The following is a 185276-nucleotide window of genomic DNA, read 5'->3' as shown; positions in this document are numbered from 1 at the left end:
TCCTTGCGGGTTTGCTTGCGCTTGCCAGCGTACTCGGCGTCGGCGAAGGTCATCTGCTTCATCGGGAAACTCGGTGGGTGGGGTCGCGGTATTTTGCCAAATCAGAAAGTCTTTTTCAGAGTTTCCTTAAGCGAGTCCGTATTCAATCCCGTAACTTGAGCCAGCTTGATGGCGTAAGGGGTAATTACCCACGAGTCAACACGATAATGTACTCCCCAGCTCTCAATTAGTTCCCGGAGGCCAACTCCTGAGCGATTAATAATACTGAGAAAAGCCGAAACATAGGGATCACCATTATCTTTTTCATTGCCTCCTATCACGGTGCAGCCTAGTTTTTTCTCGAAAATCCAACGCACATTGTCGAGGGTACCAAAGCCGGACTTTACCTTACCGTCCCTGTCAAGAGGATCCTCACCGATTCCGGTGATCTTATATGGTTGAGCAAGTGTGTTGTAACGCAGGATGTCCTCATCAACACTCGAGGAGATACGACGACGTTCTGAGCTCGAGTAAGGCTTATAGAGATCAGTGACTCGATCAGGGTCAAAGCCTTGACAGTTAATAAAGTCCGGCCCGTCATAGCCTTTTAGATTTTTGATAACCATCAACGTTTTACGAAATGCGCTAAGCTGAGTATTAGCTGTGCTCGGAGAACAATCACCTGCAATAATCAATTGTTCCAGATGGAAGCGGTATCGAGGAAGGATAAAAGCGTCAAGAGTATCACTCACCCGCTCAACGCCAGCGAATCCTCGTTTGGTAAGAAATCGCGAGACCCATTTGAAAGCTTCAAGGTAATTGCTCTCACCAGAATCGCTGGCCGTTTTCAATGAAGCAATGGCGAACGCATGCTTCATATCGTTGAACGGTTTATCCTCGGTAGGGCCCTCAAGATCATTTGCCGTAACGAAGTCCTGCATCCTCAGGCGCTTAAACTCTGTAAGCGCCCTCTCTTTGGGTACAAAATCTTCTTTAGCCTCTAATCGCTCCTGAACGGTCTTGTAGTCGCTTGAAAGTACGCCCAGGTCATGAAGGTCTTGATTAATTTCGTCGTAAGCAAGACGGACGCTCTGATAGCTACTCATACCTTGATTGATCGACTCAAGACCAGGTATTAAATTAATCCCGCGCCGGAAGCTAAGTTTGTTGCCAAAGACTGGAAGACGCAGTTTTTCTTCATCCGAAAGCGACTTGTACCAACCCAAGAGCTTTAGGCGCCAATTGCAACCAGCAGCCGTTTCCCCCTGATGGATAACACCATCGATCAGCATATCCAGGATAAGCTTCTGCTCAGCCAATTCGAAAATCTCGAGAGAGGGGTCGAGATCCTTGCTGGCAACGTAGGAAGCACTGAGCATGAGCGGAGAGTACCGTCCACTGTCATTATCGCTGAGTTCTACTTCGTAATAGCCAAGGGGGTTCTCTTTAAGACCCTTGAGCCATTCAATGATGCGCACGCTATCGATGGCGCGTTCATGAATACTCATTTCTTATCCCCTAGCCGGATTTTGAGTGAAGTTTCGGCAACGAGATCCGCCATATTTTTCGCCTTAGTCGGGATTTCACCTGTGGCTGGGTTAAGCATGCGAAAAATATCCTGCGGAATACGGGTGTACACTTCGGTTGTTGTGTTGCGTTCGTGCCCGAGCGACATTTGGGCCCTGATCAAGTTATCCAAATAACTATTGCCAAGATCAGGACTACTCAAAATTTCATAGGCATGGCCATGGCGTAACTTATGAGGCGCGATGGTTCGCTCTATGCGCCTATTTTTTATGGCGCGATTAGATAAGCGCTCCAACAACTTACTGATCGCATCCGCGTTAAATGGCCCGCCCTCGGAGTTGAAGAAGCATGGCGTTGCATCCGCCGATTCATATCTACGAGCATACTTTCTATACAGTGGCGTAGCGTGGTATCGCTTTATACGCTCAAGGGTTGCCTTGCTTACGATTGAGTACCTAGGCTTGGACTCATTCCCACGGCCTTTACTGCCATCAACGTAAAGTGGACAGTAGTCTGGGTGTACCCAATCGGCTTCATCCTCTGCCACGAAATTAGCACGCGAAAAGCCTAAGGCCTTATTGACTGCGCCAAGAGTTACCCTTCCAACCTCACTCCGCCGCAGGCCTGCATCAAAGATTGTTTGAACAAGACAGCGTTCTCTCTCACTAACAGTGCTTTGAATCAGAAACTTGAGATCCTGAAGAGAGCATGGCGTTACTAAGTTTTTCTTGGGGGCAGGTGATATGAATCCCCCGGCATAGGGGTTATCTAGTCTAGGAGCCGGTAAGTGCTTCTGCCCGACACACAGGAAATCATTGAAAAGCGCCATGTAACAACCATCCCTATTACGGATAGTTGTCGACGTCAAACCCTCAACCTCACGCAGGTGTACAAAATACTTAGCAATTCCCTGCTGGGTTATAGAAAGCAGAATCTCGTCATAGGAAGAGGTTTTGAAAAGAGGTGTAGCCTTAAGATACTCGAGCAAGTACCCAATATTTCGACCATAAGTCTCTGCAGATTCGAGTGCAAGTCTAGCGCTTTGAACGGCGCGAGATAGGTATTCACTTGGAAGCGGAACAAGCCTTTCGTTTAAATCGAACAGCCCCACCGCTGTAACGGACGGTTGGCCGGTGACCCGCTGTCCATCTTCGTTGAGCATCGACCCTTCTAGATCGATCAATTGATTTTTTTTGACTACAACCTTCACCGACTACCCCTTTTCTAAGGCCGCCCATCCTATGCAGAATGTGCAACTTGTCAAGATCAAGATAAAACGAGAAGAAAGGCAAATTTTTTTACGCTGCTAGCGCGTACTGTGCGCTTTTTGCAGCGTCAGATAAAAGGCCCAAATCGTTGGAGCGGATGTACAGCGTCAAGGAGATTTCTTTGGTCGCGACATTCGGGTGGAACTGATACAGCAAGTGGCACGGCGGCAAGGCCATTTCATCGAGCTGGGCGCAGTTCCAGCCGTGGAACAGGATACGGCGGCTGCCCGGATCCTTGATGATCGTGTCGATGCACTGGCGCACCTGATCGATGGCTTTGTACAACACCACGTAAGCCTGGCCGTCTTCTTCGCCCTGAGCGATCTGCTTGTAGCCCTGGCTCAGCGTCTGCTCGATGGCCGCCGGGTTGCTCAGCGCGATCTGCTTGTACGCCGGCCATTTGCGCCATTGCACGCCGTATATTTCGCCGAGGTCGTCGTCACCCTGACGAAACGGATTGGCCAGCCACTGGGCGTTTTCGTTGGCGTTCTGATCCCAGACCTTGCAGCCCAGTTCGCGGAACTCGGCAGCGTTATTCACGCCCCGCAGAAAACCGCACATCTCGCCGATGGCCGATTTGAAGGCCATTTTGCGGGTGGTGATCGCCGGGAAACCTTCTTGCAGATCGAAACGCAACATCGCGCCGGGGAAACTGATGGTGTTCACGCCGGTACGGTTGGCCTGTTTGGTGCCGTTCTTGATGACGTGCGACACCAGATCGAGATATTGCTTCATGAATTACCTGTGTCCTTGAGCCCCGGCGAGCAGCGCCGGGGTTCGAATATTAAGCCGTTGGCGTGACCGGTGCAGCCGGCGCGCGACGATAGGCCAGCCAGATCAGGAACAGCCCGCCGACGATCATCGGTACGCAGAGCACCTGGCCCATGGTCAGCCAGTTCCAGGCCAGGTAACCCAACTGGGCGTCCGGCACGCGAACGAATTCGACGATGAAACGGAAGATGCCGTAGAACAGCGCGAACATGCCGGAGACGGCCATGGTCGGGCGCGGTTTACGCGAGAAAATCCACAGAATCAGGAACAGCGCGACCCCTTCCAGCGCGAACTGATACAGCTGCGAGGGGTGACGCGGCAACTGCGCCGGGTCGCTGAACGGCGGGAAGACCATGGCCCACGGCACGTCAGTCGCCTTGCCCCACAATTCGGCGTTGATGAAATTGCCGATGCGCCCGGCGCCCAGGCCGATTGGCACCATCGGCGCGACGAAGTCCATCAACTGGAAGAAGGTCTTGCCGTTTTTCTTGCCGAACCACAGCGCCGCCAGCATCACGCCGATGAAGCCGCCGTGAAACGACATGCCGCCCTTCCACACTTCGAAAATCAGCGTCGGGTTGGCGAGGTAGGCGCTCAGGTCGTAGAACAGCACGTAGCCCAGTCGCCCGCCGACAATCACGCCCATCGACAGCCAAAAGATCAGGTCGGAGAGTTTTTCTTTCGTCCAGGTCGGGTCGAAACGGTTGAGCCGGCGTGACGCCAGCAGCCACGCTCCGCCAATGCCGACCAGGTACATGAGACCGTACCAGTGGATTTTCAGCGGACCGATGGCCAGTGCCACCGGGTCGATCTGCGGGTAAGGCAGCATTGCGACTCCTTGTTAGGGTTGGAACGTTGAAAATTCCCGGGCGACGCTGCCACCTCAGGATTAAGCCAGGATTGCCGGGTGCCTCAGATCAGAAAAGTCAGACCCACGCAGAACAGCAAAGCGGCGAACAATCTTTTCAGCAAACGCGGCGACAGCTTGTGGGCCAGACGCGCGCCAAGGCGGGCGAAGACCATGCTGGTCAGGGCAATCCCCAGCAGCGCCGGCAAATACACAAAACCGAGACTATGGGCCGGCAGCAATGGATCATGCCAGCCAATAATCATGAAACTTAATGCACTGACCAGGGCAATCGGTAATCCGCAGGCCGATGACGTGGCCACGGCTTGCTGCATCGGCACGCTGCGCCAGGTCAGAAACGGCACGGTCAACGAACCACCGCCGACCCCGAAAATCGCCGAGGCCCAGCCAATGACGCTGCCGGCGGTCGCCAGGCCGAATTTTCCCGGCACGCCACGACTGGCCCTGGGTTTGATGTCCAGCGCCAGTTGCACCGCGATCACCAGGGCAAACACACCGATGATCTTTTGCAGGTTCGGGCCAGAGATAGCCTCGGCCGTCAGCGCCCCGAACCCGGCGCCGACTAATATGCCCACCGCCATCCAGGCAAAGATCGGCCAGCGTACCGCACCGCGCCGATGGTGTTCGCGCACGGCATTCACCGAAGTGAAAATGATCGTCGCCAGCGATGTGCCGACCGCGAGGTGGGTCAGGATCGACTGATCGAAGCCCTGCAGGGTAAAGCTGTAGACCAGCACCGGCACAATAATGATCCCGCCGCCAACCCCGAACAGCCCGGCCAACACGCCCGCACAGGCGCCCAGCGCCAGATAGAGCACAAATTCCATGGCCGTCTCTCCTCGCCTCCCCGAATCAGGTGCGGCATGTTAACGGATGCAAGGCCTGCGGCTCCACTCATGGCGATGGATGCAGGGGCAATGTCTGCGTAGAGTGGGCAAAAAACACACAAGGACAACCTTATGTGCCTGATTGTTTTCGCCTGGCGACCGGGCCATGCCCAGCCGCTGATCGTCGCCGCCAACCGCGACGAATTCTATGCCCGACCGAGCCTTCCACTGGCGCAATGGCCGGAGATTCCTCACCTTCATGCCGGACGCGATCTTGAAGCGGGGGGCACCTGGCTCGGTATCGGCGCCAATGGGCGCTTCGCGGCGCTGACCAATATTCGCGACCCGGGCCAACCGCCGGCCGCCAAGTCTCGAGGGGAACTGGTGGCGGGATTTTTGGGGGGTGATCAGTCGATTGATGATTATTTGATCGATGTGGTCGGGCGCTCGCCAGAGTATGCCGGGTTCAACCTGTTGCTCGGCAATGCCAATGAGCTGTGGCATTTCAATGCGCGCTCATCGGAGCCTGTGATGTTGCAGCCAGGGGTTTATGGATTGTCCAATGCGGGGCTGGATACGCCGTGGCCGAAATTGCTCAAGGCCAGGGCTGCGTTGAATGCGGTGCTGGATGATCCGCAACCTGAGCGATTGCTGGGGTTGCTGGCGGATGCTGAACCCGCGCCAGACGCGGATCTACCGGACACCGGCGTAGGCCCTGCGACTGAGTCGTTACTGTCGAGCGTGTTTATCGCCAGCCAGAATTACGGGACGCGGGCGAGTACGGCGCTGATTGTGAGTGCGGACGGAACGCGGCGGATGGTTGAGCGCAGTTTCGGGCCGTATGGCGGGCATTTGGGCGAGGTAACCATTTCGATCTAGCGGTGCCTCGACAGACGCCATCGCTGGCAAGCCAGCTCCCACAAGGATCATCGGTGAACACAACATTCGTGAGCACCGGAGAAACCTGTGGGAGCTGGCTTGCCAGCGATGAGGCCATCAGCCTTTTTAGACGGCTTTGGTCACCGCCGGATTGACCCGCGCCAACCCAAGGTTCTTCAACGCCAGTTGCAGCGAGCTGTGGATAACTTGCGGGTTGTCGATGGTCATCAACTCCGCCAACAAGTCCTGTGCCTTGCTCAGGTTGATCTGGCGTAGCATCCATTTCACTTTCGGCAGGTTGGTGGCGTTCATCGACAGGCTGTCGAAACCCATCGCCATCAACAGCACCGCCGCCGCCGGGTCGCCGGCCATCTCGCCGCAGATACTCACCGGCTTGCCTTCGGCATGGGCATCGCGCACGACGGTTTGCAGGGCTTGCAGCACCGCCGGGTGCAGGTAGTCGTAGAGATCGGCCACGCGCGGGTTGTTGCGATCCACCGCCAGCAGGTATTGAGTCAAGTCGTTGGAGCCGACCGACAGGAAGTCGACCATCCGCGCCAGTTCCTTGGTCTGGTAGACCGCCGCCGGAATTTCGATCATCACGCCAATCGGCGGCATCGGCACGTCGGTGCCTTCGTCGCGCACTTCACCCCAAGCCCGGTGGATCAGGTGCAGGGCTTCTTCGAGTTCGTGAATGCCGGAGATCATCGGCAGCAGAATCCGCAGGTTGTTGAGGCCTTCGCTGGCCTTGAGCATCGCGCGGGTCTGCACCAGGAAGATTTCAGGGTGGTCGAGGGTGACGCGGATGCCGCGCCAGCCGAGGAACGGGTTGTCTTCCTTGATCGGGAAGTACGACAGCGATTTGTCGCCGCCGATGTCCAGGCTGCGCATGGTCACCGGTTGCGGGTGGAACGCGGCAAGTTGCTCGCGGTAGATCGCCAGTTGTTCCTTTTCGCTCGGGAAGCGCTGGTTGATCATGAACGGCACTTCGGTGCGGTACAAACCAACGCCTTCGGCGCCACGCTTCTGCGCCCGCGCCACGTCCGCCAGCAAACCGGTGTTGACCCACAGCGGCATGCGGTGGCCGTCGAGGGTCACGCACGGCAGGTCGCGCAGTGCATCGAGGCCCAGCGCCAGTTGTTTCTCTTCTTCCACCACTTCGGCGAACTGCTTGCGCAGCACGTCGCTGGGGTTGGTGTAGACCTCGCCGCGATGACCGTCGACGATCATGTCGATGCCGTCGACTTTCGAGTACGGCAAATCGACCAGGCCCATCACCGTCGGAATGCCCATGGCCCGGGCCAGGATCGCAACGTGGGAGTTACCCGAACCGAGTACCGAGACCAGACCGACCAGCGTGCCTTCCGGCACTTCGCCGAGCATCGCCGGGGTCAGCTCTTCACTGACCAGAATGGTTTTTTCCGGGTAGACCAGGTTCTGCTGACGCTCTTCCTGCAAGTAGGCGAGCAGGCGCCGACCAAGGTCTTTGACGTCCGACGCACGCTCACGCAGGTAGGCGTCGTCCATCAGTTCGAAACGGTTGACGTGATCGGTGACTACCTGACGCAACGCGCCCTGGGCCCACTGGCCGGTTTTGATCACGGTGGTGACTTCGCTGCCCAGCGAGGCATCATCGAGCATCATGAGATAGACGTCGAACAGCGCGCGCTCTTCCGGGCGCAGCTGAGTCGCGAGTTTGGCGGACAAGGTGCGCATGTCGGCGCGCACGCCCTCGATGGCGGTCTTGAACAGCGCCAGCTCGGCGTTGATGTCGGTGATGGTCTTGTCCGGCACCACGTCCAGATCCGCCGGCGGCAGCATGACCACCGCCGTACCCACCGCCGCGCCCGGCGAACCCGGCACACCGACAAACTTGGCTTCCTGGATGCCTTTGCCCTGACGGCCCAGGCCCCGAATCGAACCGGTGGCCTCCGCGTGGGCGATAACGCCGGCGAGCTGCGCGCTCATGGTCACGAGGAAGGCTTCTTCACCCTCGTCGAACTGGCGGCGTTCTTTTTGCTGGATGACCAATACGCCGACGACGCGGCGATGGTGAATGATCGGTGCGCCAAGGAACGAGGCATAACGCTCTTCACCGGTTTCGGCGAAGTAGCGATAGCGCGGGTGATCCGCAGCGTTTTCGAGGTTCAGGGGTTCTTCACGCGTGCCGACCAGGCCGACCAGACCTTCGTTGGGCGCCATGCTGACCTTGCCGATCGAGCGCTTGTTCAAGCCCTCGGTGGCCATCAGCACGAAGCGGTTGGTCTCGGGATCAAGCAGGTAGACCGAGCAGACCTGGCTGCCCATGGCCTCTTTGACGCGCAACACAATAATCCCCAACGCCGCCTTGAGATCCTTGGCGGAGTTCACTTCCTGGACGATCTTGCGCAGCGTATTGAGCATGGCTCGGGGTCGAACTCCGTCGTCAGTCGCGCGATAAAAGGCGCGGGGCAAGCTCTTTGAGAGCGCGTCGATACACCTCGCGCTTGAATGTCACCACCTGGCCCAACGGATACCAATAGCTGACCCAACGCCAGCCATCGAATTCCGGTTTACCGGTCAAATCCATCCGCACCCGCTGCTCGTTGGAGATCAGGCGCAGGAGAAACCATTTCTGTTTCTGGCCGATGCACAGCGGTTGGCTGTGGGTACGCACCAGACGTTGCGGCAAACGATAGCGCAACCAGCCTCGGGTACAGGCGAGTATTTCAACATCTTCGCGCTCAAGGCCTACTTCTTCGTTCAGCTCACGGTACAAGGCGTCTTCCGGCGTCTCTTCAGGGTTGATTCCCCCTTGCGGAAACTGCCAGGCATCTTGATTGATACGGCGAGCCCAGAGCACCTGTCCGGCGTCATTCGTCAGAATGATCCCGACATTGGGGCGGAAACCATCGGGGTCGATCACGGCAACAACCTCGCAAACGCATGTCGCCGCATTGTTCCACAAAGGTTGATAAGGCGGCAACGAAGCTTCCTACCTTATGTGCACTCTTGTGAAAAGGCCGTATTCTTGTCGCCTTTTTACTGACTTTTCAGCGGGTAACTGCAATGCGCCTGGCTTTATTCGATTTGGACAACACTCTTCTGGGCGGCGACAGCGATCACGCTTGGGGCGATTACCTGTGCGAGCGCGGCTTCCTCGACCCCGTTGCCTACAAGACGCGCAACGACGAGTTCTATCAGGATTACCTGGCCGGCAAGCTGGATAACGCCGCATACCTGAACTTCTGCCTGGAAATCCTCGGCCGCACTGAAATGGCCGTGCTGGATGACTGGCACAGCGACTACATGCGCGATTGCATCGAGCCGATCGTGCTGCCCAAAGCCATTGAACTGCTGAAAAAGCACCGCGATGCCGGCGACAGACTGGTGATCATCACCGCAACCAACCGCTTCATCACCGCACCGATCGCCGTGCGTTTGGGTGTTGAAACCCTCATCGCCACCGAGTGCGAGATGATCGACGGCCGCTACAGCGGCCGCAGTACCGACATTCCGTGCTTTCGCGAAGGCAAGGTAACGCGGCTCAATCGTTGGCTGGAAGAGACCGGGTATTCGTTGGACGACAGCTATTTCTATAGCGACTCGATGAATGATCTACCGTTGCTGGAGCAGGTGACGAATCCGGTGGCGGTAGACCCGGATCCGAATCTGCGGGCTGAGGCCGAGAAGCGTGGCTGGCCGGTGATTTCGTTGCGCGACTGATTACGCCTTCGCGAGCAAGCCCTAAACAGGCTTGGCCCCCATCAACGCCGCAATGGCGAGAAATCCGACGCCGCTCACAATGGCCAGCGCCAGGTTGAATTTGCGGTTGCCCACCCCGGTCGTCCACAGCCGATTAAGCCGCACGAGCAGCCAGACCGCACTGATCGTGGCCACGGCATAGATCACGCTGGACCCCAGAATCCATAACTGCCCCAATGGCCAACCAATCAGATGCACCAACCACCAGCCGGTGAAGGGCATGCTGAGCATACCGATCAGCATCAGACACCAGATAAACAGCCAGGGCCGCTGCATCGTGCTGGCCGGCCCCTCGCTGCGATTACGCCAGGAAAGTGCGGCGAGCCCCAGCCCGCTCGCGAGGATTACCACGGTAGCCGCGACGTGAAGGACTTTCAGGGTGGTCAGGGTTTCCATGCGTTTCTCTTCCTTGGGCCGTGCCCATCAGCGTAGCCGCTCAGCCAAGAAACAGCTTGTAGGCAGGGTTGTCGCTTTCGTCCCAGTACGGGTAGCCGATCTCTTCCAGCGCCGCCGGCACCAGATGACGCTCCTCGTGCGGCACTTGCAGGCCCGCAACCACCCGGCCATCCGCCGCGCCGTGGTTGCGGTAATGAAACATCGAAATGTTCCAGCGCCCACCGAGCTTGTTGAGGAAGTTGAACAGCGCGCCCGGACGCTCCGGGAACTCGAAGCGCAGCACCACTTCATCGACCACCTGCGCGGCGCGACCGCCGACCATGTGGCGAATGTGCAGCTTGGCCAGTTCGTTGTCCGTCAGGTCGAGCACGGGGAAACCCTGCTCGGTCAGGCTTGCGAGCAAGGCGCTGCGCGGGTCGTTGTCCGGGTGGGTCTGCACGCCGACGAAAATGTGCGCTTCGCTGCCGGTGTTGTAGCGGTAGTTGAATTCGGTGATCTGGCGTTTGCCGATGGCTTCGCAGAACGCCTTGAAGCTGCCGGCCTTCTCGGGAATGGTCACGGCGATGATCGCTTCGCGGCCTTCACCCAGCTCGGCGCGTTCGGCGACGTGGCGCAAGCGGTCGAAGTTGACGTTGGCCCCGGAGTCGATGGCGACAAGAGTCTGGCCGCTGATGCCGCGCTGCTCGACGTACTTCTTGATGCCGGCCACGCCCAATGCACCGGCAGGTTCGGTGATCGAGCGGGTATCGTCGTAGATGTCCTTGATCGCCGCGCAGATTTCGTCGGTGCTGACGGTAATGACCTCGTCAACGTAATCCTTGCAAATGTCGAAGGTGTGCTGGCCGATCTGCGCGACCGCCACGCCGTCGGCAAAGATGCCCACGGTCGGCAGCACCACGCGCTCGCCGGCCGCCATTGCCGCTTGCAGGCAATTGGAGTCATCCGGCTCGACGCCGATGACCTTGATGTCCGGGCGCAGGTATTTGACGTAGGCCGCAATACCGGCGATCAGACCGCCACCGCCAACCGGGACGAAAATCGCGTCCAGCGGCTGCGGGTGCTGACGCAGAATCTCCATCGCCACGGTGCCCTGCCCGGCAATGGTGTGCGGATCGTCGTAAGGGTGGATGTAGACATAGCCTTTTTCGTCGACCAGTTTCAGCGAATATGCGAGGGCTTCCGGGAACGAATCGCCGTGCAGCACCACTTTGCCGCCACGCGAGCGCACGCCTTCGACCTTGATCTCGGGAGTGGTTTTGGGCATGACGATGGTCGCTTTCACCCCCAGCACTTTCGCCGCCAGCGCCAGGCCTTGCGCATGGTTGCCCGCCGATGCGGTGACCACGCCGCGCGCACGTTCCTCGTCGCTCAACTGCGTGAGTTTGTTGTAGGCCCCGCGGATCTTGAACGAGAACACCGGCTGCAAGTCTTCGCGCTTGAGCCAGATGTCATTGCCCAGCCGCTCGGAGAGCTGGCGGGCGTTCTGCAGCGGGGTTTCTACGGCAACGTCATAAACGCGCGAGGTGAGGATCTTTTTGACGTACTGTTCGAGCATCGGAAAGCATCACTGAGCGGGTTGGGCAGGGCCAAGGAGTCTAACCCGGCTTTTGCCTTTGCGACCACACTGGACAGGGGGTTTTAAGGGGAAGCGACAAGATCGCAACCTTCGGCAGCTCCTGCAGCGGTAATGGTTAACCCGGTAATTGGGCGATGACCTTCATTGGCCCCGAGCCTATAATGCCGGCCTTTCGTTCCCTCTCTTCGGCACCTCGGAGCCCGCATGACCCAGGATCAACTCAAACAGGCAGTGGCTCAGGCCGCCGTCGACTTCATCCTCCCGAAGCTCGATGACAAAAGCATCGTCGGGGTCGGCACCGGCTCCACCGCCAATTGCTTCATTGATGCGCTGGCGCAACACAAAGGCGCGTTCGATGGCGCGGTCGCCAGCTCCGAAGCCACCGCCGCACGTCTGAAGGGCCACGGGATTCCGGTCTACGAACTGAACACGGTCAGCGATCTGGAGTTCTACGTCGACGGCGCCGATGAAAGCGACGAACACCTGAACCTGATCAAGGGCGGCGGCGCAGCCCTGACCCGCGAAAAAATCGTCGCGGCCGTGGCCAAGACCTTCATCTGCATTGCCGACGCCAGCAAACTGGTGCCGGTGCTGGGCGCGTTCCCGTTGCCAGTCGAAGTGATCCCGATGGCCCGCAGCCACGTGGCCCGCCAACTGGTGAAACTGGGCGGCGACCCGGTCTACCGCGAAGGCGTGCTGACCGACAACGGCAACATCATCCTCGACGTGTTCAACATGCAGATCACTGACCCGGTTGAATTGGAAAAGCAGATCAATGCCATCGTCGGCGTGGTCACCAACGGATTGTTCGCGGCACGTCCGGCGGATTTGTTGCTGTTGGGCACAAGTGAAGGCGTAAAAACCCTCAAGGCTGAGTAAGCCCAGACTGTCCGAAATTTATGGGCAGACGAAAAAACCTGTGGGAGCTGGCTTGCCAGCGATAGCGGCCAATCCATCGACAGTGATGTCGAATCTTATGGCCCCATCGCTGGCAAGCCAGCTCCCACAGTGTTTTGAGGGGTTGATCAGTTTTGGGTGGGTTTCTTGAAGACGTAAAAAAGGTTCGGCTCACTCACCAGGTACAACGTCCCGTCATCGTCCATGGCGATGCCCTCCGCTTGCGGCACGGTTTTCTGCAAACCTTGTCGGCCTTTGCTCAGGGACATGGTGCTCAAAGGGCGCCCATCCACGTCCAGCTCCAGAATCAGCCGCGACTCGTCTGACAGCGCCAGCAAATGCCCGCTGCGCTCGTCGTATTGCAGGCTCGACAGATCCCGCACGAACATCCCGGCATCGCGCTTGGGGTTGTTAATGACGTGTACCGCGTAGGACTTTTCCGGATTGAAGTGCGGGAAACCGTGCACTTCATAGATCAGCATCGGATCGCGCTCCTTGGCGACGAACAGGCGCTTGCCCACCGAATCGTAGGCCAGACCTTCAAACCCTTTATTGCCGGCCATGTGTACGCCGAGGGTCATCTGCTCGGCATCCGCCGCGTCGAGGAACGTGGTGTCTTTTTCCAGATGGATCTTGATCAGCCGTTGCTGACTCTCGTCGGTGATCACGTAGGTGTCGGCGCTGATGAACTCCACCGCTTCCGGGTCGCCAAAACCGACCAACGCAATGCGCCGCAGAATCGTGCCTTCCAGCGACATCTCGACCAGTTCGGCGTTTTTATTGGTGACGGTGAACAGGCTTTTGCGCACCGGATCGAAGGTCAACGCCGAGACATCGTCGTCCAGCCCGTCGATGACCCGCGCCTCGACGTCCACCCGGTATTGATCGAGTGCGATGGATTGGCTGTTCAACGGCTGCCAGTAATTGTGCAGATTGAACCAGGCCCGTTCGAACAGGCGCATGTATTGACCAACCGCGATCAGGGCGATCAGCGCAATCACTGACAGGAAGATTAAAAGAGGCTTGGGACGGGCAAGACGACGCATTCGGGCGGGCTCGATATCAAAACAGGCGGATGAAATACCACGCCTGCCTGAATTGAAGCTTAATGGCCAGTTGCCCGTCGCGACAACCACGACCCTTGATAACGATCGTTTCCACGCTCCGCGTGGGAATGCAGCCTAGGACGCTCCGCGTTCCAGCCACGGTCAAAAGATCGCGGCCCGAGCCTGCGGCCGCTCTTACACAGGAACCGGGGTTATTGCTTTTTTTCAAAGCGGTAAAAGAGGTTCGGCTCGCTGACCATGTACAGCGTGCCCGTCTCGTCGATGGTCACGCCTTCAGCGCGGGGGATGGTTTTTTTCAAACCGTTGAAGCCGCCCAGCAGGGTCATGAAGCTGACCTGCTCGCCCTTCTCGTCCAGCTCCAGCAGCATGTGCGAATCGGCAGACAGCACCAGTGTGTGACCGGTACGCGGGTCGACCGCCAAGGCTGACAGGTTACGAAGATCCAATTCGTCGCTGTCCTGCTTGTGCTTGTCGCCGCTGAGCGTCTGGCTGCCGTCGCTTTTCCAGGTGAACAGCGCCGGCGGGCGTTCCTCGCCAAGAAGCAGTTGCTGATTGCGCGGATCCCAGGCGATGGCTTCGAAGGCTTTGTTCTGATCTTTGGACGGGCCCAAGTCGTATTTCGGGAAGTTGGCGATGTTCAGTTCGCGCGTATCGGCGTCGACCTTGACGATGGAAAGCATGTGCATGCGTTCATCGGTGATGGCGATCAAGCCGTTTTCCATGACCGTCAAGCCTTCTGGATTACTCCAGCCCACCAGCGGCATCTTGCGCAACACCTCGCCTTGCAGCGTCAGCTCGACCAGAAACGGGTTTTTGCCCATCACCGAAAACAGGGTTTTGCTTTGCGGGCTGTAGGCCAGGTCGGACGCTTCGTCCTTTTCCATGCCCGGCAACTGCTTGGCATCGATCACCGCGTGATAATCCGGCAGCCAGATGCTTTCTTTCTGCTCGACCGGGGATTCGAATCGCTCCAATACCCAGAGCACACCGCGATCATCCCAATGCAGGACATGCGCCACGCCAAAGGCCACGACAGCGGCAAGTAAAAGCCAGGAGTACCAACGCATGGCAAAACGCGAGCGACGGGTAGTTTTGAGCTTCGGCAGCGGTTGAGTCGACATCAAGGGACGCGTTCCAGAAATTCAGGCTATGGGTAATAGCACAAACGGGGCAGGCTCTGACGCCAGGATCGCGGGAATTATCCAGACAGGATGTGAAAAAAACGGCAAATGGCGGGAATGTCGTGCTTGTTTGGGGGCAGGATCACAAAACCAAATGTGGGAGCGAGCCTGCTCGCTCCCACAGGTTTTTGCGGTGTGGCGATCAGCGCACGCTGCTGGTGAAGCGGCTCACGCCCGGCAATTCGAGGACGATGTCATCGCCAACGTTCAGCGGACCAACGCCCACGGGCGTGCCGGTGAGAATCACGTCGCCGGCCTGCAGCGAGAAGCAGCCGGCCATGTGCTGGATCATTGGCACGATCGGGTTGAGCATCGCGCTGCTGTTGCCGTCCTGGCGCACTTCGCCATTGATGGTCAGGCGAATGCCGATGTCGGTCAGGTCGGCAAACGAGCTGCCGACCACGAACGGTGCGATCACCGCCGCGCCGTCAAACGATTTGGCAATTTCCCATGGCAGGCCTTTGGATTTGAGCTCGGCCTGCTTGTCGCGCAGGGTCAGATCCAGCGCCGGGGCAAAACCGGAAATAGCGTCGAGCACTTCTTCACGGCTTGGCTTGGTCGACAGCGGCTTGCCAATCAACACGGCGATTTCCGCCTCGTAGTGCACGGAGCCACGTTCGGTCGGAATGCTGAAACCGCCTTCCAGCGGCACGACGCAACTGCCCGGCTTGATGAACAACAACGGCTCGGTAGGCACCGGGTTGTCCAGCTCCTTCGCGTGTTCGGCGTAATTACGCCCGATGCAAACGACTTTCCCCAACGGGAAATGAATACGCGTGCCGTCGACATACTGGTGCTGATAGCTCATTAACCGACTCCTGGGTTCGTAGCGTTTAAGTTCGAAAGTCAAACAGCGAAGATCTTGCCCGGGTTCATGATGCCATTCGGGTCGAACACGGCTTTTACCGCTTTCATGTACTCGATCTCAACCGGCGAGCGGCTGTAGGTCAAGTAATCGCGTTTGGTCATGCCCACGCCGTGCTCGGCGGAGATCGAGCCGTTGTACTTCTCGACGGTCTCAAACACCCATTTATTGACAGTGGCGCACTTGGCGAAAAACTCGTCCTTGCTCAGGTTGTCCGGCTTGAGGATGTTCAGGTGCAGGTTGCCATCGCCAATGTGGCCGAACCAGACGATTTCAAAATCCGGGTAGTGCTCGCCGACAATCGCGTCGATTTCCTGCAGGAACGCCGGCACTTTCGACACGGTGACCGAGATGTCGTTCTTGTACGGCGTCCAGTGCGAGATGGTCTCGGAGATGTACTCGCGCAGTTTCCACAGGTTGTGCAGCTGGGTTTCGCTCTGGCTCATCACGCCGTCCAGCACCCAGCCCTGCTCGACGCAATGCTCGAACGTTTCCAGCGCGCTGTTGGCCACTTCTTCAGTGGTCGCTTCGAACTCCAGCAGTGCGTAGAACGGGCAATCGGTTTCGAACGGTGCCGGGACATCGCCACGGCCCATGACTTTGGCCAATGCCTTGTCAGAGAAAAATTCGAATGCAGTCAGGTCGAGCTTGCCTTGGTAGGCGTGCAGCACCGGCATGATCGAGTCGAAGTCAGCGGTGCCGAGCACCATCGCCGTGAGGTTTTTCGGTGCGCGATCCAGACGCATGGTCGCTTCAACCACAAACCCGAGGGTGCCTTCAGCGCCGATGAATAGTTGGCGCAGGTCGTAACCGGTGGCGTTCTTGATCAAGTCTTTGTTCAGTTCCAGCACGTCGCCCTTGCCGGTGACGACTTTCATGCCCGCCACCCAATTGCGGGTCATGCCGTAGCGAATGACCTTGATCCCGCCGGCATTGGTGCCGATGTTCCCGCCAATCTGGCTGGAACCGGCAGATGCAAAGTCGACCGGGTAGTAAAGGCCTTTGTCTTCAGCGGCATTCTGCAATTGTTGCGTGACCACGCCCGGCTGACACACAGCCGTGCGGTCAGTGAGGTTGATGTCGAGAATTTGATTCATATAGTCGAAGGACACGACCACTTCGCCATTGGCCGCTACCGCTGCCGCCGACAGGCCGGTGCGCCCGCCCGAGGGAACCAGTGCGACCTTGTGCTGATTGGCCCAACGGACGATGGCTTGAACCTGTTCGATGGACTTGGGAAACACAATGGCCGTCGGCGCTGGCGCGAAGTGTTTGGTCCAATCCTTGCCGTAGGTATTCAGGGAATCGGCGTCGGTAAGGACTTTGCCAGGCTCAACCAGGGTCTTCAGTTCATCAATCAGGGCAGGACTGGTCATCGACAGAACTCTCGAACAATTCATGGTCATCCTGAAGACGCTTCACGTCGCAGGAATGAGTGATTAGCGGGTGCGTATGCTAGCATACCGACCCCGCGGACCAGTGCCCAACGGCCGATTCGCGGTGATGGCTTTTTTGCCGTCCGGGTCAGCTCCCGCTGCCCTCTTCCTGCCATTTTTCTCCGGGATACAGGTTTACGCAGATGAGCAAGACTTCTCTCGATAAGAGCAAGATCAAGTTCCTTCTTCTCGAAGGCGTCCACCAATCGGCTGTCGACGTCCTCAAGGCGGCGGGCTATACCAGCATCGAATACCTGACAGGTTCCTTGCCGGAAGCCCAGCTCAAGGAAAAGATTGCTGACGCTCACTTCATCGGCATTCGTTCGCGCACCCAACTGACCGAAGAGATCTTCGATCACGCGAAGAAGCTGGTCGCGGTCGGCTGTTTCTGCATCGGCACCAACCAGGTTGACCTGGATGCGGCCCGCGAGCGCGGCATCGCCGTGTTCAACGCGCCATACTCCAACACCCGCTCCGTGGCGGAACTGGTGCTGGCCGAAGCGATCCTGCTGCTGCGCGGCATCCCCGAGAAAAATGCGTCCTGCCACCGTGGCGGCTGGATCAAGAGCGCGGCGAACTCCTTCGAGATTCGTGGCAAGAAGCTGGGCATCGTCGGCTACGGCTCGATCGGTACGCAACTGTCGGTGCTGGCCGAGGGCCTGGGCATGCAGGTGTTCTTTTACGACACCGTGACCAAGCTGCCGCTGGGTAACGCCACTCAGGTCGGCAACCTGCACGAACTGCTGGCGATGTCCGACATCGTCACCCTGCACGTTCCGGAAACCGCCGCCACCCAGTGGATGATGGGCGAGAAGGAAATTCGCGCCATCAAGAAGGGCGGCATCCTGATCAACGCTGCTCGCGGCACCGTGGTCGAACTGGATCACCTGGCCGCCGCGATCAAGGACAAGCACCTGATCGGCGCCGCCATCGACGTCTTCCCGGTCGAGCCACGCTCGAACGACGAAGAATTCGAAAGCCCGCTGCGTGGCCTCGACAACGTCATCCTGACCCCGCACATCGGCGGTTCCACCGCTGAAGCGCAAGCCAACATCGGTCTGGAAGTGGCGGAAAAACTGGTCAAGTACAGCGACAACGGCACGTCCGTTTCGTCGGTGAACTTCCCGGAAGTGGCCCTGCCGGCTCACCCTGGCAAGCACCGCCTGCTGCACATCCACGAGAACATCCCGGGCGTGATGAGCGAGATCAACAAGGTCTTCGCCGAAAACGGCATCAACATCTCCGGTCAGTTCCTGCAGACCAACGAGAAAGTCGGCTACGTGGTGATCGACGTAGACGCCGAATACTCGGATCTGGCGCAAGAGAAACTGCAGCACATCAACGGCACCATCCGCAGTCGGGTTCTCTTCTGAGAACAGCCGCAAGCTACAAGCGGTGAGCGGCAAGTGGCGCTCGCTTCAGTTTGAGGCTTGCAGCTCAAAGCTTGGAGCTGCAAATGAAAAGGGAGCCCCGAAGGGCTCCCTTTTTTATTTGACGTTTACCGTGATTTTTTCGGAAACGATCGATGGGTCGAATGGCATGTGGCCGCTGTCGCCGAGGATCAATTGCAAGGTGTGTTTGCCCGGGGCCAGTTTGATGGTGGCTTCGGTCTGCGCCTTGCCGAAATGCATGTGATGCGCGTCAGTCGGAATGGGCGCGCCTTCGGCCGGCAGGTCGTCGACATCGATCAGCAAGTGGTGGTGGCCGGTGTTTTTGGTGACGTCACCCGCCGGGGCCAGCGCGATGTTCTTCGTGCCGAACTTGACCTTGAACTCTTGAGAAACCGTCGCCCCGTCTTCGGGAGAAACGATGAACACTTCAGCATCTTTCGGCGCCGGCGTCGCCGCGCTGGCCAGCACCGAAACACCCATCAGCACACCCGCCAACGCTGCACGTGACATAAAGCTTTTCATTTTCTTCTCCAGTTTTTCCGTAAAATCCGCTCGGTCATGACAACTTCATGACCATTCGTTGTCGAAGGCACTCGACAACCATAGCAAAGCGAGCCTGAATCAGAGCGTCGCGATAAATGTTTTCAAAGGAGTGACCATGCGTTTTCTGCCTGGACTGATCTGCCTGCTACCCCTTTTGAGTCCTCTGGCTCATGCCGAATTGATCGACGACATTAACGACCGTGGCGAACTGCGCATCGCCCTTGAGGCTAATACACCGCCCTTCAATTACAAGGAAGGCGACAAACTCACCGGGTTTGAAGTGGAGCTGGGTCAGATGCTCGCCGCCGAGCTGGATGTGCGCGCCGACTTCATCGTCACCGATGCGGGCGACTTGCTCCAGGGCGTCGAAAGCGGCAAGTACGACGTCGCGCTCAATCACATAGCACTGACCCCGGAACTCAAGGAACGTTTCGCCTTCAGCGAGGCGTACACCAAGGCTGATGCGCAAATGTTTGTCCATGAAGAACCGCAGCAGCGGCCGATGGTATTGGTGCAGACATTGAACGAGGGAAAATCGAAACCCTCCGAGCCGGTGAATCTGGCGATTCCGTTTCAGAAGGGCAATCCGGCGTTTCAGGCGAGCCTGGACAGCGCGTTGGCGCGGATCAAGGCGGATGGCCGACTGGAGGCCTTGACGCAGAAGTGGCTCACCGAGCCGAAGTAACCACAATACCTGTGGGAGCTGGCTTGCCAGCTCCCACAGGGGGTAGTGGTGAATCTCTAGTCGAGTTGGGCCAGAGCCTGGGCGGCTTCGGGCAGTTCCAATTCACTGAACACCTGCACACCATGGCGTTTGAGCAACGCAGCCGTCACCCCCTCGCCGCCGACCTTCACGCCGCTGAACGTCCCGTCATACGTCTGTCGGTTGCCGCAGGACGGGCTATTGGCTTTGAGCACCGCGATCCGGATGCCGTGCCGTTGCACCCACTCGAGCGCCTGTTGTGCGCCAGACAAAAACTGCGCACTGACATCCTCGCCGTCCGTGGTGATCACCGACGCCAATCCGTCGAGCACCTCACCGCCCTGCCCGCCGGGAATCTCCGCCGCCGCGCGAGGCGTCGGCAAACCGCCGGCGACTTCCGGGCACAACGGCACGACCCGGCCTTCGCGGATCCATTGCTCCAGCAGATCAAATGGCCCGCTCGCCCCGCCGTCATAACGCACACGGTGACCGAGCAGGCAGCGGCTGACCAGAATCTTTTCCATCTCAGAACGGCTCATTGCCACGGCGCCGAAACCAGCCCGTCAGCGACAAACGTTCGCGCGTGGCGGGCATGACTTCGTGAGGCACCTGACCGGAAAGAAACACCACCAGACAGCCGCCGGTCGGCTGCACGTCGTAGACGCGGTCGTTTTCCAGGTACATGCGCAACTGACCGCCGTGCTCCGGCAGCCAGGCATCGTTCAGATAGATCACCGCCGAGACCATGCGCCGGTCGTCATCGCGGAAGCGGTCGACGTGCTTTTTGTAGAACGCCCCCGGTGGATAGAGGGCGAAATGGCATTCGAAATCTTCCAGGCCGAGGAACAGGCCGCGATTGAGCGCTTCGCGCAGGCTGTCCATCAGTCCCAGATAACGGTCGCTGGCCTCAGCCTCGCCGGGGTCGATCCACTGGATCTGATCGCCGCGAATGCCTTCGCGGATCTCTGAAAACGGCCCGCGCCCCACCGCCGCCGGTGCCAGTTCGCCCTCGGCATCACGTTTACGGCACTCGGCCGCCAACGCCCGGGTCAAATCCTGGGGCAGGAAGATGTTCTGCTGCGACCAGCCATGTTCGGCCAGGTCGTCGACAATGCGTAACAGCAGCGGGTGTTCAGAGGATATTGGCATGGCGCGCATAGTATGTCGGCGCCAGGAAATCCGACAGAGCCGCATGGCGGCTTGATACGAATTCTCGACAAGTACCGGCACCGCACGGAGAATAGTCGGCTGCTGACAGGAGTCCCTATGCGCCGTTTGCTTTTTTCACTGTTGATGTTCTGCGTTTTGCCCGCCTGGGCGGACGGCCACGATCAGTTGTACACGGTCGCCGGCTGGCCAGAACAACGTGCGCATTTCAACGATGCCTTGAGTGCTGCGCAACAGCGCTATCAGAACAGCTTGCCGCCAGCGGTGTTCCAGGCCCTGGTGAGCAACAGCAATCAGCGCTTCGGGCCGCAAGCCATGGATCAGCGCGCCAAAGCGCAACTGCGCCAGAACCTCGCCGACCCAAAACCCGCCCTCGCCTTTTTCCAGTCACCACTGGGCAAGAAAATCGTCGCCGCCGAGTTGCTGGCGACCCGTCGCGATCAATTGGCGAAAAACGCCAAGGGCTTGCCGAAGATGCCGGCCAGTGACAGCCGTCTGCTGATCATCGGCCATCTCGCTCAGGCCCTGCCCGCCCGTGAGGCCGGTGCCGAAGTCAGCCTGGCGATTGCCGGTGTCGCGGCGGACAGTTTGAGTTCGATGATTCCCGGCCTGCTCGGTGGTGGTCAGGCCCAAGGCATGCTGAATGGGCAGCGCCAGCGATTGATGGATCAGATTGGCGCCGACATGAACAACACCTTGTTGTATGTGTACCGCGATCTGTCGGACGAAGAGCTGGAAGAGTTTGCGACCTTTGCCGAATCCACCGAGGGCAAGGCTTACTACCAGGCGGCGCTGGCGGCGATTCGGGCGGGGCTGGCGGTGGGGCAAAGCACCTCGAACCTGAATCCGTAATTTTGTTGCTGACAGACCCCCATCGCTGGCAAGCCAGCCCCCACAGGTTCGGTGGTGTTCACAAATTCTGCATTCACCGCAGCCCCCTGTGGGAGCTGGCTTGCCAGCGATGAGGCCCGGAAAAACGCTAGAGATTCCGGCCCTTGATCCGCTTGCTCAGAAACTCGAAATACTGCGTACGCAACTCCACCGTCTCATTGGCCAGATGATGCCGCGCCGTCGGCAATAGCAGCACTTGCGGCCGATCAAACTTGCCGCGCAATACTTCCAGGTTGTGCCGCCAATCCACCGTCATGTCTTCCTGGCCCTGAATGATCAGAGGCCGGCGCGGGCTCTTCGGCGCGCTTTCCACTCGACCGATCCAGCGCTTCAACGCCCCCACCCACGCCGTTGGCAGGCGCAGCGGCTGCAACGGATCGGCCTGCAGGAACGGCAAAAAGTCCGGGTCATTGGAGTTCTCGCTGAAACGCCGGGCAATGCCTCGCACGAACGGCCGCAGCAGGTAATAACTCAATTGCGACCAACCCCACGCTCTTGGGCGCACCAGTGGCGCCAGCAGAATCAATTGACCCTGAGCCGGACTGTCGACGCCATGGTTGAGCACATGATCGACCACAATCGCCCCGCCGGTGCTTTGCCCGCACAGGTGCCACGGCTGCGGCAACGCAATGGAGTTCGCTTCAGCAAACAGGCCCAGCAAGGTGTCCTGATACTCGGCAAAATCACGAATGCTCGCCCGCGCGCCGCTGGACAATCCGTGACCCGGCAAATCGCAGGCGACCACGGCAAAGCCCTGATCCAGCGCCCACTCGATCACATGCCGATAGAGGCCGGTGTGGTCGTAAAAGCCATGGATCAGGAACAACGTGCCCTTGACCTTTTCCGGCCACCAACACTGGCTGACCAATTGATAACCGTCGACTTCGAAACGGCCCATGCCGCGCCACATGTCACGCCCTGGAAAATCTATCCGATAGAAGCACTGATACGCCTGCGCCTCGACCGACAGCGGCTGCCATTCGGCCAAGGGCTTGAGGCTGGCGCGCAAATGATCGGGGTCGAAACTGGCAGACATGAGGACATTCCAAAGCGGTAAACGGACTTTATCGGCCTGCGATATTCATCTGTCGCGGCAAGCATGGCAAGCTAGCCGGCCTTCGAGGATTGAAAAACCATGCGTTCGTCCTACCGCACCGCGCTGTTTGCCGGCCTGCTCGCGTTTGTATGCGCCGGCGTGTTGTGGGCGGCCTATGACTGGTTTCAGGGTCGCTACCTGCGCGCTTTCAGCGAACACACGGCGGTGTTTTCCGGTGATCCGCTGCGCCTGCCTGACGACCTCGCCGGCCCGGGCAATATCCGCCTCGTGCATTTCTGGGATCCTGCCTGCCCGTGCAACGTCGGCAATCAACAGCACCTCACAGAAATGGTTGAACAGTTCGGTGCCAAGGGTGTGGAGTTTTTCGCCGTGCAGAAGCCCGGCAGCCACGGCCAGTTGCCCGCCACCCTTAGCCATCTGAAACCCGTCGCCGTCTTGCCTGGCTCCGAGCAAATTCCCGCCAGCCCGGCCGTAGCGATCTGGGATCGCAGCGGCAAACTGGCGTATTTCGGGCCTTACAGCGAAGGCCTGACATGCAATGCCAGTAACAGTTTTATCGAGCCGATCCTGCAAGCATTAAACGAGGGTCGTGAAGTGAGTGCCACCCACACACTGGCGGTAGGGTGTTACTGCCCGTGGCCTGTCGACCCGATGAAATAGGCAAAACGCCGCAATATGAATCCCTCTTAGGGATGATGGGCCAACCCGGTCTGACGTGTTAAACAGTGATGCCTCAGGACAGCCGTCATTCATAAACAACAAGGAATCATCATGAAACGTAGCCTGACCGTTCTCGGTTTGCTGATAGTCGCCATTGCCGCCGGGGGTGGCTGGTACGTTTACAGCAAGCAACCGACGCGTCAGGGCTCGATGCAACTGCAACATCTGCAAAGCTCCGTCACCGTGCGTTATGACGAGCGTGGCGTTCCACATATCCGCGCCAATAACGAACCTGATCTCTACCGCGCCCTCGGCTATGTCCACGCCCAGGATCGGCTGTTCCAGATGGAAGTCCTGCGCCGCCTCGCCCGTGGCGAGCTGGCAGAAGTGCTCGGCCCGAAGTTGCTCGACACCGACAAGCTGATGCGCAGCCTGCGCATTCGCGAACGCGCTGAAACCTACCTGGCGAAGCTCGACCAACAATCGCCGGCGTTCATCGCCATGCAGGCGTATCTGGACGGCATCAACCAATATCAGGACAGCCACGCCAAACCCGTGGAGTTCGACGTGCTGGGCATTCCAAAGCGCCCGTTCACCGCACAGGACACCATCAGCATCGCCGGGTACATGGCCTACAGTTTTGCCGCCGCGTTTCGCACCGAACCCTTGCTGACCTATGTGCGCGATCAGTTGGGCGCCGATTACCTGAAGGTGTTCGATCTCGACTGGCAGGCCAGAGGCGTGCTGGACAACGCTGCCGCGCCGGCCCTCGCCAGCGGCGACTGGAAAGACCTCAACGCCCTCGCCCGTCTCAGCGAACAGGCCCTGGCCGACAATGGCCTGCCGCAGTTCGAGGGCAGCAACGCCTGGGTCGTCGCCGGCAGCCGCACCAAAAGCGCCAAACCGTTGCTCGCGGGCGATCCGCACATTCGCTTCTCCGCACCGTCGGTGTGGTATGAAGCGCAGCTGTCGGCACCAGGCTTTGAACTCTACGGCCATTATCAGGCGCTGATGCCGTTCGCCTCGCTGGGCATGAACCGCGACTTCGGCTGGAGCATCACCATGTTCCAGAATGACGACCTCGACCTGATCGCCGAGAAGGTCAACCCGGACAACCCCAATCAGGTCTGGTATCGCGGTCAGTGGGTGGACATGGTCAGCAGCGAGCAGCAAATCGCCGTGAAAGGACAGGCGCCGGTCACCCTGACGCTGCGCCAGTCACCCCACGGCCCGATCGTCAACGATGCCCTTGGCACCGCCGCCGGTAAAACCCCGATTGCGATGTGGTGGGCATTCCTCGAAAGCGAGAATCCGATCCTCGACGGCTTCTACCAGCTCAATCGCGCCGACACCCTGGTCAAGGCGCGCAGCGCTGCCGCAAAAGTCCAGGCGCCGGGCTTGAACATTGTCTGGGCCAACGCCAAGGGTGATATCGGCTGGTGGGCCGCCGCGCAGTTGCCCAAGCGCCCGGCCGGTGTCCGTCCGTGGTTCATCCTCGACGGCAGCACCACCGATGCCGACAAGGACGGTTTCTATCCGTTCAGCGCCAACCCGCAGGAGGAAAACCCGGCGCGCGGCTACATCGTCTCGGCCAATTTCCAGCCGCTGTCGCTGACGGGCATGGAGATTCCCGGTTACTACAACCTCGCCGATCGCGGCCAACAGCTCAATCGTCAGCTCGGCGACAAGGCCATCAAGTGGGATCTGGAAAACAGCCAGAAGCTGCAACTGGGCACCACCACCGCGTACGGCCCTCGCACACTTGCGCCATTGCTGCCGGTGCTGCGTGAGGTCGCAAGTGATCCCGCCGAGCTGAAACTGGTCGAGCAACTGGCGAAATGGCAAGGCGACTATCCGCTGGATTCGATCAGCGGGACGGTGTTCAACCAGTTCCTCTACGACTTGGCCGACGCGGCGATGCGCGATGAACTGGGCAATGATTTCTTCGAAACCCTGCTGTCGACCCGGGTGATCGATTCAGCCCTGCCGCGTTTGGCTGCGAGCGCCGACTCAGCGTGGTGGGACAATCGCAGCACACCGGCCAAAGAAACCCGCGCCGACACAGTGAAAACCGCGTGGCAGGCGAGCATGAGGCATCTGAAACAGGTGCTGGGCGACGATGCCGCGCAATGGCAATGGGGCAAGGCCCATACGCTGACCCACGCCCATCCGCTGGGGCAGCAGAAACCGTTGGAGCGGATTTTCAACGTCGGCCCGTTTGCCGTACCCGGCTCCCATGAAGTGCCGAACAACCTCTCGGCGAAGATCGGCCCGGCGCCGTGGCCGGTGACCTATGGGCCATCGACGCGGCGCCTGATTGATTTCGCCGACCCGACCCACAGCCTGACCATCAACCCGGTCGGCCAGAGCGGCGTGCCGTTCGACCGTCACTATGACGATCAGGCCGAGGCGTATGTCGACGGGATGTACATGCAGGCGCATTTCAGCGATGAAGAAGTGACGGCGAATACACGCAGTACGTTGAAGCTGCTGCCGGCGCGGGTGACCCAATAGATTTGTGATGTATGAACTGGCCCCATCGCTGGCAAGCCAGCTCCCACAAGGTTTTGCGTCGGGCACATTTGCGTGAACAACAGAAAACCTGTGGGAGCTGGCTTGCCAGCGATGAGGCCGTCACATACACCACAAAGTCTCAAACCATCGACGAAAAATTCTGCCGAAACTGCTGCGGCGTCACCCTGACCTCCCGCGCAAACACCCGGGAAAATTCCGCACGCTCATGTTCGCCGCATTCGCCAGATCCGCATTGGTCAGGTCACCCGTGAGATCGGCCAGCACGTAAAGCTGCACCATTGCCACCGTCGAAGTCGGTTCGGCATGCGGCGTGAGGAACGGGCTGAACTGCGATTGCCCGCCCGAGCGTTGCGTGAACAGCCCCAGCCGCTTGGCCTCCTGCAACGCCACGTTCACGCCGTGATCGCTCCCACATGGGTTGGCTTACGCCGCATCCGGCGCTTGCGCCCGGCGCACGTCCGGTTGCTTCCACGAATCGGCGGCGCTTTCCTCGATGGCTTGCTGGATGGCTTTCTTGCGCGATTCTTCGGCGCGACGGCTGAAGTACCAGACCAGAAATGTCACGATCGACACCGCCAGCAGAATCAGGCTCGCCACGGCGTTGATCTCAGGCTTTACGCCCAGACGCACCGCCGAGAACACTTCCATCGGCAGGGTTGTCGAACCCGGGCCGGACACGAAGCTCGCCAGTACCAGGTCATCCAGCGACAGGGCGAACGACATCATGCCGCCCGCCGCCAGCGACGGCGCGATCATCGGGATGGTGATCAGGAAGAACACCTTCCACGGCCGCGCCCCCAAGTCCATTGCCGCTTCTTCAATCGACAGGTCCAGCTCACGCAGTCGCGCCGACACCACCACCGCCACATACGCCGCACAGAACGTCGTGTGGGCGATCCAGATGGTGACGATGCCGCGCTCCTGCGGCCAGCCGATCATCTGCGCCATGGCCACGAACAGCAGCAACAACGACAGACCAGTGATCACTTCGGGCATCACCAGCGGCGCGGTGACCAGGCCACCGAACAGCGTGCGGCCCTTGAAGTGGGTGATGCGGGTCAGCACGAACGCCGCCAATGTACCCAGCGCCACCGCCGCCACCGCCGTGTAGCAGGCGATTTCCAGCGAGCGCACCACCGAGCCCATCAGTTGCGAATTATCGAGCAGGCCGACGTACCACTTGATCGACCAGCCGCCCCACACCGTCACCAGTTTCGAGGCGTTGAACGAGTAGATCACCAGGATCAGCATCGGCAAGTAGATGAACAACAGGCCGATGACCAGCATCAGGCTGGAGAAACGGATGCGCTTCATTCTTTACCCTCCATTTCCTTGGCCTGACTGCGGTTGAACAAAATGATCGGCACGATCAGGATCGCCAGCATCACCACCGCCAGGGCGGACGCCACCGGCCAGTCACGGTTGTTGAAGAACTCTTGCCAGAGCACTTTACCGATCATCAGGGTTTCCGGACCGCCGAGCAGTTCCGGGATGACGAACTCGCCCACCACCGGAATGAACACCAGCATGCAGCCGGCAATGATCCCGTTTTTGGACAGCGGAATGGTGATTTTCCAAAAGCTGTTGAAGGTGCTCGAACCGAGATCCGACGCCGCTTCCAGCAGGCTGTGATCGTGCTTCACCAAGTTGGCGTAGAGCGGCAGGATCATGAACGGCAGGTACGAATAAACGATGCCGATGTACACGGCAAGGTTGGTGTTGAGAATCTGCAGCGGCTCGTCGATCAGGCCCATGCTCATCAGGAAACCGTTGAGCAGGCCGTTGTTGCTGAGGATGCCCATCCACGCATACACGCGAATCAGAATCGCGGTCCAGGTCGGCATCATGATCAGCAGCACCAGCACCGTTTGCATCTCTTTACGGGCGGTGGCGATGGCGTAGGCCATCGGGTAGCCGATCAGCAGGCACAACACCGTGCTGATAAACGCCATTTTCAGCGAGCCGAGGTACGCGGCGATGTACAACTCGTCACCCGCCAGCAACGCATAGTTGCCCAGATTCAGCAGCAATTGCAGCTTCTGCTCGGCGAAGGTGTAGATCTCGGTGTACGGCGGGATGGCCACGTCGGCTTCGGCGAAGCTGATCTTCAAGACGATGAAGAACGGCAGCATGAAGAACAGGAACAGCCAGATGAACGGCACCCCGATGACCAGTTGGCGGCCACCGGGAATTATTCGATTGAGGCGGCGTTTGAATTTGCGCATGTTCATGAGCGAAGTACCACGCCGCTGTCGTCTTCCCACCACACGTAAACCTGATCACCCCAGGTCGGCCGCGCGCCGCGACGTTCGGCGTTGGCCACGAACGACTGCACGAGTTTGCCGCTCGGCAACTGGACGTAGAACACCGAGTGGCCGCCGAGGTACGCGATGTCATGCACCTTGCCGCTGGACCAGTTGTACTCGCAGGTCGGTTGATCAGCGGTGACCAGCAGTTTTTCCGGACGGATCGCGTAAGTGACCGACTTGTCCTGAACCGAGGTGCTGATGCCGTGGCCGACGTAGATCTGACGATCAAGGTCTTTGCAGGTGATGGTGGCGTGACCTTCGGCGTCGTCGATCACTTCGCCTTCAAAGATGTTGACGTTGCCGATGAATTCGCAGACCAGACGGCTGGTCGGGGTTTCGTAGATGTCGATCGGGCTGCCGATCTGGGCGATCCAGCCCAGGTGCATGATCGCGATGCGCTCGGCCATGGTCATAGCCTCTTCCTGGTCGTGGGTCACCATGACGCAGGTCACGCCGACGCGCTCGATGATTTCCACCAGTTCGAGCTGCATCTGCGAGCGCAGTTTTTTGTCCAGTGCGCCCATCGGTTCGTCGAGCAACAACAGCTTCGGACGCTTGGCCAGGGAACGCGCCAGTGCCACACGCTGACGCTGGCCGCCGGACAACTGATGCGGCTTGCGCTTGGCGTACTGACTCATCTGCACAAGTTTGAGCATCTCGGCCACGCGGGCGTCGACTTCAGCCTTGGGAATCTTGTCCTGTTGCAGGCCGAAGGCGATGTTCTGCGCCACGGTCATGTGCGGAAACAAGGCGTAGGACTGGAACATCATGTTGATCGGACGTTCGTACGGCGGCATGTCGGTGATGTCGACGCCGTCGAGAAAAATGCGCCCCTCCGTGGGCCGTTCAAACCCTGCGAGCATGCGCAGCAGGGTGGATTTGCCCGATCCCGAGCCGCCGAGCAAGGCAAAAATCTCGCCTTTCTTGATCTCCAGGGACACGTCGTCCACGGCAATCGTCTCGTCGAACTTCTTCGTGACCCGGTCGATTTTGACCAACACCTGTTTAGGTGTCTGGTCGCCCTCGAGGGCTTTCTTGTAGGCGCCGGAGGCAACTGCCATTTACGAAACTCCCAGAAAAAAGAGTGCAGTTCGCCCAAATGCTGACGAACCCAGGATAGTTTGTGCTTTATTTGCCCGTCTTGACCTTGGTCCAGCTACGGGTCATCAAACGCTGAATGTTCGGCGGCAATTCGATCGACACGTAGGTCTTGTCGAGCACGGCCTGCGGCGGGTAAACCGATTCGTCGGTGCGAATGGATTGCTCCATCAATTTGTCCGAAGCCGGGTTCGGGTTGGCGTAACCGACGTAATCACTGACCTGGGCGATTACCTCAGGTTTCAGCAAATAGTTGATGAACGCGTGAGCCTGTTTGACGTTGCTCGAATCCTTGGGGATCGCCAGCATGTCGAACCACAGCGCGCCGCCTTCTTTCGGAATCGAGTAGGCGATGTTCACGCCCTTCTTCGCTTCATCCGCACGGTTCTTCGCCTGGAAGATGTCGCCGGAGAAACCGATGGCCACGCAGATGTCGCCGTTGGCCAGATCCGCGATGTATTTCGAGGAATGGAAATAGGTCACATAAGGCCGTACGGCGAGCAGCTTGGCTTCAGCCTTTTTGTAATCGGCGGGATGGGTGCTGTTGGCATCCAGGCCCATGTAATTGAGCACGGTGGGCATCATTTCATCGGCGGAATCGAGGAACGCCACGCCGCAGCTTTGTAGTTTCTTGATGTTTTCCGGCTCGAACACCGCGCTCCAGGAATCGATCTTGTCGACGCCGAGCACGGCTTTGACTTTGTCGACGTTGTAACCGATGCCGTTGGTGCCCCACAGGTATGGCACGGCATACAGGTTGCCCGGATCGTTTTGCTCAAGACGCTTGAGCAGCACCGGGTCGAGGTTGGAATAATTCGGCAGCTGCGACTTGTCGAGCTTCTGGAACGCGCCAGCCTTGATCTGTTTGCCAAGGAAATGGTTCGACGGGACGACCACGTCGTAACCGGTGCGCCCGGCGAGCAGCTTGCCTTCCAGGGTCTCGTTGGAATCAAACACGTCGTAGACCGGTTTGATCCCGGTCTCTTTCTGGAAGTCGGCCAGGGTGGTCTCGCCGATGTAGTCCGACCAGTTATAAATATGCACGGTGCCGGCAGCCTGGGCACCGACAGCGATGGTCAGGCCGGCAGTGGCCAGCAGGGCATTGCGCAACGAAGAAAAAATAGGCAAGTGGAGGTCCTCTAAATTAGTTGGGCCCAAGTTGCCCGCGCTGCATGACAGCCGTGGCTGCCCGGCAACAAAACCGGCGCGCAACTTACCCTCGAAAAACCGATCCAGCAAAACTTTCTGTCATTTAATTGTTCCGCTGGCCGCCGTCGCAATGGCGACGGCCAACGGTTGCAGCCTCAAACCGGCTTATTTACCGGATTTGATCTTGGTCCAGCTGCGGGTGATCAGGCGCAGGGTTGCTGCATCCAGGTCACTGATCGCGTAGAGCTGTTTCTTCACTTCATCCGAAGGGTAGATGCTCGGATCGCTGGTGATGTCTTTGTCCACCAGCGCCGTGGCGGCCTTGTTGCCGTTCGGGAACCGCACGGCGTTGGTGATCTCGGCCATCACTTCCGGTTGCAGCAGGTAATTCATGAATTTGTAGGCCGCTTCGACGTTGGAGGCATCCTTTGGAATGGCAACCATGTCGTAGAAAGTCCCCGCGCCTTCTTTAGGAATGGTGTAGGCCAGTTTGACCTTGTCCCCGGCTTCCTGGGCACGCGTCTTGGACTGCTCCAGATCACCCGAGTAACCCACGGCGACGCACAGGTTGCCGTTGGCCAGGTCGGAGATGTATTTGGAGGAGTGGAAGTAGGCCACCGATGGACGCACCTTGAGGAACAGGTCTTCGGCGGCTTTCAGGTCAGCCTTGTCTTTGCTGTTGGTCGGCTTGCCCAGGTAGTGCAAGGCCGCAGGAATCATTTCGGTCGGTGCGTCGAGGAAACTCACGCCGCAGCTTTTCAGCTTCTCGATGTTTTCAGGCTTGAACACGATGTCCCAGGAGTCGATCTTGTCGATGCCCAAGGCAGCCTTGACCTTTTCCGGGTTGTAACCGATGCCGATCGAACCCCACATATACGGGAAGGCGTGCTTGTTGCCCGGGTCGCTGGCATCGCCAACCGCCTTGAGCAGATCTTCGTCGAGGTTTTTCCAGTTAGGCAGCTTGGACTTGTCCAGTTCCTGATAAACGCCCGCCTTGATCTGCTTGGCCAGGAAGTTGTTGGACGGCACCACGATGTCGTAACCGGATTTGCCGGCCAGCAGTTTGGCCTCCAGCGTTTCGTTGCTGTCGAAAACGTCGTAAACGACTTTGATGCCTGTCTCTTTCTCGAACTTGGCAACGGTGTCCGGCGCGATGTAGTCGGACCAGTTATAGACGTGCAACACCTTGTCATCCGCCTGAACCGCTCCCGCCATCACGCCCATCAGGGACATGGCGAGGAGAGTCTTGCCAGCAAGCTTTTTGCCTAATGCCTTCATGCGTTAATGCTCCAAATTTTTCTTTTTTGAACCACTGTGTTCTGCGACCGAAACCGGACAACGGGAACCGCGACTAGTCTGGCAAGATCCGGGGCGGACTTTCAAGGAAAGGCCGACGTTTCTGGCGGCTCCGAGCGACAGTTGCCTGCGCTCAGAGCCTAGCACTTAGCCCTGCAATGCACTCAGGGTCAGATCCAGGCACTTGCGCGCCTTGGTCAGCAACTCATCGATTTCCGCCTCGGTGATCACCAGCGGCGGCGCGATGATCATCGTGTCGCCCACGGCGCGCATGATCAGGCCGTTATCGAAACAGAACTGGCGGCAGATCATGCCGACGCCCTTGCCTTCGTAACGCTTGCGAGTGGCCTTGTCCTGCACCAGCTCGATGGCCCCCAGCAGACCGACCCCGCGCACTTCCCCCACCAACGGGTGATCGTTCAGCTCCCGCAGACGTTTCTGCAAATACGGTGCCGTTTTGTCGCGGACGTTCTCGATAATTTTTTCGTCGCGCAGGATGCGGATGTTTTCCAGGCCTACAGCCGCCGCCACCGGGTGACCGGAGTAAGTGAAGCCGTGGTTGAAATCGCCGCCCTCGTTGAGCACTGCAACCACCGAGTCACGGACGATCAGGCCACCCATGGGGATGTAGCCGGAGGTCAGGCCTTTGGCGATGGTCATCATGTCCGGTTTGAGGTCGTAGAAATCGCTACCGAACCACTCACCGGTACGGCCGAAACCGCAGATCACTTCGTCCGCCACGAACAGGATGTCGTACTTGGCGAGGATTTCCTTCACGCGCGGCCAATAGGTGTCAGGCGCAATGATCACGCCGCCGGCGCCCTGAATCGGCTCGGCAATAAAAGCACCGACGTTATCGACGCCGACTTCGAGAATTTTTTCTTCCAACTGATTGGCCGCCCAGACGCCGAATTCGTCCGGGGTCATGTCGCCGCCTTCGGCGAACCAGTACGGCTGGGCAATGTGAACGATGCCCGGAATCGGCAAGTCGCCCTGTTCGTGCATATACGTCATGCCGCCGAGGCTCGCGCCGGCCACGGTGGAGCCGTGATAACCGTTCTTGCGGCTGATGATGACTTTCTTGTTCGGCTGGCCCTTGATCGCCCAATAGTGGCGAACCATGCGCAACATGGTGTCGTTGCCTTCGGAGCCGGAACCGGTGAAGAACACGTGGTTCATGCCTTCTGGCGCGATGTCGGCAATCGACTTGGCCAGTTCCAGCGCAGGCGGATGCGCGGTCTGGAAGAACAGGTTGTAGTAAGGCAGTTCGCGCATCTGTTTGGCAGCGGCGTCAGCCAGTTCATCGCGACCATAACCGATCGCTACGCACCACAGGCCGGCCATGCCGTCGAGGATCTTGTTGCCTTCGCTGTCCCAGAGGTACACGCCCTTGGCGTTGGTGATGATCCGCGGGCCTTTCTCTTTCAGTTGTTTGAAGTCACTGAACGGGGCCAGGTGGTGATCGTTGCTGAGCGCTTGCCACTCACGGGTTTGCGGGTTGTTGCTGGTCATGCCAATGCTCCTTGTTATCGGTGAAGGCGCGGCGTGCGACGGCCGCGCCCGGCGTATCAGACGGCGAAGAGCAGGTACTCGCGCTCCCACGAACTGATCACGCGCTTGAAGTTTTCATGCTCGGCCCGCTTGACCGCGACGTAGCCTGTGATGAAGGTCTTGCCGAGGTATTTCTCGACCGTTGTGCTGTTTTCCATGCGCTCCAGCGCGTCCTCGATGGTCAGCGGCAGGCGCAGGTTGCGACGTTCATAACCGCGGCCCACCACCGGCGCGCTCGGATTGATGCCTTCGACCATGCCGATGTAGCCGCAGAGCAGGCTCGCGGCAATCGCCAGGTACGGGTTTGCGTCGGCGCCCGGCAGACGGTTTTCCACTCGGCGGTTTTGCGGGCCGGCATCCGGCACGCGCAGGCCCACGGTGCGGTTTTCTTCGCCCCACTCCACGTTCACCGGCGCCGAGGTGTCCGGCAGGAAGCGGCGGAACGAGTTGACGTTCGGCGCGAACAGCGGCAACAGCTCGGGGATCAGTTTCTGCAGGCCACCGATGTGGTGCAGGAACAGTTGGCTCATGGTGCCGTCTTCATTGGAGAAGACGTTTTTGCCGGTCTCGATGTCGATGATGCTCTGGTGCAAGTGCATCGCACTGCCCGGCTCGCCGGTCATCGGCTTGGCCATGAACGTCGCGGCCACGTCGTGCTTGAGCGCGGCTTCGCGCATGGTGCGTTTGAACACCAGAATCTGGTCGGCCAATGACAGTGCGTCGCCGTGACGGAAGTTGATTTCCATCTGCGCCGTGCCGTCTTCGTGGATCAAGGTGTCGAGATCCAGCTCCTGCAATTCGCACCAGTCGTAGACGTCTTCGAACAGCGGATCGAATTCGTTCGCCGCTTCGATGGAGAATGACTGGCGCCCGATTTCCGGACGGCCCGAGCGGCCGATGGGCGGCTGCAATGGATAGTCGGGGTCGTCGCTGCGTTTGGTCAGGTAGAACTCCATTTCCGGCGCAACGATCGGCTTCCAGCCTTTGTCGGCATAGAGCTTGAGGACTTTCTTGAGGACGTTGCGCGGCGACAGCTCGATCGGATTGCCTTGCTTGTCGTAGGTGTCGTGGATCACTTGGGCGGTCGGCTCGATGGCCCAGGGCACCAGGTACACGGCATTCTCGTCAGGCCGGCAGATCATGTCGATGTCGGCCGGGTCGAGCAGTTCGTAATAGATGTCGTCTTCGACGTAGTCGCCTGTCACGGTTTGCAACAGAACGCTTTCCGGCAGACGCATGCCTTTTTCGGCAATGAATTTGTTGGTCGGCGAGATCTTGCCCCGGGTGATGCCGGTCAAATCGCCAATCATGCATTCGACTTCTGTGATCTTGTGGTCTTTCAACCAATCGGTGAGCTGGTCGAGATTGTTGCTCATAAAAGCCTCTAGGCTGAGTGTCCTGACGCGTGTCAGGCAATGTTTGACGCATGGGCGTCGCGTTGAAGGGCGTGCTTGCGCGCAGTGCCGGCATTCGCCTGGCACCGCGCATAGACACTGAAGGAGGAGCTTACCTGCCCTTTACGCTGGCGTTGCATTTCCTGTGCACAGTGGCGCCGTGCGAAATCATGAGCACCGGCCTGCACACGGCGCGCGCCATTGAAGTGAAAGCGATCTATATTGAATGGGGTAACGGTCAAGAGGGTGTCGATTCGCACGTCCAGAATATTGGACGATGCCGCTTGCCTGATTTGGGAAAGGAAAGTCATCGGCAGTCCGCGAGCCTTGATGGCCATGACGCGGACGGACGTGTCGCCACTGATGTGATGAGCATGCAGACCGGACTGCAACGAACAGTCGGTGACGCCGATTATCGGCAGGCGAGACATGAAACACCCCGGTATTATTGCTGTTATGGGTTTGATCGGAGCTTAGCCTTGTTCATTTTTTTACACAACACCCCCGTAAAAAATACAACACGGCCTGCTCAAGCATGCGGGTGCCAAGCGTCCCGCAGCGAAAAAAACGCTCGAAAATGCCCCATTAATGCCCTCGCGGCGCTTTTTTAGGGCAAAAAAGGCCTCGCTTGACTTCGGCAGGCCGTTCGGGTTGACTGAAACCAGAAAAGATCAATGATTGATATTTTTAACAACAAAGGTGTTGCATCATGTCGGTACCCCCGCGTGCCGTTCAGCTTAACGAAGCGAACGCGTTCCTTAAGGAACATCCTGAGGTTCTGTACGTTGACCTTCTGATTGCGGATATGAATGGTGTGGTGCGCGGCAAGCGCATCGAACGCACCAGCCTCCACAAGGTTTACGAGAAAGGCATCAACCTGCCGGCCTCTCTATTTGCTCTGGATATCAATGGTTCGACGGTGGAAAGCACCGGCCTGGGCCTGGACATCGGCGACGCCGACCGTATCTGCTATCCAATCCCCGATACCCTGTGCAACGAGCCATGGCAGAAGCGCCCGACCGCGCAGCTGTTGATGACCATGCACGAACTCGAAGGCGAACCCTTCTTCGCCGACCCGCGTGAAGTGCTGGCCAATGTGGTGCGCAAGTTCGACGAAATGGGCCTGACCATCTGCGCCGCGTTCGAACTGGAGTTCTACCTGATCGACCAGGAGAACGTGAACGGCCGCCCACAACCGCCTCGCTCACCGGTCTCCGGCAAACGCCCGCATTCGACTCAGGTCTACCTGATCGACGACCTCGACGAATACGTCGACTGCCTCCAGGACATTCTGGAAGGTGCGAAGGAGCAAGGCATTCCGGCTGACGCCATCGTCAAGGAAAGTGCCCCGGCGCAGTTCGAAGTGAACCTGCACCACGTCGCCGACCCGATCAAGGCCTGCGACTACGCGGTACTGCTCAAGCGCCTGATCAAGAACATCGCCTACGACCATGAAATGGACACCACCTTCATGGCCAAGCCTTATCCGGGCCAGGCGGGCAACGGTCTTCATGTCCACATTTCGATTCTTGATAAAGATGGCAAAAACATTTTTGCCAGCGAGGATCCCGAGCAGAACGCCGCATTGCGTCACGCGATCGGCGGTGTGCTCGAGACCCTGCCGGCGCAGATGGCTTTCCTCTGCCCGAACGTCAACTCCTACCGTCGTTTCGGCGCACAGTTCTATGTGCCGAACTCGCCGTGCTGGGGCCTGGACAACCGTACCGTGGCGATCCGCGTACCGACCGGCTCCGCCGATGCCGTGCGCATCGAGCACCGTGTCGCCGGTGCCGACGCCAACCCGTATCTGCTGATGGCTTCGGTGCTGGCGGGCGTGCATCACGGCCTGACCAACAAGATCGAGCCAGGCGCACCGGTCGAAGGCAACAGCTACGAGCAGAACGAACAGAGCCTGCCGAACAACTTGCGTGATGCCCTGCGTGAGCTGGACGACAGCGAGGTCATGGCCAAGTACATCGATCCGAAATACATCGATATCTTTGTCGCCTGCAAAGAGAGCGAGCTGGAGGAGTTCGAACACTCCATCTCCGACCTCGAATACAACTGGTACCTGCACACCGTCTAATCGGAGTGCAGCGATAAAAAACGCCGTCGGCTATTTCAGCCACGGCGTTTTTTTATGGCCGCCTGCAGCGGTTCGCGAGCAAGCCCGCTCCCACAGGGGTCTCCTGTGTACACAAAATCCCGATTCACTGGAGATCTCCTGTGGGAGCGGGCTTGCTCGCGAAGGCGGCTGACAAGACAACACAGATGCCTGCTCGTACAATGCCCGCTGCCCCGCAGGAGACTTTCATGACGCGTCCCGCCCCGCTTCGCAAACCCCGCGCCGCCAGTCAGGCGCGCATCGATTCGATTCTCGACGCTGCGCGCACCTTGCTGGCGACCGAGGGTGTGGCCAGCCTGTCGGTCTACAGCGTCGCCGAGCGCGCACAGATTCCGCCCTCCTCCGTTTACCACTTCTTCGCCAGCGTTCCGGCGCTGCTCGAAGGGCTGACGGCGGACGTCCACGCAGCGTTTCGCGCCTGCCTGCAAGCCCCCATCGACCATGACTCCTTGCACGACTGGCGCGATCTGTCGCGTCTGGTCGAGCAACGCATGCTGGATATCTACGATGAAGACGCCGCTGCCCGCCAGTTAATCCTCGCCCAGCACGGCCTCACCGAAATCACCCAGGCCGACCGCCAGCACGATCTTGAGCTGGGCGATTTGATGCACACGCTGTTTGACCGTCACTTCCAGCTGCCCACGTTGCCAAACGATGTCGATGTGTTCGCCCTCGCGATGGAATTGGGCGATCGCGTCTATGCCCGCTCGGTGCAGCAGCACGGCGAAATCACGCCGCGCATGGCCGAGGAAGGCATGCGGGTGTTTGATGCTTATCTGGGGTTGTACCTGCCGCCCTATCTGCCGAAAAGAAATCTGCCGTGATCTGACTGACCTCATCGCTGGCAAGCCAGCTCCCACAGGTCATCAGTCGTTCACAGAATCGGAGTCCACCGAAGAACCTTGTGGGCGCTGGCTTGCCAGCGATGGCGGCGCCGCTATTTCAACGCAATGCAGATAAAGAAAAACCCCGAAGGCTTCATACTCTTCGGGGTTGTTTTTTAACCACCTTACAACTTGGCGATCGAGACCTCGGTGGATTTCACAAAGGCAATCACTTCGCTGCCGACCACCAGTTCCAGCTCTTTGACGGAGCGCGTGGTGATCACCGACGTGACGATGCCCGAAGCGGTTTGCACGTCGATTTCCGACAGCACGTCGCCGAGGACGATTTCCTTGATCGAGCCTTTGAACTGATTGCGTACGTTGATCGCTTTGATAGTCATGATAGTTCTCCTGGGGTCGAAATAAGCTCCAAGCTTTGAGCTTCAAGCCGCAAGCAGAAGCAAAGCGCTCCACTTGCAGCTTTCAGCTTGACGCTCGCAGCTGCGTTATTGCGCCCACCGCAATTGCGTAGGCAGGGGTGAAACGGGTTCCGGCTCTGGAGGCTCGCCAGGCAGCGACAAAACTCGGTTGAGCACTTCGGCTTCCAGCGCCGCCAGCCGATGCGAACCCCGTACCCGAGGGCGCGGCAGTTCGACGTGCAGATCGAGACCGACTTCGCCGTCCTCGATCAGGATCACCCGGTCGGCAATCGCCACCGCTTCGCTGACGTCGTGAGTCACCAGCAACACCGTGAACCCGTGTTGTTGCCAGAGACGCTCAATCAGTTGCTGCATCTCGATGCGGGTCAGCGCATCCAGCGCGCCGAGCGGTTCGTCGAGCAACAGCAGGCGTGGCTGATGAATCAACGCCCGGGCCAATGCCACCCGCTGCTTCTGTCCACCAGACAAAGCCGCTGGCCATTCATTGGCGCGATCCGCCAGGCCAACCGCATCCAACGCTTGCAGCGCTTGCGCACGCCAGTTGCCCTTGAGGCCCAGACCGACGTTGTCGATGATCTTTTTCCACGGCAGCAATCGGGCTTCCTGGAACATCAGACGGGTGTCTCCCCGCGCCTCGCTCAGCGGCGCGGAACCGGCCAGCAAGTCGCCGCCAGTCGGCAGGTCGAGCCCGGCGAGCAAGCGCAGCAATGTGCTTTTGCCACAACCGCTGCGCCCGACCACGGCGACGAATTGCCCCGCCGGAATGTGCAGATCAATGCCGCGTAGCACTTGCCGCGTACCGAAGGTTTTTTGCAGATTGCGAATCGCCAGCGCAATCCCGCGCAGCAGGCGTGGCGGTTGTTGAGCCGTCATGCCGCACCTCCTTTCGCCACTTGATACGCCGGATGCCAGCGTAGCCAGACGCGCTCAAGTCCACGCGCGGCAAGGTCGGCCAGTTTGCCGAGCACCGCATACAGCAGAATCGCCAGCACCACCACGTCGGTCTGCAAGAACTCGCGGGCATTCATCGCCAGATAACCGATGCCGGAGCTGGCCGAAATGGTTTCCGCGACGATCAGCGTCAACCACATGAAGCCCAGCGCAAAGCGAACGCCGACCAGAATCGAAGGCAGCGCACCCGGCAGAATCACCTGCCGGAACAGGCTGAAACCGCAGAGGCCATAACTGCGTGCCATCTCCACCAGCGCCGGGTCGACGTTGCGAATGCCGTGATAGGTGTTTAGATAAATCGGGAACAATGTCCCCAGTGCCACCAGAAAAATCTTCGCCGACTCGTCGATGCCGAACCACAGGATCACCAGCGGAATCAGCGCCAGGTGCGGCACGTTACGGATCATCTGCACCGAACTGTCGAGCAGGCGTTCGCCCCACTTCGACAGGCCAGTGATGAAGCCCAGCACCAGACCGATGCTGCCACCGATGACGAAGCCCAGCGCTGCGCGCCAGCCGCTGATTGCCAGGTGCGTCCAGATTTCGCCGCTGCGCACCAGGTTGACACCGGCTTCGATCACCGCCACCGGCGCCGGCAGAATTCGCGTCGACAACCAACCGGCCGACACCGACAACTGCCACACCGCCAGCAACAACACCGGCAACGCCCAGGGCGCGAGTCTGTGGATAAACTTCTTCATGACGGCGCCTCAGCTCTGCGACGCGGCTTTCGGAAGAATGTCGTTGGCGATCATTTCACCGAACGGGCTGACGTAACCGGCGCTTTTCGGCAATTCCGGGCGCTCGACGTCAAGGTGCGGGAACAACAGCTCGGCCACGCGATACGATTCTTCGAGGTGTGGATAACCGGAAAAAATAAACGTGTCGATGCCCAGATCGGCGTATTCCTTCACGCGTGCCGCCACGGTCGGGCCGTCGCCGACCAGCGCCGTACCGGCACCGCCGCGTACCAGGCCGACGCCGGCCCACAGGTTCGGGCTGACTTCGAGGTTGTCGCGGCTGCCACCGTGCAGCGCCGCCATGCGTTGCTGACCGACGGAATCAAAACGCGCCAGCGAAGCCTGAGCGCGAGCGATGGTTTCATCGTCCAGATGCGAGATCAGGCGATCGGCCGCTTGCCAGGCTTCGGCGTTGGTTTCGCGCACGATCACATGCAGACGAATGCCGAAGCGCACGGTACGTCCGAGCTTGGCTGCTTTAGCGCGAACCTGAGCGATTTTTTCCGCCACCGCTGCCGGCGGTTCGCCCCAGGTCAGCACCATCTCGACTTGTTCGGCGGCCAGATCCTGCGCCGCTTCGGACGAGCCACCGAAGTACAGCGGCGGACGCGGTTGCTGGATCGGCGGATAGAGCAGTTTCGCGCCTTTCACGCTGATGTGCTCGCCGTCGTAATCAACGGTTTCGCCTTCGAGCACACGGCGCCAGATGCGGGTGAATTCCACGGAGGCCTGATAGCGCTCTTCGTGGCTGAGAAACAGACCGTCACCGGCCAGTTCTTCCGGATCGCCACCGGTCACCAAGTTGAACAGCGCGCGACCGCCGGACAGGCGATCCAGCGTGGCCGCCTGACGCGCCGCCACTGTCGGGGAAATGATCCCGGGGCGCAGGGCGACCAGAAACTTCAGGCGCTGGGTCACCGGGATCAACGACGCGGCCACCAGCCACGAGTCTTCGCACGAACGGCCGGTAGGAATCAGCACGCCGCCGAAACCCAGACGATCCGCCGCTTGCGCGACCTGTTGCAGGTAGCCGTGATCGACGGCGCGGGCGCCTTCGGCAGTGCCCAGGTAATGGCCATCGCCGTGGGTCGGCAGGAACCAGAAAATATTGAGGCTCATGGAGTGGTCTCCTTGGGGGTCGAATTACCGGGCTTGGGTGACTGCGCTTTGGGCCACAGCGGCCGGTGGTGTCCAGATCACATCCTTGATGCTCAATGGCTTGGGAATCAGTTTGAGCTGGAAGAAGGTGTCGGCGATTTTCTGCTGGGCAGCGACCACTTCCGGGGTCAGGAACAGCGCACCGTAGCCTTGGCGTTTCATCGAAGTCAGAGTGATGTCTGCTGACAGGCCGAGCAGCGGCGCCACTTGTTGGGTCACGTCGTCAGGATTGGCTTTCGACCATTCGCCGACCGCGCGCACTTCTTCGACGAGGGCTTTAATCACCTCGGGATTTTTCTGCGCGTAGGGTTGGGTGGCGAGGTAAAACTGATGGTTGTCGACGATGCCTTTGCCGTCGCGCAGGGTGTGCGCTTGCAACTGTTGTTCGGCGGCGGCCTGGTACGGGTCCCAGATCACCCAGGCATCGACACTGCCACGTTCGAACGCGGCGCGGGCATCGGCCGGCGGCAGGAACACAGTCTGAATATCGGTGTATTTAAGGCCGGCGTCTTCGAGGGCGCGCACCAGCAGGTAGTGGACGTTGGAACCTTTGTTGAGGACGACTTTCTTGCCCTTGAGATCCGCGACCGATTTGATCGGCGAGTCCTTGGGTACAAGGATCGCTTCGCTGTGGGGCGCGGGTGGTTCGTAGGCGACGTAAAGCAGATCGGCACCGGCGGCCTGGGCGAAAACCGGCGGCGTTTCGCCGGTGACGCCGAAGTCGATAGAACCGACGTTCAAGCCTTCGAGCAGTTGCGGGCCACCGGGAAACTCAGTCCATTGCACGTTCACGCCTTGAGTGGCCAGACGCTTTTCCAGCGTGCCTTTGGCTTTGAGCAGCACCAGCGTGCCGTACTTCTGATAACCGATTCGCAACGTCTCGGCTTGGGTTTGAGTGATGGCGCCGAAGGACACAGCCGCTGCAACCAGAGCGACCAGACCGCGACGCAAAAATACAGGGCGCATGGCGCTCTCCTTTTTGCAGTGGGGTTTGGCTGCACCTGCTTGGCCGTTGGCGGCTGAGTAAGGTGAAGTGACATCAAAATCGGGTGAAGCGTGACGGGTTTTTAAATGCTCCAGCGAGCACTCAACAAACGTTCATTCAACAGGCCCGGATCCAGCGGTTTCGGCCGACGGGCCATGGCGCCGATGAACTGATCCAGCGCTTCATGCAGACGCTGCTCCAGTGCCGGTGCCAGTTGCGCCTGAGCACTGCCTTCGCCATAAGCGATCTGGCTGTCCTCGGCGAAAATCCCTTGAAGCATTTCCTGCGCTTTCAATGCCGACAGCACTGGCTTGAGTGCGTAATCGACCACCAGCATGTGGGCGATGCTGCCGCCCGTGGCCATCGGCAAAACAATCTTGTGGTTCAGGGCACGTTCGGGCAGCAGATCCAGCACGGTTTTCAGGGCACCGGAAAACGACGCCTTGTACACCGGCGTGGCAATCAGCAAGCCGTCGGCGTTTTCAATCTGTTGCAGCAGGTCGAGCACCTTCGGGCTGTCGAAGCGTGCGTGGAGCAAATCTTCGGCCGGGAAGTCCCGTACCTGATAACTCACCACCTCCACCCCTTGCTGTTGCAACCAGCGCTGCGAACGTTCCAGTAGCACCCCGGATCGGGAGCGCAGGCTTGGACTGCCACCGAGTGAGACGACCAGCATTCAAATGATTCCTTGCACGTTGCAGGCGATTCGCGGTTTGCGATCTCGCTTCGATGGGAGTGACCTTACCAGTTGATTTATATATCTATAAATCATATTTATTCATTTGGTTATTCGATATGGAGATATATACGGTTTTCGGCAAGGCAAAAAAAAAGGCCGTGAAAACGGCCTGAAATACCCTGCTCGTAGGATTCGACACTGATCGTTCCATGCTCCGTGTGGGAACGATCAGCCTGGGTTACCTGTTGGGCTGAGGCGTCAGACGCAGGTACGGTTTCACCGCGCGATAACCCTTGGGGAAGCGTTGCTTGAGTTCTTCTTCATCTTTGAGCGACGGCACGATCACCACGTCTTCGCCGTCCTGCCAGTTGGCTGGCGTGGCCACCTTGTAATTGTCGGTGAGCTGCAGCGAATCGATCACCCGCAAAATCTCGTTGAAATTACGCCCGGTGCTCGCCGGGTAAGTGATGGTCAGCCGTACTTTTTTGTTCGGATCGATGACGAACAGCGAACGCACGGTCAGCGTGTCGTTGGCATTCGGATGGATCAGGTCATAGAGGTCGGACACTTTGCGATCGGCATCGGCCAGGATCGGGAAGTTGACGACGGTGTTCTGGGTTTCGTTGATGTCTTCGATCCACTTGTGATGCGAATCCACCGGGTCGACCGACAGCGCAATGGCCTTCACGCCGCGTTCGGCGAACTGATCCTTGAGCTTGGCGGTGAAGCCCAGCTCGGTGGTGCACACCGGGGTGAAGTCCGCCGGATGGGAAAACAGCACGCCCCAGCTATCGCCCAGCCATTCGTGAAAACGAATCTTGCCGGCGCTGGAGTCTTGTTCGAAATCGGGGGCGATGTCGCCGAGTCGGATGCTCATGGTGCTGCTCCTGAGAAGTTGTTTGAGACAACAACTGTAGCTCGGGTTTTGTTTGTCTGAAAAAGAATAAATAACTAGTTATTTATACCTTATGGAAATATTAAACATCTGTTCACTGGACGCTCAGGGCCATCGAGACGAACATCAGCCCCAAGGTTCGAGAAGGCCTTGAGTTGCAGTAAAGAGGGAAATTTCGGGGACGGCTTACGGGGGTGGGCCTGACTCGAAAACGCAAAAGCCCCGTCCGGCGCGATGCCGGACGGGGCTTTTTTACTTCAGCAGCTTGAGCGCGCTATTACAGCAGCGGGATCGAGTAGCTGACGATCAGGCGGTTTTCGTCCTGGTCGCGTTGACCTGGGATGTCGTTGCGCCACATAGCGTTTTTCCACATGAAGCCAACATTTTTCAGCGGGCCTTCCGGTACGACGTAACCGATGGTCAAGTCGCGTTCCCACTCGGAGCGGCCGCTGCCAGAAACAGGATGGGCTGCGGTGTTGGCGATAGTGTCGATGTTATCGCCACGCAGGTAAACCACGCCGGCAGTCAGGCCAGGCACACCAACTTTGGCGAAGTCATACGAGTAGCGAGCCTGCCAGGTGCGCTCGCCGGCACGGCCGAACTTCTGGATTTGCATGTCGGTGATGGTGTAGTTCGACGAACCGTCGCCTTGGTTCAGCCAAGGGAAGTCGCTGCTGCCGTTGGAAACCTGGTAACCGCCACCAAAAGTGTGGCCAGCAACGGTGTACAGGAACAGGCCGCTGTACAGGTTGTTGTCGACCTTGCCTTTACCGGCTTGGAAACCCTGATAGTTGCCGCTGCTGAAGTAAGCCGGATCGCGACCGTTCAGACCATCGTCGGAGCTGTTGAAGTAACGGAAATCAGACTTCAGCACGCCTGGGCCGATCGCCCAGTTATGAACCAGACCAAGGAAGTGCTGCTTGTAGAAATCTTCCAGGTTGCCGTAGTAGTACTGGGCAGTCAGGTCTTTGGTGATTTTGTAGTCACCACCGGCGTAGATGAACTTGTTGCTGTTGGCAGTACGAGGAGCCGCGCCACCAATGGACAAGTTTTCGTTGTTGCTGGAGTTACGACCTTTCACGGCTTCGATCTGGCCGCCGACCAAGGTCAAATCCTTGATTTCGCCGGAAGTGATCTGGCCACCCTGCCAGGTTTGCGGCAGCAGACGACCATCGTTGGTCACGATCACAGGCAGTTTTGGCTGCAACGTACCCAGCTTCAACTCAGTCTGGGAGATCTTGGCTTTGGCAGTCAGACCCAGGCTGGAGTAGTTATCAACAGCTTCGCCGTTGGATTTGCTCGGAAAGATAGTGCCGCCGTACGACGTGGCGCTGGTTGCGCCGTTTGTACCGCCGCCCGAATCCAGACGCACGCCCAGCAAGCCGATGGCGTCGATACCGAAACCTACGGTGCCTTGGGTGTAACCGGAGATAAAGCGCAGATCGAAGCCTTGGCCCCATTCTTCAGCTTTGCTCTGGGTGGAATGAGCACCAGAGTCACGGTTGTCGTTGTTGATGTAGAAGTTACGCAGCCCCAATGTAGCCTTGCTGTCTTCGATGAAACCGGCGGCGCTTGCCTGCTGCGCCAAAACCCCTACGGCCACGGCCAGGGCCAAGGTGGACTTGTTCATGTATCGCTCCTATCGTTTCTAATTTTTGCTTTTTTACTGTCGGTTCCGGATCTATTGCCCGGAATCTGAACACTTGATCGCGACGGACCGTTTACCCCAGTCAAAGCCGCGAAAGGATACCCCGGCATAGTCCAAAAAAGAATTGGTTCAATCTTTTTCAGAGCTTCGAGGCATATACAAAAGCATCGCAGACTGGAGGTATCGGCTTCAACACCGATTCCTGAACCCCGCAAATTGTCGAGAGACAAAGATGCCAAAACACCGCAACGCCTTTTGAGCGCCGAACGGGCCTACCTTAAGCGTTCGCTGCAAAACATAAAAAGAATAAAAAACAACCAAGATCAAACATTTTTGAATATAGAAAAATAGGCAAAAAAAACCTTGCCGAGCGGCAAGGCTTTCTCAGGAATTGTTACAGGAAGCTGTAGGTGTAGTTGAAGATCAGGCGAGTCTGATCCTGGCTGTCAATGCCGGTGCCACTGCCACGGTAAGTACCATGACGCAACGTCGTGCCAAATCCTTTGAGAGCACCCGCCTGAATCGTGTAATCCACACGCAGGTCGCGCTCCCACTCGGACTGGTCGGGGCCACCGTTCCTGGCTTTGATGTCATCACCGTACAAGTAGGCTGCCGAGGCTTTCAAGCCAGGCACGCCCAACGCCGCGAAGTCATAGCTGTATTGACCAAACGTGGTGTTTTCACCGGCACGGACAAAGCCGTTGACCATCGCGTCAGTGAACAGATAGAAGCTCGCGCCCCCGGCGCCTTCGTTGCGACCGTTACCATCAACTACGTTGCCCTGATTCAGGTAAACGAAGCCACCATCATCGTTGACACGTTGATGCCCGACCAGGATGGAACTGCCACCCAACGTGTAGGTGAACATTGCACTCCAGGTCTTGTTATCAACTTCACCGAGGTTTTTGGCATAACCACCATTGTTGTTGAATTGATAACCGGCTTCACCGTTCTTACCATCCGAGCTGCTGTCGAAATATCGGATATCGGTCTTGAATGACTGATTGGCGCTGATCGGGAGGACGTGCACCAGACCAAAGAAGTCCTGCTTGTAATAGTCTTTCAGGTTCGAGTGGTAGTACTGCAAGGTCAGGTCTTTGGTGACCTTCCAGTCAGCGCCGCCATAACGAAACTGATTGCTTTCTTGTGTACCACCCGCCACCGCCAGGCCAGTGCTGTTCGTTGAAGCACGGCCCACTGCATGTTCAAGCTGACCGGCATTGAAAGTGACGTTGTCGATTTCCTTGGAGGTAACGGTGCCACCTTCGAAGGTTTGCGGCAGGAGGCGGCTGTCGTTGGCGACCAGAATCGGCAAGCTAGGCTGCAGTGCGCCACCCAGGTGAGCTTCGGTCTTGGACAGTCGTGCCTTGACGTTACCCGCTATGCGGCTCCAGGAATCCGTGGCTGAACCATCGGAGTCGCTTGGACTGAACGAGTTATTGTCTGGGTGATGGCCCCGACCACCGTCCAGGTGAATACCGGTAATTGCTTGTACATCAAGACCAAAGCCGACCGTGCCTTGAGTGAAGCCAGACAGATAATCAAACTTGAAACCCTGCGCGGCTTCTTTCTGATCCGCACCGCCGTCACGGTTATCGGCGTTGTAGTACATGGTTCGAGAGCTGATGGAAGCCTTACTGTCGTCGATAAAACCCGCGGCGCCTGCCTGCTGCGCCAAAACCCCTACAGCCACGGCCACGGCCAAGGTGGACTTATTCATTGTTAAGCTCCTCTAGTTTCTAATTCTTGTATTCCCGGTTCCCGAATCGATGTCCGGGATCCCAAGGTTCGCGATTAGCGCCAGAGCGTGACCCACAAGTCAATCGTAACTTTGTGTGTCTACGACCATGGTCTAACGCCTGCTTTTTTGGCGAAGGTCGGGTAATGACGTCGTCATGAACCGAAAAAGACGGATGGATCCTTTTTTAATACCCCTTAGCATCTAAACCCCATTGCCTGCTTGCTCAAACGCTTGCGACGGCAACACAGAGATCGATTCCTGAAACGTACTGAGCCGGTATCGTCAGAGCGATTCGCACTGAAGCAATCCGGAAACAATTCCGTCACCGCAGCTGCTGATTCAGCGCGCACTATCCGGATCAATTGTTACAGTTTGTGTATCGGCAAATACTCATGAGCAACGGGCAGACAACTCCGCGCCGGAGTGGCCGAACCGACGCAGCGCGCCCACGCGCGAGGCGGAACGGAGAGTAACCAAGAGGAGAATTTTCAGAAGATGGACAAACCAACGAATTCTGCCGATTGCCGGCATCCATTCATTGCAGCATTGAGGTGAAGTGATAGGGGAGTTTGCAATCTGTGCCAACTCCCCAGCCCCGAGGAGTTACAGGGTTTTTTCGAAGATCTTTGAGTTGCGCTGATAGTTGTACAGCGACGCCCGAGCCGCCGGCAGACGCTCGACGCTGCTCGGTTCGAAACCACGTTCACGAAACCAGTGAGCCGTGCGGGTGGTGAGAACGAACAGGGTTTTCAAACCCTGTGCCCGGGCACGCGCTTCGATGCGCTCCAGCAGTTCATCACCACGACCACCGTGGCGGTAATCGGGATTCACCGCCAGACACGCCAGCTCGCCCGCCTCGGAATCGGCAATCTGATACAGCGCCGCGCAGGCGATGATCATGCCTTCGCGTTCGACCACGCTGAACTGCTCGATCTCACGTTCCAGCACTTCGCGGGAACGGCGCACCAGAATCCCCTGCTCTTCAAGCGGACTGATCAGATCCAGCAAACCCCCGACATCTTCGATGGCCGCCTCGCGCACCAATTCGAACTGCTCTTGAGCTACCAGCGTACCGCCACCATTGCGGGTGAACAGTTCGGTCAGCAGCGCGCCGTCTTCGGCGTAACTGACGATGTGGCTACGCGCGACGCCGCCACGGCAGGCTTCGGCCGCCGCGTCGAGCAATTCCGCCTGATAGTTGCTGCCCAGACGCTGCAAATGGGCCGGCACTTGCTGCGGACGCAATTCGCGTACGAGCCGGCCGTTTTCATCGATCAGGCCCATGTCCGCACCGAACAACAGCAATTTGTCCGCGCCCAGATCGATGGCCGCGCGAGTGGCGACGTCCTCACAGGCGAGGTTGAACGTTTCCCCGGTCGGCGAATAACCCAGCGGCGACAGCAGCACGATGGAACGCTCGTCGAGCAAACGGTTGATGCCCTTGCGGTCGACCCGGCGCACTTCGCCGGTGTGGTGATAATCGACACCTTCGAGCACGCCGATCGGCCGCGCGGTAACGAGGTTGCCGCTGGCCACTCGCAGACGCGAGCCCTGCATCGGCGACGAGGCCATGTCCATCGACAGCCGCGCTTCGATGGCGATGCGCAATTGGCCGACGGCGTCGATCACACATTCCAGGGTCGCGGCATCGGTGATGCGCATGCCGTGGTGATAGTGCGGAGTCAGGCCGCGCGCGGCGAGGCGGGTTTCGATTTGCGGGCGCGAACCGTGCACCAGCACCAGCCGCACGCCAAGGCTGTGCAACAGCACCAGGTCGTGAACGATGTTGCCGAAATTCGGATGCTCAACGCCGTCGCCGGGAAGCATGACGACGAAGGTGCAGTCGCGGTGGGCATTGATGTAAGGAGATGCATGGCGAAGCCAATTAACGTAATCGGGCATAAACCTGGGCCTGTAATAAAGAGCAGCCGGAAAAAAGGGCGAAACGAAAAAACGCACAGCGGGCTGATGGTTATCGTCGGAACAGGCTTGGCGACACGCGCGCTCTCCTCATGAATACGGGTTCGAACCTTCGCGATTTAACGCAGCTCCCACACGGGATGCGTTCAATTCTTCAGGCAGTAATGTTCAATCAGTTGCCGTAGTAGATGCACCGTAGGCTGCAAACGTGACATTTCAAGGTACTCGCCCGGTTGATGCGCGCAGGCAATGTCGCCGGGGCCGAGCACGATGGTTTCGCAGCCAAGGCGCTGAAGATAAGGTGCTTCGGTGCCGAATGCCACTGCTTCGGCGCGGTGGCCGGTGAGTTTTTCGGCGATGCGCACCAGTTCGGCATCTTCAGCCTGCTCGAACGGTGGCACTTCGGGAAACAGCGGTTTGTAATCAATCTTGACCTGGTGTCGCTCGGCGACCGGATTGAGCTTCTGCAAAATGGCTGCGCGCAGCTCTGCGGGATCCATGCCCGGCAGCGGCCGCAAATCGAATTCCAGCGAACACTGACCACAAATGCGATTGGGATTGTCGCCGCCATGGATGCAACCGAAATTCATGGTCGGCTGCGGCACGCCGAATTGTGGGTTGCGATATTCGCGCTGCCACAACAGACGCAAGCCGCGCAGTTCGCCGATGGCATCGTGCATGGCTTCGAGGGCGCTGTGGCCCAGGCGCGGATCGGAGGAATGACCGCTTTGCCCGAGGATGTCGATGCGCTCCATCATGATGCCTTTGTGCATGCGGATCGGCTTGAGCCCGGTCGGCTCGCCGATCACCGCCGCCCGGCCGAGCGGTTGACCTGCCTCGGCCAGCGCGCGGGCGCCGGACATCGAGCTTTCTTCATCGCAAGTGGCGAGAATCAGCAGAGGTTGCTTGAACGGCTGGTCGAGCAATGGCTGTACGGCTTCGATGATAAGGGCAAAAAAACCCTTCATGTCGCAACTGCCCAATCCGACCCAACGGCCATCGACCTCAGTGAGTTTGAGTGGATCGGTCTGCCACAGCGCGCCGTCGAACGGCACGGTGTCGCTGTGCCCCGCCAGCACCAGGCCGCCGGGGCCGGAACCGAAACTGGCGAGCAGATTGAATTTGCCGGGGCTGACCTGCTGGATGTCGCAGGCGAAACCGAGATCACCGAGCCACGTTGCAAGCAGATCGATAACCGGGCGATTGGATTGATCGAGGTTCGGTTGAGTGCAGCTGACCGACGGCGCGGCAATCAACGCAGCGAACTGGTCTTTCATGGATGGCAAAGGCATCGCTGACTCCAACTCCCGGATTGGCGTCCATCATAGAACCATCCCGCGCCAAGAATAAACCGCCGCAGGGCGTAGGAAGTTTGAGTCCTGTACACTGCACGGCCTTGGCAGCCACACATTCCCCCGGCTGCGCTCCCGATCCTGGATTTTCCGGCCATGCAGAAAGAAACCGAAATCAAACTCCGCGTCAGCCGCGAAACCCTCGCCGCCCTGCGCGAGCACCCGTTACTGAAAAAGCGCAACAAAAATGGCTGGGAACGCCGTGAGTTGATGAACCAGTATTTCGACACCCCAGAGCGTGATCTGGCCCAGGCCAAAGTCGCGCTACGCCTGCGCAAGGACGGCGAAGACGTCATCCAGACGCTCAAGACCCGTGGCCAGAGCGTTGCCGGTCTGTCGGTCCGCAATGAATACGACTGGAACCTGCCGAAAGCCAAGCTCGATGTGAAGAAACTCGACGGCGAGTGCTGGCCTGAAGCACTGGCCGAACTGGACAAAAAAACCCTGAAGCCGATCTTCACCACCGATTTCGTCCGCGAGCGCGCGGAAATCGCCTGGGGACGCGGCAAAGCCAAAGTCGTCATCGAAGCCGCGCTGGATCTGGGCCACGTCGTGGTTGGCAAGCAAAAAGAAGAAATCTGCGAGCTGGAACTGGAACTGCGTGAAGGCGAACCCGCCGCGCTGCTGGAACTGGCTGCCGAACTGGCACAAACCCTGGCCCTGATGCCGTGCGACATCAGCAAGGCCGAGCGCGGTTATCGCCTCTACGACGCCAACAGCTATTCGCTGAGCCTGCCGGCGCCGGAACTGACCGCCGAAACCCCGCTGGACGACGCCTTCGCCGCGCTGAGCTGGCACTTGCTCGGCAGCAGCCAGCGTCTGGCTGAACAGTATCGGTTCAACGGTCACTGGCGTCTGCTGCTGGACTGGGTTGAAAACCTCGCCGAGCTGCGCGCCCTGCTCAGCAGCCTCGGCCAGGCCGCGCCGCGTCAATCGACGCACGACCTGCGTGTTGCCCTCGATGCCTTGCTCGAAGACTGGCGCCCGCTGGTACAGGCCGGCATTGAAGATGAGGACGTGCGCAAAGCCGCGCCGGAGCAATTCCTCGAAGAACTTGAAGATCCGCGCTGGGGTCAGTTTTCCTTGAACACCTCGCGCTGGTTGCTGGCGCGCACCTGGGCTGCCGAACGCAACACCCGCGGCAATCGCCAGGGCGCCGCGCAGTTGAGCAGTTGGTTGCCACGCCTGCTGGGTGAAGAAGCGACGTCCCTGCAATTGCAGCGTTACCAGCAGCAACCGGAAGACCTGGCCGAGCAACTGCCGCGCATCGAGCGCATTCAGGTCTGGGTGCACCACGCGCGCCACGTGCTGGATATCCCGGAAATGGATCGCCTGTACGGCGAGCTGAACAAGTTGGCGCAACTGGCCAACGAGCCGACGATCACTGACGAACTGCTCGATGCACGCAAGCATCAGGCGATCGCGGTCTACCAGAACCGTGCCTGGAAAATGTTGCTGCGCATGTAAGGACCGCTTTCGCTGCAAGCCAGCCCCCACAGGTTTTTTGTTGAAACACAATTAGCGTTCCAACATTGATCCCTGTGGGAGCTGGCTTGCCAGCGATGAGGCCAGCACATTCACCGTTACTCTCAGACCGGCAAACTAGTCGTCGACTTGATCTCCGACAGCGCTACGATCGAATTCACTTCCTGTATCCCCGGCACCAGCGACAGCTTCTCGAAGAAGAACCGCTCATACGCCTCGATGTCCGCCGCGACGATCCGTAGCAAAAAATCCACGGCCCCCATCAGCACATAACACTCCAGCACTTCCGGAAACCCGCGAATCGCCTCGGTGAATTCGGTGAAGTTCGAACGGCCGTGGGCGTTGAGTTTGATCTCGGCGAAGATCTGCGTGTTCAGGCCGATCTTCTTGCGATCAAGCAACGTCACTTGTCCGCGAATAATCCCCTCCTCTTTCATCCGCTGAATCCGTCGCCAGCACGGTGATTGCGAAAGGCCCACCTGCTCAGCGATCTGCGCGCTGGACAGCGAAGCGTCCTCTTGCAACAGAGCGAGAATGCGGCGGTCGTAAACATCCAGCTCGCTATGCATAAACAAGTCTCCAGTATGGGCGTTTCTGAATCATGTAATTCACCAGATCGTGAATACCGTCCATCTTAGATAAGAAATGCCCCGAGCCACGTGTAAAAATTTTTCCACTGTTTTGGAGACCGACCATGCCCCATCTTGAAGCTGTTAACTCGGCACCAATCCGCGCCGATGTCTGGAACGTCAACAACACCCACTGCCGCGTGCGCTATCAATTGCTGGCCGAAGCCGAACCGGATCTGCTGTGCCGGGCACTGAACCTGTTCGCCCTGCAGCTCCTGACGCCGCAACAGGTGAACGTCCAGCGCGAGGAGGACCTGCTGAGCATCGACATCGTCATCGATGGCCTGAGCTGGCACCGCGCCGAAGTGATCGGGGAGAAGTTGCGCAACCTGATCAGCGTCTGCTCGGTCGAGTTGAACAGCGCCAACTCGATGTGGGAAACGTCCGCTCAGGCTGTGGGCTGACAAAACTGGAAACGGCTTCGTCGGGTAGTGGCCCAACGGCTCACGACTGCACGACTATTCTTTGCCTGCGCGGTGCCGACACCGCGGTTTGCAGGATTGGTCATTCAGGAGCCCGCATGTCCGTTCAACTTGCCATTCAGGATCGCTGGCTCGATCTCAACGATGTGTTGCGAGAGCTGGTCACCCAAGGATTCATCAGCCAGGACTCGGCCGAGCAGGCGCTGAATGCGCGCCGCCGTAATGCCGCCCATGGTCAGCTGCACCCATTGGAGTTCATCGCCAGCCAGCAACTGGATGACCTCAGCCGTCCGGGTAAACACCTCGACCTCGAAACCCTGACTCTGTGGCTGGCACAACAGGCCGGCCAGCCTTACCTGCGCATCGACCCGTTGAAGATCAACGTCGCCGCCATCACGCCGCTCATGTCCTATGCCTTTGCCCAACGCCACAAGATTCTTGCCGTGGCCGTTGACCGTGATGCGGTGACGGTCGCCAGTGCCCAGCCCCATGTAAAAGGCTGGGAAGCCGACCTGACTCATGTCTTGAAGCTGCCAATCAAACGGGTCGTGGCCAATCCAGCGGACATCCAGCGTTTCAGCGTCGAGTTTTTCCGCCTCGCCAAATCGGTCAGCGGCGCCAGTAACAGCGATCAGCAAACCGGTAACCTCGGCAACTTCGAACAACTGCTCAACCTCGGCGCCAGCGATCAGGAGCCGGACGCCAATGACGCGCACATCGTCAACATCGTCGACTGGCTGTTCCAGTACGCCTTCCAGCAGCGAGCCAGCGATATTCATATCGAGCCACGTCGCGAACAGGGAACCGTGCGTTTTCGCATCGACGGCGTGTTGCACAACGCCTATCAATTCCCGCCGCAAGTGACGATGGCCATCGTCAGTCGCCTGAAAAGCCTGGGAAGGATGAATGTCGCGGAAAAGCGCAAACCCCAGGATGGTCGGGTCAAGACCAAGACCCCGGACGGCGGCGAAGTGGAATTGCGGCTATCGACGCTACCTACCGCGTTCGGCGAAAAAATGGTCATGCGGATCTTCGACCCCGACGTATTGCTCAAGGATTTCGATCAGCTCGGCTTTTCCGCTGACGACCTGCGCCGCTGGCAGGACATGACGCGTCAGCCGAACGGCATCATCCTCGTCACCGGCCCCACCGGTTCGGGCAAGACCACCACGCTGTATACCACCCTGAAAAAACTGGCGACGCCTGAGGTCAATCTCTGCACTATCGAAGACCCGATCGAAATGGTCGAGCCGGCCTTCAACCAGATGCAGGTGCAACACAACATCGACCTGACCTTTGCCGCCGGCGTACGGGCGCTGATGCGACAGGATCCGGACATCATCATGATCGGCGAGATCCGCGATCTCGAAACCGCTGAAATGGCGATACAGGCGGCGCTCACCGGTCACCTGGTGCTGTCGACGTTGCACACCAACGATGCGCCGAGCGCGATCAGTCGACTGCTCGAACTGGGTGTGCCGCATTACCTGATCAAAGCCACCGTACTCGGCGTCATGGCCCAGCGTTTGGTGCGCACGCTGTGTCCACACTGCAAGGCGCCGCTGACCCTGGACGAGGACGACTGGCAAACCCTGACCCGGCCTTGGCAAGCGCCGTTACCGAGCAACGCACAACGGGCCATCGGTTGCCTGGAGTGCCGCGATACCGGCTATCACGGGCGCGCCGGGGTTTACGAGATCATGCAATTGAGCGATGGCCTGAAAGCCTTGATCCACCATGACACCGATCTCACGGCGATTCGCCGCCAGGCCTTTAAAGAAGGCATGCGCAGCTTGCGACTGTCCGGTGCGCAGAAAGTAGCGGCCGGGCTGACCACCGTTGAAGAAGTGTTGCGGGTAACGCCACAGAGCGAGCAGAAATAAGCGATCACGGAACTCGATCCGCTCAATGGCTATCCAACGCCGTAGTCAATCCTCCACGGAGTCACCCCATGCGTTTCAAATTCGCTGTCGCCACCGTCGCGCTGCTGTCCCTGCCTGTTGGTTCGGCCATGGCCGACAGCTTTTGGCGTAACGTCATCTCCTCCGGCGCCACGACCGGTTCGACTTACCTGACCTTCAAGGATCATAAACTGGTCGTCGCCGCCCAAGACGACGCCGGCAGCTTCGTCGCCAGCGACGGCGGCATCCGCGGCCCGTATCTTGAAGCCGCCATGCAAAAAGTCCGCGCCGACAACCCGGGCTTACAGGCCACGGACATGGAACTGGCGAACGCGATCCTGGCGAAAAACGCCGTGGCGTCGGAATAATCAAAAGCAAAAGATCGCAGCCTGCGGCAGTGCCTACAGTAATCGTGTGTAGGCGTTGCCGGAGGCTGCGATCTTTTGATCTTCAGCGGTAATCCTCCACCGGCACGCACGCGCAATACAGATTGCGGTCGCCGTACACATTGTCGACGCGGTTCACCGCCGGCCAATACTTGTGCAACCGGGTATGCGCATCCGGCGTCACGCCTTGCTCGATGCTATATGGCCGCTCCCACACACCGGTGACATCGGCCAGGGTATGCGGTGCACGTTTGAGCGGGTTGTCTTCCGCCGGCCAGGTGCCGTTCTGCACTTCGGTGATTTCGGCGCGGATACGCAACATGGCGCCAATGAAGCGATCCAGCTCAGCCTTTGACTCGCTTTCGGTCGGTTCGACCATCAAAGTCCCAGGCACTGGAAATGACATGGTCGGTGCATGGAAACCGTAATCCATCAGCCGTTTTGCCACGTCCTCCTCGCTGATACCGGTTTGTGCCTTGAGCGGCCGCAAATCGAGAATGCATTCGTGGGCCACTCGCCCGTTACGGCCGGTGTACAGCACCGGAAAAGCCCCCGACAAATGCTGTGCCACGTAATTCGCCGCCAGGATCGCCACTTCGCTGGCGTCCGCCAGTTGCGGCCCCATCATGGCGATGTACATCCAGCTGATCGGCAAAATGCTCGCACTGCCCCACGGCGCCGCACTGACCGCGCCGTTCTGCGGCTGCGGGCCATCGATCGGTACCACCGGGTGGTTGGCCACAAATGGCGCCAGATGCGCGCGCACACCAATCGGCCCCATGCCCGGCCCACCGCCACCGTGGGGAATGCAGAACGTCTTGTGCAGATTCATGTGCGAGACGTCGGCGCCGATGTCGGCGGGCCGGGTCAATCCTACTTGCGCGTTAAGGTTGGCACCGTCCATGTACACCTGGCCGCCGTGCTTGTGGATAACGTCGCAGATTTCACTGATGCCTTCTTCGTACACGCCGTGGGTCGACGGGTACGTGGCCATCAGGCACGACAGTCTGTCGTTGGACTCGGCAGCCTTGGCTTTCAGATCCTCAAGATCGACGTTGCCCGCCTCGTCGCACTCGACGATGACCACGCGCATCCCGGCCATTTGCGCCGATGCCGGATTGGTACCGTGAGCCGACGATGGAATCAGGCAAATATCCCGCCCGCCCTGCTGGCGGCTTTCGTGGTATTTGCGAATCGCCAACAGCCCTGCGTACTCGCCCTGAGCGCCGGAGTTGGGCTGCATGCAGATGGCATCGAACCCGGTGATCGCGCAGAGCCAACGCTCCAATTCTTCGATCATCAGCGTATAACCCGCCGCCTGCTCCCGGGGCACAAATGGATGCAGATTGGCGAATTGCGGCCAGGTGATCGGAATCATTTCGCTGGTGGCGTTGAGTTTCATCGTGCAGGAACCCAACGGGATCATCGACTGGTTGAGCGCCAGATCCTTGTTTTCCAGTTGCTTGAGGTAGCGCAGCATTTCGGTTTCGCTGTGGTGAGCGTTGAACACCGGATGGCGCAGGTACGGCGTGCGCCTTTGCAGATCGACCGGGATCCCGGACGACAAAGGTTCGCCATCAAGATCCTCGACGCTCAAGCCGTGATCGGCGCCGAGCAGCACGTCGAACAATTGGGCGACGGTGGTTTCATCGCAGGTTTCGTCGAGACTCAGGCCCAATCGCCCGCGCCCGAGAATGCGCAGGTTGATTTGGGCGGCCCGGGCGCTTTCGATGATCGCCGTTTGCGCGCCGCCGACGTCCAGGGTCAGGGTGTCGAAAAATTGCGCGTTTAGCCGCTGAATACCGTGGCGTTCCAGCCCCGCCGCCAGAATGCAGGTCAGACGATGCACGCGCTGGGCGATTCGTTTGAGCCCTTCCGGGCCGTGGTAAACCGCGTAACAACTGGCGATGTTGGCGAGCAGCACCTGGGCGGTGCAGATGTTCGAATTGGCCTTCTCCCGGCGGATGTGTTGCTCACGGGTTTGCAGGGCCATGCGCAGCGCGACGTCGCCGCGAGCGTCTTTCGACACGCCGATGATGCGTCCGGGAATTGCTCGTTTGTATTCCTCACGACTGGCGAAAAACGCCGCATGAGGCCCGCCGTAGCCCATCGGCACACCAAAACGCTGGGATGACCCGAACACCACGTCGGCGCCGAGTTCGCCCGGCGGGGTCAGCAGTAAAAGGCTCAACAGATCGGTCGCGACGCAGGCCAGCGCCTGTTGTGCGTGCAGCTGATCGATCAACGGGCGCAGATCGCGGATCTCGCCGTGAGTATCGGGATATTGCAGCAGCGCGCCGAACACGTCGTGCTGCTTCAAGTTATCCACAGCGTCGACGATCAGCTCGAAGCCGAAGCCTTCGGCGCGGGTCTGCACCACGGAAATGGTTTGCGGATGACAGTTTTCGTCGACGAAAAACAGGTTGCTCTTCGATTTGGCGACACGCTTCGCCAAGGCCATGGCTTCCGCGGCGGCAGTGGCTTCGTCCAGCAGCGAGGCATTCGCCAGTTCGAGGCCGGTGAGGTCGATGGTCAGTTGCTGGAAGTTGAGCAGCGCCTCGAGCCGACCCTGGGCGATTTCCGGTTGATAGGGCGTGTACGCGGTGTACCAGCCTGGATTTTCCAGCACGTTGCGCAAGATGACGGTCGGCGTGAGGGTGCCGTGGTAGCCCATGCCGATCAGGCTGGTCCAGACCTGGTTCTGCTCGGCATAGCCGCGCAGTCTGGCCAGCGCTGCTTGCTCGTCGAGTGCCGGCGGCAACTCCAGTGCGCGGTTGAAGCGGATGCCCGGTGGCACGGTCTGCTCGATCAATTCGACCCGGCTGCCGAGGCCGAGGCTGTCGAGCATCGCCTGCTGCTCGGCAGCGTCGGGGCCGAGGTGGCGGCGCAGGAAAGCATGGGGGTCGCGTAACTGGCTCAGGGACGGCAACTGGGACATGACGGGCTCTCTCTGGTCTGGCGCTCGGCGTCAATGCATCACGGTCAAACCAGCATAGCAGTCACCCTGAAAGTCAAAAGATCGCGGCCTTCGGCAGCGATCTTTTGATCTTCGAAAAAAAACCCCGAAAAAATCGGGGCTTTTGAGTTCACACGAAAAACTTACTCGCCAATGGCAGCCTTGTAACCCGCCGCATCGAGCAGCTTGTCCAGCTCGGACGCGTCGCTTGGCTTGATCTTGAAGATCCAGGCCTCATACGGCGCGTTGTTAAGCTCTTCCGGCGAATTGGCCAGTTCTTCATTGATCGCGATGACTTCACCGCTGATCGGCGAATAAATATCGGAGGCCGCTTTCACCGACTCAACCACACCGGACTGATCACCGGCAGAGAAAACCTTGCCGACTTCAGTCAACTCAACAAACACCACATCACCCAGCGCTTCCTGCGCGTGATCGCTGATGCCCACTGTGACGGTGCCGTCGGCTTCCAGACGCGCCCATTCGTGACTTTCGGCAAAACGCAGTTCGGCGGGGATATTGCTCATGTTCGGTGTCCTCAACAATTAGGTCAGCGGTCGTGCCCGCCGGAAAAGGTTAGATCAAGGTTTTGCCATGGCGTACGAAAGTCGGTCTGACCACACGTACCGGATACCACTTGCCACGGATTTCCACTTCGGCGCGGTCGGCAGTTGCCATCGGTACACGCGCCAGGGCAATCGACTTGCTAAGCGTAGGAGAGAAACTACCACTGGTGATCTCCCCTTCGCCAACATCGGCGATCCGGACAACTTGATGAGCGCGCAGAACCCCGCGCTCCTCCAGCACCAGACCGACCAGTTTGTGCTGTACGCCAGCGGCTTTTTCCGCCTCCAGAGCGCTGCGACCGATGAACTGTCGCGACACCGGTTGCCAGGCGATGCTCCAGGCCATGTTCGAGGCCAGCGGCGAAATGTCCTGATGAATGTCCTGACCGTAGAGGTTCATGCCGGCCTCGACGCGCAAGGTATCGCGCGCACCAAGACCAATCGGAGATATTCCCGCGCCAACGAGGTCGTTGAAAAAACCCGGCGCCTGATCGGCCGGCAGGACGATTTCGAGGCCGTCTTCACCGGTATAGCCGGTGCGCGCGATAAACCAGTCGCCGTCGGCGCGGCCTTCGAATGGCTTGAGCTGCTGGATCAGGCTGGCGCGGGACTGGGTCACCAGTTCGGCGATCCTGTTTCGGGCTTGCGGGCCTTGAATCGCGAGCATTGCCAGTTCGGCGCGCTCGTGCAATTGAACGTCGTAGCCCTCGAGATGCGCCTGCATCCAGGCCAGATCCTGATCGCGGGTGGACGCATTGACCACCAGACGATAAGCGTCATCGAGGCGATAGACGATCATGTCGTCGACGATGCCGCCGCGCTCGTTGAGCATGGTGCTATAGAGCGCGCGGCCGGGCTCGGCCAAGCGTTCGACGTCATTGGCCAGCAATTGCTGAAGCCAGGCCTTGGCCTGGGCGCCGGTGACATCGATCACGGTCATGTGGGAAACATCGAACACCCCGCAATCGCGGCGCACCTGATGGTGTTCCTCGACCTGCGAGCCGTAGTGCAAAGGCATGTCCCAACCGCCAAAATCGACCATCTTCGCGCCGAGAGCGAGATGAAGGTCATACAGAGGCGTACGCTGTCCCATGGGTTTCTCCTTCCGGGCGTGGCGAAGGTGCGGACAGCCGCTGCAACGACGAAAACCCGGCAAAACAAGGCTTGCAGTCGATCTCAGCGAAAAAGTCTGTCAGACGAACCGCACCGAATGCCGCGCATTGTAGCCGCATGATTCAGGACTGACGACTAAGTGTTTCGATGCGCCGAGCGACGGATCAGGCCGACGACCGGCAACAATCCGACCAGCACCAGGGTCAGGGCCGGCAGCGACGCCCGCGCCCATTCGCCTTCGCTGGTCATTTCAAAGATGCGCACGGCCAGCGTGTCCCAGCCGAACGGGCGCATCAGCAGGGTGGCGGGCATTTCCTTGAGCACATCGACGAACACCAGCAAGGCCGCGCTCAAGGTGCCCGGCAGCAACAGCGGCAGATACACTTTGAAAAACAGTCGCGGCCCACTGACACCCAGACTGCGTGCCGCTTCGGGCAAAGATGGCCGTATACGCGCCAGGCTACTTTCGAGCGGCCCATACGCCACCGCAATAAACCGCACCAGATACGCCAGTAACAAGGCCGACAGGCTGCCCAACAGCAACGGCTTGCCGGTTCCACCCAGCCAGCCCGACAACGGGATCACCAGTTCTCGATCCAGATAACTGAACGCCAGCATGATCGACACCGCCAGCACCGATCCGGGCAAGGCATAGCCGAGATTGGCCAGACTGACCCCGGAGCGGATGGCCCGGGTCGGCGCCAGTCGACCAGCAAACGCGAGCAGCAGCGCGACACTCACAGTGATCAATGCGGCCATCGCGCCCAGATAAAGCGTGTGAACAATCAGTCCGGTGTAGCGTTCATCCAGATCGAAGCGCCCGCGCTGCCAGAACCACACCACCAATTGCAGCACGGGAATGACGAACGCACAGGCGAACACCAAGGCGCACCAGCCCGTCGCCGCAAATGCCTTGATTCCACGCAGGTGATACAGCGCTTTCACGCGCGGGCGTTCGTTACTCGCCCGATTTGCGCCACGGGCACGGCGCTCGCCGTAGAGAACGAGCATCACCACCAGCAGCAACAGGCTGGCCAGTTGCGCGGCGCTGGACAGGCTGAAGAAGCCGTACCAGGTTTTGTAGATGGCGGTGGTGAACGTGTCGAAGTTGAACACCGACACAGCACCGAAATCCGCCAGGGTTTCCATCAGTGCCAACGCCACGCCTGCACCGATGGCCGGTCGCGCCATCGGCAACGCCACACGCCAGAATGCCTGCCACGGCGATTGCCCCAACACCCGCGCCGCTTCCATCAAACCTTTGCCTTGGGCGAGAAACGCGGTGCGCGCCAACAGATAGACGTAGGGATAAAAAACCAGCACCAGCACCACAATCACCCCGCCAGTCGAGCGCACCCGGGGCAGGCGCAAGCCGCTGCCGAACACTTCGCGCAGCAGGGTTTGCACCGGGCCGGCGAAATCCAGCAAGCCAACGAAGACGAAGGCCAGCACGTAAGCCGGGATCGCAAACGGCAGCATCAGCGCCCAATCGAGCCAGCGCCGGCCGGGAAATTCGCAGAGGCTGGTGAGCCAGGCCAGACTCACGCCCAGTAACGTCACGCCGGCACCGACGCCGATCACCAGTGTCAGGGTGTTGCCCAGCAGGCGCGGCATCTGGGTTTCCCACAGGTGCGACCAGATTTGCGCATCAATGGTTTGCCACGACAGCAGCAGGACGCTGAGGGGCAGCAGCACCAGAGCGGCGATGGCGAAGACGATGGGATACCAGCGGCGTTGGGCGGGGTGGGCCAAAGACAAGCTCTCGTGCGAGAAAGGGTGGAGAGTGAGGAGAACGCAAAAGATCGCAGCCTTCGGCAGCCCTACAGATCAAGTGTAGGAGCTCCCGAAAGCTGCGATCTTTCGCGTTGTTAAAACAATAAACTCAGTTCCAACCGGCCCGATCCATCATCCGAATCGCTTCAGCCTGGCGCTTACCCGCCACTTCCACTGGCAACGTATCGGCCACGAACTGCCCCCACGCCGCCACTTCATCGGAAGGTTTCACGGCCGGGTTGGCCGGGAATTCCTGGTTCACATCAGCAAAAATCTTCTGTGCTTCCGGGGTGGTCATCCACTCCACCAACGCCTTGGCCGCCTCCGGATGCGGTGCATGTTTGGTCAAACCGATGCCCGACAAATTGACGTGCACACCGCGATCCGCCTGGTTCGGCCAGAACAGTTTCACTGGCAGATCCGGCTTTTGCTTGTGCAGGCGACCGTAGTAATAGGTATTGACGATGCCGACGTCGCACTGGCCGGCGGCAATCGCTTCGAGCACGGCGACGTCGTCGGAGAAGACGTCGGTAGACAGGTTGTTGACCCAGCCCTTGAGGATTTTCTCGGTCTGCGGCGCGCCGTGGACTTCGATCATGGTGGCGGTCAGTGACTGGTTGTAGACCTTCTTCGCCGTACGCAGGCACAGCCGCCCTTCCCAGTTCTTGTCGGCAAGCGCTTCGTAAGTGGTCAGCTCGCCCGCTTTCACCCGGTCGGTCGAATAGGCGATGGTGCGCGCACGCAGGCTCAGACCCGTCCAGGCGTGAGTGGATGAGCGATATTGCGACGGAATGTTGCTGTCGATGGTGCTGGAGGTGAACGGCTGAAGGATGCCCATCTGCTCGGCTTGCCACAGGTTGCCGGCATCGACGGTCAGCAGCAGGTCGGCGGTGGCGTTTTCGCCTTCGGCCTTGATCCGCTGCATCAGTGGCGCCTCCTTGTCGGTGATGAATTTGATCTTCACCCCGGTTTTCGCGGTGTAGGCGTCGAATACCGGTTTGATCAATTCGTCGATGCGCGAGGAGTAAACCACCACCTCGTCGGCGGCCTGGGCAGCGGTGCTGCCGATCAGGGTCAGGGCCAGTGCGGTCAGAAGACGCTTGGGTGCCAACATGGGAGCGGTCTCTCGATGGGGAAATGTGGGCCAAATGATAAGGACTCACATTTACCACCACAATCGAACACTGTTCGAAGGCGTTACGAGATGTTGCGCGACCACCCTGTAGGAACTGCCGCAGCCTGCGCCTACAGGGGTGGATGGCTTTCAGGGTTTGGCGAGGATTGGGAGATCGCCGGTCAGCCCCAGCGCCTCACGTACAAACAATGCCTTGGCCTCTGGCATCTGCTCGACAATTTTCAACCCGGTATTGCGTAACCAGCGCAGCGGCAGCGGATCGGCCTGGAACAAGCGCTCGAAGCCTTCCATCGCCGCCATCAGCGCCAAGTTGTGCGGCATGCGCCGACGCTCGTAACGGCTCAACACTTTCACATCCGCCAACCGCTCGCCGCGCTCAACCGCTTGCAACAAGACTTCGGCGAGCACCGCCGCATCGAGGAATCCCAGGTTCACGCCCTGCCCCGCCAGCGGATGGATGGTGTGCGCGGCATCGCCGATCAGCGCCAGGCCTTCGGCCACGTAACGCTTGGCATGACGCTGACGCAGCGGCACGCACAGGCGCGGGTCAGCGCTGATCACGTCACCGAGGCAGCCTTCGAACGCGCGCTCCAGCTCACGGCAAAACGCCTCGTCATCCAGCGCCATCAGCCGTTCGGCTTCGCTCGGCGTGGTCGACCAGACAATCGAACACCAGTCCTGCCGACCCTCACGTTCCAGCGGCAGAAACGCCAGCGGCCCGTGATCGGTGAAGCGTTGCCACGCCGTCATTTGATGCGGCTTGCTGCTGCGCACGCTGGTGACGATGGCGTGGTGCAGATAATCCCACTCGCGGGTGGCGACGCCGGTCAGACGGCGCACGGCGGAATTGGCGCCGTCTGCCGCAATCACCAGCGGTGCACGCAGCGTGCGGCCGTCGGCCAGGGTCAACAGCCACTCGTCACCGGAACGACGCATTTGCTCAAGTCGCGCATTGGCGAGCATGCCCAGATCGCAATCGTGCAAACGATCCAGCAAAGCATCTTGCACCACGCGGTTTTCGACGATATGACCGAGCACTTCAGCGTGGACGCTGCTCGCCGAAAAATGAATCTGCCCGGTGCCGCTGCCGTCCCAGACATGCATGTCGGTGTAAGGGCTGCTGCGCCGTCTGGCAATTCCATCCCACACGCCGAGACGTTCGAGAATTCGCTGGCTCGCCGCTGACAAGGCACTCACTCGCGGCTCGAACGGCGCATCAGTATCAAACGGTTTGACGCTCAGCGGACTGCCGTCGAGCAGCAGGACATTCAGCCCGCTGCCCTGCAACGCCAGCGCCAAGGCACTGCCGACCATTCCGGCACCGACAATCAGCAGATCTGCGCGCATTTCCATGCTTTAAGCCTGTCTCGCTTGCGGCTTGAGCCGCATGTAAAGGGTTTTTCCGACCGGCGTCAGAGACGCTGTCATGAGAATGAATGTGCTTATGGATCCGTCATGCATCCGGCCGCGTCCCCAGCCCCATGGCCTGGCGGGCAAACCAGCGCTTGGCCGGCGGGAGCAGATCGAGGCCGAGCAAACCAATGTTGCGACCGATCGACACCAGCGGCTGTGTGCTGCCGAACAGGCGGGTGACCTGATCGGAGAAACCGACGGTGAGGTTCTGATCCAGACGCTGGCGCTCGCGATAAGCCTGCAACGTGGCAAAGTCGCCGAGCGGCTTGTCGCTTGCCAGCAGCGCATCGGCCAAGGCTTGCGCATCGCGCAGGGACAGGTTGAAACCCTGCCCGGCAATCGGGTGCAGGCTGTGGGCGGCGTTGCCGAGCACGGCCAGATGCGGGCGCACCTGCTCTTCGGCTTCCACCAGGGTCAGCGGATACAGGTGCCGGGCGCCGACTTGTTTCAAGGTGCCGAGGCGGTAGCCAAACACGCCTTGCAGTTCGCCAAGGAAATCACGTTCGCTCAATGCTGCGAGGCGTTGCGCGTCCATACCCAGTCGTGTCCAGACCAGTGCGCAGCGGTTGTCCGGCAACGGCAGCAAGGCCATCGGGCCTTCGTCGGTGAAACGCTCGAAGGCCATGCCGTTGTGCGCTTCGCTCGGGGTGATGTTGGCGATCAGCGCACTCTGGTTGTACGGACGCTTGCGCACGTTGATGCCCAATTGCTCGCGCAGGCCGGAACGGCCGCCATCAGCCAGCACCGCGAGGTCGCATTCAAAAGTGGTTTCATCGTTGAGGGTCAGGCGATAGCCGTCGCTCAACGGTTCCATGCGCGTGACTTCGGCCGGACAACGCCAAGTGATGACGTCTTTGTCGAGGTGCTGCCACAGGCACTGGCCGAGCCAGGCATTTTCTACCACGTAACCGAGCGCCGGCACGCCCTCTTCCATCGCTGACAAACGCGCGGTGGAAAAGCGGCCACGGTCGGACACATGGATTTGTTTGATCGGCTCGGCGCGGCGGGAAATTTCCTGCCACACGCCGAGGCGCTGATAAATCTGCCGGGCGCCAAACGACAGCGCGGAAGAACGGGCGTCGTAGCTCGGCTGCCAGCCATCGCCGGGGGCGAACGGTTCGATCAGCACGATGTTCCAGCCACGGGCCTTGGCCCCGGCCTGTAACGCGAGCGCCAGACTGGCGCCAACCAGACCGCCACCGATGATTGCCAGATTGACTCGACTCATGCCGCGTGCGCCCGTGCCTGCGCCATCAGGGCTTCGATCTCGGCGACGGTTTTCGGCACGCCATGGGTCAGGATTTCACAGCCGGTCTTGGTCACTACCACGTCGTCCTCGATGCGCACGCCAATGCCGCGCCATTTTTTCGCTACGTTCCGATTGTCCGGGGCGATGTAAATGCCCGGTTCGACGGTCAACGCCATGCCGACTTCCAGCACGCGCCATTCGCCACCGACTCTGTATTCGCCAACGTCATGCACATCCATGCCCAGCCAATGGCCGGCGCGGTGCATGTAAAACGCCTTGTAGGCTTCGCTTGCGATCAACGCATCGACGTCACCTTGCAACAATCCCAACTTCACCAGACCGGATGTAATCACCCGGACCGTCGCTTCGTGCGCCTGATTCCAGTGCTTGTTCGGGGCGATTTCGGCGAAAGCGGCTTCTTGCGAGGCCAGCACCAGTTCGTAAATCGCCTTCTGTTCGGGTGAAAACTTACCGTTGACCGGCCAGGTGCGAGTGATGTCGCTGGCGTAGCAATCGATTTCGCAACCGGCATCGATCAACACCAGATCGCCATCCTTGAGCACGGCGTCATTCTGCTGGTAATGCAGGATGCAGCTGTTGCGTCCGGCAGCGACGATCGAGCCATACGCCGGCATCTTCGCGCCACCCTTGCGGAATTCATAATCGAGTTCGGCTTCGAGGCTGAACTCGTGCAGCCCGGCACGACTGGCCTGCATCGCACGGATGTGAGCCTGGGCAGAAATCCGCGCGGCTTCGCGCATCACCTTCACTTCTGCGGCCGATTTATACAGGCGCATGTCGTGCAGCAGATGATCCAGGGCAACAAATTCGTTCGGCGGCTGGGCGCCCAGATGCGCCTTGGAGCGGATCACGTTGATCCAGTCCATCAGGTGCCGGTCGAACTCGGGATTGCTGCCCATCGCCGAATACACCCGGTCGCGGCCTTCGATCAGGCCCGGCAGGATGTCGTCAATGTCAGTGATCGGGAACGCGTCGTCGGCACCGTACTCGCTGATCGCGCCTTCCTGACCAGCACGAATGCCGTCCCACAATTCACGTTCGGCATTGCGTTCGCGGCAGAAGAGCACGTACTCGCCGTGTTCGCGCCCGGGCATCAGGACGATGACAGCCTGAGGCTCGGGAAAACCGCTGAGGTACTGGAAATCGCTGTCCTGACGGTAGACGTGCTCGACGTCACGGTTGCGGATGGCGACTGCGGCGGCGGGCAGGATGGCGATGCTGTTGGGTTCCATCTGCGCCATCAAGGCCTTGCGGCGACGGCTGTATTCCGCTTTCGGGATATGAATCATGGGCAGATGGCGATCCCTTCTTTAATCAATGCAGCGACGGTTTGGCCGGCGCTTCGTCGGTTTTCTTGGTCTCGGTGAACAGCAGCAGCGGCGCGACACGCAGGTATTCCATGACTTCCATGTAGTCGCTTTCGCCGTCTTCGGACTCTTCCAGGGCATCTTGCACCTGGGAGATCGCTGCCAGATCCTGCAACACTTCGGTGGCTTCGGTGCTCAGCATGCTGCTGTCACGGCAGTTCAGGCCAAAACCGCTGAGGAAGCCCTGGCACCACTCGCCCAGCGCGGCGGCGCGATCCGCCAGCGGCGCGTCATCGGTCGGCAGCAACAGAACAACGGTAACGTCGTCGCCGGTCAGCTCGCCTTTAACCATTTCCTGCAAGCCGATCAGGGCGTTGCGGACGTTGTCCTTGATCTCGCCTTCGAGCAGCTCGGCGGCATCGATCAGCCAGCCCTCGGCTTCAAAACCGGCACCGGCGCAGCTGCGTCCGAGCAGTTGGCCATGCAATTCGGCAGGCGAGACGTTGTGGCCGCTGGAGGTCAGCAAAGTGGCGAAGGCTTGGTACGGGGAATTCTGAATGGTCATGGGCAGCTAGGCGCCAGACGGCGCTATGTCTAGAATGAAGGCCTTGTATCCTACATCGACAGACCGGCCAAGACTATTAAAGGCTGTCCGCCGGCTATCACCTCCGTCAGACACAGTGGACACAATGGAAGACACCGACCTGCAAGCGCTGATGGCCAGACTCGAATTGCTGATTGATCGAGTCGAGCAACTAAAGAGTCAAAACGGACTCTTACTAGCTCAGGAAAAGACCTGGCGCGAGGAACGCGCTCACCTCATTGAAAAAAATGAAATCGCCCGGCGTAAGGTCGAATCGATGATTTCGCGCCTCAAGGCCCTGGAGCAAGACTCATGAGTTCAAGCAATAGCGTTACCGTGCAGATCCTCGACAAAGAATATTCGATCATTTGCCCGCAGGAAGAACGCAGCAATCTGGTCAGCGCCGCACGCTACCTCGATGGCAAGATGCGCGAGATCCGCAGCAGCGGCAAAGTCATTGGTGCCGATCGCATTGCCGTGATGGCCGCGCTGAACATCACCCACGACCTCTTGCACAATCAAGAGCGCCCGGACATGCAGGCCAGCGGTTCGACACGTGAGCAGGTGCGTGACTTGCTCGATCGTGTCGATCTGGTGCTCGCCACCGATCCGGACGTCAGCAAGGGCTGATTCACTCGACCGCTTGAGGTATACTCGCCCCACTCCCTGGGGTGCTTGCCAGTTGACGATGTCCCGGAGCCGATTCGCACTACCCTGGAAGTTGCACGTTGGGCTGGTGTGCATGTCCGCTAGACGGAAAGCCTTAAAGTCTACTGCTTCTTCCACCTTGAACTTTCGGGTTCAAGGGCTGAGTTGACAGCGGTTCATCCGGGGAGCCTGATTCAAAAAAGCCGATGCCGGTTCATGCCGGCATCGGCTTTTTTATGCGTACGTTTTCGTCCCCATCCTGCCGAAGCCGAACCATGACCGAACTCGCGCTACTGCCCCGTCCGCAACTCCGTCGCCTGCTGCGCAAGGCGCGCCGCGCGTTGACACCCAGTCAGCAACGCCATGCCGCCGAAGGGCTGTACAAGCAAATGGCGCAGAGTCCGCAATTCCGCCGCGCCAGACACATTTCCCTCTACCTGCCCACCGACGGTGAAATCGATCCGCGCCTGTTGCTGCGTGCGGCTCAGCGTCGAGGCAAGGCGACATACCTGCCCGTGCTCAGCGCCTGGCCGCGAACCAAAATGGTCTTTCAACGCATCCGCCCCGGCGAAAAGCTCAAGCCCAACCGCTTCCGTATTCTTGAACCGCGCGTGAACCCGGCCCGCCAACGCAGAATCTGGGCGCTGGATCTGGTGCTGCTACCGTTGGTGGGTTTCGATGATGTCGGCGGACGCCTGGGGATGGGCGGCGGCTTTTATGACCGCAGCCTCGCCTACCTGGCGCGCCGGCAGAATTGGCGCAAGCCGACGCTGCTGGGTCTGGCTCATGAATGTCAGAAAGTCGAACGCCTGGCGCAGGCCAGCTGGGATGTACCGTTGCAAGGCACGGTCACTGACAAGAAATGGTATTTCGCGGGATAGACGCCGCAGGCTTCAGCGGCGTCGGGAAGGCAGTGTCAGCGCTTGAAAGCTGTCGACTGTTGTACCTGTTGCGCCACTTCAATCGGCGCATCGGCCTTGTTGGCCCACAGACTTTGCGCGTAACCGGTGGTCACAACGCCCAGGCCGAACAAAATAACCAAAGTCCATAGCAAATCCGGTTTGCGTTTCATCGATTGCCCCCCTCAAGGCACATCATCACGATGACAGCAGCGGTTTCCGTTTGTTGGCCGTGCAGCAGCGTCAAGCTTTAAAGGCCGGCATTTTGCGACAACGTGACCCTGTGCGCAAATGCTGACGTCAACCGACTGTCGGTTTGTCATAAAATTGCCGGACAACTTGCCCAATTACCCCGCGAGGAGCAAAACCCATGGCCTATTGGCTGATGAAATCCGAGCCTGACGAGCTCTCGATCAAAGGCCTGGAGAAACTGGGCAAGGCGCGCTGGGACGGGGTTCGCAACTATCAGGCGCGCAATTTCCTTCGGGCGATGGCGGTTGGCGATGAGTTCTTTTTTTACCATTCCAGCTGCCCGGAGCCGGGAATTGCCGGGATTGGCAAGATTATTGAGGCGGCTTATGCGGATCCGACGGCGCTGGAACCCGAAAGCCAGTACTTCGATCCGAAAGCCACGCCGGAGAAAAATGCCTGGAGTGCGATTGATGTCGAGCATGTCGAGACGTTTGGCCGGGTGCTCAAGCTTGATTATCTGAAACAGCAGACGGCACTCGCCGAAATGCCGCTGGTGCAGAAGGGCTCGCGGTTGTCGGTGATGCCGGTGACGGCTGAGCAATGGGCGGCGGTGATTGCGCTCAAGCCGTAGGTCGCTTTTCGGCGGTCAAAATGCAATCGCTGGCAAGCCAGCTCCCACAGGATTTGCGGTGAAACATATTATCGTGATCGCCGCTGATCCGTGTGGGAGCTGGCTTGCCAGCGATGAGGCCAGCCCGGACAGCAGAGGCCTTATTGAATGATCAGATTGTTGAACAGCAAATCCTCAACCACCGGCTTGCCGGTTTCGTCATTCATCACTTGCTGGGTCTGCTTCAACGCTTCCTGACGCAGCTTTTCCTTGGCCTCGACGTTGTTCATCGTCTCAGTGGTCTGCTGGGCAAACAGCGCCACCAGCTGATTACGGATCAGCGGTTCGTTGGCCTTGACCAGTTTGCTCGATTCTTCCCCGGTCACACGCAGCGCAATGTCGGCCTTGTAGACCTTGAGCTTCGGCGTGCCGTCCAGTCCGTAGTTACCGACGAACGGCGGGCTCAGGGTGATGTAGTTGACCTTCGGCGCCTCGCCTTCTTTGGCCTCTTCGGCCAGCGCTGCCACAGGCAGAGACAGGGCCAGCAACAACATGATCCACGCTTTCACAATTCGCTCCTTATCCGGTTTGCGGCCTAGCATAACGACCCGCCGCGCAAGCACAAGCTTATGGCTGGCTATCAGGGTCGGGCATGCTCGTTGACCCGTTGATTCACACACCTACACTTATCGGCCATCACTCCCAAAGGAATAGCCCTGATGAAAGCCGTGCTGTGCAAAGCCTTCGGCCCTGCCGAATCGCTGGTGCTGGAAGACGTCGCCAGTCCTGTCGCCAAGAAGAATGAAATCCTGCTGGACGTGCACGCTTCCGGGGTCAACTTCCCGGACACGCTAATCATCGAGGGCAAATACCAGTTCAAGCCGCCCTTTCCGTTTTCCCCGGGTGGCGAAGCGGCAGGCGTGGTCAGCGCCGTGGGTGAAAAGGTCAGCCACCTCAAGGTCGGCGACCGGGTCATGGCGCTGACTGGCTGGGGCAGCTTTGCCGAGCAGGTCGCGGTGCCGGGTTACAACGTCCTGCCGATCCCGGCGTCGATGGACTTCAACACCGCCGCCGCGTTCAGCATGACGTACGGCACCTCGATGCACGCGCTCAAACAGCGCGGCAATCTCCAGCCGGGTGAAACCCTGCTGGTGCTCGGCGCCTCCGGCGGCGTTGGCCTGGCGGCGGTGGAAATCGGCAAAGCCATGGGCGCCCGGGTCATCGCGGCCGCCAGCAGCGCAGAGAAGCTCGCCGTGGCCAAGGCTGCCGGCGCCGATGAACTGATCAATTACACAGAAGCCAGCCTCAAGGACGAAATCAAACGCCTCACCGACGGCCAAGGCGCCGATGTGATTTACGACCCGGTCGGCGGTGACCTCTTCGACCAGGCCATCCGCTCCATCGCCTGGAACGGTCGCCTGCTGGTGGTCGGCTTCGCCAGCGGACGCATTCCCGAACTGCCGGTCAACCTCGCCTTGCTCAAGGGCGCAGCCGTGGTCGGCGTTTTTTGGGGCTCCTTCGCCCAGCGCCAGCCGCAGGACAACGCGGCAAACTTTCAGCAACTGTTCGGTTGGTTTGCCGAAGGCAAGTTGAAGCCGCTGGTGTCGCAGGTGTATCCACTGGGCAATGCGGCGCAGGCGATCAATGACCTCGGGCAGCGCAAGGCTGTGGGCAAGGTCGTGGTGCAGGTGCGCTAAGTCGGCAAGCGGTCTGATTACTAGAGTGACGGTCAGATCGCTGTTTCTCAAAGCACTGCCCTACAACCGCCAAAAAATTGCCCGTCACAGCGTGGAAGTAACAATCCCTACCGCGTGCGTTATTACATCTGAGCGACATGTTCATAAAAGAACGTGCGACTTCCAACATTTCCGCTTTTTTGTCGATGCGAATCGATGCTATTTTCGGTAACGAAACTGTAACATTCACTTCCGCAGTCAAAACAAGAAAATCTGGAGCTCTTGAATGTTTGCCTTCTTTCGTCCCGCCGCACATCAGGCGCCCCTGCCTGAAGAAAAAATAGACAGCACTTACCGACGCCTGCGCTGGCAGATTTTCGCCGGTATCTTTATTGGCTACGCGGGTTATTACCTGCTGCGCAAGAACTTTTCCCTGGCCATGCCCTACCTGATCGACGAGGGTTACACCCGTGGCGAACTGGGGCTGGCGATGTCGGCCATCGCCATTGCTTATGGCTTGTCGAAGTTCCTCATGGGCCTGGTGTCCGACCGTTCCAACCCGCGCTATTTCCTGCCGTTCGGCCTGTTGGTCTCGGCGGGGGTGATGTTCATTTTCGGTTTCGCGCCGTGGGCAACGTCCAGCGTGACCATGATGTTCATTCTGCTGTTCATCAACGGCTGGGCCCAAGGCATGGGCTGGCCGCCAAGTGGCCGGACGATGGTGCACTGGTGGTCGCAGAAAGAACGCGGCGGCGTCGTGTCGGTGTGGAACGTGGCGCATAACGTCGGCGGCGGCCTGATCGGTCCGTTGTTCCTGATCGGCATGGGCCTGTTCAACGACTGGCACTCGGCATTCTACGTGCCGGCAGCGGTGGCGCTGGCGGTGGCGGCGTTTGCCTTCATCACCATGCGCGACACCCCGCAGTCGGTTGGCCTGCCGCCGATCGAGAAGTACAAGAACGATTACCCGGAAGGCTATGACGCCAGCCACGAAGACGAATTCAGCGCCAAGGAAATCTTCGTCAAATACGTGCTGCGCAACAAAATGCTTTGGTACATCGCCATGGCCAACGTCTTCGTCTATCTGCTGCGCTATGGCGTGCTGGACTGGGCGCCGACCTACCTCAAGGAAGCCAAGGGTTTCACCGTGGATAAAACCTCGTGGGCCTATTTCTTCTATGAGTGGGCGGGGATTCCGGGCACGCTGCTGTGCGGCTGGATGTCGGACAAGATCTTCCGTGGCAACCGTGGCCTGACCGGCATGGTGTTCATGGCATTGGTGACAGTCGCGACACTGGTTTACTGGCTGAACCCGGCCGGTCACCCGACCGTCGACATGATCGCGCTGTTCTCCATCGGCTTCCTGATCTATGGCCCGGTCATGCTGATCGGCCTGCAAGCCCTGGAACTGGCGCCGAAGAAAGCTGCGGGAACCGCTGCGGGGTTCACCGGCCTGTTCGGTTACTTGGGTGGTTCAGTCGCGGCAAGCGCGGCGATGGGCTACACCGTCGACCATTTCGGTTGGGATGGCGGTTTCATCCTGCTGGTGAGCGCTTGCCTGCTGGCAATGGCGTTCCTCGCTCCCACCTTGTGGCACAAGCAAGTCGCCAGTCAGAGCCGCGAAGCTGTCGCTTGATCGGCCTGTGATTTACAGCGCTTGAGCCGCGCCTCCAGATTTCGATCCGGCATGGCGTGGCTGCGCAGGGCGTGGGCGGTCTGCTCGACATAATCGCGAGTGGTGCCGTAACGCCCGCAAGCGCTTTCGAACACTTGGCTCAGCACGTGATCCGGCAAGTTGCCGGCATAGCTGGGCAGGTGTCGCTCCAATACGAATCCCAAGGCTTGAACCTGACTGCCGTCCGCGAGCCGACAATTGAGCCAGTGCGGGCGATAGGACGGGAATGGCATCTCGCGTTTCCACAGTGCGTAAAGCGAACTGTCGATATTGTCTTCGGGCAGTCGATAGGCAAATCCGCTGCACGAGCCGCCGCGATCCAGACCGAATACCAGCCCGGGCATTTCCGGCGTGCCACGGTGTTCGTGCGACCACAGATACAAACCGCGATGGTAGCCATGTACGCGAGCGCGAACCCGTTCCACCGCCGTGCATTCGGGCCGCCAGATCAGCGACCCGTAAGCGAACAGCCACACCGGCCCGCCCTTGTGGCGCGCCATCGTCGATTGCATGGAAGCAAGCAGTTGTTCGTGCGTCAGCTGCGGCCCAAGATCGAGCCGCGGGGGATAAGCCAGGTTCAGAATTGCAGATTCAATGGCGCTCATGGCGAATAGCGTTCAGCTCCCCGCGGGTGATGAATTACTTAATAGAACGCACCGCTGTAACAATAAGGCACATATGTTTTAAGGCAATTTAAGTGCCATGGCACAGATATTAAATAATTGCCTGATAGGTATATAACCTAGCGGTATTTAGCCACTTTTATAAATACCGATCCGCTATATATGCAGTTATAAGTGCAGGAGCTGCCGCAGCCTGCGGCAGCTCTTTCAGGGAAGCGTCAGGAGCGGGGGGCGTAGGCGAATACGTCGGCGCGCATTTGATGGGCATCCATTCCGGCCTCCACCAAGGCGTCCAGCGTCCCGTATACCATCGCCGGCGAGCCGCTGGCGTAGACATGCAGGGGCTTCAGATCGGGGAAATCTTCGCACACCGCTTCATGCAGCATCCCGCAGCGCCCAGCCCAACTGCATTGATCACTGACGACTTTGTGCAGGAACAGATTGGGCAATTTCCGCCATTGGTCCCAGTGCTCGATGTCGTAGAAATCTTCCGGTCGACGCACGCCCCAGTACAGATGCACCGGATGCTTGAAGCCTTCGGCCCGGCAATGCTCGATCAGGCTGTGGATCTGGCCCATGCCGGTACCGGCGGCGACCAGCACCAGCGGGCCATCCGGTAATTCGGCCAGATGCGTGTCGCCGAACGGTAACTCGACGCGCACCATCGAATTGCGCTGTAGCTGCTCGACCAGGCTCAATGCACTGGATTCGCGCGCCAGCACATGAATTTCCAGGTCGCGGCCACCGTGGGGCGCGGAAGCCATGGAAAATGCCGACTTCTCGCCGTTCTCCCGTTCAATCATCAAGTACTGCCCGGCGTGATAGCGCGGCGGCTTGCCCGCCGGTGCGCGCAGGCGCACGCGCCAAGTGTCGCCGCCGACGTCCCGGCATTCGATGACCTGACACGACAGGCTGCGCACCGGCAATTCTCCCAACGCGAGCACGCCATCCCACAGCACGACGCAATCTTCCAGCGGCTGCGCGATACAGGTGTAGAACTCGCCGTGGTCATGCACCTTGCCGTCCTGTTCGACACGGCCTTCCACCAGCAACGCCGCACACACGTGGCAATTGCCGTTGCGGCAGCTTTGCGGGCATTCATAGCCCAGGCGTCGCGCGCCGTCGAGAATACGCTCGCCGGGCTGTATCTCGAGGATGGCGCCGGAGGGCTGCAGGGTTACACGCATCAATCTATTCCTAACTGATTCCAGATGGCATCGATCCGTTGGGTGACGGCATCGTCCTTGACGATCACACGGCCCCACTCGCGAGTGGTTTCACCCGGCCATTTGTGGGTGGCATCCAGACCCATTTTCGAGCCCAGGCCGGATACCGGCGAGGCGAAGTCGAGGTAGTCGATCGGCGTGTTGTCGATCATCACCGTGTCGCGCTTGGGATCCATGCGCGTGGTGATCGCCCAGATCACGTCATTCCAGTCCCGCGCATTGATGTCGTCGTCGGTGACGATAACGAACTTGGTGTACATGAACTGTCGCAAAAACGACCAGACACCGAGCATCACGCGCTTGGCATGCCCCGGGTACGACTTTTTCATCGTCACGATGGCCATGCGGTACGAGCAGCCTTCCGGCGGCAGGTAAAAGTCAGTGATCTCCGGAAACTGCTTCTGCAGGATTGGCACAAACACTTCGTTCAACGCCACGCCGAGGATCGCCGGCTCATCCGGTGGACGGCCGGTGTAGGTGCTGTGGTAGATCGGCTTGATCCGATGGGTGATGCGCTCGACGGTGAACACCGGGAAGCTGTCGACTTCGTTGTAATAACCAGTGTGGTCGCCGTAGGGGCCTTCATCGGCCATTTCGCCTGGATGAATCACACCTTCAAGGATGATTTCGGCGGTGGCAGGGACTTGCAGGTCGTTGCCACGGCACTTCACCAATTCCGTGCGGTTACCACGCAGCAGACCGGCGAAAGCGTATTCGGACAGGCTGTCCGGCACCGGGGTGACTGCGCCAAGAATGGTCGCCGGATCCGCGCCGAGGGCCACGGACACCGGAAACGGCTGGCCGGGATGCTTCTCGCACCACTCACGGAAATCGAGGGCGCCGCCACGGTGGCTGAGCCAGCGCATGATGACCTTGTTGCGGCCAATCACTTGCTGACGGTAGATGCCGAGGTTCTGGCGATCCTTGTTCGGGCCCTTGGTGACGGTCAAACCCCAAGTGATCAGCGGGCCGACATCGCCGGGCCAGCAGGTCTGCACCGGCAGCATGGCCAGATCGACGTCATCGCCTTCGATGACGACTTCCTGGCACACCGCGTCTTTCACAACTTTCGGCGCCATGGCAATGATCTTGCGGAAGATCGGCAGCTTCGACCACGCATCCTTCAAGCCCTTCGGTGGCTCCGGCTCCTTGAGGAACGCCAGCAGCTTGCCGATTTCGCGCAGCTCACTGACCGACTCGGCGCCCATGCCCATGGCCACCCGCTCCGGGGTGCCGAACAGGTTCCCGAGCACCGGGATGTCGTAGCCGGTGGGTTTCTCGAACAGCAGCGCCGGGCCTTTGGCACGCAGCGTGCGGTCGCACACCTCGGTCATTTCCAGCACCGGCGAGACGGGAATCTGGATGCGTTTCAACTCTCCGCGCTGCTCAAGCTGCTGCACGAAATCCCGAAGATCCTTGAATTTCATTGACGATGGCACCCTCAAAATAGGCGTACATCCTACCTGCTCTGACGGGCAAACAGCAGCCCGTCAGCGTCGGTCACCGATCAATCGTGGTTGGTACCCAGCAGCAACGGCGTGAACAACGGGCTCAATCTGGCACTGCCGGAGTCGGAAAGATGATCTTCGTCCTTGTACTGCGAATGGCCGTTGACCTCGATATTGCAGACGCCGTCCGTACACATCATGGCGGTCGGATCGATGACATGGACACCCGGATCGGCGGCAGCCATCGAATCGAACAATGTGCCGAGGAAGTGTTGGCGCGCAAGATGATCCTCAAGCGGTCGGCCCAGACCCTCCGCCACTCTTCCGACCCGCGCCAGGCTGGTCAGGCGATTGATCGCACCTTTTTGCTGCAGCGGCACTTCCTTGAACAGCCAGACTTGTGCGCCGGCATCCCGAATCGCCGCAACCCGGGCCTTGATCGCAGCTGCCATGCGTTGCTCGGCCTGGGCAGTACTGTCGTGCTCGTTGAGCAACACCTTTTTGTCGCCATCCTCACGACCGTAAACATACAGGCTCCAGTTGGACGCCAGCACCACATCCTTGATGCCGAGGCTGCGTACCCGCGCCATGGTTTGCTCGTTGAAATCCTTGCATCGCTGGCGCGGATCATCGCTGAGAATCGGTGGGCAGGCGCTCATGCTGTACAGCCACACCGGGCGACCGTCGCGGTTGGCGTTATTTTCAATAGCCGGCAGCAAGGCTGCGGCGTGGCTGTCGCCCCAAAACAGTCGGGTGGCCGGGACATCCCGATTGCCACCCACCAGGCACGCCTTGTCCAGTTTCTTATCGGAGGTTACCAACATGCATTTCATCTGCCCGGCGTTCCATTCCCGCGACTGCGCGTATTCCAGCGCCTTGCCGGTCAGGCGTTGAGGAATGCCATCGGCAGAACGGATCGCCGAGCCGCTGACAACCAACGCTGCTATGGCCGCGAAACCACCGGCCAGCACCGCTTTGCGGCTGGCGAGCAAACGCTTCTCGCGGAACGGCAGCTCGACATAACGCAGGCTCAACCAGGCAAGACTGAGTGCCAGGGCGATCCAGCCTGCCGCCTCCAGCGGCTGAATGCCGTCAATGGAGATGGCGTTGGCGTAGACATAGACTGGCCAGTGCCACAGATACAGCGAGTAAGAGAGCAAGCCGACCCACACCAGCGCAGGCAAGCTCAGCATTTGTCCGGCCCAAGTCTTGCCCTGTGCGCCCGACCAGATCAATGCGGTCGTGCCCAGCACCGGCAGCAACGCGGCCCAGCCCGGGAATACCGTGGTCTTGTCGAACGTAAACACCGCCAGCAGCACCGCCGCCAGACCGGCCACGCCGACCAGTTGATAAACCCAGGGGCGGATCGCCTGTCGCGGTGCCGGCGTAACCGCGAGCATCGCACCACAAAGCAACTCCCACGCCCGGGTTGGTAACGAGAAAAAAGCGAACTCCGGCCGGCGCTCGATGTAGCCGATGTTCAGTCCGAACGAGACCAGCAGCACGGCGAACAGCACCCAGCGCCAATGCCGTACATAGCGCATCAACAACGCCATCAGCAACGGGAAGAAAATGTAGTACTGCTCTTCCACCGCCAGCGACCAGGTATGCAACAACGGCTTCAAGTCGGAGGCCGGCTGGAAGTAACCGTCCTCACGCATGAACAAAATGTTGGAGATGAACAACGACTGGTAACGAACCGTTCGCCCCAGCTCGGAGAAATCCTTGGCCGTCAGCAGCAGCCAACCCAGCGCCAGCGTGGCCACCATCACCACGGTCAGGGCAGGAATGATGCGGCGGGCACGGCGTGCCCAGAAATCAATGAAGCTGAAACGCTGCGCACTGATTTCGCGAAACAGAATGGACGTGATCAGGAACCCGGAGATGACGAAGAAGACGTCTACGCCGACAAAGCCGCCGCTGAATGCGCTGAAACCAAAGTGAAACAGCACGACCGGAATAACAGCCAGAGCCCGTAAGCCGTCAATGTCGCGACGATTGCCAAATGTATGCATGGCGCCTCTTATCGTTTTAGATACATATCGATTGAGGGCGGTAGACAGCGGGCCGTTGCGGGGGTTGCAAGTAATTCGGGGCGCGTTATGTATTTCAAAAAAACGCCAGACGGCGCCGACTGCATTCAATCCAGACACATAAAAAATCAACGCAAAAAAAGGGGCATCCTCACGGATGCCCCTTTTTATGAAACGCCTGGTGTTACTTGCGCTTCATCGACAAGAAGAACTCGTCGTTGGTCTTGGTCGTTTTCAGCTTGTCGACCAGGAACTCGATGGCGGCGACTTCGTCCATCGGATGCAGCAGCTTGCGCAGGATCCACATGCGCTGCAACTCGTCGTCAGCCGTCAGCAACTCCTCGCGGCGGGTGCCGGAACGGTTGATGTTGATGGCCGGGAAGACGCGTTTTTCAGCGATTTTGCGATCCAGAGGCAGTTCCATGTTGCCGGTGCCTTTGAATTCCTCGTAAATCACTTCGTCCATCTTCGAGCCGGTTTCAACCAGCGCGGTGGCGATAATGGTCAGCGAGCCGCCTTCTTCGATGTTCCGCGCGGCGCCGAAGAAACGCTTTGGTTTCTCCAGGGCGTGGGCATCGACACCACCGGTCAGCACCTTGCCGGAGCTCGGGATCACGGTGTTGTAGGCACGGGCCAGACGGGTGATGGAGTCGAGCAGGATCACCACGTCTTTCTTGTGTTCGACCAGACGCTTGGCCTTCTCGATCACCATTTCGGCAACCTGCACGTGACGGGTCGGCGGCTCGTCGAAGGTCGAGGCCACCACTTCGCCGCGCACGGTGCGCTGCATTTCGGTCACTTCTTCCGGACGTTCGTCGATCAACAGCACGATCAGGTGAACTTCGGGGTTGTTACGCGCGATGTTCGCCGCGATGTTCTGCAGCATGATCGTCTTGCCCGCTTTCGGCGGAGCAACGATCAGGCCGCGCTGGCCTTTGCCGATCGGGGCGCACAGGTCGATGACACGACCGGTCAGGTCTTCGGTGGAACCGTTGCCGGCTTCCATCTTCATGCGCACGGTCGGGAACAGCGGGGTCAGGTTCTCGAAGAGAATCTTGTTCTTCGCGTTCTCGGGACGATCGAAGTTGATCGTGTCGACCTTGAGCAGGGCGAAATACCGCTCGCCTTCCTTCGGAGGGCGGATCTTGCCAACGATGGTGTCACCGGTGCGCAAGTTGAAGCGGCGGATCTGGCTCGGCGAGACGTAGATATCGTCCGGGCCGGCCAAGTAGGAAGCGTCTGCGGAGCGCAGGAAGCCGAAGCCGTCCTGGAGAATCTCCAGCACGCCATCACCGGAGATTTCCTCACCGCTTTTCGCGTGCTTCTTGAGCAGGGAGAAAATCACGTCCTGCTTGCGCGAACGGGCCATATTTTCTATGCCCATCTGTTCGGCCAATTCGAGCAGTTCGGTAATCGGCTTTTGCTTGAGTTCAGTCAGATTCATATAGGAATGACGTAATCATTTATGGAGGGGGGGAAATTAAGCTTTTGGCTTAATGAGGCCGCGCCGCAGAGAAGGCGACAGGATCGCGTACTAATTCGAAAAGGAGTGCGTCGGCGACGGCTAGCAGGGGGCAGTGGAGAAACCACTGCGGGGCCGAATGTACCACCTGAGTTTCGGAGCGTCTAGCCCTGAATACGCAAAAGGCCCCGCGATTTGCGGGGCCTTTTGGTTGACGCTTTCGACGACGCTTAGATGTTGGCGTCGAGGAAAGCTGCCAGTTGCGACTTCGACAGGGCGCCGACCTTGGTCGCCTCGACGTTGCCGTTCTTGAACAGCATCAGTGTCGGGATACCACGAACGCCGTGCTTGGCAGGGGTTTCCTGGTTTTCGTCGATGTTCAGCTTGGCAACGGTCAGCTTGCCTTTGTACGTCTCGGCGATTTCGTCCAGAACCGGAGCGATCATTTTGCAAGGGCCGCACCATTCAGCCCAGTAGTCGACCAGTACAGCGCCTTCGGCCTTGAGTACATCGGCTTCGAAGCTAGCGTCGCTAACGTGTTTGATAAGATCGCTGCTCATGGAATTCTCCGGGTTGTAAGCAAAAAAACGTGGCCCATCATAGCCGCCCTTCCCTTGTTCAGGAAGCCGCAGATGATTGAGTCTTGCTATGGTGTTCGATGACTTTGGGTATAGCTCAAGTCAGGCGGAGGCGGGCGCGATGAAGGCGATCCCGGTTCGCAGCGCCGCGTTACGAACGTGTTCCTGCATGGCTTTTTGCGCAGCGCCGGAGGCACGACGGGCCAGCGCACGGAGGATTTTCCGGTGTTCCTGCCAGGTTTCCATGGCCCGTTCGGCGCGGATGAACGGTAGTTTCTGGCTCTCCAGAAAAATATCGGCACTGGCGGTAAGAATGCTCAACATCGCCTGATTACCGCTGGCCGACAGGATCCGCCGGTGGAACTCGAAATCCAGTTTCGCCGCCGCTTCGAAGTGGTTGCCGCGCAGCTGCTCACGCATCGCGGCGACGTTGTCTTCCAGGGCATCCAGCTCAAACGTGCTCAACGTCACTGCCGCCAGGCCCGCCGCGAAGCCTTCCAGCGCGTAGCGCAACTGAAAGATCTCCAGCGGCGACGCCTGCGCCGCGAACGGCCAGCCCGCCGCGCCCTCACCCCGTGGCAACTCAACCGCCGACTGCACAAATACGCCTTTGCCCGGCTGAATACTGACGACGCCCAACGCACTCAATGACGACAGTGCCTCGCGCAACGATGCCCGGCTGACGCCCAGTTGCACCGCGAGATCACGCTGCGACGGCAAGGCATCACCGGCTTCGAAGCCCTGCTCGGTGATCAGCTTGCGGATGGCTTGCAGCGCCACTTCGGGTACGGCGCGGGAGATCGAGTTCATGGTTTTCCAGACGAGCCAGGCCAATGTGCGGCTAGTTGTAAAGCTATTCGCGGCGCCCGGCAAGTCGTGCCCCAGCGGGGTTCAGCGTCGAACGCCGATGCGCCATGGCAGTGCGAAAAACCACCTGACTGTTCAGACCAGTAAGACCGAAGAAACCCGGCAAAACCGTGGCTTGCCGCGACGATTACGGTGGTTGGCATGCCCCGTGCTCTGTCCGATCGCAGAAATCATTTCCCGCCGATCCGGAGTTTTGCCATGACCCAGCGTTACAGCGCCCTCCTCGCCACCCTGTTTGCCGGCCTGATGCTGTGCCAGGCCCCCGCCCATGCCGACGGTCTGGACGATGTGGTCAAACGCGGCACGCTGAAAGTTGCCGTGCCGCAGGACTTCCCGCCATTCGGCTCGGTCGGCCCAGACATGAAGCCACGCGGCCTCGATATCGACACCGCGAAACTGCTGGCTGACCAACTCAAGGTCAAACTTGAACTGACCCCGGTCAACAGCACTAACCGCATTCCATTCCTGACCACCGGTAAAGTCGATCTGGTGATTTCCAGCCTCGGCAAAAACGCGGAGCGCGAGAAAGTCATCGACTTCTCCCGCGCTTACGCACCGTTCTACCTCGCCGTGTTCGGCCCGCCAGACGCGGCAATCAACAGCCTCGACGACCTCAAAGGCAAAACCATCAGCGTCACCCGTGGCGCCATCGAAGACATCGAGCTGACCAAGGTCGCCCCTGAAGGCCTGACCATCAAGCGCTTCGAAGACAACAACTCGACCATCGCCGCCTACCTCGCCGGCCAGGTCGACCTGATCGCCAGCGGCAACGTGGTGATGGTCGCGATCAGCGAGAAAAACCCGAAACGCGTGCCGGCGCTGAAAGTGAAGCTCAAGGATTCGCCGGTCTACGTGGGCGTGAACAAGAACGAGCCGGCCTTGCTCGGCAAGGTTAACGAGATCCTCGCCACCGCCAAGACCGACGGGGCACTGGAAAAGAATTCGCAAACCTGGCTGAAAGAGCCGCTGCCGGCCGATCTCTGATCGGCCTCGCGGGAGTTACTTAATGGCCTATCAGTTCGATTTTTTGCCGGTGGTGGAAAACACCGACCTGCTTCTGCGCGGGGCGTTGTTCACCCTTGAGCTGACGGCCATCGGCGCGTTCTTCGGCGTCAGCCTGGGGATCGTCGGGGCGTTGGTGCGGGCGTGGAATATCCGCCCGTTCTCGGCGATTTTCGGCGTCTACGTCGAGTTGATCCGCAACACGCCGTTCCTCGTTCAGTTGTTTTTCATCTTCTTTGGCCTGCCGTCCCTCGGCGTGCAGATTTCCGAATGGCAGGCCGCCGTACTGGCGATGGTGATCAACCTCGGCGCGTACTCGACCGAAATCATCCGTGCCGGCATCCAAGCGATCCCTCGCGGTCAACTGGAAGCGGCGGCGGCATTGGCGATGAGCCGTTTTGAAGCGTTCCGTCATGTGGTGTTGTTGCCGGCGCTGGGCAAGGTCTGGCCGGCCCTGAGCAGCCAGATCATCATCGTCATGCTCGGTTCGGCGGTGTGTTCGCAGATCGCGACGGAAGAGTTGAGTTTTGCCGCCAACTTCATTCAGTCGCGCAACTTCCGCGCGTTCGAAACGTATGCGCTGACCACGCTGATCTACCTGTGCATGGCGTTGCTGATCCGTCAGTTGCTGAACTGGTTCGGCCGGCGTTATTTGTCGAGGAGCAGCCAATGAGCGATTTCACCTTCTGGGACATCTTGCGCAACCTGCTGACCGGGCTGCAGTGGACGCTGGCGCTGTCGCTGGTGGCGTTCATTGGCGGCGGGCTGGTCGGTTTGCTGATCATGGTCATGCGCATTTCCGATAAAACCTTGCCGCGCAGCATCGCGCGCACATGGATTGAGCTGTTTCAGGGCACGCCGCTGTTGATGCAGCTGTTTCTGGTGTTTTTCGGCGTGGCCCTGGCCGGGATCGAGATCTCGCCGTGGATGGCCGCCGCGATAGCCCTGACCCTGTTCACCAGCGCTTACCTGGCGGAGATCTGGCGCGGTTGCGTAGAAGCGATCCCCCATGGCCAGTGGGAAGCCTCGTCGAGCCTGGCGCTCAATCCGCTGGAGCAATTGCGTTACGTAATCCTGCCGCAAGCCTTGCGTATTGCCGTGGCGCCGACCGTGGGTTTCTCGGTGCAAGTGGTCAAGGGCACGGCGGTGACGTCGATCATCGGCTTCACCGAACTGACCAAGACCGGCAGCATGCTCGCCAACGCCACGTTCGAACCGTTCATGGTCTACGGCTTCGTCGCCCTCGGCTATTTCCTCCTCTGCTACCCCTTGTCCCTCAGTGCGCGCTACCTGGAAAGGAGACTGCATGCCTCTGCTTAGAATTTCCGCCCTGCATAAATACTACGGCGATCACCACGTCCTCAAAGGCATCGACCTCAGCGTCGAGGAAGGCCAGGTCGTGGCAATCATTGGCCGCAGCGGCTCGGGCAAATCCACCCTTTTGCGCACGCTCAACGGACTGGAATCGATCAACGACGGCGTGATCGAAGTCGACGGCGAATACCTCGACGCCGCCCGCGCCGACCTGCGCAGCCTGCGGCAGAAAGTCGGCATGGTGTTCCAGCAATTCAACCTGTTCCCGCACCTGACGGTCGGCGAAAACGTGATGCTCGCCCCGCAAGTGGTGCAAAAAGTGCCCAAGGCCAAGGCTGCCGAACTGGCGCGGGAAATGCTGGCGCGCGTCGGCCTGGGGGAAAAGTTTGATGCCTTCCCGGATCGCCTCTCCGGCGGGCAGCAGCAGCGCGTGGCAATTGCCCGGGCCTTGGCGATGTCGCCGAAGGTGCTGCTCTGCGACGAAATTACCTCGGCGCTGGATCCGGAACTGGTCAACGAAGTGCTCGGCGTCGTGCGGCAACTGGCCAACGAAGGCATGACGCTGATCATGGTCACCCACGAAATGCGTTTTGCCCGCGAGGTCGGGGACAAACTGGTGTTCATGCATCAGGGCAAAGTGCATGAAGTGGGGGATCCGAAGGTGTTGTTTGCGAATCCACAGACGGCGGAACTGGCGAATTTTATTGGTACGGTTGAGGCGACCGTCTGAAATAACACTGGCGACAGGACGGGCGCCTTCGCGAGCAGGCTCGCTCCCACAGGGAAACGCGGGCTTGTGCAGGAGCGAGCCTGCTCGCGAATGGGCGCGCTGCGATCTGAACTTTTCTGCGCGAGATCAACGGTTTGAACCATGCGCGTTGGCGGCAGCGTTTGATCGTGGCACGATGTCGGGGTTATCGACCGAGACCCCCTGCCCATGCCCCAGAACCAAGCCAAGAATCTGTCCCTGATCGCCGCAATCGACCTAGGCTCGAACAGCTTCCATATGGTCGTGGCCAAGGCCCAGAACGGCGAAATCCGCATCCTCGAACGTCTTGGGGAGAAGGTGCAACTGGCGGCCGGCATCGACGACGAGCGCAAGCTCAGCGAAGAATCCATGCAGCGCGGCCTCGATTGCCTCAAGCGTTTTGCCCAACTGATCAACGGCATGCCCCTGGGCGCCGTGCGGATCGTCGGCACCAACGCCCTGCGTGAAGCGCGCAACCGTGGCGAATTCATCCGCCGCGCCGAAGAAATCCTCGGCCACCCGGTCGAGGTCATCTCCGGTCGTGAAGAAGCGCGCCTGATCTACCTCGGCGTCTCCCACACCCTCGCGGACACCCCGGGCAAACGCCTGGTCGCCGACATTGGCGGCGGCAGCACCGAATTCATCATCGGCCAGCGCTTCGAACCTTTGCTGCGCGAAAGCCTGCAAATGGGCTGCGTCAGTTTCACCCAGCGCTACTTCAAGGACGGCAAGATCACCCCAGCCCGCTACGCCCAGGCGTACACGGCGGCGCGGCTGGAGATCATGAGCATCGAACACGCCCTGCATCGCTTGACCTGGGATGAAGCCATCGGCTCCTCGGGCACCATCCGCGCCATCGGCCTGGCACTCAAGGCGGGGGGCCACGGCACCGGCGAAGTCAACGCCGAAGGCCTGGCCTGGCTCAAGCGCAAACTGTTCAAACTCGGCGACTCGGACAAAATCGATTTCGACGGCATCAAACCGGATCGCCGGGCGATTTTCCCGGCCGGCCTCGCCATTCTCGAAGCCATCTTCGACGCCCTCGAACTGCAACGCATGGATCACTGCGACGGCGCCCTGCGCGAAGGTGTGCTCTATGACCTGCTCGGTCGCCACCATCACGAAGACGTGCGCGAACGCACCCTGACCTCGTTGATGGAGCGTTATCACGTCGATCAGAAACAAGCGGAGCGGGTCGAGCGCAAAGCGCTGCATGCGTTCGATCAGGTCGCGGTGGACTGGGAGCTGGATGACGGTATCTGGCGCGAACTGCTGGGCTGGGCGGCGAAGGTGCACGAAGTCGGCCTGGACATCGCCCACTATCACTACCATAAGCATGGCGCTTATCTGATTGAGCATTCGGATCTGGCCGGGTTCTCCCGTGAAGACCAGCAGATGCTTGCGCTGCTGGTACGCGGCCATCGCCGCAACATTCCCAAGGACAAGTTTGCCGAATTCGGCAAGGACGGCATCAAGCTGATTCGTCTTTGTGTGTTGTTGCGCTTCGCGATTCTGTTTCACCACATCCGTGGGACGCAGGCGATGCCACAAGTCGAATTGCGCGCTGATGGCGACAACCTCGACGTGCATTTCCCGGAAAACTGGCTGGATGAAAATCAGCTGACTCAAGCGGATTTCGGCCTTGAGGCGGATTGGCTGACGCGCGTGGGCATCGTCCTCACCGTCCACTGACACCCTCTCCTACAGGGGCGACACAAAAAAGGCGATCCGTTGGGATCGCCTTTTTATTTGCTAAACCGAAGGTCAGCTACTGACCGGCAAGATCGGGCTGCCCAGCCGCTCCAGCAACGTCGCCTGCGCGCTGCGCGGGTTTTGATTACCCGTCGGCGTATTGCGAATGTAGCGCCCATCCGACTGCAAGCTCCAACTATGTGTGTTGTCAGTCAGATACAACTCCAGCTCTTTCTTCACCCGGGTCAGCAGCTTCTTGCCTTCCACCGGGAAACAGGTCTCGACGCGTTTATCGAGGTTGCGCTCCATCCAGTCGGCGCTGGACAGGAACATCTGCTCCTCGCCACCATTGAGGAAGTAGAAAACCCGGGTGTGTTCGAGGAAGCGGCCGATGATCGAACGCACATGGATGTTGTGCGAAACCCCGGCAATGCCCGGACGCAGACAGCACATGCCGCGCACCACCAGGTCAATGCGCACACCGGACTGGCTGGCCTTGTACAGCGCGCGAATGATCTTCGGATCGGTCAGCGAGTTGAACTTGGCGATGATGTGTGCCGGTTTGCCATCGAGGGCGAACTGGGTTTCCCGGGCAATCATGTCAAGCATGCCCTTTTTCAGGGTGAACGGCGCATGCAGCAGCTTTTTCATGCGCAACGTCTTGCCCATGCCGATCAACTGGCTGAACAATTTGCCGACGTCTTCGCACAAGGCATCGTCGGAGGTCAGCAAGCTGTAGTCGGTGTACAACCGCGCGTTGCCGGCGTGATAGTTGCCGGTGCCGAGGTGCGCGTAACGGACGATCTCGCCCTGCTCTCGGCGCAGGATCAGCATCATTTTGGCGTGGGTCTTGAAGCCCACAACACCGTAGATCACCACCGCACCCGCCGCTTGCAGGCGGCTGGCCAGTTGCAGGTTGGACTCTTCGTCGAAACGCGCGCGAAGCTCGATGACCGCCGTCACTTCTTTGCCGTTACGTGCTGCGTCCACCAGCGCATCGACGATTTCCGAGTTGGCGCCAGAGCGATATAGCGTCTGACGCACCGCCAGAACGTGCGGGTCTTTCGCCGCCTGACGCAACAGGTCGACCACCGGGGTGAACGACTCGAACGGGTGCAGCAGCAGGATGTCCTGCTTGCTCACCACGCTGAATATGTTTTCGCTGTTTTGCAGCAGCTTCGGGATCTGCGGCGTGAACGGCAGGTATTGCAGTTCGCGCTGGCTGTCGAGCCCGGTGATGCTGAACAGCCGCGTCAGGTTCACCGGGCCGTTGACCTGATACAACTCGGTCTCGGCCAGGTTGAACTGCTTGAGCAAGTAGTCCGACAGATGTTTCGGGCAGGTGTCGGCGACTTCCAGGCGCACGGCATCGCCGTAACGGCGCGAGAACAACTCGCCACGCAAGGCACGGGCCAGGTCTTCGACATCTTCGGAGTCGAGCGCCAGATCGGCGTTTCGGGTCAGGCGGAACTGGTAGCAGCCTTTCACCTTCATGCCTTGGAACAAATCATCGGCGTGGGCGTGGATCATCGACGACAGGAACACGTAGTTGTCCCCCGCGCCGCCGACTTCTTCCGGCACCTTGATGATGCGCGGCAACAGGCGTGGCGCCGGAATGATCGCCAGACCGGAATCTCGGCCGAAGGCGTCGATGCCTTCGAGTTCGACGATGAAGTTCAGGCTCTTGTTCACCAGCAACGGGAATGGGTGCGTCGGGTCGAGGCCGATCGGGGTGATGATCGGCGCGATCTCATCGCGGAAATAGCGGCGTACCCAAGTCTTGATCTTGGTCGACCAGTGGCGGCGACGGATGAAGCGCACCTGATGCTTTTCCAGCTCCGGCAGCAGGATGTCGTTGAGGATTGCGTATTGACGATCAACGTGGCCGTGCACCAGCTCACTGATGCGAGCCAGCGCCTGATGCGGCTGCAAACCGTCGGCGCCGGCCTGTTCACGGGCGAAGGTGATTTGCTTTTTCAGGCCGGCGACGCGGATTTCAAAGAATTCGTCGAGGTTGCTGGAGAAGATCAGCAGAAACTTCAGCCGCTCCAGCAACGGGTAGGACTCATCCAGCGCCTGTTCCAGCACGCGGATATTGAACTGCAGTTGCGACAACTCACGGTGGATGTACAGGCTGCTGTCATCCAGACCGGGAATCGCGATCGCCGGGACCGGCGCGGCTTCGGCGACGATCGCGGGCGGCGCGGGCTCGATTTCCGGCGGGGTCTCGGTCACTTGCTCGACCACCGGTTGAGCGTCTTTTACGGCAACTTCAGTCAATCCTTCGGTATTCATTGAATGTTCCTGGGAGGGCTATTTCTGCTCTCGTAACAATTGAGCGGCACGGACAGCAAAGTACGTCAGGATGCCATCGGCGCCAGCACGTTTAAAGGCGGTGAGGGACTCAAGAATCACCCCTTCGCTCAACCAGCCATTCTGGATCGCAGCCATGTGCATCGCGTATTCGCCACTGACCTGATAGACGAACGTCGGCACCTTGAAGGCATCTTTTACCCGCAAAAGAATGTCCAGGTACGGCATGCCTGGCTTGACCATGACCATGTCCGCGCCTTCCGCCAAGTCCGCGCCCACCTCGTGCAGGGCTTCATCGCTATTGGCCGGATCCATTTGATAGGACGCCTTGTTCGCCTTGCCCAGATTCGCGGCGGAACCGACGGCATCACGGAACGGGCCGTAATAGGCGCTGGCGTACTTGGCCGAGTAAGCCATGATGCGCACGTTGACGTGACCGGCAATTTCCAGCGCCTCGCGGATCGCCTGGATGCGGCCGTCCATCATGTCCGACGGGGCAACCACCTGGGCGCCGGCTTCGGCGTGGGACAGGGCTTGCTTGACCAGCGCGTCGACGGTGATGTCGTTCTGCACGTAGCCGCCGTCATCGAGAATGCCGTCCTGGCCGTGGGTGGTGAACGGGTCGAGGGCGACGTCAGTGATCACGCCCAACGCCGGGAAGCGCTCACGCAGCGCGCGGGTGGCACGCTGGGCAATCCCCTGCGGGTTCCAGGCTTCGGCAGCATCAAGGGACTTGAGTTCCAGCGGTGTCACCGGGAACAGCGCCAGCGCCGGAATGCCCAGCTCGACCCATTTGGCGGCTTCTTCAAGCAGCAGGTCGATCGTCAAGCGCTCTACGCCGGGCATCGAGGCCACGGCTTCACGACGGTTTTCACCATCGAGCACAAATACAGGGAGGATCAGGTCATCGACTGTCAGCACATTTTCCCGCACCAGCCGTCGCGAAAAATCATCGCGGCGATTGCGACGCAGGCGAGTGGCGGGGAACAGACGATTGGCGGGGGTAAAGCTCACGGCGGACTCCTGAGCCCGCGCGGAACGGGCGAGCGTGACAGTTATAGACGGCCATTATGACGAACAGATGACAGTTATGTGTGACCCGTGACACGTAGCCGCATTCCATTGTCGTTGTAGGAAATGTTCACGTCGAGACACATCTCGACACTTTCCTGAATGTGTCCGAAGGGTTAGGCTGCGCGTTCATTTCGCCAGCACCCAGACAATGCTCCAACAATTTCTGCATGACTTCGGCTACTTTGCCCTGTTTCTCGGCACGTTTTTCGAAGGCGAAACCATCCTGGTGCTCGCGGGCTTTCTCGCGTTCCGCGGTTACATGGATATCAACATTGTCGTGGTCGTGGCGTTCTGCGGCAGTTATGCCGGCGATCAGCTGTGGTACTTCCTGGGGCGCAAGCACGGGCGCAAATTGCTCGCACGCAAACCTCGCTGGCAACTGATGGGCGACCGCGCGCTGGAACACATCCGCAAGCATCCGGACATCTGGGTGCTGAGCTTTCGCTTCGTCTACGGTTTGCGCACGGTGATGCCGGTGGCCATCGGGCTGTCAGGTTATCCACCGGGACGCTACTTGCTGCTCAATGGTATCGGTGCGGCAATCTGGGCGACGGCGCTGGCCGCTGCGGCCTATCACTTCGGCGCAGTGCTGGAAGGCATGCTTGGCAGCATCAAGAAGTACGAATTGTGGGTGCTTGGCGCATTGCTGGTGCTTGGCGTCGGCCTGTGGCTGCGCCGACGCTTCAAGAATGCCCGGCTGGCGAAGAAGATTTACGAAGACGAGCAGATCGCCAAGGCTGCCAAAGCCGAGCAACTGCTGAAGGCCGAAGCAGCCAACCCGGCCGATCCTAAGACGCCAGCCGAGTAAACCGTTGTCGGCGCCAATACAAGCCGATGCCGCTGAGCAGGCTGTAACTGAGCAGACCGATCCACGCCAGCGGGCTGGCCGGCCATAGCCCGACCAATGGCGCCAGCCACACCAGCGGCAGGTTAGACACTAGCCGCAACAGCTCAAGCCGCAACGCCCACGGGCGATTCTCCAGGGCCACGCCCAGCACGAACAGCCCCAACGCCACCGCACCCCAACCGAGCACCAGCGCGGCGGTTGGCAGATCCCGCTCCCAATTCATCAGATAACTGCCCAGGGCGATATAGACGCCGAATTGCAACATCACGTACCCCTGCTGGCGACGGTCGATCGGCACCTCGAACTTGCGGAACTGGCTCAGATCCGGCTTGCTCATGGGGTATTTCGCCGCCACGTCCGCCGGCCGCCAACCGGTGCGCATGAACCAGATCCGCAGCTTGTCCCACTTGCTGTCGGCACGCCGGGCGTCCTCCCACAATTGCGCGTAGAACTGCACGTTTGCCCATAGCGGATTCCAGCTCGCCAGCGGCGTGGTCACGCCAAAAATCACCGGTTCGTTATCGTCCTCTTCCTGAAATGATCCGAACAGTCGATCCCAAATAATGAACACCCCGCCGTAGTTGCGATCCATGTAGAGAGCGTTCTGTGCATGGTGAGCCCGATGATTGGACGGCGTGACGAAGAACCATTCGAACCAGCCGAGCTTGGGAATGTGCTTCGTATGTACCCAAAACTGATACAGCAGATTGAGCGCGGCCACGCTGACAAACACCAGCAGCGGCACGCCGAGCACGGCCATCGGCAGGTAAAAGATCCAGTTCAAAAGGAAACCGGTGCTGGTCTGGCGCAGCGCCGTGGAAAGGTTGTAGTCCTCGCTCTGGTGATGCACCGAATGCGCGGCCCAGAGAATGTTGCGCTCGTGGCCCATGCGGTGCAGCCAGTAGTAGCAAAAGTCGTAGAGGACGAAGGCGAACACCCAGACCCAGACGCTGTCCGCCGGCAAACTGACCAGCGCCAGATGTTCAAGCGCAAAGGCGTAAGTCAGCAGCCCGACGCCTTTGGTCAACAGGCCCGTAGTGGTCGACAACACGCCGGTGCTGATGCTGTTTATTGCATCGGCCAGCCGATAGTTGCTCACCCCGCGCCAACGGTCGGCGAGCAGTTCTATGGAGATCAGCACGAAGAAAAATGGCACCGCATACAGAATGAAGTCCATGACAAACCCTGACCGGAATCTTGAGGACAGATCCTAGGTGTAGCTGCGAATTATCCCTATGGCAACGAGTGACAAATTAGTGGACATTTAACGCCATGAATCCGGAGAAAAGCCCATGAGCAAAAAAATTGCAGTGATCCTTTCAGGCTGCGGCGTGTACGACGGCGCCGAGATCCACGAAAGCGTCATCACCTTGCTGCGCCTCGACCAGCGCGGCGCCCAGGTGCAGTGCTTCGCCCCGAACATCGCGCAGTTGCATGTGATCAACCACCTGACCGGTGAAGAAATGCCCGAGTCGCGCAATGTGCTGGTGGAATCGGCGCGCATCGCTCGCGGCGAGATCAAGGACATCCGCGAAGCCAGCGTCGAGGACTTCGATGCGTTGATCGTGCCGGGCGGCTTCGGCTCGGCGAAGAACCTGTCGAACTTCGCCGTCGAAGGCGCCGGTTGCACGGTTCAGCCAGACGTCCTCGCCCTGGCCGAAGCCTTTGCCGAAGCAGGCAAACCCGTGGGACTGATGTGCATCTCGCCAGCGCTGGCGGCAAAAATCTACGGCCCGGGCGTGACCTGCACCATCGGCAGCGACGCCGAAACGGCGGCGGCGATGAACAAGATGGGCGCGACCCATGAAGAGTGCGCTGTCACCGACATCATCGAAGACAAGGCGCGCAAACTGGTGAGCACCCCGGCCTACATGCTGGCGCAGAGCATCAGCGAGGCGGCGTCCGGCATCAACAAGATGGTTGACCGGGTGCTGGAACTGACCCACGAAAACGACGCCTGACGTTTCCCGCTGAGCGTTCCCATGCTCCGCGTGGGAACGATCAATGCGCGCGAGATAACCGCGTCAGGATCCGATCCAGCGCGTTGGCAAACGCCTGCTTCTCACGATCACCAAACGGCGCCGGCCCCCCGCTCATCTGGCCTTGCTCACGCAGGTCAGTGAACAGATTACGCACCGCCAACCGATCGCCCATGTTCTGCGCATCGAACTCTTTGCCACGCGGATCCAGCGCCGCCACGCCCTTCTTCACCAACCGGTCTGCCAGCGGCACGTCGCTGCAGATCACCAGTTCGCCGGGCACGGCGTGTTCGACCAGATAATCATCCGCCGCATCCGGGCCGCTCGGCACCACGATCAGCTTGACGATGGCCAGCCCCGGCTTGATCTGCGGCTGCCCGGCCACCAGCACCACTTCGAACTGACGCTTGAGGGCGAACTTCACCACCAGATCCTTCGCCGCCCGGGGGCAAGCGTCGGCATCGATCCATACACGCATTTTCAAACCTCCAAAAACTTCGCGAGCAGGCTCGCTCCCACAGGTTAACCGTAAACCCTGTAGGAGCGAGCCTGCTCGCGAATATGAGCGCAGCGGATGCTTTACGCGGTTACCCGCCGTTTCTCAACCATCCGACTGCGCCCATACAACACGACGATCGCCACAATCGCCACCGCCTGCGCCGTCAACGAATACGCATCGGCATGAATCCCCAACCAATCGAACTCGAAGAACGCCACCGGCCGCGTGCCGAAAATCCCCGCCTCCTGCAATGCCTTCACGCCGTGCCCGGCAAAGACCACCGACAGCGCACACAGCAGCCCGGCGTTGATGCTGAAAAACAGCGTCAACGGCAGTTTCGCCGAACCGCGCAGGATCACCCACGCCAGACCGACCAACAGCACCAGTGCCGTGGCGCCACCGGCCAATACCGCGTCGTGCCCGGCAGGGCCGGCCTGCAACCACAGGGTTTCGTAGAACAGGATCACTTCAAACAATTCGCGATACACCGAGAAGAACGCCAGGATCGCAAAGCCGAAGCGTCCGCCGCCGCCAACCAGGCTGCTCTTGATGTAATCCTGCCAGGCAGCCGCGTGACGACGGTCATGCATCCATACGCCGAGCCACAACACCATCACGCTGGCGAACAGCGCCGTGGCGCCTTCGAGCAATTCACGCTGGGAGCCGCTGACGTCGATCACATACGCCGCCAGCGCCCAAGTGCCGAGGCCGGCCAGCAGCGCCAGACCCCAACCGACGTTGACGCTGCGCACCGCCGACTGCTGGCCGGTGTTGCGCAGGAACGCAAGAATCGCCGCCAATACCAGAATCGCTTCTAGACCTTCGCGCAGCAGAATCAGCAACCCGGAGATGTAACTCAGCGACCAGCTCAAGCCATCGCTACCCAGCAGGCCGGCAGATTCAGTGAGTTTGGCTTTCGCCGCGTCCAGACGTTGCGCCGACTCTTCCACCGACAGGCCGTCCTGCAACGACTGCCGATACGCCATCAGGGATTTCTCTGTGTCTTTGCGCACGTTGGCGTCGACGTTATCCAGCGAACTTTCGACCAGTTCGAAGCCTTCCAGATACGCAGCAACGGAGAGGTCATAGGCCTGATCGCGGTCACCGGCGCGATAAGCGGCGAGGCTTTTGTCCAGCGTCGAGGCGGTGTAATCGAGCAACTGCGCCGGGCCACGCTTGACCTGTGGCGGCTGCGCCCGTTGCGCACGGAACGTCGCGGCAGCCTCGGGACCTTCAGCAGCCTGCACTTCGGCGGGCGTCTGACGCGCGAGGTCGGCGATGTCGTAGGTTTTCGCGGATTTGGCTGCTGCGACATCAGCGCTGAAACCGGCGATGTAGGTCGCCAGATCCCAACGCTGACGATCATCCAGCTGATCGGCGAACGCCGGCATATCGGTGCCTTCGACACCCTGGCCCAGCGTGTTGTAAATCGCGTAGAGGCTCAGATGGTCGAGTCGCGTCGCATCACGCAGGTTGGCCGGCGGTGGCGTCAGGCCGACACCCGCCGGGCCATCGCCGGCACCGCTGTCACCGTGGCACACCGAGCAGTTTTGCGCATAGAGCGGCGCGCCACGGGTTGCGTCCGGGGTGATGATCGGCGCCTGGCTGACTTCATAAGCTACCGCCAATTGCGCGCCGAGTTGCCGGGCCTGCCGAGCGACGTCGGCGCCGTCCTGCCTGGCCGCGATGCCCGCGTGCAAAGCAACGACGCCCTGTTCCAGCCCGGCCTTTTCCGCTTTGCCCGGCATCGCCGCGATCAAACCTTTCAACACCTGGACGAACTCCAGTTGCTCGCGGTATTCGGCCTCATCAACCACCTTGCCCGCCTGCACCGTGGCCGGGTAATCCGCGCTGATGTAATCGAGCAAGTGCAGCGCTTGCGGAGCGCCTTCCACGGTATCAGCCAGCAGATTGAAGCTGCTCAGGGCAAAAAACGGGAGCACCAGCCAGGCCAGGAAACGGGACGAGGCAATCATGAAGAGTTCTCAAGGGGGAAATACGAAGTTACATATTGTTCACTTCGCAGACGTTTCCCTCAAGCCTTGTCGACTTTTCGCACTGAATTGGCACGGTGCAATCGTCACACTTCGCAAAACGCCAGTGGATGTCCGGGCCTTGATAGCCGTCATGCACTCGACCATTTGAAAAGCCACAGCGTCGTGCCGTAATGGCACCTCCCTGACTTGTGAAATTAAAAAGCCATTACATAGCCATCACCTCTTGCTTATAATGCCGCGCCCGCGCCTTGGCGCCGGGGCATCAAAGCTCCTCGGGTTTCGAGGAATTGGCAGGAGGCCAACGCCACTGTCGATGGGTCACATCAGCCCGACCAGCATTCCCGGCTGCAATCATTACTCATGGAAGACGTACCCCCATGGCATTCCGCGCCCCTACCCTGATCGCGCTCAGCGCTGTCACCTTGTTGTCCGGCTGTTCGGCGTTTCGCAACTACGATTCCGAACTGGCGCAGACCAATCAGCAACTGGCCACCGGCAACGTTGACGCCGCTCTGACCTTGCTGGAAAAGAACAACACCGGTACCGACAAAGACCTGCTCTATTACTTCGAGAAAGGTGAGCTGCTGCGCGCCAAAGGTGATCTGTCCGGCAGCCAGAGTGCCTGGGGCAGCGCCGATCAGGTGGTGGGTCAGTGGGAAGATTCGGTCAAGCTCGACACGGGTAAATACCTGGCTCAGTTCGGCAGTTTCCTGGTCAACGACAAGGTGCGTCGCTACGAAGGCTACGACTACGAAAAAGTCATGCTGACCACGCAGATGGCCCTGAACCTGCTGGCGGTCAACGACTTCGACGGTGCCCGCACCGCGATCAAGAGAACTCACGAACGCGAAGCAGTGATCGCCGACCTGCGTGACAAGGAGTACCTCAAAAGCGAAGAAGAGGCCGAGAAAGAAGGCATCAAGACCGAGTACAAAGACCTGCAAGGCTACCCGGTCGCCAGCCTCGACGCGCCGGAAGTGGTCGGCCTGAAGAACAGCTATCAGAGTGCTTTCAGTCATTACCTGGCCGGCTTCGTTTATGAAGCCTTGGGTGAAAAAGACCTCGCCGCACCGGGTTACCGAAAGGCTGCCGAACTGCGTCCGAACACGCCGTTGCTGGAGCAGGCACTGGCCAACCTCGACAAGCCGGCCAAGTCCGATGACAGCGACATCCTGATCGTGGTGCAGAGCGGCCTCGCGCCAGCCCGCGATTCGATCCGCATTCCGCTGCCATTGCCGATCTCCAACAGTGTGGTCATCACCCCGTTGTCGTTTCCGGTCATCAAGCCCGACACCACCACCGCGCCGTTCGCGCAGATTGGCGTCGATGGCAAGCAACTCGACCTGACCGCCCTCAACAGCACCACCGCCATGTCCCGCCGCGCCCTGCGCGATGACATGCCGGGGATCATCCTGCGCACGACGGTGCGGGCGATCACCAAAGGCGTGGCGCAGAAGAAAATCAACGAAACCAACCCGCTGGCGGGTCTGGCAGTCGGTATTTCTTCAGCGGTGCTCGAAGGTGCCGATACCCGTACATGGCGCACCCTGCCGGACAACACCCAGGTCGTGCGTCTGCGCTTGAAGAAAGGTGAGCACCAAGTCACCCTGCCGAGCGCCGTGGGTGGCTCGGTGGTGAAAGTCACCGTTGACCAGCGTTATCAGGTGATCAGCCTGCGCGCCGTGGGCAACCAGGTGTTCGCCAGCGGCATCGCCGCCCACGTGATCCCGAGCGCCAGCCCGACCGCCGTGGCCAGCCTCAAACAACCTTAAGAACGGAGTCTTTGCATGCGTTTCAAACTCATCGCCGTCGTCGCCCTCGCCTTGCTGGCGAGCGGCTGCGCCACCCCGCCGCCACCGGAGCCCGGCACCGCCGCGAGCAAGGTCGTGGCCATGGGCAAACTGAAGAACATCGTGGTCGGCGCCATGCGCGTCGCCCGGGAAAACGGCTTCATGACCGTCAATGCGCAGCTGAGCAACACCAGCTACAACAACAAGACGTTCTACTACCGGTTCGCCTGGCTCGGCCCTGAAGGTTTCCCGGTTGCCGAAGAAGAAGTCTGGAAAAGCCAAATGATGTACGGCGAACAGACCAGCTTCATCCAGGCCATCGCCCCGACTGCCAAAGCCGTGGATTTCCGTCTGGAAATCAAGACGCCTTAAGCCCGACACCCCCTTTCAGTTTCAGAGAGCACTCCCATGTTTGCACGCTTTTCCTGCATCGCTGTCATCGCCCTGCTGGCCTCCGGTTGCGCTAACACTTCGCCAACCCTGGGCAGCAAGAACATCAGCTACGGCGACACCAAAGCGGTTGAAACCGTGACCAACGAATTCGGCTCGACCGACCTGCAAATGATCGCCGAGTCGATGACCCGCTCCCTGGCCCAGTCCGGCATCCTGCAGGGCCGTCCGGTGGTTCAGGTCTATGACGTGAAGAACAAGACCAGCGAGTACATCGACACCCGCGAAATCACCACCAGCATCAAGACTCAGTTGATGAAAACCGGTGCTGCCCGTTTCGCCAGCGACAACACTGCCATGCAGAGCCAAGTTGACCAGCTCAAGCTGCAAAACCAGAGCGGTCTGTACAAGAAAAGCACGGTGGCCAAGACCGGCAACATGATTGCCGCCAAGTACCGCATCGAAGGTTCGATCAGCTCGATCGTCAAGCGCAGCAGCGATTACAAGGACGTCTTCTACAAGTTCAGCCTGCAATTGATCGACGTCGAAAGCGGTCTGGCCGAGTGGATGGACGAAAAAGAGATCCGCAAAACCACGGAGCGTTAATCAATGCGCACATGGATCGGCATGATGGCCCTGGCTTGCGCCTTCAGCGCGCAAGCGGCCCCGAAGGTCGCGGTGACGGATCTGGCGTACCAGGAACGCGTGGAGCAATACATCCACATCGTTTCGGCGCAGAGCAGTCATCGCGAGGGTTACTACACCTCCAGCGGTTCTTCGAGCTACAACGAGATCGAAGCCACGACCAGCTACATCGAGCAGACCGAACTGCGCAAATTTACCGGCGACATCAAGGGTGAAATCCTGCGCACCGGCATGTTCCAGTTGATCCAGGGCACGCCGTACACCGCCTCGTCCAAGGGTGACGTCTTTGATGTGATCAAGCGGATCAAGGCGGGCAACTTCAAAGGTGCGGACTACGTGCTGTTCGGCACCGTGTCGGACATCGACTTCACCCGGGACACCAACGAACTGGCCAACACCGACAGCTACTCGGCGGTGCTGGGCCTGACGCTGGTGGCGGATTTCAGCCTGATCAACACCAAGACCTTCGAAATCACCTCGGCCTTCACGGCGATGGGCGAAGGCCAGGACACCAAACTGGTGAATGGTCGCGACATCCGTATCTCGCTAAACCGTCCTCGGGTCGTGCGTGACGTGTCCAAGGCCCTGGGCGAAGACGTCGCCGCGCAACTGAGCCAACAACTCGGTGGCGGCGGTTACGAGCAGCCTCGCGAGGCACCGCAGCGCAACAACCTGCCGCGTGATACGGCGCCGGTGATTTTGCGCTGATCGCTGGAAGCTGATCATTCCCACGCTCCGCGCGAGAATGCATCCCGGGACGCTCCGCGTTCCAAACGGCAGTCATGAAAAAGGCGACCTGAAGAAGGTCGCCTTTTTTCTGCCCGCTGAATTTACATCGGCGCCCTGCGCAGCGTCGCCATGAATGCCGCCGCGCCGATGAACAGCCCGGCAAACGTGCGGTTCATGCGTTTCTGCTGTTTGGGGGTGCGCAACAGCCGCAGCACTTTCGACGCCAGCCCGGTGTAACCGGCCATGACGATCAGGTCGACAAACACCATGGTGACGCCAATCACCAGGTACTGAATCAACAGCGGCGCGTGCGGGTTGATGAACTGCGGCAGCACGGCGAGCATGAACACCAGCGCCTTGGGGTTGCTGACATTCACCAGAAACCCACGAAACACCAGCGCAAGCGGTTTGCCAATCGGGCGCACTGCCGCGTCATCGCTCATGTCGCTGGGCAGCGCGCGCCATTGTTTGATTGCCAGGAAAACGAGATACGCCACACCGAACCATTTGATCGCATGGAAGGCTGTGGCCGAAGCCGCGAGGATCGCGCCGACACCGGCGCCGACAATGGCAATCTGCAGTGCCAGGCCCAGTTGCAGACCGAGGGCGTTCCAGTAACCGCGCCAGAACCCGTATTGGAGACCGCTGGACATCGACGCAATGGCGCCGGCACCCGGAGAAAGGCTGATCACCCAGCAAGCGGCGAAGAACGCCAGCCATGTTTGAAGCTCCATCGCACACCTCGGCTTGGATACTGACAGACAGGCGTACACGCTAATCCGGTGCGTAGCAAAAAGCAAAAGATCGCAGCCTTCGGCAGCTTCTACAGAAACACGCCCCCTACAGGAGCTGCCGCAGGCTGCGATCTTTTGATCTTGAAAAATCTACTTCTCAAACCCGCTCGACGGGAAAACATCCGTCCCACGCCAACGCCGCACCGAACGCTGAAAAAACAAACTGTTCGGCACCTGCACCATGGCGCTGCCCGTCCCCAGTTCTTCCGCCTCGATCAACGTGGTGTAAAGCAGATTGATCGCGATCACCCGCCCTTTCACGCCAGGCTTGTCGGTGGTGTCCACCAACTCGACCACATCGCCGAGACGAAACGGGCCGACGGTGAAAATCAGAATCGCGCAGAGCAGGTTCGACAGTACGCTCCATATGGCGAAGAACGCGACCGCCGCCACCGCGACGAATCCGGACAACGCCGTCCACAGCACCGTGGCCGAAACGCCGAGACGCCCGAGGACAAAAATCAACGCGCTGCCCATGATCAACCAGCGCAATCCACCGCGCAGCGGCATCAGCAACTGCGGCGGAAACGGATAACGCTCGCCCAGCCGGGTCAGCCCGTTGGCGACGAAACGCTGGGTCAGATAACCCGCCAGCAGGATCAACAGAATCTGCACGCCGAGCCAGATCGGCTCGACCCAGACTGCCGGCAGCGGTAGCGTAAACGCATCCATCAGGACAACGCCTCCAGCTCCGCCTGCATGCTTTCCAGCGTTTCCAGCGCCTCCATCCAGGCCTCTTCCAGCTCCGCTTCACGAACTTTCAGTTTCGCCTGTTCGGCCAGCAGGTCGCGCAGTTCGTTCTTGCGCGCCGGCTCATAAATGTCGCTGTCGCCGAGGCTGGCATCGACCTTCGCCAGTTTCTCATGCAGCTTGCCCAGTTCGGCTTCGAGCTTGTCGGCTTCGCGCTTGTGCGGGGCCAATTGCTGACGCAACGCAGCGGCAGCCTGACGCTGGGCTTTTTTGTCGGTCTTGTCCGGGTTCACCGGGGTGTTGCTGACCGGGGCATTGCGCTGACGGTATTCCACCAGCCAGCGCGCGTAGTCTTCGAGGTCGCCATCGAATTCTTCGACCTTGCCGTCGGCCACGAGGAAGAAGTTATCGGTGGTGCTTTTGAGCAAGTGCCGATCGTGAGAGACCACCAACACCGCGCCGCTGAATTCCTGCAACGCCATGGTCAGCGCCAGGCGCATTTCCAGATCGAGGTGGTTGGTTGGTTCGTCGAGCAGCAACAGGTTCGGGCGCTCCCAGGCGATCAACGCCAGGGCCAGACGCGCTTTTTCGCCACCGGAGAAATTCAGCACCGGCTCATCGATCCGCGCCCCCCGGAAATCGAAGCCGCCGAGGAAATCGCGCAGGGTTTGCTCACGCTCACCCGGCGCCAACCGCTGCAAGTGCAGCAACGGGCTGGCCTTGGAGTCGAGCGAGTCAAGCTGATGCTGCGCGAAGTAACCGACCACGGTGTTCTCGCCACGGGTCAGGCGCCCGGCCAGCGGACTGAGTTCGCCGGCGAGGTTTTTGATCAGCGTCGATTTACCCGCGCCGTTAGGGCCGAGCAGACCGATCCGCGCGCCGGGGGTCAATTGCAGCTTGACCTTCTCCAGCACGGTTTTGTCGCCATAACCCAGGCGCGCATCGGACAGGTCGATCAGCGGGCTGGAGATCTTGGTCGACTCGCGGAAGACGAAGTCGAACGGCGAATCGACGTGGGCCGCCGACAGCTCTTCCATGCGCTCCAGAGCCTTGATCCGGCTCTGCGCCTGACGGGCCTTGGTGGCCTGGGCCTTGAAGCGGGCGATGTAGCTTTCCATGTGCGCACGTTGCGCCTGCTGCTTCTCGTAGGCCTGTTGCTGCTGGGCCAGACGTTCGGCACGGGCACGTTCGAATGCGCTGTAGCCGCCGCGGTAGAGAGTCAGTTTGCGCTGATCGACATGGGCAACGTGATCGACCACTTCGTCGAGGAAATCCCGGTCGTGGGAAATCAGCAGCAAGGTGCCCGGATAGTTTTTCAGCCACTCCTCAAGCCAGATGATGGCGTCGAGATCCAAGTGGTTGGTCGGTTCGTCAAGCAGCAACAGGTCCGACGGACACATCAAGGCCTGCGCCAGATTCAGACGCATCCGCCAGCCACCGGAGAAATCTCCTACCTGACGATCCATCTGCTCATTGGTGAAACCGAGGCCGGCGAGCAATTTGCGCGCACGCGCATCAGCCGTGTATCCGTCGGCGCTGTCGAGCTCGGCATGCAGACGGGCCAATGCGGTGCCGTCGTGAGCCTCTTCGGCCGCTGCAAGGTCGCGCTGCACTTCGCGCAGGCGCAGGTCGCCGTCGAGCACGTAGTCGACCGCCAGGCGCTCAAGCGTGTCGACCTCCTGGCGCATGTGGGCGATCCGCCAATCGGCCGGCAGCAGGCAGTCACCCGAGTCTGGGTGCAGTTCACCCCGAAGCAAGGCGAACAGGCTCGATTTGCCGGCACCGTTGGCGCCAATGAGACCGGCTTTGTGGCCGGCGTGCAGGGTCAGCTCGGCGTCTTCTAGCAGACGTTGCGGGCCACGCTGTAAAGTGAGGTTCTGAAGTCGGATCATAATGGCGGCGGAGTCTACCAGCTTCGCCCGCAACTGGCGCGAGTAGCACGATGTCCTCAGACCTGTGGAGCTTTTCCCTTTCGACCTACGCCGAGCCGGGCGTGGAAGATGCCTGCCTGAGTTTGCAGACGGCGGGCGCCAATGTGTGTCTGTTGCTCTGTGGCGCGTGGCTTGAGAAACGCGGCGTTACCTGTGAAGCACAACGCGTGCGGCAGCTTCAAGCGTTGACCGAACCGTGGGATGTGGAAGTGGTGAAGCCACTGCGCGCGCTACGCCTGCAATGGAAAACGCGAGCCACCGATGACGCTGTGCTCAAGGGCATGCGCGATCAGATCAAGGCGCTGGAACTGGAAGCCGAACGAGCCTTGCTGTCACGCCTGGAGGGCGTTGCGCAGGAGTGGACGCGCAACGAGTCGGACTTGACGGTGTGGCTGGAAGCGTTGGCGGGCAATGCCGCCAACCTGAACCGCGACGCGCTGCAAGTGCTGCGCGTCGCGGCAGCCGGCGCTTAGGAAGCGCTGGTCGGGTTGCTGGCAGTGCTCGAACCGGCGGCCGGGGTCGGCGTGACGGTCGAGGTAACCGCGTTGGCGGCGGGTGCTACGGATGACGCTGGCGCAGTGGGTGCAGCGGGTTTGGCAGCCGGAGCGGTCGCTGGTTTGGCAGCGGCGGGTTTGGCAGCGGCGGGTTTGGCGGCAACTGGCTTGGCGGCCGGTTTTTTCGCGGCTGGTTTGGCAGCCGGTTTGGCGGCAGCTGGCTTGGCAGCGGTCCTCGCTGGCGTTGCTGCTGCAGGTTTAGCGGCTGGCTTGGCGGCTGCTTTTGTAGCCGGTTTGGCTGCTGCTTTCGCTGCAGGCTTGCTCGCCGGTTTGGCAGCAGCCACCGTTGCTGATTTCGCGGCAACCGGTTTCGCGGCGGCCTTGGGTGCTGATTTCGCAGCGGCGGTTTTAGCCGCCGGTTTGGCAGCGGCAGGTTTCACAGCGATTTTTGGTACAGGCTTGGCGGCAGCTTTAGCAGCCGGCTTGGCGGCTGGTTTTGCAGCAGCGGCTTTTGCAGGCGCTGCTTTTGCAGTTGCAGATTTGGCGGCTGGCTTGGCAGCAGGTTTAGCAGCAGACGCTTTCGCAGTGGCCGGCTTGGCGGCGCTTGCGGCAGCAGGTTTTTTCGCCGGTGCTTTCGCGGCCGGTTTAGCAGCTGGCTTCGCAGCGGCTTTGACTGCAGGCTTCGCGGCTGGTTTGGCGGCAGCTTTATTGGCAGCAGCAGGTTTCGCAGCCGCTTTCTTGGCAGGTGCCGGTGCCGGCTTGGCCGAACGCGAGGACAACGCCTTGTTGGCAGCCTCTTGAACTCGACCGATACCCTGGGCCAGTTTCAGGCTTTCCTGGGCATCGCGTTTGAGTTGAAGAATGTAGCCGCGCGTATCGGACTGACGATCCTTCAATGCGTCGAGCAGCTCTTCAAGTTCTTTCACTGCGCCTTTGGCTTTGGCTTGTGCCTTGGCTTTACCGACGGCGGCGGCGTCCTGCAATTTGGTGCGGGACTTATGCAGTTTTTCCTGCGCCTTGCCGCGTTGCTTTTCAAGTTTGGCGAGCAGTTTTTCAGCATCAGCCAAGGCTTGCGAGCAAGCGTTTTCCAAATGTTCGAGCAGACTGCCCGAAAGCTGTTGGAGTAAATGCAACGGAGTGTTTACAGGCTTCTTGGTGGCCGACATGGTTTACCTCCTGGCTGACGTGAGTGCGGCTCATACTAGACCTCTGCTGATACCGCCGCTAGGGCATGTTGACACTATCGAAAGCGTTGCGTTGCACCGCGCGGAAAATGTTCTGTGAATGAGCGAAAGCAGTTCACCGTTGCGGGGGGCTGCGCTGGCATAATCCACCGCATCTCAGGACGGAGAGTGCCGATGTCGCGCTACCTTTTTTTATCCCTCTGCATGATTTTTGCCGTGGCTCAGGCCGACGAAAAAAACGCTGCAAATGACGCTCATGATTTGGCCTATAGCCTGGGTGCGAGCCTTGGCGAACGTCTGCGCCAAGAGGTTCCGCAACTGCAAATTCAAGCGCTGATCGATGGTTTGCAGCATGCCTACCAAGGCAAGCCATTGGCACTCACCGAAGCGCGAATGGAACAGATCCTCGCCAATCACGAAGCGCAGACTGCCGAACACCCGGCGCTGCCATCGAGCGATGCAGCGCAGGAAAGCGAGCAGCGTTTTTTGACCGAAGAAAAAGCCAAACCGGGCGTTAGGGAACTGGCTGACGGCGTGCTCCTCACTGAACTGAAATCGGGCAATGGCGCAACTGCCGGCCCTAACGGAAAAGTCCAGGTGCTGTACATCGGTCGCTTGCCTGACGGCACGGTGTTCGACCAGAACAGTCAGCCGCAGTGGTTCAGCCTCGACAGTGTGATCGCCGGATGGCGTAGCGCGTTACAGAACATGCCGGTCGGTGCGAAGTGGAAACTGGTGATTCCTTCGGATCAGGCTTACGGCGCAGACGGTGCCGGGGATCTGATCGCGCCCTTCACTCCGCTGGTGTTCGAAGTCGAACTGCGCGGTGCCACCAGCTGAATTTCACGCATTAAAAAAGGCGCGCCATGGCGCACCTTTTTTTGTGTTTGGCGAAAGAGTGGTTCAGGCCTGAACCGGATCCTCTTGCTTGTGTGCCGTGTGCAGCACTTCAATCAGGCAGTCTTCCAGCTCGAAGCGTTCGTGAAGCAGGCCACCCAGCTCTTTGAATTTCTCGGCAACGCATTTGCCTTCATCACACAGGTCGTTGAATGCGAGCAGTTTTTCAGTGATGACGTCGATGCGCGGATAGATCGTGTCGGCGAGCTCAAGACCACGATCATCCTTGAACGCTTTGGCTTCGCCGTTCAGCTGTTCGTAGATTTCGAAATGCCCGGCAGACACATAGTCGACCAGCACACCGCAAAACTCCTGCAACGGTTTGCGACTCGCAGACAAGGACTCGGGTTCTGAACCCAGCTTGTCGTAGGCGCCGATCAGCTCTTCACGCTCCTGCAACCAGCGGTCGATCAGCAGATGAACTCCACCCCAGCGTTCCTGAGCATTCTGACAACTTTCGAGCATGGCGATCTCTCTTCCCTTGTGGGTCATGCTGCTCTACACCCGCGCCCCGTTTTTGCTGTTTATGCGTGAGGGACGATCGGGTAGAGCGTCATCGAGCAACATAAATCCAATGACACATGCGGGCCAGATTATGCCCGCACGCTTATGTCATCAAGGTACGCAGACGATAATGTTCATACAAGTGTTTAATCCCGCCTTAACGCCAAGTGCGACGGTTCGCCGCTGAGCGGTTGTTGCAGAGCGCCGCAGATCAGACGCAACAACTGGTAAACGGCGAGTATCGACACCGCGACAAAAAACAGCAGGCTCCATTCGGGGATGCTCAAGTCGAACAGGGTCCAGGACATTTCTGCACAATCGGCGCTGTCGTTGAACATTCGCACCAGCGCACACAGCCACGGCAAGCCGCCAAAAAAAGCTTCGGGATCCGGCGTGCAGTTCAACAACTGGCGTGTCGCATCACCCTGCAACAGCACTTGCCGCCAAGCCGCAGTGGTTCCCCCGAGACTGGCACCCAGTGCCACGAGCCAGTAAAAGGCAAGGCCGGTCCGGCGTGGACCATGCACGGCCGCCAAGCCGCAGACACTCGCAAGCACAGTCAGAAATAACCGCTGCACCAGACACAGGCTGCAAGGCGTCAGCCCGACCGCGTATTCAAGATAATAGGAAGCTCCCAGAGCCAGCGCTGCTGCGGTGAAAGCCATGAAAAACAAGGAGCGTGAGCAGGCCAACGACATGGCTAATCCGTAACGATAAAGACAGGCGGTTACGGTAGAGGAAAGCGCGTTGGGCTTTCAAGGCGGGCCAGCGATGACACTTCACCAGAAGTGTAGGGAAATCCCGACAATCACGGAGGGATTAGGAGTAGGACGCTGTAGGACTTTGCCCAAGACGCGAAAAACAGGTAATTATTCAGTCGGCCGGCGGAGTGAGGGAGCGAACTCCCTCGTCCTCGTCACGCCTGAGTCGTTACCGGCAGCGGCGCCGCCAGTAGACGTTTATCGAGCAGACCAAGCCCTTCCTGGAACAATTGATTGCTGCGCTCGGCATCGCCCAGACGAGCAAGCAGACGTGCCAGCTCCGCACAGGTTTCCGGATTACGCTGCACACGCAGGCTGCTTTCGAGATAGTCCCGCGCCTTGCCCCACAGGCTGTTTTGCAGACACAGACGGCCTAGTGTCAGCAGCAGGCTTGGATCCGTCGGATGATCTTTCAACCAGCTCTCGGCGAATTGCAATTGACGCGCCGGATCACTGCCGCTCACCAGACCGTACAAGCGAGCAAGATGGCTGTCGTACTTGCGCTTGAGCGCAATGCGCAACACGTCTTCGGCTTCGACTTGAGCATCCAGTTGACGCAACTGCTCGGCATAAGCCAGCACCAGCGCAGGCTCCTGACGCTGCGCAGTCGTCAATTGCTGCCAGGCGCGATTGAGCGAGGTCAGGCCCACTGAGCCGTCCTCTTCGCGGTAGGCCGCCAACGACAGATTTTCTCCCCAGGCACGGCGCTCAAGCTCCGTCAGCTCGGCTGCCGGCAGCACTTTATCCTTGCGCAGTTCCGGTAGCAGGCGAATCACCGCCGACCAATCGCCACGCTGCTGATGCAAACGCTGCAATTGACGCAGCGTCTGTGCATTGTGCGGATGGCGCTCGTGCATCGCCTGCAAGGTCGCCAGTGCGCCATCGGTGTCGCCGCGATCGGTTTGCAATTGCGCGTGATTCAAGGCAATCGCCAATTCGGCCTGGGGCTGACGCTCAAGGGCGCGCTCCAGCAGGCGATCGCATTCTTCGTAGTTGCCTTGCTCGTTCGCTGCACGGGCCGCGCCGAGGTAGTACAACAGCGGTTGACGTTCAGCTTCGGCGGCGCGATGCAAATGGCGTTGGGCACTGGCCCAGCGCCCTTCGGCGAGGTCCAGTTGCCCGTGCTCGATTGCCACTTGCACCCGACGACTACGGTTACGCCGCGACCATGGATTGACCACGCCAGTGGACGTGGTCACCAGTTCGACCAGCGCCTTGATCCCCCAGATCACCAGCCACAACACGGCGATGACCGCCAGCGCCGCCCACAGACTCGACTCATAACGAAAGCTCTTGTAGGCAATCAGCACGTAACCGGAATGCTCGGCAATCGCCAGGCCAAGGGCTGCCGCTGCGGCAATTACCAGAAACACGACCACATACAGGCGTTTCATGGCGTGGCCTCCTGCGCGGATTCTGCGGCAGGTCTGGCGAGCGGTTTCACTGAGTCTTCAGCGTTGACATTACGGCGTTCGAGATAACCCTGCACCGCGCTCAGCGTGCCCGTCAGGTCGGGCGTTTTAACCGTGACCGGTAGCTTGCTCAGCTCATCGACCTGTTCAAGCATCACTTTGCTTTGCGGGTTGTCCGGATTGAAATTGCCTCGAAGCACATCCCGCGCCTCGGCCAGTGCCTGGGTGTAAACCGGCGCCTGACCGTTGAGCGCCGCCCATTGCGCTTGCTCCAGCGCCAGGCTCAAGGCCAGGCGCACCTGGCTCAGGCTTAGCCCGGCAAGCAATGGCCGAACGTTTTTGTCAGCGTCGAAATCGATGCGGATGTAGCGGGAAATCTGATCCCACCACTGCGCCCAGCGACTGGCGCCATCGCCATCTGCGGTCAGGCCGAGCAGCGACTCGCCGCGATCCTTGTACTCCGGCGCCAATTCGGTGAGTTCGATGACCTGATCACGCAGTGCGCCAAGCCGCAAAAACAGCCCGGTGCGATCCGGCTGTTCAGTGCTGCGCAGCGCCACCAGGGTCTTGGCAACTTGCTCGCGGGCGGCGAAAGAACCGGGATCGTTTTGCTCGCGCAGGATTTCGTCGGCACCCTGCACCAGCGCCTGAGCGCTGCTGATGTCTTGCAGGGCTGACAAACGCAGGCTGGCCAGACGCAACAAGTGTTCGGCTTCAGCCAGACGCCAGTCCTTGCGGCTGGCACCGAGCACGGTTTCCAGACGCTGATTAAGGCGTTGTTGATCACCCTGCAACTGGGCCACCAGACGCTGGCGGTCGGCCAGTTCATCGGCGCCGGGCAATTGCGCCAGGCGCTCGGTGAGACGCTGCTCGTTGAGCTTCAAGGTTTGCGCTTGATCATTGAGCGCCTGCACCTGGCCCAATTGCTGCTGGGTCGTGGTTTGCAGGTGACGCACCTGCCAGACGCCCCAGCCTCCCACCGCGACGCCGACGGCGCCAAGCAACAGTGCGACGACGGCCAGTCCATTGCCACGACGTGGTTCAGTGGCGGGCGGTCGACTCTCAACCGAGGATTCAGTCGGTGTCTCGATCACCGGTGGCACATCATCTTTAGGCAAGACTGTATCGCTCACGTATCCATCCTTTGCATTAGAGAACGGGCACGGGGTGTTCCCGTAACGCCGTCAGCAATGCCGCAGCACTCGCGCCGCGACAATCCACAACTGTTCGAGCCCCGGCGGCACGCGCCTGTTCGGCGACCCTAGGGCTTGGAACAAACAACGGCAACTGCGCAATCCGTGGCCAGGCATCGCCCGCCAACTGGCGCAGGTGTTCGAAACCCTGCCCACTGCTGACCACCACTGCGTTCAGGCGTTCCGCTTCGACGCGTCGGGTCAATTCGTGCGGCGCGTAGGTCGGCAAATCCCGGCGGTACAACGCCAGGTACTCGACACTAGCACCAAGTTCGCGCAGACGCTCGGCCAGCAGTTCGCGGCCACCCTCGCCACGCAGGATCAGCACCCGCGCACCGGGACGGCTCACCGCGTCGCGCAGACGCGGTAATTGCAGCAAGGCTTCGCTGTCATCACCGTCATCGGGAAAACTCACATCCAGTCCATGGTCACGCAGAATCTGCGCCGTCGCCGCACCGACACTGAACCATGGCAGGGTCAGTGACGCCGGGCCATGCGCTTTGAGCAGATCCACGGCAATGCGCGCCGCCGGTTTGCTGACCACGATGACCGCGCTGCATGTTCCGATAGTCGCGATGACTCGGCGCATCGTGCCAGAGACGGGTAATGGCACGATGTCCAGAAGCGGCAGGCAATTACCGAAAACGCCATGCTCACCTAACGTTTCGGCCAGCGCCGCACAGTCGTCCGCGGGGCGCGTCAGCAACAGGCGCCAGCCTGTCACTCGTGCCCTGCCTCGCCGTAGACCGCTCTGAGAATGTCGGCAGCACCTTGGCTCAGCAAGTTTTCAGCGACCTGCACACCCAGGGCTTCAGCAGCATCGCGCGGCGCTCGGGCTTGCGCGCTGAGCAGCTTGCCGCCACTCGGTTCGCCGACCAGACCGCGCAACCACAACTGCTCGCCTTCCAGCACGGCATAGCAGGCGATGGGCACTTGGCAGCCGCCATTGAGATGTTTGTTGAGGGCTCTTTCAGCGGTAACGCGCGACGCGGTGTCGGCGTGATGCAGCGGGGCGAGCAAGGCATGGATGGCGCTGTCGGCGCTGCGGCATTCGATGCCGACCGCGCCTTGACCGCCGGCCGGCAGGCTCTCGTCAACGCTGATCGCTGAGGTGATGCGGTCCTCGAAGCCCAGGCGGATCAGGCCCGCCGCCGCGAGAATGATCGCGTCATACTCGCCGGCATCCAGCTTGGCCAGGCGGGTGTTGACGTTGCCGCGCAGAAAGCGGATTTGCAGATCCGGACGGCGAGCCAGCAACTGAGCCTGACGACGCAGGCTGGATGTGCCGACGATGCTGCCGGCAGGCAACGCTTCAAGGCTTGCGAATGTATTGGAGACGAACGCGTCACGGGGGTCTTCGCGCTCGCAGATGCAGAACAGACCGAGGCCTTCAGGAAAGTCCATCGGCACGTCTTTCATCGAGTGCACGGCGATGTCAGCTTCGTTTTCCAGCAACGCGGTTTCCAGTTCCTTGACGAACAGACCCTTGCCGCCGATTTTCGACAGTGGCGAGTCCAGCAGCTTGTCGCCGCGACTGACCATGGGCACCAGCGTCACCAGCAGACCCGGATGGGCAGCTTCCAGACGGGCTTTGACGTATTCGGCCTGCCAGAGGGCCAGGGCACTTTTACGGGTGGCGATGCGGATTTCGCGAGAGGACATGGATCAATCCGTACTGAATAGATGCAGCGGATAATAACAGCTCAGCCAAATCCGCTTTGACCTGAATCAGAAACAGCATGGCCTTCCTGGCCCGAATTGCCCGGCGATAAAGAGGTGAAGTCCGCGCAAGCGCGCGGACTATAGCTGCTGCATCATCTTGCGCACGCCCGCCACGTGACGTCGACTGACAATCAAGGCGTCGCCGTTCAAGCCTTTGAGAAACAGCTGGAAATGCCCAAGCGGTGTGCGCTGCAACCGTTCTATGCGGTCGCGGGCAACCAGCGCGTTACGGTGAATACGGACGAAGCGCTCGCCGAATTCGTCTTCAAGCGCTTTCAGCGGTTCGTCCAGCAGCACTTCGCCGCCCTCATGGCGCAAGGTCACGTACTTGTGATCGGCAATGAAATACACCACTTGATCCAACGGGATCAGCTCAATGCCTTTTCGGGTTCGCGCACTGATGTGGCTGCGGGGGCCGCTGCCGCTTTCGGCGGCAGGGCGAGTCAGGGCCGAAAGTTGGGCCCGGTTGGGACGCTGCGCCCCTTTCAGGGATTCCTGCAAATGTTCGGTTCGCACAGGTTTCACCAGATAGCCCACGGCGCTGGCCTGCAGGGCTTCCACGGCAAATTCATCGGGGCCGGTGCAAAACACCACGGCCGGTGGGGTCTCACGTTCGCACAAACGGGCAGCCACCTGGAGGCCGTCGATGCCGGGCATGCGAATATCGAGCAACACGATATCCGGCTTATGGCTTTCGATCAGTGCCAATGCCTCCTCGCCATTCGTGGCGCTGGGCTCCAGGACTGTATAGCCTTCGAGCTCGCTCACCATTCGGCTGAGGCGCTCACGGGCCAGGGGTTCGTCATCAACGATCAGGACATTCATATTGCGCTGGATTCCTGCGTGAGTCTCGCACAAGGATAGCGTAGACAGGTGGAGTGACATCCGTCACCGCGATCCACGCTAAGACTAGCGCGAGCGCCAAAAAGTGCCGTACGTCGGCCAGCAATATTTGCCGCAACCCGTTCCGTACCGCTCAAAGCCCGCTGTTGCCTGCGTACTGCGTAGGGTCGGCTGGTAGACAATGCAAACACCCCCTCTTCTTATGGTTGATGACCGAGGGCTTTGCGCGATCGGGATCGGCGCCACCCCATGTCCTACTGTAGACGCTCGTCGGAGCGATATTGCTCAAACGAAAAATATCGTTGCGCAAATTCTTCCGGGAGCGGCGCGGAGTCTGGCCCGCAATGGCAGGGAAAAAACGTATCGACCAGTGTCAACGACAGGATTGGCAACCCTGTTATCATCCCCGCCAGCGTTTCACGCCTTCTTTCTACAAGCCGATACGAGCGAATTCATGAGCACTGACAAGACCAATCAGTCCTGGGGCGGCCGCTTCAGTGAACCCGTCGACGCCTTCGTCGCCCGCTTCACCGCCTCCGTCACTTTCGACCAGCGCCTGTATCGCCACGACATCATGGGCTCGATCGCCCACGCCACCATGCTGGCCAAGGTCGGCGTGCTGACCGATGCCGAGCGCGACAGCATCATCGATGGCCTGAATACCATTCAGGGCGAAATCGAGGCCGGCCAGTTCGACTGGCGCATCGATCTCGAAGATGTGCACATGAACATCGAAGCCCGCCTGACCGACCGCATTGGTGTCACCGGGAAAAAACTCCACACCGGTCGCAGCCGTAACGACCAGGTCGCCACTGACATCCGTCTGTGGCTGCGTGACGAGATCGACCTGATCCTGGCCGAGATCACCCGCCTGCAAAAAGGCCTGCTTGAGCAGGCCGAGCGCGAAGCCGGCAGCATCATGCCCGGCTTCACTCACCTGCAAACCGCGCAACCAGTGACATTCGGTCACCACATGCTCGCCTGGTTCGAAATGCTCAGCCGCGATTACGAACGTCTGGTCGACTGCCGCAAACGCGCCAACCGCATGCCGTTGGGCAGCGCCGCCCTGGCCGGCACGACGTACCCGATCGACCGCGAATACACCGCCCAACTGCTGGGCTTCGAAGCCGTGGGCGGCAACTCGCTGGACAACGTCTCCGACCGTGACTTCGCCATCGAGTTCTGCTCGGCGGCAAGCATCGCGATGATGCACTTGTCGCGTTTCTCTGAAGAACTGGTGCTGTGGACCAGCGCGCAATTCCAGTTCATCGATTTGCCGGATCGCTTCTGCACCGGCAGTTCGATCATGCCGCAAAAGAAAAATCCCGACGTGCCGGAACTGGTGCGCGGTAAAACCGGCCGAGTATTCGGCGCCCTGATGGGACTGCTGACCCTGATGAAAGGCCAGCCGCTGGCCTACAACAAGGACAATCAGGAAGACAAGGAGCCGCTGTTCGACGCCGCCGACACCCTGCGCGATTCGCTGCGTGCCTTTGCCGACATGATTCCGGCGATCAAGCCAAAGCACGCGATGATGCGCGAAGCGGCCCTGCGCGGTTTCTCGACCGCTACCGACCTCGCGGACTATCTGGTGCGCCGTGGCCTGCCGTTCCGTGACTGCCACGAAATCGTCGGTCACGCAGTGAAGTATGGCGTCGACACCGGTAAGGACCTGGCCGAAATGAGCCTGGACGAGTTGCGTAAGTTCAGTGATCAGATCGAGCAGGATGTATTTGCCGTGCTGACCCTGGAAGGCTCGGTGAATGCTCGCGATCACATCGGCGGGACTGCGCCGGCGCAGGTCAAACAGGCTGTGGCACGCGGCCAGGCATTGCTCGCCAGCCGCTAAAGCTTCGCGAGCAGGCTCACTCCTACAATGGATTGCGTTCTCCTGTAAGAGTGAGCCTGCTCGTGATGACTGACGTCAAAGCAACGTAATACTCACTTCTTGGCCGCAATCATCGCCAAAAACCCCGGCATCGCCGCTTCCTTGTCCGCATTGACCTTCTGCACATGCGGATTCGCCTCAAGACGCTCCAACAGCGCCTTGGCCTCCGGCAGCTCTGCCAACAGATCAATCCCGAACAGCTTCTGCCCGACCGCGCAAGCCAGCGGCACGCTGTAGAGGAAGTACAAATCCGCCACGCTTAGACAGTCACCCGCCACATACGGAGCGAATTTCCCGTGCCGGCCCAGCGAGGCAAAGCCCAGCAACAATTCGGATTTGGTCTTTTCCTTGATCGCGTCCGGCAACGTCATGCCAAAGAACGCTTCGCCATAACAGGCTCGGCCCGGCAGTTCGATGTACAGCTCGATTTCCTTGGCCAGCGCCAGCACTTGCGCACGCTCGAACGGCTCGGTCGGCAGCAGCGGCACGCCGGTCTGACTGCTTTCGAGGTATTCGAGAATGATGGCGGTTTCGTTGACGTAACCCTGATCAGTGCTCAGCACCGGTACCTTGCCGCGCGGGCTGATCGCCAGGGATTCGGCGGTCTGCGTCGGGTAGAACAAAACCTCTTCGAACGGCAGATCCTTCTCGAGCAGGGCCAGTTTGACCATGTTGTAGTAGTTGCTGACGGAAAAACCGTAAAGCTTGAGCATCACAAAGCCTCCAGGCCGTGCGGGGTGGGCAGAGCCTGTTTATAGATTGCCCACGCGTTTCCCGCCAGCAGCATCACGCCGATGAATGCAGGTAGACTGGCGCCTTTCCTTAAGGAGCCTGCCATGAGCGAGCCAACCGACATCGACGCTGACGAAGAAGAATTCACCGCGTCGACCCTGATCGAAGCGATCGAGAACCAGATCGAAGGTGACAACCCGCCAGCCGCCAAAGCCACACTGAACAAGCTGACCCTGGTCGGCTACTCGCGCGAAGACAGCCTTGAGTTGATGGCTCACGTGCTGGCTTTCGAAATCGACGCGATGCTGGACGAGGATCGGCCGTTCGATACCGAGTGGTATGAGACGGCGCTGCGTGCATTGCCGGAACTGCCGCCGGAAAAGCCATAAGATCAAAAAATCGCAGCCTGCGGCAGTTCCTACACGGTGTACACCGGCCCCATGTAGGAGCTGCCGCAGGCTGCGATCTTTTTGTGGCAACCGTTTCTCAGCGCCTGACTACACTGGAATCCGTACCAAGACAAAAATCCCCCTCACCGACACTGGACACGCCGCACCGGCAGGTTCACCTTAGGGGCGCTGTCGTCTAATTCCTAGAAAGTCTGGAGTCCTTATGTCGCTTACCCCTGAGTTGGTTGCCGAACTGGAAGTCCTTGCACTCTTTCCCCTGGACAGTTCCCAGGAAGGTTTGAAAATTCATCAGACCGCTGCCCCGAAACTCATTGCCGCTGCCCAACGCCTGCACGAAAAAGAACTCATCGACCAGCCTGACGGCGGTTACCTGACCAGCCTGGGCCGTGATGCCGCGCAAAATGTGCAAACCGTTCTGACGATCCTGAACGTAGCCGAAACCGCCTGATTTCCTCTGTCTTCGCCCACGGAAAGCCCTTTTACGGGATTTCCGCGGGCCAACCCGCTTGTCCTTTAAGGGCAGGCCGGCGAAATCTGACGTCAAAAAAACAAATACAGCTTAATAGTCCCGCTGGCCGGCGCTAAACTGCCGGACATTCCGAGACCCTTTTCGTCCGTGCCTTGCAAGCCGGTTTGAGCTGACATGACCCGCACCCACGAAATTCGCCCCGATCTGGACGAAGGCATCGACCGCAAGGTGCTCAGCCAATTGCGCGCGCGGTTTCTCAAGCTCAATGACGGGCGCATGGCCCGGGCGCTGGAGGGACTGTCGACACGCCAGCAATCAGTGTTAACCCTGCTGCCGCTGTTCTTCCACGTCAATCATCCACTGCTGCCCGGCTATGTTTCCGGCAGCACGCCCGCCGGGCTGTCGAATTTTGAACCCGACGCCAATACCCTCGCCGAAGCCCAGCGCCTGACCCGATCGTTCTCCTACAGGCCGCGCCACGGCAGCAATCCACCGCGACCGATTCATGGACTGTTCTTGATGGGCAGCCTCGGCACTTTGGCCCAGGCGGATCAGAGCGACATGGACGTGTGGGTCTGCCACGCGCCGGATCTCTCGGAAAGCGAACTCGCGGAACTGCGCAAAAAATGCCAGTTGCTCGAAATCTGGGCCGCCAGCCTGGGCGCCGAGGCGCATTTTTTCCTGATCGACCCGACCCGCTTCGTGCGTGGCGAGCGCGATTCCCGGCTCAGCTCCGAAGACTGCGGCACCACCCAGCATTATTTACTGCTGGACGAGTTCTATCGCACCGCGATCTGGCTGGCCGGGCGCACGCCGATCTGGTGGCTGGTGCCTGTCTATGAGGAACGCGCTTACAACGCCTATACCCAGACGCTGATTTCCAAGCGCTTCATCCGCGCCAACGAAACCCTCGACCTCGGGCACATGGCGCATATACCGCCGGGAGAATTCATCGGCGCCGGGCTATGGCAATTGTTCAAGGGCATCGAGTCACCCTACAAATCAGTGCTCAAATTGCTGCTGACCGAGGTGTATGCCAGCGAGCATCCAAACGTGCAGTGCCTGAGTCTGCGCTTCAAGCAAGCGGTGTTCGCCAACCGCCTCGATCTCGATGAGCTGGATCCATACATGGTGGTGTACCGGCGCATCGAGGAATACCTCATCGCCCGCAACGAACCGGAACGCCTGGAACTGGTGCGGCGGGCGTTGTATCTGAAGGTCAATCGCAAGCTCACCGGCAACAGCCGCAGCCAGAGTTGGCAACGCGCGCTGCTCGAACGGCTGGCCGAGGAATGGCAGTGGGACCAGCGACAACTGGCGCTTCTCGACAGCCGCAGTCAATGGAAAGTGCGGCAGGTCGGTGCCGAGCGGCGGGCGCTGGTCAATGAACTCAATTACAGCTACCGCTTCCTGACCCAGTTCGCCCGCACCGAACAAACCGTGAGCCTGATCAACAAGCGCGACCTCAATGTGCTGGGCCGACGTCTGTACGCAGCATTTGAACGCAAGGCCGACAAGATTGAATTCATCAACCCCGGCATCGCGCCGGATCTGGCCGAAGACACCCTGACCCTGGTGCAGTCGCCGAACAAAAAGGAACCGGGGCAAACCCACTGGGGCCTCTACAACGGTAGCCTCACGGCACTGGAGTGGGAACATTTCGCGCCGATCAAGCGCAGCCGCCAGTTGCTCGAATTGCTGACCTGGTGCCATCGCAACGGCGTCATCGACAGCAGCACGCGTCTGGCGCTGCACCCCGGCACCAGCGACTTGAGCGAGTTCGAGCTGTTCAACTTGCTCGGCAGCCTGCAACAGAGCATCACCCTACCCTTGTCGACCGTGGCAGAAGAACCGCTGCTGCGTGCCAGCGTGCCGAGTGAAGTGCTGATTCTGGTCAACGTCGGCGTCGATCCGCTCAAGCATCACCGCGACCTGAATATCCTGATGACCACCGAGCGCACTGACTCTTTGAGCTACGCTGGCGTGCGCGAAAACCTCGTGCTGACGCTGGATCAGGTCACGCTCAATAGCTGGAACGAAGTGCTGGTCAACCGCTTCGACGGGCCGCACGCCCTACTCGACTGTCTGCGTGACTACCTCAACAACCTGCCGCGCGGCGCGCACCAACCGGCGTTGCGCGTACGCTGTTTTTGCCACAACCGTGCACAGTTCATCGCCCGGCGCGTCGAGGAAATCATCGATACCGCGCAAACGCTACTGCTCAGCCAGCTCAATCACCGCTACCTGATCCAGGTGCAGCAGCACTATCACGTGCTGGAACTGGTGCCGGGACAAGTCAATCACGTTGCCCTCGCCACCCTGCCAGCCTTGTTCGATTACCTGGGCGAAGAACAGGCGCGCTACAGCCCGCTGCACCTCGATCCAATGGCGCTGGAAGATCACGACCTCGCGCTGATCCTGCCGATGGGCCAACCCGAATGCATTCAGGTGTTTTACCGGATCACCGAACAGCAGGCCGAATTGTACGTGCTGGATGAGTTCAATGCTCTGTGGCAGCAGCACTTGCCGTATCACGACGAGCAAAGTCTGTTGGTGCCTTTGCAGCGGTTTCTGCAATCGATCCAGTATCGGCGCGAAGCACTGTTGCCGATGGAAGCGAATCAGCCCGCCAGCGTCGAGATTTTGTATTACCAGTTGTTGCCTTCAGGCCCGGGTCGCGCCCGGCGGGTGGAAACGCGGCCGGCGCCGCAGACGCCGGTCAACAAACCGTTTTACGACGTGCAGGCGATTGTCGGCAAAGCCGCACCGGGGGAAGTGCAGGTCACCTTGTATTGCAATCAACGGGAATTCAGCGAACTGGAGCATGGCGATCAGCTGTTCAGCGTGGTCGCCCGGGAAATCGTCGAGCAGCGACGGGAAACCGAGCGCTATCGCTGCTACATCACCGACCTGGATCTGTCGGGCCTGATCGGTGACGGGCAGGGTTCAAGCAACATGTATCTGCGCTACAAGGCCGACCTGGAGCGTGCCCTGAACGAGGCGCTCGAACAGGTCTGACGGGTTATTCCCGGAAATCACCGCCGTTGGCCGGTTGCGATTCGACTTCCAGCAAGGTCAGTTTCAAGGTCTTGCCGCCCGGGGCCGGCCAGTCGATGTGCTGACCGACTTTCAGGCCCAGCAGTGCGCTGCCGACCGGTGCCAGGATCGAAATCTTGCCTTCATCGGCGTTGGCATCCTTTGGATAGACCAGCGTCAGGTGATAGTCCTTGCCGCTGCCTTCTTCACGGCAATGCACACGGGAATTCATCGTCACGACATCGGCGGGCACTTCATCGTGGCCGACCACTGCATCGGCGCGATCCAGTTCGGTTTGCAACGCGACCACGCCTGGCGACGCCTGGTCTTTCAGACTGTCGATCAAGCGCTCCAGACGCTGAACGTCCAGACGGGTAAGGGTGATGGAAGGTGCGGTCATGATCCGGGCAGACTCCTTTCTTCTGCACAAAAAAAGCAAAACCCCGCCAAAAAAGACGGGGTTTTCACCGGGCCTCGATAGGTTGAGGCGTGTTCGGACACTATCACAGCTCAAAAAATAAACAAGTCGCCACAGGACGGACGCGATCCCTGCAGGAGCCGCCGAAGGCTGCGATCTTTTGATCTTGATCTTTTAAAAGCAAAAGATCGCAGCCTGCGGCCGCTCCTACACGGAGGATTGTTTGCGGTTTGAGGCTTCTGCGCAGATGACGCGACGTCTGTCGTCATCGGCCGAGCGCCATTCGCGGATGTCTTCCACGTGGCGGAAGCAGCCGAGGCAGATTTTCTGTTCGTCCAGTCGGCAAACGCCGCTGCACGGTGACGGCACCGCCGGGCTGACATTGCTGTAGAGCGGCTTGGGCGGACGAACGGGTGCAGGCTGGGTCACGGAATCACAAACCTTCGAAGTCGAATTCGGCACCGGCCTGCTGCTTGACGATACGCTCGAGCATCTCGCCCAGTTGCTCTTCACTCTTGTCGCACATCCAGCGTTCGCTTTCTTCGTCGTAGTCGAAGTGGAAGCCACCGGACACCGCCGCCAGCCACAACTGACGCAGCGGCTCCTGGCGACTGAAAATCAACTGGCTGCCGTTTTCGAACTTGACGGTCAGCACACCGGCCGAGCTTTCCAGATCGATATCCAGATCGCTGTCTTCAAATATGTCTTCCAGCGTTTGCTGGGTGGCATCGACCAGATCGTGAAAACGGGCTTCGGACAAACTCATTGCGGCAACCTCGAAAAATGTCTGTTCAGGCTCAAGCGCCGCAAGATACGGACGCTTCCCGCTGATTGCAAAGGATAACGACCAAGGGCCCTGCCGACTCCTTCAGCTCCTACAGGGATCGGCATGCTTGCAGACAAGCCCCGCCGGACGGGAGCCCCGTCGCATAGGCAAGCTGCCGGGTGGCCGGTATACTCCGGCGCAATTAACGCATTTTCAAGGATTTCGCCATGAAGCGCCTGATCTCTTCCCTTGCTGCGCTCGTCGCGGTTGCCTGTCTCGTCTCGGCCTGCGGTCAAAAAGGCCCGTTGTATCTACCCGATGACGACCAGGATCCGGCCGAGCAAGCCAAGTCGTCGCAACAACAGCCTGCCTCCAAGGCACACAAGCACGACGTTTACTAAGGGATCGCCATGGACGCTTTTAACTACCGTGGCGGGGAACTGTTCGCGGAAGGTGTGGCGCTGTCCGCCATCGCCGAACGCTTCGGCACACCGACCTACGTTTACTCGCGGGCGCACATCGAAGCGCAATACCTGGCCTATGCCGATGCGCTGCAAGGCACGCCGCACCTGGTGTGCTTCGCGGTCAAAGCCAACTCCAACCTGGGCGTATTGAATGTCCTGGCCCGTCTCGGTGCCGGTTTCGACATCGTTTCCCGTGGCGAGCTGGAGCGAGTACTGGCCGCTGGCGGCAGCGCCGACAAGATCGTGTTCTCCGGCGTCGGCAAGACCCGTGATGACATGCGTCGCGCCCTTGAAGTCGGTGTGCATTGCTTCAACGTCGAATCCACCGACGAGCTTGAGCGCCTGCAAGTGGTCGCCGCCGAGCTGGGCGTTCGCGCACCGGTCTCGCTGCGCGTAAACCCGGACGTCGATGCCGGCACCCACCCGTACATTTCCACCGGTCTCAAAGAAAACAAGTTCGGCATCGCCATTGCCGACGCCGAAGACGTGTACATTCGCGCCGCACAGTTGCCGAATCTGGAAGTGCTGGGCGTCGATTGCCATATCGGCTCGCAACTGACCAGCCTGCCGCCGTTCCTCGATGCGCTTGATCGCCTGCTGGGCTTGATCGACCGTCTTGGCGAATGCGGCATCTACCTCAAGCACATTGATCTCGGTGGCGGCGTCGGCGTACGTTATCGCGATGAAGAGCCGCCGTTGGTGGCCGACTACATCAAAGCCGTGCGCGAGCGCTGCGCAGGTCGCGACCTGACGCTGGTGTTCGAGCCGGGCCGCTTCATCGTCGCCAATGGCGGTGTGTTGCTGACGCAAGTCGAGTACCTCAAGCACACCGAACACAAGGATTTCGCCATCGTCGATGCGGCGATGAACGACCTGATCCGGCCGGCCCTGTACCAGGCGTGGATGGACGTCACGGCGGTCAAACCGCGCGACACCGCCGCCCGCACCTACGACGTGGTCGGCCCGATCTGCGAAACGGGCGACTTCCTTGCCAAGGAACGCGAGCTGGCGCTGGAAGAAGGCGACTTGCTGGCGGTCCATTCGGCCGGTGCCTATGGCTTCGTGATGAGTTCCAACTACAACACGCGCGGCCGCGCCGCCGAAGTGTTGGTGGACGGTGATCAGGTATTTGAAGTGCGCCGCCGTGAAACCGTGGCTGAGTTGTATACCGGCGAAAGCCTGCTGCCGGAGTAACCCCATGCTGCTGCGTTTTACCAAAATGCATGGCCTGGGCAATGATTTCATGGTCCTCGACCTGGTCAGCCAGCACGCGCATATTCAACCCAAGCACGCGAAGCTTTGGGGCGACCGACACACCGGCATCGGTTTCGACCAGTTGCTGATCGTCGAGGCGCCGAGCAATCCGGACGTGGATTTCCGTTACCGGATCTTCAACTCCGACGGCTCCGAAGTGGAGCAGTGTGGCAACGGTGCGCGCTGCTTCGCTCGCTTCGTGCTCGACAAGCGTCTGACCGCTAAACGGCAGATTCGCGTCGAGACCAAAAGCGGCGTCATCGAACTGGACGTGCGTAACGACGGCCAGATCGGCGTGAACATGGGCGCCCCGCGCCTGGTGCCGGCGGACATTCCGTTCGAAGCGCCGGCGCAGGCCGACAGTTATCAGGTTGATGTCGACGGCAGTACCGTCGAACTCGCCGCCGTGTCCATGGGCAACCCCCATGCAGTGCTGCGTGTGCAAGACATCAACAACGCACCGGTGCATGATCTGGGACCGAAAATCGAACACCACCCGCGCTTCCCGGCGCGGGTCAATGTCGGTTTTCTCCAGGTCATCGACCGTCACCGCGCGCAATTGCGTGTCTGGGAACGCGGCGCCGGGGAAACCCAGGCCTGCGGCACCGGCGCCTGTGCTGCGGCTGTCGCTGCGATCAGCCAGGGGTGGATGGATTCGCCGCTATTGATCGACTTGCCCGGCGGGCGTCTGTCCATTGAATGGGCAGGCCCTGGCCATCCGGTGTTGATGACCGGCCCGGCAACGCGTGTATACGAAGGACAAGTACGTCTTTGAGTGAGCAAAAACCATGACCGACAAGCCTCAGGTACCCGCCCGACAGCCCGACGAACCCGCGTCCGAAAGCCTGGAGGCGGCAGCGGTTGCCGCATACCTGGAGGCTCATCCGGATTTCTTCGTCGAGCACGAAGAACTGCTGCCGGCGATGCGCATCCCTCACCAGCGCGGTGACACCGTCTCGCTGGTCGAACGCCAGATGACCCTCCTGCGCGAGCGCAACGTCGAAATGCGTCACCGTCTCTCGCAGTTGATGGACGTGGCACGGGATAACGATCGCCTGTTCGACAAAACCCGTCGCCTGATCCTCGCCCTGATGGACGCCGCCAGCCTCGAAGACGTGGTAATAAGCGTCGAAGACAGCCTGCGCCAGGACTTTCAGGTGCCCTTCGTCAGCCTGATCCTGCTCGGCGACAATCCGGCACCGGTCGGCCGCTGGGTGACCCACGCCGACGCGCAGACCGCCATCGGCGGCCTGCTCACTGAAGGCAAGAGTGTCAGCGGCACGCTGCGCGAGCATGAACTGGACTTCCTGTTCGGCGAAGAGCAGCGCAAGCAGATCGGTTCCACCGCCGTCGTCGCCATCAGCCATCAGGGCATCCACGGCATTCTGGCGATCGCCAGCCGTGACCCCCAGCACTACAAGAGTTCGGTGGGCACGCTGTTTCTCAGCTACATCGCCGAAGTCATGGGCCGCGTGCTGCCACGAGTCAACAGCTCCCTGCGCTCGGTACGCTGAACATGGAACGGCAACTGGACGCTTACTGCGAACACTTGCGCAGTGAGCGACAGGTGTCGCCGCATACGCTGTCGGCTTACCGCCGCGACCTCGATAAAGTCCTCGGCTGGTGTGTCAAACAGAACATCGGCAGTTGGGCGTCGCTGGATATTCAGCGTCTGCGCAGCCTGATCGCGCGCCTGCATTCTCAGGGCCAGTCCTCACGAAGCCTTGCGCGGTTGCTGTCGGCGGTGCGCGGGTTCTATCACTATCTCAATCGCGAAGGTCTCTGCGACCACGATCCGGCTACCGGCCTGACGCCGCCAAAAGGCGAAAGACGCCTGCCGAAAACGCTTGATACCGACCGCGCATTGCAACTGCTGGAAGGCGCGGTGGAGGACGATTTTCTCGCTCGCCGCGACCAGGCAATCCTGGAGCTGTTTTATTCCTCGGGCCTGCGTTTATCGGAGCTGACCGGGCTCAACCTCGAGCAGCTCGACCTCACTGACGGCATGGTTCAAGTGCTGGGCAAGGGCAGCAAGACGCGCCTGCTGCCGGTGGGCAAAAAGGCTCGCGAAGCCCTCGAACTGTGGCTGCCGCTGCGGGCGATGACCAATCCGGCGGACGACGCCGTGTTTGTCAGCCAGCAAGGTCGGCGGCTCGGCCCACGAACGATCCAGGTGCGGGTGAAATTGGCCGGCGCGCGCGAACTGGGGCAGAACCTGCACCCGCACATGCTGCGGCATTCTTTCGCCAGCCACTTGCTGGAATCCTCGCAGGATCTGCGCGGGGTTCAGGAATTGCTCGGCCACTCGGACATCAAGACCACCCAGATCTATACCCACCTGGACTTTCAGCATCTGGCGGCGGTCTACGACAGTGCCCATCCACGGGCCAAACGCATGAAAGGCGATGATTCATGAGCATTCAGTTGATCACCTTCGACCTCGACGACACTCTGTGGGACACCGCCCCGGTGATCGTCAGTGCCGAAGCCGTTTTACGCGAATGGCTGGTAGAACATGCACCGAACCTGGGCGCGGTGCCGGTTGAACATTTGTGGGCGATCCGCGAGCGTGTTCTGGGGGCTGAGCCGCAGTTGAAGCATCGCATCAGCGCCTTGCGCCGCAAGGTGTTGTTCCATGCGCTGGAAGAATCCGGTTATGCCCATGGCGAAGCGTCGGATCTGGCGGACAAGGGTTTCGACGTGTTTTTGCATGCTCGACATCAGATCGAAGTGTTCCCCGAGGTCGAGCCGCTGCTGGAAATCCTCGCCAATCAATACGCCCTCGGCGTAGTCACCAATGGCAACGCCGACGTGCGCCGGTTGGGGCTCGCGGACTACTTCAAGTTCGCCCTGTGCGCCGAAGACATCGGCATCGCCAAGCCGGATGCACGGTTGTTCCATGAAGCCCTGCAACGCGGCGGCGTGAGCGCCGACGCGGCAGTGCACATTGGCGACCATCCTGGCGATGACATCGCCGGTGCGCAGCAGGCGGGGTTGCGCGCGGTATGGTTCAACCCGGCGGCCAAAGCCTGGGAGGCCGAACGCCAGCCAGATGCCGAGATCCGCAGCCTAAGCGAATTGCCGGCCGTGCTGGCCCGCTGGAATGCCCCGCACTGACTCTGAACTCCCACAGGGTTTGTATCGCTCTCATGTTTTTATTCCAGACATGAAAAAGCCCGCAGCGACGGCGGGCTTTTTCAATCAGCAGGCAGCAGTCCTCAGATAGGACGGCTTCCGTACTTGTTGTCCGGCTTCTTCGGCGGATCGGCGACCACATTGGCCTCCACTTCCTGCACCTTGCCACCACGTGCAAGGAAGTCTTCCATGGCCTTGGCCAGGGCGTCGCGTTCCTTGTTCTTGGCTTCTATGCTCGGCAGCTCGTCAACCGACACCGCCGCCTTGGCTTTACCTTTGGCAGCCGGGGCCGGTGCATCGCCGCTGTCATCGCTGTCTTCAGCGACGTCTTCGGCTGCTGCTTCCAGACCTTCTTCGGTTTCGTCGTCGTCGCCTACTTCGAGGTCGTCGTTTTCCAGATCATCGTCGCTCATGTTCTACCTCATGACTTGCGAAAAGCAGATTAGTTATAGCCCAGCTTTGGCAACTGTCTAAAAGTCGCCGGAAAAAATCGTCCACCGCTGCTGACCAGCGGCTTATGCCTGTTCACCGTAAACGGTGGCGAGGACTTTACGGGCACCGCCATGATCACGGTGCTCGCCCAGATAAACGCCTTGCCACGTACCCAGAGCCAGTCGACCTGCCGAAATCGGCAGACTGAGCTGACAGCCAAGCACGCTGGCCTTGAAGTGCGCCGGGAGGTCGTCCAGGCCTTCGTCGTTATGCTCATAGCCGTCTGTTCCTTGTGGGATCAGACGATTAAAAAATCGTTCGAAGTCTCTACGAACCGCCGGATCGGCGTTCTCGTTGATGGTCAACGACGCCGAGGTGTGCTGCAGCAGCAAATGCAACAGACCGACCCTATATGCCTTGAGTTCAGGCAAACCTGCGAGCAGTTCGTCCGTCACCAGATGAAAGCCCCGGGGCCGCGCCCGCAGGGTTATCAGAGTCTGTTGCCACATACAGTTCTCCGCACGTTCGGGGCGCATTCTAGCGCGCTCTGGGAAAAAACAAAGGTCCTAATATTCGTCCGATGATGTAAGCGATTGGCCGTAGAAAAACTGCCGTCGCAAACACGACAAAAGCGGTACGAAAAATCCTTTCAGCTGTGTCCTGAATGACAAATTCCAGACAAAAAAATGCCCGGCGAACCGGGCATTTTTTTCAAACGGTGACTTACAAGTTGTAGCCACGTTCGTTGTGCTGTGCCAGATCGAGGCCGACCGACTCTTCTTCCTCGGTCACACGCAGGCCCATGACGGCGTCCAGAACCTTGAGGATGATGAACGTGACGATCGCGGTGTAGATCACCGTGAAGCCCACGCCTTTTATTTGAATCCAGACCTGAGCACCGATGTCGGTGACAGTGCCGAAGCCGCCCAATGCTGGTGCAGCGAACACACCGGTCAGGATCGCGCCGAGGATACCGCCGATGCCGTGTACGCCGAAGGCGTCCAGGGAATCGTCGTAGCCCAGCTTGCGTTTCAGGGTGGTGGCGCAGAAGAAGCACACCACGCCAGCCGCCAGGCCGATAACCAGTGCGCCCATCGGGCCGACAGTGCCGGCAGCCGGTGTAATGGCGACCAGGCCGGCAACCACACCCGAGGCGATGCCCAGTGCGCTTGGCTTACCGTGGGTGATCCATTCGGCGAACATCCAGCCCAGTGCGGCGGCGGCGGTTGCGATCTGGGTAACCAGCATCGCCATGCCAGCGGTGCCGTTAGCGGCAGCGGCGGAACCGGCGTTGAAGCCGAACCAGCCGACCCACAGCATCGCTGCACCCATCAGGGTGTAACCGAGGTTATGCGGCGCCATCGGGGTGGTCGGGAAGCCTTTACGCTTGCCGAGTACCAGGCAGGCAATCAGACCGGCCACACCGGCGTTGATGTGCACCACGGTGCCGCCGGCGAAGTCGAGTACGCCCCAGTCCCACATCAGGCCGCCGTTGCCGGACCAGACCATGTGCGCGATCGGTGCATACACCAGGGTGAACCAGACGCCCATGAAGATCAGCATCGCGGAGAACTTCATCCGCTCGGCGAACGCACCGACAATCAGCGCCGGGGTGATGATCGCGAATGTCATCTGGAAGGTGATGAAGACCGCCTCGGGAAACAGCGCCGCCGGGCCGGTCAGACTCGCCGGGGTGACACCGGCCAGGAACGCCTTGCCCATGCCGCCGAAGAACGAGTTGAAGTTGACGACGCCCTGCTCCATGCCGGTGGTGTCGAACGCAATGCTGTAGCCATAAACGACCCACAGGATGCTGATCAGACCGGTAATCGCGAAGCACTGCATCATCACGGAAAGAATGTTTTTCGAGCGAACCATGCCGCCGTAGAACAGCGCCAGGCCCGGGATGGTCATGAACAGCACGAGAGCTGTCGAGGTGAGCATCCAGGCGGTGTCGCCGGAATTGAGGACTGGGGCCGCCACTTCGTCTGCCGCCATAGCAAGGCCGGGCATTACGATGGACAACAGGGCTCCTAGCCCTGCGATTTTACGCAGAGTCATATTGTTTTCTCCTGGGGCGTTGGGTTTGTGGCGGCTTAAATCGCGTCGGTATCGGTTTCGCCGGTACGGATGCGGATCGCCTGTTCCAGATTGACCACGAAGATCTTGCCGTCACCGATCTTGCCGGTGTTGGCCGCCTTGGTTATCGCCTCGATAACCCGATCCAGATCCTTGTCGTCAATCGCAACGTCGATCTTCACCTTTGGCAGGAAATCGACCACATACTCCGCGCCGCGATACAGCTCGGTGTGACCCTTCTGCCGGCCGAAGCCTTTGACTTCAGTGACGGTAATGCCCTGCACGCCGATCTCGGACAGCGACTCGCGCACGTCGTCCAACTTGAACGGCTTGATGATGGCAGTGACTAGCTTCATGAAACTTTCTCCCGAATTGGTGGACTTGCCCCAGGAAAACAAACCCGACTCAAGTCTAAGCGCAGTGCCTGGCTTTGTAACGCATCGTCGTGACGCCAGTTAACCGCTCCAGACGAAACTCCCCGTCCCGTCTGCTGCACTGCATCCATCACAGCGACTGCATCAGTGCATGGGTCACAAGGGTCTTAGCAGAAACCTTGCCATGTCGCCAAAACCCACTGATTTCAGTCCCTTGGCCGCTGTGGCAGGCACCTTCGCCTCAAAGACAATCCGGATACGCACAACAACGGTGCGCGCCCATCTGTCCACTTGCGCGAAAAGCGTGCATCCCTGCCTGCCGAAATGACTATAGACACTGCGTGATACACTGCCGGCCATTGTTTTCAGGACATTCACCATGCTCGCGCCCAAAGACTTCCTCGACGCCTTGACCGGCACCGCCTCCCGTCTGTTCAGCGGTGACACCCCGCTGCCGAAAGCCGAAATCGAAAGCCAGTTCAAAATGCTGCTGCAAAGCGCCTTCAGCAAACTGGATCTGGTGAGCCGCGAAGAATTCGATAGCCAAATGGTCGTGCTGGCCCGCACCCGCGCCCGACTCGAAAGCCTTGAAGCGAAGGTTGCCGAGATGGAAGCGAAGCTCACTCCCCCTGCCGAGTAATTCCCCGGTAGGAGCTGCCGAAGGCTGCGATCTTTTACGCGTGATTGACGCAACGTCAAACGATCGCAAGCTTCGCCAGCTCCTGCCCTGATTGAACACATCCGATGTCAGAGCTGCGCAATGCACGGACCAGAGCGTCAGCCAACTGGCCGCTAACGGGCATAACTAGTCCCTGCGTCTGCTTGCATTGCTAAACCCATTCCATACAACACCCCTCCTGCAACATTCTGCGAAATTTTTCCGCCACACTCGTCCCGCTCAGGGGCCTCCCTCCGACTACCCTTGAAAAACCCCGCAGGAAGCGGCTCCCGATTCACTCAAGGAACGACCATGTCCCTCGCCATTGTCCACAGTCGCGCCCAAATAGGCGTGGATGCGCCCGCCGTTACCGTCGAAGTCCATCTCGCCAACGGTCTGCCGTCACTGACCATGGTCGGCCTGCCCGAGGCGGCGGTGAAGGAGAGCAAGGATCGGGTGCGCAGCGCGATCATCAATTCCGGGCTGCAGTTTCCGGCACGGCGGATCACGTTGAATCTGGCGCCGGCGGATCTGCCCAAGGATGGCGGGCGGTTTGATCTGGCGATTGCCTTGGGGATTTTGTCGGCGAGTGTGCAGGTACCAACGTTGACGCTGGACGATGTCGAATGCCTCGGTGAACTGGCGTTGTCCGGTGCGGTTCGAGCGGTACGCGGGGTATTGCCGGCAGCGTTGGCGGCCCGCAAGGCCGGACGCTCGCTGGTGGTGCCGCGAGCGAATGCCGAAGAGGCTTGCCTGGCGTCGGGGTTGAAGGTGATTGCGGTGGACCATCTGCTGGAGGCCGTGGCGCATTTCAACGGGCACACGCCGGTTGAGCCCTACGTATCGGACGGTTTGATTCACGCCGCCAAACCCTACCCCGACCTCAATGAAGTGCAAGGCCAGCTCGCCGCCAAACGGGCGCTGCTGATTGCGGCGGCGGGCGCGCATAACCTTTTGTTCAGTGGGCCACCGGGGACGGGCAAAACCTTGCTGGCGAGTCGCTTGCCGGGGCTGCTTCCGCCGCTGGCCGAGAGTGAAGCGCTGGAAGTCGCGGCAATCCAGTCGGTCGCCAGCGGCGCACCGCTCACCCACTGGCCGCAACGCCCTTTCAGACAACCGCACCACTCGGCATCCGGGCCGGCGCTGGTCGGCGGCAGTTCAAAACCGCAACCCGGCGAAATCACCCTCGCCCACCATGGCGTGCTGTTTCTTGATGAGCTGCCGGAGTTTGATCGCAAGGTTCTAGAGGTGCTGCGTGAGCCCTTGGAGAGCGGCTGCATCGTGATTTCCCGAGCCAAGGAACGGGTGCGATTCCCTGCGCGTTTTCAGTTGGTGGCGGCGATGAACCCTTGCCCCTGTGGCTATCTCGGTGAGCCCAGTGGCAAATGCTCCTGCACGCCGGACATGGTGCAGCGTTACCGCAACAAACTGTCGGGGCCACTGCTGGATCGGATCGATCTGCACCTGACGGTTGCTCGGGAAGCCACCGCATTGAACCCTGCGATAAAACCCGGCGAGGACAGCGCAAGCGCAGCCGCCGTGGTCGCCGAAGCCCGGGAACGCCAGCAAAAACGTCAGGGCTGCGCCAATGCGTTTCTCGATCTGCCGGGATTGAAACGGCACTGCATGCTATCCACCGCCGATGAAGCCTGGCTGGAGTCGGCATGCGAGCGGTTGACCTTATCGCTGCGCTCGGCCCATCGCTTGCTCAAGGTCGCCCGGACACTGGCGGATCTTGAGCACGTCGATGCAATCAAACGTGAGCATCTGGCCGAGGCGCTGCAATATCGGCCGGCGACGCCTTAATGCTCGGTCAGATCAACCAGCGGCGTCTGCCGCACTTCTGTTTCGCGCCCGGCCTGAATGTCGGTCACGCGTTTCAAAGCGTTATCCACCGCGCCCTTGTCCGCGAGCAGGCTGTAGCTGATCTGGAACTGTTTATGTTCTTTGGGCGCAAGGGTCGGTACCAGATTCAGCGGTCGCTGATAGCGGCGGTTGTAGGAAAAACTGGTGCCCGGCTCCAAGCCCGTCACATAACCCTGGCCCTGAGTGTCGGTATTTTTCCACAGGGAAAACACGGGCAACTGCTGCGTATTGAAGCCAACGGACACACCCAGGTTGCCGGCCTTGTTGTGCAGGACGGTCAAGGTATCGCCTTTGCCATCCGCGTAAGGCACCACGTTGTATACGGTTTCGTCGTAGTCTTTGGTCGGCGCCCGGTAGCTTTGCCAGTCGGCCAGATCGGCTTTGGCCTTGTCGTTGAAAGGCGATACCTGCTTTACCGGTGCCGCAAAACGTGCGCCCTGCTCCAGAAACGGCGTACTGAAGTTGCTGTGATACAGCGCCTGGTATTCCTTCGGATAATCGCCGTTGTTGGTCAACGTATCGTTGAGCGCGAAACGCACGCTGCCGGGGACGGTTACCAGCTCAGTGACGACCGAGAAGTCGACCTTTTTGAACGCCTGCTCTTTCAGCTCGCCGCGCAGAGTGATGGCGTAGGGAGGCTGTTCATCGATGTGCAGCGTGACAGTACTCGCCGGGATGTTGGCGGCGCGTCCGTGCAGGGTCAGCAGCTCGCCATTGTCGATGCCAGGATGGCCGACCCATTCGTAACCACAACGGGCCACGAGTTCGTTGAAGCCCTCAAGCCAGCCCAGCCCACCGCGCCCGTTAAGTTCAATAAAGGCCGGGTTGACCACGTCCTTGACGGGCGAATCCCACCCCATGCGCACGTTGCCGACAGACGCCTGCAAGACATTCATGCCACGGGTCGGCACCACGGACAGTTTCATCGTGCCGTTGTCGATGTCCACGATGCTGACGCCTTCCTGTCGCCCACCGTGCAAGGTGCGCAGGCTGACGGAGAACGGTTTGTCGGGTTTCAGGCCGAGCTGCTCACTGGTGATGTTCCAGTTTTGCGCAGGCTTGTTGGCATTGAGGAGTACGTAATCCCAAGCCATGGCATGGGAAGCGGCGGACAGCGTGCCGAGTGCGACGGCGAACTTGAGCGGGGTCATGACAGCAGCCTTTATTGGAGTTGTGTCATTTTTATACCGATGCGGAAACGTTTCAGCAAGCAAGTAAAAAAACATCCCTGTCGTAAGGGATGTTCCGCTTTGCCTTCCCGAGCAGGCTCGCACATAGGAATCGGGTCTTCATCAATCAATGATTCAAAACCGAATCTGTAGGAGCGAGCCTGCTCGCGAAGGCTATTTCATAGGCACATCAACGAAACCGATCGACCTCGGAACGCAAATCCGCCGCGAGCTTCTCAAGCTCTTTCGCCGTGATAGCCAGGTTCGACACCACCTCGCGCTGTTCACTGTTGGCCAACGCAATGCTCTGCAAGTTGCTGCTCAGCAACGTCGCGGTGCTGCTTTGTTCCTGCGTCGCGGTGGTGATCGCGGAAAACTGCTCGCCTGCCGAACGGCTTTGCTCATCGATCCGCGCCAGGGCCGAGGCAACATTGGCGTTGCGCGACAGGCCTTCCTGCATCAACACATTGCCCTGCTCCATTGTGCTGATGGCGTTGCCGGTTTCCTGTTGAATGCTGTGAATCATGCCGGAAATCTCGTCGGTCGCCTGGCGGGTACGCGAAGCCAGGCTGCGCACTTCGTCGGCCACCACGGCAAAACCACGACCTTGCTCACCGGCACGTGCCGCTTCAATCGCCGCGTTGAGGGCAAGCAGGTTGGTTTGTTCAGCAATCGAGGTGATCACACCGACGATGCCGCCAATTTCCTGGGAACGCTGGCCCAGGGTATTGATCACGGTTGCAGTGCTGTTCAGCGCGCCGGCAATTTGCTCCAGGGACGAGGACGCTTCTTCCATCGAGCTACGGCCAATCTGAGTCTGTTGAGCATTTTCCTGAGCCAGACGCTGCGTCGCGCCCATGTTGTCAGCGATGTTCAGCGAAGTGGCGCTGAATTCTTCGACCGCGCCGGCCATGCTGGTGATTTCGCCGGACTGCTGCTCCATGCCTTCATACGCGCCGCCGGACAAACCGGAGAGTGCCTGGGCACGGCTGTTGACCTCTTCCGAGGCGCGACGGATGTGCTCAACCATGGTCGACAGCGCCTGGCTCATCTGGTTGAACGCACGGGCCAGTTGGCCGATTTCATCATTGCTTGACACATTCAGACGCACGCTCAGATCACCGGCGCCCAAGGCTTCAGCCTGACGCACCAGATCACCCAGCGGCGCCAGCTTGCTGCGCAGCAGCCAGACCGCCGAGCCCACGGCGATCAGCATCGCCAGCAGACTGCCGATAGCCAGCTGGATGCCCACGCTCCAGGTCACGGCGCTGATCTCGGTTTTCGGCATGCTCGCCACTACCGACCAGGGACCGTCCGAAAACGGCACGGCTACGCTGTAAAAATCTTCGGACTTATCGCTCCAGAACTCGCCTTTACCCGGAGTTTTCGCCAGACCATTGATGGCTGGAACGGCCTTGTCCAGGGCTTCGACGCCGGCAATCGGCACCAGCCACTTGTTCTGCTCATCAAGCAGCGCCAGCGAGCCGGTCTGGCCGATACGGAAACGCTTGAGGTTTTCGAACTGCGCGTTTTGCGCATCGGTGTAATCAAACCCTACGTAAAGCACGGCAATGATCTTGCCGCCGCTGTCACGTACCGGCGTGTATTGCGACATGTAGTAACGCTCGAACAGCAAGGATCGACCGACAAAGCTCTGACCCGCCATCAAACGCGCATAAGCCGGGTTTGCATGATCGAGCACCGTGCCGATGGCGCGGGTGCCGTCCTGTTTGGTGACGTTGGTGCTGACCCGGATGAAATCTTCGCCGCTGCGCACAAACACGGTGGCAACGCCGGCGGTCATTTGCTTGAAATCGTCAACGCCCTTGAAGTTGTTGTTCAACACTTCACCGGCCAGGTGCAGGCCTGGTGTCTGGACACCCGCCACGGTCACCGGTTCATCGGGATGCACGCTCAAACCGCTGGAAAAGCGTTTCTCGAACAAACCGGCCAGACGCTGAGTGCTTTCGCGCAAGGTGCTGTGAAAGGTGCTCAATTGGTCAGCGAGCAGGCGCGCTTCACTGGCGAGGTGTTCTTCGCGGGTAGCGAGGTTGGCAGTGTCCAGCGAACGCAAAGCGAAGACCGTACTGCCGCTGATGACAATCGCCAGTATCACGGCGAGCGCGAGGCCCAGCTGTGAGGCGATCCGAGCACGAGGTTGAGACATGACAGCTCCTGGCCGAACCACCGGATCTTCCTTGATCGCAGTATTTGCTCGGCATTTTTTAATAATTGGGATGAAGCGTGGAAAACCGGCACGACGGTTCCACTTGGACGTATTCGGCGGTAAACCGGAATACTTGAGTACAAAACAGGGGTATGGCGCAAGGCCGCTATTGTGGCGGCTCCAACGTTTCAGCTCAAACGCGTGACCGGCGGAAGCGCCATGGCGCGGACTTCGCCTTGCAGGAAGTCACTGAGGCGGCGCAAACGTTCACCTCCCGGGCGAGTTTTTGGCCACACCAAGTAGTAATTTTCTCCGCTGGCGACCGCCGTGGGCCACGGCAGGCTCAGCCGTCCCTGCGCGACATCTTCGGCCACCATCAATAAATCCCCCATCGAAACGCCATAACCCCGGGCGGCGGCGATCATGCCCAATTCGAGGGTATCGAAGACTTGTCCGCCCTTGAGTGACACCTGATCGGCCAGGCCCATGCGCTGCAGCCAATTGCGCCAGTCGCGTCGATCAGGCGTTGGATGCAGCAATTCGGCACTGGCCAGTCGCGCCACATCCCAAGGCTGCTCATCGTTGAGCAGGTTCGGCGCACCAACCGGGATCAGCTCCTCGGGAAACAGATAGCTCGCCTCCCAGTCCGGCGGAAAATGGCCATTGCTCAGCAGTACCGCGCAATCGAACGGCTCATCGTTGAAATCCACCGAATCGATGTCCATCCACGCACTGGTCAGTTGCACCTCATTGCCCGGTTGTAAATGGCGGAAACGGCTGAGCCGCGCCAATAGCCAGCGCATGGTCAGGGTCGACGGGGCTTTCATGCGCAGGATGTCGTCTTCGGCGCGCAAGGTATTGCACGCGCGCTCAAGGGCAGTGAAACCGTCGCGAATACCCGGCAGCAACATGCGTGCAGATTCGGTCAGTTGCAGGTTGCGTCCACTGCGAAGAAACAGGCGGCAGGCAAAATGCTCTTCAAGCGTACGAATATGTCGGCTCACCGCACTTTGGGTAATCGACAGTTCCTCAGCCGCCCGGGTGAACGAACTGTGGCGCGCTGCCGCTTCAAATGCGCGCAAGGCATACAAGGGAGGAAGACGACGCGACATACAGAAAGCTCCTACGGCGGGACAGCGCCAACTTAGCAGATACTCGGCTGGATGAGTTTTAATCATGCCACCCATCCTTTTTATCCCTTTGTGCAAACCCTCAAGTGCGCAGAGAATCGATGGTTCCTCGCTCCCCTGATCAAATGGATGTGAACACCATGCAACGTCCTGTGCGTACTGAACTCTGGGCTCTGCTGCGGCTGGCGGGGCCGCTGATTGCCTCACAGTTGGCGCACATGCTGATGGTGCTGACCGACACCCTGATGATGGCGCGTCTGAGCCCTGAGGCACTGGCCGGTGGCGGTCTTGGCGCGGCGAGTTATTCTTTTGTGTCAATTTTCTGCATCGGCGTGATCGCGGCAGTCGGCACGTTGGTGGCGATTCGTCAGGGTGCCGGCGACATTATCGGTGCCGCACGACTGACTCAGGCCGGGTTGTGGCTGGCGTGGCTGATGGCGCTCGGCGCGGGGCTGCTGCTGTGGAACCTCAAACCGGTGTTGCTGCTGTTCGGCCAGACCGAAACCAACGTCAATGCCGCCGGGCAGTTTCTGCTGGCCCTGCCCTTCGCCCTCCCCGGCTATCTGAGCTTCATGGCCCTGCGCGGTTTCACCAGCGCCATCGGCCGGGCGACACCGGTGATGGTGATCAGCCTCGCCGGCACTGTGGCCAACTTCCTGCTCAACTATGCGCTGATCACAGGAATGTTCGGACTGCCAAAAATGGGCCTGACGGGCATCGGCATGGTCACGGCAATTGTCGCCAACTGCATGGCGCTGGCATTGGCCTGGCACATCCGCCGACATCCGGCCTACGACGCTTATCCGTTGCGCGCCGGCCTGTCGCGACCGAACCGGCAATACCTCAAAGAGCTCTGGCGCCTGGGCCTGCCGATCGGTGGCACCTATGCGGTGGAAGTCGGATTGTTCGCCTTCGCGGCGCTGTGCATGGGCACCATGGGCAGCACGCAATTGGCAGCGCATCAGATCGCGCTGCAAATCGTCTCGGTGGCATTCATGGTGCCGGCGGGGCTTTCATACGCGATCACCATGCGCATCGGCCAGCATTACGGCGCCGGGCAACTGGCCGATGCGCGGATGTCCGGACGGGTCGGGATTACGTTCGGTGCCGTGGCGATGCTGTGCTTTGCGATGGTGTTCTGGTTCTTGCCGAACGAATTGATCGGCTTGTTTCTTGATCACAACGATCCGGCATTTGCCGAAGTAATCCGTCTGGCAGTGAGTCTGCTGGCGGTGGCGGCATGGTTCGAACTGTTCGACGGTGTGCAAACCATCGCAATGGGCTGCATCCGTGGGCTTAAGGATGCCAAAACCACGTTCCTGGTCGGACTTGGCTGCTATTGGCTGATTGGCGCACCGGCAGCCTGGTGGATGGCGTTCCATCTCAACTGGGGGCCGACGGGCGTCTGGTGGGGGCTGGCGCTGGGGCTGGCGTGCGCGGCGGTGAGTTTGACGCTGGCGTTCGAATGGAAGATGAAGCGAATGATTGGACGCGAGCCGGCATCATCCAATCAGTTCACCGTTGCAGAAGCTGACTGAACCCCCTGCTCGCGAATGCGTGTTTTCCGTCGACATCTTCGTTGACTGATACACCGCTCTCGCGAGCAAGCTCGCTCCTACAGGTGCTCCGTGTTCAGCTGACGATTCCCAGCATTGGCTGATCGCCCGAACTAAAACTCAAATACTCAACCAATTCCCCCAACGGCAGCGGCTTGCTGATCAGATACCCCTGCACCTGATCGCAACCAAAACCGCGCAGCAAATCCAGCTGCTCCGTGGTTTCCACCCCTTCGGCGACGACTTCCAGATGCAGGTTGTGCGCGAGGTTGATCATCGCGTGCACCAGTTTGCGGTTTTCCTCACGCTCTTCCATGCCACCCACAAAGCTCTTGTCGACTTTCAACAAGGTGATCGGCAGGCTGTTGAGGTGCACGAACGACGAGAACCCGGTGCCAAAATCGTCCAGCGAAAACCGCACGCCGAGGCGGCCGAGGGCATCCATGGTTTGCTTGACCAGATCGCTGCGGCGCATCACGGCGGTTTCGGTGAGTTCAAATTCCAGCCATTGCGCCTCGACACCGCGCTCGGCAATCAAACGGCTCAATGTCGAGAGTAACTGGCTGTCCTGAAACTGGCGGAACGACAGATTGATCGCCATGTGCAGCGCCGGCAGTCCGCGCTCGCGCAAATCCTGCATGTCGCGAAGGGCCCGGGAAATCACCCAATATCCCAGCGGCACGATCAGCCCGCTTTGCTCGGCCAGCGGCACAAACTCGCTCGGCGGCAGCAAACCACGTTCGCTGTGACGCCAGCGCACCAAGGCTTCGAGGCCGACGATCCGGCCATCGATCAGGTTCAGGCGCGGCTGGTAATGCAGCTCCAGCTCGTCGCGACGCAAGGCCCGGCGCAGCTCGCTTTCGAGATCGGCCATGCTCCGCGCGTTGCGGTTGATGCGTTCGTTGAAGATGTGAAAGGTGCAGCCCTGGGTGCTTTTCGCCTGTTGCATGGCGATGTGCGCGTGCCACATCAGCGGATCGGCACCGGCCTGGGCGCGAGCATGGGCAATACCGAGGCTGGAGCCGATCAACAGGCTTTCGCCGTCGACCCAGTACGGTTCGGCCAACGCTTCAGTGATGCGTTCGGCCATCCACTCGGCGCGTTGCGGCGCGCGGCGGGTGTCGATCAGCAAGGCAAATTCGTCGCTGCCCAGCCGCGCCAGTTGATCGCCGGCTTCCAGCTGACTTTTCAGCCGCGCAACGACTTGCAGGATGAGGCGATCGCCCGCTTGATGGCCGAGGGCATCGTTGGCGTGACGGAAGTTATCGAGATCCAGATGCCCCAAAGCCAGGCCGCGACCGTCGTTTTCCGACAGTCGTGCCGCCAGCAGAGTCTGAAAACCCTGGCGGTTGGCGATGCCGGTCAGCGGATCCTGTTCGGCCAGGCGTTGCAGGGTATTTTCCAGTACACCGCGTTCGCGTACATGGCGCAGGCAGCGGCGCAGCATGCCGACATCGAGGTGATCGCGCACCAGCCAGTCGCTGACGCCGTCGGGCGCAAAATCCGGTTCATGTTCAAGCAGCAAAACCATGGGCAAGCTGCAACGGCCGGGCAACGGTTGCAGTGCCGGTTGGGTCAATAACACCGCGTTGCGATTGTCGGCGAACAGACTGCTGACCGACTCCCAGTCCGGCGCGCTGATCAGCACCGCCGCACTCCCCATCGGAGCCAGACACTCGCGCAACAACGCTGTCCACGCTGGCTCTTCGGCCAGTAGCAGCAAACGCAAGGGTTCGACAGGCGTAGACAAGCTGACTCCCTAGACTCTGCAATGATGTGGGCGGCGGCATTATGCCGATGTGCAGACCAATGAACCATTAACACGACCAGTGACTGGGCAGTCAGCACCCGATGTGTGTCATGAATGAGAACATTAGACGCAAAATCACCGCGTATCCTGCGTGAAAGTATCAAAACCGGCAAATTTGAATCGCGTGCTGCGTCACAAGTCGGAGAGACCAGCATAAATTGCTCAGCCTGTTAAAATGCCGGCCCATTTCGTCATCGACTCCCTGATTCCGTATGTCCCGACTCAATCCCCGGCAGCAAGAAGCCGTGAGCTATGTCGGCGGCCCTCTTTTGGTGCTCGCCGGCGCTGGCTCCGGCAAGACCAGCGTGATCACGCGCAAAATCGCGCACCTGATCCAGAACTGCGGCATCCGTGCCCAGTACATCGTCGCCATGACCTTCACCAACAAGGCCGCGCGCGAGATGAAGGAACGGGTCGGCACCCTGCTGCGTGCCGGCGAAGGTCGCGGCCTGACGGTCTGCACCTTCCACAACCTGGGCCTGAACATCATCCGCAAGGAACACGCGCGGCTGGGCTACAAACCCGGTTTCTCGATCTTCGACGAGACCGACGTCAAAGCCCTGATGACCGACATCATGCAGAAGGAATACGCGGGCGACGACGGCGTCGACGAGATCAAGAACATGATCGGCGCCTGGAAAAACGACCTGGTGTTGCCGCCCGAAGCCCTGGAAAACGCGCGCAACCCCAAGGAACAGACCGCCGCCATCGTCTACACCCACTATCAGCGCACGCTCAAGGCGTTCAATGCGGTGGATTTCGACGACCTGATCCTGCAACCGGTGAAGCTGTTCGAGGCCAACGCCGACATTCTCGAAAAGTGGCAGAACAAGGTTCGCTACCTGCTCGTCGACGAATATCAGGACACCAACGCGAGCCAATACCTGCTGGTGAAAATGCTTATCGGCAAGCGCAACCAGTTCACCGTGGTGGGCGATGACGACCAGTCGATCTACGCCTGGCGCGGCGCGCGCCCGGAAAACCTGATGCTGCTCAAGGACGACTATCCGTCCTTGAAAGTGGTCATGCTCGAACAAAACTACCGCTCCACCAGCCGCATTCTGCGTTGCGCCAACGTGCTGATTTCGAACAACCCGCACGAATTCGAAAAACAGCTGTGGAGTGAAATGGGCCACGGCGACGAAATCCGCGTGATCCGCTGCCGCAACGAAGACGCCGAAGCCGAGCGCGTGGCCATGGAAATCCTCAGCCTGCACTTGCGCACCGACCGGCCGTACAGCGATTTTGCGATCCTGTATCGCGGCAACTACCAGGCCAAGCTGATCGAGCTGAAGTTGCAGCATCACCAGGTGCCGTATCGCCTGTCCGGCGGCAACAGCTTCTTCGGCCGGCAGGAAGTGAAAGACCTGATGGCCTACTTCCGCCTGATCGTGAACCCGGACGACGACAACGCCTTCCTGCGCGTGATTAACGTGCCGCGCCGCGAGATCGGCTCGACCACGCTGGAGAAACTCGGCAACTACGCCACCGAGCGCAAGATTTCGATGTACGCCGCCACTGACGAAATCGGCCTGGGCGAGCACCTCGACAGCCGCTTCACCGATCGCCTGTCGCGCTTCAAGCGCTTCATGGACAAGGTACGCGAGCAGTGCGCCGGCGAAGACCCGATCTCGGCGCTGCGCAGCATGGTCATGGACATCGACTACGAAAACTGGCTGCGCACCAACAGTTCCAGCGACAAGGCTGCGGACTACCGGATGGGCAACGTCTGGTTTCTGATCGAGGCGCTGAAAAACACCCTGGAAAAAGACGAAGACGGCGAAATGACCGTCGAGGACGCCATCGGCAAACTCGTGCTGCGCGACATGCTCGAACGCCAGCAGGAAGAGGAAGACGGCGCTGAAGGCGTGCAGATGATGACCCTGCATGCCTCTAAGGGGCTGGAATTTCCTTACGTGTTCATCATGGGCATGGAAGAGGAAATCCTCCCGCACCGCTCCAGTATCGAAGCCGACACCATCGAAGAAGAACGCCGTCTGGCCTACGTGGGCATCACCCGCGCGCGCCAGACCCTGGCGTTCACCTTCGCGGCCAAGCGCAAGCAGTACGGCGAGATCATCGATTGCGCGCCGAGCCGCTTCCTCGATGAACTGCCACCGGACGATCTGGCCTGGGAAGGCAACGACGACACACCGACCGAAGTCAAAGCCGTGCGGGGCAATAGCGCATTGGCTGATATACGCGCGATGTTAAAGCGCTAGAATTGACCCCTTTTTTTACAAGCCCAGGGCGCACAAGCGCCGACCGAGGACAGCTTCATGGAAGCACTGCACAAGAAAATCCGCGACGAAGGCATCGTGCTTTCCGACCAGGTACTGAAAGTCGACGCCTTTCTGAACCACCAGATCGACCCGGCCCTGATGAAGCTGATCGGCGACGAATTCGCCGCGCTGTTCAAGGATTCGGGCATTACCAAAATCGTCACCATCGAAGCCTCGGGCATCGCCCCGGCGATCATGACCGGTCTGAACCTCGGCGTCCCGGTGATCTTCGCGCGCAAGCAGCAGTCCCTGACCCTGACTGAAAACCTGCTGTCGGCGACCGTCTACTCGTTCACCAAAAAAACCGAAAGCACCGTGGCCATCTCCCCGCGTCACCTGACCAGCAGCGACCGCGTGCTGATCATCGACGACTTTTTGGCCAACGGTAAGGCGTCCCAGGCGTTGATCTCGATCATCAAACAGGCCGGCGCCACCGTCGCGGGCCTGGGCATCGTGATCGAGAAGTCATTCCAGGGCGGCCGCGCCGAACTCGACTCCCAGGGCTACCGCGTTGAATCACTGGCGCGCGTGAAATCGCTGGCCGGCGGCGTCGTCACCTTCATCGAATAACCCGGCCACACCGCACTACCCCCTGTAGGAGTGAGCCCGCTCGCGAAAGCGTCGCATCAGTCGACATATGCTTGACTGACCCAACGCTTTCGCAAGCAAGCTCGGCTCCTACAATGAGCGGCCCGCCTGCACGAGCCGGGTATGGCTCAAGCCTTCAAATCCATTCTGTACCCCGCCCCAGGCACTCCTTCGTGCATCGCAGCTTGAATATCCGCATACAAGGCATTCGCCTCGCCGGTAGTAATTGAGCGTGAACAATCACGCAGCACCACATGCAATAGCACGTTCTCCTGACCCGGCAGCATTCCGAGTCGCTCAATGGCTTGCGCAGGTAAATCCGAATGTTGCCAACGCCCCTTGATTCGCATTTCCTCAATCCATCCAGAACAATCCCCTGCCGCCTGCAACATCCTCTCGGTCAACACCTCTTCACTCAATCCCGGCGTAACTGCTAGCGAGATATCGCGAGCAATCGACGGTAAACGAGATACATCAGTCCAAGGATCCAGATCATGCATCTGCGCCTGCACGCGCACATTTTGGTCACGCAACAAACGAATATCAGGAATGCCTTTGCGCAACATCGTCAGGCGATCCAGCCCCATCCCAAGAGCAAGCCCGCCATGGCGCAGCGGATCGATCTGCAAACGCTGCAATAGCGACTTCGCGATGCGCCCGCACTCAAGAACCTCGACCGGCACGCCATCATTCAACACATTTACTTCAATCCCGCCCTCGGTGTAGTGATGTGGACTATCGCTATAAACCCAGGATTTTTCAGGAACGGCCGACTGCAAAATATCGCCAACAAGACGCAGCAAATGCTCATGGGATGCCAGCTCTGGATCGCCCAATACCCAAATGTCCATTTGGTGCGGCTCGGCGCAATGCCAACGGTCTCGGCTATCACGCCTGAAGGTAATGCCCGGTGCTGCCAGCAAAATGGTCTGTCCCGGCTGACGAACCTCAGCGGCCCGCTGAAGGGCCGCAGGTATCTGGCTCGTGGTCTGTGTTCGCAAAAGCGAATGCTCATCGACCCAACGTGTGTGCTCACTGCCAAGGGTAATTTCTGCTGGGTCGTAACCCAGCAAACCGTAGTTTTCTTCTGCAGACACGATCCTTGGCCCAACCTGCAACTGGGCTCGGGGCCAGCCTCTTTCTGCGAGTCCTTGAAGAACTTCATTGAGCAGTAGTCGGACTGCGTGGTCGGGTTGGTTTTTTTCGGTTAAGTCAGTCAGGCGTAAGGCTTGGTGGACAGATTCGTCTGTCAGGCATTTCTTTGATGTGTGCACTGTGTGCCCCTGTATTCATGGTTGGCATGAGCCCCGGAAAACAAAGCCCATAAATAAAACCTAACCAGACAAGACCTCTTACCACAATTGAAAAAGCTTGAATTTACAACTTTCAGAATAAGCTTACAGACGCGATCCACTTAAATAACCAAACCATTCGCCCCCCAATAAAAACATAAGAATTGATTCTTAAAAAGCGAAAATAATAATTCAAAACGATTGCCAACTTATGCATTAATCAGCTCACCCCCATGCAACATGGGGGATCAACAAAATCAAAAAAAAGGAAAATCAAATGCAGACTAAAAAAACCGCAAAAGAAAATCTCAATCGAATCACTTCTGGCCCGGACAATTTTGGATGGGCACCGTTGGCTTGGGCGCATACCGAAGATTAACTGAAAGCACCGCGCGGCAACCGCCCTTGCCGCGCACTTCAGAACAAGGAGGGTTTTATGTCATCGCCAAATATAGCGTCGACGCTCTTCAATAATGAAGAATTTTCCATTATCGCCGACTCGAATGAATTCCTCAGAGAATGCGAGCTCTTGGGATTCACAACGGCCAATATTGCTCAATTAGAGGCATTTCCAAAAAACAGCATCGTTTTTTCTTTCAGCAACGAAGCTGCAAAAATGACATTTGAGATCGCCAAGAAAACAGCGCGCAAAAAAATCATCTTCTGCGCAACTCAAGTATTTGAGCCTTCCTTGGTCGCCGCGCTTTACAGTCTAAAGCTTCTGCTGAACAGCGACTTTCAGCAATCCCTCTGCTCGCAACGAGCTGTATTGAATATGCTTAACTCCTACCAGACATTTTCGTTGTCTGGTAACGAATCTAATGCAACCGTATCTATTCTTCCCCATGCAAAGGCTTATGCATTGCTTGGCGAAGATGTGACCGGAAATTTTGTGCAGTCTGTCGCAGAATTCTTTGAAGTTCATTACGCACATATGAACCCATTCGAGCCCTGCCCTTTTATATTTTCAGGCACCTTGAATATTTCTGGAATACTGACTGTACTTAGAAAGTCTAACCCCGAGTTACCTTCCGGTCTAAAAATATCTTTGAAACGGCTAAGCGATCAAATATCAAACGAAAAAGCCTCCCTCACGATAAAAGAAAACAACATAACTTCATTAAAAATAAATAACGAAGAACATGTAAAACTCCTGGATCTCGCTGCTGGCAAACGCGGGCTGAAACTTACGGAATTTGCCATCGGCGTTAACGAATCCATCTCGAACAAAATTGATTACACAATCAATTCCCAAATGAATGAAGGAATCAGTGGTATTCATTTAGCTATTGGTGATGGTTCGTCGGGCTACCACATAGACTTTCTTAGCCCGTCCGTGAGCATCCATCCAACTCACTCACTTGCATGCGCCTGACGTGTAGGGAATGAGCTTGCTCGCGATGGCATATGTTCAGTCTGCATCTTCGTTGACTGACACACAGCTATCGCGAGCAGGCTCACTCCTACAGTTGGTTTTGTGGTGGTCGTTTATTGGGGGGTGGACTTGAGGACGGCGTCGTTTATGGAATAACCAGCCACGCCGCCCATGCAGGAGCTGTCGAGTGAAACGAGGCTGCGATCTTTTGATCTGCTTTTCAAGAACAAGATCAAGATCAAAAGATCGCAGCGTGCCGCAGTTCATACAGGTTTTACGGCGGGTTGTTATTGGGTGGTGGCTTTTAGGCTGGTGAGCAGGAGGCGCTGGAAGAGTTCTTCTTTCAGGCCTTCGGGGTCTGTCAGTTGCATGCGTTCGAGGTGTTCGGGATACATCGAAGCCTCGGGTGCATCCAGCGCGGCTTTGCCCAAGTCGAGAATTTCGGTGAGTTTGAATTTGCTCTTGAGCCAGTTCAGACCCCGCAACAGATCCCGTTCCACTTCGGTGAAATCGCAACCCAACGGATACTCCGGAAACAGGTTCGGATGTCGCGCGGCAATCGCTTGCAAGCGCTGCGGTGTGTTGTCGGCGAAGCGCGGGTCGATACGAAAATCTTTCGGCAGCTTGCCGACTTTCTGCGCCTGTTCGATCAGTGCTGACTGAAAACGCGAGTCACTGATATTCAGCAGTGCCTCGATCACCGCTGCATCCGGCTTGCCGCGCAGGTCGGCGATGCCGTATTCGGTGACGACGATGTCGCGCAGGTGCCGGGGGATGGTGCAGTGGCCGTATTCCCAGACAATGTTCGAACTCACCTCGCCGCCCGACTCACGCCAGCTGCGCAGGATCAACATCGACCGCGCACCGTCCAGCGCATGGCCCTGGGCAACGAAGTTGTACTGACCGCCGACGCCGCTCAGCACACGACCGTCCTCCAACTGATCCGCCACACCAGCGCCAAGCAACGTCATGGTGAACACGGTGTTAATGAAGCGCGCATCAAGGCGTTGCAAGCGCTTGAGCTCTTCCTGACCGTACAGCTCGTTGATGTAGCTGATGCGCGTCATGTTGAATTCAAGACGCTTGCTCTGCGGCAACTCCCGCAGGCGCTCGTAGAAACTGCGCGGCCCGAGGAAGAAGCCGCCGTGCACCGAGATGCCGTCGGGCTGCGCCGCTTCGTCGAGAGTGCCGGCATTGGCGCGCTCCTGGGTCGGCACGTCCGGATAGACCTTGCGTCGGATGATCCCGGCCTCGGCCAGCACCAGCAGGCCGTTGACGAACATTTCACTGCATCCGTACAGGCCTTTGGCGAACGGTGCCGTGCCACCTTCGCGTTCGATCATTTGCGCCCACTGGCTGAGATTTATGTCCGCCAGCAGTGCTCGGTAACCTTCGCTATCAGCCTGACGAGCAAGCAGCGCTGCGGTCAGCGCATCACCCATCGAACCGATGCCGATCTGCAACGTGCCACCGTCGCGCACCAGCGTACTGGCGTGCAGGCCGATGAAATGATCTTGAAAGCCGACCGGCATGTTCGGCGTGGAAAACAGCGTCGTGGCGTCCTTGGCGTCTATCAGCAGGTCGACGGTGTCGATGTCGATTTCCGCGTCACCGGGCATGTACGGCAGGTCATCATGAACTTGCCCGACCAGCAGAATGGTTTCCCCGGCCGCTCGGCGCTTGGCAATCATTGGCAACAGGTCGAGGGTGATGTCGGGGTTGCAGCTCAGGCTCAGGCGATCCGGATGTTCGCTGCTGCTGGCGAGCAATTGCGCCACCAGGTTCAGACCCGCCGCGTTGATGTCGCGGGCGGCGTGGCTGTAATTGCTGCTGACATAATCCTGTTGCGCCGGGGCGCTGTTGAGCAGAGTACCGGGCTGCATGAAAAACTGCTCGATACGGATGTTCGGCGGCAGGCTGTCCCGTTGCAGATCCGCAAGAAAATCCAGTTCGGGATAATCGCCGAAAACGCGCTCGACAAAGGGCTCGATGAAGCGCTTCTGCAAACCATCGCCCAACGAGGGACGGCCTAGACATAGCGCGGTGTAGACCGTCAGTTGCCGTTCGGGCAAGTCTTTCATCCGCCGGTACAGCGCGTTGACGAATTGATTGGGTTTGCCCAGGCCCAGCGGCAACCCCATGCGGATATGCGCCGGCAAGCGCGCCAACACGTCATCCACTGCCTGTTCGATCGAACACAACTGCACCATCTGAAGCCTCCCGCCCGTTCCGTGAATAGAGGTAGACCGAGAGTGCCGGGGTTTTGCTGCAATGACCAGTCGCCGGCCCGAAGTGCAGGCAAGAAAAAACCGTCCGAAGACGGTTTTTTCATCAGACGAGCGCCTTATTTCAGGCCGGACATCTCCTGGATCGCAGCCTTCAACTCCTCATCCGTGCAGTCAGCACAGGTGCCTTTCGGCGGCATCGAGTTAACACCCGTAATGGCCTTGGCCAGGATGCCGTCGAGACCGCCCTGGTGATCGGCGCGTTCTTTCCAGGCGGCGGCATCACCGATTTTCGGCGCGCCCAGCAGGCCAGTGCCATGGCAGGCGTTGCAATGTTTGGCAATCACGTCTTTAGGTGTTTTCGCCGCGCCGCCGCCAGCGGTCGCAACAACCTCCATGCCTTTGCATTCCTTGCCCTGGACGCAGACCTGGCCGACGGGCTCAAGGCGTTTGGCAATGTCGTCGTTCGTCGCAGCTTGAGCGCTGACAGCCCAGAGGGCCAATACGGTTGCTGGTGCGGCCAGCATTTTCATAATTAGATTCACGCGTTCACCCTCAATGGTGGCTATTCACGCCTGCGGCCACGGTTCGCAGGCGGCGCAAGTATAGCGGGTAGCCCGCGACACTGAAACAACCCCAAAGTCTTAGGGGTTATATTGCGCACTGGAAAAAAGTCCGGGTACCTTCGCCGTTATGGCCTGGCGCCTCTTTGTTTAAAAATTTGCCGGTGTCGCTGCGCTGATTAGTCGCGCCGGTGCATCGAACGGATTACGGAAACGATGCGGCTTGGTACTTTCAAAGTAGTAGCTGTCGCCGGCTTCGAGCAAAAATGTTTCGAGCCCGACCACCAATTCGAGACGACCTTCCACCAGAATCCCCGTCTCCTCGCCCTCATGGGTGAGCATTTCTTCGCCGGTGTCGGCGCCCGGTGGGTAGATTTCGTTGAGGAACGCGATGGCGCGGCTCGGATGAGCGCGGCCGACCAGTTTCATGGTCACGGCGCCGTCGGAAATGTCGATCAGCTCGTTGGCCTTGTAGACCACCTGCGTCGGTTTCTCCTGGAGGATTTCTTCGGAAAAGAACTCGACCATGGACATGGGAATCCCGCTCAGCACTTTTCTCAGCGAGCTGATCGAAGGGCTGACGCTGTTCTTTTCGATCATCGAAATGGTGCTGTTGGTGACGCCCGCGCGTTTGGCGAGTTCACGCTGGGAAAGTCCTTTGAGCTTTCGAATGGATTGCAGTCGTTCACCGACGTCCAAGGCTGGAGCCTCCTGTTGTTGTAAGGATATTGAGCGTCATCATGGCGACAGCGTTCAGTATTTACAACACTTGGCCCCAGGCCCGCCGTCAATCCCCGGAATAGAGCCTTGGCACCCGACGCAGGTTGCAGAAGATCTGGTACGGAATCGTATCAGCCGCCTTCGCCACGTCGCTGGCGAGGATGTTTTTGCCCCACAGTTCAACAGTCGAACCCAGTCCCGCTTCCGGCACGTCAGTGAGGTCGATGCAGAGCATGTCCATTGACACCCGGCCGATCAGGCGGCTGCGTTTGCCAGCCACCAGCACCGGCGTGCCGGTCGGTGCCTGACGCGGATAGCCATCGGCATAACCCATGGCGACTACGCCGAGGCGCATCGGCTTGTCGGTGATGAAGGTCGCCCCGTACCCCACCGGCTCGCCGGCCGGCAATTCGCGCACGCTGATGACTTTCGATTCGAGGGTCATCACCGGTTGCAGCCGATCCGCCACGACGCTGGCTTCTTCGAACGGCGTGGCACCGTAAAGCATGATGCCCGGGCGCACCCAGTCGCTGTGGATCTGCGGCCAACCCAGCACGGCAGGCGAGTTGCGCAGGCTCACTTCAGCGGCCAGCCCCTGACGCGCCGCGTCGAACACGGCAACCTGTTCAAGGCTGCTTTGCGCATGCAGTTCATCAGCGCGGGCGAAGTGGCTCATCAGCACGATCTTGGCGACTTTGCCGCTGGCGAGCAGCCGTTGATAAGCCGTGGTGTAGTCTTTCGGATGCAGACCGACGCGGTGCATGCCGGAGTCGAGCTTCAACCATACGGTGATCGGCTTGCTCAGCGCCGCTTGCTCGATCGCTTCTAGCTGCCACAGCGAATGCACCACGCACCAGAAATCATGCTCGACGATCAGCGCCAGCTCATCAGCCTCGAAGAAGCCCTCAAGCAACAGCACCGGAGCGCGGATACCGGCGGTGCGCAATTCCAGCGCTTCCTCGATGCACGCCACAGCGAACCCATCGGCCTCGGTTTCCAGCGCTTGGGCACAACGCACCGCGCCATGGCCATAAGCATCGGCCTTGATCACGGCCAACGCTTTGGCGCCGGTGACCTCGCGGGCGATTCGGTAGTTGTGGCGCAAGGCTTGGAGATCGATAAGGGCACGGGCTGGACGCATGGCGGCAGACTTCTAGGCGGTCATGAAAATAAAAACCGGCGCAGGCTGACGGCGTGAACTGCCAGCAGCACCGGGAGAGGATCGTTACAAACGGTTATGGCAGTACGGCAACCACCGACATTTCGACGAGGATGCTCGGCTTGGCCATCTTCGCTTCGACGGTGGCCCGGGCCGGGGCGGCGCCTTTGGGCAGCCACTGATCCCATACCGCGTTCATCCCGGCAAAGTGCGCTTCGATGTCGTTGAGGTAGATCGTCACCGACAGCAGATGCTGTTTGTCCGTACCGGCCAGATCCAGCAAGCGCTCGATATTGGCGAGCACGTCACGGGTCTGCTGTTCAATCCCGGCGTCGAAGTCGTCGCCGACCTGCCCGGCCAGGTACACGGTGCCGTTGTGGCTGACGATCTGACTCATGCGCTCATTGGTGAGCTGGCGCTGGATTGACATGTTTTGCGGACTCCTGGGTTTTGTTGCCATAACGGGAAATATCGAGGCCTTCGGCGCTGATCTGCGGCTTTTTCTTGGCCATCAGATCGGCTAGCAGGCGACCGGATCCACAAGCCATCGTCCACCCGAGGGTGCCGTGACCGGTGTTCAGGAACAGATTTTTGAATGCTGTCGCGCCAACAATCGGCGTACCGTCCGGCGTGGTCGGGCGCAGGCCTGTCCAGAAACTCGCCTGGCTCAAATCGCCGCCCTGAGGATAAAGGTCGTTGACGATCATCTCCAGGGTTTCGCGCCGACGCGGATTCAGCGACAGATCGAAACCGGCGATTTCGGCCATGCCGCCGACACGAATGCGGTTGTCGAAACGGGTGATCGCGACTTTGTAGGTTTCATCAAGGATGGTCGAGGTCGGGGCCATCGCCGGGTCGGTGATCGGCACAGTCAGCGAGTAACCTTTGAGCGGGTAAACCGGAGCTTTGATGCCCAGCGGCTTGAGCAGTTGCGGCGAATAGCTGCCGAGGGCCAGCACGTAGCGGTCGGCGGTTTCCAGCTTGCCGTCGATCCACACGCCGTTGATCCGGTCACCGGCAAAATCGAGGCGCTGGATGTCCTGACCGAAGCGGAATTCAACGCCCAGTCTGGCCGCCATGTCCGCCAGTTGCGTGGTGAACATCTGGCAGTCGCCGGTCTGGTCGTTCGGCAGGCGCAAGGCACCCGCGAGAATGTCAGTGACGTTGGCCAACGCCGGTTCGACTCGGGCAATGCCGGCACGGTCGAGGACTTCAAACGGCACGCCGGACTCTTTCAGCACGGCGATGTCTTTGGCGGCGTTGTCCAGTTGCGCCTGGGTGCGGAACAGTTGCGTGGTGCCGAGGCTGCGGCCTTCGTAGGCGATACCGGTTTCAGCGCGCAGTTCATCGAGGCAATCGCGGCTGTACTCGGACAACCGCACCATGCGCTCCTTGTTCACTGCGTAGCGGCTCGCCGTGCAGTTGCGCAGCATCTGCGCCATCCACAGGTATTGGTCGATGTCGGCGGTAGCCTTGATCGCCAGCGGCGCGTGACGTTGCAGTAACCACTTGATGGCCTTGAGCGGCACGCCCGGCGCGGCCCAAGGTGAGGCATAACCCGGCGAAACCTGGCCGGCGTTGGCGAAACTGGTCTCCATGGCAGCGGCCGGCTGCCGGTCGACCACCACCACTTCAAACCCGGCACGCGCCAGATAATAAGCACTGACGGTACCGATGACGCCGCTACCCAAGACCATGACGCGCATTTTGTATCCCTCATCGCGGCTTGCCGCGGACGTGTGTTGTTAGAGCGAGAATAGGCGCAGTGTAAAAAAGATTTGCCAGTGCTTTTCACTATATAAGCGCCTATATTTGGCGACAATTCTCGGCAAAAACCCTTTTCACGGAGGCGCATCCCCTATGCGTACCAACACTCAGACCAAACGTGAGCTGGACAAGATCGACCGCAACATCTTGCGGATCCTGCAAGCGGACGGGCGGATTTCCTTCACCGAACTCGGCGAAAAGGTCGGACTCTCCACGACGCCCTGTACCGAGCGGGTACGCCGGCTGGAGCGCGAAGGCATCATCATGGGCTACAACGCCCGGCTGAATCCGCAGCATTTGAAGGGTAGCCTGCTGGTGTTTGTCGAGATCAGCCTGGATTACAAATCCGGCGACACGTTCGAGGAATTCCGCCGCGCCGTGCTGAAATTGCCTCACGTGCTGGAGTGTCATCTGGTGTCAGGGGATTTCGACTATCTCGTGAAGGCGCGGATTTCCGAGATGGCCTCGTACCGCAAACTGCTCGGCGACATCCTGCTCAAACTGCCGCATGTGCGCGAGTCCAAGAGCTATATCGTGATGGAAGAGGTGAAAGAGAGCCTGAACCTGCCGATCCCGGATTGAAAATTTGTAGCGCCTGGGCCGGCCCTATCGCTGGCAAGCCAGCTCCCACAGGGTTGGCGGCGAATGGAGATTCAATGCATGTCTGCAATCACTGTGGGAGCTGGCTTGCCAGCGATCGCGTCGACTCGGTGAAATGTGGACGCGCCAGCTAGACCAACACCTGCCGATTGGCCGCCATGTATTCGAATACCTGCTTTTCTACCCGCGGATGAATCAGCTCCACTGGCCTGCGTCCGTTCGGGCACGGCAGGGTTTGGGTGGTGCCGAACAACCGGCAGATCAGCGGACGCTCGCCATACACCGTGCAGCCGTTCGGCCCCAGGTGCACACAGTTGAGTGCTTCCATGGCAGCGTCCTGCTCGGCGCGGGTCTTGCGCGGCAGGCGCGACATTTCTTCGGGTGAGGTGGTCACTGGCCCACAACAGTCATGGCAGCCCGGCACGCATTCGAACGTGGGGATCTGCTGACGCAGGATGCGAATTGTCTGGCTGTTACAGCTCATCGAAGCGGTGACCGAAAGCGGAATAGGCGGCGATTTTGCCGTAAAAGCAGCGATCCAGACAGCAATGGCCGACCAGTGTTGCCCGTTTTCCGGCGTCCGGCTTATGCTCCGTCCAATTTTTCACGCCCCCCCCGCCTCAGGATGACGCCCATGAACGCCCGCGCGAGCCAACCCCACGTGGCTTCCTACTACGCCGCCAGCAGTCTGCCGCAATCCGATCACCCGGTGCTGCAAGGCGAGATGACTGCCGATGTGTGCGTCGTCGGCGGCGGCTTCTCGGGCTTGAACACCGCGCTGGAACTGGCCGAACGCGGCCTCGACGTGGTGCTGCTCGAGGCCCGTAAAATCGGCTGGGGCGCCAGCGGTCGCAACGGTGGGCAATTGATTCGCGGCGTCGGCCACGGCCTCGACCAATTCGAGAATGTCATCGGTGCCGACGGCGTGCGCGAGATGAAGCTCATGGGCCTGGAAGCCGTGGAGATCGTCCGCCAGCGCGTCGAGCGTTTTCAGATCCCCTGCGACCTGACTTGGGGCTACTGCGACCTCGCCAACAAGCCCCGCGATCTCGAAGGTTTTGCCGAAGACGCGGAAGAACTGCGCAGCCTCGGCTATCGCTACGAAACCCGCCTGCTGCGGGCCGATGAAATGCATACGGTGGTCGGTTCCAAACGCTACATCGGCGGATTGATCGACATGGGCTCCGGCCATTTACACCCACTGAACCTGGCGCTCGGCGAGGCGGCAGCGGCACGGCAACTGGGCGTCAAACTGTTTGAGCAGTCGGCGGTCACGCGCATCGATTACGGCCCTGAAGTGAAGGTGCATACCGCGCAAGGTTCGGTGCGGGCGAAAAGCCTTGTGCTGGGCTGCAACGCCTATCTCAACGACCTCAACCCGACACTCAGCGGCAAAGTTCTGCCCGCCGGCAGCTACATCATCGCCACCGAGCAATTGAGCGAAGCACAGGCCCACGCCTTGCTCCCGCAAAACATGGCGGTCTGCGACCAGCGGGTGGCGCTGGATTACTACCGCCTCTCGGCGGACCGGCGCTTGCTGTTTGGCGGCGCCTGCCATTATTCCGGGCGCGATCCGCAGGACATCGCCGCGTACATGCGCCCGAAAATGCTGGAAGTGTTCCCGCAACTGGCCAACGTGAAGATCGATTATCAGTGGGGCGGGATGATCGGCATCGGTGCCAACCGTTTGCCACAGATCGGCCGGCTCGCGGATCAGCCGAACGTGTATTACGCGCAGGCGTATTCCGGTCACGGGGTCAATGCCACGCACCTGGCGGGCAAGTTGCTGGCGCAAGCCATCAGCGGGCAGCACAGCGGCGGTTTTGATTTGTTCGCCAAAGTGCCGCACATCACCTTCCCGGGCGGCAAACATTTGCGCTCGCCGTTGTTGGCGCTGGGGATGTTGTGGCATCGCCTGAAAGAACTGGCCTGAAGTTTTATCGAAAACCTGAAAATGCCATCGCTGGCAAGCCAGCTCCCACAGTGATCGTTGGTGTTCACCCAATCCGTGCTTACCACCAACCTGTGGGAGCTGGCTTGCCAGCGATGAGGCCAGACAAAACAGCGCAAATCTCAGATCCTCCAAAAGGGTTTCAATCCTTCCTCCCGGGCCTGCTCCCGCGTCAGTCCGATGTCCTTAAGCTGATCCGCCGTCAACCTCAACAACGCCTTGCGCGTGTGCAGACGATGCCAGAACAGTCCCCAGTAACTCAGGCCGGCCGGCGCGTTATGTTTGGCCATGTTACGCGCGCGATCCTCTTGCCCTGCCACCAGTTCCTGACTGTGTATCGTCAGCCGCACATCGCTCAAGCCGTTCATTTTCGTTGCTCCTGTTTACTTGGGTAGCCAGAGATTCCATGATGCGCGGGCGACGAAAAGCATTACAGATTCAACGCAACTGTATTAACGCCATACAGATTTGCCGGCTGGGGGTCTGAATTGTCGTTTTTTGCCCTATCTGTACTGGTTAACCGAACCCTCCGCACCGAGGCAGTGCCATGACCCTGTATGTAAACCTCGCCGAGTTGCTCGGCACGCGAATCGAACAAGGCTTCTATCGTCCCGGCGACCGGTTGCCGTCGGTGCGCGCCTTGAGTGCCGAACACGGGGTCAGTCTGAGCACGGTGCAGCAGGCCTATCGCATGCTCGAAGACAGCGGCATGGCCACACCGAAACCCAAGTCGGGCTACTTTGTTCCGGTTGGCCGCGAGCTGCCGGAACTGCCCGCCGTCGGCCGTCCGGCGCAGCGTCCGGTGGAAATTTCGCAGTGGGATCAAGTGCTCGAACTGATTCGCGCAGTGCCACGCAAAGACGTGGTGCAATTGGGTCGCGGCATGCCCGACGTCACCACACCCACCTTGAAACCGCTGCTGCGCGGACTGGCGCGGATCAGCCGCCGCCAGGACATGCCCGGTCTGTATTACGACAACATCCACGGCACCCTCGAACTGCGCGAACAGATCGCCCGGCTGATGCTCGATTCCGGCTGCCAATTAAGCGCCAGCGATCTGGTTGTCACCACCGGTTGCCACGAAGCGCTGTCCACCAGCATCCACGCGATCTGCGAGCCGGGGGACATCGTCGCGGTGGACTCGCCGAGCTTTCACGGCGCCATGCAAACCCTGAAAGGCCTGGGCATGAAAGCCCTGGAAATCCCCACCGACCCGCTCACCGGCATCAGTCTCGATGCCCTGGAACTGGCGCTGGAACAATGGCCGATCAAGGTCATTCAACTGACCCCCAACTGCAATAATCCGCTGGGCTACATCATGCCGGAGTCGCGCAAGCGCGCGCTGCTGACCCTCGCCCAGCGCTTCGACGTGGCGATCATCGAAGACGACGTGTATGGCGAACTGGCCTACACCTACCCGCGCCCGCGCACGATCAAATCCTTCGACGAAGACGGTCGGGTGCTGCTGTGCAGTTCGTTTTCCAAGACCCTGGCGCCAGGGCTGCGCATTGGCTGGGTCGCCCCGGGCCGGTATCTGGAACGGGTGCTGCACATGAAATACATCAGCACTGGATCCACCGCGCCACAACCGCAGATCGCCATCGCCGAATTCCTCAAGGGCGGCCACTTCGAGCCGCATTTGCGGCGCATGCGCATGCAATACCAGCGCAACCGCGACGCCATGATCGATTGGGTGACGCGTTATTTCCCCGCCGGCACCCGCGCCAGTCGTCCGCAGGGCAGCTTCATGCTGTGGGTCGAGTTGCCGGAGGGTTTCGATACGCTGAAACTGAATCGTGCACTGCACGACCAAGGCGTACAGATCGCCGTCGGCAGTATTTTTTCCGCGTCGGGCAAGTACCGAAACTGCCTGCGGATGAACTATGCCGCCAAGCCCACCGCGCAGATCGAAGACGCGGTGCGCAAAGTCGGCGCGGCGGCGATCAAGTTGCTGGCCGAAGACGATGGCGTCATGGTCTGAGCGGATCTGTCAGCGCAGGCGAAACTCGCCATGGCTCTCGAATCGGGTCACGTCACTGACCCGGGTGGCCGCTGATTTCACCTGCGCCTCAAGTTCAACTTCGACGGTCATCTGCTGCCCTTCCAACTGGGCGCCCGATACGGCAGGCACCACGAAATCGCCTGGGCGCAGCACGTTTGAAGCCGATGCGCCGCCGCGCCCCTGGTTGAGCCACTGCACCGCTCTGCCGTCCACCCGCACGCCGATGACGCGCGCCGTCAATGTGCCCGCGCCGAACCGGAAACTGTCGGCATCGGCCACCGGGGCGACGAACTCAAGACCCAGCGGGACAACCTGCTCGCATTGCACATGAACCTGCACGCGGCGCTGGCCGAAGCTGAATGCGTCACCGGCCAGCGGGCGCTGCAACAACTGGCCGCGCGTCGTGGTGCCAAAGTCGACGCCTGGTTGGCCGAGGCGCACGGTGCATCCGGAACGAGCGAACGCCTGACCGGCATCGATCAATCCGCCGAACAGCACGACGGCCAGGAAACACAACCTTGAAACTTGCATGGAGATGTCCTCGATAAGTGCCGTTCACCCGGCCCGGCAAGTGGCCGGCGCCGTTTCATAAAGCGCATCGGCTGTCTGCGTCTCGGTCATGACGAACTCCAGCCGACACCGCCCGCCATCCGGCAGGCGCACATGCAGGGCTGCTTCTGATTGCGCATCCGCGAGAAAGATTTGGCCGACGTCCAGCACGCTCGTGACGTATTGCCCCTGCTCATCAAAAACCCCCATGCCCTTGCTGACGAAGGAATCGTCGGCCATGCGCGCCTGCAACAAGATGCGGCGAGCACTGACCATCTCGAACGCGAGACGCGGCACCGCGCCGCGCCCCGCTTCCACATCCAGATAAGCGTTATGCACGTCGACATTGCGTCGCAGACTGGCGGTGTCGATTTCCACCCGCCCCTTGCCGTACGCCGGCAGACTGGCCGCCACGGCGTGCCCGGCACTGTCGGTCCATACCGGGCCGCGCGGTGTGTTCAGTTTCACGCCTGCGGTCTCGCCCGCCTTGAGCACGGCAAAGGTTTCGCGCAGGGGATAAGGCGACAGCGTCACGCCTTCGCCATGCACCACCATGCCGCCGCGCGCACCGAGGTCATAGCTTTGGCCGGCGCCGGTGTCGGCGTAACCCATGTCCAGTTGTGTATATCGCGGCAGCAGATTGAGCCGGCCGTTGAGACCGATTTCCCCGGCGTCCGGCCGTTCGGCGCCGAGGCTGTAAGCCACGGTATCGCTGAGTTGTTCGTTGTATCGAAGACCGCTGCGGGTGCCGCCAATCGCATCGTTGCGCACATAACCGCGCGCTGATCGGCCAATGCCCAGCGGCAGGTTCACGCTCAGATAAGCCGCCGTGCCCCGGGCATCTTCGGGCGCCCCGGCGACATCCCGCTCTATCGTGAATGAAAGATTGGCCCGGCGAATCTGCTGCGACCATGCCAGTGCCACCCTCGACGTGGCCGTCCCGTCGAACATCGAGAACCGCGAGTAGCTGGCGGAAAATGCGCCAAGGTTCGAGTTGCCGGTGCTCAGGCTGGTGCTCACCTGGTTGCGCACGCGCTGGAACGGTTGGTCAGTACGCGGATTCCAGGTGGTGTCGGACAGCGTGCGAAAATCCTCGGTCTGCTGGGTCAGCGCCACACCCGCCGACAGCCCTGCGCCGAGCAGTCCGTTGGCCGTCCATTGCAACTGCGCCCCCGACAGTTGTTGATCCTGTGCCCGGGAAACCACCTGACGGGCACTCAGCACCAGACGATCGTTCGCCGCCCCCTGCACCGCCCAGCCCAGCGACTGATAGCCGCTGCCGAGCATCGCCCCGGCCGTCGTCTGCCAGTTCGGCCCCAGGCGCCAGTCCTTGCTCCCGGCGATGAACGATGGCGCCTCCCGCTCATCTTGGGCGTAGCGCCGCACCTGGCCCGCCGCTACGTTGTAGCCCGGCAGTTTGCCGGGCATGACGCCGCGCAGCTGCGTGGCGGGCACGATGAAGCGCCGTTGCTGGCCGTCCTCTTCATGCACCGTCACTTCCAGGTCGACGCTTTGACTGAGCAGCGGTAAGCCAACCAGCGTGAACGGCCCGCTCGGCACCACGGTGGTGTAGATCAACGCGCCGTTCTGGGTGACTTCGATTCGCGCCGCTGAATAGGCGATGCCTTCGACGCGGGCGCCGGCGCTGTCATCTCCCAGCTCCAGCAAGGCGGATTCGGGCTGCACCTGAAGCCCGTTGAACGCCTCACCGCTGAACAGCGGCGACATCATGTTCAACTGTCCCAATTGCAGGTTCGCCGCATAGCGTTCCGATGTGTGCGAGGCGTAGGCATAGAGATGCTCAAGTCGCCCGTCACCGTCAAACTCGCTGTAGGCCTGGCGGCTGCGAAACGCCCAATCGGCCGCGTTGAAGCCGATCTCCGAATTGACGCTGCGGTATTGTGTCGATTGCCCCCCATAACGGCTGCCCAGCACCAGCGCATCGTAGTTGAACAGCCCGGCCGTGCCACCGTTGACGAAACTGCGTTGAGCCGGACGATCCGGGAGCAATTCGGCTGTCGGCAACAACAGCGCGACATGCCCGCGAGCCGGATCGGCTTGTACCACCGCATCGGGAAAGCGCTGGGCAAACAGCGTACAGTCCGCGGCATCGTCAGGCGCCGGGGTCTGCGGTGGCCGAATCCCGCCATGCTCGAGCAGTGACGGCGTGAAACACAGCGCGCCTTGCTCATCGAACGTCACTGCAAACCGCCCTCTGGGCACATCATTGACCGACAGCGTGACGCTCTGCTCGCCCTGAGGAAAACGCGGCGCCTGGCGAAAATAGTCTGCCAGGCGCGGATCCAGTCCGCGTGCGTTGAGCACGGCGAGGTTGAATTGCACCTGCTTCGACTCAGCGTTCTTATCCTGGGTCGCCGCGAAGCCGGGATCGACGAATCCGCCGAACATCAGCAACAGCCATCCGCAGGCCAGGCTCCGCGTGTGCATCAGTCCGGCACCATCGCGGCGTCATGATTGGCAACGGCAAATCCGTAAGTGGTCACCGGAAACAGTCGTACGCCGGTGGGTGTTTCACCCGTGACGGCCGCGCCGCTCAACATCAGTTTTTCCCCGGGCAACACGTAGGTGCGGCCCAGATCCATTTCCGTTTTGTCCGGCAGCAACAGCACCGAATGGCCGAGACGCACCACGTAAGGGCTGGGATTACTGACCTGTATCTGCTCACCGCTGCGCGTCCAGACCAAATGTTTCCACGGCTCGGCGTCGACCGGCAATTTGGCCGGCCGCAGGATCGCCGGGATGTTCTGCCGCACACTGAGGCTGACTTGCGCCTTGCCCGTCGAATCCTGAGGCGCAATCCCCTCGAAGACGACGCGCTTGAGCCGTTCGGTCTGCAACGGCTCGGCGCTGCGCAAAATGAACCGCACCCGTTGCGTGGCGCCAGGTTCCACCCGCGCAACGGGCGGTGTCAGCAACAACAGCGGCTCGGTGTCTTCCGGGACATCTTCAATCGAGGTGTGCAGCAACGCCGGATGCGTCTCGCTGTTGAAGACGTTTATTCCCGCCTCGCCCAAGCCCTCATCCAGAATCACAATCGGTGTTTCGGGCACCATGCCGGCCGCGCGGAGCGAACCCGGCGCCCAAAAGGCAAGCAACAGCAAACTGGCGATCAGGTATCGCACGATGACATTCATGGTTTTTTCCACAGGCGAGCGTCCGCTGCCGGCCCGGAGCCGGAGCGCGGAGCGCGCCCATTTGCAATGATCGGTGATGGAATGGCCCGAGAGAGGCCGTCACGTGTCGAATGCCTATCGACGGAGCGTCAGCGCATCAAACCTGCTGACGTTCCTTCAATAGCGCTATCCGTCAGAGGTACAGCAACTCGAATGTGGCCGAGCCGTTGAGCGCGATCTCATTGGTGATCGGCAGATCATCTGCAGGGCCGATGACTGGCACCAGCGTTATCGGGAAGCTATGCACGACGCCGGGCAGCGGGCCGGCGGCCGTGCTCTTGCCCCAGGAATAACGCAGATTGGATTCATAGTTTTTTCCCAGCAGCGTCGCGGTCGCCGGCAGTTCCCAATTGGCCGCATCGCCCTGTTTGTACATCACGAGTGAAGGCTCGCCATCGACGACGGGTGCTCCGAACCGCAGGCCATAGCCACCGATTTTTTTCCCGGCAACCTCGCCGATCCCGTAGATGTACATCGCCCAGCTGGTGCCGTCGACGACAGTGCCTGGCCGTTGGGTGTGCGCCTGGTTGTCGTGCACTTTGATGGCCATCGGCGCGGAGGCCGAGCAGCTGATACTCAGGGTAAGGTTGCGGTTTTGCAGCTCGGTTTGTCGGTCGCGATTCAACGACGCAGCCGTGATATCGCCCAGATGCACCGTATTGCCGCCGGAAAACGCCGGGGTGCAGGAAGTAGGAATGATGGTGCCGGTGATGGTCAGATCGGCACCGTCGGCCAGAACCATGGCCGGGCAGACAGCGCCGGCGAATGCGATTGCACGAAAAGTATTGCGCATGAGAATTCTCACTCCATAAGAACCAAAGGATGACATTGGATTTCGCTTTATCTGGCTGGAGAACAAGAAATGTCCTCTCACAAATTCAGCGGTGCCATTATTGCGATTGGCTCAATGTTTCGATGTAAGGAGAGTTAACAAGGGGCATTGGAAAAATCGCTTGAAGACGTAGCTGTTGTGAGCCAGAAGATTCGCCATCGCGTTGAAAAACCCGCGTATTGCCGACAGTCATGAACTACAAACCGCTCTGCACGGCACGACGCTCAATCGAGTTGAAACGTGCCGTGACCCTCGTAGCGCGTCAGGTCGGCGACTCTGCTCGATGACTCATTCACGCTTGCGCTGACTTCCAGTTCCACGTCCAGATGTCTGCCGATGGCTGGAGCCCCCGAAAGCCACGGAACCATTCGATCGCCGGGTCGCAGCCAGTTGCCTTCGACTGCTTCACTTGCGTCAAACCGCCATTGCACCCTCGCACCGTCCAGCCGCGCGGCGACCACCCGAACCTGCAAGCTGCCTGCGCTCCAGCGATAGCCGGTGGCATCCGCCATGGGTGCGATAAATCTCAACGGCATCGCTTGAGCAACCGCGCACTGAATCCGCAGTTGCACGGATCGCACGCCGAAGCTGGCGTTGCGGTTTTCCGCCATCGACCGTGCCTGCAATTCGGCACGGGTCGCCGCGCCGTAATCAATCTGCGCCGACAGCAGCGACATCTGACAGGCATCTTCCGCGACGACCGTAAGGGATGTCAGACACGCCAGCGCGCCGGCAATGACAGTTGGCTTCATGACGAGTGCTCGATCAGGACAGGTTCAAGGGATGGCACGTGGCGTCGACATTTTCGAGCAGTGCATGAGGGTCGGGCGCTTCGGCCATGGTGAATTTCAATACGCAGCGAGTGGCGTCAGGCAACTGCACATGCAGGCTTTGCCCAGCCTTGATGTCTGGCAGGTAAATGCTGCCGGCCTCCAGCACCGAGGTCAGGTAACGACCTTGCTCGTCCTCGACGGTCAAGCCTTCGGGCAATGATTTGCGATCCACCGTCATCGCTTTGAGCAATAACCGGCGCACAGTGACGACGGAAAAATCCAGGTGCTGCACCGAGCCGCGCCCGGCTTCCACTTCGTGAAAACCGTTGAGTGCTTCGACGTTACGCGCCAGGCTGGCCGGGTCGACTTCCAGCCGCGTCAACGAGTAAGCCGGCAGGCTCGCCGCCACCGCGCGCCCCAGGCCATCCGTCCAGACCGGGCCTTGCGGCGTGTGCACTTTCAGTCCGGCCCGGTCGCCGGCCTTGAGGACACCAAAGGTATCGCGCAACGGGTACGGCGAAAGGGTTGCGCCATCACGATGGAACGCCACGCCGCCGCGCAGTCCGGCATCGAATTCAGTCACGCCGGATCGCTGGCTGAAACCCAGATCCAGGCTGGTATATCTGGGCAAGGCGTTGAGGCGTGCGCCGAACGCTGTCGCGGCGTTAGCGCGCCGCTCGGCATTAACGCTGTAGGCCAGGGTTTCGCTGACCACATCGCTCATCGCCAACCCCGTACGCACGCCAGAACGCTGATCACTGCGCACATAACCGCGCAATCGCTTCTGACCACCCAACGGCACACCGAGCGTCAGATAGGCGGCGCTACCTTGACGCCGGGCGGAGTTGCCGATGTCGCGTTCCACACTCAACGACACGCTGATGCGTTCCGGCAACGTTCGCGACCAAGACAGCCCCCAACGGGATTGCGGCGGTTCGTCGACGCTTGAAAAACGTGAAACGGTCGCTCCGAACGCGCCGTAATCGGTCGACCCATTCAACGAAAACACCCATTGTTCGAGACTGCGGGAAGTCGCTCGCGCCAGCTCGTGATCCCAGCCAGTGTCCGACAACGTACGAAAGCCCGGGCTCTGGCGGATGGCGATCAAACTGGTCGACAACCTCGGCGACAACGCCGCGCCGAGGGTCAATTGCCACTGGCTGCCGATCAGGCCTTCGGCGCGTTCGCTGGACAGCACCTGTCGCACCCCGGCAGTGAAGCCTGTCGACCACTGCTGCTGAAGCCCCCAGCCTGCCGACCCATAGTCGGTTCCGGCGAGAGCGCCAGCGGTCACACGGAGGTTTGGCGCCCAGTTCCAGTCCTGACTGAGCGTTGCGAACGAGGGAGCCCGCCGATCATCCGAGCCCATGCGCCGCACTCGCCCCAACGCCAGATTGAAACCCGGTGGACTGTCCAGCGCCCGCTGATCGAGGCTCGCCGCCGGCACCCGGAACCGACGGATTTGCCCATCCTGCTCATGCACAGTGACGTCGAGATCAAGCTGAGTGCTCAACAGCGGCAGCGCACGCAAGGTGAACGGCCCACTTGGCACCAGTGTGGTGTAAATCATCACCCCGTTCTGCCGGACTTCGACGCGCGCCGGCGAATATGCCACCCCTTCCATTTGTGCGCGAGGCCCGCTGCTCGCGGCTTGTGATCGAGCGATGGCGCTTTCCGGCGAGAATTGCACACCATTAAATGCCTCACCGGCAAACAAGGGCGAGGCCAGGTTCAACTGGCCGATCTGGACGTTGGTCGCAAAGGCTTCGAGGGTTCGCGAGCCGTAGGCATACATATGTTCGAACCGCGAGCTATCGGACATCGCCGTGTAGGACTGGCGACTGCGCAGCATCCAGTTTCCGGCGTTCAAACCGATCTCCGAACCCAGGCTTCGATATTCATTACGTTGGCCGTCGAGCTGACTGTTCACCAGCAATGCGTCGTAGTTGAACAGGCCCGCCACGCCGCCCGTGGCAAAGTCGGTCGGCAGTTGCCCCGGCGATTCAAGCGCATCGGTGGGCATGAGCAGATCGACCTGCTCCTTGCCCGGCAGTAACTGCACGGTTGCCGCCGCAAAGGCCTCGGTCATGGTCGGGCAAGGCCCGGTTTGCGGCTGTTTTGTCGAAGGCGCAAGGATGCCGGCAGCCTTCAATAAATCCGGCTCAAGACACAACTGACCGTCATCGTCGAACGTCATCCGGACGCGCCCCTTCGGCTGTCCATTGACTTCAAGGGCCACGGAGCGCGAACCCTTTGCAAAACGCGGCGCGTCGCGAAAGTGCGCGGCCAACGCCGGGTCGATGCCCCGATCCTTGAGCAGCTGGACGTCGAAAGCCACCGACTCGCTCGCCCGGAGGACATTGAAACCACTCGCCATCAGCATCAGCACGACGCGACATAGCGCGATCCACATTAGCGGGCCACCGGTGCGTCGTATTGGTCGACAGCAAAGCCGTAAGTGGTCGCCGGAAAGATCCGCACGCTCATGATCCGCACAGCGGAGGTCAGGGGCAGATCAACGTCGAGACGCTCACCCGGCAAAATGTAAGTGCGCGGCAAATTCACCGATGACGCGCCCGGCAGCGGCACAACGGCTTTGCCCAGCCGAACCACATAAGGGCTGGGATTGTGCACCTGCAGACCGCCGGCCGTGGCCCTCCAGCTCAGCCGCGTCCAGGGTTTTCTTTCACGCGCCAGTCCGGCCGGGCGCAGGATGACCGGCAGGTTCTGCCGCACACCCAGACTGACCCGCGCACCGTCCGTGCCGGCCACCGGGCTGATGCCTTCGAAGATGACCCGCTTCAAACGCTCGGTCTGCAACGGTTCAGCACTCTGCAAGATGAACCGCACCTGTTGGACACTACCGGCTTCGACGCGGGCAATCGGCGGGGTGAACACCAGCAAGGATTTATCATCCTGCTCGATGTTTTCGATACTGGTGTAAAGCAGCGCCGGACGACTGTCGGTGTTTCTGACGTTCATGGTCGCCTCGCCCGTGCTTTCCTCCACCACCAGCACTGGTGTTTGCGGCACCATGCCGGCGGCATTGACCGCCGTTATGGGCAGCATCACCGACAGGCACAGCGCCCACTCCTGCAGGCGCCGCCTCTTGTTTGATATGAGCATCGAGATATTCCAGCCACTCAGGCACCCATCCGGAGCACCGGCCAATGCCTGAACACGAAAAGAGTTCCGGCGCGTCACGAGCACGCCGGTTTCAAACAGACGTCAGAGATAGAACATGTCGAAGGTCACGGAGCCATCGAGCGGGATTTCATCGGCGATGGGCAGATTGTTGCTTGGGCCAATGATCGGCAGCAGGCTCATCGGGAAACCATGATGGCGTGCAGCGACCGGGCCTGCCGCAGCATTGGTGCCCCAGGAATAGAGCGCCGGGGCATTAGCGACCAGACGCGTCAACGGCAGTTGCCAGGCGGGCGCTGCCAGCGTGCGGGTCAACAGGGTTTGAGCGGTGCCGTCGGTCTCCGGAACGCCGTGACGCAAGGCAAAACCACCGATACGTGTACCGTTTATTTCGCCAATCCCATAAAACAGCGTTGCGTCACTGTTGCCAGCGCCATCATTGATACCGGGCAACTTCGTCGCCGAACGATTATCCCGGACTGAAACTTCAACAGGCGCTGGCGCATCACAGTTGATGTGCAAAGAAATATCATGTTCGTTCAACAGCGTTTGCGTGGTCTGATTCAGCGTAGCCGCCGAAATCTTGCGCAGATCAACCGTTCCACCGCCGGCAAATGCCGGAATGCAGGAGGTTGGAATGATCGTGCCGACAACATTAAGTTCAACGCTTTCGGCCATTACGATCGTTGGCGACAGGGCCGCAGCGAGTGCAACTAACCGGGTTATTTTTCTCATGTCTTGTCACCTTTAAATATATGTAGAAATAACTAATCAACAACATTTTTAGTTACACCAAACTTAAACAGCAGGCATAAAAAGCAAGCCGATAATTCCGATTTTATAAACACACGTCTGTAGGAAATTGCTTCAATAAAAGATGGAAACGACGACTAGACGGATAGTCCAAAGTAATCAGCGAACTTGTTCCTACGCTTCGGTGACTAATCAATCACACCTGCTGTATGGGATGAGCGCCATAAAACCGCTGGCCAGTGCTCATGCCATACTCCCTTTTCCCGCCTCGATTTGAGACTGCGACGTGCGCACCGGAAAAAAACTCCTCCCTGTACTGCTGCTCACCTCGCTAGTCACTGGTTGCGCCACGCTCGATATTCCCAGAGCGCCCAGCCAGGCCCTGCCCGCGAACGAATCCTCATTCGGCCGCTCGGTTCAAGCTCAGGCCGCGCCCCATGAGGGGCGCTCCGGTTTCCGCTTGCTGTCCAACAGCGGTGAAGCATTTGCCGCCCGCGCCGAGCTGATCCGCAACGCCCAAAGCAGTCTCGATTTGCAGTACTACATCGTCCACGACGGTATCAGCACGCGGATGCTTGTCGACGAACTGCTCAAGGCCGCCGACCGCGGCGTGCGTATCCGCATTTTGCTGGACGACACCACCAGCGATGGCCTGGACTGGATCATCGCGACACTGGCCGCGCATCCGCAGATTCAGATCCGTCTTTTCAACCCGTTACATCTGGGCCGCAGCACCGGCGTGACCCGCGCCGCCGGCCGCCTGTTCAACCTGTCGCTGCAGCATCGACGCATGCATAACAAGCTGTGGCTGGCGGATAACAGTGTGGCTATCGTCGGCGGGCGCAATCTGGGCGACGAGTATTTCGATGCCGAGCCCAATCTGAATTTCACCGACATCGACATGCTCAGCGTGGGGCCGGTGGCGGAACAACTGGGGCACAGCTTCGACCAGTATTGGAACAGCGCCCTGAGCAAGCCGATCGATGAGTTCCTGTCCAGCGTCCCGACCGACAAGGATCTGCAAAACACCCGCACGCGGCTTGAAGAATCCCTGGAAGAAACCCGCAAGCAGAATCACGCGCTGTATCAACAGTTGATGACTTACACCACGCATCCGCGCCTGGATGTCTGGCGCAACGAACTGATCTGGGCGTGGAACCAGGCGCTGTGGGATGCGCCGAGCAAAGTGCTGGCCAAGGAAGAACCGGATCCGCAATTGTTGTTAACCACGCAACTGGCGCCGGAACTGAGAAATGTCAGCAAAGAACTGATGATGATCTCGGCCTATTTCGTTCCCGGTCAACCGGGGCTGGTTTATCTGACCGGCCGTGCCGATGCCGGGGTGTCGGTGAGCTTGCTGACCAACGCACTGGAAGCCACGGACGTGCCCGCCGTACACGGCGGTTACGCGCCGTATCGCAAGGCGTTGCTGGAGCATGGCGTGAAACTCTACGAACTGCGCCGCCAGCCTGGGGACAACTACGGCAGCGGGCCGCACGTGTTCTACAGCAAGTCATTTCGCGGCTCGGATTCGAGCCTGCACAGCAAGGCGATGATCTTCGACCGGCAGAAATCGTTCATCGGCTCGTTCAATTTCGACCCGCGCTCGGTGCTGTGGAACACCGAGGTCGGCGTGCTGGTAGACAGTCCGGAACTGGCCGAGCACGTGCGCGAACTGGCGCTACAAGGCATGGCGCCAGGCCTGAGTTACGAGGCGAAATTGCAGGACGGACGGGTGGTCTGGGAAACCGAGGACAACGGGCAGATGCACACGCTGACCAAGGAGCCCGGGAGTTGGTGGCGGCGGTTTAATGCGTGGTTCAGTACTTCGGTTGGGCTTGAGCGGATGCTTTGAAGATCAAAAGATCGCAGCGTTGCGCAGCGCCTAAAGGGGCGGTGCGCAACGCTGCGTCTTTGATTTCAGGCTGGTTGCACCGTCCCGAATGCCCCCTGCCGCGACACCAGAATCACCAGGCCGAATGCGCCGATCGCCATCAACAATGGTAACGCATGGCCGCTGATCCATTGACTGCCCGCCCCCGCCGCCAACGGCCCGACCAGGCAGCCGATGCCCCACAGTTGCGCGATGTGGGCATTGGCCCGCACCAGCGCATCGTCGCGGTAGCGCTCGCCGATCAGAATCAATGACAAGGTGAACAGACCGCCGGCACTGGCGCCGAACAATACCCATAACGGCCAGATCAGCAGGGTATCGATCAGCAGCGGAATCGCCAGGCTCGACAGCATCAACACCACGGCGCAACCAGTAAACAAGGTGCGGCGCGACAGGCGGTCCGCCAACGCGCCGATCGGCAGTTGCAGCAATGCATCGCCGACCACCACGGTGCTGACCATTGCCAAAGCGATATCCGCCGTGAAGCCCTGACGCAGGCAATACACCGGCAACAGGGTCAGAATCATCGCTTCGAATGCGGCGAACAGCGACACCGCCCAGCCGATGGCTGGCAATTCGCGACAGAAACCCCACAAGTCACCGAACGTTACGCTGCAGGCATCGCTGCTCGGCGCGCCGCTACGGCCCAACAGCAGAAAGGGCGATGCCAGCAACAGCCCGACGCCGACCCAGAACCCGTAATCGTGATCCGTGCCCAACGCGCCGAGTAATAGCGGGCCCGACAGCTGACTCAACGCATAGCTGCTGCCATACAGCGCTACCAGCCGCCCGCGCCAGTGCTCAACCACCAATTGATTGATCCAGCTCTCGCCGAGGATGAAGACGATGGTCAGGATGACGCCAATCATCAGCCGCAGCACCAGCCACACTGGATAGCTCGGCAGCAGCGCCAGCAAGCCGATGGACAGCGCACCCGCCCACAGGCACAGACGCATCAGGTTCGCGGTGCCGAAACGCGCCGCCAAGTGACTGGAAATCTTCGCGCCCAGCAGCACGCCAATCGCCGGCATGGCCGCCATCACACCGATGGCGAACGAGCCATAACCCCAGCTCTCCAGACGCAACGACACCAAAGGCATGCTGACCCCCAGAGCCAGCCCGACACTCAAGACAGACGCCAACACGGCGAAATACGTCGCCCAACGCATCTTCCACGCTCCTGTGGATATTTTTATGTGCACTGCAAAATCAATGTGGGAGCGAGCCTGCTCTCGATTGCGGTGTATCAGTCAGCTCATGCGCTGACTGATACACCGCTTTCGCGAGCAGGCTCGCTCCCACAGGGGATTTACGTTGTTAAGGAGACTTCCTTACAACTTGATCCAGGTCGCCTTCAGTTCGGTGTATTTATCGAACGCATGCAGCGACTTGTCACGACCGTTGCCGGACTGTTTGAAGCCACCGAACGGTGCGGTCATGTCGCCGCCATCGTACTGGTTGACCCACACGCTACCGGCGCGCAGTGCCTTGGCGGTCAGGTGCGCCTTGGAGATGTCCTGTGTCCACACCGCTGCGGCCAAACCATAGGGCGTGTCGTTGGCGATCTGGATGGCCTCTTCGGCAGTGTCGAACGCAATCACCGACAATACCGGGCCGAAGATTTCTTCCTGGGCGATTTTCATCGCGTTGCTCACGCCGTCGAAAATCGTTGGCTCAACGTAGGTACCGCCGGTTTCCTGAAGGATGCGCTTGCCACCCGCCACCAGTTTTGCGCCATCGGAATGGCCCGATTCGATGTAGGACAACACGGTGTTCATCTGCTGCGTGTCCACCAGCGCGCCGACATTGGTCGCCGGATCCAGCGGATTGCCCGGCTTCCAGGTTTTCAGCGCCTCGATCACCAGCGGCAGGAATTTATCCTTGATCGAACGCTCGACCAGCAGACGCGAACCGGCAGTACAGACTTCGCCCTGGTTGAAGGCGATGGCACTGGCGGCGGATTCGGCGGCTGCTTGCAGATCAGGGGCATCGGCGAACACGATGTTCGGGCTCTTGCCGCCGGCCTCCAGCCAGACGCGCTTCATATTCGACTCGCCGGAATAGATCATCAATTGTTTGGCGATCTTGGTCGAACCGGTGAACACCAAGGTGTCGACATCGTTGTGCAGCGCCAGCGCCTTGCCGACGGTGTGACCGAAGCCCGGCAGGACGTTGAGCACGCCTTTCGGAATGCCGGCTTCAACGGCCAGTTCAGCGATGCGGATGGCGGTCAGGGGGGATTTTTCAGACGGTTTGAGGATCACCGAGTTACCGGTCGACAGCGCCGGGCCGAGTTTCCAGCACGCCATCATCAGCGGGAAGTTCCACGGCACGATCGCACCGACCACGCCCACCGGCTCGCGGGTGACCAGACCGAGCTGATCGTGTGGTGTGGCGGCGACTTCATCGTAGATCTTGTCGATGGCTTCGCCGCTCCAGCTCAGCGCCTGCGCAGCGCCCGGAACGTCGATGTACAGCGAGTCGCTGATCGGTTTACCCATGTCGAGGGTTTCGAGCAGCGCCAACTCTTCGGCATGCTGTTTAAGCAGGCCGGCAAAGCGAATCATGGTGGCTTTGCGCTTGGTCGGCGCCAGGCGCGACCAGACGCCGGAATTGAATGTGGCGCGGGCGTTTTCCACGGCGCGCTCGGCGTCGGCGGCGTCACAGCTGGCGATCTTGCCCAGCAGACGGCCGTCGACCGGACTGATGCACTCGAAAGTCTCACCGGAGACGGCATCGGTGTATTCGCCATTGAGGTAAGCGCGGCCTTCGATTTTCAGATCGCGAGCGCGTTGTTCCCAATCGGCACGAGTCAGGGTGGTCATTCGAGTGTCCTCCTCTTGTTGAATACGAGCGCCGCGATCTTCGCGGACGTTTTCAGAAATTTCGCCCGGTCGGCCTTCAATCGGCGCCAGGCATTCGCCACCCTAAACCAGCGGCCGGGGTTGTTTCAATATATTTGACATTAGCCCGGCAAACGGCCTTGCGGTGTTCAATTTAATAAACATAGACTTTGGCCCATCCAGCTATCGCGTCGTCATCACGGGAGAAAACAACAATGAACATCCAGAACGTCGTCGACATCAGTACCACCACAGCCCAGGCCGACCGCTACCGTCCGGATCCGACCAAAGTGCTCAAGGGCGATCCCGAGCAAGCGGTCTTCAATCAATATGACAGCCCTTGCGGCCAGATGAACGTCGGCGTGTGGGAAGGCGCAGTGGGTCAGTGGACGGTGAACTACACCGAACACGAATATTGCGAAATCCTTCAGGGCGTTTCGGTGCTGCGCGATCAGGATGGCAACGCAAAGACTTTGCGCGTCGGCGATCGCTTTGTAATTCCGGCGGGTTTCCGGGGCACTTGGGAAGTGCTGGAAGCGTGCCGCAAGATTTATGTGATCTTCGAACAGAAGGCTTGAGGATTTCTCATCTGATCAGGCCGCCCCACCGCTGGCGAGCCAGTTTCCACAGAGATTTGTCGGCGCTCACAAAAACAGTGTTCACCACAAAACCTGTGGGAACTGGCTTGCCAGCGATGGGGCCAGTACAGACACCAACGAAACCGAAGGCAACAAAAAAGGCCCGTATCGTGAGATACGGGCCTTTTTCGTAAGTCGGGAAAAATCAATTACTTGATTTTGCCTTCCTTGTAGATCACGTGCTTGCGAACAACCGGATCATATTTCTTGATCTCGATTTTGTCCGGGGTAGTACGCTTGTTCTTGTCGGTAGTGTAGAAGTGACCAGTACCGGCGCTCGAAATCAAACGAATCAATTCACGCATGATTAGCTCCCTTAGATCTTGCCAGCTTTGCGGATTTCGGCTAGCACGACAGTGATGCCACGCTTGTCGATAATGCGCATGCCTTTGGCAGATACACGCAGACGCACGAAACGTTTCTCTTCTTCAACCCAGAAGCGGTGATGCTGCAGGTTCGGCAGGAAACGACGACGGGTTTTGTTGTTTGCGTGGGAAATGTTATTCCCAGTCACCGGACCCTTACCGGTAACTTGACATACTCTCGACATGCCTCAGCCCTCTAAAACCACATGCCCAACCCGGCATGGGTTGGCCGCTTAATCTCTCAGTCATTTGGCGCCAGGCGCCGCGTTTCTTTAGAGGTCTTACCGGCTACACCTACAGTGAAGGAACCGGGCCCCTAGAAAAGAGCGCTGCTTTATACCAGAAAGACCGCAGAGCAACAACATTCGGTGTGCAATCAATCCGTAAAAAAGCCCAAATTCGCGCTGCGAAGGCTTTGAACAAAGGCTGGCGCCGGTTTTTACCACTCGTCGCAGAAAACCGCCTCTGCGCGCAGTTCAGACTTTTCGCCGCGTCACCCTACCGTAAAAACCGCCCTCACCCGCCTCAAAAAATCAAAAAGGGGATAGTCATTTGCAATCGAGCGCTCTAGGGTAGGACTTTTCCAGACTGCACTTGCAGATGGGCCATCGATCTGTAAAGGAATCCGACCCATGCGCCTCGCCGCCCTCCCCCTGCTGCTCGCCCCGCTTCTGCTCAGCCCATTGGCCCAGGCCGCCGCCCTGAGCGTCTGCACCGAGGCCAGTCCCGAAGGGTTCGACGTGGTGCAATACAACTCGCTGACCACCACCAACGCCTCGGCCGACGTATTGATGAACCGGCTGGTGGACTTCGACACCGCCAGCGGCAAGGTCATTGCGAGCCTGGCCGACAGCTGGGAAGTCAGCACCGATGGCTTGAGTTATGTCTTCAAGTTGCACCCGCAGGTGAAATTCCACCGCACCGATTATTTCAGCCCGTCTCGCGAGCTGACGGCCGAAGACGTCAAATTCAGTTTCGACCGCATGCTCGACCCGGCCAATGCATGGCACAAGATCGCTCAGAGCGGTTTCCCGCATGCGCAATCGATGCAGTTGCCAAACCTGATCAAGAAGATCGACGCCCTGGATCCGCTGACCGTGCGCTTCACCCTCAATCATCCGGACTCAACATTCCTCGCGACCCTGAGCATGGGCTTCGCCTCGATCTATTCCGCCGAATACGCCGACAAACTGATGAAAGCCGGCACCCCGGAGAAGCTCAACAATCAACCAATCGGCACCGGCCCGTTCGTGTTCACGCGTTTCCAGAAAGACGCGGCGATTCGCTACAAGGCCAACCCGGATTACTTCCGTGGCAAGCCCTCGGTGGATCCGCTGATCTTCGCCATCACGCCCGACGCCAACGTGCGCCTGCAAAAACTGCGGCGTAACGAATGTCAGATCGCCCTGTCGCCGAAACCGCTGGATGTGCAGGCCGCCCAGGCAGAGCCGACGCTCAAGGTGGAAAAGACTGACGCGTTCATGACCGCTTTCGTCGGCATCAACAGCCAACATCCACCGCTGGACAAGCCGGAAGTCCGTCAAGCGATTAACCTCGCTTTCGACAAGGCCAACTACATCAAAGCCGTGTTCGAAGACACTGCCGAGCCCGCGAACGGCCCGTATCCACCGAACACTTGGAGCTACGCGAAAAACCTGCCCGGTTATCCCCACGATGTGGCGAAAGCCAAGGCGCTGATGGCCAAGGCCGGTTTGAAGGATGGCTTCCAGACCACGATCTGGACGCGGCCGTCCGGCAGCCTGCTCAATCCGAACCCGAGCCTCGGCGCGCAAATGCTGCAGTCGGATCTGGCGGAAATCGGCATTCAGGCGGAAATCCGCGTGATCGAGTGGGGCGAGCTGATCCGCCGCGCCAAGGCTGGCGAACATGACCTTCTGTTTATGGGCTGGGCCGGCGACAACGGTGACCCGGACAACTTCCTCACGCCGCAGTTTTCCTGCGCGGCGGTCAAGTCCGGCACCAACTTCGCCCGCTATTGCAATGCCGATCTGGACAAACTGATCAACGCCGGCAAGACCACCAGCGAACAAGGCGTACGCACCAAGTTGTATGAACAGGCGCAGGCGCAGATCCAGCAGCAGGCGCTGTGGCTGCCACTGGCGCATCCGACTGCGTTCGCACTGACCCGCAAGGACGTGCAGGGCTACTCGGTAAGCCCGTTCGGCCGCCAGGATTATTCGAAGGTCAGCCACAAGCCCTAAGTGACAAGCGGCAAGCTGGAGCCGTCCACGCATGGCTCTAACTTGCCACTTGCAGCTTCATGCTTTCCGCTGCTCACCTACATCCAGCCATACTCCGCCATTGAAAACGGTTCACCGTCTCCAATGATGAAATGGTCGAGCACCCGCACGTCAATCATCTCCAACGCCTGTTGCAGGCGCTTGGTCAGCACTCGATCCGCCTGGCTTGGATCAGTATTGCCCGACGGATGGTTGTGACACAGGATCACGGCCGCCGCGTTGTTCGCCAGGCAACGCTTGACCACTTCCCGGGGATGCACGCTGGTGTTGTCGATCGAGCCGCGAAACAGCGCCTCGAAGGTCAACACCTGATGTTTGGAGTCGAGAAATAGGCAACCGAACACCTCGTGGGGCTCATGGCGCAGCATCGATTTGAGGTAGTCCCGAACGGCTTGGGGATTTTCCAGTGCCGGTCTCTGGCGCAGACGTTCGGCCAGATGCCGACGCCCCATCTCCAGCACCGCCTGCAACTGCGCAAATTTCGCCGGGCCCAAACCCAGCTGCTGACAGAATGCCGAAACATCAGCCTCCAGCAACGCACGCAAGCTGCCGAACTGATTCAACAGGTGTCGAGCCAGATCCACCGCGCTTTTTCCCGACACGCCCGTGCGCAAAAAAATCGCCAGCAATTCGGCATCGGAAAGACTTCCCGAACCCTGTTCCAACAGCTTCTCCCGGGGGCGTTCCGCCGCCGGCCAATCGCGAATACTCATAGCACCTCCTTGTCTGTGAGCGCCGCTGTTCCGTAGCGGACGCTGTGATATCGTAGCCCATCTTTTTTGCGGTCGATTTACCCCTGGGGAGGGGGCATCGCCCAGCAGTCATCAACGAAATGTTAAGGCAGACCTATGCAGCGGCTGTATCGGAAACGCATCGTTCTGGGCGTCGGCGGCGGCATTGCAGCCTACAAAAGCGCAGACCTGGTTCGCCGCCTGATCGACCAGGGCGCCGAAGTGCGCGTGGTCATGACCCGTGGCGGTGCCGAATTCATTACCCCGTTGACTATGCAGGCATTGTCCGGCCATCCAGTTCATCTGGACTTGCTCGACCCGGCCGCTGAAGCCGCGATGGGGCACATCGAACTGGCGAAATGGGCCGATCTGGTGCTGATCGCTCCGGCCACCGCCGACCTGATCGCGCGCCTGGCCCAAGGCATCGCCAACGATCTGCTGACCACGCTGGTGCTGGCCACTGACGCCGTAGTCGCCGTCGCACCCGCCATGAATCAGGCGATGTGGCGCGACCCGTCGACCCAGGCCAACCTGCAGCTCCTTGAAAGCCGTGGCCTGAAGACCTTCGGCCCGGCCTCCGGCAGTCAGGCCTGCGGCGACGTCGGCATGGGCCGCATGATGGAAGCCACCGACCTCGCCCAGTGCGCGGCGGACTGCTTCCAGCGTCAGGCACTGACCGGCAAACACGTGGTAATTACCGCTGGGCCGACCCAGGAAAACATTGACCCGGTGCGCTACATCACCAACCACAGCTCCGGAAAAATGGGCTTTGCCCTGGCCGAAGCCGCTGTGGAAGCCGGGGCCCGCGTTACGTTGATCAGCGGCCCGGTGCATCTGCCGACGCCGGATCGCGTGATGCGCATTGACGTCGTCAGCGCCCGCGACATGCTCGCGGCCTGCGAAGCGGCGATTCCTTGCGATGTTTTTATCGCGTCGGCGGCCGTGGCGGACTACCGGCCGGAAGTCGTCGCCCCGCAAAAACTCAAGAAAGATCCTACGAGCGGCGACGGCTTTGTCCTGCAAATGGTGCGCAACCCAGACATCCTGGCCAGCATCGCGACCCGTCCCGACCGCCCGTTCAGTGTCGGCTTCGCCGCCGAGACTGAACACCTGCTCGACTACGCCGCACGCAAGTTGAAAGACAAAAATCTCGATCTGATCGTCGCTAACGATGTCGCCAATCCGAGCATCGGTTTCAACAGTGAAGAAAACGCCTGCAGCGTGATCGATCGTGAGCTTCACGCCACTGTTTTCGCCCAGACCAGCAAGAGCAAAATCGCTCGCCAACTGGTCACTTTTATCGCCGAACGTCTGAACCAGGTTTAATTTACATGCACGCTTTGCAAGCCAAGATCCTCGACCCACGCATCGGTACTGAATTCCCGCTGCCGCAATACGCCACCCCGGGCTCCGCCGGCCTTGACCTGCGCGCCATGCTTGAGCAGGACACTGTGATCAAACCGGGTGAAACCGTGCTGATTCCGACTGGCCTGTCGGTTTACATCGGCGACCCGAATCTGGCGGCGCTGATTCTGCCGCGTTCGGGTATGGGCCATAAGCATGGCATCGTGCTGGGTAACCTCGTGGGGCTGATCGACTCCGATTACCAAGGCCCGCTGATGGTTTCCTGCTGGAATCGTGGCCAGACCGAATTCACCATGCCGGTCGGCGAACGTCTGGCGCAACTGGTGCTGGTGCCGGTGGTGCAGGCGCATTTCGAGATGGTCGAAGAATTTGTCGAAACCGAGCGCGGCACCGGTGGTTTCGGACACTCAGGCACAAAATAACCCCCGTGTGCAGGGGAATTTGTGCAGGTTCGACGGGAAGGTTTTAGCGCTGAAATCAACGGATCGGCTGGGCAAAGCCTTGCCGGGCGTGGCGTCATGGCCCTTTCACACCACGAACTCTCTGCGGAAAACGCCGTCATACCCTTCAGTTTGAGCCTGCCGCCGAATGATCCGGCGGCGAGTCCAGCCACTTTCGAGATGGAGCATTTCCGCAGATGAGCACCCCAGCCCAAGTTGCCCCCAAGCTGCCCGACAGCATCTTCCGCGCCTACGACATTCGCGGCACCGTGCCGGAGTTTCTCAACGCCGAAACCGCTTACTGGATCGGTCGGGCGATCGGCTCCCAAAGCCTGGCCCAGGGCGAGCCAAACGTGTCCGTCGGTCGCGACGGTCGCCTGTCCGGCCCTGAGTTGGTCGCCGAACTGATTCGCGGCATTGCCGAAAGCGGCTGCCACGTCAGTGACGTCGGCCTGGTGCCGACACCAGCCCTGTATTACGCCGCCAACGTGTTGGCCGGCAAATCCGGGGTCATGCTCACCGGCAGCCACAACCCGTCGAACTACAACGGCTTCAAGATCGTCATCGCTGGCGACACCCTCGCCAATGAACAGATCCAGGCCCTGCACGAGCGCCTCAAGAGCAACAACCTGAGCAGCGGCAACGGCAGCGTCACTCAGGTTGAAATCCTCGACCGCTACAACACCGAAATCGTCCAGGACATCAAACTGGCCCGTCGCCTGAAAGTCGTGGTCGACTGCGGCAACGGCGCGGCAGGCGTCATCGCCCCCCAACTGATCGAAGCGCTGAATTGCGAAGTCATCCCGCTGTTCTGCGAAGTCGACGGTAACTTCCCGAATCACCACCCGGATCCGGGCAAGCCTGAAAACCTCGTTGACCTGATCGCCAAGGTCAAGGAAACCAAGGCTGACATCGGCCTGGCCTTCGACGGTGACGGCGACCGCGTCGGCGTGGTGACCAACACCGGCAGCATTGTTTATCCCGATCGCCTGCTGATGTTGTTCGCCCGTGACGTAGTAGCGCGCAACCCGGACGCGGAAATCATCTTCGACGTCAAATGCACCCGCCGCCTCGTCCCGCTGATCAAGGAATATGGTGGCCGGCCGCTAATGTGGAAGACCGGTCACTCGTTGATCAAAAAGAAGATGAAACAATCCGGCGCGCTGTTGGCCGGCGAAATGAGCGGGCATATTTTCTTCAAGGAACGCTGGTTCGGTTTCGATGACGGTATCTACAGCGCCGCACGGCTGCTGGAGATCCTCAGCAAGGAAAAATCCTCGGCGGAAGAACTGTTCGCGACCTTCCCGAACGATATTTCTACGCCGGAAATCAATATCCATGTGACCGAAGAGAGCAAATTCAGCATCATTGATGCGCTACACGACGCACAGTGGGGCGAAGGCGCCGACCTGACCACCATTGACGGCGTGCGTGTCGACTACGCCAAAGGCTGGGGCCTGGTACGCGCCTCCAACACCACGCCGGTGCTGGTGCTGCGTTTCGAGGCCGATGACGAGGCTGAATTGCAGCGCATCAAGGACGTTTTCCACGCCCAGTTGAAGCGCGTTGCCCCTGATCTCCAATTACCGTTCTGATTCACCCGGAGCCCTGAATGACCCTCGAACGCGAAGCCGCCGCCAACACCGCCAAGGTCCTGTCCGAAGCGTTGCCTTACATCCGCCGCTATGTCGGCAAGACGCTGGTGATCAAATACGGCGGCAACGCGATGGAAAGCGAGGAGCTGAAAACCGGCTTCGCCCGCGACATCGTGCTGATGAAAGCCGTGGGCATCAACCCGGTAGTCGTTCACGGCGGCGGCCCGCAGATCGGTGATCTGCTCAAGCGCCTGTCGATCGAAAGCCATTTCGTCGACGGCATGCGCGTCACCGACGCCGAGACCATGGACGTGGTGGAAATGGTGCTCGGCGGTCAGGTCAACAAGAGCATCGTCAACCTGATCAACCGTCACGGCGGCAGCGCCATCGGCCTGACCGGCAAGGACGCCGAGCTGATTCGTGCGAAGAAGCTCAACGTCACCCGTCAGACGCCAGAGATGACCACGCCGGAAATCATCGACATCGGCCATGTGGGCGAAGTGGTCGGGATCAACACCGATCTGCTCAACCTGCTGGTCAAAGGTGATTTCATTCCAGTGATCGCGCCCATCGGCGTCGGCGCCAACGGCGAGTCGTACAACATCAACGCCGATCTGGTGGCCGGCAAGGTCGCCGAAGCGCTGAAAGCCGAGAAGCTGATGCTGCTGACCAACATCGCCGGTCTGATGGACAAGTCGGGCAAGGTATTGACCGGCCTGAGCACCCAGCAAGTCGACGATCTGATTGCCGATGGCACGATCTACGGCGGCATGCTGCCGAAGATCCGTTGCGCGCTGGAAGCGGTTCAGGGCGGCGTTGGCAGTTCGTTGATCATCGACGGTCGTGTGCCGAACGCGATTCTGCTGGAAATCTTCACCGACACGGGTGTGGGCACGCTGATAAGCAATCGCAAGCGTCCGTAAGCGATCGCGCAAAAAAGACCCCGCTCAGCCTGGCTGAGCGGGGTCTTTTTTTGCCTGCAATCCCTATGCCCCCCCTGTAGGAGGAGGGCGTCGTGCAATACGATTCGCGTCAGACGCCGAACTGGGCGCGGTACGCTTCGACGGCTGGCAGGTGTTGCTTGAGCTGCGGATCGTCGGCCAGGAATTCCAGCACCTGGTTCAGCGAGACAATGCTGATGACCGGGATGCCGAAATCGCGCTCGACCTCCTGAATTGCCGACAGCTCGCCATTGCCGCGTTCCTGACGGTTCAGGGCGATCAGCACGCCTGCGGCTTTCGCGCCTTCCTGGGAAGCGATGATCTGCATGACTTCACGGATCGCGGTGCCGGCGGTGATCACGTCGTCGATGATCAGCACATCGCCAGTCAGCGGCGCGCCAACCAGGCTGCCGCCTTCACCGTGCGCTTTGGCTTCCTTGCGGTTGAAACACCACGGCAAGTCGCGCTCGTGATGCTCGGCCAAGGCAACGGCAGTGGTTGCAGCCAGCGGAATGCCCTTGTAGGCCGGGCCGAACAGGACGTCGAACGAAATGCCGCTTTCGACGATGGCCGCCGCGTAGAACCGCCCCAGCTGCGCCAGGGCTGAACCCGAGTTGAACAGGCCGGCATTGAAGAAGTAAGGACTGGTGCGCCCGGACTTCAGGGTGAACTCACCGAAGCGCAAAACGCCGCGATCGATGGCAAAACGAATGAAATCGCGCTGATACGCTTGCATGAAAAAAACCCCAAATACCACGGATTTAGCTAATTAGCTTGACGCCGTGTATCATACACGCACGCGATTTTTGGGGCCATTTATGCGGATCATCAGTGTGAACGTCAATGGTATTCAGGCTGCAGTCGAGCGAGGTTTGCTCAGTTGGCTGCAGGCACAGAATGCCGACGTCATCTGCCTGCAGGACACCCGTGCCTCCGCCTTTGAACTGGACGACCCAGCCTTCCAACTGGATGGCTACTTCCTTTATGCCTGCGATGCCGAAGTCCCTGCCCAAGGTGGCGTGGCTTTGTACTCGCGGTTGCAACCGAAGGCTGTCATCAGCGGTCTCGGGTTCGAGACGGCCGACCGCTACGGGCGCTACCTGCAAGCAGATTTCGACAAAGTCAGTATTGCCACCTTGCTGCTTCCTTCGGGGATGAACGGCGATGAGGACTTGAACCAGAAGTTCAAGCTCATGGACGATTTCGGCAAGTACCTGGACAAGCAGCGACGCAAACGTCGCGAGTACATTTATTGTGGCTCGTTGTACGTTGCGCAGCAGAAGCTCGACATCAAGAACTGGCGCGACAGCCAGCAATCACCCGGCTTCCTGGCGCCAGAACGCGCCTGGATGGACGAGATTGTCGGCAACATGGGTTACGTCGATGCCTTGCGCGAAGTCAGCCGCGAAGGCGACCAGTACAGCTGGTGGCCAGACAACGAACAGGCCGAGATGCTTAATCTGGGCTGGCGTTTCGACTACCAGATCCTGACGCCGGGCCTGCGCCGCTTCGTACGCAGCGCACGCCTGCCACGTCAGCCACGGTTCTCGCAGCATGCGCCGCTGATCGTGGACTACGACTGGACGCTGACCATCTAAGCGTCGAATCGCAAACACAAAAAAGCCGACAGTTGAATGTCGGCTTTTTTGTGGACGCGATTTTCGGTTTTTGTGTAGCCGTGAGCCTGCTCGCGATAGCCGTCATCCGCTTTACGCCTGAAAGACCGCCATCGCGAGCAGGCTCGCTCCTACAGGAAATCTATTTGATCAACCGCCAAGTGAACGGATAGCGGTACGGGAAACCTTCGTTAGCCTTCACTCCGGCAATGATCGTCAACACCAGCGCACCGATGGCCAACAAGCCAATCAGGAAAAAGCCGATCACCACCACCATCAATAACAGACAAATCGCCGAAGCAATCGCCACGGTGATCTGGAAGTTAAGCGCTTCCTTGCCCTGGGCATCGATAAACGGATCCATCTCCCGCTTCATCTGCCAGAGAATCAGCGGCCCGATCAGGTTGCCGAACGGAATCCAGATTCCCAACAAGGCGGACAAGTGACAAAACATCGCCCATTGCCGAACATTCTGGCTCGGTTTGGGCAGCAACTCCTGCTCATCACTCATCGCGTCCTCCTTGCGGTTAGACACCTGCTCAGTCGGCCAGCGCAGCCTTTTGCAGATCGAAAATTTCGTTCATGCCTTTCTTGGCCAGTGCCAGCATGGCGTTCAGGTCTTCAGGCTGGAACGGCGCGCCTTCGGCGGTGCCCTGGACTTCGATGAAGCCACCGGTACTGGTCATCACCACGTTGAGATCAGTCTCGGCGGCGGAATCTTCAAGATAGTCCAGATCCAGCACGGCCTCGCCCTGATACATGCCGACCGAAACGGCACCGATCATTTGCTTGAGCGGGTCGCCGCCTTTCAGGCCGCCGCGTTTCTTGATCACTTTCAGCGCATCGACCAGGGCAACCATGGCGCCGGTGATCGACGCGGTGCGGGTGCCGCCGTCGGCCTGGATCACGTCGCAATCGACGTAGAGGGTGACGTCGCCCAGCTTGGACATGTCCAGTGCGGCACGCAGGGAACGGCCAATCAGGCGCTGGATCTCCAGAGTACGACCGCCCTGCTTGCCACGGCTCGCCTCACGCTGGTTACGCTCGCCGGTGGCGCGCGGCAGCATGCCGTATTCGGCAGTCAACCAACCCTGGCCCTGGCCCTTGAGGAAACGCGGCACGCCGTTTTCAACGCTGACAGTGCAGATAACTTTGGTATCACCGAATTCGACCAGTACGGATCCCTCGGCGTGTTTGGTGTAGTTGCGGGTAATGCGGATCGAGCGGAGCTGATCGGCAGCGCGACCACTTGGACGTTTCATAGGAAATACCTGTACTGGGGACGGAAATCTGCCGAGCATTATAGAGCCGTGCACCGCGCCTGGGCACGCCTAAAAAAATCCGCCCGACGATCGAAGGCCCTGAAACGCACTTCGCCGACGGAGTGCAGCCCTTTGTCACACCGTGTGTTTGGGCGCATCCGCCGCACTGCGCTACAATCCTGCGCCTTTGCTGCCAGTCGGCTTAAATTCATTGATATCGAGCTTCCGGAACCTACGTTCGGCGCCGATTTGCACTTGCGAGGTCTCCCATGGTGCACAGCATGACCGCCTTCGCCCGCGTCGAAAAAGCCGGCGTCCAGGGCACCCTGAGCTGGGAACTGCGCTCGGTCAACAGCCGCTATCTGGAGCCGCACCTGCGCCTGCCGGAATCATTCCGTGACCTTGAAGGCGCCGTGCGTGAGGCGTTGCGCCAGGGATTGTCGCGGGGCAAGCTCGAATGCACCCTGCGCTTCACCGAAGAAAGCACCGGAAAACCACTGCAGGTAGATCGCGAGCGCGCCGCGCAACTGGTCGCCGCCGCCGAAACCGTTGCCGGGCTGATCAAAAATCCCGCCGCGTTGAACCCACTTGAAGTGCTGGCCTGGCCCGGCGTGCTGGTGGCTGACGCCAGCGACCCGCAAGCCCTGAATGCCGAGGCGCTGGCACTGTTCAATCAAGGCTTGAAAGACCTCAAGGCCGGCCGCGAGCGCGAAGGCGCGGAGCTGGCACGGTTGATCAGCGATCGTCTGACTTCCATTGAAGAAGATGTCGTGACCCTGCGTGAGCTGGTTCCACAGATGCTCGCCACCCAGCGCCAGAAAGTCCTCGACCGTTTTGGCGACATGAAAGCCGAACTGGATCCGCAGCGCCTCGAACAGGAAATGGTCATGCTCGCGCAAAAGAGCGACGTGGCCGAAGAACTGGATCGCTTGAGCACTCATATTATTGAAGTCCGCCGGGTGCTCAAATCCGGTGGCGCGGCGGGCCGGCGCCTGGACTTCCTGATGCAGGAACTCAACCGCGAAGCCAACACACTGGGCTCCAAAGCCTTCGACCCGCGCAGCACCCAGGCGGCGGTCAACCTCAAAGTGTTGATCGAGCAGATGCGCGAACAAGTGCAGAATATTGAGTAAGGCTACCCCGACATGACCCACAGCACCGGCACCCTGTACATCATCTCCGCTCCTTCGGGTGCGGGCAAAAGCAGCTTGGTCAAGGCGTTGACCGACGCCAATCCGGAAATCCGCGTTTCCGTCTCGCACACCACCCGCGCTATGCGCCCCGGTGAAGTGCACGGCGTGAATTACTACTTCGTCGAGCGCAACGAGTTCGTGAAGATGATCGAACACGGCGACTTTCTTGAGCGCGCCGAAGTGTTCGGCAATCTCTACGGCACCTCGCAAAGCCACCTGCAGCAGACGCTGGATGAAGGCCACGACCTGATTCTGGAAATCGACTGGCAGGGCGCCGAGCAAGTGCGCAAGTTGATGCCCCAGGCGCGTTCGATCTTCATCCTGCCGCCATCGCTGCAAGCGCTGCACCAGCGCCTGACCAACCGTGGCCAGGACACCGACGAAATCATCGACGGACGGATGCGTGAAGCGGTCAGCGAGATGAGCCATTACGTCGACTACGACTACCTGATCATCAACGACGATTTCGCCCACGCGCTGGACGATTTGAAGGCGATTTTCCGCGCCAATCAGCTGCAACAGAAGCGCCAGCAACAGCGTTTCGGCAAATTGCTGGCTGAATTGCTCGGCTAAACAACACTTCCCAAAACCGCTGCAAGCGCTTTACATTGGCACTTGCAGCGCGTTGAAGGGCTTGGTCAAAAAATCAGCGCTTCCCTAAACGCTGGTGATTTTTTAAACTGCTCAGTCCGCTCGCCCAACCGGGCAGCGCGCATATTGCATTCGCTCCGAGGAATACCATGGCCCGCGTAACCGTTGAAGACTGCCTAGAACACGTGGAAAACCGCTTTGAGCTGGTCATGCTCTCTACCAAGCGTGCCCGTCAACTGGCCACCGGTGGCAAAGAGCCTCTGGTTCAGTGGGAAAACGACAAGCCTACCGTTGTTGCCCTGCGTGAAATCGCTGAAGGCCTGATGAGCTACGAGTTCATCGCCAACGCCGAAATCGTGGAAGACGAACCGCTGTTCGCAGCGTTCGAGGACGAGTCCAACGAGGCCGTCTAAGTCTATGCCTGGTCGACGTAGCACGGCGCGGGATCACAGCTTCTGGCAGGAGTCATCATGCCGAGCATAGACGCCCTCGCCGATCGCTTGTCGACCTACCTCGGCACCGACCAGGTCAACCTGGTTCGCCGAGCTTACTTCTACGCCGAACAAGCCCATGACGGCCAACGTCGTCGCAGCGGCGAGGCGTATGTCACGCATCCTCTTGCCGTGGCCAATATTCTTGCCGACATGCACATGGATCATCAGAGCCTGATGGCCGCGATGCTGCATGACGTGATCGAAGACACCGGAATCGCCAAGGAAGCGCTGCAAGCGCAGTTCGGCGAAACCGTGGCCGAACTAGTCGATGGGGTCAGCAAACTGACCCAGATGAACTTCGAGACCAAGGCCGAGGCACAAGCCGAAAACTTCCAGAAAATGGCCATGGCCATGGCACGCGACATTCGCGTTATCCTGGTCAAACTCGCCGACCGGCTGCACAACATGCGCACGCTGGAAGTGCTGTCCGGCGAAAAACGTCGGCGCATCGCCAAGGAAACCCTCGAGATCTATGCACCCATCGCCAATCGGCTGGGCATGCACGCCATCCGCATCGAGTTCGAAGACCTCGGCTTCAAGGCCATGCACCCGATGCGTTCCGCGCGGATCTACCAGGCGGTCAAGCGCGCCCGGGGCAACCGCAAGGAAATCGTCAACAAGATCGAAGAGTCCCTGAGTCACTGCCTCGCCATCGACGGCATTCAGGGTGAAGTCAGCGGTCGTCAGAAACACCTCTATGGCATCTACAAGAAAATGCGCGGCAAGCGTCGGGCCTTCAACGAGATCATGGACGTCTACGCGTTCCGGATCATCGTTGACAAGGTCGACACCTGCTACCGCGTGCTGGGTGCTGTGCATAACTTGTACAAACCGCTGCCCGGCCGCTTCAAGGACTACATCGCGATCCCCAAGGCCAACGGCTATCAGTCGCTGCACACCACGCTGTTCGGCATGCACGGCGTTCCGATCGAAATCCAGATCCGTACCCGTGAAATGGAAGAGATGGCCAACAACGGCATTGCCGCCCATTGGCTCTACAAATCCAGCGGCGACGAGCAACCCAAAGGCACTCACGCCCGCGCCCGTCAGTGGGTCAAAGGCGTGCTGGAAATGCAGCAACGCGCCGGTAACTCGCTGGAGTTCATCGAAAGCGTGAAGATCGACCTGTTCCCGGACGAGGTCTACGTCTTCACGCCCAAAGGCCGGATCATGGAGCTGCCGAAAGGCTCCACGGCCGTCGACTTTGCTTATGCGGTGCACACCGACGTCGGCAACAGCTGCATCGCCTGCCGGATCAACCGCCGTCTTGCACCGCTGTCCGAACCGCTGCAAAGCGGCTCAACGGTCGAGATTGTCAGCGCCCCCGGCGCACGGCCGAACCCGGCGTGGCTCAACTTCGTTGTTACCGGCAAGGCGCGCACGCACATTCGCCATGCCTTGAAGCTGCAGCGTCGCTCGGAATCCATCAGTCTTGGCGAACGCCTGCTGAACAAGGTGCTTAACGGTTTCGACAGCGCCCTGGACAAGATCCCGGCCGAGCGCGTCAAGGCGATGCTCACCGAGTACCGTCTCGAACTGATCGAAGACCTGCTCGAAGACATCGGCCTCGGCAATCGCATGGCGTATGTCGTGGCGCGCCGGTTGCTCGGTGAAGGCGAACAATTGCCAAGCCCCGAAGGGCCGCTGGCGATTCGAGGCACCGAAGGCCTGGTGCTTAGCTACGCGAAATGCTGCACGCCGATTCCGGGGGATCCGATTGTCGGGCACCTGTCAGCGGGCAAAGGCATGGTCGTGCACCTGGACAACTGCCGCAATATCAGCGAAATCCGCCACAACCCGGAAAAATGCATTCAGCTCTCGTGGGCCAAGGATGTCACCGGCGAATTCAATGTCGAATTGCGCGTCGAGCTGGAGCACCAGCGCGGCTTGATCGCCCTGCTGGCCAGCAGCGTCAACGCGGCCGACGGCAATATCGAGAAAATCAGCATGGACGAACGCGATGGTCGCATCAGCGTCGTGCAGCTGGTGGTCAGCGTTCACGACCGTGTGCACCTGGCCCGCGTGATCAAGAAACTGCGCGCGCTGACCGGCGTGATTCGCATCACCCGCATGCGCGCGTAGCCCTCCATCAATTACAAGGAGTCATTCATGACCAAGACTGTTATCACCAGCGACAAGGCCCCGGCCGCCATCGGCACTTATTCTCAGGCGATCAAGGCTGGCAACACCGTTTACATGTCGGGCCAGATTCCTCTCGATCCAAAAACCATGGAACTGGTTGAAGGCTTCGAAGCCCAGACCGTTCAGGTCTTTGAAAACCTGAAAGCCGTGGCCGAAGCCGCCGGCGGTTCGTTCAAGGACATCGTCAAACTGAACATCTTCCTCACCGACCTGAGCCACTTCGCCAAGGTCAACGAGATCATGGGCAAATACTTCGACCAGCCGTATCCGGCCCGCGCTGCCATTGGCGTTGCTGCGCTGCCAAAAGGCTCGCAGGTTGAAATGGATGCCATTCTGGTCATCGAGTGATGCGCATGGCGCCGCCGTCAAAGGCTGCGCCGACTGCTGTGCAAGAAAAGGTTTTGAAAGGACTCCACCATGCGCAAAGCGCTAGCTCTCTCGCTGCTCGCCATTTTTCTCGGGGGCTGCGCCAGCGACCCTGCCGATCGTGACATCAGCGGCACCTGGATCAACCAGGTCGCCATCGACGCTGCCGCCAAGGGTGGCCCACTTCGCGAAGCGCTTCAGGCGTACGGCCCGAATCTGGAATGGGACGTCAATACCCGCGCCAGCCAGGCTCGTTATACCAACGGTTTTGAGAACGTCGAAGGACGGCTGTTGGGCGAACAGTCCGGCGCGTGGAAAGTCGACTTTTATGGCAGTTCCGGCAGCGAACTGAAACGCGATGGCCGCCAGATGCAGCAGGCAGCCACCGAGAACGAACCGGAACAGCTTTTCGACCGCGCCCAGATCACCGTGCCGGAAGGTGCGCCGATTGGTGCGAGTTTCGAGCGCGCGTTGTATTCCGCGTATCTGGGCGGCAACTGGACAATCGCCAGCGGCCAAGGTGAAGGCGCGACCGTGCAGTTCCAGGCTGATGGCCAGGTTTCCGGCCTGCCCGGCGCTGATCGTTATGCCCTGTGCCTGGCGGGTGATTGCGCGTCGATGAGCAGCGGCAATGACAGCATGTGGCTGCAACAAGGCGGTCAGGGCAACAACTGGATCTTTGTTCGCAAGGGCAAAGAGCTGGAAATCCTGCAGGCGGTGAATACAGCCATGGCGGACGAACAACCGCAGTTCACCCCGGGTGAGCGCAAGTGGTTGCTCGAAAAACAGTAAATCATCGCTGAAAACAACGCATCACCCTATGGGAGTTGGCTCGCCAGCGATTGGAGCCTGGACGCTCAACACTTTTGTTGACTGGAAGGCCGTCATCGCTGGCAAGCCAGCTCCCACATTGACTTTCGATGACTTGAAGTCAGCCTTTACCTTCAAGGATCGCCGCATACCCCTCGCGATAACTCGGGTACTTCGGCACCCAGCCCAAGGCTTTAGCCCGGGCGTTGCTGCATTGTTTGCTGCCTGTGCGGCGCACACTGGCGTCATCGTCCCATTCGGTGACATTCAAGTACTCGCGTAACCACGTCACCACTTCGGCCAGCGGTGCGGGCGCATCGTCAACGCCTATGTAGACGTCATCGAGTTTCACACCCTTACGATCCGCTTCCAGCAGAAACCCCAGCAACCCCGCCGCGTCATCGGCGTGAATGCGGTTGCCGTACAGTGGCGGATCGACCGCCACGCGATAGCCGCGACGCACCTGGGTCAACAGCCATTCGCGGCCGGGGCCGTAGATGCCGGTCAAGCGCACGATGCTGGCTGGAATGCCGCTGTTCAGGGCTACCTGCTCCGCTTCGAGCATCAGCCGCCCGGAATAACCGGCAGCGATTGTCGCTGACGTTTCGTCGACCCACTCCCCGCTCTGCTGCCCATAGACACTGCTGCTTGAAACAAACAGCAGGCGATCCGGCGCCTGGCCGTAATCGTTCAACCACTCCAGCACATGCTGTAAACCCTGCACATACGCCGCGCGATAGCCGGCCTCGTCGTGATCGGTGGCCGCTGCGCAATACACCAGGTAATCCACCGCACCTACGGGCCAGGACTCGGGACAATCTTCGCTGAACAAGTCACCGGCCACGCCGATGACGCCTTCCGGGAGTCGAGAAACGTCCCGGCGAAGACCATGGACTTCCCAGCCCTCGGCCAACAATTGCGTGGCCAGGCGGCTGCCAACATCACCGCAACCGGCAATCAAAACAGAGGGCGCAGACATCAAAAAACTCCATTCGGAAAGCGACAGACTAGCGCTGGCAGTGGACGAGCGGCTAGCAATCAAGGAAAAAAAGAGACGCTATTACTTTTGTTAACAAGAATTACTTGCAATAATGCACGCCACTTTTGTTCTCGGCCTTGCGAGGCCTGGAAGAGCATCACCGTTTTTCTACTCAGGTCCGGCCAGCATGACAAGCATTCAATTCTCCGCTTCGCCAACCAAACGTCCTCGCGCCTGGCGCATCGTGGCTGCTTTGATGATCAGCCTGATGCTGACGCCGGTCGCCGCTTTCGCTGATGCACAAGCGCCGTCCACACCGCCAGCCACTCAAACACCTGCCGAACAGATCGCTCCCACCGCCACCC

174 protein-coding genes, 1 other RNA gene and 3 pseudogenes are annotated in these 185276 nt (G+C 59.7%); 67 read left to right on the top strand and 111 right to left on the bottom strand.

What is annotated here, in order from left to right:
• Positions 1–101 precede the first annotated feature (101 nt).
• The 5 genes and pseudogenes from GIW69_RS09230 to GIW69_RS09210 all read right to left on the bottom strand — a co-directional run bounded on the left by GIW69_RS09230 (position 102) and on the right by GIW69_RS09210 (position 5240).
• A complete protein-coding gene (locus GIW69_RS09230; protein WP_236481925.1) occupies positions 102–1487 on the bottom strand; it encodes a hypothetical protein in 1386 nt (461 codons plus the stop codon).
• The gene (locus GIW69_RS09225) at positions 1484–2716 is read right to left on the bottom strand and encodes a tyrosine-type recombinase/integrase (protein WP_224787272.1); all 1233 of its coding nucleotides are present in this window, start codon (positions 2714–2716) and stop codon (positions 1484–1486) included. The genes GIW69_RS09230 and GIW69_RS09225 overlap by 4 nt, the downstream gene beginning before the upstream one ends.
• 133 nt (positions 2717–2849) lie before the next feature.
• Positions 2850–3509, bottom strand: a pseudogene (gene thyA / locus GIW69_RS09220) (thymidylate synthase); the annotation flags it as partial.
• 49 nt (positions 3510–3558) lie between these two features.
• Positions 3559–4374, bottom strand: a complete 816-nt coding sequence (gene lgt / locus GIW69_RS09215) for a prolipoprotein diacylglyceryl transferase (protein ID WP_236481923.1) — start codon at positions 4372–4374, stop codon at positions 3559–3561.
• Positions 4375–4457: 83 nt separating this feature from the next.
• A complete protein-coding gene (locus GIW69_RS09210; protein WP_236481921.1) occupies positions 4458–5240 on the bottom strand; it encodes a sulfite exporter TauE/SafE family protein in 783 nt (260 codons plus the stop codon).
• A gap of 132 nt (positions 5241–5372) precedes the next feature.
• On the opposite strand from GIW69_RS09210, the gene GIW69_RS09205 reads away from it, so the two are divergent.
• Positions 5373–6119, top strand: a complete 747-nt coding sequence (locus tag GIW69_RS09205) for an NRDE family protein (RefSeq protein WP_236481919.1) — start codon at positions 5373–5375, stop codon at positions 6117–6119.
• Positions 6120–6245: 126 nt separating this feature from the next.
• On the opposite strand, the gene ptsP is transcribed toward GIW69_RS09205, so the two are convergent.
• Together ptsP and GIW69_RS09195 are read right to left on the bottom strand one after the other, a co-directional pair.
• A complete protein-coding gene (ptsP, locus tag GIW69_RS09200; protein WP_236481917.1) occupies positions 6246–8522 on the bottom strand; it encodes a phosphoenolpyruvate--protein phosphotransferase in 2277 nt (758 codons plus the stop codon).
• Between the two features lie 22 nt (positions 8523–8544).
• Complete coding sequence (locus GIW69_RS09195; RefSeq protein WP_150718467.1) at positions 8545–9024, bottom strand: RNA pyrophosphohydrolase; 480 nt, start codon at positions 9022–9024, stop codon at positions 8545–8547.
• 143 nt (positions 9025–9167) lie between these two features.
• Between GIW69_RS09195 and GIW69_RS09190 the strand changes: the two genes are divergently transcribed.
• Positions 9168–9824 (top strand): histidinol-phosphatase, encoded by a 657-nt coding sequence (locus tag GIW69_RS09190; RefSeq protein WP_236481916.1) that lies wholly within the window; start codon positions 9168–9170, stop codon positions 9822–9824.
• A 21-nt stretch (positions 9825–9845) separates the two neighbouring features.
• On the opposite strand, the gene GIW69_RS09185 is transcribed toward GIW69_RS09190, so the two are convergent.
• Together GIW69_RS09185 and ilvA are read right to left on the bottom strand one after the other, a co-directional pair.
• Positions 9846–10259, bottom strand: coding sequence for a DUF2269 family protein (locus tag GIW69_RS09185; RefSeq protein WP_236481914.1), 414 nt, complete (start codon positions 10257–10259; stop codon positions 9846–9848).
• Between the two features lie 40 nt (positions 10260–10299).
• Positions 10300–11814, bottom strand: coding sequence for a threonine ammonia-lyase, biosynthetic (gene ilvA, locus GIW69_RS09180; RefSeq protein ID WP_236481912.1), 1515 nt, complete (start codon positions 11812–11814; stop codon positions 10300–10302).
• A gap of 225 nt (positions 11815–12039) precedes the next feature.
• On the opposite strand from ilvA, the gene rpiA reads away from it, so the two are divergent.
• A complete protein-coding gene (rpiA, locus tag GIW69_RS09175; RefSeq protein ID WP_236481910.1) occupies positions 12040–12714 on the top strand; it encodes a ribose-5-phosphate isomerase RpiA in 675 nt (224 codons plus the stop codon).
• 146 nt (positions 12715–12860) lie between these two features.
• Here rpiA and GIW69_RS09170 read toward each other — a convergent pair whose 3' ends face one another.
• From GIW69_RS09170 to GIW69_RS09155, 4 genes are all read right to left on the bottom strand, one after another.
• Positions 12861–13778 (bottom strand): SdiA-regulated domain-containing protein, encoded by a 918-nt coding sequence (locus GIW69_RS09170; RefSeq protein ID WP_236481909.1) that lies wholly within the window; start codon positions 13776–13778, stop codon positions 12861–12863.
• 212 nt (positions 13779–13990) lie between these two features.
• Entirely contained in the window at positions 13991–14920 is a 930-nt protein-coding gene (locus GIW69_RS09165; RefSeq protein ID WP_236481907.1) for an SdiA-regulated domain-containing protein, read from the bottom strand.
• 202 nt (positions 14921–15122) lie between these two features.
• Positions 15123–15788 (bottom strand): fumarylacetoacetate hydrolase family protein, encoded by a 666-nt coding sequence (locus tag GIW69_RS09160; RefSeq protein WP_236481905.1) that lies wholly within the window; start codon positions 15786–15788, stop codon positions 15123–15125.
• A gap of 38 nt (positions 15789–15826) precedes the next feature.
• Positions 15827–17221, bottom strand: coding sequence for a D-2-hydroxyglutarate dehydrogenase (locus GIW69_RS09155; RefSeq protein ID WP_236481903.1), 1395 nt, complete (start codon positions 17219–17221; stop codon positions 15827–15829).
• Positions 17222–17424: 203 nt separating this feature from the next.
• Here GIW69_RS09155 and serA point away from each other — a divergent pair, with 203 nt between their 5' ends.
• Complete coding sequence (gene serA, locus GIW69_RS09150; RefSeq protein WP_236481902.1) at positions 17425–18654, top strand: phosphoglycerate dehydrogenase; 1230 nt, start codon at positions 17425–17427, stop codon at positions 18652–18654.
• A gap of 114 nt (positions 18655–18768) precedes the next feature.
• Here serA and GIW69_RS09145 read toward each other — a convergent pair whose 3' ends face one another.
• Positions 18769–19194 carry a DUF4399 domain-containing protein gene (locus GIW69_RS09145; RefSeq protein WP_236481900.1) on the bottom strand — a complete coding sequence of 142 codons (426 nt, stop codon included), beginning with the start codon at positions 19192–19194 and terminating at the stop codon, positions 18769–18771.
• 136 nt (positions 19195–19330) lie between these two features.
• On the opposite strand from GIW69_RS09145, the gene GIW69_RS09140 reads away from it, so the two are divergent.
• Positions 19331–19900, top strand: coding sequence for a transporter substrate-binding domain-containing protein (locus tag GIW69_RS09140; protein WP_236481899.1), 570 nt, complete (start codon positions 19331–19333; stop codon positions 19898–19900).
• Positions 19901–19956: 56 nt separating this feature from the next.
• Here GIW69_RS09140 and GIW69_RS09135 read toward each other — a convergent pair whose 3' ends face one another.
• On the bottom strand, positions 19957–20442 hold the full coding sequence (locus tag GIW69_RS09135; protein ID WP_236481934.1) for a 2-thiouracil desulfurase family protein: 486 nt from the start codon (positions 20440–20442) through the stop codon (positions 19957–19959).
• A 1-nt stretch (position 20443) separates the two neighbouring features.
• Positions 20444–21076, bottom strand: coding sequence for a 2OG-Fe(II) oxygenase (locus GIW69_RS09130; protein WP_236481897.1), 633 nt, complete (start codon positions 21074–21076; stop codon positions 20444–20446).
• Between the two features lie 108 nt (positions 21077–21184).
• Between GIW69_RS09130 and GIW69_RS09125 the strand changes: the two genes are divergently transcribed.
• Positions 21185–21937: a DUF2059 domain-containing protein gene (locus GIW69_RS09125; protein WP_236481895.1), complete on the top strand. Its 753-nt coding sequence runs from the start codon at positions 21185–21187 to the stop codon at positions 21935–21937.
• A 127-nt stretch (positions 21938–22064) separates the two neighbouring features.
• Here GIW69_RS09125 and bipL read toward each other — a convergent pair whose 3' ends face one another.
• Positions 22065–23012, bottom strand: coding sequence for a phospholipase BipL (gene bipL, locus GIW69_RS09120; RefSeq protein WP_236481893.1), 948 nt, complete (start codon positions 23010–23012; stop codon positions 22065–22067).
• A 99-nt stretch (positions 23013–23111) separates the two neighbouring features.
• Between bipL and GIW69_RS09115 the strand changes: the two genes are divergently transcribed.
• Entirely contained in the window at positions 23112–23693 is a 582-nt protein-coding gene (locus GIW69_RS09115) for a DUF6436 domain-containing protein (protein ID WP_236481892.1), read from the top strand.
• 111 nt (positions 23694–23804) lie between these two features.
• Positions 23805–26207 (top strand): penicillin acylase family protein, encoded by a 2403-nt coding sequence (locus tag GIW69_RS09110; RefSeq protein WP_236481890.1) that lies wholly within the window; start codon positions 23805–23807, stop codon positions 26205–26207.
• Between the two features lie 166 nt (positions 26208–26373).
• On the opposite strand, the pseudogene GIW69_RS09105 reads toward GIW69_RS09110, so the two are convergent.
• The 9 genes and pseudogenes from GIW69_RS09105 to GIW69_RS09065 all read right to left on the bottom strand — a co-directional run.
• Positions 26374–26633 (bottom strand): annotated as a pseudogene (locus GIW69_RS09105) (AraC family transcriptional regulator); the annotation flags it as partial.
• 18 nt (positions 26634–26651) lie between these two features.
• Positions 26652–27542, bottom strand: a complete 891-nt coding sequence (locus GIW69_RS09100) for an ABC transporter permease subunit (RefSeq protein ID WP_236481888.1) — start codon at positions 27540–27542, stop codon at positions 26652–26654.
• Positions 27539–28459 carry an ABC transporter permease subunit gene (locus tag GIW69_RS09095; protein ID WP_268946522.1) on the bottom strand — a complete coding sequence of 307 codons (921 nt, stop codon included), beginning with the start codon at positions 28457–28459 and terminating at the stop codon, positions 27539–27541. Before GIW69_RS09095 ends, GIW69_RS09100 begins: the two co-directional genes overlap by 4 nt.
• Entirely contained in the window at positions 28456–29598 is a 1143-nt protein-coding gene (locus GIW69_RS09090) for a polyamine ABC transporter ATP-binding protein (RefSeq protein ID WP_236481886.1), read from the bottom strand. Before GIW69_RS09090 ends, GIW69_RS09095 begins: the two co-directional genes overlap by 4 nt.
• 67 nt (positions 29599–29665) lie before the next feature.
• On the bottom strand, positions 29666–30763 hold the full coding sequence (locus tag GIW69_RS09085; protein WP_496570906.1) for a polyamine ABC transporter substrate-binding protein: 1098 nt from the start codon (positions 30761–30763) through the stop codon (positions 29666–29668).
• A 186-nt stretch (positions 30764–30949) separates the two neighbouring features.
• On the bottom strand, positions 30950–32062 hold the full coding sequence (locus tag GIW69_RS09080; protein ID WP_236481884.1) for a polyamine ABC transporter substrate-binding protein: 1113 nt from the start codon (positions 32060–32062) through the stop codon (positions 30950–30952).
• A 165-nt stretch (positions 32063–32227) separates the two neighbouring features.
• Positions 32228–33592, bottom strand: coding sequence for an aspartate aminotransferase family protein (locus tag GIW69_RS09075; protein ID WP_236481882.1), 1365 nt, complete (start codon positions 33590–33592; stop codon positions 32228–32230).
• 56 nt (positions 33593–33648) lie between these two features.
• On the bottom strand, positions 33649–35007 hold the full coding sequence (locus tag GIW69_RS09070) for a glutamine synthetase family protein (protein ID WP_236481881.1): 1359 nt from the start codon (positions 35005–35007) through the stop codon (positions 33649–33651).
• A 32-nt stretch (positions 35008–35039) separates the two neighbouring features.
• Positions 35040–35456, bottom strand: coding sequence for a hypothetical protein (locus GIW69_RS09065; protein ID WP_236481878.1), 417 nt, complete (start codon positions 35454–35456; stop codon positions 35040–35042).
• Between the two features lie 278 nt (positions 35457–35734).
• On the opposite strand from GIW69_RS09065, the gene GIW69_RS09060 reads away from it, so the two are divergent.
• Both GIW69_RS09060 and GIW69_RS09055 read left to right on the top strand, forming a co-directional pair.
• On the top strand, positions 35735–37111 hold the full coding sequence (locus GIW69_RS09060; RefSeq protein ID WP_053163627.1) for a glutamine synthetase family protein: 1377 nt from the start codon (positions 35735–35737) through the stop codon (positions 37109–37111).
• Between the two features lie 227 nt (positions 37112–37338).
• Entirely contained in the window at positions 37339–37974 is a 636-nt protein-coding gene (locus GIW69_RS09055; protein ID WP_236481877.1) for a TetR/AcrR family transcriptional regulator, read from the top strand.
• 185 nt (positions 37975–38159) lie between these two features.
• On the opposite strand, the gene GIW69_RS09050 is transcribed toward GIW69_RS09055, so the two are convergent.
• The 11 genes from GIW69_RS09050 to argE all read right to left on the bottom strand — a co-directional run bounded on the left by GIW69_RS09050 (position 38160) and on the right by argE (position 50423).
• A complete protein-coding gene (locus tag GIW69_RS09050) occupies positions 38160–38375 on the bottom strand; it encodes a TOBE domain-containing protein (protein ID WP_003229256.1) in 216 nt (71 codons plus the stop codon).
• A gap of 105 nt (positions 38376–38480) precedes the next feature.
• Positions 38481–39287, bottom strand: a complete 807-nt coding sequence (gene ssuB / locus GIW69_RS09045) for an aliphatic sulfonates ABC transporter ATP-binding protein (protein WP_236481875.1) — start codon at positions 39285–39287, stop codon at positions 38481–38483.
• The gene (gene ssuC, locus GIW69_RS09040; protein WP_236481873.1) at positions 39284–40066 is read right to left on the bottom strand and encodes an aliphatic sulfonate ABC transporter permease SsuC; all 783 of its coding nucleotides are present in this window, start codon (positions 40064–40066) and stop codon (positions 39284–39286) included. The genes ssuB and ssuC overlap by 4 nt, the downstream gene beginning before the upstream one ends.
• Before the next feature lie 9 nt (positions 40067–40075).
• On the bottom strand, positions 40076–41224 hold the full coding sequence (gene ssuD / locus GIW69_RS09035) for an FMNH2-dependent alkanesulfonate monooxygenase (protein WP_236481871.1): 1149 nt from the start codon (positions 41222–41224) through the stop codon (positions 40076–40078).
• A gap of 24 nt (positions 41225–41248) precedes the next feature.
• Positions 41249–42229, bottom strand: a complete 981-nt coding sequence (locus GIW69_RS09030; protein ID WP_236481870.1) for a sulfonate ABC transporter substrate-binding protein — start codon at positions 42227–42229, stop codon at positions 41249–41251.
• Between the two features lie 101 nt (positions 42230–42330).
• Positions 42331–42924 carry an NADPH-dependent FMN reductase gene (gene ssuE, locus GIW69_RS09025; protein ID WP_236481868.1) on the bottom strand — a complete coding sequence of 198 codons (594 nt, stop codon included), beginning with the start codon at positions 42922–42924 and terminating at the stop codon, positions 42331–42333.
• Between the two features lie 241 nt (positions 42925–43165).
• Entirely contained in the window at positions 43166–43804 is a 639-nt protein-coding gene (locus GIW69_RS09020; RefSeq protein ID WP_236481867.1) for a peroxiredoxin, read from the bottom strand.
• 295 nt (positions 43805–44099) lie between these two features.
• Positions 44100–45452 (bottom strand): OprD family porin, encoded by a 1353-nt coding sequence (locus GIW69_RS09015; protein WP_236481865.1) that lies wholly within the window; start codon positions 45450–45452, stop codon positions 44100–44102.
• Positions 45453–45864: 412 nt separating this feature from the next.
• Positions 45865–47190 carry an OprD family porin gene (locus tag GIW69_RS09010; protein WP_236481863.1) on the bottom strand — a complete coding sequence of 442 codons (1326 nt, stop codon included), beginning with the start codon at positions 47188–47190 and terminating at the stop codon, positions 45865–45867.
• Between the two features lie 624 nt (positions 47191–47814).
• The gene (gene argA / locus GIW69_RS09005) at positions 47815–49113 is read right to left on the bottom strand and encodes an amino-acid N-acetyltransferase (protein WP_236481861.1); all 1299 of its coding nucleotides are present in this window, start codon (positions 49111–49113) and stop codon (positions 47815–47817) included.
• A gap of 164 nt (positions 49114–49277) precedes the next feature.
• Positions 49278–50423, bottom strand: a complete 1146-nt coding sequence (gene argE / locus GIW69_RS09000; RefSeq protein WP_236481859.1) for an acetylornithine deacetylase — start codon at positions 50421–50423, stop codon at positions 49278–49280.
• 156 nt (positions 50424–50579) lie between these two features.
• On the opposite strand from argE, the gene GIW69_RS08995 reads away from it, so the two are divergent.
• A complete protein-coding gene (locus tag GIW69_RS08995; protein ID WP_236481857.1) occupies positions 50580–51950 on the top strand; it encodes a CYTH domain-containing protein in 1371 nt (456 codons plus the stop codon).
• A gap of 122 nt (positions 51951–52072) precedes the next feature.
• Here the strand turns inward: GIW69_RS08995 and GIW69_RS08990 are convergent, their stop codons facing one another.
• A complete protein-coding gene (locus GIW69_RS08990; protein WP_236481855.1) occupies positions 52073–52537 on the bottom strand; it encodes an Lrp/AsnC family transcriptional regulator in 465 nt (154 codons plus the stop codon).
• Positions 52538–52662: 125 nt separating this feature from the next.
• Here GIW69_RS08990 and GIW69_RS08985 point away from each other — a divergent pair, with 125 nt between their 5' ends.
• From GIW69_RS08985 to GIW69_RS08975, 3 genes are all read left to right on the top strand, one after another.
• The gene (locus tag GIW69_RS08985; protein ID WP_236481854.1) at positions 52663–53001 is read left to right on the top strand and encodes an ACT-like domain-containing protein; all 339 of its coding nucleotides are present in this window, start codon (positions 52663–52665) and stop codon (positions 52999–53001) included.
• A gap of 116 nt (positions 53002–53117) precedes the next feature.
• Positions 53118–54902 carry a type IV pilus assembly ATPase TfpB gene (gene tfpB / locus GIW69_RS08980; protein ID WP_236481852.1) on the top strand — a complete coding sequence of 595 codons (1785 nt, stop codon included), beginning with the start codon at positions 53118–53120 and terminating at the stop codon, positions 54900–54902.
• Between the two features lie 68 nt (positions 54903–54970).
• Positions 54971–55288: a DUF2388 domain-containing protein gene (locus tag GIW69_RS08975; RefSeq protein WP_236481850.1), complete on the top strand. Its 318-nt coding sequence runs from the start codon at positions 54971–54973 to the stop codon at positions 55286–55288.
• Between the two features lie 82 nt (positions 55289–55370).
• On the opposite strand, the gene gcvP is transcribed toward GIW69_RS08975, so the two are convergent.
• The 9 genes from gcvP to GIW69_RS08930 form a co-directional block, all read right to left on the bottom strand.
• Positions 55371–58244 (bottom strand): aminomethyl-transferring glycine dehydrogenase, encoded by a 2874-nt coding sequence (gene gcvP / locus GIW69_RS08970; protein ID WP_236481848.1) that lies wholly within the window; start codon positions 58242–58244, stop codon positions 55371–55373.
• 161 nt (positions 58245–58405) lie between these two features.
• Positions 58406–58789 (bottom strand): glycine cleavage system protein GcvH, encoded by a 384-nt coding sequence (gene gcvH / locus GIW69_RS08965; protein ID WP_236481846.1) that lies wholly within the window; start codon positions 58787–58789, stop codon positions 58406–58408.
• Between the two features lie 49 nt (positions 58790–58838).
• The gene (gene gcvT / locus GIW69_RS08960; RefSeq protein WP_236481844.1) at positions 58839–59921 is read right to left on the bottom strand and encodes a glycine cleavage system aminomethyltransferase GcvT; all 1083 of its coding nucleotides are present in this window, start codon (positions 59919–59921) and stop codon (positions 58839–58841) included.
• Between the two features lie 155 nt (positions 59922–60076).
• The gene (locus GIW69_RS08955) at positions 60077–61693 is read right to left on the bottom strand and encodes an ABC transporter permease (protein WP_236481843.1); all 1617 of its coding nucleotides are present in this window, start codon (positions 61691–61693) and stop codon (positions 60077–60079) included.
• Between the two features lie 130 nt (positions 61694–61823).
• Positions 61824–62828 carry an extracellular solute-binding protein gene (locus tag GIW69_RS08950; RefSeq protein ID WP_236481841.1) on the bottom strand — a complete coding sequence of 335 codons (1005 nt, stop codon included), beginning with the start codon at positions 62826–62828 and terminating at the stop codon, positions 61824–61826.
• Positions 62829–62978: 150 nt separating this feature from the next.
• Positions 62979–64196: a 2-octaprenyl-3-methyl-6-methoxy-1,4-benzoquinol hydroxylase gene (locus GIW69_RS08945; protein WP_236481928.1), complete on the bottom strand. Its 1218-nt coding sequence runs from the start codon at positions 64194–64196 to the stop codon at positions 62979–62981.
• 106 nt (positions 64197–64302) lie between these two features.
• Complete coding sequence (gene ubiH, locus GIW69_RS08940; RefSeq protein ID WP_236481839.1) at positions 64303–65490, bottom strand: 2-octaprenyl-6-methoxyphenyl hydroxylase; 1188 nt, start codon at positions 65488–65490, stop codon at positions 64303–64305.
• Complete coding sequence (pepP, locus tag GIW69_RS08935) at positions 65487–66821, bottom strand: Xaa-Pro aminopeptidase (RefSeq protein ID WP_236481838.1); 1335 nt, start codon at positions 66819–66821, stop codon at positions 65487–65489. Before pepP ends, ubiH begins: the two co-directional genes overlap by 4 nt.
• 25 nt (positions 66822–66846) lie before the next feature.
• The gene (locus GIW69_RS08930; protein ID WP_236481836.1) at positions 66847–67404 is read right to left on the bottom strand and encodes a YecA/YgfB family protein; all 558 of its coding nucleotides are present in this window, start codon (positions 67402–67404) and stop codon (positions 66847–66849) included.
• A 124-nt stretch (positions 67405–67528) separates the two neighbouring features.
• Between GIW69_RS08930 and GIW69_RS08925 the strand changes: the two genes are divergently transcribed.
• The 4 genes from GIW69_RS08925 to GIW69_RS08910 all read left to right on the top strand — a co-directional run bounded on the left by GIW69_RS08925 (position 67529) and on the right by GIW69_RS08910 (position 68951).
• Positions 67529–67738 (top strand): TIGR02449 family protein, encoded by a 210-nt coding sequence (locus GIW69_RS08925; protein WP_003177365.1) that lies wholly within the window; start codon positions 67529–67531, stop codon positions 67736–67738.
• Complete coding sequence (locus tag GIW69_RS08920) at positions 67735–68052, top strand: cell division protein ZapA (RefSeq protein WP_236481834.1); 318 nt, start codon at positions 67735–67737, stop codon at positions 68050–68052. Before GIW69_RS08925 ends, GIW69_RS08920 begins: the two co-directional genes overlap by 4 nt.
• A 30-nt stretch (positions 68053–68082) precedes the next feature.
• Positions 68083–68261, top strand: a non-coding RNA gene (ssrS, locus tag GIW69_RS08915) — 6S RNA.
• 84 nt (positions 68262–68345) lie between these two features.
• Positions 68346–68951, top strand: a complete 606-nt coding sequence (locus GIW69_RS08910) for a 5-formyltetrahydrofolate cyclo-ligase (RefSeq protein ID WP_236481832.1) — start codon at positions 68346–68348, stop codon at positions 68949–68951.
• Between the two features lie 35 nt (positions 68952–68986).
• Here GIW69_RS08910 and GIW69_RS08905 read toward each other — a convergent pair whose 3' ends face one another.
• Entirely contained in the window at positions 68987–69142 is a 156-nt protein-coding gene (locus tag GIW69_RS08905; protein ID WP_007911192.1) for a hypothetical protein, read from the bottom strand.
• A gap of 197 nt (positions 69143–69339) precedes the next feature.
• Between GIW69_RS08905 and GIW69_RS08900 the strand changes: the two genes are divergently transcribed.
• A complete protein-coding gene (locus GIW69_RS08900) occupies positions 69340–69792 on the top strand; it encodes an EVE domain-containing protein (RefSeq protein WP_236481831.1) in 453 nt (150 codons plus the stop codon).
• A gap of 140 nt (positions 69793–69932) precedes the next feature.
• On the opposite strand, the gene GIW69_RS08895 is transcribed toward GIW69_RS08900, so the two are convergent.
• Positions 69933–70340, bottom strand: coding sequence for a flagellar basal body-associated protein FliL (locus GIW69_RS08895; RefSeq protein WP_236481829.1), 408 nt, complete (start codon positions 70338–70340; stop codon positions 69933–69935).
• A 150-nt stretch (positions 70341–70490) separates the two neighbouring features.
• On the opposite strand from GIW69_RS08895, the gene GIW69_RS08890 reads away from it, so the two are divergent.
• Positions 70491–71468 (top strand): NADPH:quinone oxidoreductase family protein, encoded by a 978-nt coding sequence (locus GIW69_RS08890; RefSeq protein WP_236481827.1) that lies wholly within the window; start codon positions 70491–70493, stop codon positions 71466–71468.
• A gap of 265 nt (positions 71469–71733) precedes the next feature.
• Positions 71734–73083, top strand: a complete 1350-nt coding sequence (gene glpT, locus GIW69_RS08885) for a glycerol-3-phosphate transporter (protein WP_236481825.1) — start codon at positions 71734–71736, stop codon at positions 73081–73083.
• Here glpT and GIW69_RS08880 read toward each other — a convergent pair.
• The 7 genes from GIW69_RS08880 to GIW69_RS08850 all read right to left on the bottom strand — a co-directional run bounded on the left by GIW69_RS08880 (position 73059) and on the right by GIW69_RS08850 (position 81302).
• A complete protein-coding gene (locus GIW69_RS08880) occupies positions 73059–73727 on the bottom strand; it encodes a gamma-glutamylcyclotransferase (RefSeq protein ID WP_236481823.1) in 669 nt (222 codons plus the stop codon). The two genes, glpT and GIW69_RS08880, sit on opposite strands and share 25 nt — an antisense overlap.
• A 236-nt stretch (positions 73728–73963) precedes the next feature.
• Complete coding sequence (locus tag GIW69_RS08875; RefSeq protein WP_236481821.1) at positions 73964–74932, bottom strand: CDP-6-deoxy-delta-3,4-glucoseen reductase; 969 nt, start codon at positions 74930–74932, stop codon at positions 73964–73966.
• On the bottom strand, positions 74932–76398 hold the full coding sequence (gene ubiD, locus GIW69_RS08870) for a 4-hydroxy-3-polyprenylbenzoate decarboxylase (RefSeq protein ID WP_102354838.1): 1467 nt from the start codon (positions 76396–76398) through the stop codon (positions 74932–74934). The genes GIW69_RS08875 and ubiD overlap by 1 nt, the downstream gene beginning before the upstream one ends.
• Positions 76399–76478: 80 nt before the next feature.
• Positions 76479–78434, bottom strand: a complete 1956-nt coding sequence (locus GIW69_RS08865; protein ID WP_236481820.1) for an acyltransferase family protein — start codon at positions 78432–78434, stop codon at positions 76479–76481.
• A 202-nt stretch (positions 78435–78636) separates the two neighbouring features.
• Positions 78637–79896, bottom strand: coding sequence for a transcription termination factor Rho (gene rho, locus GIW69_RS08860; RefSeq protein WP_003229334.1), 1260 nt, complete (start codon positions 79894–79896; stop codon positions 78637–78639).
• 248 nt (positions 79897–80144) lie between these two features.
• Entirely contained in the window at positions 80145–80474 is a 330-nt protein-coding gene (gene trxA, locus GIW69_RS08855; protein WP_003206727.1) for a thioredoxin TrxA, read from the bottom strand.
• Positions 80475–80594: 120 nt separating this feature from the next.
• Positions 80595–81302 carry an FCD domain-containing protein gene (locus GIW69_RS08850; protein ID WP_236481818.1) on the bottom strand — a complete coding sequence of 236 codons (708 nt, stop codon included), beginning with the start codon at positions 81300–81302 and terminating at the stop codon, positions 80595–80597.
• A gap of 255 nt (positions 81303–81557) precedes the next feature.
• Here GIW69_RS08850 and GIW69_RS08845 point away from each other — a divergent pair, with 255 nt between their 5' ends.
• From GIW69_RS08845 to ppx, 5 genes are all read left to right on the top strand, one after another.
• Complete coding sequence (locus GIW69_RS08845) at positions 81558–82343, top strand: transporter substrate-binding domain-containing protein (protein WP_236481817.1); 786 nt, start codon at positions 81558–81560, stop codon at positions 82341–82343.
• Positions 82344–82365: 22 nt separating this feature from the next.
• Positions 82366–83034, top strand: coding sequence for an amino acid ABC transporter permease (locus GIW69_RS08840; protein ID WP_236481815.1), 669 nt, complete (start codon positions 82366–82368; stop codon positions 83032–83034).
• Positions 83031–83681 (top strand): amino acid ABC transporter permease, encoded by a 651-nt coding sequence (locus GIW69_RS08835; RefSeq protein ID WP_236481814.1) that lies wholly within the window; start codon positions 83031–83033, stop codon positions 83679–83681. Before GIW69_RS08840 ends, GIW69_RS08835 begins: the two co-directional genes overlap by 4 nt.
• Positions 83668–84405 (top strand): amino acid ABC transporter ATP-binding protein, encoded by a 738-nt coding sequence (locus GIW69_RS08830; protein ID WP_236481812.1) that lies wholly within the window; start codon positions 83668–83670, stop codon positions 84403–84405. Before GIW69_RS08835 ends, GIW69_RS08830 begins: the two co-directional genes overlap by 14 nt.
• Before the next feature lie 207 nt (positions 84406–84612).
• Positions 84613–86115: an exopolyphosphatase gene (gene ppx, locus GIW69_RS08825; RefSeq protein WP_236481811.1), complete on the top strand. Its 1503-nt coding sequence runs from the start codon at positions 84613–84615 to the stop codon at positions 86113–86115.
• Positions 86116–86187: 72 nt separating this feature from the next.
• Here ppx and ppk1 read toward each other — a convergent pair whose 3' ends face one another.
• Positions 86188–88410 carry a polyphosphate kinase 1 gene (gene ppk1, locus GIW69_RS08820; RefSeq protein WP_236481809.1) on the bottom strand — a complete coding sequence of 741 codons (2223 nt, stop codon included), beginning with the start codon at positions 88408–88410 and terminating at the stop codon, positions 86188–86190.
• An 18-nt stretch (positions 88411–88428) separates the two neighbouring features.
• Positions 88429–89442, bottom strand: a complete 1014-nt coding sequence (gene hemB, locus GIW69_RS08815) for a porphobilinogen synthase (RefSeq protein ID WP_236481807.1) — start codon at positions 89440–89442, stop codon at positions 88429–88431.
• A 208-nt stretch (positions 89443–89650) separates the two neighbouring features.
• On the opposite strand from hemB, the gene GIW69_RS08810 reads away from it, so the two are divergent.
• A complete protein-coding gene (locus GIW69_RS08810) occupies positions 89651–90310 on the top strand; it encodes a DedA family protein (protein ID WP_236481805.1) in 660 nt (219 codons plus the stop codon).
• Here the strand turns inward: GIW69_RS08810 and GIW69_RS08805 are convergent.
• A complete protein-coding gene (locus GIW69_RS08805; RefSeq protein ID WP_236481804.1) occupies positions 90291–91526 on the bottom strand; it encodes a sterol desaturase family protein in 1236 nt (411 codons plus the stop codon). The genes GIW69_RS08810 and GIW69_RS08805 overlap by 20 nt on opposite strands.
• Before the next feature lie 115 nt (positions 91527–91641).
• Here GIW69_RS08805 and elbB point away from each other — a divergent pair, with 115 nt between their 5' ends.
• Positions 91642–92310, top strand: a complete 669-nt coding sequence (gene elbB, locus GIW69_RS08800; protein ID WP_236481802.1) for an isoprenoid biosynthesis glyoxalase ElbB — start codon at positions 91642–91644, stop codon at positions 92308–92310.
• A 40-nt stretch (positions 92311–92350) separates the two neighbouring features.
• Here elbB and GIW69_RS08795 read toward each other — a convergent pair whose 3' ends face one another.
• A complete protein-coding gene (locus GIW69_RS08795) occupies positions 92351–92806 on the bottom strand; it encodes a YaiI/YqxD family protein (RefSeq protein WP_236481800.1) in 456 nt (151 codons plus the stop codon).
• A 101-nt stretch (positions 92807–92907) separates the two neighbouring features.
• The gene (locus GIW69_RS08790; protein ID WP_236481798.1) at positions 92908–94803 is read right to left on the bottom strand and encodes an FTR1 family protein; all 1896 of its coding nucleotides are present in this window, start codon (positions 94801–94803) and stop codon (positions 92908–92910) included.
• A 398-nt stretch (positions 94804–95201) separates the two neighbouring features.
• On the opposite strand from GIW69_RS08790, the gene GIW69_RS08785 reads away from it, so the two are divergent.
• The 4 genes from GIW69_RS08785 to GIW69_RS08770 are packed head-to-tail and all read left to right on the top strand — an operon-like array spanning position 95202 to position 98357.
• The gene (locus GIW69_RS08785; RefSeq protein WP_236481797.1) at positions 95202–96596 is read left to right on the top strand and encodes a COG3014 family protein; all 1395 of its coding nucleotides are present in this window, start codon (positions 95202–95204) and stop codon (positions 96594–96596) included.
• Positions 96597–96611: 15 nt separating this feature from the next.
• On the top strand, positions 96612–96986 hold the full coding sequence (locus GIW69_RS08780) for a YcfL family putative periplasmic lipoprotein (protein WP_236481796.1): 375 nt from the start codon (positions 96612–96614) through the stop codon (positions 96984–96986).
• A 36-nt stretch (positions 96987–97022) separates the two neighbouring features.
• Positions 97023–97610, top strand: a complete 588-nt coding sequence (gene lpoB, locus GIW69_RS08775; protein ID WP_236481794.1) for a penicillin-binding protein activator LpoB — start codon at positions 97023–97025, stop codon at positions 97608–97610.
• A 3-nt stretch (positions 97611–97613) separates the two neighbouring features.
• Complete coding sequence (locus GIW69_RS08770; protein ID WP_236481793.1) at positions 97614–98357, top strand: penicillin-binding protein activator LpoB; 744 nt, start codon at positions 97614–97616, stop codon at positions 98355–98357.
• A 122-nt stretch (positions 98358–98479) separates the two neighbouring features.
• Here GIW69_RS08770 and rhtB read toward each other — a convergent pair whose 3' ends face one another.
• From rhtB to GIW69_RS08755, 3 genes are all read right to left on the bottom strand, one after another.
• Positions 98480–99112 carry a homoserine/homoserine lactone efflux protein gene (rhtB, locus tag GIW69_RS08765; RefSeq protein WP_236481791.1) on the bottom strand — a complete coding sequence of 211 codons (633 nt, stop codon included), beginning with the start codon at positions 99110–99112 and terminating at the stop codon, positions 98480–98482.
• A 150-nt stretch (positions 99113–99262) separates the two neighbouring features.
• Positions 99263–99844, bottom strand: a complete 582-nt coding sequence (locus GIW69_RS08760; RefSeq protein ID WP_236481790.1) for a mechanosensitive ion channel family protein — start codon at positions 99842–99844, stop codon at positions 99263–99265.
• A complete protein-coding gene (locus tag GIW69_RS08755) occupies positions 99844–101754 on the bottom strand; it encodes an ATP-binding cassette domain-containing protein (RefSeq protein ID WP_236481788.1) in 1911 nt (636 codons plus the stop codon). Before GIW69_RS08755 ends, GIW69_RS08760 begins: the two co-directional genes overlap by 1 nt.
• A 50-nt stretch (positions 101755–101804) precedes the next feature.
• On the opposite strand from GIW69_RS08755, the gene GIW69_RS08750 reads away from it, so the two are divergent.
• A complete protein-coding gene (locus tag GIW69_RS08750) occupies positions 101805–102266 on the top strand; it encodes a TIGR02444 family protein (RefSeq protein WP_236481786.1) in 462 nt (153 codons plus the stop codon).
• Here the strand turns inward: GIW69_RS08750 and GIW69_RS08745 are convergent.
• Positions 102263–103453, bottom strand: coding sequence for an AlgP family protein (locus tag GIW69_RS08745; RefSeq protein ID WP_236481784.1), 1191 nt, complete (start codon positions 103451–103453; stop codon positions 102263–102265). The two genes, GIW69_RS08750 and GIW69_RS08745, sit on opposite strands and share 4 nt — an antisense overlap.
• Positions 103454–103645: 192 nt before the next feature.
• Here GIW69_RS08745 and GIW69_RS08740 point away from each other — a divergent pair, with 192 nt between their 5' ends.
• Positions 103646–104311: an FKBP-type peptidyl-prolyl cis-trans isomerase gene (locus tag GIW69_RS08740; RefSeq protein WP_236481782.1), complete on the top strand. Its 666-nt coding sequence runs from the start codon at positions 103646–103648 to the stop codon at positions 104309–104311.
• Positions 104312–104374: 63 nt separating this feature from the next.
• Here the strand turns inward: GIW69_RS08740 and rsd are convergent, their stop codons facing one another.
• From rsd to GIW69_RS08705, 7 genes are all read right to left on the bottom strand, one after another.
• The gene (gene rsd, locus GIW69_RS08735; RefSeq protein WP_236481780.1) at positions 104375–104833 is read right to left on the bottom strand and encodes a sigma D regulator; all 459 of its coding nucleotides are present in this window, start codon (positions 104831–104833) and stop codon (positions 104375–104377) included.
• Positions 104834–105018: 185 nt separating this feature from the next.
• On the bottom strand, positions 105019–105570 hold the full coding sequence (locus GIW69_RS08730; RefSeq protein WP_236481778.1) for a disulfide bond formation protein B: 552 nt from the start codon (positions 105568–105570) through the stop codon (positions 105019–105021).
• 218 nt (positions 105571–105788) lie between these two features.
• Entirely contained in the window at positions 105789–107027 is a 1239-nt protein-coding gene (locus GIW69_RS08725; RefSeq protein WP_236481777.1) for a heme biosynthesis protein HemY, read from the bottom strand.
• On the bottom strand, positions 107024–108178 hold the full coding sequence (locus GIW69_RS08720; RefSeq protein WP_236481775.1) for a uroporphyrinogen-III C-methyltransferase: 1155 nt from the start codon (positions 108176–108178) through the stop codon (positions 107024–107026). Before GIW69_RS08720 ends, GIW69_RS08725 begins: the two co-directional genes overlap by 4 nt.
• Positions 108179–108194: 16 nt before the next feature.
• Positions 108195–108962 carry a uroporphyrinogen-III synthase gene (locus GIW69_RS08715; protein WP_236481773.1) on the bottom strand — a complete coding sequence of 256 codons (768 nt, stop codon included), beginning with the start codon at positions 108960–108962 and terminating at the stop codon, positions 108195–108197.
• On the bottom strand, positions 108959–109900 hold the full coding sequence (hemC, locus tag GIW69_RS08710; protein ID WP_236481772.1) for a hydroxymethylbilane synthase: 942 nt from the start codon (positions 109898–109900) through the stop codon (positions 108959–108961). The genes GIW69_RS08715 and hemC overlap by 4 nt, the downstream gene beginning before the upstream one ends.
• Before the next feature lie 138 nt (positions 109901–110038).
• Positions 110039–110785, bottom strand: a complete 747-nt coding sequence (locus GIW69_RS08705; protein ID WP_236481770.1) for a LytR/AlgR family response regulator transcription factor — start codon at positions 110783–110785, stop codon at positions 110039–110041.
• A 472-nt stretch (positions 110786–111257) separates the two neighbouring features.
• On the opposite strand from GIW69_RS08705, the gene argH reads away from it, so the two are divergent.
• On the top strand, positions 111258–112652 hold the full coding sequence (argH, locus tag GIW69_RS08700) for an argininosuccinate lyase (RefSeq protein WP_236481768.1): 1395 nt from the start codon (positions 111258–111260) through the stop codon (positions 112650–112652).
• Positions 112653–112744: 92 nt separating this feature from the next.
• Here argH and GIW69_RS08695 read toward each other — a convergent pair whose 3' ends face one another.
• A complete protein-coding gene (locus GIW69_RS08695; protein WP_236481767.1) occupies positions 112745–113404 on the bottom strand; it encodes a glutathione S-transferase in 660 nt (219 codons plus the stop codon).
• Positions 113405–113527: 123 nt separating this feature from the next.
• Here GIW69_RS08695 and GIW69_RS08690 point away from each other — a divergent pair, with 123 nt between their 5' ends.
• The 3 genes from GIW69_RS08690 to GIW69_RS08680 all read left to right on the top strand — a co-directional run bounded on the left by GIW69_RS08690 (position 113528) and on the right by GIW69_RS08680 (position 117320).
• Complete coding sequence (locus GIW69_RS08690) at positions 113528–113812, top strand: hypothetical protein (protein ID WP_236481765.1); 285 nt, start codon at positions 113528–113530, stop codon at positions 113810–113812.
• Between the two features lie 223 nt (positions 113813–114035).
• Positions 114036–114281: a TIGR02647 family protein gene (locus GIW69_RS08685; RefSeq protein WP_236481763.1), complete on the top strand. Its 246-nt coding sequence runs from the start codon at positions 114036–114038 to the stop codon at positions 114279–114281.
• A 195-nt stretch (positions 114282–114476) separates the two neighbouring features.
• A complete protein-coding gene (locus tag GIW69_RS08680; protein WP_236481761.1) occupies positions 114477–117320 on the top strand; it encodes a class I adenylate cyclase in 2844 nt (947 codons plus the stop codon).
• 4 nt (positions 117321–117324) lie between these two features.
• Here the strand turns inward: GIW69_RS08680 and rnk are convergent, their stop codons facing one another.
• From rnk to cyaY, 3 genes are all read right to left on the bottom strand, one after another.
• Positions 117325–117738 carry a nucleoside diphosphate kinase regulator gene (gene rnk, locus GIW69_RS08675; RefSeq protein ID WP_236481760.1) on the bottom strand — a complete coding sequence of 138 codons (414 nt, stop codon included), beginning with the start codon at positions 117736–117738 and terminating at the stop codon, positions 117325–117327.
• A 225-nt stretch (positions 117739–117963) separates the two neighbouring features.
• Positions 117964–118185: a DUF1289 domain-containing protein gene (locus tag GIW69_RS08670; protein ID WP_236481758.1), complete on the bottom strand. Its 222-nt coding sequence runs from the start codon at positions 118183–118185 to the stop codon at positions 117964–117966.
• Positions 118186–118189: 4 nt separating this feature from the next.
• On the bottom strand, positions 118190–118522 hold the full coding sequence (cyaY, locus tag GIW69_RS08665) for an iron donor protein CyaY (protein ID WP_236481757.1): 333 nt from the start codon (positions 118520–118522) through the stop codon (positions 118190–118192).
• Positions 118523–118749: 227 nt separating this feature from the next.
• Here cyaY and lptM point away from each other — a divergent pair, with 227 nt between their 5' ends.
• Genes lptM through GIW69_RS08635 form a run of 6 tightly spaced genes read left to right on the top strand, consistent with a single transcriptional unit; the run spans position 118750 to position 123357 of the window.
• Complete coding sequence (gene lptM / locus GIW69_RS08660) at positions 118750–118923, top strand: LPS translocon maturation chaperone LptM (protein WP_236481755.1); 174 nt, start codon at positions 118750–118752, stop codon at positions 118921–118923.
• A gap of 9 nt (positions 118924–118932) precedes the next feature.
• Positions 118933–120180: a diaminopimelate decarboxylase gene (gene lysA / locus GIW69_RS08655; protein WP_236481753.1), complete on the top strand. Its 1248-nt coding sequence runs from the start codon at positions 118933–118935 to the stop codon at positions 120178–120180.
• Between the two features lie 4 nt (positions 120181–120184).
• Positions 120185–121015, top strand: coding sequence for a diaminopimelate epimerase (gene dapF, locus GIW69_RS08650; RefSeq protein ID WP_236481751.1), 831 nt, complete (start codon positions 120185–120187; stop codon positions 121013–121015).
• Between the two features lie 13 nt (positions 121016–121028).
• A complete protein-coding gene (locus tag GIW69_RS08645; RefSeq protein WP_236481750.1) occupies positions 121029–121754 on the top strand; it encodes a DUF484 family protein in 726 nt (241 codons plus the stop codon).
• A 2-nt stretch (positions 121755–121756) separates the two neighbouring features.
• Complete coding sequence (gene xerC, locus GIW69_RS08640; RefSeq protein ID WP_236481748.1) at positions 121757–122656, top strand: tyrosine recombinase XerC; 900 nt, start codon at positions 121757–121759, stop codon at positions 122654–122656.
• On the top strand, positions 122653–123357 hold the full coding sequence (locus GIW69_RS08635) for an HAD family hydrolase (RefSeq protein ID WP_236481746.1): 705 nt from the start codon (positions 122653–122655) through the stop codon (positions 123355–123357). Before xerC ends, GIW69_RS08635 begins: the two co-directional genes overlap by 4 nt.
• Before the next feature lie 101 nt (positions 123358–123458).
• On the opposite strand, the gene sutA is transcribed toward GIW69_RS08635, so the two are convergent.
• The 4 genes from sutA to glnK all read right to left on the bottom strand — a co-directional run bounded on the left by sutA (position 123459) and on the right by glnK (position 126242).
• Complete coding sequence (gene sutA / locus GIW69_RS08630; RefSeq protein WP_236481745.1) at positions 123459–123788, bottom strand: dormancy-specific transcriptional regulator SutA; 330 nt, start codon at positions 123786–123788, stop codon at positions 123459–123461.
• A 102-nt stretch (positions 123789–123890) separates the two neighbouring features.
• On the bottom strand, positions 123891–124316 hold the full coding sequence (locus GIW69_RS08625; RefSeq protein ID WP_236481743.1) for a secondary thiamine-phosphate synthase enzyme YjbQ: 426 nt from the start codon (positions 124314–124316) through the stop codon (positions 123891–123893).
• 214 nt (positions 124317–124530) lie between these two features.
• Positions 124531–125868, bottom strand: coding sequence for an ammonium transporter (locus tag GIW69_RS08620; protein WP_236481742.1), 1338 nt, complete (start codon positions 125866–125868; stop codon positions 124531–124533).
• A gap of 35 nt (positions 125869–125903) precedes the next feature.
• Positions 125904–126242: a P-II family nitrogen regulator gene (gene glnK, locus GIW69_RS08615; RefSeq protein ID WP_002555808.1), complete on the bottom strand. Its 339-nt coding sequence runs from the start codon at positions 126240–126242 to the stop codon at positions 125904–125906.
• 397 nt (positions 126243–126639) lie between these two features.
• Between glnK and GIW69_RS08610 the strand changes: the two genes are divergently transcribed.
• Entirely contained in the window at positions 126640–126900 is a 261-nt protein-coding gene (locus GIW69_RS08610; RefSeq protein WP_236481740.1) for an accessory factor UbiK family protein, read from the top strand.
• A gap of 330 nt (positions 126901–127230) precedes the next feature.
• On the top strand, positions 127231–128724 hold the full coding sequence (locus tag GIW69_RS08605) for a YifB family Mg chelatase-like AAA ATPase (protein ID WP_236481739.1): 1494 nt from the start codon (positions 127231–127233) through the stop codon (positions 128722–128724).
• Here GIW69_RS08605 and GIW69_RS08600 read toward each other — a convergent pair.
• The 3 genes from GIW69_RS08600 to GIW69_RS08590 form a co-directional block, all read right to left on the bottom strand.
• Positions 128721–129935: an aldose 1-epimerase family protein gene (locus GIW69_RS08600; RefSeq protein WP_236481737.1), complete on the bottom strand. Its 1215-nt coding sequence runs from the start codon at positions 129933–129935 to the stop codon at positions 128721–128723. The two genes, GIW69_RS08605 and GIW69_RS08600, sit on opposite strands and share 4 nt — an antisense overlap.
• A 208-nt stretch (positions 129936–130143) precedes the next feature.
• The gene (locus GIW69_RS08595) at positions 130144–132120 is read right to left on the bottom strand and encodes a methyl-accepting chemotaxis protein (protein WP_236481735.1); all 1977 of its coding nucleotides are present in this window, start codon (positions 132118–132120) and stop codon (positions 130144–130146) included.
• A gap of 188 nt (positions 132121–132308) precedes the next feature.
• On the bottom strand, positions 132309–133232 hold the full coding sequence (locus GIW69_RS08590) for a LysR substrate-binding domain-containing protein (RefSeq protein ID WP_236481734.1): 924 nt from the start codon (positions 133230–133232) through the stop codon (positions 132309–132311).
• A 158-nt stretch (positions 133233–133390) separates the two neighbouring features.
• On the opposite strand from GIW69_RS08590, the gene GIW69_RS08585 reads away from it, so the two are divergent.
• Positions 133391–134788, top strand: a complete 1398-nt coding sequence (locus GIW69_RS08585) for a NorM family multidrug efflux MATE transporter (RefSeq protein ID WP_236481732.1) — start codon at positions 133391–133393, stop codon at positions 134786–134788.
• A gap of 94 nt (positions 134789–134882) precedes the next feature.
• On the opposite strand, the gene GIW69_RS08580 is transcribed toward GIW69_RS08585, so the two are convergent.
• On the bottom strand, positions 134883–136556 hold the full coding sequence (locus GIW69_RS08580; RefSeq protein WP_236481731.1) for a bifunctional diguanylate cyclase/phosphodiesterase: 1674 nt from the start codon (positions 136554–136556) through the stop codon (positions 134883–134885).
• Positions 136557–136828: 272 nt separating this feature from the next.
• Between GIW69_RS08580 and rep the strand changes: the two genes are divergently transcribed.
• Positions 136829–138838: a DNA helicase Rep gene (rep, locus tag GIW69_RS08575; protein WP_236481729.1), complete on the top strand. Its 2010-nt coding sequence runs from the start codon at positions 136829–136831 to the stop codon at positions 138836–138838.
• A gap of 57 nt (positions 138839–138895) precedes the next feature.
• Positions 138896–139468: a xanthine phosphoribosyltransferase gene (locus GIW69_RS08570; RefSeq protein WP_236481727.1), complete on the top strand. Its 573-nt coding sequence runs from the start codon at positions 138896–138898 to the stop codon at positions 139466–139468.
• A 146-nt stretch (positions 139469–139614) separates the two neighbouring features.
• On the opposite strand, the gene srmL is transcribed toward GIW69_RS08570, so the two are convergent.
• Positions 139615–140760 carry a PheS-related mystery ligase SrmL gene (gene srmL / locus GIW69_RS08565; RefSeq protein WP_236481726.1) on the bottom strand — a complete coding sequence of 382 codons (1146 nt, stop codon included), beginning with the start codon at positions 140758–140760 and terminating at the stop codon, positions 139615–139617.
• A gap of 454 nt (positions 140761–141214) precedes the next feature.
• Between srmL and GIW69_RS08560 the strand changes: the two genes are divergently transcribed.
• On the top strand, positions 141215–142153 hold the full coding sequence (locus GIW69_RS08560; RefSeq protein ID WP_236481725.1) for a CgnE/CgnB domain-containing protein: 939 nt from the start codon (positions 141215–141217) through the stop codon (positions 142151–142153).
• A 287-nt stretch (positions 142154–142440) separates the two neighbouring features.
• Here the strand turns inward: GIW69_RS08560 and GIW69_RS08555 are convergent, their stop codons facing one another.
• The 6 genes from GIW69_RS08555 to dadA all read right to left on the bottom strand — a co-directional run bounded on the left by GIW69_RS08555 (position 142441) and on the right by dadA (position 148526).
• Positions 142441–144363, bottom strand: coding sequence for an acetyl-CoA hydrolase/transferase C-terminal domain-containing protein (locus GIW69_RS08555; RefSeq protein ID WP_236481723.1), 1923 nt, complete (start codon positions 144361–144363; stop codon positions 142441–142443).
• 134 nt (positions 144364–144497) lie between these two features.
• Positions 144498–144911, bottom strand: coding sequence for a c-type cytochrome (locus GIW69_RS08550; RefSeq protein ID WP_236481926.1), 414 nt, complete (start codon positions 144909–144911; stop codon positions 144498–144500).
• A gap of 180 nt (positions 144912–145091) precedes the next feature.
• A complete protein-coding gene (locus GIW69_RS08545; protein ID WP_236481721.1) occupies positions 145092–145640 on the bottom strand; it encodes a cupin domain-containing protein in 549 nt (182 codons plus the stop codon).
• Positions 145641–145728: 88 nt separating this feature from the next.
• On the bottom strand, positions 145729–146802 hold the full coding sequence (gene alr, locus GIW69_RS08540) for an alanine racemase (RefSeq protein WP_236481719.1): 1074 nt from the start codon (positions 146800–146802) through the stop codon (positions 145729–145731).
• A 94-nt stretch (positions 146803–146896) separates the two neighbouring features.
• Positions 146897–147250 carry a RidA family protein gene (locus GIW69_RS08535; protein ID WP_236481718.1) on the bottom strand — a complete coding sequence of 118 codons (354 nt, stop codon included), beginning with the start codon at positions 147248–147250 and terminating at the stop codon, positions 146897–146899.
• Positions 147222–148526 (bottom strand): D-amino acid dehydrogenase, encoded by a 1305-nt coding sequence (gene dadA, locus GIW69_RS08530; RefSeq protein ID WP_236481717.1) that lies wholly within the window; start codon positions 148524–148526, stop codon positions 147222–147224. Before dadA ends, GIW69_RS08535 begins: the two co-directional genes overlap by 29 nt.
• Before the next feature lie 154 nt (positions 148527–148680).
• Between dadA and GIW69_RS08525 the strand changes: the two genes are divergently transcribed.
• A complete protein-coding gene (locus GIW69_RS08525; RefSeq protein WP_003206849.1) occupies positions 148681–149169 on the top strand; it encodes an Lrp/AsnC ligand binding domain-containing protein in 489 nt (162 codons plus the stop codon).
• Between the two features lie 148 nt (positions 149170–149317).
• Here GIW69_RS08525 and GIW69_RS08520 read toward each other — a convergent pair whose 3' ends face one another.
• Positions 149318–149671, bottom strand: coding sequence for a YkgJ family cysteine cluster protein (locus GIW69_RS08520; protein WP_236481715.1), 354 nt, complete (start codon positions 149669–149671; stop codon positions 149318–149320).
• The gene (locus GIW69_RS26205) at positions 149661–149795 is read right to left on the bottom strand and encodes a hypothetical protein (protein WP_268945409.1); all 135 of its coding nucleotides are present in this window, start codon (positions 149793–149795) and stop codon (positions 149661–149663) included. The genes GIW69_RS08520 and GIW69_RS26205 overlap by 11 nt, the downstream gene beginning before the upstream one ends.
• 26 nt (positions 149796–149821) lie before the next feature.
• Here GIW69_RS26205 and GIW69_RS08515 point away from each other — a divergent pair, with 26 nt between their 5' ends.
• Positions 149822–151120, top strand: a complete 1299-nt coding sequence (locus tag GIW69_RS08515; RefSeq protein ID WP_236481714.1) for an NAD(P)/FAD-dependent oxidoreductase — start codon at positions 149822–149824, stop codon at positions 151118–151120.
• 140 nt (positions 151121–151260) lie between these two features.
• Here the strand turns inward: GIW69_RS08515 and GIW69_RS08510 are convergent, their stop codons facing one another.
• Positions 151261–151506 carry a YjiS-like domain-containing protein gene (locus GIW69_RS08510; protein ID WP_236481712.1) on the bottom strand — a complete coding sequence of 82 codons (246 nt, stop codon included), beginning with the start codon at positions 151504–151506 and terminating at the stop codon, positions 151261–151263.
• A gap of 179 nt (positions 151507–151685) precedes the next feature.
• On the opposite strand from GIW69_RS08510, the gene GIW69_RS08505 reads away from it, so the two are divergent.
• Positions 151686–153119, top strand: coding sequence for an aminotransferase-like domain-containing protein (locus GIW69_RS08505; RefSeq protein WP_236481710.1), 1434 nt, complete (start codon positions 151686–151688; stop codon positions 153117–153119).
• Positions 153120–153128: 9 nt separating this feature from the next.
• On the opposite strand, the gene GIW69_RS08500 is transcribed toward GIW69_RS08505, so the two are convergent.
• From GIW69_RS08500 to GIW69_RS08465, 8 genes are all read right to left on the bottom strand, one after another.
• Positions 153129–153671: a DUF1120 domain-containing protein gene (locus tag GIW69_RS08500; protein WP_236481709.1), complete on the bottom strand. Its 543-nt coding sequence runs from the start codon at positions 153669–153671 to the stop codon at positions 153129–153131.
• 24 nt (positions 153672–153695) lie between these two features.
• The gene (locus GIW69_RS08495; RefSeq protein ID WP_236481707.1) at positions 153696–156137 is read right to left on the bottom strand and encodes a fimbria/pilus outer membrane usher protein; all 2442 of its coding nucleotides are present in this window, start codon (positions 156135–156137) and stop codon (positions 153696–153698) included.
• Positions 156137–156844, bottom strand: a complete 708-nt coding sequence (locus GIW69_RS08490) for a fimbria/pilus chaperone family protein (RefSeq protein WP_236481705.1) — start codon at positions 156842–156844, stop codon at positions 156137–156139. Before GIW69_RS08490 ends, GIW69_RS08495 begins: the two co-directional genes overlap by 1 nt.
• 172 nt (positions 156845–157016) lie before the next feature.
• Positions 157017–157676: a DUF1120 domain-containing protein gene (locus GIW69_RS08485; RefSeq protein WP_236481704.1), complete on the bottom strand. Its 660-nt coding sequence runs from the start codon at positions 157674–157676 to the stop codon at positions 157017–157019.
• Positions 157677–157939: 263 nt separating this feature from the next.
• Entirely contained in the window at positions 157940–158467 is a 528-nt protein-coding gene (locus GIW69_RS08480) for a DUF1120 domain-containing protein (RefSeq protein ID WP_236481702.1), read from the bottom strand.
• A gap of 13 nt (positions 158468–158480) precedes the next feature.
• On the bottom strand, positions 158481–160901 hold the full coding sequence (locus GIW69_RS08475; protein ID WP_236481700.1) for a fimbria/pilus outer membrane usher protein: 2421 nt from the start codon (positions 160899–160901) through the stop codon (positions 158481–158483).
• Entirely contained in the window at positions 160901–161614 is a 714-nt protein-coding gene (locus GIW69_RS08470; protein WP_236481698.1) for a fimbria/pilus chaperone family protein, read from the bottom strand. The genes GIW69_RS08475 and GIW69_RS08470 overlap by 1 nt, the downstream gene beginning before the upstream one ends.
• 102 nt (positions 161615–161716) lie before the next feature.
• Positions 161717–162367 carry a DUF1120 domain-containing protein gene (locus tag GIW69_RS08465; protein WP_236481697.1) on the bottom strand — a complete coding sequence of 217 codons (651 nt, stop codon included), beginning with the start codon at positions 162365–162367 and terminating at the stop codon, positions 161717–161719.
• A gap of 304 nt (positions 162368–162671) precedes the next feature.
• On the opposite strand from GIW69_RS08465, the gene GIW69_RS08460 reads away from it, so the two are divergent.
• Positions 162672–164240 (top strand): phospholipase D family protein, encoded by a 1569-nt coding sequence (locus tag GIW69_RS08460; protein ID WP_236481695.1) that lies wholly within the window; start codon positions 162672–162674, stop codon positions 164238–164240.
• Between the two features lie 65 nt (positions 164241–164305).
• Here the strand turns inward: GIW69_RS08460 and GIW69_RS08455 are convergent, their stop codons facing one another.
• Together GIW69_RS08455 and GIW69_RS08450 are read right to left on the bottom strand one after the other, a co-directional pair.
• On the bottom strand, positions 164306–165448 hold the full coding sequence (locus tag GIW69_RS08455; protein WP_236481694.1) for an MFS transporter: 1143 nt from the start codon (positions 165446–165448) through the stop codon (positions 164306–164308).
• Between the two features lie 162 nt (positions 165449–165610).
• Positions 165611–167104 carry an aldehyde dehydrogenase gene (locus tag GIW69_RS08450; protein ID WP_236481692.1) on the bottom strand — a complete coding sequence of 498 codons (1494 nt, stop codon included), beginning with the start codon at positions 167102–167104 and terminating at the stop codon, positions 165611–165613.
• Positions 167105–167337: 233 nt separating this feature from the next.
• Here GIW69_RS08450 and GIW69_RS08445 point away from each other — a divergent pair, with 233 nt between their 5' ends.
• A complete protein-coding gene (locus GIW69_RS08445; RefSeq protein WP_236481690.1) occupies positions 167338–167700 on the top strand; it encodes a cupin domain-containing protein in 363 nt (120 codons plus the stop codon).
• A 209-nt stretch (positions 167701–167909) separates the two neighbouring features.
• On the opposite strand, the gene rpmG is transcribed toward GIW69_RS08445, so the two are convergent.
• Together rpmG and rpmB are read right to left on the bottom strand one after the other, a co-directional pair.
• On the bottom strand, positions 167910–168065 hold the full coding sequence (rpmG, locus tag GIW69_RS08440; RefSeq protein WP_003177274.1) for a 50S ribosomal protein L33: 156 nt from the start codon (positions 168063–168065) through the stop codon (positions 167910–167912).
• Between the two features lie 11 nt (positions 168066–168076).
• Positions 168077–168310: a 50S ribosomal protein L28 gene (gene rpmB / locus GIW69_RS08435; RefSeq protein WP_007894701.1), complete on the bottom strand. Its 234-nt coding sequence runs from the start codon at positions 168308–168310 to the stop codon at positions 168077–168079.
• A gap of 447 nt (positions 168311–168757) precedes the next feature.
• Here rpmB and GIW69_RS08430 point away from each other — a divergent pair, with 447 nt between their 5' ends.
• Positions 168758–170347 (top strand): ABC transporter substrate-binding protein, encoded by a 1590-nt coding sequence (locus tag GIW69_RS08430; RefSeq protein ID WP_236481689.1) that lies wholly within the window; start codon positions 168758–168760, stop codon positions 170345–170347.
• A gap of 77 nt (positions 170348–170424) precedes the next feature.
• Here the strand turns inward: GIW69_RS08430 and radC are convergent, their stop codons facing one another.
• The gene (gene radC, locus GIW69_RS08425; protein WP_236481687.1) at positions 170425–171099 is read right to left on the bottom strand and encodes a RadC family protein; all 675 of its coding nucleotides are present in this window, start codon (positions 171097–171099) and stop codon (positions 170425–170427) included.
• 135 nt (positions 171100–171234) lie between these two features.
• Here radC and coaBC point away from each other — a divergent pair, with 135 nt between their 5' ends.
• The 4 genes and pseudogenes from coaBC to argB all read left to right on the top strand — a co-directional run bounded on the left by coaBC (position 171235) and on the right by argB (position 175440).
• Complete coding sequence (gene coaBC / locus GIW69_RS08420; RefSeq protein WP_236481686.1) at positions 171235–172443, top strand: bifunctional phosphopantothenoylcysteine decarboxylase/phosphopantothenate--cysteine ligase CoaBC; 1209 nt, start codon at positions 171235–171237, stop codon at positions 172441–172443.
• 5 nt (positions 172444–172448) lie between these two features.
• Entirely contained in the window at positions 172449–172904 is a 456-nt protein-coding gene (dut, locus tag GIW69_RS08415; protein WP_056854162.1) for a dUTP diphosphatase, read from the top strand.
• A gap of 209 nt (positions 172905–173113) precedes the next feature.
• Positions 173114–174517 (top strand): annotated as a pseudogene (locus GIW69_RS08410) (phosphomannomutase/phosphoglucomutase); the annotation flags it as partial.
• A gap of 17 nt (positions 174518–174534) precedes the next feature.
• A complete protein-coding gene (gene argB, locus GIW69_RS08405; RefSeq protein WP_236481685.1) occupies positions 174535–175440 on the top strand; it encodes an acetylglutamate kinase in 906 nt (301 codons plus the stop codon).
• A 109-nt stretch (positions 175441–175549) separates the two neighbouring features.
• On the opposite strand, the gene pyrE is transcribed toward argB, so the two are convergent.
• The gene (pyrE, locus tag GIW69_RS08400; RefSeq protein ID WP_236481683.1) at positions 175550–176194 is read right to left on the bottom strand and encodes an orotate phosphoribosyltransferase; all 645 of its coding nucleotides are present in this window, start codon (positions 176192–176194) and stop codon (positions 175550–175552) included.
• Positions 176195–176276: 82 nt separating this feature from the next.
• Here pyrE and crc point away from each other — a divergent pair, with 82 nt between their 5' ends.
• Positions 176277–177056, top strand: coding sequence for a catabolite repression control protein Crc (crc, locus tag GIW69_RS08395; protein ID WP_007920349.1), 780 nt, complete (start codon positions 176277–176279; stop codon positions 177054–177056).
• 160 nt (positions 177057–177216) lie between these two features.
• On the opposite strand, the gene GIW69_RS08390 is transcribed toward crc, so the two are convergent.
• On the bottom strand, positions 177217–177585 hold the full coding sequence (locus tag GIW69_RS08390; protein WP_236481682.1) for a DUF4870 domain-containing protein: 369 nt from the start codon (positions 177583–177585) through the stop codon (positions 177217–177219).
• A gap of 28 nt (positions 177586–177613) precedes the next feature.
• Positions 177614–178336 (bottom strand): ribonuclease PH, encoded by a 723-nt coding sequence (gene rph / locus GIW69_RS08385; protein ID WP_236481680.1) that lies wholly within the window; start codon positions 178334–178336, stop codon positions 177614–177616.
• Positions 178337–178605: 269 nt separating this feature from the next.
• Between rph and GIW69_RS08380 the strand changes: the two genes are divergently transcribed.
• The 6 genes from GIW69_RS08380 (at position 178606) to GIW69_RS08355 (ending at position 183914) form a co-directional block, all read left to right on the top strand.
• Positions 178606–179469 carry a YicC/YloC family endoribonuclease gene (locus GIW69_RS08380; protein WP_236481678.1) on the top strand — a complete coding sequence of 288 codons (864 nt, stop codon included), beginning with the start codon at positions 178606–178608 and terminating at the stop codon, positions 179467–179469.
• Between the two features lie 12 nt (positions 179470–179481).
• Positions 179482–180102: a guanylate kinase gene (gene gmk, locus GIW69_RS08375; RefSeq protein WP_236481677.1), complete on the top strand. Its 621-nt coding sequence runs from the start codon at positions 179482–179484 to the stop codon at positions 180100–180102.
• A gap of 167 nt (positions 180103–180269) precedes the next feature.
• Positions 180270–180533, top strand: coding sequence for a DNA-directed RNA polymerase subunit omega (gene rpoZ / locus GIW69_RS08370; RefSeq protein ID WP_003177259.1), 264 nt, complete (start codon positions 180270–180272; stop codon positions 180531–180533).
• Positions 180534–180590: 57 nt separating this feature from the next.
• On the top strand, positions 180591–182696 hold the full coding sequence (spoT, locus tag GIW69_RS08365) for a bifunctional GTP diphosphokinase/guanosine-3',5'-bis pyrophosphate 3'-pyrophosphohydrolase (RefSeq protein ID WP_236481675.1): 2106 nt from the start codon (positions 180591–180593) through the stop codon (positions 182694–182696).
• A 27-nt stretch (positions 182697–182723) separates the two neighbouring features.
• Complete coding sequence (locus GIW69_RS08360; RefSeq protein WP_003229509.1) at positions 182724–183104, top strand: RidA family protein; 381 nt, start codon at positions 182724–182726, stop codon at positions 183102–183104.
• Between the two features lie 69 nt (positions 183105–183173).
• Positions 183174–183914 (top strand): hypothetical protein, encoded by a 741-nt coding sequence (locus GIW69_RS08355; RefSeq protein ID WP_236481674.1) that lies wholly within the window; start codon positions 183174–183176, stop codon positions 183912–183914.
• A gap of 139 nt (positions 183915–184053) precedes the next feature.
• Here GIW69_RS08355 and GIW69_RS08350 read toward each other — a convergent pair whose 3' ends face one another.
• Positions 184054–184911 (bottom strand): SDR family oxidoreductase, encoded by an 858-nt coding sequence (locus tag GIW69_RS08350; protein ID WP_236481672.1) that lies wholly within the window; start codon positions 184909–184911, stop codon positions 184054–184056.
• Positions 184912–185276: the final 365 nt, after the last annotated feature.

The organism is Pseudomonas syringae, assembly GCF_021605415.1.
Classification (GTDB): Bacteria; Pseudomonadota; Gammaproteobacteria; order Pseudomonadales; family Pseudomonadaceae; genus Aquipseudomonas; species Aquipseudomonas syringae_S.
This window is presented reverse-complemented; position numbering and strand designations above follow the sequence as displayed.

Coding starts and splice junctions, on each gene's coding strand:
- GIW69_RS09230 (WP_236481925.1), bottom strand. CDS start 1,487: ATGAGTATTCATGAACGCGCCATCGATAGCGTGCGCATCATTGAATGG.
- lgt (WP_236481923.1), bottom strand. CDS start 4,374: ATGCTGCCTTACCCGCAGATCGACCCGGTGGCACTGGCCATCGGTCCG.
- GIW69_RS09210 (WP_236481921.1), bottom strand. CDS start 5,240: ATGGAATTTGTGCTCTATCTGGCGCTGGGCGCCTGTGCGGGCGTGTTG.
- GIW69_RS09205 (WP_236481919.1), top strand. CDS start 5,373: ATGTGCCTGATTGTTTTCGCCTGGCGACCGGGCCATGCCCAGCCGCTG.
- ptsP (WP_236481917.1), bottom strand. CDS start 8,522: ATGCTCAATACGCTGCGCAAGATCGTCCAGGAAGTGAACTCCGCCAAG.
- GIW69_RS09190 (WP_236481916.1), top strand. CDS start 9,168: ATGCGCCTGGCTTTATTCGATTTGGACAACACTCTTCTGGGCGGCGAC.
- GIW69_RS09185 (WP_236481914.1), bottom strand. CDS start 10,259: ATGGAAACCCTGACCACCCTGAAAGTCCTTCACGTCGCGGCTACCGTG.
- ilvA (WP_236481912.1), bottom strand. CDS start 11,814: ATGCTCGAACAGTACGTCAAAAAGATCCTCACCTCGCGCGTTTATGAC.
- rpiA (WP_236481910.1), top strand. CDS start 12,040: ATGACCCAGGATCAACTCAAACAGGCAGTGGCTCAGGCCGCCGTCGAC.
- GIW69_RS09170 (WP_236481909.1), bottom strand. CDS start 13,778: ATGCGTCGTCTTGCCCGTCCCAAGCCTCTTTTAATCTTCCTGTCAGTG.
- GIW69_RS09165 (WP_236481907.1), bottom strand. CDS start 14,920: ATGTCGACTCAACCGCTGCCGAAGCTCAAAACTACCCGTCGCTCGCGT.
- GIW69_RS09160 (WP_236481905.1), bottom strand. CDS start 15,788: ATGAGCTATCAGCACCAGTATGTCGACGGCACGCGTATTCATTTCCCG.
- GIW69_RS09155 (WP_236481903.1), bottom strand. CDS start 17,221: ATGACCAGTCCTGCCCTGATTGATGAACTGAAGACCCTGGTTGAGCCT.
- serA (WP_236481902.1), top strand. CDS start 17,425: ATGAGCAAGACTTCTCTCGATAAGAGCAAGATCAAGTTCCTTCTTCTC.
- GIW69_RS09145 (WP_236481900.1), bottom strand. CDS start 19,194: ATGAAAAGCTTTATGTCACGTGCAGCGTTGGCGGGTGTGCTGATGGGT.
- GIW69_RS09140 (WP_236481899.1), top strand. CDS start 19,331: ATGCGTTTTCTGCCTGGACTGATCTGCCTGCTACCCCTTTTGAGTCCT.
- GIW69_RS09135 (WP_236481934.1), bottom strand. CDS start 20,442: ATGGAAAAGATTCTGGTCAGCCGCTGCCTGCTCGGTCACCGTGTGCGT.
- GIW69_RS09130 (WP_236481897.1), bottom strand. CDS start 21,076: ATGCGCGCCATGCCAATATCCTCTGAACACCCGCTGCTGTTACGCATT.
- GIW69_RS09125 (WP_236481895.1), top strand. CDS start 21,185: ATGCGCCGTTTGCTTTTTTCACTGTTGATGTTCTGCGTTTTGCCCGCC.
- bipL (WP_236481893.1), bottom strand. CDS start 23,012: ATGTCTGCCAGTTTCGACCCCGATCATTTGCGCGCCAGCCTCAAGCCC.
- GIW69_RS09115 (WP_236481892.1), top strand. CDS start 23,112: ATGCGTTCGTCCTACCGCACCGCGCTGTTTGCCGGCCTGCTCGCGTTT.
- GIW69_RS09110 (WP_236481890.1), top strand. CDS start 23,805: ATGAAACGTAGCCTGACCGTTCTCGGTTTGCTGATAGTCGCCATTGCC.
- GIW69_RS09100 (WP_236481888.1), bottom strand. CDS start 27,542: ATGAAGCGCATCCGTTTCTCCAGCCTGATGCTGGTCATCGGCCTGTTG.
- GIW69_RS09095 (WP_268946522.1), bottom strand. CDS start 28,459: ATGAACATGCGCAAATTCAAACGCCGCCTCAATCGAATAATTCCCGGT.
- GIW69_RS09090 (WP_236481886.1), bottom strand. CDS start 29,598: ATGGCAGTTGCCTCCGGCGCCTACAAGAAAGCCCTCGAGGGCGACCAG.
- GIW69_RS09080 (WP_236481884.1), bottom strand. CDS start 32,062: ATGAAGGCATTAGGCAAAAAGCTTGCTGGCAAGACTCTCCTCGCCATG.
- GIW69_RS09075 (WP_236481882.1), bottom strand. CDS start 33,592: ATGACCAGCAACAACCCGCAAACCCGTGAGTGGCAAGCGCTCAGCAAC.
- GIW69_RS09070 (WP_236481881.1), bottom strand. CDS start 35,007: ATGAGCAACAATCTCGACCAGCTCACCGATTGGTTGAAAGACCACAAG.
- GIW69_RS09065 (WP_236481878.1), bottom strand. CDS start 35,456: ATGTCTCGCCTGCCGATAATCGGCGTCACCGACTGTTCGTTGCAGTCC.
- GIW69_RS09060 (WP_053163627.1), top strand. CDS start 35,735: ATGTCGGTACCCCCGCGTGCCGTTCAGCTTAACGAAGCGAACGCGTTC.
- GIW69_RS09055 (WP_236481877.1), top strand. CDS start 37,339: ATGACGCGTCCCGCCCCGCTTCGCAAACCCCGCGCCGCCAGTCAGGCG.
- GIW69_RS09050 (WP_003229256.1), bottom strand. CDS start 38,375: ATGACTATCAAAGCGATCAACGTACGCAATCAGTTCAAAGGCTCGATC.
- ssuB (WP_236481875.1), bottom strand. CDS start 39,287: ATGACGGCTCAACAACCGCCACGCCTGCTGCGCGGGATTGCGCTGGCG.
- ssuC (WP_236481873.1), bottom strand. CDS start 40,066: ATGAAGAAGTTTATCCACAGACTCGCGCCCTGGGCGTTGCCGGTGTTG.
- ssuD (WP_236481871.1), bottom strand. CDS start 41,224: ATGAGCCTCAATATTTTCTGGTTCCTGCCGACCCACGGCGATGGCCAT.
- GIW69_RS09030 (WP_236481870.1), bottom strand. CDS start 42,229: ATGCGCCCTGTATTTTTGCGTCGCGGTCTGGTCGCTCTGGTTGCAGCG.
- ssuE (WP_236481868.1), bottom strand. CDS start 42,924: ATGCTGGTCGTCTCACTCGGTGGCAGTCCAAGCCTGCGCTCCCGATCC.
- GIW69_RS09020 (WP_236481867.1), bottom strand. CDS start 43,804: ATGAGCATCCGACTCGGCGACATCGCCCCCGATTTCGAACAAGACTCC.
- GIW69_RS09015 (WP_236481865.1), bottom strand. CDS start 45,452: ATGAACAAGTCCACCTTGGCCCTGGCCGTGGCCGTAGGGGTTTTGGCG.
- GIW69_RS09010 (WP_236481863.1), bottom strand. CDS start 47,190: ATGAATAAGTCCACCTTGGCCGTGGCCGTGGCTGTAGGGGTTTTGGCG.
- argA (WP_236481861.1), bottom strand. CDS start 49,113: ATGCCCGATTACGTTAATTGGCTTCGCCATGCATCTCCTTACATCAAT.
- argE (WP_236481859.1), bottom strand. CDS start 50,423: ATGCCTTTGCCATCCATGAAAGACCAGTTCGCTGCGTTGATTGCCGCG.
- GIW69_RS08995 (WP_236481857.1), top strand. CDS start 50,580: ATGCAGAAAGAAACCGAAATCAAACTCCGCGTCAGCCGCGAAACCCTC.
- GIW69_RS08990 (WP_236481855.1), bottom strand. CDS start 52,537: ATGCATAGCGAGCTGGATGTTTACGACCGCCGCATTCTCGCTCTGTTG.
- GIW69_RS08985 (WP_236481854.1), top strand. CDS start 52,663: ATGCCCCATCTTGAAGCTGTTAACTCGGCACCAATCCGCGCCGATGTC.
- tfpB (WP_236481852.1), top strand. CDS start 53,118: ATGTCCGTTCAACTTGCCATTCAGGATCGCTGGCTCGATCTCAACGAT.
- GIW69_RS08975 (WP_236481850.1), top strand. CDS start 54,971: ATGCGTTTCAAATTCGCTGTCGCCACCGTCGCGCTGCTGTCCCTGCCT.
- gcvP (WP_236481848.1), bottom strand. CDS start 58,244: ATGTCCCAGTTGCCGTCCCTGAGCCAGTTACGCGACCCCCATGCTTTC.
- gcvH (WP_236481846.1), bottom strand. CDS start 58,789: ATGAGCAATATCCCCGCCGAACTGCGTTTTGCCGAAAGTCACGAATGG.
- gcvT (WP_236481844.1), bottom strand. CDS start 59,921: ATGGGACAGCGTACGCCTCTGTATGACCTTCATCTCGCTCTCGGCGCG.
- GIW69_RS08950 (WP_236481841.1), bottom strand. CDS start 62,828: ATGTTGGCACCCAAGCGTCTTCTGACCGCACTGGCCCTGACCCTGATC.
- GIW69_RS08945 (WP_236481928.1), bottom strand. CDS start 64,196: ATGCGCGCAGATCTGCTGATTGTCGGTGCCGGAATGGTCGGCAGTGCC.
- ubiH (WP_236481839.1), bottom strand. CDS start 65,490: ATGAGTCGAGTCAATCTGGCAATCATCGGTGGCGGTCTGGTTGGCGCC.
- pepP (WP_236481838.1), bottom strand. CDS start 66,821: ATGATTCATATCCCGAAAGCGGAATACAGCCGTCGCCGCAAGGCCTTG.
- GIW69_RS08930 (WP_236481836.1), bottom strand. CDS start 67,404: ATGACCATTCAGAATTCCCCGTACCAAGCCTTCGCCACTTTGCTGACC.
- GIW69_RS08925 (WP_003177365.1), top strand. CDS start 67,529: ATGGAAGACACCGACCTGCAAGCGCTGATGGCCAGACTCGAATTGCTG.
- GIW69_RS08920 (WP_236481834.1), top strand. CDS start 67,735: ATGAGTTCAAGCAATAGCGTTACCGTGCAGATCCTCGACAAAGAATAT.
- GIW69_RS08910 (WP_236481832.1), top strand. CDS start 68,346: ATGACCGAACTCGCGCTACTGCCCCGTCCGCAACTCCGTCGCCTGCTG.
- GIW69_RS08905 (WP_007911192.1), bottom strand. CDS start 69,142: ATGAAACGCAAACCGGATTTGCTATGGACTTTGGTTATTTTGTTCGGC.
- GIW69_RS08900 (WP_236481831.1), top strand. CDS start 69,340: ATGGCCTATTGGCTGATGAAATCCGAGCCTGACGAGCTCTCGATCAAA.
- GIW69_RS08890 (WP_236481827.1), top strand. CDS start 70,491: ATGAAAGCCGTGCTGTGCAAAGCCTTCGGCCCTGCCGAATCGCTGGTG.
- glpT (WP_236481825.1), top strand. CDS start 71,734: ATGTTTGCCTTCTTTCGTCCCGCCGCACATCAGGCGCCCCTGCCTGAA.
- GIW69_RS08880 (WP_236481823.1), bottom strand. CDS start 73,727: ATGAGCGCCATTGAATCTGCAATTCTGAACCTGGCTTATCCCCCGCGG.
- GIW69_RS08875 (WP_236481821.1), bottom strand. CDS start 74,932: ATGCGTGTAACCCTGCAGCCCTCCGGCGCCATCCTCGAGATACAGCCC.
- ubiD (WP_102354838.1), bottom strand. CDS start 76,398: ATGAAATTCAAGGATCTTCGGGATTTCGTGCAGCAGCTTGAGCAGCGC.
- GIW69_RS08865 (WP_236481820.1), bottom strand. CDS start 78,434: ATGCATACATTTGGCAATCGTCGCGACATTGACGGCTTACGGGCTCTG.
- rho (WP_003229334.1), bottom strand. CDS start 79,896: ATGAATCTGACTGAACTCAAGCAAAAGCCGATTACCGAACTGCTCGAA.
- trxA (WP_003206727.1), bottom strand. CDS start 80,474: ATGAGCAGCGATCTTATCAAACACGTTAGCGACGCTAGCTTCGAAGCC.
- GIW69_RS08850 (WP_236481818.1), bottom strand. CDS start 81,302: ATGAACTCGATCTCCCGCGCCGTACCCGAAGTGGCGCTGCAAGCCATC.
- GIW69_RS08845 (WP_236481817.1), top strand. CDS start 81,558: ATGACCCAGCGTTACAGCGCCCTCCTCGCCACCCTGTTTGCCGGCCTG.
- GIW69_RS08840 (WP_236481815.1), top strand. CDS start 82,366: ATGGCCTATCAGTTCGATTTTTTGCCGGTGGTGGAAAACACCGACCTG.
- GIW69_RS08835 (WP_236481814.1), top strand. CDS start 83,031: ATGAGCGATTTCACCTTCTGGGACATCTTGCGCAACCTGCTGACCGGG.
- GIW69_RS08830 (WP_236481812.1), top strand. CDS start 83,668: ATGCCTCTGCTTAGAATTTCCGCCCTGCATAAATACTACGGCGATCAC.
- ppx (WP_236481811.1), top strand. CDS start 84,613: ATGCCCCAGAACCAAGCCAAGAATCTGTCCCTGATCGCCGCAATCGAC.
- ppk1 (WP_236481809.1), bottom strand. CDS start 88,410: ATGAATACCGAAGGATTGACTGAAGTTGCCGTAAAAGACGCTCAACCG.
- GIW69_RS08810 (WP_236481805.1), top strand. CDS start 89,651: ATGCTCCAACAATTTCTGCATGACTTCGGCTACTTTGCCCTGTTTCTC.
- GIW69_RS08805 (WP_236481804.1), bottom strand. CDS start 91,526: ATGGACTTCATTCTGTATGCGGTGCCATTTTTCTTCGTGCTGATCTCC.
- elbB (WP_236481802.1), top strand. CDS start 91,642: ATGAGCAAAAAAATTGCAGTGATCCTTTCAGGCTGCGGCGTGTACGAC.
- GIW69_RS08795 (WP_236481800.1), bottom strand. CDS start 92,806: ATGCGTGTATGGATCGATGCCGACGCTTGCCCCCGGGCGGCGAAGGAT.
- GIW69_RS08790 (WP_236481798.1), bottom strand. CDS start 94,803: ATGATTGCCTCGTCCCGTTTCCTGGCCTGGCTGGTGCTCCCGTTTTTT.
- GIW69_RS08785 (WP_236481797.1), top strand. CDS start 95,202: ATGGCATTCCGCGCCCCTACCCTGATCGCGCTCAGCGCTGTCACCTTG.
- GIW69_RS08780 (WP_236481796.1), top strand. CDS start 96,612: ATGCGTTTCAAACTCATCGCCGTCGTCGCCCTCGCCTTGCTGGCGAGC.
- lpoB (WP_236481794.1), top strand. CDS start 97,023: ATGTTTGCACGCTTTTCCTGCATCGCTGTCATCGCCCTGCTGGCCTCC.
- GIW69_RS08770 (WP_236481793.1), top strand. CDS start 97,614: ATGCGCACATGGATCGGCATGATGGCCCTGGCTTGCGCCTTCAGCGCG.
- rhtB (WP_236481791.1), bottom strand. CDS start 99,112: ATGGAGCTTCAAACATGGCTGGCGTTCTTCGCCGCTTGCTGGGTGATC.
- GIW69_RS08760 (WP_236481790.1), bottom strand. CDS start 99,844: ATGGATGCGTTTACGCTACCGCTGCCGGCAGTCTGGGTCGAGCCGATC.
- GIW69_RS08755 (WP_236481788.1), bottom strand. CDS start 101,754: ATGATCCGACTTCAGAACCTCACTTTACAGCGTGGCCCGCAACGTCTG.
- GIW69_RS08750 (WP_236481786.1), top strand. CDS start 101,805: ATGTCCTCAGACCTGTGGAGCTTTTCCCTTTCGACCTACGCCGAGCCG.
- GIW69_RS08745 (WP_236481784.1), bottom strand. CDS start 103,453: ATGTCGGCCACCAAGAAGCCTGTAAACACTCCGTTGCATTTACTCCAA.
- GIW69_RS08740 (WP_236481782.1), top strand. CDS start 103,646: ATGTCGCGCTACCTTTTTTTATCCCTCTGCATGATTTTTGCCGTGGCT.
- rsd (WP_236481780.1), bottom strand. CDS start 104,833: ATGCTCGAAAGTTGTCAGAATGCTCAGGAACGCTGGGGTGGAGTTCAT.
- GIW69_RS08730 (WP_236481778.1), bottom strand. CDS start 105,570: ATGTCGTTGGCCTGCTCACGCTCCTTGTTTTTCATGGCTTTCACCGCA.
- GIW69_RS08725 (WP_236481777.1), bottom strand. CDS start 107,027: ATGAAACGCCTGTATGTGGTCGTGTTTCTGGTAATTGCCGCAGCGGCA.
- hemC (WP_236481772.1), bottom strand. CDS start 109,900: ATGTCCTCTCGCGAAATCCGCATCGCCACCCGTAAAAGTGCCCTGGCC.
- GIW69_RS08705 (WP_236481770.1), bottom strand. CDS start 110,785: ATGAATGTCCTGATCGTTGATGACGAACCCCTGGCCCGTGAGCGCCTC.
- argH (WP_236481768.1), top strand. CDS start 111,258: ATGAGCACTGACAAGACCAATCAGTCCTGGGGCGGCCGCTTCAGTGAA.
- GIW69_RS08695 (WP_236481767.1), bottom strand. CDS start 113,404: ATGCTCAAGCTTTACGGTTTTTCCGTCAGCAACTACTACAACATGGTC.
- GIW69_RS08690 (WP_236481765.1), top strand. CDS start 113,528: ATGAGCGAGCCAACCGACATCGACGCTGACGAAGAAGAATTCACCGCG.
- GIW69_RS08685 (WP_236481763.1), top strand. CDS start 114,036: ATGTCGCTTACCCCTGAGTTGGTTGCCGAACTGGAAGTCCTTGCACTC.
- GIW69_RS08680 (WP_236481761.1), top strand. CDS start 114,477: ATGACCCGCACCCACGAAATTCGCCCCGATCTGGACGAAGGCATCGAC.
- rnk (WP_236481760.1), bottom strand. CDS start 117,738: ATGACCGCACCTTCCATCACCCTTACCCGTCTGGACGTTCAGCGTCTG.
- cyaY (WP_236481757.1), bottom strand. CDS start 118,522: ATGAGTTTGTCCGAAGCCCGTTTTCACGATCTGGTCGATGCCACCCAG.
- lptM (WP_236481755.1), top strand. CDS start 118,750: ATGAAGCGCCTGATCTCTTCCCTTGCTGCGCTCGTCGCGGTTGCCTGT.
- lysA (WP_236481753.1), top strand. CDS start 118,933: ATGGACGCTTTTAACTACCGTGGCGGGGAACTGTTCGCGGAAGGTGTG.
- dapF (WP_236481751.1), top strand. CDS start 120,185: ATGCTGCTGCGTTTTACCAAAATGCATGGCCTGGGCAATGATTTCATG.
- GIW69_RS08645 (WP_236481750.1), top strand. CDS start 121,029: ATGACCGACAAGCCTCAGGTACCCGCCCGACAGCCCGACGAACCCGCG.
- xerC (WP_236481748.1), top strand. CDS start 121,757: ATGGAACGGCAACTGGACGCTTACTGCGAACACTTGCGCAGTGAGCGA.
- GIW69_RS08635 (WP_236481746.1), top strand. CDS start 122,653: ATGAGCATTCAGTTGATCACCTTCGACCTCGACGACACTCTGTGGGAC.
- sutA (WP_236481745.1), bottom strand. CDS start 123,788: ATGAGCGACGATGATCTGGAAAACGACGACCTCGAAGTAGGCGACGAC.
- GIW69_RS08625 (WP_236481743.1), bottom strand. CDS start 124,316: ATGTGGCAACAGACTCTGATAACCCTGCGGGCGCGGCCCCGGGGCTTT.
- GIW69_RS08620 (WP_236481742.1), bottom strand. CDS start 125,868: ATGACTCTGCGTAAAATCGCAGGGCTAGGAGCCCTGTTGTCCATCGTA.
- glnK (WP_002555808.1), bottom strand. CDS start 126,242: ATGAAGCTAGTCACTGCCATCATCAAGCCGTTCAAGTTGGACGACGTG.
- GIW69_RS08610 (WP_236481740.1), top strand. CDS start 126,640: ATGCTCGCGCCCAAAGACTTCCTCGACGCCTTGACCGGCACCGCCTCC.
- GIW69_RS08605 (WP_236481739.1), top strand. CDS start 127,231: ATGTCCCTCGCCATTGTCCACAGTCGCGCCCAAATAGGCGTGGATGCG.
- GIW69_RS08600 (WP_236481737.1), bottom strand. CDS start 129,935: ATGACCCCGCTCAAGTTCGCCGTCGCACTCGGCACGCTGTCCGCCGCT.
- GIW69_RS08595 (WP_236481735.1), bottom strand. CDS start 132,120: ATGTCTCAACCTCGTGCTCGGATCGCCTCACAGCTGGGCCTCGCGCTC.
- GIW69_RS08590 (WP_236481734.1), bottom strand. CDS start 133,232: ATGTCGCGTCGTCTTCCTCCCTTGTATGCCTTGCGCGCATTTGAAGCG.
- GIW69_RS08585 (WP_236481732.1), top strand. CDS start 133,391: ATGCAACGTCCTGTGCGTACTGAACTCTGGGCTCTGCTGCGGCTGGCG.
- rep (WP_236481729.1), top strand. CDS start 136,829: ATGTCCCGACTCAATCCCCGGCAGCAAGAAGCCGTGAGCTATGTCGGC.
- GIW69_RS08570 (WP_236481727.1), top strand. CDS start 138,896: ATGGAAGCACTGCACAAGAAAATCCGCGACGAAGGCATCGTGCTTTCC.
- GIW69_RS08560 (WP_236481725.1), top strand. CDS start 141,215: ATGTCATCGCCAAATATAGCGTCGACGCTCTTCAATAATGAAGAATTT.
- GIW69_RS08555 (WP_236481723.1), bottom strand. CDS start 144,363: ATGGTGCAGTTGTGTTCGATCGAACAGGCAGTGGATGACGTGTTGGCG.
- GIW69_RS08550 (WP_236481926.1), bottom strand. CDS start 144,911: ATGAAAATGCTGGCCGCACCAGCAACCGTATTGGCCCTCTGGGCTGTC.
- alr (WP_236481719.1), bottom strand. CDS start 146,802: ATGCGTCCAGCCCGTGCCCTTATCGATCTCCAAGCCTTGCGCCACAAC.
- GIW69_RS08535 (WP_236481718.1), bottom strand. CDS start 147,250: ATGTCAATCCAGCGCCAGCTCACCAATGAGCGCATGAGTCAGATCGTC.
- dadA (WP_236481717.1), bottom strand. CDS start 148,526: ATGCGCGTCATGGTCTTGGGTAGCGGCGTCATCGGTACCGTCAGTGCT.
- GIW69_RS08525 (WP_003206849.1), top strand. CDS start 148,681: ATGCGTACCAACACTCAGACCAAACGTGAGCTGGACAAGATCGACCGC.
- GIW69_RS08520 (WP_236481715.1), bottom strand. CDS start 149,671: ATGAGCTGTAACAGCCAGACAATTCGCATCCTGCGTCAGCAGATCCCC.
- GIW69_RS08515 (WP_236481714.1), top strand. CDS start 149,822: ATGAACGCCCGCGCGAGCCAACCCCACGTGGCTTCCTACTACGCCGCC.
- GIW69_RS08510 (WP_236481712.1), bottom strand. CDS start 151,506: ATGAACGGCTTGAGCGATGTGCGGCTGACGATACACAGTCAGGAACTG.
- GIW69_RS08505 (WP_236481710.1), top strand. CDS start 151,686: ATGACCCTGTATGTAAACCTCGCCGAGTTGCTCGGCACGCGAATCGAA.
- GIW69_RS08500 (WP_236481709.1), bottom strand. CDS start 153,671: ATGCAAGTTTCAAGGTTGTGTTTCCTGGCCGTCGTGCTGTTCGGCGGA.
- GIW69_RS08495 (WP_236481707.1), bottom strand. CDS start 156,137: ATGCACACGCGGAGCCTGGCCTGCGGATGGCTGTTGCTGATGTTCGGC.
- GIW69_RS08490 (WP_236481705.1), bottom strand. CDS start 156,844: ATGAATGTCATCGTGCGATACCTGATCGCCAGTTTGCTGTTGCTTGCC.
- GIW69_RS08485 (WP_236481704.1), bottom strand. CDS start 157,676: ATGCGCAATACTTTTCGTGCAATCGCATTCGCCGGCGCTGTCTGCCCG.
- GIW69_RS08480 (WP_236481702.1), bottom strand. CDS start 158,467: ATGAAGCCAACTGTCATTGCCGGCGCGCTGGCGTGTCTGACATCCCTT.
- GIW69_RS08475 (WP_236481700.1), bottom strand. CDS start 160,901: ATGTGGATCGCGCTATGTCGCGTCGTGCTGATGCTGATGGCGAGTGGT.
- GIW69_RS08470 (WP_236481698.1), bottom strand. CDS start 161,614: ATGCTCATATCAAACAAGAGGCGGCGCCTGCAGGAGTGGGCGCTGTGC.
- GIW69_RS08465 (WP_236481697.1), bottom strand. CDS start 162,367: ATGAGAAAAATAACCCGGTTAGTTGCACTCGCTGCGGCCCTGTCGCCA.
- GIW69_RS08455 (WP_236481694.1), bottom strand. CDS start 165,448: ATGCGTTGGGCGACGTATTTCGCCGTGTTGGCGTCTGTCTTGAGTGTC.
- GIW69_RS08450 (WP_236481692.1), bottom strand. CDS start 167,104: ATGACCACCCTGACTCGTGCCGATTGGGAACAACGCGCTCGCGATCTG.
- GIW69_RS08445 (WP_236481690.1), top strand. CDS start 167,338: ATGAACATCCAGAACGTCGTCGACATCAGTACCACCACAGCCCAGGCC.
- rpmG (WP_003177274.1), bottom strand. CDS start 168,065: ATGCGTGAATTGATTCGTTTGATTTCGAGCGCCGGTACTGGTCACTTC.
- rpmB (WP_007894701.1), bottom strand. CDS start 168,310: ATGTCGAGAGTATGTCAAGTTACCGGTAAGGGTCCGGTGACTGGGAAT.
- GIW69_RS08430 (WP_236481689.1), top strand. CDS start 168,758: ATGCGCCTCGCCGCCCTCCCCCTGCTGCTCGCCCCGCTTCTGCTCAGC.
- radC (WP_236481687.1), bottom strand. CDS start 171,099: ATGAGTATTCGCGATTGGCCGGCGGCGGAACGCCCCCGGGAGAAGCTG.
- coaBC (WP_236481686.1), top strand. CDS start 171,235: ATGCAGCGGCTGTATCGGAAACGCATCGTTCTGGGCGTCGGCGGCGGC.
- dut (WP_056854162.1), top strand. CDS start 172,449: ATGCACGCTTTGCAAGCCAAGATCCTCGACCCACGCATCGGTACTGAA.
- argB (WP_236481685.1), top strand. CDS start 174,535: ATGACCCTCGAACGCGAAGCCGCCGCCAACACCGCCAAGGTCCTGTCC.
- pyrE (WP_236481683.1), bottom strand. CDS start 176,194: ATGCAAGCGTATCAGCGCGATTTCATTCGTTTTGCCATCGATCGCGGC.
- crc (WP_007920349.1), top strand. CDS start 176,277: ATGCGGATCATCAGTGTGAACGTCAATGGTATTCAGGCTGCAGTCGAG.
- GIW69_RS08390 (WP_236481682.1), bottom strand. CDS start 177,585: ATGAGTGATGAGCAGGAGTTGCTGCCCAAACCGAGCCAGAATGTTCGG.
- rph (WP_236481680.1), bottom strand. CDS start 178,336: ATGAAACGTCCAAGTGGTCGCGCTGCCGATCAGCTCCGCTCGATCCGC.
- GIW69_RS08380 (WP_236481678.1), top strand. CDS start 178,606: ATGGTGCACAGCATGACCGCCTTCGCCCGCGTCGAAAAAGCCGGCGTC.
- gmk (WP_236481677.1), top strand. CDS start 179,482: ATGACCCACAGCACCGGCACCCTGTACATCATCTCCGCTCCTTCGGGT.
- rpoZ (WP_003177259.1), top strand. CDS start 180,270: ATGGCCCGCGTAACCGTTGAAGACTGCCTAGAACACGTGGAAAACCGC.
- spoT (WP_236481675.1), top strand. CDS start 180,591: ATGCCGAGCATAGACGCCCTCGCCGATCGCTTGTCGACCTACCTCGGC.
- GIW69_RS08360 (WP_003229509.1), top strand. CDS start 182,724: ATGACCAAGACTGTTATCACCAGCGACAAGGCCCCGGCCGCCATCGGC.
- GIW69_RS08355 (WP_236481674.1), top strand. CDS start 183,174: ATGCGCAAAGCGCTAGCTCTCTCGCTGCTCGCCATTTTTCTCGGGGGC.
- GIW69_RS08350 (WP_236481672.1), bottom strand. CDS start 184,911: ATGTCTGCGCCCTCTGTTTTGATTGCCGGTTGCGGTGATGTTGGCAGC.